Origin of the sequence: Stenotrophomonas sp. CCNWLW57 (genome assembly GCF_037203925.1) — a bacterium.
Classification (GTDB): Bacteria; Pseudomonadota; Gammaproteobacteria; order Xanthomonadales; family Xanthomonadaceae; genus Stenotrophomonas; species Stenotrophomonas rhizophila_A.
Genome location: NZ_JBBCBJ010000005.1, coordinates 229,071 through 457,708, shown reverse-complemented (window position 1 = coordinate 457,708; position 228,638 = coordinate 229,071). Strand labels below are relative to the sequence as shown.

The 228,638-nt window shown below is 66.7% G+C and carries 197 protein-coding genes and 2 pseudogenes (1 of these 199 only partly in view); 115 read left to right on the top strand and 84 right to left on the bottom strand.

What is annotated here, in order from left to right:
- The 6 genes and pseudogenes from V9K91_RS14775 to V9K91_RS14750 all read left to right on the top strand — a co-directional run.
- Nucleotides 1-237 (top strand): annotated as a pseudogene (locus tag V9K91_RS14775) (MFS transporter); the annotation flags it as partial.
- 137 nt (nucleotides 238-374) lie between these two features.
- Nucleotides 375-722, top strand: coding sequence for a cyclophilin-like fold protein (locus tag V9K91_RS14770; RefSeq protein ID WP_306987435.1), 348 nt, complete (start codon nucleotides 375-377; stop codon nucleotides 720-722).
- A 42-nt stretch (nucleotides 723-764) separates the two neighbouring features.
- Nucleotides 765-1,205 carry a cupin domain-containing protein gene (locus V9K91_RS14765; protein ID WP_336443475.1) on the top strand — a complete coding sequence of 147 codons (441 nt, stop codon included), beginning with the start codon at nucleotides 765-767 and terminating at the stop codon, nucleotides 1,203-1,205.
- 1 nt (nucleotide 1,206) lies between these two features.
- Nucleotides 1,207-1,698 carry a cupin domain-containing protein gene (locus tag V9K91_RS14760; protein ID WP_306987437.1) on the top strand — a complete coding sequence of 164 codons (492 nt, stop codon included), beginning with the start codon at nucleotides 1,207-1,209 and terminating at the stop codon, nucleotides 1,696-1,698.
- A complete protein-coding gene (locus tag V9K91_RS14755) occupies nucleotides 1,676-2,464 on the top strand; it encodes a carboxymuconolactone decarboxylase family protein (RefSeq protein WP_336443474.1) in 789 nt (262 codons plus the stop codon). Before V9K91_RS14760 ends, V9K91_RS14755 begins: the two co-directional genes overlap by 23 nt.
- 49 nt (nucleotides 2,465-2,513) lie before the next feature.
- Nucleotides 2,514-2,891 (top strand): antibiotic biosynthesis monooxygenase family protein, encoded by a 378-nt coding sequence (locus V9K91_RS14750; RefSeq protein WP_336443473.1) that lies wholly within the window; start codon nucleotides 2,514-2,516, stop codon nucleotides 2,889-2,891.
- Between the two features lie 527 nt (nucleotides 2,892-3,418).
- Here the strand turns inward: V9K91_RS14750 and V9K91_RS14745 are convergent.
- The 5 genes and pseudogenes from V9K91_RS14745 to V9K91_RS14725 form a co-directional block, all read right to left on the bottom strand.
- Complete coding sequence (locus tag V9K91_RS14745; protein WP_337308195.1) at nucleotides 3,419-7,642, bottom strand: NACHT domain-containing protein; 4,224 nt, start codon at nucleotides 7,640-7,642, stop codon at nucleotides 3,419-3,421.
- A 398-nt stretch (nucleotides 7,643-8,040) separates the two neighbouring features.
- Nucleotides 8,041-8,970: pseudogene (locus V9K91_RS14740) on the bottom strand (tyrosine-type recombinase/integrase); the annotation flags it as partial.
- A gap of 97 nt (nucleotides 8,971-9,067) precedes the next feature.
- Entirely contained in the window at nucleotides 9,068-12,061 is a 2,994-nt protein-coding gene (locus V9K91_RS14735; protein WP_336443469.1) for a Tn3 family transposase, read from the bottom strand.
- 23 nt (nucleotides 12,062-12,084) lie between these two features.
- A complete protein-coding gene (locus tag V9K91_RS14730) occupies nucleotides 12,085-13,356 on the bottom strand; it encodes a site-specific integrase (RefSeq protein WP_081029750.1) in 1,272 nt (423 codons plus the stop codon).
- Nucleotides 13,353-13,766 carry a helix-turn-helix domain-containing protein gene (locus V9K91_RS14725; protein WP_014159616.1) on the bottom strand — a complete coding sequence of 138 codons (414 nt, stop codon included), beginning with the start codon at nucleotides 13,764-13,766 and terminating at the stop codon, nucleotides 13,353-13,355. The genes V9K91_RS14730 and V9K91_RS14725 overlap by 4 nt, the downstream gene beginning before the upstream one ends.
- A gap of 105 nt (nucleotides 13,767-13,871) precedes the next feature.
- On the opposite strand from V9K91_RS14725, the gene V9K91_RS14720 reads away from it, so the two are divergent.
- From V9K91_RS14720 to V9K91_RS14695, 6 genes are all read left to right on the top strand, one after another.
- The gene (locus V9K91_RS14720) at nucleotides 13,872-14,489 is read left to right on the top strand and encodes a cation transporter (protein ID WP_057681761.1); all 618 of its coding nucleotides are present in this window, start codon (nucleotides 13,872-13,874) and stop codon (nucleotides 14,487-14,489) included.
- Nucleotides 14,486-14,842, top strand: coding sequence for a hypothetical protein (locus tag V9K91_RS14715; RefSeq protein WP_057681760.1), 357 nt, complete (start codon nucleotides 14,486-14,488; stop codon nucleotides 14,840-14,842). Before V9K91_RS14720 ends, V9K91_RS14715 begins: the two co-directional genes overlap by 4 nt.
- Before the next feature lie 56 nt (nucleotides 14,843-14,898).
- Entirely contained in the window at nucleotides 14,899-16,179 is a 1,281-nt protein-coding gene (locus tag V9K91_RS14710) for a TolC family protein (protein WP_101364858.1), read from the top strand.
- Nucleotides 16,176-17,123, top strand: a complete 948-nt coding sequence (locus V9K91_RS14705; protein WP_081029748.1) for an efflux RND transporter periplasmic adaptor subunit — start codon at nucleotides 16,176-16,178, stop codon at nucleotides 17,121-17,123. The genes V9K91_RS14710 and V9K91_RS14705 overlap by 4 nt, the downstream gene beginning before the upstream one ends.
- An 8-nt stretch (nucleotides 17,124-17,131) precedes the next feature.
- Nucleotides 17,132-19,951, top strand: coding sequence for a CusA/CzcA family heavy metal efflux RND transporter (locus V9K91_RS14700; protein ID WP_336443468.1), 2,820 nt, complete (start codon nucleotides 17,132-17,134; stop codon nucleotides 19,949-19,951).
- An 85-nt stretch (nucleotides 19,952-20,036) separates the two neighbouring features.
- On the top strand, nucleotides 20,037-20,561 hold the full coding sequence (locus tag V9K91_RS14695) for a hypothetical protein (protein ID WP_336443467.1): 525 nt from the start codon (nucleotides 20,037-20,039) through the stop codon (nucleotides 20,559-20,561).
- A gap of 1,295 nt (nucleotides 20,562-21,856) precedes the next feature.
- Here V9K91_RS14695 and V9K91_RS14690 read toward each other — a convergent pair.
- The 3 genes from V9K91_RS14690 to V9K91_RS14680 form a co-directional block, all read right to left on the bottom strand.
- Nucleotides 21,857-22,243 carry a DUF1622 domain-containing protein gene (locus V9K91_RS14690; RefSeq protein ID WP_095364321.1) on the bottom strand — a complete coding sequence of 129 codons (387 nt, stop codon included), beginning with the start codon at nucleotides 22,241-22,243 and terminating at the stop codon, nucleotides 21,857-21,859.
- Between the two features lie 307 nt (nucleotides 22,244-22,550).
- Nucleotides 22,551-23,339, bottom strand: a complete 789-nt coding sequence (locus tag V9K91_RS14685; protein WP_336443466.1) for a CHAD domain-containing protein — start codon at nucleotides 23,337-23,339, stop codon at nucleotides 22,551-22,553.
- 44 nt (nucleotides 23,340-23,383) lie between these two features.
- Complete coding sequence (locus tag V9K91_RS14680) at nucleotides 23,384-23,848, bottom strand: hypothetical protein (protein WP_336443465.1); 465 nt, start codon at nucleotides 23,846-23,848, stop codon at nucleotides 23,384-23,386.
- A 240-nt stretch (nucleotides 23,849-24,088) separates the two neighbouring features.
- On the opposite strand from V9K91_RS14680, the gene V9K91_RS14675 reads away from it, so the two are divergent.
- A complete protein-coding gene (locus tag V9K91_RS14675) occupies nucleotides 24,089-24,463 on the top strand; it encodes a hypothetical protein (protein WP_068851898.1) in 375 nt (124 codons plus the stop codon).
- A gap of 5 nt (nucleotides 24,464-24,468) precedes the next feature.
- Here V9K91_RS14675 and V9K91_RS14670 read toward each other — a convergent pair whose 3' ends face one another.
- Nucleotides 24,469-25,824 (bottom strand): amidohydrolase family protein, encoded by a 1,356-nt coding sequence (locus V9K91_RS14670; RefSeq protein ID WP_336443464.1) that lies wholly within the window; start codon nucleotides 25,822-25,824, stop codon nucleotides 24,469-24,471.
- 182 nt (nucleotides 25,825-26,006) lie between these two features.
- Here V9K91_RS14670 and V9K91_RS14665 point away from each other — a divergent pair, with 182 nt between their 5' ends.
- On the top strand, nucleotides 26,007-26,603 hold the full coding sequence (locus V9K91_RS14665; protein ID WP_336443463.1) for a DUF308 domain-containing protein: 597 nt from the start codon (nucleotides 26,007-26,009) through the stop codon (nucleotides 26,601-26,603).
- Here the strand turns inward: V9K91_RS14665 and V9K91_RS14660 are convergent.
- The 6 genes from V9K91_RS14660 to arcA form a co-directional block, all read right to left on the bottom strand.
- The gene (locus V9K91_RS14660; protein WP_336443462.1) at nucleotides 26,600-27,982 is read right to left on the bottom strand and encodes a MipA/OmpV family protein; all 1,383 of its coding nucleotides are present in this window, start codon (nucleotides 27,980-27,982) and stop codon (nucleotides 26,600-26,602) included. The genes V9K91_RS14665 and V9K91_RS14660 overlap by 4 nt on opposite strands.
- Nucleotides 27,983-27,990: 8 nt before the next feature.
- Nucleotides 27,991-29,457 carry a DcaP family trimeric outer membrane transporter gene (locus V9K91_RS14655; RefSeq protein WP_307106991.1) on the bottom strand — a complete coding sequence of 489 codons (1,467 nt, stop codon included), beginning with the start codon at nucleotides 29,455-29,457 and terminating at the stop codon, nucleotides 27,991-27,993.
- A gap of 40 nt (nucleotides 29,458-29,497) precedes the next feature.
- Nucleotides 29,498-30,916 (bottom strand): efflux transporter outer membrane subunit, encoded by a 1,419-nt coding sequence (locus tag V9K91_RS14650; RefSeq protein WP_336443461.1) that lies wholly within the window; start codon nucleotides 30,914-30,916, stop codon nucleotides 29,498-29,500.
- Nucleotides 30,909-34,058, bottom strand: a complete 3,150-nt coding sequence (locus V9K91_RS14645; RefSeq protein ID WP_336443460.1) for a multidrug efflux RND transporter permease subunit — start codon at nucleotides 34,056-34,058, stop codon at nucleotides 30,909-30,911. Before V9K91_RS14645 ends, V9K91_RS14650 begins: the two co-directional genes overlap by 8 nt.
- A complete protein-coding gene (locus V9K91_RS14640) occupies nucleotides 34,055-35,215 on the bottom strand; it encodes an efflux RND transporter periplasmic adaptor subunit (RefSeq protein ID WP_336443459.1) in 1,161 nt (386 codons plus the stop codon). Before V9K91_RS14640 ends, V9K91_RS14645 begins: the two co-directional genes overlap by 4 nt.
- A gap of 73 nt (nucleotides 35,216-35,288) precedes the next feature.
- The gene (gene arcA / locus V9K91_RS14635) at nucleotides 35,289-36,539 is read right to left on the bottom strand and encodes an arginine deiminase (RefSeq protein WP_336443458.1); all 1,251 of its coding nucleotides are present in this window, start codon (nucleotides 36,537-36,539) and stop codon (nucleotides 35,289-35,291) included.
- A gap of 312 nt (nucleotides 36,540-36,851) precedes the next feature.
- Here arcA and V9K91_RS14630 point away from each other — a divergent pair, with 312 nt between their 5' ends.
- From V9K91_RS14630 to V9K91_RS14620, 3 genes are read left to right on the top strand one after another with little or no spacing between them, the layout of a single operon-like run.
- Entirely contained in the window at nucleotides 36,852-37,313 is a 462-nt protein-coding gene (locus V9K91_RS14630; protein ID WP_068851874.1) for a glycine zipper 2TM domain-containing protein, read from the top strand.
- Nucleotides 37,314-37,328: 15 nt separating this feature from the next.
- A complete protein-coding gene (locus tag V9K91_RS14625) occupies nucleotides 37,329-37,823 on the top strand; it encodes a DUF6491 family protein (protein ID WP_336443457.1) in 495 nt (164 codons plus the stop codon).
- A 12-nt stretch (nucleotides 37,824-37,835) separates the two neighbouring features.
- Nucleotides 37,836-38,387, top strand: coding sequence for a YqhA family protein (locus V9K91_RS14620; RefSeq protein WP_217977578.1), 552 nt, complete (start codon nucleotides 37,836-37,838; stop codon nucleotides 38,385-38,387).
- Nucleotides 38,388-38,394: 7 nt separating this feature from the next.
- On the opposite strand, the gene V9K91_RS14615 is transcribed toward V9K91_RS14620, so the two are convergent.
- From V9K91_RS14615 to fusA, 8 genes are all read right to left on the bottom strand, one after another.
- Nucleotides 38,395-40,116, bottom strand: a complete 1,722-nt coding sequence (locus V9K91_RS14615; protein ID WP_336443456.1) for an alpha/beta-hydrolase family protein — start codon at nucleotides 40,114-40,116, stop codon at nucleotides 38,395-38,397.
- Nucleotides 40,113-41,540 (bottom strand): basic amino acid/polyamine antiporter, encoded by a 1,428-nt coding sequence (locus V9K91_RS14610; RefSeq protein WP_095364287.1) that lies wholly within the window; start codon nucleotides 41,538-41,540, stop codon nucleotides 40,113-40,115. The genes V9K91_RS14615 and V9K91_RS14610 overlap by 4 nt, the downstream gene beginning before the upstream one ends.
- Nucleotides 41,541-41,553: 13 nt before the next feature.
- Entirely contained in the window at nucleotides 41,554-42,978 is a 1,425-nt protein-coding gene (locus tag V9K91_RS14605) for a basic amino acid/polyamine antiporter (RefSeq protein ID WP_068851863.1), read from the bottom strand.
- A 114-nt stretch (nucleotides 42,979-43,092) separates the two neighbouring features.
- Nucleotides 43,093-43,761: an ATP-binding cassette domain-containing protein gene (locus V9K91_RS14600; protein ID WP_336443455.1), complete on the bottom strand. Its 669-nt coding sequence runs from the start codon at nucleotides 43,759-43,761 to the stop codon at nucleotides 43,093-43,095.
- Nucleotides 43,751-44,434 carry a molybdate ABC transporter permease subunit gene (gene modB / locus V9K91_RS14595; protein WP_068851857.1) on the bottom strand — a complete coding sequence of 228 codons (684 nt, stop codon included), beginning with the start codon at nucleotides 44,432-44,434 and terminating at the stop codon, nucleotides 43,751-43,753. Before modB ends, V9K91_RS14600 begins: the two co-directional genes overlap by 11 nt.
- A gap of 3 nt (nucleotides 44,435-44,437) precedes the next feature.
- On the bottom strand, nucleotides 44,438-45,178 hold the full coding sequence (gene modA / locus V9K91_RS14590) for a molybdate ABC transporter substrate-binding protein (protein ID WP_336443454.1): 741 nt from the start codon (nucleotides 45,176-45,178) through the stop codon (nucleotides 44,438-44,440).
- Nucleotides 45,179-45,242: 64 nt separating this feature from the next.
- A complete protein-coding gene (locus V9K91_RS14585; protein WP_336443453.1) occupies nucleotides 45,243-46,163 on the bottom strand; it encodes a M14 family metallocarboxypeptidase in 921 nt (306 codons plus the stop codon).
- Nucleotides 46,164-46,272: 109 nt separating this feature from the next.
- The gene (gene fusA / locus V9K91_RS14580; protein WP_336443452.1) at nucleotides 46,273-48,309 is read right to left on the bottom strand and encodes an elongation factor G; all 2,037 of its coding nucleotides are present in this window, start codon (nucleotides 48,307-48,309) and stop codon (nucleotides 46,273-46,275) included.
- A gap of 518 nt (nucleotides 48,310-48,827) precedes the next feature.
- Between fusA and V9K91_RS14575 the strand changes: the two genes are divergently transcribed.
- On the top strand, nucleotides 48,828-51,026 hold the full coding sequence (locus V9K91_RS14575) for a TonB-dependent siderophore receptor (RefSeq protein ID WP_336443451.1): 2,199 nt from the start codon (nucleotides 48,828-48,830) through the stop codon (nucleotides 51,024-51,026).
- Between the two features lie 23 nt (nucleotides 51,027-51,049).
- On the opposite strand, the gene V9K91_RS14570 is transcribed toward V9K91_RS14575, so the two are convergent.
- The 12 genes from V9K91_RS14570 to V9K91_RS14515 form a co-directional block, all read right to left on the bottom strand.
- Nucleotides 51,050-51,826, bottom strand: coding sequence for a heme ABC transporter ATP-binding protein (locus V9K91_RS14570; protein ID WP_336443450.1), 777 nt, complete (start codon nucleotides 51,824-51,826; stop codon nucleotides 51,050-51,052).
- Entirely contained in the window at nucleotides 51,823-52,863 is a 1,041-nt protein-coding gene (locus V9K91_RS14565; RefSeq protein ID WP_336443449.1) for an iron ABC transporter permease, read from the bottom strand. Before V9K91_RS14565 ends, V9K91_RS14570 begins: the two co-directional genes overlap by 4 nt.
- 13 nt (nucleotides 52,864-52,876) lie before the next feature.
- On the bottom strand, nucleotides 52,877-53,932 hold the full coding sequence (locus V9K91_RS14560) for an ABC transporter substrate-binding protein (protein ID WP_336443448.1): 1,056 nt from the start codon (nucleotides 53,930-53,932) through the stop codon (nucleotides 52,877-52,879).
- A 52-nt stretch (nucleotides 53,933-53,984) separates the two neighbouring features.
- Complete coding sequence (locus V9K91_RS14555; protein WP_336443447.1) at nucleotides 53,985-55,367, bottom strand: ATP-binding protein; 1,383 nt, start codon at nucleotides 55,365-55,367, stop codon at nucleotides 53,985-53,987.
- Between the two features lie 92 nt (nucleotides 55,368-55,459).
- The gene (locus V9K91_RS14550; protein ID WP_249834267.1) at nucleotides 55,460-56,440 is read right to left on the bottom strand and encodes an alpha/beta hydrolase-fold protein; all 981 of its coding nucleotides are present in this window, start codon (nucleotides 56,438-56,440) and stop codon (nucleotides 55,460-55,462) included.
- Nucleotides 56,441-56,677: 237 nt separating this feature from the next.
- Complete coding sequence (locus V9K91_RS14545; protein WP_176472691.1) at nucleotides 56,678-56,845, bottom strand: hypothetical protein; 168 nt, start codon at nucleotides 56,843-56,845, stop codon at nucleotides 56,678-56,680.
- 172 nt (nucleotides 56,846-57,017) lie between these two features.
- Nucleotides 57,018-58,343 carry a hypothetical protein gene (locus V9K91_RS14540; protein WP_337308194.1) on the bottom strand — a complete coding sequence of 442 codons (1,326 nt, stop codon included), beginning with the start codon at nucleotides 58,341-58,343 and terminating at the stop codon, nucleotides 57,018-57,020.
- Complete coding sequence (locus tag V9K91_RS14535; protein WP_336443445.1) at nucleotides 58,253-60,799, bottom strand: TcfC E-set like domain-containing protein; 2,547 nt, start codon at nucleotides 60,797-60,799, stop codon at nucleotides 58,253-58,255. Before V9K91_RS14535 ends, V9K91_RS14540 begins: the two co-directional genes overlap by 91 nt.
- Before the next feature lie 88 nt (nucleotides 60,800-60,887).
- Complete coding sequence (locus V9K91_RS14530; protein ID WP_068851830.1) at nucleotides 60,888-61,388, bottom strand: CS1 type fimbrial major subunit; 501 nt, start codon at nucleotides 61,386-61,388, stop codon at nucleotides 60,888-60,890.
- 69 nt (nucleotides 61,389-61,457) lie between these two features.
- The gene (locus tag V9K91_RS14525) at nucleotides 61,458-62,219 is read right to left on the bottom strand and encodes a CS1 fimbrial subunit B flags: Precursor (RefSeq protein WP_217977580.1); all 762 of its coding nucleotides are present in this window, start codon (nucleotides 62,217-62,219) and stop codon (nucleotides 61,458-61,460) included.
- 336 nt (nucleotides 62,220-62,555) lie between these two features.
- Entirely contained in the window at nucleotides 62,556-64,001 is a 1,446-nt protein-coding gene (locus V9K91_RS14520) for an amidohydrolase family protein (protein WP_095364299.1), read from the bottom strand.
- Nucleotides 64,002-64,101: 100 nt separating this feature from the next.
- Nucleotides 64,102-64,707, bottom strand: a complete 606-nt coding sequence (locus tag V9K91_RS14515) for a glutathione S-transferase family protein (RefSeq protein WP_210132488.1) — start codon at nucleotides 64,705-64,707, stop codon at nucleotides 64,102-64,104.
- 122 nt (nucleotides 64,708-64,829) lie between these two features.
- Between V9K91_RS14515 and V9K91_RS14510 the strand changes: the two genes are divergently transcribed.
- The 4 genes from V9K91_RS14510 to V9K91_RS14495 all read left to right on the top strand — a co-directional run bounded on the left by V9K91_RS14510 (nucleotide 64,830) and on the right by V9K91_RS14495 (nucleotide 69,871).
- On the top strand, nucleotides 64,830-65,807 hold the full coding sequence (locus tag V9K91_RS14510; protein ID WP_093536765.1) for a transcriptional regulator: 978 nt from the start codon (nucleotides 64,830-64,832) through the stop codon (nucleotides 65,805-65,807).
- Between the two features lie 50 nt (nucleotides 65,808-65,857).
- A complete protein-coding gene (locus V9K91_RS14505) occupies nucleotides 65,858-66,739 on the top strand; it encodes a LysR substrate-binding domain-containing protein (RefSeq protein WP_306988756.1) in 882 nt (293 codons plus the stop codon).
- Nucleotides 66,740-66,869: 130 nt separating this feature from the next.
- On the top strand, nucleotides 66,870-67,520 hold the full coding sequence (locus tag V9K91_RS14500) for a response regulator transcription factor (protein WP_306988758.1): 651 nt from the start codon (nucleotides 66,870-66,872) through the stop codon (nucleotides 67,518-67,520).
- Complete coding sequence (locus V9K91_RS14495; protein WP_336443444.1) at nucleotides 67,517-69,871, top strand: ATP-binding protein; 2,355 nt, start codon at nucleotides 67,517-67,519, stop codon at nucleotides 69,869-69,871. The genes V9K91_RS14500 and V9K91_RS14495 overlap by 4 nt, the downstream gene beginning before the upstream one ends.
- Here the strand turns inward: V9K91_RS14495 and V9K91_RS14490 are convergent.
- The 6 genes from V9K91_RS14490 to V9K91_RS14465 all read right to left on the bottom strand — a co-directional run bounded on the left by V9K91_RS14490 (nucleotide 69,816) and on the right by V9K91_RS14465 (nucleotide 77,030).
- Nucleotides 69,816-70,088 carry a hypothetical protein gene (locus tag V9K91_RS14490; RefSeq protein ID WP_068851817.1) on the bottom strand — a complete coding sequence of 91 codons (273 nt, stop codon included), beginning with the start codon at nucleotides 70,086-70,088 and terminating at the stop codon, nucleotides 69,816-69,818. The genes V9K91_RS14495 and V9K91_RS14490 overlap by 56 nt on opposite strands.
- Before the next feature lie 78 nt (nucleotides 70,089-70,166).
- Entirely contained in the window at nucleotides 70,167-70,571 is a 405-nt protein-coding gene (crcB, locus tag V9K91_RS14485) for a fluoride efflux transporter CrcB (protein WP_249834260.1), read from the bottom strand.
- The gene (locus V9K91_RS14480) at nucleotides 70,571-71,872 is read right to left on the bottom strand and encodes a replication-associated recombination protein A (protein WP_249834259.1); all 1,302 of its coding nucleotides are present in this window, start codon (nucleotides 71,870-71,872) and stop codon (nucleotides 70,571-70,573) included. Before V9K91_RS14480 ends, crcB begins: the two co-directional genes overlap by 1 nt.
- 110 nt (nucleotides 71,873-71,982) lie before the next feature.
- On the bottom strand, nucleotides 71,983-72,621 hold the full coding sequence (gene lolA / locus V9K91_RS14475) for an outer membrane lipoprotein chaperone LolA (RefSeq protein WP_336443443.1): 639 nt from the start codon (nucleotides 72,619-72,621) through the stop codon (nucleotides 71,983-71,985).
- A gap of 64 nt (nucleotides 72,622-72,685) precedes the next feature.
- Nucleotides 72,686-74,650, bottom strand: a complete 1,965-nt coding sequence (locus tag V9K91_RS14470; RefSeq protein WP_336443442.1) for a DUF3857 domain-containing protein — start codon at nucleotides 74,648-74,650, stop codon at nucleotides 72,686-72,688.
- 13 nt (nucleotides 74,651-74,663) lie between these two features.
- Nucleotides 74,664-77,030, bottom strand: coding sequence for a DNA translocase FtsK (locus tag V9K91_RS14465; RefSeq protein ID WP_068851802.1), 2,367 nt, complete (start codon nucleotides 77,028-77,030; stop codon nucleotides 74,664-74,666).
- Nucleotides 77,031-77,227: 197 nt separating this feature from the next.
- On the opposite strand from V9K91_RS14465, the gene trxB reads away from it, so the two are divergent.
- Together trxB and V9K91_RS14455 are read left to right on the top strand one after the other, a co-directional pair.
- Nucleotides 77,228-78,199 (top strand): thioredoxin-disulfide reductase, encoded by a 972-nt coding sequence (gene trxB / locus V9K91_RS14460; protein ID WP_068851800.1) that lies wholly within the window; start codon nucleotides 77,228-77,230, stop codon nucleotides 78,197-78,199.
- 161 nt (nucleotides 78,200-78,360) lie between these two features.
- The gene (locus V9K91_RS14455; RefSeq protein WP_237334238.1) at nucleotides 78,361-78,519 is read left to right on the top strand and encodes a hypothetical protein; all 159 of its coding nucleotides are present in this window, start codon (nucleotides 78,361-78,363) and stop codon (nucleotides 78,517-78,519) included.
- A gap of 66 nt (nucleotides 78,520-78,585) precedes the next feature.
- On the opposite strand, the gene V9K91_RS14450 is transcribed toward V9K91_RS14455, so the two are convergent.
- Nucleotides 78,586-80,127 (bottom strand): N-acetylmuramoyl-L-alanine amidase, encoded by a 1,542-nt coding sequence (locus V9K91_RS14450; protein ID WP_249834256.1) that lies wholly within the window; start codon nucleotides 80,125-80,127, stop codon nucleotides 78,586-78,588.
- 197 nt (nucleotides 80,128-80,324) lie between these two features.
- On the opposite strand from V9K91_RS14450, the gene V9K91_RS14445 reads away from it, so the two are divergent.
- From V9K91_RS14445 to V9K91_RS14430, 4 genes are all read left to right on the top strand, one after another.
- Nucleotides 80,325-81,455 carry a GNAT family N-acetyltransferase gene (locus tag V9K91_RS14445; RefSeq protein ID WP_095364308.1) on the top strand — a complete coding sequence of 377 codons (1,131 nt, stop codon included), beginning with the start codon at nucleotides 80,325-80,327 and terminating at the stop codon, nucleotides 81,453-81,455.
- Nucleotides 81,452-82,186 carry a leucyl/phenylalanyl-tRNA--protein transferase gene (aat, locus tag V9K91_RS14440; RefSeq protein WP_095364309.1) on the top strand — a complete coding sequence of 245 codons (735 nt, stop codon included), beginning with the start codon at nucleotides 81,452-81,454 and terminating at the stop codon, nucleotides 82,184-82,186. The genes V9K91_RS14445 and aat overlap by 4 nt, the downstream gene beginning before the upstream one ends.
- Before the next feature lie 99 nt (nucleotides 82,187-82,285).
- Complete coding sequence (gene infA, locus V9K91_RS14435; RefSeq protein ID WP_005409596.1) at nucleotides 82,286-82,504, top strand: translation initiation factor IF-1; 219 nt, start codon at nucleotides 82,286-82,288, stop codon at nucleotides 82,502-82,504.
- A gap of 217 nt (nucleotides 82,505-82,721) precedes the next feature.
- Nucleotides 82,722-83,096 (top strand): hypothetical protein, encoded by a 375-nt coding sequence (locus V9K91_RS14430; protein WP_068851791.1) that lies wholly within the window; start codon nucleotides 82,722-82,724, stop codon nucleotides 83,094-83,096.
- Between the two features lie 77 nt (nucleotides 83,097-83,173).
- On the opposite strand, the gene clpA is transcribed toward V9K91_RS14430, so the two are convergent.
- Both clpA and clpS read right to left on the bottom strand, forming a co-directional pair.
- On the bottom strand, nucleotides 83,174-85,456 hold the full coding sequence (clpA, locus tag V9K91_RS14425; RefSeq protein WP_336443441.1) for an ATP-dependent Clp protease ATP-binding subunit ClpA: 2,283 nt from the start codon (nucleotides 85,454-85,456) through the stop codon (nucleotides 83,174-83,176).
- A 433-nt stretch (nucleotides 85,457-85,889) separates the two neighbouring features.
- Nucleotides 85,890-86,219, bottom strand: coding sequence for an ATP-dependent Clp protease adapter ClpS (gene clpS / locus V9K91_RS14420; protein ID WP_068851786.1), 330 nt, complete (start codon nucleotides 86,217-86,219; stop codon nucleotides 85,890-85,892).
- 94 nt (nucleotides 86,220-86,313) lie between these two features.
- Between clpS and V9K91_RS14415 the strand changes: the two genes are divergently transcribed.
- The 6 genes from V9K91_RS14415 (at nucleotide 86,314) to V9K91_RS14390 (ending at nucleotide 90,609) form a co-directional block, all read left to right on the top strand.
- Nucleotides 86,314-86,778, top strand: a complete 465-nt coding sequence (locus V9K91_RS14415) for a hypothetical protein (RefSeq protein ID WP_068851783.1) — start codon at nucleotides 86,314-86,316, stop codon at nucleotides 86,776-86,778.
- 1 nt (nucleotide 86,779) lies between these two features.
- Nucleotides 86,780-87,241, top strand: coding sequence for an NUDIX hydrolase (locus V9K91_RS14410; protein ID WP_095364310.1), 462 nt, complete (start codon nucleotides 86,780-86,782; stop codon nucleotides 87,239-87,241).
- Nucleotides 87,238-88,377 (top strand): tRNA 2-thiouridine(34) synthase MnmA, encoded by a 1,140-nt coding sequence (mnmA, locus tag V9K91_RS14405; RefSeq protein WP_093536707.1) that lies wholly within the window; start codon nucleotides 87,238-87,240, stop codon nucleotides 88,375-88,377. Before V9K91_RS14410 ends, mnmA begins: the two co-directional genes overlap by 4 nt.
- A complete protein-coding gene (gene hflD / locus V9K91_RS14400) occupies nucleotides 88,374-88,988 on the top strand; it encodes a high frequency lysogenization protein HflD (RefSeq protein WP_093536709.1) in 615 nt (204 codons plus the stop codon). The genes mnmA and hflD overlap by 4 nt, the downstream gene beginning before the upstream one ends.
- Before the next feature lie 74 nt (nucleotides 88,989-89,062).
- Nucleotides 89,063-90,253 carry a methyl-accepting chemotaxis protein gene (locus V9K91_RS14395; protein WP_068851775.1) on the top strand — a complete coding sequence of 397 codons (1,191 nt, stop codon included), beginning with the start codon at nucleotides 89,063-89,065 and terminating at the stop codon, nucleotides 90,251-90,253.
- A 173-nt stretch (nucleotides 90,254-90,426) separates the two neighbouring features.
- Nucleotides 90,427-90,609, top strand: a complete 183-nt coding sequence (locus V9K91_RS14390) for a hypothetical protein (RefSeq protein WP_249834252.1) — start codon at nucleotides 90,427-90,429, stop codon at nucleotides 90,607-90,609.
- Between the two features lie 144 nt (nucleotides 90,610-90,753).
- Here the strand turns inward: V9K91_RS14390 and V9K91_RS14385 are convergent, their stop codons facing one another.
- On the bottom strand, nucleotides 90,754-93,558 hold the full coding sequence (locus V9K91_RS14385; RefSeq protein WP_095364311.1) for a bifunctional diguanylate cyclase/phosphodiesterase: 2,805 nt from the start codon (nucleotides 93,556-93,558) through the stop codon (nucleotides 90,754-90,756).
- A gap of 143 nt (nucleotides 93,559-93,701) precedes the next feature.
- Here V9K91_RS14385 and V9K91_RS14380 point away from each other — a divergent pair, with 143 nt between their 5' ends.
- Both V9K91_RS14380 and V9K91_RS14375 read left to right on the top strand, forming a co-directional pair.
- Nucleotides 93,702-95,804 (top strand): PAS domain S-box protein, encoded by a 2,103-nt coding sequence (locus tag V9K91_RS14380; RefSeq protein WP_095364312.1) that lies wholly within the window; start codon nucleotides 93,702-93,704, stop codon nucleotides 95,802-95,804.
- 3 nt (nucleotides 95,805-95,807) lie between these two features.
- Nucleotides 95,808-97,565, top strand: a complete 1,758-nt coding sequence (locus V9K91_RS14375; RefSeq protein WP_095364313.1) for an EAL domain-containing protein — start codon at nucleotides 95,808-95,810, stop codon at nucleotides 97,563-97,565.
- A gap of 217 nt (nucleotides 97,566-97,782) precedes the next feature.
- On the opposite strand, the gene V9K91_RS14370 is transcribed toward V9K91_RS14375, so the two are convergent.
- The 4 genes from V9K91_RS14370 to flgA all read right to left on the bottom strand — a co-directional run bounded on the left by V9K91_RS14370 (nucleotide 97,783) and on the right by flgA (nucleotide 100,438).
- Nucleotides 97,783-99,012 carry an ATP-binding protein gene (locus tag V9K91_RS14370; RefSeq protein ID WP_179197305.1) on the bottom strand — a complete coding sequence of 410 codons (1,230 nt, stop codon included), beginning with the start codon at nucleotides 99,010-99,012 and terminating at the stop codon, nucleotides 97,783-97,785.
- Nucleotides 99,013-99,056: 44 nt separating this feature from the next.
- The gene (locus tag V9K91_RS14365; RefSeq protein WP_093532818.1) at nucleotides 99,057-99,395 is read right to left on the bottom strand and encodes a flagellar protein FlgN; all 339 of its coding nucleotides are present in this window, start codon (nucleotides 99,393-99,395) and stop codon (nucleotides 99,057-99,059) included.
- Nucleotides 99,392-99,694: a flagellar biosynthesis anti-sigma factor FlgM gene (flgM, locus tag V9K91_RS14360; RefSeq protein ID WP_068851758.1), complete on the bottom strand. Its 303-nt coding sequence runs from the start codon at nucleotides 99,692-99,694 to the stop codon at nucleotides 99,392-99,394. Before flgM ends, V9K91_RS14365 begins: the two co-directional genes overlap by 4 nt.
- A gap of 81 nt (nucleotides 99,695-99,775) precedes the next feature.
- Entirely contained in the window at nucleotides 99,776-100,438 is a 663-nt protein-coding gene (flgA, locus tag V9K91_RS14355) for a flagellar basal body P-ring formation chaperone FlgA (protein ID WP_068851755.1), read from the bottom strand.
- 105 nt (nucleotides 100,439-100,543) lie between these two features.
- Between flgA and V9K91_RS14350 the strand changes: the two genes are divergently transcribed.
- The 41 genes from V9K91_RS14350 to V9K91_RS14150 all read left to right on the top strand — a co-directional run bounded on the left by V9K91_RS14350 (nucleotide 100,544) and on the right by V9K91_RS14150 (nucleotide 140,940).
- The gene (locus V9K91_RS14350) at nucleotides 100,544-101,488 is read left to right on the top strand and encodes a chemotaxis protein (protein ID WP_068851752.1); all 945 of its coding nucleotides are present in this window, start codon (nucleotides 100,544-100,546) and stop codon (nucleotides 101,486-101,488) included.
- 419 nt (nucleotides 101,489-101,907) lie between these two features.
- Nucleotides 101,908-102,303 (top strand): flagellar basal body rod protein FlgB, encoded by a 396-nt coding sequence (gene flgB / locus V9K91_RS14345; protein WP_068851748.1) that lies wholly within the window; start codon nucleotides 101,908-101,910, stop codon nucleotides 102,301-102,303.
- 3 nt (nucleotides 102,304-102,306) lie between these two features.
- Complete coding sequence (gene flgC / locus V9K91_RS14340) at nucleotides 102,307-102,714, top strand: flagellar basal body rod protein FlgC (RefSeq protein ID WP_068851745.1); 408 nt, start codon at nucleotides 102,307-102,309, stop codon at nucleotides 102,712-102,714.
- 26 nt (nucleotides 102,715-102,740) lie between these two features.
- A complete protein-coding gene (locus V9K91_RS14335; RefSeq protein WP_093532817.1) occupies nucleotides 102,741-103,421 on the top strand; it encodes a flagellar hook capping FlgD N-terminal domain-containing protein in 681 nt (226 codons plus the stop codon).
- A 31-nt stretch (nucleotides 103,422-103,452) separates the two neighbouring features.
- Nucleotides 103,453-104,676, top strand: a complete 1,224-nt coding sequence (gene flgE, locus V9K91_RS14330; RefSeq protein ID WP_068851739.1) for a flagellar hook protein FlgE — start codon at nucleotides 103,453-103,455, stop codon at nucleotides 104,674-104,676.
- Between the two features lie 35 nt (nucleotides 104,677-104,711).
- Complete coding sequence (locus V9K91_RS14325) at nucleotides 104,712-105,464, top strand: flagellar basal body rod protein FlgF (RefSeq protein ID WP_068851737.1); 753 nt, start codon at nucleotides 104,712-104,714, stop codon at nucleotides 105,462-105,464.
- 105 nt (nucleotides 105,465-105,569) lie between these two features.
- The gene (flgG, locus tag V9K91_RS14320; protein ID WP_336443440.1) at nucleotides 105,570-106,355 is read left to right on the top strand and encodes a flagellar basal-body rod protein FlgG; all 786 of its coding nucleotides are present in this window, start codon (nucleotides 105,570-105,572) and stop codon (nucleotides 106,353-106,355) included.
- A 22-nt stretch (nucleotides 106,356-106,377) separates the two neighbouring features.
- Nucleotides 106,378-107,070 (top strand): flagellar basal body L-ring protein FlgH, encoded by a 693-nt coding sequence (gene flgH, locus V9K91_RS14315; RefSeq protein WP_068851731.1) that lies wholly within the window; start codon nucleotides 106,378-106,380, stop codon nucleotides 107,068-107,070.
- A 7-nt stretch (nucleotides 107,071-107,077) separates the two neighbouring features.
- Nucleotides 107,078-108,190, top strand: coding sequence for a flagellar basal body P-ring protein FlgI (locus V9K91_RS14310; protein WP_095364315.1), 1,113 nt, complete (start codon nucleotides 107,078-107,080; stop codon nucleotides 108,188-108,190).
- Nucleotides 108,190-109,413: a glucosaminidase domain-containing protein gene (locus V9K91_RS14305; protein ID WP_307107016.1), complete on the top strand. Its 1,224-nt coding sequence runs from the start codon at nucleotides 108,190-108,192 to the stop codon at nucleotides 109,411-109,413. Before V9K91_RS14310 ends, V9K91_RS14305 begins: the two co-directional genes overlap by 1 nt.
- Nucleotides 109,414-109,421: 8 nt before the next feature.
- Nucleotides 109,422-111,299, top strand: coding sequence for a flagellar hook-associated protein FlgK (gene flgK / locus V9K91_RS14300; protein WP_307107017.1), 1,878 nt, complete (start codon nucleotides 109,422-109,424; stop codon nucleotides 111,297-111,299).
- Nucleotides 111,296-112,501: a flagellar hook-associated protein FlgL gene (flgL, locus tag V9K91_RS14295; RefSeq protein ID WP_095364318.1), complete on the top strand. Its 1,206-nt coding sequence runs from the start codon at nucleotides 111,296-111,298 to the stop codon at nucleotides 112,499-112,501. The genes flgK and flgL overlap by 4 nt, the downstream gene beginning before the upstream one ends.
- A gap of 247 nt (nucleotides 112,502-112,748) precedes the next feature.
- Nucleotides 112,749-113,924 (top strand): flagellin, encoded by a 1,176-nt coding sequence (locus V9K91_RS14290; protein ID WP_068851721.1) that lies wholly within the window; start codon nucleotides 112,749-112,751, stop codon nucleotides 113,922-113,924.
- Nucleotides 113,925-114,116: 192 nt separating this feature from the next.
- On the top strand, nucleotides 114,117-115,334 hold the full coding sequence (locus tag V9K91_RS14285; RefSeq protein ID WP_068851718.1) for a flagellin: 1,218 nt from the start codon (nucleotides 114,117-114,119) through the stop codon (nucleotides 115,332-115,334).
- 192 nt (nucleotides 115,335-115,526) lie between these two features.
- A complete protein-coding gene (locus V9K91_RS14280; RefSeq protein ID WP_184123701.1) occupies nucleotides 115,527-116,747 on the top strand; it encodes a flagellin in 1,221 nt (406 codons plus the stop codon).
- Nucleotides 116,748-116,976: 229 nt separating this feature from the next.
- The gene (locus V9K91_RS14275; RefSeq protein ID WP_068851713.1) at nucleotides 116,977-118,206 is read left to right on the top strand and encodes a flagellin; all 1,230 of its coding nucleotides are present in this window, start codon (nucleotides 116,977-116,979) and stop codon (nucleotides 118,204-118,206) included.
- Nucleotides 118,207-118,415: 209 nt separating this feature from the next.
- Nucleotides 118,416-119,774, top strand: coding sequence for a flagellar filament capping protein FliD (fliD, locus tag V9K91_RS14270; RefSeq protein ID WP_095363798.1), 1,359 nt, complete (start codon nucleotides 118,416-118,418; stop codon nucleotides 119,772-119,774).
- Nucleotides 119,775-119,875: 101 nt separating this feature from the next.
- Nucleotides 119,876-120,292 carry a flagellar export chaperone FliS gene (fliS, locus tag V9K91_RS14265; RefSeq protein ID WP_093532808.1) on the top strand — a complete coding sequence of 139 codons (417 nt, stop codon included), beginning with the start codon at nucleotides 119,876-119,878 and terminating at the stop codon, nucleotides 120,290-120,292.
- Nucleotides 120,292-120,606, top strand: coding sequence for a hypothetical protein (locus V9K91_RS14260; protein WP_093532807.1), 315 nt, complete (start codon nucleotides 120,292-120,294; stop codon nucleotides 120,604-120,606). The genes fliS and V9K91_RS14260 overlap by 1 nt, the downstream gene beginning before the upstream one ends.
- Nucleotides 120,603-121,187 carry a PilZ domain-containing protein gene (locus V9K91_RS14255; RefSeq protein ID WP_093532806.1) on the top strand — a complete coding sequence of 195 codons (585 nt, stop codon included), beginning with the start codon at nucleotides 120,603-120,605 and terminating at the stop codon, nucleotides 121,185-121,187. The genes V9K91_RS14260 and V9K91_RS14255 overlap by 4 nt, the downstream gene beginning before the upstream one ends.
- A 57-nt stretch (nucleotides 121,188-121,244) precedes the next feature.
- Nucleotides 121,245-121,877 (top strand): response regulator transcription factor, encoded by a 633-nt coding sequence (locus V9K91_RS14250; protein WP_068851698.1) that lies wholly within the window; start codon nucleotides 121,245-121,247, stop codon nucleotides 121,875-121,877.
- A gap of 264 nt (nucleotides 121,878-122,141) precedes the next feature.
- Nucleotides 122,142-123,551 carry an RNA polymerase factor sigma-54 gene (gene rpoN, locus V9K91_RS14245; RefSeq protein ID WP_184123703.1) on the top strand — a complete coding sequence of 470 codons (1,410 nt, stop codon included), beginning with the start codon at nucleotides 122,142-122,144 and terminating at the stop codon, nucleotides 123,549-123,551.
- A gap of 14 nt (nucleotides 123,552-123,565) precedes the next feature.
- Nucleotides 123,566-123,943, top strand: coding sequence for a response regulator transcription factor (locus tag V9K91_RS14240; protein ID WP_068851692.1), 378 nt, complete (start codon nucleotides 123,566-123,568; stop codon nucleotides 123,941-123,943).
- Nucleotides 123,940-125,430, top strand: coding sequence for a sigma-54 dependent transcriptional regulator (locus V9K91_RS14235; protein ID WP_336443439.1), 1,491 nt, complete (start codon nucleotides 123,940-123,942; stop codon nucleotides 125,428-125,430). Before V9K91_RS14240 ends, V9K91_RS14235 begins: the two co-directional genes overlap by 4 nt.
- Before the next feature lie 228 nt (nucleotides 125,431-125,658).
- Nucleotides 125,659-125,817, top strand: coding sequence for a hypothetical protein (locus tag V9K91_RS14230; RefSeq protein ID WP_336443438.1), 159 nt, complete (start codon nucleotides 125,659-125,661; stop codon nucleotides 125,815-125,817).
- Between the two features lie 216 nt (nucleotides 125,818-126,033).
- Nucleotides 126,034-127,143 (top strand): YadA-like family protein, encoded by a 1,110-nt coding sequence (locus tag V9K91_RS14225; RefSeq protein WP_095363802.1) that lies wholly within the window; start codon nucleotides 126,034-126,036, stop codon nucleotides 127,141-127,143.
- Between the two features lie 337 nt (nucleotides 127,144-127,480).
- Complete coding sequence (gene fliE, locus V9K91_RS14220) at nucleotides 127,481-127,837, top strand: flagellar hook-basal body complex protein FliE (protein WP_336443437.1); 357 nt, start codon at nucleotides 127,481-127,483, stop codon at nucleotides 127,835-127,837.
- 12 nt (nucleotides 127,838-127,849) lie between these two features.
- Nucleotides 127,850-129,496, top strand: coding sequence for a flagellar basal-body MS-ring/collar protein FliF (gene fliF / locus V9K91_RS14215; RefSeq protein ID WP_336443436.1), 1,647 nt, complete (start codon nucleotides 127,850-127,852; stop codon nucleotides 129,494-129,496).
- A 22-nt stretch (nucleotides 129,497-129,518) separates the two neighbouring features.
- Nucleotides 129,519-130,505: a flagellar motor switch protein FliG gene (fliG, locus tag V9K91_RS14210; RefSeq protein WP_210132790.1), complete on the top strand. Its 987-nt coding sequence runs from the start codon at nucleotides 129,519-129,521 to the stop codon at nucleotides 130,503-130,505.
- The gene (locus V9K91_RS14205; protein ID WP_336443435.1) at nucleotides 130,502-131,137 is read left to right on the top strand and encodes a FliH/SctL family protein; all 636 of its coding nucleotides are present in this window, start codon (nucleotides 130,502-130,504) and stop codon (nucleotides 131,135-131,137) included. Before fliG ends, V9K91_RS14205 begins: the two co-directional genes overlap by 4 nt.
- Entirely contained in the window at nucleotides 131,134-132,516 is a 1,383-nt protein-coding gene (locus tag V9K91_RS14200) for a FliI/YscN family ATPase (RefSeq protein WP_336443434.1), read from the top strand. The genes V9K91_RS14205 and V9K91_RS14200 overlap by 4 nt, the downstream gene beginning before the upstream one ends.
- A gap of 3 nt (nucleotides 132,517-132,519) precedes the next feature.
- On the top strand, nucleotides 132,520-132,975 hold the full coding sequence (gene fliJ, locus V9K91_RS14195) for a flagellar export protein FliJ (protein WP_068851672.1): 456 nt from the start codon (nucleotides 132,520-132,522) through the stop codon (nucleotides 132,973-132,975).
- A complete protein-coding gene (locus tag V9K91_RS14190; protein WP_336443478.1) occupies nucleotides 132,975-134,120 on the top strand; it encodes a flagellar hook-length control protein FliK in 1,146 nt (381 codons plus the stop codon). The genes fliJ and V9K91_RS14190 overlap by 1 nt, the downstream gene beginning before the upstream one ends.
- Nucleotides 134,121-134,440: 320 nt before the next feature.
- Complete coding sequence (locus tag V9K91_RS14185) at nucleotides 134,441-134,974, top strand: flagellar basal body-associated FliL family protein (RefSeq protein WP_176472652.1); 534 nt, start codon at nucleotides 134,441-134,443, stop codon at nucleotides 134,972-134,974.
- 9 nt (nucleotides 134,975-134,983) lie between these two features.
- Nucleotides 134,984-135,991 (top strand): flagellar motor switch protein FliM, encoded by a 1,008-nt coding sequence (gene fliM / locus V9K91_RS14180; RefSeq protein WP_068851665.1) that lies wholly within the window; start codon nucleotides 134,984-134,986, stop codon nucleotides 135,989-135,991.
- Nucleotides 135,988-136,329, top strand: a complete 342-nt coding sequence (fliN, locus tag V9K91_RS14175) for a flagellar motor switch protein FliN (RefSeq protein ID WP_336443433.1) — start codon at nucleotides 135,988-135,990, stop codon at nucleotides 136,327-136,329. Before fliM ends, fliN begins: the two co-directional genes overlap by 4 nt.
- On the top strand, nucleotides 136,326-136,727 hold the full coding sequence (gene fliO, locus V9K91_RS14170; RefSeq protein ID WP_210132465.1) for a flagellar biosynthetic protein FliO: 402 nt from the start codon (nucleotides 136,326-136,328) through the stop codon (nucleotides 136,725-136,727). Before fliN ends, fliO begins: the two co-directional genes overlap by 4 nt.
- A complete protein-coding gene (gene fliP / locus V9K91_RS14165; protein ID WP_249834242.1) occupies nucleotides 136,724-137,512 on the top strand; it encodes a flagellar type III secretion system pore protein FliP in 789 nt (262 codons plus the stop codon). The genes fliO and fliP overlap by 4 nt, the downstream gene beginning before the upstream one ends.
- A gap of 7 nt (nucleotides 137,513-137,519) precedes the next feature.
- Complete coding sequence (locus tag V9K91_RS14160; RefSeq protein WP_017356083.1) at nucleotides 137,520-137,789, top strand: flagellar biosynthetic protein FliQ; 270 nt, start codon at nucleotides 137,520-137,522, stop codon at nucleotides 137,787-137,789.
- A 7-nt stretch (nucleotides 137,790-137,796) separates the two neighbouring features.
- Complete coding sequence (fliR, locus tag V9K91_RS14155; RefSeq protein WP_217537454.1) at nucleotides 137,797-138,588, top strand: flagellar biosynthetic protein FliR; 792 nt, start codon at nucleotides 137,797-137,799, stop codon at nucleotides 138,586-138,588.
- A gap of 210 nt (nucleotides 138,589-138,798) precedes the next feature.
- Entirely contained in the window at nucleotides 138,799-140,940 is a 2,142-nt protein-coding gene (locus V9K91_RS14150; RefSeq protein WP_336443432.1) for an EAL domain-containing protein, read from the top strand.
- Here V9K91_RS14150 and V9K91_RS14145 read toward each other — a convergent pair.
- On the bottom strand, nucleotides 140,937-141,764 hold the full coding sequence (locus V9K91_RS14145) for a DMT family transporter (RefSeq protein WP_336443431.1): 828 nt from the start codon (nucleotides 141,762-141,764) through the stop codon (nucleotides 140,937-140,939). The genes V9K91_RS14150 and V9K91_RS14145 overlap by 4 nt on opposite strands.
- A 373-nt stretch (nucleotides 141,765-142,137) precedes the next feature.
- Here V9K91_RS14145 and flhB point away from each other — a divergent pair, with 373 nt between their 5' ends.
- The 25 genes from flhB (at nucleotide 142,138) to V9K91_RS14020 (ending at nucleotide 170,701) form a co-directional block, all read left to right on the top strand.
- Nucleotides 142,138-143,268, top strand: a complete 1,131-nt coding sequence (flhB, locus tag V9K91_RS14140) for a flagellar biosynthesis protein FlhB (RefSeq protein ID WP_320458620.1) — start codon at nucleotides 142,138-142,140, stop codon at nucleotides 143,266-143,268.
- A 17-nt stretch (nucleotides 143,269-143,285) separates the two neighbouring features.
- Nucleotides 143,286-145,370: a flagellar biosynthesis protein FlhA gene (gene flhA / locus V9K91_RS14135; protein WP_179197396.1), complete on the top strand. Its 2,085-nt coding sequence runs from the start codon at nucleotides 143,286-143,288 to the stop codon at nucleotides 145,368-145,370.
- A gap of 151 nt (nucleotides 145,371-145,521) precedes the next feature.
- Nucleotides 145,522-147,396, top strand: a complete 1,875-nt coding sequence (locus V9K91_RS14130) for an AAA family ATPase (RefSeq protein WP_336443430.1) — start codon at nucleotides 145,522-145,524, stop codon at nucleotides 147,394-147,396.
- On the top strand, nucleotides 147,383-148,270 hold the full coding sequence (locus V9K91_RS14125; protein WP_068851643.1) for a MinD/ParA family protein: 888 nt from the start codon (nucleotides 147,383-147,385) through the stop codon (nucleotides 148,268-148,270). Before V9K91_RS14130 ends, V9K91_RS14125 begins: the two co-directional genes overlap by 14 nt.
- Entirely contained in the window at nucleotides 148,267-149,013 is a 747-nt protein-coding gene (locus V9K91_RS14120; RefSeq protein WP_068851640.1) for an RNA polymerase sigma factor FliA, read from the top strand. Before V9K91_RS14125 ends, V9K91_RS14120 begins: the two co-directional genes overlap by 4 nt.
- A gap of 16 nt (nucleotides 149,014-149,029) precedes the next feature.
- On the top strand, nucleotides 149,030-149,422 hold the full coding sequence (gene cheY, locus V9K91_RS14115; RefSeq protein ID WP_068851637.1) for a chemotaxis response regulator CheY: 393 nt from the start codon (nucleotides 149,030-149,032) through the stop codon (nucleotides 149,420-149,422).
- Complete coding sequence (locus tag V9K91_RS14110; RefSeq protein WP_068851634.1) at nucleotides 149,422-150,036, top strand: protein phosphatase CheZ; 615 nt, start codon at nucleotides 149,422-149,424, stop codon at nucleotides 150,034-150,036. The genes cheY and V9K91_RS14110 overlap by 1 nt, the downstream gene beginning before the upstream one ends.
- Before the next feature lie 4 nt (nucleotides 150,037-150,040).
- A complete protein-coding gene (locus tag V9K91_RS14105) occupies nucleotides 150,041-151,873 on the top strand; it encodes a chemotaxis protein CheA (RefSeq protein WP_249834239.1) in 1,833 nt (610 codons plus the stop codon).
- Between the two features lie 67 nt (nucleotides 151,874-151,940).
- The gene (locus tag V9K91_RS14100; protein WP_184123714.1) at nucleotides 151,941-152,681 is read left to right on the top strand and encodes a flagellar motor protein; all 741 of its coding nucleotides are present in this window, start codon (nucleotides 151,941-151,943) and stop codon (nucleotides 152,679-152,681) included.
- 1 nt (nucleotide 152,682) lies between these two features.
- A complete protein-coding gene (gene motD, locus V9K91_RS14095; protein ID WP_068851625.1) occupies nucleotides 152,683-153,675 on the top strand; it encodes a flagellar motor protein MotD in 993 nt (330 codons plus the stop codon).
- A gap of 4 nt (nucleotides 153,676-153,679) precedes the next feature.
- Nucleotides 153,680-154,462 (top strand): ParA family protein, encoded by a 783-nt coding sequence (locus tag V9K91_RS14090; protein WP_068851622.1) that lies wholly within the window; start codon nucleotides 153,680-153,682, stop codon nucleotides 154,460-154,462.
- Nucleotides 154,459-155,481 (top strand): chemotaxis protein CheW, encoded by a 1,023-nt coding sequence (locus V9K91_RS14085; RefSeq protein ID WP_184123716.1) that lies wholly within the window; start codon nucleotides 154,459-154,461, stop codon nucleotides 155,479-155,481. The genes V9K91_RS14090 and V9K91_RS14085 overlap by 4 nt, the downstream gene beginning before the upstream one ends.
- Nucleotides 155,482-155,560: 79 nt before the next feature.
- Complete coding sequence (locus tag V9K91_RS14080) at nucleotides 155,561-155,869, top strand: STAS domain-containing protein (RefSeq protein ID WP_068851616.1); 309 nt, start codon at nucleotides 155,561-155,563, stop codon at nucleotides 155,867-155,869.
- Nucleotides 155,866-156,231 (top strand): response regulator, encoded by a 366-nt coding sequence (locus V9K91_RS14075; RefSeq protein ID WP_038688521.1) that lies wholly within the window; start codon nucleotides 155,866-155,868, stop codon nucleotides 156,229-156,231. Before V9K91_RS14080 ends, V9K91_RS14075 begins: the two co-directional genes overlap by 4 nt.
- Nucleotides 156,232-156,279: 48 nt before the next feature.
- Nucleotides 156,280-158,259, top strand: a complete 1,980-nt coding sequence (locus V9K91_RS14070) for a chemotaxis protein CheA (RefSeq protein WP_336443429.1) — start codon at nucleotides 156,280-156,282, stop codon at nucleotides 158,257-158,259.
- Nucleotides 158,260-158,555: 296 nt separating this feature from the next.
- Nucleotides 158,556-158,687, top strand: a complete 132-nt coding sequence (locus V9K91_RS14065; RefSeq protein ID WP_255220497.1) for a hypothetical protein — start codon at nucleotides 158,556-158,558, stop codon at nucleotides 158,685-158,687.
- A 161-nt stretch (nucleotides 158,688-158,848) separates the two neighbouring features.
- On the top strand, nucleotides 158,849-161,083 hold the full coding sequence (locus tag V9K91_RS14060; RefSeq protein WP_336443428.1) for a methyl-accepting chemotaxis protein: 2,235 nt from the start codon (nucleotides 158,849-158,851) through the stop codon (nucleotides 161,081-161,083).
- A gap of 168 nt (nucleotides 161,084-161,251) precedes the next feature.
- Entirely contained in the window at nucleotides 161,252-162,028 is a 777-nt protein-coding gene (locus V9K91_RS14055) for a flagellar brake protein (RefSeq protein WP_068851609.1), read from the top strand.
- A 143-nt stretch (nucleotides 162,029-162,171) separates the two neighbouring features.
- Nucleotides 162,172-162,663 (top strand): chemotaxis protein CheW, encoded by a 492-nt coding sequence (locus tag V9K91_RS14050; RefSeq protein ID WP_068851606.1) that lies wholly within the window; start codon nucleotides 162,172-162,174, stop codon nucleotides 162,661-162,663.
- Between the two features lie 147 nt (nucleotides 162,664-162,810).
- A complete protein-coding gene (locus tag V9K91_RS14045) occupies nucleotides 162,811-163,194 on the top strand; it encodes a hypothetical protein (RefSeq protein ID WP_068851603.1) in 384 nt (127 codons plus the stop codon).
- Nucleotides 163,195-163,288: 94 nt separating this feature from the next.
- On the top strand, nucleotides 163,289-165,655 hold the full coding sequence (locus V9K91_RS14040) for a methyl-accepting chemotaxis protein (RefSeq protein WP_336443427.1): 2,367 nt from the start codon (nucleotides 163,289-163,291) through the stop codon (nucleotides 165,653-165,655).
- A 201-nt stretch (nucleotides 165,656-165,856) separates the two neighbouring features.
- Nucleotides 165,857-168,124, top strand: coding sequence for a methyl-accepting chemotaxis protein (locus tag V9K91_RS14035; protein ID WP_336443426.1), 2,268 nt, complete (start codon nucleotides 165,857-165,859; stop codon nucleotides 168,122-168,124).
- 53 nt (nucleotides 168,125-168,177) lie between these two features.
- On the top strand, nucleotides 168,178-169,044 hold the full coding sequence (locus V9K91_RS14030) for a CheR family methyltransferase (protein ID WP_336443425.1): 867 nt from the start codon (nucleotides 168,178-168,180) through the stop codon (nucleotides 169,042-169,044).
- The gene (gene cheD, locus V9K91_RS14025; RefSeq protein WP_068851592.1) at nucleotides 169,041-169,637 is read left to right on the top strand and encodes a chemoreceptor glutamine deamidase CheD; all 597 of its coding nucleotides are present in this window, start codon (nucleotides 169,041-169,043) and stop codon (nucleotides 169,635-169,637) included. Before V9K91_RS14030 ends, cheD begins: the two co-directional genes overlap by 4 nt.
- Entirely contained in the window at nucleotides 169,634-170,701 is a 1,068-nt protein-coding gene (locus V9K91_RS14020; protein ID WP_336443424.1) for a chemotaxis response regulator protein-glutamate methylesterase, read from the top strand. The genes cheD and V9K91_RS14020 overlap by 4 nt, the downstream gene beginning before the upstream one ends.
- A gap of 94 nt (nucleotides 170,702-170,795) precedes the next feature.
- Here the strand turns inward: V9K91_RS14020 and V9K91_RS14015 are convergent, their stop codons facing one another.
- The 6 genes from V9K91_RS14015 to V9K91_RS13990 all read right to left on the bottom strand — a co-directional run bounded on the left by V9K91_RS14015 (nucleotide 170,796) and on the right by V9K91_RS13990 (nucleotide 177,164).
- Complete coding sequence (locus tag V9K91_RS14015) at nucleotides 170,796-171,671, bottom strand: amidohydrolase family protein (protein ID WP_336443423.1); 876 nt, start codon at nucleotides 171,669-171,671, stop codon at nucleotides 170,796-170,798.
- Between the two features lie 11 nt (nucleotides 171,672-171,682).
- On the bottom strand, nucleotides 171,683-172,705 hold the full coding sequence (locus V9K91_RS14010) for an amidohydrolase family protein (protein WP_336443422.1): 1,023 nt from the start codon (nucleotides 172,703-172,705) through the stop codon (nucleotides 171,683-171,685).
- A 22-nt stretch (nucleotides 172,706-172,727) separates the two neighbouring features.
- The gene (locus V9K91_RS14005; protein WP_336443421.1) at nucleotides 172,728-174,008 is read right to left on the bottom strand and encodes a carbohydrate porin; all 1,281 of its coding nucleotides are present in this window, start codon (nucleotides 174,006-174,008) and stop codon (nucleotides 172,728-172,730) included.
- An 80-nt stretch (nucleotides 174,009-174,088) separates the two neighbouring features.
- Nucleotides 174,089-175,402 carry a C4-dicarboxylate transporter DctA gene (gene dctA / locus V9K91_RS14000; RefSeq protein ID WP_095363822.1) on the bottom strand — a complete coding sequence of 438 codons (1,314 nt, stop codon included), beginning with the start codon at nucleotides 175,400-175,402 and terminating at the stop codon, nucleotides 174,089-174,091.
- A 42-nt stretch (nucleotides 175,403-175,444) separates the two neighbouring features.
- Nucleotides 175,445-176,500, bottom strand: a complete 1,056-nt coding sequence (locus V9K91_RS13995) for a 4-oxalomesaconate tautomerase (RefSeq protein ID WP_336443420.1) — start codon at nucleotides 176,498-176,500, stop codon at nucleotides 175,445-175,447.
- Nucleotides 176,493-177,164 carry a 4-carboxy-4-hydroxy-2-oxoadipate aldolase/oxaloacetate decarboxylase gene (locus V9K91_RS13990; RefSeq protein WP_306988830.1) on the bottom strand — a complete coding sequence of 224 codons (672 nt, stop codon included), beginning with the start codon at nucleotides 177,162-177,164 and terminating at the stop codon, nucleotides 176,493-176,495. The genes V9K91_RS13995 and V9K91_RS13990 overlap by 8 nt, the downstream gene beginning before the upstream one ends.
- A 101-nt stretch (nucleotides 177,165-177,265) precedes the next feature.
- Here V9K91_RS13990 and V9K91_RS13985 point away from each other — a divergent pair, with 101 nt between their 5' ends.
- Entirely contained in the window at nucleotides 177,266-178,519 is a 1,254-nt protein-coding gene (locus V9K91_RS13985) for a LysR family transcriptional regulator (protein WP_068851568.1), read from the top strand.
- A 441-nt stretch (nucleotides 178,520-178,960) separates the two neighbouring features.
- Here V9K91_RS13985 and V9K91_RS13980 read toward each other — a convergent pair whose 3' ends face one another.
- The 3 genes from V9K91_RS13980 to V9K91_RS13970 all read right to left on the bottom strand — a co-directional run bounded on the left by V9K91_RS13980 (nucleotide 178,961) and on the right by V9K91_RS13970 (nucleotide 180,434).
- Nucleotides 178,961-179,494 carry a hypothetical protein gene (locus V9K91_RS13980; protein WP_336443419.1) on the bottom strand — a complete coding sequence of 178 codons (534 nt, stop codon included), beginning with the start codon at nucleotides 179,492-179,494 and terminating at the stop codon, nucleotides 178,961-178,963.
- The gene (locus tag V9K91_RS13975) at nucleotides 179,494-179,853 is read right to left on the bottom strand and encodes a hypothetical protein (protein ID WP_249834225.1); all 360 of its coding nucleotides are present in this window, start codon (nucleotides 179,851-179,853) and stop codon (nucleotides 179,494-179,496) included. The genes V9K91_RS13980 and V9K91_RS13975 overlap by 1 nt, the downstream gene beginning before the upstream one ends.
- Nucleotides 179,854-180,071: 218 nt before the next feature.
- Nucleotides 180,072-180,434, bottom strand: a complete 363-nt coding sequence (locus tag V9K91_RS13970; protein ID WP_306988832.1) for an energy transducer TonB — start codon at nucleotides 180,432-180,434, stop codon at nucleotides 180,072-180,074.
- Between the two features lie 477 nt (nucleotides 180,435-180,911).
- Between V9K91_RS13970 and V9K91_RS13965 the strand changes: the two genes are divergently transcribed.
- A complete protein-coding gene (locus V9K91_RS13965; RefSeq protein WP_307107047.1) occupies nucleotides 180,912-181,256 on the top strand; it encodes a hypothetical protein in 345 nt (114 codons plus the stop codon).
- A 212-nt stretch (nucleotides 181,257-181,468) separates the two neighbouring features.
- On the opposite strand, the gene acnB is transcribed toward V9K91_RS13965, so the two are convergent.
- The 3 genes from acnB to V9K91_RS13950 all read right to left on the bottom strand — a co-directional run bounded on the left by acnB (nucleotide 181,469) and on the right by V9K91_RS13950 (nucleotide 184,746).
- On the bottom strand, nucleotides 181,469-184,054 hold the full coding sequence (gene acnB, locus V9K91_RS13960; protein ID WP_068851565.1) for a bifunctional aconitate hydratase 2/2-methylisocitrate dehydratase: 2,586 nt from the start codon (nucleotides 184,052-184,054) through the stop codon (nucleotides 181,469-181,471).
- A gap of 61 nt (nucleotides 184,055-184,115) precedes the next feature.
- Nucleotides 184,116-184,514 (bottom strand): type II toxin-antitoxin system VapC family toxin, encoded by a 399-nt coding sequence (locus V9K91_RS13955; protein ID WP_068851562.1) that lies wholly within the window; start codon nucleotides 184,512-184,514, stop codon nucleotides 184,116-184,118.
- A 7-nt stretch (nucleotides 184,515-184,521) separates the two neighbouring features.
- On the bottom strand, nucleotides 184,522-184,746 hold the full coding sequence (locus tag V9K91_RS13950) for an AbrB/MazE/SpoVT family DNA-binding domain-containing protein (protein WP_068851559.1): 225 nt from the start codon (nucleotides 184,744-184,746) through the stop codon (nucleotides 184,522-184,524).
- A gap of 278 nt (nucleotides 184,747-185,024) precedes the next feature.
- Here V9K91_RS13950 and acnA point away from each other — a divergent pair, with 278 nt between their 5' ends.
- From acnA to V9K91_RS13935, 3 genes are all read left to right on the top strand, one after another.
- Entirely contained in the window at nucleotides 185,025-187,778 is a 2,754-nt protein-coding gene (gene acnA / locus V9K91_RS13945; RefSeq protein WP_336443418.1) for an aconitate hydratase AcnA, read from the top strand.
- A 199-nt stretch (nucleotides 187,779-187,977) separates the two neighbouring features.
- Nucleotides 187,978-189,654 (top strand): long-chain fatty acid--CoA ligase, encoded by a 1,677-nt coding sequence (locus tag V9K91_RS13940; RefSeq protein WP_095363832.1) that lies wholly within the window; start codon nucleotides 187,978-187,980, stop codon nucleotides 189,652-189,654.
- 311 nt (nucleotides 189,655-189,965) lie between these two features.
- Nucleotides 189,966-190,835, top strand: coding sequence for a crotonase/enoyl-CoA hydratase family protein (locus V9K91_RS13935; RefSeq protein ID WP_068851549.1), 870 nt, complete (start codon nucleotides 189,966-189,968; stop codon nucleotides 190,833-190,835).
- A gap of 59 nt (nucleotides 190,836-190,894) precedes the next feature.
- Here V9K91_RS13935 and V9K91_RS13930 read toward each other — a convergent pair whose 3' ends face one another.
- The 6 genes from V9K91_RS13930 to V9K91_RS13905 form a co-directional block, all read right to left on the bottom strand.
- Nucleotides 190,895-193,108: an ATP-binding protein gene (locus V9K91_RS13930; protein ID WP_336443417.1), complete on the bottom strand. Its 2,214-nt coding sequence runs from the start codon at nucleotides 193,106-193,108 to the stop codon at nucleotides 190,895-190,897.
- Nucleotide 193,109: 1 nt separating this feature from the next.
- Nucleotides 193,110-194,249 carry a two-component system response regulator gene (locus V9K91_RS13925; protein ID WP_068851546.1) on the bottom strand — a complete coding sequence of 380 codons (1,140 nt, stop codon included), beginning with the start codon at nucleotides 194,247-194,249 and terminating at the stop codon, nucleotides 193,110-193,112.
- A gap of 199 nt (nucleotides 194,250-194,448) precedes the next feature.
- On the bottom strand, nucleotides 194,449-195,966 hold the full coding sequence (gene lysS, locus V9K91_RS13920) for a lysine--tRNA ligase (RefSeq protein WP_336443416.1): 1,518 nt from the start codon (nucleotides 195,964-195,966) through the stop codon (nucleotides 194,449-194,451).
- A 94-nt stretch (nucleotides 195,967-196,060) separates the two neighbouring features.
- A protein-coding gene (gene prfB, locus V9K91_RS13915) for a peptide chain release factor 2 (protein ID WP_099047393.1) occupies nucleotides 196,061-197,186 on the bottom strand; the annotation gives its coding sequence in 2 pieces (ribosomal slippage) (nucleotides 196,061-197,110 and nucleotides 197,112-197,186; 1,125 coding nt in all).
- A gap of 55 nt (nucleotides 197,187-197,241) precedes the next feature.
- On the bottom strand, nucleotides 197,242-198,153 hold the full coding sequence (locus tag V9K91_RS13910) for a LytTR family DNA-binding domain-containing protein (RefSeq protein WP_336443415.1): 912 nt from the start codon (nucleotides 198,151-198,153) through the stop codon (nucleotides 197,242-197,244).
- 45 nt (nucleotides 198,154-198,198) lie between these two features.
- Complete coding sequence (locus V9K91_RS13905) at nucleotides 198,199-201,120, bottom strand: VIT domain-containing protein (RefSeq protein ID WP_336443414.1); 2,922 nt, start codon at nucleotides 201,118-201,120, stop codon at nucleotides 198,199-198,201.
- A gap of 124 nt (nucleotides 201,121-201,244) precedes the next feature.
- On the opposite strand from V9K91_RS13905, the gene V9K91_RS13900 reads away from it, so the two are divergent.
- Nucleotides 201,245-202,294 carry a DUF1176 domain-containing protein gene (locus V9K91_RS13900; RefSeq protein WP_306988850.1) on the top strand — a complete coding sequence of 350 codons (1,050 nt, stop codon included), beginning with the start codon at nucleotides 201,245-201,247 and terminating at the stop codon, nucleotides 202,292-202,294.
- 13 nt (nucleotides 202,295-202,307) lie between these two features.
- On the opposite strand, the gene V9K91_RS13895 is transcribed toward V9K91_RS13900, so the two are convergent.
- From V9K91_RS13895 to V9K91_RS13845, 11 genes are all read right to left on the bottom strand, one after another.
- Nucleotides 202,308-202,616, bottom strand: coding sequence for a hypothetical protein (locus V9K91_RS13895; protein ID WP_141236255.1), 309 nt, complete (start codon nucleotides 202,614-202,616; stop codon nucleotides 202,308-202,310).
- A complete protein-coding gene (locus tag V9K91_RS13890) occupies nucleotides 202,613-203,161 on the bottom strand; it encodes a hypothetical protein (RefSeq protein WP_320458593.1) in 549 nt (182 codons plus the stop codon). The genes V9K91_RS13895 and V9K91_RS13890 overlap by 4 nt, the downstream gene beginning before the upstream one ends.
- Before the next feature lie 87 nt (nucleotides 203,162-203,248).
- On the bottom strand, nucleotides 203,249-204,937 hold the full coding sequence (gene recJ / locus V9K91_RS13885; protein WP_306990468.1) for a single-stranded-DNA-specific exonuclease RecJ: 1,689 nt from the start codon (nucleotides 204,935-204,937) through the stop codon (nucleotides 203,249-203,251).
- 96 nt (nucleotides 204,938-205,033) lie between these two features.
- The gene (locus V9K91_RS13880) at nucleotides 205,034-205,951 is read right to left on the bottom strand and encodes a phosphoglycerate mutase (RefSeq protein WP_306988856.1); all 918 of its coding nucleotides are present in this window, start codon (nucleotides 205,949-205,951) and stop codon (nucleotides 205,034-205,036) included.
- Nucleotides 205,952-205,958: 7 nt separating this feature from the next.
- Complete coding sequence (gene greA, locus V9K91_RS13875; RefSeq protein ID WP_068851523.1) at nucleotides 205,959-206,435, bottom strand: transcription elongation factor GreA; 477 nt, start codon at nucleotides 206,433-206,435, stop codon at nucleotides 205,959-205,961.
- Nucleotides 206,432-209,674: a carbamoyl-phosphate synthase large subunit gene (carB, locus tag V9K91_RS13870; protein WP_307107059.1), complete on the bottom strand. Its 3,243-nt coding sequence runs from the start codon at nucleotides 209,672-209,674 to the stop codon at nucleotides 206,432-206,434. Before carB ends, greA begins: the two co-directional genes overlap by 4 nt.
- A gap of 68 nt (nucleotides 209,675-209,742) precedes the next feature.
- Nucleotides 209,743-210,873, bottom strand: coding sequence for a glutamine-hydrolyzing carbamoyl-phosphate synthase small subunit (gene carA, locus V9K91_RS13865; RefSeq protein ID WP_068851517.1), 1,131 nt, complete (start codon nucleotides 210,871-210,873; stop codon nucleotides 209,743-209,745).
- Nucleotides 210,874-211,099: 226 nt separating this feature from the next.
- The gene (dapB, locus tag V9K91_RS13860) at nucleotides 211,100-211,828 is read right to left on the bottom strand and encodes a 4-hydroxy-tetrahydrodipicolinate reductase (protein WP_283938978.1); all 729 of its coding nucleotides are present in this window, start codon (nucleotides 211,826-211,828) and stop codon (nucleotides 211,100-211,102) included.
- A 162-nt stretch (nucleotides 211,829-211,990) separates the two neighbouring features.
- Entirely contained in the window at nucleotides 211,991-212,245 is a 255-nt protein-coding gene (locus V9K91_RS13855) for a DUF6587 family protein (protein WP_249834213.1), read from the bottom strand.
- Complete coding sequence (locus V9K91_RS13850) at nucleotides 212,245-214,101, bottom strand: ferrous iron transporter B (RefSeq protein ID WP_306988860.1); 1,857 nt, start codon at nucleotides 214,099-214,101, stop codon at nucleotides 212,245-212,247. Before V9K91_RS13850 ends, V9K91_RS13855 begins: the two co-directional genes overlap by 1 nt.
- On the bottom strand, nucleotides 214,098-214,352 hold the full coding sequence (locus tag V9K91_RS13845) for a FeoA family protein (RefSeq protein ID WP_068851506.1): 255 nt from the start codon (nucleotides 214,350-214,352) through the stop codon (nucleotides 214,098-214,100). The genes V9K91_RS13850 and V9K91_RS13845 overlap by 4 nt, the downstream gene beginning before the upstream one ends.
- 117 nt (nucleotides 214,353-214,469) lie before the next feature.
- Between V9K91_RS13845 and V9K91_RS13840 the strand changes: the two genes are divergently transcribed.
- The 5 genes from V9K91_RS13840 to yeiP all read left to right on the top strand — a co-directional run bounded on the left by V9K91_RS13840 (nucleotide 214,470) and on the right by yeiP (nucleotide 220,344).
- The gene (locus tag V9K91_RS13840) at nucleotides 214,470-215,258 is read left to right on the top strand and encodes an enoyl-CoA hydratase-related protein (RefSeq protein ID WP_068851504.1); all 789 of its coding nucleotides are present in this window, start codon (nucleotides 214,470-214,472) and stop codon (nucleotides 215,256-215,258) included.
- 176 nt (nucleotides 215,259-215,434) lie between these two features.
- The gene (locus tag V9K91_RS13835) at nucleotides 215,435-216,328 is read left to right on the top strand and encodes a hydroxymethylglutaryl-CoA lyase (RefSeq protein WP_068854638.1); all 894 of its coding nucleotides are present in this window, start codon (nucleotides 215,435-215,437) and stop codon (nucleotides 216,326-216,328) included.
- A complete protein-coding gene (locus V9K91_RS13830; protein WP_336443413.1) occupies nucleotides 216,325-218,889 on the top strand; it encodes an EAL domain-containing protein in 2,565 nt (854 codons plus the stop codon). Before V9K91_RS13835 ends, V9K91_RS13830 begins: the two co-directional genes overlap by 4 nt.
- A gap of 79 nt (nucleotides 218,890-218,968) precedes the next feature.
- Nucleotides 218,969-219,739, top strand: coding sequence for an SDR family NAD(P)-dependent oxidoreductase (locus V9K91_RS13825; protein WP_095363843.1), 771 nt, complete (start codon nucleotides 218,969-218,971; stop codon nucleotides 219,737-219,739).
- Between the two features lie 38 nt (nucleotides 219,740-219,777).
- The gene (gene yeiP / locus V9K91_RS13820) at nucleotides 219,778-220,344 is read left to right on the top strand and encodes an elongation factor P-like protein YeiP (protein WP_068851495.1); all 567 of its coding nucleotides are present in this window, start codon (nucleotides 219,778-219,780) and stop codon (nucleotides 220,342-220,344) included.
- 14 nt (nucleotides 220,345-220,358) lie between these two features.
- On the opposite strand, the gene V9K91_RS13815 is transcribed toward yeiP, so the two are convergent.
- The 4 genes from V9K91_RS13815 to V9K91_RS13800 all read right to left on the bottom strand — a co-directional run bounded on the left by V9K91_RS13815 (nucleotide 220,359) and on the right by V9K91_RS13800 (nucleotide 224,716).
- Nucleotides 220,359-221,096 carry an MliC family protein gene (locus tag V9K91_RS13815; RefSeq protein WP_336443412.1) on the bottom strand — a complete coding sequence of 246 codons (738 nt, stop codon included), beginning with the start codon at nucleotides 221,094-221,096 and terminating at the stop codon, nucleotides 220,359-220,361.
- A gap of 79 nt (nucleotides 221,097-221,175) precedes the next feature.
- Complete coding sequence (locus tag V9K91_RS13810) at nucleotides 221,176-222,969, bottom strand: DUF4105 domain-containing protein (protein ID WP_336443411.1); 1,794 nt, start codon at nucleotides 222,967-222,969, stop codon at nucleotides 221,176-221,178.
- Nucleotides 222,969-223,265: a DUF2388 domain-containing protein gene (locus tag V9K91_RS13805; protein WP_068851491.1), complete on the bottom strand. Its 297-nt coding sequence runs from the start codon at nucleotides 223,263-223,265 to the stop codon at nucleotides 222,969-222,971. The genes V9K91_RS13810 and V9K91_RS13805 overlap by 1 nt, the downstream gene beginning before the upstream one ends.
- A 62-nt stretch (nucleotides 223,266-223,327) precedes the next feature.
- Nucleotides 223,328-224,716, bottom strand: a complete 1,389-nt coding sequence (locus tag V9K91_RS13800; RefSeq protein WP_336443410.1) for an FAD-binding oxidoreductase — start codon at nucleotides 224,714-224,716, stop codon at nucleotides 223,328-223,330.
- Between the two features lie 173 nt (nucleotides 224,717-224,889).
- On the opposite strand from V9K91_RS13800, the gene serA reads away from it, so the two are divergent.
- The gene (gene serA, locus V9K91_RS13795) at nucleotides 224,890-226,131 is read left to right on the top strand and encodes a phosphoglycerate dehydrogenase (RefSeq protein WP_184123757.1); all 1,242 of its coding nucleotides are present in this window, start codon (nucleotides 224,890-224,892) and stop codon (nucleotides 226,129-226,131) included.
- Nucleotides 226,132-226,773: 642 nt separating this feature from the next.
- On the opposite strand, the gene V9K91_RS13790 is transcribed toward serA, so the two are convergent.
- Nucleotides 226,774-227,358: an NUDIX hydrolase gene (locus V9K91_RS13790; RefSeq protein ID WP_306988873.1), complete on the bottom strand. Its 585-nt coding sequence runs from the start codon at nucleotides 227,356-227,358 to the stop codon at nucleotides 226,774-226,776.
- A gap of 208 nt (nucleotides 227,359-227,566) precedes the next feature.
- Between V9K91_RS13790 and V9K91_RS13785 the strand changes: the two genes are divergently transcribed.
- A protein-coding gene (locus V9K91_RS13785) for an amino acid permease (protein ID WP_068851479.1) crosses the window boundary here: on the top strand, nucleotides 227,567-228,638 show its 5' portion. It continues 404 nt past the right edge of the window; only the first 1,072 of its 1,476 coding nucleotides appear in the window; its start codon is at nucleotides 227,567-227,569; its stop codon lies off the right edge, out of view.

The following is a 228,638-nucleotide window of genomic DNA, read 5'->3' as shown; positions in this document are numbered from 1 at the left end:
GCCCGCACTTTCACTGACAACGCAGAGGCCGGCGGCGGGCTGATGGTGGCGGTGGTGCAGTGCTCCATCGCACTCGGTTCGACCGTGGGCGGACTGCTGTTTGACAGTCTCGGCTTTGCCAGTACGTTCCTGGCCAGTGCTGGCCTGTTGCTGTGCGCCGCGCTGCTCGCTTATGCCACGGCGTCCTACCGGACGACCACGTCGGGGCCGGTGGTCGCTGTGGAGGCCCGGGGCTGATGAGGTGCGTTACGTCGATCACAGGAACGCTGCTTTGCCTCCTGCTGGCATTCGGGGCAGTAGCGGCATGTTTTGCCGAGCCCATTCATCACGCCATTGCAGCCAGAAAGGTAGAGTCAAACCCGGAGATTCATTCAATGAAGATTCGACTGATCATCAACGATCAGATGCTGTCGGCCACCATGGAAGACAGTATCCCGGCCCGCGAGTTCATCGCCCAGTTGCCACTGACGCTGCAGCTTGAGGACTACGCCGCGACCGAGAAAATCGCGCAGCTTCCCCGCCGTCTCAGCGTGGCGGGTGAGCCAGAGGGAGTTACGCCGGCGGCGGGCGACATCGCCTTTTATGCGCCGTGGGGAAATCTGGCGATTTTTCACAGGCCCTTTGCGTACTCGAAGGGTCTGATCCGACTGGGTCGAATCGAAGGAGGACTACAGGTCCTTCGCACGGAAGGGCCGCTCGCGGTTCGGATTGAGTCCGACTAGCCGTTGTTTGCATACCCAACACACCACAAAGTGGTGAGCTACATGGAAATCAAACGCCTTGGCACGCAAGCGTCCATCAAAGGATCGACGGACTGGTTTACGGGCACGGTCCGGATCGATCCGCTCAATGCCGCCCCTGCGCCATCGAGGGTATCCTGCGCGGCAGTCACCTTCGAGCCGGGCGCGCGCACTGCGTGGCACACCCATCCGTTGGGGCAGACGCTTATCGTTACTGCCGGCTTCGGTTGGACACAGTGCGAAGGCGGCCCGATCGTAGAGATCCGCGGGGGGGACGTGATCTGGTGCCCGCCGGGTCACAAACACTGGCACGGTGCATCGCCCACCACCGCCATGACACACATCGCAGTACAGGAGGCATTGGATGGCAGGAACGTTGACTGGCTGGAGCATGTGACCGAAGAGCAGTACCTAGCCGGACCTCCCGCTGCTGACGCACCGGCCCGCTCCGACGGAGGCGGCTGACATGTTGGTTCGATCCGCGGTTCGCGGGCTCTTGGCCCTCTCTGTCTGGGCGCTGCTTGGCCTTCCCCATAATGCCCAAGCTGCGGCGCCCGAACAGCAAATCACCACAGCCGAGAATCAGGCTTCGATGAATGGTCCTACGGAGTACTTCACCGGCAGAGTGCGCATCGACCCGCTCTGGCCCGCGGACCCGGGCATCACCGCCTCCGGCGGGCTGGTGACGTTTGAGCCGGGTGCACGATCGGCGTGGCACACCCACCCTGCGGGCCAGCGGTTGGTGGTCACCTCTGGCGTCGGGCGCGTGCAGGAGTGGGGTAAGCCCATTCAGGTCGTTCGTTCCGGCGATGTAGTGTGGTGCCCGCCGGGGGTGAAGCACTGGCATGGAGCTGCCCCCGGTATGGCGATGACCCACCTCGCCGTAACCGGCGTGCGCGATGGTCAGAACGTAAACTGGTTGGAGAAGGTGACCGATGCCCAGTACCAAGGCGATTGATTGGAAACGGCGGTCCAGTCGTCTCGCCTGTCTGATGGGTGCGGCGATGTTTGCCTCCGGTCCGGGACAGATGGCTTTCGCCTACGAAGGAGCAGCTATGAACGTCAAATCAAACGGGGGTTCTACCACCGAACTGGACACCCGCCAGCAAGCCATTATTCCGATTAGCGCCTCAGCAGCGGCCGGCAACATGGAGAGCCTTCGGGGCGCGCTGAATCAAGGCTTGGACGCGGGACTGAGTCTGGCCGAAGCACGAGAGATCCTCGTGCAGGTTTACGCCTATGCGGGCTTTCCGCGGAGCCTGAACGCATTGAGCGAACTGATGAAGGTGGCGGAGGCACGCAGGCAGAGGGGCATCCAGGATGAAGCCGGGCGCGAGCCCGGCAAGCCGATTCCCAAGGGCGACGCGTTGCTCGCTGCAGGCACCGCGAACCAGACCAGGCTGGCTGGTGGTCCGGTCTCAGGGCCATTGTTCGATTTCGCACCGCAGGCAAATGAGTATCTGCGTACGCATCTCTTTGGCGACATCTTCGAGCGCGACAACCTTGATTGGCAGAGCCGCGAGCTGGCCACGGTCAGCATGCTGGCTGCCATGTCCGGGGTGGAACCCCAGTTGCAGTCTCACATAGGAATCAGCATGAACATAGGCGTGCGCCCTGAGCAGCTGTCCAGGCTGGCCGATGTTCTCGAAGCCCACTCCAGCTTGGAGGCTGCCGAACGTGCCCGCGTTGGTATTCAACGCCAGCTCAAGGCTCAGCAGGAATGATCTTCGGAAAAACTCTGCGCCGAGCGGCACGCGCACATTGGAGGGTTGATTGAAAAGGATACTCATCGGAACCTTGATCGGCATGGCTGTATGCTCCTTCAGTGTTGGAGCTGAGGAGGTGCAGATGACACGGCTGTCAAAGATCACCGTAAACGCGGAGCATCTCCCTGCTTATCGAGACGCCTTGGCTGAAGAGGTTCGCGCCTCAATGGAGATTGAGCCAGGCGTGCTGTCGTTGTACGCCGTCTTCGACAAAGACGATCCGACCAGACTGACGATTCTTGAAATATATGCGAGTCGGCAGGCATACGAACAGCACGTGAAGAGTCCGCATTTCCTCAAGTACAAGAACGGGACGCTGCACATGGTCAAGTCCCTCGAGCTGGTTGATGTTGATCCCCTTCTGCCGGAGCTGAAGATTAAGTAGCAGTGAACTTTGCTGCGCGGACGTGTGATACGCCAAGGTTTATCTTTCACTTACGGCATTCCGCCGTCAGTACACCGGCCCGACAGCGCTCCATTGACCGACTCATTGAAAGTGATCGGAGTCCGCTACTGGCCGAGAGCGGACCTTTGCCCAGTGGGTAGGCTAGGATTAGGGGGATTTATCGGGGGTAGGGGGAGGGCAGCTTCCGAGCAAAATGGGAAGACGAAATGTGATTCCACCATGGAGGGGATGACTGTTGAGACCACCAGCACGTACTGCGAGAGAGTAAACCGACAGTATTGAGGGTACCCCGGCTTAGGATCCAGGGCAGGAGCCCAACGCGCATTACAGCTATTGCGTTGGCGCTGTAGATGGCGGGGCGAGCGGAAGTGTCAAGTCACCGCCGACACAAAGTCTTCAGCTGCTCTCACGCGGGCGAAGCACCATCATTCGGCATTCAGCGTGCTCTCATTAACTGCTTGACCATTGCCTTAGCGCCTTTGGCACTCTTACATGCGTGGGCTCTTCTAAGAAACCAAGATGTCAGCCAAGCGGACGGTTCCATTCAGATCCGGATGCCGAGGTTCGTCAGTTGGACGGCCACTTCTCCGCCGCTCCTCCTCCACTTCGCAAAGCAGCGTCTTAGCCGCGTCCGAGAGTCGGCTCCTCGAAGCAGCAACTGAGAAAACGAGCCCACGAAGGCGGTTCGACGCAATGGGCAATACCCTGTAAGCGGGACCATCCAGTTGCTGCTTTCGGAAGAACAGTCGTTGGAACTCCAGGACGCCCTCCGCCTCAAGCGCAGAGCTCTCGTCACCTAACACACGCGTCGCGAATTCGAAGGCTGCCTGGTCACCGGCATGGATTTGCTCCAGCAACAAGCAGCCGAGTCTGACGCCGCCTCGACTGCCGTTGCGTGCACATCCGTCGAGAATGGCTACCACTGCTTCCATGCAATGGCCGACTCTCGCATGAACAGTTTTGGCGACATCGTCGACGTACCACAAGTTCGATTGAGGTCCGAAAAAAGTGCCGTCCGCAAGCATCTCAGCAAACTGCGCCCAGTTTTCAGAGGAGAGCGTTGACACGATACTATAGGCAGTGCGTTCACGACGATGCGAATCACCATTCGCCATCGTGAGTATCTGGCGAAGCAATAGGAAACCCTCAGGGGTGCCGTCTGCAACCAGGCGATCCTCAACGTCGTAGCTTCCGGCCGTAGCCATCCAGCGTTCTAGATAGTGTGATGCCGGGTGCGGGAGCAACTCATGGGGGAGGCGAAGGACTGTGTGGCTGAGGGTTCTAAACTCGTATGCGCGCGACTGGTCCAGCCATCTGTGTGCAGCCATCTCATCCCATAGGGTACACAGCCTTACGACTAGCTCAGGCATGTTGATGCACAGACCTTGATCCAGAAGCGAGTTGGCCGCGTCCACCATGGTTCTATCACCAACTATGGGGCTCGCGATGGCAGCTAGGACCGGAGATGCACCGATGGGACTTGGGATTCGGGCCAACGCCAACACTAGTGCTGCAACCCGGGACACGAGGCGCTGCCGCTCGCGATCCTGGACTGAGATATCCTCGAACGTGCGAAGCGCGATGTTCAGCAAGTCGACAAGCTCTGAAGCGATCGCATCCGTCTCGAACTGCAGTTCAGACGACGGCTGCAGCATGGGTCGGCCGGTCTCTCTGCGGAGTCTGGTCATGCGAAGGCTGCTTGACCGGCCAAATGGCGATGCAGGAAGCATCGAACGCCATGGCTTCTGGAGTATCGTTGCCATAGCTTCGAACACAAATTGCTCAGCTTGTGAATGCTTAGCTAGATGCCTGAGAGTGGGAAGGGCATTGCGCCCCCACCTGGCCAGCACGCGAGACAGAAGTATGCCGTTTGGTGGATTCATGGGACGCTCCCGCGCTCTACCTGCTTCGACCCACTGAGTAATTGCAATTCGATAGGACAGCCACTGGTCCAACTCCCATTGGCAGGCTTGCGCAATTAGATACTCATAATGGTCCGGACTGACGCGGCTGGCGATCTCAGCCAGCGCGCATATCGACCCGGTTGGCTGGGAGTTCCCCGTAAGTGCGTCTATTAGTGCATCGGTCTGTTCGATAGTGGGCAACCACGGCATGCGCATGTGACCGCCGCTATCGTCATCTACTCGACCTAGAACCAATCCCGCAATCTCTCGCCGAGTGTCAAAGTCATACTCTCCCGCCACTTGGCAGGCAGAAATGATCAATCGGTCGCCATCCATCTGGGTCAGGAGTGAGCGAAGCGCAAAGTAGCGGTCATTGTTCCCATAATTCCCCCGATGGCGAAGCATCTCGAGATGTGATGATAAGTACTCTCGCAGCGCTGTGCTCACCTGCTCGAGATTGGCGCACTCTGCAAAGAGCCCTTGGGCATAGCTTGCGCGAGAACCATCCGGAAAATCCCGCAATGTGCGATCAAATAGGCTGGCGCGTGCGCCCTCGTCAAGTCCACGGACTCGCTGGACCACCCACTCAGGCGGGTGACGGCTACAAAACGCCATTTCGATTGCCAGTGAGTCCACAATTTCTGGATCACTTTCGGTGAGCATCGCCAAGACAGACTCTTTGGCGTACGCGTCGTCTTCTCGCAAAAGTCCCACCAGATGCTCAACCGGGGGCCGGGGAAGAATCGTTTGAAATCGTAGCGCAATGCGGTGGCGCTGCTCCTCCGGCATTTTCTCATGCAGCCTCCGCAGTTCCGCGTGCACACCTTCATCTGCGTCGACCAGCTCTTCCTCCAGCGCTAGAAGCAGGTCGGGACTCAGCTTGACCGAGTCTGGCGCTTGAAGCCACGCATCAAGCGCGGCGTCCGAAGCCGGATACTCCCAGCGGATCGCTGAGATCGCCGCTACGCGCAACTCGTCCCGAGCTGAGTTGAAGGCGAAGTCCAGCAGGTACTCCCAGTTCGCAGGGTTGCTCGCCACCTCGTGAATGAATTCCACATGGCACTCTACGGACCATCCTTGGAGTCTAACCAGGGCATCGGCTCCGAGTTGCCGGATGGCGACGGACTGAGTGCCGAGGCGATGAAAATGCAGCCGACGCTGTTGATCTTGCTGCTCGAGGCAATGCCAAATCCGATCCGAGAAGGTCGGAAGAGCACTGTCGATCATGCAGGCCAGACCGTACTCTCTAACGGCAGTCACGGGCGAGTCAGCAAGTCGGGTCACAAGAGAAGCCAGCTCGTCGAATGCCGACGGGTTATCAGGCCTTTCAAATCCGGATGCAGCGGACAGGATGCTGGCGAAGTGTAGATCAACGGCGACAGCAGCTCCCATCAATCTCGATCTTGCCGGAGACGGCGGAGAATCGCTCGAAAGTTCGCCGGCAACAAGCAGTAGCGTCTCTTCCCAGGCGGCTAGATTGATAGGATTGAGGATATCGCTACCGAACCTGTCATCAGACTGGCGGTGAAGTAGAGAGAGGTACCTACTCGCTGCGAAGTATTCTTGGAAGCGCTGGTGCGCGAATCGAACTAAACCGAATTCTTCGAAAAGGAGGTGGTGATCGCATAACTCCTGAAGCAGTCGCACTGGCTCAAAATCGCCGACAATCTGACGCCTCGACTGCAGTTCTTCGGCTTCGCGTGCCAGCACTGATCTTGCATCCGATATCAATATGCGCGTACCGCCTTCGGAGTTTAACTGCCATGCAATGGCTTCGAGGTACGAGCGATGAAAGCCGTGCAATGGAGATGCCGACAAAGCTGCGCTTCGGACCCCATCGCTTTCGTATGCTCGCACGATCGCGTGATAGACCGTGAAACTGTCTGTGGCCACTTGGTCCCGTACACTAAGGTTGGCAACACCCCGAAGTATCAACGGGTTGCGGGCGGCGTACCTGAGACGATGCTGCACCGACAGGCGCGCGATGAGCATATTTGCCTCTTCAGCAGGCAGACTTGCTCGGACGAACTCTTGCTGTCTCCGCCAGTCAAGGCCAGTAACGCCCACCAAGATTGGGGCCCCGAGATCTGGGCGCTGGCTCGTATTTCTTGTCGTCAAAACAATATTGATGCTGGGTGTCGCAACCAGAAATGCTCGCATCCTGCGGGATACGGATTCCAGTGCATCGACTGAAATCTCGTTCCAGCCATCAATGAAGAGCGTCAACCTGCCGTCCTTGGCGTACCGGGCAAGTCTTGCGGAGGTAATATCGGAGGCCGCATAGTCGGAAAGCGACGCGATGAACTCCAGTGGTCCTGAGCCGGTGCTCGCCCACGCTGGCGCATCTAAGAAGAGGGGAAGTTGGCGGGGTGGGCGTTCATCGAGCAGGGACTTAGCCAATCGCAGCGCTGCCGTGGTCTTACCGATCCCGCCCTCCCCGGACAAGACGACGTTGCGGCCAGAGGCAATCAACTCGATGACCCGATTCTCACTCAGGGGCGTTCTGGCGCGATCTGGGTCTTGAGGTCGATCCGTTGAACCATCTGATTGGGTGTCAATTTCTATGAGACTGACCGATACGATTGTGTCGTTGAACAGTTGCCTCGATAACGCATGTTCTACGCCGCTGGTGGCGGCTGCGACGCATCGCTCCCACAAGCGCTCATCCGAAACCTCATTAGGCTCGATGTCGACCTTGAGGACAGGACCCGTGTAGATCGCCCCCAGGTTATTGCCTGCAATGGCAACACCACCATGGGACGCAGTCACCTTGGCTGCAGGCATCCCTAGACCACGACGAAGCCACGAGAACATGCGCGAGAGCATCAAGATGCCTGTGGGAATAACCAAGCCAAAGTGGAAATGCCGAGACCGGCAATGCCGATGATGAAGCCGGCAACCTGCCAGAAATTCCGCGGCGGCTTCGGGTCCGCGCCGCGGGTAGTGATGTCCCCAGCGTTGTTCCCGCCAATGGCAACGCCTCCATGAGAGGCGGAAATGTGACGCGAATCCCTCGGAGGCCGCACTCTCGCAACAACGAGAAGAATTGCCGCAGCAACAAGGCATCCGATGCCAATCTGGAACAAGGCAGCTACCTCGAACATGTGTATACCCCTGATAGGTTCAGTTCCGCCACTTCAATAACTTATCAAATGTCGGCTTCAAAGTTTCTGGCAATCGATTGGGTAAGTGCGATCTTGCTCCCCGGCCATGAATCACTTCCCTTAATCTTCAAGGAGGCGTGCTGCAGGATTACTAGTTGCTTCACCTGCGTGAAAGTAGCCCACCACGCTCGACACCGATCGGTGCTCGGTTAGCTGCATAATTGCTGGAAGCGCTACCCCTTGGCGGCTGGCCTCGGTCACAAACCCTGACCTGAGACTATGTCCACCAAAATCCCCCTCCAGCCCCGCCAGGCGGGCGCGCCGCTGTACGATCTCGCCGACCGCGGCAGGGGATAGGGCAGGGCCGACCCGCTGTTTCCATAGGCGACGGAAGATCGCCCCCTCGGTGATCCCGGACGCCTCCAGCCAGTCGTGGAGGGCGAGGGCGGCCCGATCGAGCACCGGCTTATCCGGGGTCGAGGACGCGGTAACGCCGGCCTGCTGGGTCTTGCTGTACTCGAGTCGGTAGATGTATCCCTTGTCACCAATGCGGCGCAGGTCGCGCAGGTCGGCGGCGGCAATCTCGCTGCGCCGGCGCCCGCCGCTGGCAAACCCGAAGCAGAGCAGGGCGCGATCGCGAATCCCTTCCAGGCTGTCGTCACAGGTGGCCAGCATGGCTTCCAGTTCGGCCAGGGTGATCGCGGTCTTCTTGCGCGGCCGTTCGCCGCGCTTGACCGCCGCCCGCGCGGCCCGGCTGAGCACGGTGCGGATCGCCGGCTGCTCGCACGGGTTGGCCAGCTGCTTGAGTCGGTGCGCGGTTGACAGCACGGCGACTCGGTGGCGGACGGTGCTCAGCGTCCACGGGCCCGGCTTGGCTTTCAGGCCGGCCACGACCAGCGCCTGGTCGATCGCCGGCGGCAGCTCCCACGCCAGCTCGCCCTCAGCGTTACGGCGCGTGACATGGTCGACCACGAACTGCAGCACGATCGCCTCGGGCACCGGCAAAACCAGCTCGATGCCGTAGCGCGCGGCATGCCATCCAGCCCAGTAGAGGGTCGGCAGGGAATCGTTACGTACAGGGCCAAAAGCCACCTAAGCGATTGAAACGCAATGATAATCACCTTGTCCCGGTAGCGGATCTCCCCATCTATGGGGCGTGCTCAAGGACTTTGGCGGTATAGCTCAGCGGCGCTACTTCCCTTTCAAGATCCAAGTGGTAATCGCCGAAGCGATTGATGTGGCTGGTCCGATAAGGCGACAGGCCGGCCAGGATCTCGGGCGTCAGTTCAATCCCCTCCTTCCGCATCTCAGCCAAGGTCCGGCTCATGCCTTCTACGTTGTGGAGGATGATCATGTTGGCGACCAGCTGGCTGTACTTGATGATCTTGCACTGCTCGTGTTGGACGTTCTCAGCAATGATCCCCTGGCTGCCAAAGAACACCCATTTTACGAAGCCGTTGTACTCCTCGCTCTTGTTGGTCGCAGCATGGATCGTTTTCCGAATCTCGTTGTCATCGATGTAGCGCAGCAAGAACAGCGTTCGGACGGCCTTGCCAAGTTCCCGGAAGGCGAAGTACAGCTTGTTCTTCCGGCTGTAGGTGCCCAGCCGGCGCAGGATCGAGGACGCGGTGATCTTCCCCAAACGGATTGAGATCACGACCCGCAGCATGTCGTGGAGATGGGTCGCGATCAGTTGCCAGTCGATGCTGTCTCCGAACAATGCCTGGATGTTCTTATAGGTTCTGCCAGGTTCGGGCCGGAAGAATGTCAGATCCTTGATGTTTCGTATCCTGGGCATCAGCTGGATGCCCAGCATGTGGGCCAAACCGAAGACCGGGTAGCTTTGGGCCTGCGTGTCGCCATGGACGATCTCAGGCTGGATGTCGGAAGTGTTGGCCAGCAGGCCGTCGAGGATGTAGATGCCCTCGTGCACGCCACAGGGAATGAAGTGGCTGAACAGTGCCACGTATTTGTCGGACACGTGGTAGTAGCCAATGCCGCCGTAGCCGCCGTAGCGGATGTGGTACTCCGACAACAGGTTGTCCTCGTAGACGCTCCATTTGGTGCCATCTGCGGAGGCGCTCTTCCCGCTGCCCCAATAGCCCGGCAGGTCGAATTTGTTGTAGGTATTGATGACCTCCACGATGGCCTTCTCAAGCACATCCTCGGTCACGTATTTCAGGTTCAGCCAAGCAACCTGGCGCCGGCTGAAGCCCTTGATCGACCGCGCCGTCTGCGTCGGCCCCAGGTTGCAGCCATAGCAAAACAGCGTGGTGATCACCCGTCGAGGGAGATCTTCAACCTGGCTCTCGGTGCCGGCGATCGGACGGAAGAATCGGTGCAGATCCAGCCATCGGCTGGCGTCGATCAGGACATCGACGATGCTGGATTCCGGGAGCCGTTCGGCGATGAGGCGATCCACGGTGGTAATCGCGCTGGAGACTTCGGCGCGTTGCCCCTTCCGCAGCACCAGGCGCCCCTCCAGGATGTCCGCATGCACGTTCTCCGGGAAACGCGCGTCGACCTCGTCGGCCAGGGAGGTCAATTGTGCGCGTAACCCTGCCACGAACGACTCGGCGTCGGTGGGCAGGCCTGACACCTGACCATAGGCTTCCAGCTCCTGGGCCAAGGTGGCTTCATCGACCAGCTGCTCGCGGTAGTCATCAAACCGTTCGCTGCTGGGAATGAAGAGATCTCCGGACTTCAGCTCGTCTTTGACCTGCACCAGCACGGCCAGCTCGAAGTACTTACGGTGCATCCAGCCGGCGCCTGCCGCGCTGGCCCGCTTGCCAAACACGTGCTGACGCCAGAGCTTGGACATCCAGTCAAAATCCTTCTCCGGGTCCAGGCCGAGGGAAGCAACCTCGATCAACTCACGCCGTTGGTTGCGCAGTGACAGCACGGCCGCGATCAACGGCTCCATGCCGGCGTCGTGGCTGGTTGCCCGTAGATTCATCAGCTCCAGCCCATTGAACAGCAGCGGCCTGACCGCGCCGTAGGGCTGCAGCATGAAAGGCAGGTAGTTTTTCCCTGCATAGGCCATATGTTCTTCGCATTCGGCCAGCAAGGTCGATACTTCCGCTTCCAGGCTGTTGTCGATGGCATCCACGCGCTGACTATCGCTGCCGTCGAGCTGATAGGCCTGCAGGATTTCCTTGAGCTGGCCGATGAGGAAGTCGGCCCGCTTGGCATGTTCGAGCTGGTAGGCCAGCAGCTTCTGCTGGGCCGTGTTCTCCAGCCCGCGCACCTGCTTGATGAACAACTCGGCTGCATCATCCAGCGTCTTGGCATGCTGGGCGCGAATGAAGATGGTGGCCAGCGCATAGCGCTTGTCCGGAGCCAATTCGGCCAGCTCGCTGGCGTCATAGGCCCGAGCCATTGCACGGAATTGCTTGAGCTTGGGCACCGGCACATCGATGGGAGGCAGCTGGTCGGCCAGCTGCTGCAGCATGCGGATGTGCTGCAGATAAAAACGAACTTCCTTGTTGGTCGGCCGGCCAGGCTCGCGCTTGAGTGAGTGCCAGCCAGTAAATCTGGAGCCTTCCGGTGCGCGCAGCAATTCGTCAATGAGCGTGCGCGTTGCGGGCGTCAGCGCGTGACTGATGCTGCGGTAGTACCCCAGATTGACCCTCTCACGCGCGCCAATGGCGGCCAGCTCCAGGGTGCGGAAGCCTGGCAGTTCGTAGCGGTGGTGCACCAGCTCTTCGAGCAGGACGTTCACGATGTCCGGGATGGTGTGCTTGGTCTGGGCTGCTCCGGTGGCCACCGTGTCCAGCCAGGCCAAGCCTGATTTGTCCAAGGGACGTACCCCAATGAACTTCCGAAGCTGCGGCATATGCCGGCGCTGGCTGCCGGAGGCGTCGTAGCGTTCGAGCTGGTCGGTGTCCAATACGCGCCCGAGTCGGGCGGCCTTGGCGATGTGCTTCCGGATCCGCTCGGGCACTTCGGCCAACACCGTGAAGTAACCCAGGCGCTGGAAGAGCTTGAGATGAATCAGTACCGCCAGCTGCGGTCCCGGCTGGGTGGTCAGCTGCTTGGCGAATGCAATCTCAGCGGCGGTCGGAGTGTAGATCTCCTCCAGTTCCTTGGCGGTGGGATCAGGCTTCAGTCGCGGGTAGGCGGTCTCGTGAAGGGTAGCCATTGGATCCGAAGGTTATGAGGGGATCAATCCCAGTGCCGGCCATCGTCTGTATTGAGAGACGCTTCCAGGAAACACTGGTGCGTATCGGCCATGCGGTGCATGTCATCGAGCAACGTGGCCAGGATTTCATCCAGATCCCGGTCGGGATCGGTGGGAGCTGTCAACCGGTACTCGCTGCTGGCGGTGTTCAGCCGCACAGCCTGGAACGGGGCCAAGCAGATCTCTTCGATTCGCCCCCGGGCCTTGGCCGCGCCGCGGCCGGCGCGGGCAAACGGGGTCAGCACCATGCGCAGGCGCAGCTGCAGGGCAGATTTTCCCTCGGGCGCCGGCAGCGCCATCGTCGGAGCTGGCGAGGTTGGGCTGGGCAGGCTCGCTTCAATGCGATCCCGGGCGAACGGGTCACGCCCGTCCAGATAACGCATGGCCGACTGCACATCGCGCCAGCCCACGTACTCCATCAGCGCCTTCATGTCCCAGCCTTGGTCGTTGGCCCAGCTGGCAAAGCCGCGGCGCAGCGAATGGCTGCTGTGGAGCCCAGCATCGGCAAAACCAGCACTGGCCAGCAACTCACGCAGCAGGCGCACCAAGCTGTTGGGATGCAGGCCTTCGGCGCTCACCTGGCCCCATTGGCTGACCGCCCGAAATACCGGCCCTTCTTGCAGGCCGGCCGCCTGCAGCCACACCTGGGTCGCCTCCACCGGACACAATCGCGACAACGCCGGCACCTTGTAGGTGACGCCGGCCGCCTGCCGATCGCCCTTGCTGCGCGGAAGGAAGCAGGTCATCCCCTGTCCCGGCACCAGCGTGAGATGGGCCACGTCCAGACGCAGCAGTTCATCGCCGCGGAAGCCACGCCAGAATCCGAGCAGCACCAACGCTCGGTCCCGTTGGTGGCGCAGCGCCGCCGCTCCGTCGCCCCGCGCCTGTGCCGCAGCGATCGCTGCAGCCAACCAGTCATCGAGTTCGACCAGCCGCCGAATCTGGAGCGGCGCGGCTTGCTTGACCTGGCCCGGGTGCAGGGTTTTGATGCCTTTGAGCACCTTGCGCACCAGCGGCGACCGGGTCGGGTCGACAAAGCCGTGGTCGCGGTGCCAGGAGGCAATGGCGGCCAGCCGGTGGCGAAGGGTGCTGGTGGCCAAGGTCTGCGCATAGGCGGCCAGGTACCGCGCCACGCTGTCAGGTGTGGCTGGGAGGTGGCCTTGCCACTCAACCTCAAAGTGCCGCAGCGCCGACGCATAGCTGCGCACCGTGTTCTGGCGCGTGGCCGCATCGAGGTAGCGGTCCAGTTCGGTCACTGGCGCGTGGCCTCCACCGAGGCCGGCTGTCGCAGCGTTGACAGGATGGTGCATTCTGCCCGCTGACCGCCGTGGCAACTGGCAATCACCCGTTCCAGCTCGCTGGCCATGCGCTGAAGGTCAGCCATGCGCGCCCGCACGTCGGTCAGATGGCTGCGGGCCAGCCGATCCACGTCCCCGCACGAAAGCTCCTCATCGCCGGCCAGCTGCAGCAGGCTGCGGACCTCTTCCAGACTGAAACCCAGATCCCGGCCACGCGCAATGAAGCGCAGCCGCTCGATGTCGGCCGGGCCATAGACCCGGTACCCATTGCCTGAGCGCCCAGGGCGCGGCAATAGGCCGATCCGCTCGTAATAGCGGATGGTCTCCAGATGGCACCCGCTGGCGTCGGCAGCCTCACTGATTTTCATTCGTAGTACGCTTGACTCCGTAGTAGCTACGGACTTTACCCTCACCGGCTGTGTCATGCCAGCGGCCCGCCCGGGCCCGGCTTCCCTGCGAATGGAGATGTTCCGATGAGTGATTGCGGCTGCCACCACGAGGCTAAGAACGCGCAGGAGCGGCGCGTCCTCTGGATCGCCCTGGCGTTGAACGCGGCGATGGCCGTGATCGGCGGCATCGCCGGCTGGGTTGCTCATTCCACTGGCCTACTGGCCGACGCTCTGGACATGCTGTCCGATGCCACCGCCTATGCCATTGGCTTGGTCGCTATCGGGCGCACGGCGCGCTTCAAGGCCAATGCCGCGTGGGTCAGCGGCAGCGTGCTGCTTGTGCTGGGTGTGGGCGTGTTGGTCGAGGTCGGCCGCCGCGTAATGTTCGGTGCCGAGCCGGTCAGCGGCTGGATGATTGGCACCGCCCTGCTGTCGCTGGTGGTAAACGTGACGGTACTGCGCATGCTGGCGCCGCTGAAGTCCGGCGAGGTGCATCTGCGGGCGACCTGGCTGTTCACCCGGGCTGATGTGGTCGCCAATGTTGGCGTAATCCTGGCGGGCCTCCTGGTGTGGTGGCTGGCCAGCCCGTACCCAGATTTCGTGATCGGCGCCCTGATCGGCCTGTATGTGATCAAGGAAGCCTTCGAGATCTTGGGTGATGCCCGCCGGGCACGTGCCGACGCGCGCAAGACGGCTGCATGACCAGGCTTGGCCGGCTGGGTTCTGGCCTGCGCTGGCTCCTGCTGGCGCACTTGGCCGTGGGCCTGGTGGCGCAGCCGGTGCTGGCACTGGTCGGCGAGCTGCATGCCCAGACCCATCTGGCCGCTGCCGACCGTGGCCCGGCAGTGGCGCCACCAGCTGCCGAGCGTGGCGTAGACGTCGCCCTGCATCGGCTTCAGCAGCTGGTGCTGTGTTGCAGCCAAGCCGCGCCGGCCCCTGAGATCCTGCTGGCCGTGGCGGACATCGGCCGGTATTTGCACGCGCTGGACGCCGATACGCCCCGGTATCCGCCCGCGCACCTGATCGCGCCGTTCCGACCGCCGATCGCAGGGTGAGGTCGGCTGGCATGCGCCGGCGCCCTGTCGATATCGAGAACCTTCGGAGTACTTCCATGCATGTGCGATTGGCGGCTATAGCCGCATGGCTGCTGTTGGGCGGCGCGGTGACGACGCCGGCGGCGGCGGCCGAATTGATGACTTTGGACGACGCGTTCGCGCGTGTGGCCCAAACCCACCCCGAGCTGCGCCTGGTCGATGCGCGGGCCACCGTGCTCGCTGCCGAGCGCGATCAGGCCATGCAGCGCCCACCGTGGACGGTCGGTGCCGAGGTCGAAAATGCATTGGGCACGGGCGTGGCCCGTGGTCTGGACAGCGCCGAGCTGACCTTGAGCCTGAGCTCGGTCCTGGAGCGCGGCGGCAAGCTCGATGCGCGCCGAACCCTGGCCCAAAGCCGGATTGATGCGCTGGCCGTGCACCGGGAGACCGGCCGGCTGGACCTGCTCGCCGAGACGGCGCAGCGCTATCTGGCCGTCGTTGGCGCCGACCGTCAACGCCGGCTGGCGGACGTGGATGTCGGCCAGCGCCAGCGGACCGTGGCGGCCGCCCGGCAGCGCCTGCAGGCCGGTGCTTCGCCCGAATCGGTGGTACTCACCGCGCAGGCAGCGCTGGCGCGGGCCGAGCTGACCCGTGATCGGGCCGATCAGCAGCGAATCGCCGCTCGTCAGCATCTGGCCGCACTGTGGGGCGAACGTGCTCCCAGCTTCGAGGTGGCCGCGGCCGATCCCAGGGTCTTGCCGGCGATCGCGTCCATGCAGACGTTGGCCGAGGAGCTGGAGCGGACTCCGGAACTGGCGCAGTTTGCCGACGCCCGTCGGATCGCGCAGGCACGACTGCAGCTGGCGCGTTCGGCGGCCTCGTCGGACCTGTCCTGGCAGCTCGGTGTGCGCCGCCTGCAGGAGTCCGACGACACCGCGCTGGTGGCCAGCCTGTCCATGCCGCTGGGCAGCCGCAGCCGCGCACAGCCGGAGATTCGCGCCGGCGAAGCCGAGCTGGAGGTCCTGACGATCGAGCGCGAGGCCAAGGGCCTGTCGCTGTACTCCACGCTGGTCGAGGCCCATGGCCGTTACACCGTGGCGCAGGCCGAAGTGGCGCGGCTGCAAGGAGACGTACTGCCGAAGCTGGCCCGGGCCGAGCAGGCTGCCGAGCGCGCCTATCGCGCCGGCGCGATCAGCTATCTGGAATGGGCACAGCTGCAGTCCGAACGCACGGCCATGGCCCAGCAGCAGCTGGACGTGGCGCTCGATGCGCAGCGCGCCCTGATCGAAATTCAACGACTGACCGGCCAGGCGCTTGTCACGCCGCCGGCGGCCGCTTCCACCGGAGAGACCCCATGAATCGCTTTTCCTGGACCGCACTGGGCATGGCCCTGATGCTGGCCGCCTGCAACGCGTCGACCCCCAACGAAGCCTCCGAGGGCGGCGCCGCCGCTGAGGGCGAAGAGCACGGCGAGCACGAGGAAGCGCCGCTGGAAACCAAGATTGCCGCCAAAGCTGCGCAGGCGGCGGGTATCCAGGTCGCGCCGGCGGGTCCAGGTGAGATTGCTGACGAGCATGAGGTGCAAGGGCTGCTGACCCCGATCGATGGGCGCATCGCGCAGGTCACTGCACGCTTCCCCGGACCGGTCCGTTCTGTGCGAGCGGGCGTGGGTGATCAGGTGCGTGCCGGCCAGGCACTGGCCACCGTGGAGAGCAACCTGAGCCTGACTACCTACACCGTCACCGCGCCGATCAGTGGCGTGGTCATGGCGCGTACGGCCGCTGTGGGCATGGCAGCCGCTGAGGGCGCGCCGCTGTTCGAGGTCGCCGACCTGTCCTCGCTGTGGGTGGACCTCCACATCTTCGGCGCCGACGCCCAGCACATCGGTGCCGGCGTACCGGTGACGGTCACCCGCTTGAGCGATGACGTCACGGCGCAAACCACGCTGGAGCGCGTCCTGCCCGGCACCGCCACCGCCAGCCAAAGCACCATTGCGCGCGCCACCGTGGCCAACACCGATGGCCTGTGGCGGCCGGGTTCGGCGGTCAAGGCGCGGGTCACGGTGGATCGCCAATCGGCGGCGCTGGTGGTGCCGATCACTGCGCTGCAGACCGCAGAGGACCAGGACGTGGTCTACGTGCAGCAGGGCGAGACCTACCACACCCGGCCGGTGAAGCTGGGGCGCCGCGACGCCGAACGCGCCGAAGTGCTGGAAGGGCTCAAGGCCGGTGAACAGGTGGTGGTGGCTCAGAGCTTCCTGATCAAGGCCGACATCGAAAAGTCCACCGTGGAAGAGGAATGAGGCCCGCCATGCTCGAACGCCTCATTGGGCTGTCCATCCGCCACCGCTGGTTGACGCTGGTGCTCACCGCTGCGCTGGTTGCGCTGGGCGTGTGGAGCTACCGTCACCTCTCCATCGACGCCACGCCGGACATCACCAATGTCCAGGTCCAGATCAACACCCAGGCCCCTGGCTACTCGCCGCTGGAGGCCGAGCAACGGGTGACCTTCGCCATCGAAACGGCCATGGCCGGCCTGCCCAAGCTGGACTACAGCCGCTCGCTGTCACGCTACGGGCTTTCGCAGGTCACCGTCGTCTTCAAGGACGGCACCGACCTGTACTTTGCCCGCCAGCAGGTCGCCGAGCGCCTGCAGCAGATCGCCTCCCAGCTTCCCGAAGGGTTGGACCCGGAAATGGGGCCCATCTCCACCGGCCTGGGCGAGATCTTCATGTATACCGTGGAGGCCGAGCCCAACGCTCGCAAGCCCGACGGCACGCCGTACACGGCCACGGACCTGCGCACCCTGCAGGACTGGGTGATCCGGCCGCAGCTGCGCACTACCGCTGGCGTCACCGAGGTCAACACCATCGGCGGCTTTGAGCGGCAGATCCACATCACCCCCGACCCGGCCCAGCTGGTGGCGCTGGGATTCACGTTGAACGACGTGGTCGCCGCGGTCATGCGCAATAACCAGAACATCGGCGCCGGCTACATCGAACGCAACGGCCAGCAGTTCCTGGTGCGCGTGCCCGGCCAGCTGGCCAATCTGGAGGCGATCGGCAACATCGTGCTGGACCGGCGCGATGGCGTGCCGATTCGGGTGCGCGACGTCGCTAGCGTGGGCGAAGGCAAGGAGCTGCGCACGGGCGCGGCCACCCAGAATGGCCACGAGGTCGTGGTCGGTACCGCCTTCATGTTGTTCGGCGCCAACAGCCGGGAAGTCTCCCAGGCGGCCGCGGCCAAGCTGGACGCCGCCAACGCCAGCTTGCCCCCGGGCGTGCATGCCAAGGCCGTCTATGACCGCACCGCGCTGGTGGACCGCACCATCGGCACGGTATCCAAGAACCTGATCGAGGGCGCGCTGCTGGTGGTGGTGGTGCTGTTCCTGCTGTTGGGCAATGTGCGCGCCTCGTTGATCACCGCGGCGGTGATCCCGTTGGCGATGCTGTTCACCATCATCGGTATGGTGCGTGGCGGCGTATCGGGCAACCTGATGAGTCTGGGTGCGCTGGACTTCGGCCTGATCGTGGACGGGGCGGTGATCATCATCGAGAACTGTCTGCGCCGGTTCGGGGAGGCGCAGCACGCGCTGGGCCGCCAGCTCAACGATGAAGAGCGCTATGACCTGACCGCCTCGGCCACCGCCGAGGTGATCCGTCCCAGCCTGTTTGGCCTGGGCATCATCGCGGCGGTCTACCTGCCGATTTTCGCGCTGTCCGGGGTGGAAGGAAAAATGTTCCACCCGATGGCGATCACGGTGGTGCTGGCCCTGACCGGTGCCATGGTGTTGTCGCTGACCTTCGTGCCGGCAGCGATCGCCACCTTCCTGCGCGGCCGCGTGGCTGAGCACGACAACCGCCTGATGCGCTGGTCGCGCGCCCGCTACACCCCGCTGTTGGATTGGGCGCTGCGGCGCCGTGTCGTGGTGCTGGCAGGCGCGGCCGTGCTGGTGGTGGGCTGTGGCGTGCTGGCCACCCGCTTGGGCTCGGAGTTCGTGCCGAGCCTGGATGAGGGCGACATCACCTTGCAGCCCATGCGTATTCCCGGCACCAGCTTGGAGCAGTCGGTGGCCATGCAGGAAACGCTGGAGAAGCGCTTGGCCCAGTTCCCGGAAGTGGCCAACATCTTCTCCAAAATCGGCACCGCCGAGGTGGCCACCGACCCGATGCCGCCGTCGATGGCCGACACCTTCCTGATGCTCAAGCCCCGCGACCAGTGGCCCGACCCGCGCAAGCCCAAGGCCGAGTTGGTGGAAGAGCTGGAGGGGGCTGCCAAGGAAATTCCGGGCAGCAATTACGAGTTCACCCAGCCCATCCAGATGCGCACCAACGAGCTAATCTCCGGCGTCCGCTCGGACGTGGCGGTCAAGGTTTACGGTGACAACCTCGACCAGCTGACCCGTCTGGCCAGCCGGGTCGAGCGGGTCATGCGCAGCGTCCCCGGCGCCGAGGACGTCAAGGCCGAGCAGGTCTCCGGCCTGCCATTGCTCACCATCACGCCAGATCCGGCGGCATTGGCACGGTATGGCCTGAATCCGGGCGACGTGCAGGAAACGGTGGCCACCGCCATTGGGGGCAGTGTCGCCGGCCAGCTGATCGAGGGCGACCGCCGCTTCGACTTGGTCGTGCGCCTGCCCGAATCGCAGCGCCAAGACCCGGCTGTGCTGGCAGATCTGCCCATTCCACTGCCGGAAAGCGCCAGCGTGGACGAGTCCAGCCGCCTGGCCACCGGCGCCAATGGTGGCCCTCGTACGGTGCCGCTGCGGGAAGTGGCGAAGATCCAGGTGGAACGCGGGCCCAATCAGATCAATCGCGAAAACGGTAAGCGGCGCGTGGTGATCACCGCCAACGTACGCGAGCGCGATCTGGGTGGGTTCGTCGGCGAGCTGCGCACGCGCATCGGCCAGGATGTCACGCTTCCTGAGGGCTACTGGATCGACTACGGCGGCACATTCGAGCAGCTGATCTCGGCCACCCAACGCCTGGGGGTGGTCGTTCCGGTGACACTGGCGTTGATCTTCGCCCTGCTGTTCATGGCCTTCGGTTCGGCCAAGGATGCGACCATCGTGTTCAGTGGTGTCCGGCGTCGCCGATGCAATCAGTGGAGAGAAGAGGCCGCGGTCCCATAAGATGCCCAATGGTGTTTGCTTTAGGAGCATCTGCCGGACCTGCAACGGCTCGGTGCTTTCTCGATACGACAAGGCGCTTGTGTCGATGAGCCGACAAGTGACGGAGATCTTGCGTGATCGAAGCAAGGTCACCTACTACCAGACCATCCGCATCCAGCCGCAGCTTGTGGCAAGGGGCGTCCTGGGCCACATGTCATCAGTGGGCTTGAATCGCTACGACGAACGGCACAGTCAGCACCTGTTCGATGACCGGTCGGACCTATTGCGCCAAGTAAGGCTTCACTACTGGGTGTATCCCTACAGCGGTCGAACGGTTCTTCGTGACTTCGGGCTTTGTGTATTGGGAGGGAAAGGGAGTTCAGCGGTCTACGTCCTGAAGGCCTATCCGCTGGCCTTTGCAATGGTCTGGAACAGGGAGTTCCAGTTCGAGGACTGGCAGCCACAGAGCTTCGACCCGTTCGCTGGGTTCGAACCAGACCAAGAGGCGAGCCTTCCGCTGGAGTTCGTGGGCCTGCCAGGACAGGTTTGGCCAGAGCACGTCCAGGGGAGCACTATCGCGCTTTTACACTCCGATGGAGCCTTCGTGGCGACGGAGAAAAGGCGACGCTAGGCTTGGGAAGGTTCCTGATCTTCTCGGTTCAGGTGGCCACGGATCGCTGCAACGTTCCAAAGAAAAAGCCCGGGCTGGACCCGGGCTTTTCATATCGGTCAATGGGGAGCATGGCTCACCGCGCGTTGACCTGTGTAATGTAAGGAGCGCGCTTGCTCCTACAGCAATTGTCGTGTCGTAAAGCACCTTGAAGCCCACGCCAAGGGCTCTGCAAAGCGGGTGTTTCTTGATGCGTGTTGCAAGCGTGTTGCTGTTAGTTGTTTCTTTATTCATTGGAGTGTTCCTGTAATTGTTAGTGCTGCATGTGTCATCTTCCTTTGCGTCGTGGTTGGTCAACCATTCCCTGACGGCTTCTAGGGCAATGGCAAGCATTGGCGTGAGTAGTGCTACGACAGCGATAAGCACTGCAGGCGGGATTGTCAGTCCGGCTCCTACACTGATTAACGGTGGAGATGCTACCAGCTTCCAATGCCTTGGTCAACCGTAAGTTATTGTATACAAATAGAATTTCAATAAATTGGCGCCACGAACAAGGGCCCCGAAGGGCCCTTGCCGAGATATGATCACCTTCTTTTCGCTGCTGACATTCGTTACCAGCCGATGGCTCAGGCTGCGCCCACGGCCGTGTCCTGTCCGCTGCGGGAAACCCCGATGAGAAAGCCGATGGGGATCCGCGCGGGGTGGTCACGTCAAGGGTGTAGCCGATGGAAATGGCGGCTTGGCTGCTACAGTCACCGACGCCCACGGCTAGGCGGTTTCGGTTCTCTCCGTGAATAGCCGACGTCGAGGTGGCCATCTGGGCCTTGGCTTGGGCCATGGCCCAGACACCGCTCACCCCCCTGTTGAGCTGGCGGAAACGGCGGTCCGTCAGGTTCCAGCGGTCGTCTTGCTGCCGCTGGTAATCCCACAGCTGGCCACCGTTGATCGCGTCGGCGGACCCGCATTGCTTCCCTTTTCGGCGGAGAGTGAGGGAAAACGGGTCATCTGCCCTGATCGCGCCCGTTTGGTAGGGCTCGAGATTGGCGTTCCCAGGGGCAGCAAAAAGGGGCTGGATCCATTGCACCGCTAGGGGGACGCTCGTCGCGGGCACATTCCAGGGCACACCCCAGTTTGGTGAAACCCAAGCCACAAGAACTAAGAAGACTGACAGACAGTTCGGCGGCGCGTTGGCGCACAGTACGCCACACACTGCATTTCGCATAATGTATATTATGTAAGACGCAAGTTGTGTTCATAGGGAACGCGCATTGCAGCCAAACGCTCCCAGCAATCCCCATGCTCGCCCCACGCCATGGCTACTTCTCCTCTCCCGCAGGCGTGCGATCCAAGGGGCGTTTCCATGGCCAGAACCCCTCGACTTCCAGGACCACCGACCAGCTGAGGAAGGTCCGGATGATGACAAGCAGGCCCAGGGAAAGAATGGCGCGGAGGGTGCTGTCCAGCGCAACCGTACGGATGATGTCCGCCGCCACCAGTATTTCCAGACCCAGCAACAGCGCCCGTCCGAGCCTGCGACGGAACCGTTCGTAGCTTTCCACGCGGTCCTTGTGCTGCACGGCCAAGGCGATCACGTAAACCGCTGTCGACACCACGATGGTCACGACGATCAACGCGATTGCCAGCAATTCTATCGCCAGAGCCGACCATTCGACCCAATGGATCGCAGCCTCTTCGCTCAGCATGAAAATGCTCCGAAAGGTCAGTGTTCCCATCGCAACTGGACGCCCTCAGCGAGCGCCGAATCGGCAAGCGTTTGCAATCCAGCCGCAACTTGCGAGTGTCTAGCCTGAGGAGGTTCGGACAGAGCAACCAGCGTTTAAATACCTAGCCCAGGCCAGTAAAATTACGTGGCCTGTCATTGGGGTGGCATGGGTGACATTGTGGTGAAATCTGCAGCCACCGGCGGTCAAGCTATGCCTTTGTACGCGTTCAGCAGGCGGTCGATCCAGGCTCGCGTGATGCGTCACGCAAATGGGCGGGAGCTGCAGGTCAGGGGCTGACCTCGTCGCGTTGCCGCTCGACCTGCAGCAGCACGTCGGCCTTGCCCTCTTCCGCCGGCATCCTCCGGACCAGGTTCCGCAGCATCTGCAGGTCCTGAAGCCAGCCCAGCCCGTCACTGGTCCTGTGCAGTGCCTTCGCCTTCCTGTTGCTGGCAACATGGCCCTTGGCATCTCCGCCCAACGCACCGAGCGCCTGCCCGGCGTCGAGTTGCATGCGCAGTCGTCGAACACGTCTTCGCCAACGGTGGATGGCTTCGGCATCACCGTCCGAAGCCGCGCGGGAGGCGGCCCGCTTCACCCGTCGCTCGCTGCGTGCGAGCGCGGCCCGAACGTGCCGCCGTCGCAGGCGCTCCCATGGCTGGGCCTCAAGCCGCTGCAGAACGCGCTCGATCGTCATGCGCCTGCGTGCAAACTGGGGGTCGATGGACGCGGCGCGCTGCAGAATGCCCGCGCGCCTCTCCTCAAGCGTGCCCACTACCGCTGCCCACGCGGGACCGGGGTGCAAGGCCTGAAGCCGTTTGGCCGCCTCGACCACCACATGCGCATCCCGAAGCGCTGAAAGGCTTTTGCCGAGCCGTCTGAGCGAACGATCCTCCCGCTCGAGCTCGAACTCATCCTCATCCAGCAGCGCCAGCACCGCCCGCATGCGCCGGATCGCCTTGCGTGCCGCATGGATGCCTTCGTTCTGGTCGCCGGGGGCAGCCAACGCCGCCAGGACACGGGCGCCATCCTGTGCCAGGAGCTCCCCCGCTACCGCACCAGGTGCATCTGCCAGCATGGGTGACTCCGCGCCATGACGTCGCCAGAGTGTATCGAATCCGCTCAGCCCGGCCCCGGCGTGTCGGGCTTCCCAGGATCCAGCTGGGCATCCAGGACACGTTCGACGAACGCCACCGCATTGCGCAGCACCTCGTCGAAGTCGGCCGCTTCGGCCACATCGGGCTGGATCCAGCGCTGGTCCCTCAACGCGACCACGAACACGAAGGCGGGCTTGCCCTGCGGCTGCCACGCGGTTACATGGAAATCCTGTCCACGATACGACGCATCCAGGGTGGCACTGGCGACAGTGGCCTGCCCGGCCTGCCGCGACGCGTCGCCCCATACGTCGCCTGCCTGGGCTGCCTGCTCCGGATCCCGCACCTCCGCGCCGAAGCGCACCAGCCGGGCGGCTGGCAGGCGGCTGTACCTGCCGGAAGACACATCGGAGATTCCGCACAGCGCGGTCGGGCGCGGGCCACGCACCTGCATCAGGCCAGCGGAGGAACGGTTGGAAGTCAGTCTGGACATCGGGCCTGCCCCACTATCGGTTCGCAGGCCAAAGTCTGCCGGGCGAGTCCCGTCCGGCGCATCAGTAAAGCCGCGCGGAGAGTGTGAGTAGTCTTACTTAGCAGCAACGAAAACGTGTGCGCGAACATCCCATTGCCGCCCGGCACGCTCAGTAAATCTACTGGCCCGTTCTTCCACGCGCTTTTCATGCGCCCGGTACAACCCTGTGTGCAGTCCGGCTCACGCCGCGAGGAATGCCCCATGCTACCCGCCCTGCTCCGACGTATCGCCGTACAGCTGTTCGACAATGGTGTGCTGCGGCTGATCTTCGAGAACACGCGCAACATGGCGGTGTCCTCGCTGATCACTGCCGCTGGGCTGGAAGTCGTTCGCGCGGGGCCGGGTGACCTCGACCTGGTCAACCCCACCGTGGCCGGCTACGTGGTGGTCACGATCGGGGTCAGCCTGCTGCTGCTGAACCTTTGCGACGGGCTGTGGCGGCTGAGCCGCATGAAGTCGCACCTGGTCCTGCAGATCCTGCTGTGCGGCGCCTACGCCTTCATTTTCTGGCGCGTGGTGTATCTGGTGCTGTACTTCAAAGCAGGCGGTGGGATGAGCATGAACACCGGTGGCTGAGCCGCTCAGCGCGCATCCTTGTAGATCTTGCCGTCCTTCATGATCACGTCGAAGTTGGCGTCTGGATCGGTGATCACGTTGATGTCGGCCAGCGGATCGCCTTCGACCAGCAGCAGGTCCGCCAGCGCCCCCTCCTCCACCACGCCGACACGCCCGGCATAAGGGCTGCGTTTGCCCGACAGCGCCAGCAGCTGGGCGTTGGTGCCGGTGGCCATCACCAGCGCTTCGGCCGGCGTGTACCAGCGGGTCAGGCTGGCCAGGATGCGGTTCTGCTGTGAGGCCAACGCACTGGAAAACAGCACGTCGGTGCCGAACGCGGTCTTGAGCTTGTACTTGATGGCGAAGCGGTAGGTCTGGTCGGTGCCGGCGAACACCTCCTGCGCTTTCTGCCACTGCTCCGAGCCCGTCGGGAAGGCGTTGGCCAGCTCCGGCGGGAACGGCTGCGTGCTGAGCCAGGTACCGGTATCGCGGATGCGGCGGGCGGTGGCGTCGTCCATCAGGCTGCCGTGCTCGATGCACTTCACCCCGGCACGGATGGCGCGCTGGATCGCTTCCGGGGTGTAGGCGTGCACCGTGACGTAGGTGCCCCAGTCGGTGGCTGCTTCCACCGCCGCGCGGACTTCCGGCTCGGTGAAGGTCACCACGTCCAGCGGGCTATGCGGCGAAGAGACGCCGCCGCCGGCGGTGAGCTTGATCTGGCTGGCGCCCCGCATCAGCTGCTCACGCACGCGCACCCGCAGCTCATCGGGGGTATCGGCGATGGCGCTGTCACCGAGTACGTCATGGCGCGAGCCGGGCTGGCCCACGGTGCGCGGCAGGTCGGAGGCCTCACGGAAATCGCCGTGGCCGCTGGTCACGGTGATCATCGCGCCGGAGGGCCAGATGCGCGGCCCGTCTGCGTGGCCGGCATCGATGGCCGCTTTCAGGCCCCACACCGCGCCGCCAACGTCACGCACGGTCGTGAAGCCGCGCAGCAGCGTCTTGCGGGACTCTGCCCCGGCCACGATGTTGATGTAGCCCGTATCGGCCGTCATCAGCGTCTGGATCGGGATGCCGGCGAACATGCTGTGCCAGTGCATGTCGATCAGCCCGGGCATCAGGGTGCGGCCGCGCCCGTCAATGCGGCGCGCGCCGGGCGCGTCGATCGCGCCGGCCGAGATGCGCGCGATGGTGTTGCCCTGCACCAGCACGTTGCTGGGTGCGGAGAGGCGGCCGTGGGTGCCGTCGAAGATGCGGACGTTGGTGAACAGCGTGGCGGCAGGTGCCACGCCGGTCGCCGGCGGCGGGGAGGCATCGCCCTCCGGTGCCTGCTGCAATGCCGAATGCGCGCCTGCCGACGCGGCCAGGCCAATCGAAACCAAGGCACCCAGAATCCGGACAGTCAGTCGTTGCGACATGGCACTGCGCCCCCGTGGCGGTTGTTGCGCTGGTATAGGAGCGGACACGTTAGGGCCATGTGTTTGCGGAAAATACTGGTGCGGGTTTCACTGCTGCATAACCAAGCCGGGCGGGTAATTGGACGATCTCCCAGGAGTGGCCTGTCATGACCGTGTTCTCCCGACTTGGCAAGGACACCGGCTCCATCGGTGTGGCAATGAAGTCCAGCTGGCAGCGCCTGTTGATCGTGGGCGTGCTGCTGCTGGTGTTGGGCGCGTTCGGCATTTACGCCTCCTCCTTCATGGTCCGCACCATGACGGTGCTGGTGGCCGGCCTGCTGGTGATCGCCGGTGCATTGCAGCTGACCGAGGCGTTCCTGCTGCACGGCCTGCCCAGTTTTGCGATGACCATCCTGCTGGGGGCGGCGCAGATCATCGGCGGCATCGCCATCTACACGAACCCCGAGTGGGCCGCGTACGCCGTAGCGACCACGGTGGCCGCCGTACTGGTGGTGCAGGCCATCGCGCAGATCAGCCTGGCATTCCGGTTTGCACCGGGCGGCAAGCGCTGGATATCCCTGGTGTCGGGGCTGGTGGCGCTGGTGGCCGCGGTGGTGTGCGTGAGCGGCGTGGCCTGGGCCGGGCGCGCCTCGGCGTCCTGGGGCGTGGGGTTGGCGCTGCTGGCCATGGGCGTGGCGTACATCGCCATCGCCCTCCTGTTCCGGCAGGACCGGGATCCTGCGGCCTCCCCTGCGCGGCGTTAGAACGCGCCTTCCAGGTAGGTGTAGATGTAGTTGGAGCCGCCATCGACCGTGCCCAGCATCTGCGCCGAACCGAAGATGCCGGAGCGGTGCGAGACCCCGAAACCGAAATACAGCTCGTGCCAGCGCTCGCTGCCGAAGATGTCGCCCAGGCTCACATCGATGCTGGGATCCAGGTAGTTGAGCACCTTGGACGTGTTGCGCTCGCGGCGTGCCTGCGACTGCACTTCCGCATACGGCACGCGCTCGGCGTAGGACACGCCGAAGCCGAAGCCAAGCCGGGTCTTTACCCGGTGCGACCACGGGAAGCCGTAATAGAAGCCCTTCATGTAGGCATCGATCTGCCACGAATCCGGCTGATGCCCCTTCTCGTCGTGGCGCAGTACGCCCACGTAGCCGACCAGGTCGAGCGGCCAGCCGTTGAGGCCTGACACGAACGGGCGGCCCACGTGTATGCCCCAGATGTCGGTGGGATCGTCATCGTTGAGGCTGACGCAGCTGAAGGTCATGATCTTGACCAGGTGGCAGCCATCGTCCGAATCGCGCCCGTAGAACACCTTTACGTAGGTGGGGGTGCCCTCCTTGTCCCAGCGCACCTGGCCGTTGCCGAAGTCGTAGGCGGCGCCGACCATCGCGCCCCACTGCATGTCGCTGTCCACCAGCGGGCTGTTGCGGATGGTGCTGGAATAGCGCTTGGCGAACACGCCGCCGACCAGGCTCCAGTTCTGCAGGATGCGGTAGCGGCCGTACAGGCCGGCGGTGATGTCCAACCCGCTGCCGGCCGAATACTCGGTGCGCTCCGGAGTCACCTCATAGGACTCCACGCCGAAGTAGTAGTCGTTGAGCTTGGCGCTGCGCCAGCCCAGGGTGAGCACCGGCTGCAGCGCCCAGCGGTCGCCGCGCAGGGTATAGCCGTACCCGGCGCGCACTTCGGTGCCGTTGGAGTTGTTGGAAATGTCCTGGCGGACCGTGAAATCCAGTGCGTGGTTGTCGTGCTTGAAGTAATAGCGCGCGCCGATGTCGGCCTCGCTGTTGCGGGTTTCCATGCCCTCGAGGATGTCGGGGGTGTCGTCTTCCGGATAGCCTTCCAGCCGCCGTTCGACGAACAGTTCCAGGCCCTGGTCCTCGCGCGGGGTGAAGCGCACGCCGGCCGCGTTGGAACGCAGGAAGAAGCGCTCGCCCTCGTACAGGTACAGCGGCATGATATCGACCCGGTCGTCGGCGCCCTTGTACGGTGACGATTCGATCCTGCCGAGGAAGCCCAGCCCGGCGCTGCCGGGCTCTTCCAGGATGGTGCCGAGCATGGCGTCCTGCGCGGCCACCGGCGCGGCGGCGGCCAGTGCGCTGACCAGCAGCATTCTTCGAAGTCTGCGCGTAGCCATGACGTCTCCTATTTCACGAAGTCGTACTTGAGCGCGGTCTGCAGGCGGAACACATCACCACTGGCGCCACTCTGCTCCTGCAGCTTGCCGTACAGCAACTCCGCACCCCAGCTCCAGCTCGGCGCCGGCTGCCAGATGATGTTGGCGGCGGCGTAGTCGCTGCGGCGGAACACCGTCGGGTCGAGCAGCTGGTCACGTTCCAGGTACAGCCGGCTGTAGGTCACGGTGGTGCGCCAGCGCTGCGACCAGTGGTGCGTGTAGCCCAGCCATCCGCCGTACTGCTGCAGCACCTGCAGGTCGCCTTGGGGATCGACCACGCCATCAAGGTTCAACCCGCCAAGATCGCCGATGAAGGCTGAGATGCCCTGCCCGCCCAGCGCACCGAACACCATGTAGTCGCCATTGTCGCCCCAGCCCCAGGTGCCGCTGAGGGCCAGCCCGCCGGCGGTGGCGCTGTCGCTGCCCTCATTGCTGTCCTGCGCCGAATCGTAGGCCAGGTACCGCAGCAGGCCGGACGCCTGCAGGCTGCCCCAGTCCGCTTCATGCCGGGCGGCCAGCACCAGGTTGGGTGCGGCCGTGCGCGAGCGTTGGGTGGCCCCATAGAACTGCAGTTCGGGCGCGCGATGCTCGGCTGCGAGGATGAACTGGTTGCCGTTGCCCAGCGGGAAGTACTGGCGGATGCTGGCCACGCGCGCCGACGGCGATGCGCCAGGGCCGGCGAAATCCAGCGTGTCCGGGCCCGAATCCAGGTCCATGAAGGCCGACCAGCCAAAGCCCACGTAGGTGTTGCCCAGCTGCCCCCACGCATGCCGCAGGCGGTAGCCGTAGCTGCCGCCGGAGCCGAAGAAGTCGTTCTGGATCAGGAAGCGCAGTTGCCCTGCGCCGGTATCGCGGCGGCCCTCGAGGGTGAGCCGGGTCTGGCGGGCGTGCATGTTGAAGCGGGTGCTGTCGCGGCCGCCGTCCACCGGAATGTCGGAGGTGATGAACTGGTCGCTGTCGCCGGCATCGCCGCTGTCGAACATTGCATCGAGCTTGGCGTAGCCACCCAGCCGCAGCCACGTGCCGGTGCCGGGGATGAGGAAGAAGCCCTCCAGTTCATCGCCGGGGGGAACTTCGTTGTCCACGCGAGCCGACGCCTGTTCGTCCTCGTCGAAGGTGTCGCGCGCCGGCAGCGGCGACGGCGGCACGTTCAACGCCGCGGGCGACGCCGCGACCAGCGGTGCGGCGGGCACCGATACCGCGCCCGGCGCAGCGGCCACGGCAGGGGCTGGCGCGGTGGGCGTGGCCGTGGCGGGCGCCGCCGGCGAGGCATTGGCCTGCCCGGATTCGAGTGCCTGGATGCGCGCGGTGAGCATATCTACGGTCTGGCGCAGCCGCTGGATCTCCGCGTCCTGGGAAGCGTCGCGGGTCTGGGCGACGACGGCGCCTGGCAGCAGCACGGCGGCCAGGCAGAGGGTTCGGGTGGGAATGCGCATGGAAAACGGCCTCGCTGGAATATCGGGAACATGAAAAGAATCAGTCGACGGGGATCTCCCGCTGGCCCTGGCCGCCGCCCAGTGCGGCGTACAGGTTCACCGCGTCCTGCAGCGCGGCTGCGCGCAGCTGCAGCAGGTTCTGTTCGGCGGCGAAATGGTTGCGCTCGGCATCCAACACTTCCAGGTACGGGGTCAGGCCGACGTCGTAGCGGTCGTGCGCGGTGACCACCAGCGCCTGCTGCACTTCCACCGCACGGATCTGCGCCTGGATCTGCCGGTCGTTCTGTTCGGCGGCCACCAGCCCGCTGGCCACTTCGCGGAAGGCGTTCTGCACGGTGGACTGGTAGGCCGTCTCCCGCTCGTCGCGGACGGCGTTGGCTCCGTCCACGCGCGCACGTCGGGCACCCCAGTCGAGCAGCGGCAACACCGCGCCGGCGCCGAACGACCACACCCGGTTGCTGTCCGACACCAGCCCGGACAGCTCGTTGGAGGCGTAGCCGCCCGCGCCGGTCAAGGCGATGATGGGGAAGTACAGCGCCCGCGCCACGCCGATGTTGGCGTTCGCGGCACGCAGCTGGTGCTCGGCCAGGCGCACGTCGGGGCGCGCTACCAGTAGCGCCGACGGCAGCCCGGGGTCGAGCCGGGTGAGCTGCGCGTCGGGATCCAGCGGCAGCCCGGGCGGCAGTGCCGTCGGCAGCGGAACACCCACCAGGAACTGCAGCAGCTGCAGCGCCTGGCCCTGGGTGCGCCGCAGTTGCGCCAGCTGCAGTTCGGTCTGGGTCACCAGCGCATAGGACTGGTTGAAATCAATGGACGACGTCAGTCCGGCGTCCATGCGCAGCTGGGCCAGTTCCAGGGTTTCGTTACGGCTGGCCAGCGAACGCTCGGCCAGCACGATGCCTTCCTCGCTGGCGCGTACGGCGTAGTAGCTGGCCGCGACGTTGGCGACCAGCGACAGTTCCGCCGTGTTCCGGGCTTCCTCGGTGGCCAGGTACTGGCGGCGCGCCACTTCGTTGAGGTTGGCTACGCGGCCCCAGAAATCCAGCTCGAACGACGGGATGCCCACCTGCAGCCCATAGCTGTCCACGGTGACCCGGGGCGCGCCATCGGCGGCGCTGAGCGGTGTGCGCAGGCGCTGGCCGGACGCGCTGGCATCCAACTCGGGCAGGCGCTGGCTGCGCTGGATGCGGAACTGGGCGCGCGCCTGTTCGATCCGCGCAGCCGCGCCGGCGAGATCGCGGTTGTACACCAGCGCCTTGCCGATCAGGTCGCGCAGTACCGGGTCGTGGAAGAAGTCCTGCCAGGGAATGGCCGGTGCCGCGGCACCGCCCGTCGTTGACGCCGGGAACCGCGCAGGAACCGGCGCCTCCGGGCGCACGTAGTCCGGCGCGAAGTTGCAGCCGGCCAGCTGGCAGAGTGCCAGCACCGCCCCCGCACGCCAGAACAGACCGCTACGCATCGGCGTCCTCTTTCGGTACCGGCGCGGCGGGATCGACCGTGCGCGGACGTGCACTCCGGCGCAGCAGGAAGTAGAACAGCGGGGTGAAGAAGATCCCGAACAGGGTGGCGCTGAGCATGCTGCCCAGCACACCGGTACCCACCGCCTGCCGGCTGGCCGCGCCGGCGCCGGTGGCGATCACCAGCGGCACCATGCCCACGATGAAGGTCAGGCTGGTCATCAGGATCGGCCGCAGGCGCTGCTGCGCGGCCTGCAGGATCGCATCGCGCACCGGCACACCCCGCGCTTCCTCGTCCAGCCCGAACTGCACGATCAGGATCGCGTTCTTGGCGGCCAGGCCGATGATGGTGACCAGGCCCACGGTGAAGTACACGTCGGCCGACATGCCGCGTGCGGCGGTGAACACCACCGCGCCGAGGATGCCCAGCGGCACCACCAGCAGCACGATCACCGGAGTCACCCAGCTTTCGTACAGCGCGGCCAGCAGCAGGAAGGCCACGATGAAGGCCAGGCCAAGCAGCATACCCACCTGCCCCGACGCTTCGCGCTCCTCACGCGCGGTGCCGGTCCACTCGTGGCGCATGCCCGGCGGCAGCACCTCGTCGGCGATGCGCTCCATCTCCACCAGCGCTGCGCCACTGGAGACGCCGGGCGCGCCCTGCCCCGATACCGTGGCCGACAGGAACCCGTTGTAGCGCTCCACCTGCTGCTCGCCGACCGTCCAGCGCGTGGTCGCGAACGCGGAGAACGGCACCGACTGGCCGTTGCTGCCGATCACCCGCAGGTCGGACACATCTTCGGCGCGCATGCGCTGTTCGGCATCGCCCTGGATGAAGACCCGCAGCACGTTGCCCTGGCGCACGAAGTCGTTGACGTAGGCCGAGCCGAACATGATGCCCAGCGCCTGGTTGACCTGCGACAACTGCACGCCCAGCGCACGCGCCTGGGTGCGGTCGATATCCACGAACAGCTGCGGGGCGCGCGGCATGCCTTCCGGGCGTACGCCACTGAGCCGGTCGTTGGCCGCTGCCCGCGCCGCGATCCCCATGGCCGCCGCGCTCAGGCCGGTACCGCCGACACCGCTGCGATCCTCGATCTTCATGCTGAAGCCGGACGCATTGCCCAACGACTGGATGGCCGGTGGGTTGAGCGCGAACACCTGCGCCTGCGGGATGCGGGTGAACGCGGCGCTCATGCGCGCGGCCAGCGACATCGCGCTGCGCTCGCTGCCGCTGCGTTCGGCCCACGGGTGCAGGTCCACGAAGGACATGCCCACCGCCTGGCCCTGGCCGAAGAAGCTGAAACCGATCACCGTGGCCACGTTGCGCACTTCCGGCTGCTGCCGCAGGATCGCCTCGGCCTGCTCGGCCGCGGCTCGGGTGCGCTCCATGGTCGCGCCGGGCGCGGCGTTGTACGCCACGAAAATGTAGCCCTGGTCTTCAGTGGGCAGGAAGCCGCCCGGCAGGCGCGCATACAGCAGGCCGGTGATCAGCGTGACCACCACGAACACGCCGATCCATAGCCACGGGCGCACCAGCATGCTGCCCACCCAGCCAGCGTAACTGCGGCTGCTCTTGTCCAGCCCGGTGTTGATGGCGCTGAACAAGCGTCGGCCGGGTCCGCCCTTCCCCACCTGTTCCTTGGCCGGGCGCAGCATTGCACCGCAGATGGCCGGGGCCAGGGTCAGGGACAGAATCGTGGAGACCACCAGCGATACGCTGAGCGTGACCGCGAACTGCCGGTAGATGCCGCCGGCCGAACCAGGGAAGAAGCCCATCGGGATGAACACCGCGAGCAGCACCAGCGTAGTGGCGATGATCGCGCCGGACAGCTGCCCCATGGCCTTGGCGGTCGCTTCGCGGGGTGGCAGATCCTCCTCGCGCATGATCCGCTCGACGCTCTCGACGATTACGATGGCGTCATCGTTGAGGATGCCGATCGCCACCACCATCGCAAACAGCGACAGCAGGTTGATCGAAACCCCGAACGCCAGCAGGCCAAGGCACGCCCCCAGCAGCGAGACCGGCACCACGATGGTGGGCAGGAACACGGCGCGCCAGCTCTGCAGGAACAGCAGCACCACGATGGACACCAGCACCAGCGACTGCAGCATGGTCACCGCCACGCCGTTGACCGATTCGGTGATGAAGGGCGTGGTGTCGAACGGGGTGGTCCACTGCATGCCGTCCGGGAAGCTGGCTTCCAGGTCCTCCATGCGCTCGCGAACCGCCGTGGCGGTGGACAGCGCGTTGGCGCCTGTGGCCAGCGAGACGGCCAGGCCGGCGGTTTCCTGGCCGTTCAAGCGCAGGTTGAAGGCGTAGTTGTCGTTGCCCAGTTCCACCCGCGCCACATCACCCAGCCGCACGGTGGCAGCGCCCGGGGTGGCGCGGATGATCACCTGGCGGAACTGTTCGGGGGTGCTGAAGCGCCCGCGCATGACGATCTGCGCGGTGGTTTCGGTGGACGGCGTGGTCGGCTGCAGACCGAGGCCGCCGCCGGCGGTCTGCGCGTTCTGCTCACGCACCGCAGCCATCACCTCACCAGGCGAGATGCCGTAGCTGACCAGCTTCTCGCGGTCCAGCCAGATCCGCATCGCGTAACTGGAGCCGAACAGGGTGACATCGCCCACCCCGTGCACGCGGCGCAGTTCGTCGGCGATGTTGCTGTTGGCGTAGTCGCCCAGCTCCAGCGCCGAATAGCGGCCCTTGTCCGACTGCAGCGAGATCAGCATCAGGAAGCCGTTGCTGGCCTGGGTGACGCGCACGCCCATCTGCCGCACTTCATCGGGCAGCCGCGGCTCGACCCGGGCCAGGCGGTCCTGCACCTGCGACCGGGCAATATCGAGGTCGGTACCGCTGCGGAAGGTCACCCGGATCTGCGCCGTGCCGTTGGCGCGGCTGGTGGAGGTCATGAACAGGAAATCGTCCACGCCGCTGAGTTCGTTCTCGATCACCGAGGTCACGGTACGGTCCAGCGTCTGCGCGTCGGCACCGACGAAGGTGGCCGAAATGCTCAGCGAGGGTGGCGCCACGTCGGGGTACTGCTCCACCGGCAGGCTGACCAGGGCGATGCCACCGAACAGGATGGCGAACAGCGCGATCACCCACGCCAGCACCGGCCGGTAGACGAAATAGCCACTCATGGGGCTTTGGCCTTCGCCTTGGGGTCTGCACCGGGCTGGATCGCCACGGGCTGGCCGGGCTGGATCTTGTGCCAGCCGTCGACAATCACCTTGTCGCCGGGGGTGAGGCCCGACTGCACCACCCAGCGTCCGCCGGCCTGCCCGGCCAGCGTCACCGCGCGACGCACGGCGACGTTCTCGTCATTGACCAGCATCACCGTGGCTTCGTCTTCGCCCACCTGGATGGCGCGCTCGGGCAGGCTGGTGCCGTTACGGATGCTGCCGATGGCCAGGATGCCGCGCACGAACTGGCCCGGCAGCAGCCGGCCATCGGGGTTGGCGAAGCGTGCGCGCAGCGTGCGGCTGCCGGTGGCCGGGTCGATCGCGGTTTCGCTGAAGTCGACGACGCCTGCTTCGGGCAGCCGGACATTGCCGTCAAGGAGGATAGTCACCTGCACCCGGTGGTCGTCGCCCACGTCGATGCGGCCGTCGGCCACCCCGCGCTCGAGCTCGTTCATGGCGATGTTGGACGGATTGAAGATCACGAATGCCGGGTCGACCTGGTCGATCCGGGTCAGCAGCGTGGCTGCGGCCGCACTTACCAGCGCGCCTTCGCTGACCTGGGCCCGACCAGTGCGCCCTTTGATCGGCGCGCGTACCGTGGCGTGGTCCAGCTGCAGCGTGGCGCGGTCCACCGCCGCCTGCGCTTCCATCAGCGCGGCATCGGCCTGGCGGAACGAGGCCTGCGCCGATTCGTATTCCTGCACGCTCACAGCCTTGCGCTGTACCAGCGTGGACAGCCGCGCACGCAGCGAAGACGTCTGCGCCTTGGCGGCACGGGCCGAGGCCAGTGACGCACGCGCCTGCTGCAGGCGTGCCTGCAGGTCGCGCGGATCGATCTGGAACAGCGGCGCGTTGGCCTCGACCTCGGTGCCATCCACATACAGCTGGCGCTCGACGATGCCATCGGCACGCGCCCGCACTTCGGCCGAGCGGCTGGCTTCGACCCGCCCCGGCAGTTCCACCAGGTTCGGCACGGCCTGTGCCTTGACCACTTCCACGGCCACCAGCGTGGGCGGTCGCTCGCCGCCGTCAGGCCCACCACCCCGCCCACAGCCGACGGCCAGCGCAACCGCCGCCAACAGCCATGCACGCGCCATCCATCCAGGGGATTGCATCCTTCCGGCCTCCGCGGTTCGCACGGCAGCGGCGCATGGCCGGCCGCCGTGACGGGAAATGTCGGCGCAGCGTCTAGAAACTCACCGCGTCGCGGATCAACGGACAGGTCATGCAGTGGCCACCACCGCGGCCACGCCCCAGCTCGGCCCCGACGATGCTGATCACTTCGATGCCCTGCTTGCGCAGGTCGGTGTTGGTCTGGGTGCTGCGGTCGTAGGCCACCACCACGCCCGGCGCCATCGCCACCAGGTTGTTGCCGCTGTCCCATTGCGAGCGCTCGGCCGCGTAACGGTCGCCGCCGGATTCGACGATGCGCAGCTGCTTGAAGCCCAGCGCTTCGGCCACCACGTCGTTGAAGTGCTTCTTCTCGAACACGATCTCGAAGCCCGGCGCCTTGTCGCTGGGATGCAGCGAGACGGTGTGGATCTGATCGACAATACCCGGGAACACGGTCACCACGTCGCGGTCGGCAAAGGTGAACACCGTATCCAGGTGCATGGCCGAGCGCAGCTTGGGCATCACCGCCACGATCACCCGCTTGGCCGCGCCATTCTTGAACAGCGACTGGGCCAGCTGGGTAATGGCGGTGCGCGAGGTGCGTTCGCTCATGCCGATCAGCACGATGCCGTTGCCCGGAATCAACACATCGCCGCCTTCCAGCGTGGCGTTGCCGTGGTCCACCGTGGGGTCACCGAACCAGATCGGGAACTTGGCCTTGGTGAAATCCGGATGGAACTTGTAGATCGCGGTGGTCAGGATGGTCTCTTCATGCCGCGCCGGCCAGTACAGCGGATTGAGAGTCACGCCCTGGTAGATCCAGCAGGTGGTGTCGCGGGTGTACAGCGTGTTGGGCAGCGGCGGCAGCAGGTAGCCGACGATGTCCGGCTGGGCGCGCGCGGCCTGCAGCGTGGGGCCGGCGAAGTCGTCCGGCAGGTCGAACACGCTCAGGCCGCCGATCAGGGTTTCGGCCAGCTGCCGCGCCGGCAGCGATTGCAGGTAGGCGCGCACTTCGCCCATGAATTCCACGCCCACTTCGTTGGCGTTGATCTGGTGGTCCAGGATCCAGTTGCGGGCCTCGTCAAGCTCCAGCGTCTCGGTCAGCAGATCGTGCATCTCCACCACGTCCACGCCACGGGCGCGCATCTTGGACATGAAATCGAAATGATCGCGCTTGGCGTTGTCTACCCAGATCACGTCATCGAACAGCAGGTCGTCCTTGTTGCGGGGCGTGAGCCGGCTGTGCGCCATGCCAGGGGCACAGACCATCACCTTCTTGAGGACGCCAACTTCGGAATGAACGCCATAGACAGTTGCACTGGACATTGCGGGCCTCTCCATTTCGCGAAAACAAACAGGGAAAGCGAAGCCTCCGCCCTTCATCGCGGCGGCCACGGGATGTGCTCTCGTTGCGTGCAGAACTAGTCCCGAAAAGGTAAAACCCACGTGAGCGTCGGAATCTGGATAGTGAGCAAAAAGGCCTGTAAATGCTGAATGTGTTGCACTGGTTGGCGCGGCGATTTCTTTCACATCGCCGTTACCGGTCGCGTAGTTAATCGCTGCTCCATGGAGCACATTCCATGGCCAGGACGGCTGGCCACTTCGCAGTCCCGCGCATTCATTTGATGGAGACACACGATGAAACTTTCCCAGGCAGGCGCCGCGACGGCGCTGTTGGCATCGGCCCTGTTCATGACCGCCTGCGCCACCCACACCACGCCCAGCACGTTCAACCGCTCCGAGGTCGGGCGTGCCCAGGACGTGCAGATGGGCACGGTCCAGTCCATCCGGGCGGTGCAGATCCAGAATGACTCACGTGGCGTGGCCACCATCGTCGGCGCCGGCATCGGCGGCGTGGCGGGCAGCTCCATCGGTGGTGGCAGCCGTGCCAACACCATTGGCGCCATCGCAGGTGCGGCAGCAGGCGGGGCCGCAGGCAATGCGCTTGCACGCAGTGCACGCAACGGCGTGGAGATCACCGTGCAGCTGGAGAACGGCCGAACCGTCGCCGTGGTCCAGGATGGCAACCCCAACGACTACCGCGTGGGCGACCGCGTGCGGGTCTCCAGCGACGGCGCCACTACCCGCGTCACCCGCTGAAACGAAGGAACCGTCATGCGCCACCTGCTGATGACACTGCTCGCCGTGGCCGCCCTCAGCGGGTGTGCCACTACGCCCACGATGACCACCCAGGAACGCTTCAATCTTTACGTGCAACATGCCGGGCCACCGGTGCAGTCGTTCCCGCTGGCCCGCTTCGTCCGCCAGACGCAGTGGACGCCGCTGGGTGACCGGGCGCTCGCGGTGTGGACCAGCCCCAGCCGCGGGCACCTGCTGGAGCTGCGGGGCCGCTGCACCGGGCTGTCCATCGCCCACACGGTGCAGATCACCAATTCGTTCGGCACCGTCAACGCCCGCTGGGACAGCGTGATCCCGCGGACCGCGAGCGTGGCGATGCCGCAGTCCTGCCGCATCATCCGGATACGCCCGCTGGATGGCAACGCGATCCGCGATGCGCGCCGCGAGATGCGCAACACGATCTACGGTGACCGCCCGGCCGACCTTGTGGAAGACACCGGTCCGGACGTGTCTGATCGGTTCGACGACTGAGGACGGAGTGCCATGCCGATGGAGCGCCTGCGCGGCCTGTTTCGCCGCAACGTATCGCGCAGTCTGTTCGATGCGCGATGGATCATGGCGCCGTTCTATTTCGGGCTGGTGGTGGCGCTGTTGCTGCTGCTGTTCGTGTTCCTGCGCCAGCTGGCCAATTACGTGCTGAACATCGCCAATATTGGTCCAGCTGACGCGGTATTGCTGGCGCTGTCGCTGATCGACATGTCGCTGGTGGCCAACCTGCTGCTGATCGTCACCCTGGCCGGCTACGAGAACTTCGTGACCCGGATCGATTCCGGCCAGGAACGCCGGCCGGCATGGATGGGCACGGTCGACTTCGGCGCAATGAAGACCAAGCTGATGGGATCGATCATCGCGATCTCGGCCATCGCGCTGCTGCGGATCTTCATGAAGCTGGAGGAAGGCCTGGTGGTCGAGCCGGAGGTGTTGCGCTGGATGTCGGTCATCCACGGCATGCTGCTGCTGTCGGCCCTCATCCTCGCAATCATCGAACGCCTGTCCCAACAGACCCGCATGCCGCACCCGCCCCGCGAGTCCTGAGCGCTGCTCAGCCGCCGGCGGCGCTGCGCCGCTGTTCGATCTGCTGGCGACGGCGCGGGTCCAGCAGGAACTGCAGCCGGCGGATGTCGCCCGCGCTCCATCCCTGCGCGCCCAGTACCGCCTGCCACCCGGCAATGTAGTGCGAGGGCGCGAAGACGTGGCCGTAGCCCATCGGCGTACGGTCGGCCAGCAGCATGTCCAGCGCCAGCTGCAGCATGCTCACCAGCGGGTACCAGCGCACCGCCGGTGACACGTCCGGTGCGCGCGGTTCGGCCATCCAGTCCGGTTGCCGCCACGCATCATACGGGGTGAAGAAGGTAATCGGGTCGCTGGCGTACTGCAGGTACACCACCCGCATCCGCCCCCAGGGCGCGTCCGCCGGTACCGGGCTGCCGCCCTGGTTCATGAAGCGCACCGAGCGGCTGTCACGGAACACCGGCAGCCATTCGGGCGAGCCGGCGTTGCGTTGGTTGGTGGTCTGCCGCCAGGTGCGGGTGGCGAAGGGCGGCCCACTCCACAACGCGCCATCGATCGGCGTGTCGATCATGTCGAACAGGTTCACCGAACGCTCGGAATTCATCGCACCCAGGCTCAATCCATGCACGAACAACCGCGGCCGGGTTTCCACCGGCAAGGTACGCCAGTACGCATAGACCTCGGCGAACAGCAGCCGCGACGTTTCCTCGCCGTACTCCGGCTCGACCAGCAGTGACAGCGGGCTGGAAAGATAGGAATACTGCACCGCCACGCTGGCCACGTTTCCATGCAGCAGGTATTCCAGGCTGTCCGCCGCTGCCGGGTCGACCCAGCCGGTGCCGGTGGGGGTGATCACCACCAGGTTGGCGCGCTCGAAACCGCCCTGGCGCTGCAGCTCGCGCAGGGCCAGCCGCGCGCGGGCGCGGGCATCGGCGGCCGCCGGCAACCCGGCATAGACCCGGATCGGCTGCAGCGCGGGTCTTCCGGTGAACGCGGCGATGTCCGCCGCATCCGGGCCGGCAGTCACGTAATCGCGCCCTGCCCGGCCCATCTGTTCCCAGGCCACCAGCGAGCCGGGCCCACCCGTCGCACCCGGGCGGGTCGGCGCGATGGCATCGGGCGGAATCAACGCATCGGCCTTGCGGAACGAAGCATCGGCCGCATGCAACGCACCGCGCAGCAGCACGCCATTGGCAATGTTGAAGAACAGCACCGCCGCCACCACGATGCCCAGCAGGCGCGCCACCGGCGCCGGCATCACCCGCCGCGACAACGCCCCCACCCGGCGCGCCACCCAGGCGAACGCGCGGCCCAGCACCAGCAGCACACCGAACACGGCCAGCGCGATCACCAGCAGCCGCAGCGAGAAGCTTTCGTCCATCGGCGGCAGGCCCATCACCGCGCGCACCGAATCCTGCCAGGGGCGCACCCACCACACGGTGAGCGTACAGGCCAGCAGGCTCACCCACGGCAGCCAGCGCAGGAACTTCTGCAACCGTCCACGGCCCAGCTCGGGCAGCATCAGGCGCCGCCACAGGGCTGCCAGCGCCACGCCGATGAGATAGCCCAAGCCAAAGCAGATACCCGACAACAGGCCCTGCGCCACGTAACCGCGCGGCACCAGGCTGGGGGTGAGCGAGGCAATGAACAACAGCGCGCCCAGCACCTGCCCGGTACGGCACAGCGGGCCGCGATACGGCGCGCTCAGGCGCGCCAGCAGGTTGCGGGACGGCCTGGCCGGTGGCCCGGTCACAGGCGCAGCCAGCCGCTGGCCAGGCCGACGATCGCCGCGACCGCCATCGCGCACAGCAGCAACAGCACCCCCATTTCCAGCGGCCGGAAGGCGATGCCGCGGTGGCGCTGCCAGGCCCAGAACAGCAGCGACCCGGGCACGTACAACAGGCTGGACAGCAGCAGGTAGCGGCTGCCGCCGGCCAGCAGCATCGACGCGGCGTAGACCGTGGCGATGCCGGCAATCCAACGCATCCGTGCGTGGGCAGGCGCATCCACGCCGCCCTCGCCGCCCAACGACAGCTTCAGCTGGTAAGCGGCAACCAGCAGGTACGGCACCAGTGTCATCGCGCTGGTCATCTTCAGCGCCAGGGTAAAGGCATAGTCGGCGAACCAGCTGACCAGCAGGAAGGTCTGGATCACGCCGTTGGTGAGCCACAGCGCGGCGTCCGGCACCCCCGCACGGTTCTCGCGGGCAAGCGCGCGCGGCATCGCATCGTTGAGCGCGGCCGAGTGCAGCACTTCGGCCGCCAGCAGCGACCAGGACAGATAATTGCCCAGCACCGAGATCAACAACCCGATGCTGATGAACAACGCACCCCAGCGCCCGGCGATGGCTTCCATCACCCCGGCCATGGACGGGGTACGCAGTGCGGCGAGGTCGGGGCGCAGCAGGATGCCATAGGACAGGATGGTGACCATCACCAGCAGGCAGAGCACGCCCAGGAAACCGGCCACGGTGGCAATGCCCACATCCTCGCGGCGGCGCGCATGGCGTGAGTACACGCTGGCGCCTTCGATGCCCACGAACACGAACACGGTCAGCAGCAGCGTGCCGCGGGTCTGCTGCCACAGCGTGCCGGCGCCCGGCGGCTCGCCCCCCCACAGGTTCAGCGCGAACACGTCGGCACGGAAGCCCAGCACCAGGAACACGATGAACACCGCCAGCGGCACCAGCTTGGCCACCGTGGCAATGGTGTTGATCAGCGCCGCTTCCTTGATGCCGCGCAGGATCAGGAAGTGGAAGCCCCACAGCAGCAGCGAGGCGGACAGGATCGCCACCACCGTGGTGCCGTCGCCGAACACCGGGAAGAACTGGCCCAGGGTGGCCTTGATCAGGATCAGGCAGGCCACGTCGGCCAGGCAGCAGCCCAGCCAGTAGCCCACCGCCGAAAGCAGGCCGGCGTAGTCGCCGAACCCTGCTTTTGCATACGCATAGATGCCGGTGTCCAGCTCCGGCTTCAGCCGCGACAGCGACTGGAACACGAAGGCCAGCATCAGCATGCCGGTGCCGGCGATCGCCCAGGCGAGCAGCGCGCCGTTCACCCCGGTGTTGGCGGCGAAGGCGGCGGGCAACGCGAAAATGCCCGAACCGATCATCGAGCCGACCACCAGCGCGGTCAGCTCCAGCAGCGACAGCTTGCGGCTACCCACGGCGGGGCTCATCGCGGCGTGGTCCTTAGATTTGGATGTAGCCCGTTGCGATCCAGTACACGCCCACGATCGCAGCGATCACCGCCACGGCCAGGATGATGAAATCCGATGCCTTGGTGAAGATCTTCTCGCCCTGCTCGCGCCGCGCCCAGAAGTACAGCAGGCTGCCCGGTGCATACAGCACCGCCGAGAGCACGATGAACTTGATGCCGCCGGCGTACAGCAGGAACGCGGTGTAGATCGTGGCCAGGATCGCCAGGGTCAGGTCACGCCCGCGTTCGTTCGGGCGCTCATTGTAGGTCTCTCCGCGCCGGGTGATCTTCAACCCGTAAGCGGCCACCAGCAGGAACGGAATCAGCGACATCGCGCTGGTCAGGTTGAGCATCAGCGAGAACGCATCGCGCGACCAGTAGGTGGTGATCACGATCAGCTGGATGATGATGTTGGTCGCCCACAGTGCCGCCGACGGCACCCCGTTGGCGTTCTCACGTGCGAAGATGGCCGGCATGTCCTTGGTGCGCGCCGCCGCCGACAGCACTTCGGCGCAGATCAGCGACCACGCCAGATAGGCGCCCAGCACCGATACCATCAACCCGACGCTGACGAACACCGCGCCCCAATGGCCCACCACCGCTTCCAGCACGGTGGCCATTGACGGCTGGCGCATGCCGGCGATGTCGGCCCGCTCCAGCACCGCGAACGGCAGCAGGGTCACCAGCACCATCAACGTGGTGACCACCAGGAAGCCGGTGATGGTGGCCGCACCCACGTCCTTGCGCTCCTTGGCGTAGCGCGAGTACACGCTGGCGCCTTCGATGCCGAGGAACACGAACACCGTGACCAGCATGGTCGCGCGCACCTGTTCGAAGATGCCGCCTTCCAGCCCGCCGCCGTAGAAATTGAACTGGAACACGTCCATCTTCATGGCAAAGGCCATGATCACCAGGAACACCACGATCGGGATGACCTTGGCGATGGTGACGATCTTGTTGATCGCCGCGGCCTGCTGCACACCGCGCAGGATCATGAAGTGGAACAACCAGATGCCGGCCGAGGCCACCAGGATCGCAACCACGGTATTGCCATCCCCGAAGATCGGGAAGAACGCGCCCAGGGTGGATTTGATCAGCACCCAATACGACACGTTGCCGATGCAGCTGCCGATCCAGTAGCCGAACGCGGAAAGGAACCCGGGGTAGTCGCCGAAGCCCTCCTTCGCATAGGCGAACACACCGGCGTCCAGATCCGGCTTGCGCTCGGCCAGCAGCTGGAACACGCGGGCCAGGGTGTACATGCCCAGGCCGGCGATCAGCCACGCCACCACCGCACCCAGTGGGCCGGTGGCGCCGGCGAAGGTTCGCGGGAGGGAGAAAATACCTGCGCCGATCATGCCGCCGACCACCATGGCGGTAAGTTGCGTGCGCGTCATCTTCACGACGTTCGAGGACATGGCAGGCGTCCACTGGCAGGCTGGAGCATTCAGGATGGAGAGCAAATCGTCAATTCGACGTGAGTGCTTTACCACTATCCGGAAACCGTCATCGGAGCGTGTTTTCAGCGGTATTCAGCGTTGTTTTGCCTGTCCGTCAACGAGCTCCACCACCTGCTGGCCGAACATCGCCACGTCCACCGGATCATGGCTGATCAGCAGCAGCGGAATGTCGGTGGCCTCCAGAACGCCCTGCAGTTCCTGGCGCAGGTGATCGCGCAACGCGTGGTCCAGTGCGGCAAACGGCTCGTCCAGCAGCAGCGCCTGCGGGCGTGTCACCAGCGCCCGTGCCAACGCCGTGCGCTGGCGCTGCCCGCCCGACAGCTGGGCCGGCACCATCTGCGCCAGGTGCTCGATGCGCAGTGTCGCCATCCAGCGTTCCACCTCGGGGTCGGCCTCGCGGCGCCGGGGATTGAACCAGCCGCGACGCAGGCCGAACGCGATGTTCTGGCGCACGGTCAGGTGCGGGAACAGGGCGTAGTCCTGGAACACGTAACCCAACCGGCGCTGCTGGGGTGGCAGGTGAATGCCCTGCGCGGCGTCGAACAGCGTCGCACCGCCCAGCCGCACATGGCCATCGTGCGGTCGCAGCAGGCCGGCGATGGCCTTCAGGGTCAGGCTCTTGCCCGCGCCGGAGGGGCCGAACAGCACCACCTGCCGCTGGCTGCACTGCAGCTGCACGTCCAGCGTGAACCGCTGGCCGGGTGCCTCCAGCGTGCGGCGGATGTCCAGCTCAAGCCACATCGCGCATCTCCCGGCGGCGCCCGCCGACCAGCCGCGCCGCCGCCAGCAGGATGAGGATGCACACCACCGAGGTGAGGATCACCAGCCCGTTGGCGGTGTCGTCATGCCCGGCCTGCACGGCTTCGTAGATCGCGATGGACAGGGTCTGGGTGCGGCCGGGAATGCTGCCGGCCACCATCAAGGTGGCACCGAACTCACCCATCGACCGGGCGAATGCCAGCAGCAGCCCCGCCAGGATGCCGCGCCAGGCCAGCGGCAGGCTGACCCGCAGGAACAGTGCAAACTCGGAGACACCGAGCGTGCGCGCAGCCTGCTCCAGCTGCCCGTCCACGTCCTCGAACGCCGCGCGTGCCGGCTTGAACACCAACGGCAATGAGGCAACGGCAGCGGCGATGACCGCCGCCTGCCAGGTAAACACCAGGTTGATGCCGAAGCTGGACTGCAACCATGCGCCCAGTGGCCCGTTGCGCCCGATCACCACCAGCAGGTAATACCCCAGCACAGTCGGGGGCAGCACCATCGGCAGGGTCAGCAGCGTGTCCAGCAGCTCACGCCCGGGGAAACGGCGCCGCGCCAGCAGCGCGCCAAGCGCCACGCCCAGTACCAGGTTGATCGCCGTGGCCCAGCCGGCCACCTTCAGCGACAACCAGAGCGCGGACCAGTCCAGTGCCATCGATCAGGGCGCGCCGAAACCGTGGCGGCGCAGGATCGCCCGGCCCTGCGGTGAGACCACGAAGGCCACGAAACGGCGCGCTTCCGCCGCGCGGGCGCTGTCCTTGATCACCGCCACCGGGTAGTTGATCGGGGTCTTCAGCGGCACCTCGAAGGCACGCACCACCCGGCCGGGCGTGGCCTGGTAATCGCTGGCGTAGACAAAACCGGCGTCCACTTCGCCGCGCGCCACGTAATCCAGGGACTGGCGCACGTTCTGGGTGGTGATGGTCTTGGCGGTGATCGCCTCCCACAAGCCGGCGTCCTGCAGCGCGGTGCGTGCATAGCGGCCCACCGGCACGCTGTCCGGATTGCCGATCGCCACCCGCTGCACGCCCTTCCCTGCCAGCGCGGCCAAGAATGCGGGAGCATCCCTGCGGCGCGGCGGCACCACCACCACCAGACGGTTGGTGGCGAAAATCCGGCGGGAATCGGTTTCCAGAAGTCCGGCCCTCGCCGCCTGCACCATCGTTTCGGTATCGGCAGTGGCCAGTACATCCACCGGCGCGCCGCGCGAAACCTGCTGCAGCAGCACGCCCGACGCGGCGAAGTTCAGATCGACCTTCGTTCCTGGATGCGCCGCCTCGTACGCGCTCGCGATGTCACGGAAGCTTTCGGTCAGGCTGGACGCGGCCGATACGGTGAGTTCGGCGGCGGTGGCCGGCAACGCGGCCACCATCAGCAACAGGCACAGCAATCGTTTCATCGGTCAGGTCCCGGAGGGTTGCGCCGATGATAGCCACGGCGGGATGCCCGCCGCGCGAAGACCGTTACCCTGCCTGCAAGGCGAAGTCCAACCCGGCGCGCACGGCAGCCACCTGTGCGGCGTTGCACTCCGCCGGCGTGGTCCGCGGGCTGTCCGGGTACACCTCGGTGGTGGTGGCGAAGCGGGCACTGGTGAACCCCGCGCAGGCACCGATCGAGCGCGATTCGCCCCACACCACGCCCGGCGACTGCAGCGGCAGCCCGACCAGGTTGCCCTGCGCGTCGGCGGGGGCGATGTGGGTAATGGGGGCCACGGCGGCGATCAGGGCACGCTGGAACGCCGGTTCCGGATTTTCGCTGTTGCCGATCACATAGAAGCCGTCGGGAATCGTTTCCGGGTGCCACGGCTTGCCATCGCGCGAGGCCAGCGCCGGGTCGAACTCATGCGCGTCGCTGTCGGTGGTCTCGTGCAGGTCCAGGTGCACCAGCAGGTCGTCGTTGCGGGCGGCGACCCAGTGCATGAGCGAGGCCGTTTCAACGATGCGGCCACCGTCACGGAAGCTGCGGTTGGGATCGATCGCATCGCGGTTCCAGCGCTGGATGCGTTCGTAGCCCCAGGGGCACACGCAGGGGGCGACGATCAGGTTGATGCGGCCGGCGTACTCCTGCGCGTGGTCGCGCAGGAACTGCAGCGCGCCGTGCACGCCGCTGGTTTCATAACCGTGCACACCGCCGGTGACCAGTGCGGTGGGTAGCGCCGGGTCCCAGTTGCGGGTCTTGGCCAGCAGCAGCGGGTAGGTGTGGGTGATGGATTCAAGCTGGCCGTACTGGACGATTTCCAGTGCATCGGGCAGCGCATTCAAGGCGGCGACCACGTCGTCGGCGTAGTGGCGTTGCACGACCTGGCGCGCACGCCATGCCGCGCGCTCGGCATCGCCCCAGGGTTGGCCGGGGGTACCGACGGGGTAGAAATGGGGGGTGGTCATGGGAAGCTCCTGAAGCAGATGCCCCCATTGTAAAGGGTTGCCGGTAGAGCCACGCCCTGCGTGGCTGAGCGGGGGCCGGAGAATTCCGGCCCCCTTTTCCTTCCAGCGTTCAAGCAGCCTGCACCTCTTCGTAGCCGTTGAAGCGCATGTCGCTGGATGCGCGGCCCTGGGTCAGCGAACGCAGCGAGGTGGTGTAGCCGGACAACTGCGCCAGCGGCGCGTAGCCCACCACTTCCGCACGCCCACCCTGGTCCTCGATGGAGGCGATGCGGCCACTGCGGCGGTTGAGGTCGCCCACCACGTCACCTACATTCACCGACGGCACGTGGATGGCCACTTCCATCACCGGCTCCAGCAGGCGTGTTCCGGCCTGCAGCAGCGCGGCCTTCACCGCTTCGGCACCGGCGCGATGGAACGCCATGTCGGACGAATCCTTGGCATGGGTCTGCCCATCGACCAGCGCCACCTCGATGCCCAGCACCGGATGGCCACGCGGCCCTTCCGACAGCGCGCTCCGCACGCCCTTCTCCACCGCCGCCACGAAACCGCGCGGGATCACCCCGCCTACGGTGCGGTCGACGAAATGCACCTCGCCGTCCTCGCGGGGGCTGACATCCAGCACCACCCGGGCGTACTGGCCCTGGCCGCCGGTCTGCTTGACCACCTTGCCTTCGATGCCACGCACCGCCTGCTTCAGCGTTTCCTGGTAAGCCACGCGTGGCGCGCCGGTGCGGACGTTGACGTTCCACTCGGTGCGCAGCCGTTCCACCATCACTTCCAGGTGCAGCTCGCCCATGCCCCAGACCAGGGTTTCGCCGCTGTCCGCTTCGGTTTCGACGCGGAACGACGGGTCTTCCTGGGCCAGGCTGGACAGGCCCTGCGCGATGCGGATCAGGTCGGCCGACTTTTCCGCAGTCAACCGCCACGCCAGCACCGCGTGCTGCGCCTGGATGGTGTCCAGCAACAGAGGGCGCGAAGGTGCACTGAGCGTTTCACCGCTCACCGCATCCTTCCAGCCGAGCACCGCGACGATGTCACCGGCCACCGCCTGCTTGATGTCGTGGGTCTGGTCGGCCTGCACCCGCACCAGCCGGCTCACCCGGCGTCCCTGCGCATGCTGCGAACTGGCCAACGCATCGCCCACCTTCAGCGTGCCCGAGTACACCCGCACGAAGCTCAACGCCCCATGGTGCTGGTGCGTGATCTTGAACAGCAGCGCCGCCAGCGGCCCATTCGGATCCGGCGGCAGGCTGACCTCGCCCGCCTCCTCCGTGGCCACCACGGCCGGCCGGTCTTCCGGCGCGGGCAGGTAATCCACGATGGCATCGAGCAGGGTTTCAATGCCCTTGCTCTTGAACGCCGCACCCGCCAGCACCGGCACGCCGGCACCGGCCAGCGTGGCGCGGCGCAGCGCAGCGCGCAGCGCGGCGGGTTCCACCGCGCTTCCGTCCAGCCAGGCTTCGGCCAGCAGTTCGTCGTGGTCGGCCACCGCTTCCACCAGCTCCGCACGCCGCGGCTCCCACGCGCTGTGTTCGGCGGTGGTCCACGCGGTGCGGGTCGGGGTGCCGGCGTCGTCCCACTGCACGGTGCTGCGGTCGACCAGGTCAACCCAACCGTGGAAGGCGTTCTCCGCGCCCAACGGCCAGCCGAGCGCCCATGGCCGCGCCTGCAGCTTGTCCTCCAGCTGCGCCAGCACGCGCTCGAACGAGGCGCCGATGCGGTCCATCTTGTTGACGAACGCGATCAGCGGCACGCCATGGCGACGGGCCTGGTGCCACACGGTTTCCGATTGCGGTTGCACGCCATCCACGGCGGAGAACACCGCCACCGCGCCGTCGAGCACACGCAGCGAACGTTCGACTTCGATGGCGAAGTCGATATGCCCGGGTGTGTCGATCAGGGTCAGGTGGTGGGTCGGTTCGCCGCGCGGCGCCCAATGCGCCTGCACGGCGGCCGCGCCGATGGTGATGCCGCGCTCGCGCTCGATCGCCGAGAAGTCGGTGGTGGCGGCGCCATCGTGGACTTCACCGACGCGATGGATCTCGCCGGTTTTCCACAGCAGGCGTTCGGTGAGCGTGGTCTTGCCGGCGTCGATGTGGGCAATGATGCCGAGGTTGCGCCGGAGGTTCTGGGTCTGGGTGTTCATAAGAGGGGTCTCGCTGCTGCCAACATCAGGGAGCCGCACGCCGCCGTTGGCTAACGGGCGTGCGGCCAGGTTTGGGGCTCGGCGATCTGGTGCATGGCACGTTCTCCTTGATGCGTGGCGTTACGGAACACTGAAACGAAAAAAGCGCCCAATGGGCGCTCTGTCTGGGGTCCTGCGGTGATCGAATCCGATCAGCCGCCAGAGGAGCCGCGAGGCAGACGCGCCCGTCCCGCGAAAGCGCGGGTGCGAGTAAAAAACGTCAGGAGCGGCATCGAGTTCATGGCGGCGGTTGAGAGGATCTGCGGCGAATTCTAGACCTCTGCGTACGGGTTGCAAGCGGTTTTTGCTGCCACGGGTAGAACACTGACGGCTATGTCGAGCGGATTATCACGGGGGCGCGGAGTTAACTCCCTCCGCCCCCGCTAGTACATGCGAATAGGTCGCAATTGCATTGCGTGTCGGAATCCTTAAAATGGCGGGTCAACGTCGCTCTGCGACGACCTTGACGCTGGCAGTACATGACCCCCTCCCCCGCTTCGTTCCGTCGGTTGCGCCCCAACCTGCTTGCCCTCGCCTGCTGCATCGCCAGCGCCGCCGCTCCTGTCGCCTTTGCGCAGAACGCCACCGATCTGGATGCCGTCCAGGTCAATGCCTACCGCGCGGCCAACAGCACCAGTGGCGCCACGAAGACCACCACCAGCATTGCCGAAACGCCACAGTCCGTCGCCGTGATCGAACGCGCCGAACTGGATGCGCGTGGCGTGCAGTCGCTCAACGACGCCATGCGCTATGTAGCGGGCGTGAGCCTGGAAAGCAGCGGCATCGACAACCGCGTGGACGACTTCCGCATCCGTGGGTTCGATGCCGGCAGCTGGGCCAACAACGTAACCCTGGATGGCATGCGCGCGCCGCAGGGCAGCCAGTGGAACCGCAGCATGTTCGACAGCTGGAACCTGGAACGCGTGGAAGTGCTCAAGGGCCCGTCCGCTGTGATATACGGGCAGGTCGCACCCGGCGGCATGGTCAACCAGGTCAGCAAGACCCCCACCCCGGACCCGCAGCAGCTGCTGCGCCTGGGCGTGGATGCCAACGGCCAGTACAGCGCGGCCTTCGACGTCGGCACTGGCAGCGGCGACAACACGCACCTGGCGCGTCTTGTCGGCCTGTACCGGGATGGCGACACCCAGATCAAGCACACGGCGCAGGAACACTGGTTCCTCGCGCCCAGCTACACCTGGCAGATCGCCGAACGCACCCGCCTCACCCTGCTCGGCATGTACCAGAAGGACGACGGCGGCTCCACCTACCAGTTCCTGCCAATGGCCGGCACCCTCAACGCCACGCCCTATGGCCACATGAAGAACAGCACCTTCATCGGCCAGCCGGACTGGAATACCTTCGACCGCACGCTGTGGACGGCCGGCTGGATGTTCGAACACCAGTTCAACGACCACCTTACCCTGACCCAAAACGCACGCCGCACCCATGTGGATTCGCTGTACCGCGGCGTGGTCACCTTCGGCGCGCTGAATGCCGATGGCCGCACCCAGAACCGGCGCGGCGTGCAGGGCACCGGCGATTCGGACGGCGACACCTTCGATACCCGCCTGCAGGCCCGCTTCAGCACGGGCGCGGTGGACCACACCGTACTGCTCGGCTGGGACTGGCAACGGGCCGACTGGGAAGGCGTGCGCAGCGCGATGACCAACCCGCGCGCGATCGACATCTTCGATCCCGTTTACTACCCCTACCAGCCCACCGTCACCACCGAAACACCCACCGCCGGCATCAACCGGCAGAGCGGCGTGTACCTGCAGGACCAGCTGGCCGCAGGCCACTGGCGACTGACCCTGGGCGGCCGGTACGACTGGACCAAGGACGACACGCTGAGCGCCACCCGCAACATCGCCACCGGCATCTCGCAACCCGGTGCGCACAACGTGATCAAGAACGAAGCGTTCACCGGTCGTGCCGGCGTGCTGTATGTGTTCGACAGCGGTCTGACCCCGTATCTCAGCTATGCCGAATCGTTCCAGCCCTCCAACAAGTCGCCATTGGACAGCTTCACCCAGACCGCGTTCGACCCGGTGACCGGCTCGCAGTGGGAAGCCGGTCTGAAGTACCAGCCGGCCAGCGTCGATGGGCTGATCACCCTGGCCGTGTACGACCTGCGCCAGCAGGACATGATTGTCGATGACCCCGTGGCCAGCCACCGCAACTGCGGCGCTACCGGCACGGTGGTCTGCTCGATCCAGGGCGACGAAGGCCGCGTGCGCGGCATCGAGCTGGAAGGGCGCATCACGCCGATCGAGGGGCTGAGCCTGATCGGTGCGGCCTCGCGGATGGACTCGGAAATGCTGACGTCGGCGGCCTACAAGGGCAAGCAGCTGGCCATGGTGCCCGACTACAGCGCTTCATTCTGGGCCGACTACACCTTCCAGACCGGTGCGCTGCGTGGCGTGAGCCTGGCTGCTGGCGCGCGCTACAACGGCGTGAGCTACGGCGACAGCGCCAACCTGTACCGCATTCCGTCCTACACCCTGTTCGACGCTGCGCTGCGCTATGACCTGGGCCAGCATGGCAACACGCACGTGCAGCTCGCGCTCAACGCCAGCAACCTGGCGGACAAGCGGTATGTGTCTACCTGCACCGGCGTGTCGTCCTGCTATTACGGCAGCGGGCGTACCGTGATGGCTATGGCGACGTTTGGCTGGTAGCCCCAGCCACGCAGGGCGTGGCGCTACGCGGGGGGATCGGCGACGACCACCAGCGGCACATCGCGTTGCGGGTGCCGCAGCACCAGCACCGGCTGCTGGTACACCCGCTCGATGTGCTCGCGCGTCAGCACCTGGTCCGGTGTTCCATCAGCCGCCACCCTGCCCTGCTCCAGCAGCACGATCCGGTCGGCATATCCCGCCGCCAGGTTCAGGTCGTGCAACACGACGATCACGCACGCGCCGCTGTCGGCCAGCTGCCGCACCGCACGCAGCGTCCGCTCCTGGTGCCGGAGGTCCAGCGCCGCGGTCGGCTCATCGAGCAGCAGCAACGGCGTGTCCTGGGTGAGCACCCGCGCGAACGTCGCCCGCGCCGCCTCACCGCCGGACAACGTCTGCACCTCGCGCCGCCGCAACCCCACCATCTCGGCCTGGCCCAGCGACTGTTCCACCCGCGCCGCATCGCGCAACGCATCGGCCGGGTGTGGCAACCGCCCCATCGCCACCACCTCGTCCACCGTGAACGCAAAGCGCACTGCATGGTCCTGCGGCATCACCGCCCGCTCGCGCGCCAGCGCCATCGCCTTCCAGTGCGCGATCGGCTTGTCGTGCAGGATCACCTGCCCGGCATCGGCCTCGACGTCGCCGCTGGCCACCGCCAGCAACGTCGACTTGCCCGCCCCGTTCGGCCCGACCAGCGCCGTCACCGTGCCCGGCACGAACCCCAGGTGGATGTCGTGCAGGATGGACCGCTCACCGAAACGAACGCCCACGCCATCCAGTTGCAGGAACGGTGCGCTCATACCGTGCCACTCCGGCGCTGGTGCAGCACCAGCCACAGGAAGAACGGTGCACCCAATGCTGCCGAGAACAAGCCCAGCGGAATCTCCGCGGGCGGGTCCAGCGTACGTGCGGCGGTATCGGCGACCACGATCAACACCGCACCGGTCACTGCCGACACCGGCAGCAACCAGCGGTGCCCGGGGCCCACCAGCATGCGCACCACGTGCGGCACCACCAGCCCCACGAAGCCGATGGAACCGGCGAATGCCACGGCCGCACCCACCAGCAGCGCGCTGAACGCAATCAGCTTCAGCCGCGTGCGCTTCACGTCCAGACCCAGGTGCTGCGCCTGGCGCTCCCCCAGCGCCAGCATGTCCAGCGGCGTGGACAGCCGCAGCAGCGCGAACGTCCCCAGCACGAACACCGGCAGCGCCGCCGCCAGGTCGGCCCAGTCGGCCTGCGCCAGCGAGCCCATCTGCCAGAACACCAGCGACTGCAGCTCGCTTTCGCTGGCGATGTAGGTCAGGAACCCGATCGCCGCCGAACAGAACGCCGCCATCGCAATGCCTACCAGCAACAAGGTCGCCGTGCCCGTGTTACGCCCGGGCCGCGCCAGCGCATAGGTGAGGCTGATCGCCGCCGCACCCCCGGCAAAGGCCGCCAGCGGCAGCGTCCAGCCGCCCACGCTGCCCGCGCCCAGCACGATGGCCGCCACCGCGCCCAGGGCCGCGCCCTGGGTCACCCCCACTATGCCCGGATCGGCCAGTGGATTGCCGAACAGCCCCTGCAGGCTGGCCCCGGCCATCGCCAGTGATGCGCCCACCAGCGCGCCCAGCAGCGCACGCGGAATGCGCAGGTTCCAGACCACCGCCATGTCGCGCTGGCTGACCTGCGAGGGGTCGAGCATGCCCAGCTTGACCGCCACCGCCTGCACCACCTCCAGCGGTGGCAGGCGCAACGGCCCGACCGCGAACGAAGCCAGGATCGCACCGAGCAGGGCCAGCGCCATCATCGCCAGCACCCATCCGCCTGCACGTCTGCGCGTAGCGCGTTCCATCACAGCGTCCTGCTCACGGCGACGGCAGTGCCGCCAGCGCCTTGGCCAAGGCCACCGCACCGCTGCCGGAGCCCACGCTGGCCGCCTTCAACTGCACGTCCGGCATCACCCACACCCGGTTTGCCGCGCCGGCCGGGGTCTGCTTCAGGGTCGGGTAGGCCTTCCACAGGCCGGCTTCGCCGCCGAACAGCTGCACATCGTTTTCGGTCACCAGGATGACCTCGGGCGCTGCGGCCACCACGCCTTCATTGCTCAGCGCGGAATAGTTGGCCACGCCCGCTTCGGTGCCGATGTTCACGCCACCGGCCAACCCGATCAGCTTGCCCGAGGCACTGTCGGCGCCCGCCACGGTCGGCGCGCCGCCAGCCCCGGTCGCGGAAAGATGGATCACCCGCGGGTGCACCTTGCTGCTCGACGCGATCGCGGCGGCTTCCTCCAGTTGCGCCTGTACCTGCGCTGCCAGCGCGTTGCCGGCCTCGGCCACGCCCAGCGCGGCCGCTACCTTGCGCACCTTTTCCGGTGCCGGCTGCAGGTCATCAATCACCACGGCCGCCTCACCCGCACCGCGCAGTTTCTTCGCCAGCTCGGTATGCCGGCGCAGGCTGTTGCCCAGGAACAGCGTCCCTTCCAGGCTCAGCACGCCTTCCACGCCGGTGGTGCGGTTGAACAGGAACTGCTTGGGGGCCTTGCGCCCTGCTTCGGTGGCCGAACGCAGCGGCGCGGCATACACCTGGCCGCCCAGGCCCAGCGCTTCGATCACCGCGATGACATCGTCACCGCCAGCCACGATGCGCGAGGCGTCTTTCACCGTGACCTGTTCGCCGTCGTCGGAGGTCACCGTCACCGGAAGCACCGGGATCAGGTTGGTGCTGGAGGGCACATTGGCGCCGGCCAGATGCAGCCAGCCCTGCGGCAGCGCGGCAGGCGATGATGCGTTTGCGGCGTCGGCCGCCTTCGGCGCGGGTGCGGCAGGCGCTGCCGTTTCCGCGGGCTTGCCACCGCAGGCAGTCAGTGCGGCTGCCAATGCCAGCACCAGCAGATGCCGGCGCGCGGTCAGGGAACTGGACATGTCATTACTCCGTCAGGTGCGCGCAGGACCGCAGCCCCGCGCGCGGAATGCATCAGCGGCGGGCCGGGGTGATGCGGGTGATGCGGTCGCCCTTCGGGTCTTCCGCGCCGCGCGACTTGTTGACCGCGAACACGTTGCCCTTGCCGTCTTCGCGGACGTGGTTCGGGAACGTGCCGCCGTCCAGGTTGCCGACCACCTTGCCGTCGCCATCCACCACGGTCACCGTGCCGGCACCGCGGTTGGTGACGTAGGCCAGGCCGGACACCGGTTCGAACGCCACGTTCAGCGCACCCGCGCCCACCGGCACATCGTGCAGGACCTTGCCGCTGGCCACGTCGACGATGAGCAGGTTGTCGGTGCCCTGCGAGGCCACGAACAGGCGGTTGCGCTTCGCATCGAAGGCTACGCCGGAGGCGCTGATCGAATTGCCCAGGTCGATCACCTTGTCCACTTTGCCGCTGGCCACGTCGATCACTGCCGCTTCCGGTGTCCCGATGCTCACCGTGAACAGCTTGCCGCTGGCTTCATCCAGCACCAGGCTCATTGGCACGAACTTCTCGTCGTCCACGCCGGATGCCAGCGTGATCGGCTCCAGCGCCTTGAAGGTCCTGGCATCGAACACCGACAGATGGTCTTCGCCAGCCGCCGACGCGAACACCTTGCCACGCTTGGCATCCACCACTACGTCACGCGCATGCGGCACCGCGCCCACCGGGAACTGGTGCACCAGCGACAGATCGGACTGGCGGTACACCGCCACCGTGTCCTGGCGGGTGTTGCTGACCCACACGTTGCCACTGGCATCGTCCACGCCCACGCCATACACCGCAAACACGCTGCCGCCCTTGGCATCGGGCACCTGCGCCGGGGTGATCGCCTTGAGCACCTTCAGCGTTTTCGGGTCCACCTTGAGCAGCTGCGACTGGGTCACCGGCGGGCGGCCCACCGCCGAGGTCACGAACAGCGCGTTGCTGCCCGCGCTGTAGGCGCTCTGGTACAGCCCCTGCACCAGCTTGCCCGAACTCTGCTGGAACGCCTGCTGGCCGCTCAGCGGCAGGTTCGGCGACACCCGCAGTGCAACCACGGTCGCAGCAGCCGGCTGGCTGGCGCGCACCACCACCGGGTGCTGGCCGGGCACGGCGTCGGCCGGGATCTGCACGCTGGCCTTGAAGTTGCCCTGTTCGTCCACCACCACCGGAGTGGCGTTGAGCACGGTCTCGCCGCGCAGCAGCGTCACCTGCTGGCCGGGTACGAACGCGCGCCCGGTCACTTCAGCGGTGCTGCCGGGAATCACGTTCTCGTTGCGGGCGCTGACCTTGCCACGGAAGCCGTTGGCAGGCGCATCGAACACCGGCTGTGCGGACACCGCGCCGGTGGCCAGCGACAAGGCCAGGGCCAACGCGGCAACGCGCGGGAGGGAAACCAATCGGGACATAGCAGACTCCTTCTGTAGGGGCGCGCCAGCGGCGCGTGTCACAAGGGTTGCCTTGGCAGGGCCGGATCGGCGCAGCCTGGGTAAGGAAAAAATCAATCGGCGCTCTTGTCGGCCACGCCGTACAGCGCCGCCAGCGTGGCTTTCAGCGAAGCCGGCAGCATCGGGCCGTGGCCGAGGCCGGGAAATTCGCGGTAGGTCACCTGCAGCCCGGGCACCTCGGCCAGACGCCCGCTCAGCCCATGCGCGGCATCGGGGGTGGCCCCGGCGATGCGGCGCAGGTGCGCCACCACGCGCGGGTTGTTCATGTCACGCACGCCGCGGTTGCCGCTGCGCTCGTCACCGCCGAGCATCAGCCACACCTTCGCCGGCGTTGGGTGGGCGATGAAGTCCTGCTCCATCGCGCCCTGCGGCGCGCCCTGGCTCCACCACAAGGAGGGGCTGGCACTCACGTACTGCTGGAATGCGGTCGGCTGGGTGTACAGCGTGCTGAGCACGAACAGCCCGCCCAACGAGTGGCCCCAGAGCGATTGCTGCTGCGTGTCCACCCGGGCGCGGCGCTCCACCTCGGGCTTGATCCGCTGCTGGATGACATCCAGGAACGCCTTGGCGCCGCCGCCGCTGGACTGGGACGTGCCGTTCTCATCATCGGCCGTATCCACCCACGCGGTGTAGTCGAGCGTGCGGGCGGGTGAATCGATGCGCAGGTCGTTGTCGTAGCCGATGAACACGAGCACCGGGGCGGCATGTGCGGCCAGGTCGCTCAGCATCGTCTGGTCGAACACCATGGCCGCTGCGTTGCCATCCAGCATGTACAGCACCGGCGCAGGCGCGTCCGCCTTGCGCACAGGCACGCCGACGTTGACGCGCCAGCGCCGTGCAGGCTCACCACTTTCGATCACGAAACGCTCGAACCGATAGCTCTGCGGCGGTTGGTCCAGTACGGTTTCGCCGACCTTCTGCAACGGGTTGCGTTGCTGGGCGGCAGCCGGCGCCATCGCGACCACGCCCAGTACTGCGGCAACGCCAGCGTTGCGCAACCACGGAGAGAAAACAGGAATCAGACGGGAAAACACGGTGGGCAAGACCCAGGGCAAGACGATCGCCCCAGTGTACCCGAAATGCGAATGGGTATCACTTGCTTCGTGAACGCCCTGCAACGGCACCCGATTGTTGATCGTGACTCAACCGCAACGGTAGGTCACGACGGTTTATCTGAGCGGCAACGGTAGGTCACGACCGTTGGTCGTGACCCAACAAACGGAAAGTCCGGCCCAAAGGCCGGACTCCGGTCATAGCGTTGGTGCAGCAGCTTATTCTTCTTCTTCCTGCTGGCCGCCCTGCTGGTTGCGCTCGCCCTTCTGGTTCTGGTCCTGCTGTTGCTGCTGGCCCTGGCGCTGCTGGTCTTTCTGGTTCTGCTGGTTCTGCTGGCCCTGCTGCGGATTCTGCTGGCCCTGCTGCGGATTCTGTTGGTTGCCCATCATGCTTCTCCGGTAGACGGCGTCGAAAGCGATGCCGGTAAGCCAACACTAGGGACCGCCGCGTTACCGCCGCGTGCGCTGGAGATGCTGCGCGTCAACGAAAAACGCATGTACGTAAACAGTTCAGAACTGAACCAGTAAGTCGTCACGCTGTTGTCGCACACACCATGCCTCAAGGATCCGCATCGAAGATCACAGTCACGTCACCACGATAGCGGCTGCCGGGATGGTCCAGCATCGTTCCCACTGCCTCGCCATTGACGGCAAAATGCAGCCTGGAGGGGCGGCGGATGATGAAACTCTCGGCGGTCATCACAGGCGGCGCCATCGTGGTGGTCAACGCAACGCCAACCGCCTCTGCCCCCGACGATGCATCGCGGAAACCTGGCAGGGTCAGCTGGATGTCGAGAGGCGCGTCTGGGGCATCCACGGTTTCGTTGCGGATCGCACAGCGACCATCCGAATGCGCGTGCTGGCACTGCAGCGAGACACTGAACTGCCCAGAGCTGCTGATGCTGAAGGGAATCTCGCGCTCCAGCGCCTTCGGCACGATCCCATGGTCCGTCCACTGTGTCCACCCGCCGCGAGGCGCAAGCACGGCGCGATCGCTCCCTGCCGGAACCTCCAGCTGGAACGCATGCTGGACCTCCAGCTGGAAGTGCACGTTGACGATGTTGTCATCCAGCTCCACGCCGTTGCCGAGGTCGAAGTCGGCGCCCTCGCCCGTACCGCCCACGCGGAACGAGGTCATTCCGGTGTAAACCCCGCTGCGCATGGCCAGCGGCGCAGGCGTGGTCAATTGGTAGGTGAAGTCGAACTCGGCGATGGCGTAGTTGTTCGTATGCAGCCAGTGCAGCGCGCAGGCCAGCACGCCATTGCCCCGATCCTGGCGCAGCCACAGGCGCATGACGCTCCGGTTGTTTGCATTGGTGTTGCTCAACGCCCGGTTGCAGTTGATGGCGCCGCCCGTGGAGGCAGGCTCGGTGGGCCCATCCCCATCCTGGTCGACCAGGCGCAGCGCAGCGCCAATGATCTTCACGCCCAGATCGAACGTATGCGCGCCATCGTCGGAGGTGACCGTTACGGTACGCGGCCCCGGCATGCCGATGTAGAAGCTGTCACGCCCATAATCGTTCGTGCGCACGCCCTGCTTGGTGCCCCGCACCTTGGTGTCGATGCTCCACCATTCGTTGTTGATGCATGCCTGCAGGTGCACGCTGTTGCACACCCCCGACCACGGCGTCGTGTTGACGAACTCCCGCTTGTCGGGGTCATTGATATCCGGCTTGAACTCTGCGGTGATGTAGATGTCGGCGGCATGGGCGCCAGCAGCAGCGGCAGCCAACGCAATGGCTGCCGCCGCGCGACGCACGCCACGCAGCAAGGTGGAGGGGGAACGTTCAAACATCACGGCATTGCTCCTGCAGCGGGTGCAGCCGACGACGACTGCGCATGACCAGGGGACGTCGATGGGCACGTGAGGATGCCGGCCATCCACGTGTCGCCCTGCGGGCGGGTGGTCGTGCCGTCCAGCGCAAAGCTGCAGCCGGTCACCCTGGGGTGGCGGACTTCCAGGCGTGGCGCCCTGGCACTCATCTCCAGCGCGAAGAAACCATCGGCCTCCGCTACGCTGCGCCCGGCATGGTTGATGACGTGGGCGCCGGCCAGCGGCTGCCCGGCGGCATCCTTGAGATGGCCCATCACGGTGAAGGTGCTGAGCACGTCCACCTTGCCGTAGGCCACGCCTCCCTTGTTGAGGTGATAGTCCAGCGTGGCCGGCTGGATGCTCGCAGCCGGCGCGGCGCGCCCATGGAAGTCGACCTGCAGAGCGCCGGTGCGATACGCAGTGACCGGCAGGAAGTTGCGGCCAGGGTGAAGCGCGTAGGAGCCACCGCGGCTGTCGTATGCGCGCAGCTCCACATCGGGCAGCTCGGAGCTCACGTCCACGATCATGCCGGTATCGACACTGCCGACCTGCCCCGCACCGGCAATGGCAAGCTTGCCGCCGCCCATGGCCATGGTGCTCTCCAGGTTCAGGCCGCCACTGACGGTGCCGCCCAGCGACGAGCGCTGCGCATGCGCATCGCCGCGCAATGCAGGATGCTCGAACTGCGCGTTGCTGCTGAGGCCCAGCCCATCGCTGTCCAGCGTGGCCTGGCCGGCGACACTGCGCAGCAGACCGTCTTCATAGGTCTGCTGTACCCCCGCGCTGGCGTACAGGCTGCGCCCGCCATCGGTGGCGGTACGGCTGCCAAGGCTGCCGCTGTAGCGACGCCCCTCCTGGCCCAGCGCGATGTTCAGGGTGAAGTCGACACCACGGTTGCGGCGCGTGCCGCTGCTGGCACTTGCCGGGCGGTCGAACACCGCAGCGCGCCAGGTCGCGTCGCTGCCGAACAGGGTCTGGCGACGACTGAAGGACAGGTCGAGCCCAACGCCGTTGCTGGTGCCACTGTGATGCGACATGCGCGCGGCAACGTAGCTGCCGTCACCGAGGCGATGGTTCATGCTCAGCGCACTGGTCTGCAGCCAGCCCGAGCGGGTCTGCGGCAGCTCGGCACCGGGCGGCAACGGCGGGTAGGCATTGTCACCGGGGCGGCGCCGCTCCTGCCAGCTGCGGTTGTGCGAGGCGATCACGGTGCCTTTGCCATGGCGCCACATGCCCTGCAGGTCCACGCCACTGCCGTGGTCGCCGCTGTAGGCGTTGGTGTAGAGGTTGGCGCGGTCGTTGACCTGCCAGTCCAGCGATCCAGCGACGGCATTCCCGCCATCCAGGTGCTGGGCAGACAGGCCGAGGATCGCACGCGGATGGGCCAGGTAATTGACGATGCCGCCTGCGGCAAAGGCGCCGGCATCGGGGTCCTCCAGGGTGTCCAGCAGGCTGTGCTGGACACCGGCGAACGCGCTGTAGCGCCAGCGGCGGCTCGGGTCGCGCCAGTTGCCCGGCTTGTGGATCACCGTGGTTTCACGCGAGCTTTCGCGTCCATCCTCGATGACCCGCAGTTCGACCTCGTAGATGCCGCCCGGCAGGCGACGGGTATCCAGCTCCTGCAGGCCCGGCTGCAATGGCTGGGTCTGGATCAGGCTACCGTCGCGGAACACCTCCACGGTGCCCTCGCGGTTGGCGGTCACGTACACCGGATACAGGCTCGGTGCGCGCGAATCAATGGCCAGGCTGTCCGATGAGCCGGCCATCATGCCCACGGTGGTGTGGCTGAACGAGCCGGGCGCACGCGGCTGGCGGGTGACGCCCTGGAAGTTGGGCAGGAAGTAACCCACGCGCAGGAAGTTGTCGCGGAATTCGCGTTGTGCGTAGAGGCTCTGTACCGACTGGCGCAGCTGCCCGGCTTCATCGCTGCTGCGGTCGACCTGATAGTTGCCGACCAGCGTCCAGTGTCCCAGGCTGCCCTGTGCGTCGAGCGCGTAGCGGCCGGCCGTAGCCACGCCCTGCCCTGCATAGGCGTTGAGCTGGTGGCGCAGGATCAGGCCGCGACTGCCGTGTTCAGGCAGCGCGAGGTGGCGCTGCTGCGTGGCGGCGCGCCCACCGTTCTCTGTGGCGATGGAAAGCAGCGAGCTCTCCAGGCTGTAGTGAACCCGCACCAGGCTGTCATTGCAGGCCTGTTCGCAGGCGCCCAACGGACGCGGTGCAGCCAACACCTTCAACCAGCGCTCGCGTTCGGCGGCCGGTTCGGTGCTGTCGTGGCTGTCGGTAAACTCCAACAGCGACAAGGCATTGTCACGGGTCAGCACGGCACGGGCATCGCCCAGGTACTGACCATCGCGTTCGACCCGTACCACCAGGGGTACGTCGAAGAAATGGTCACGGAAGTCATCGGGCAGCCCCCCAGCCTGGTCAAGCAGGGTGAGGCTTTCCAGTGCCGCAGGCGCAGCCTGCACTGCTGCAACGCTGCAATGGAGCATGACGGCGGTGGCGAGGGGAAGCAGACGCGGTGACATGGTCATTCCTGTGCATGAAGAAGGGGCGCGAGCGCGCCCCTCCTGTGGCAGCCGGAGCTGCCGGGGTGAAACATGCGCAGCTGCGCGATTACGGGGTGCCGCTCTCGAACATCATGAAAACGTTGCCCTGGTAGGTGCCCTGCACGTAGCTCTCGCCGGTGGGCGCAGCGGCGGTGATGGCAACCGCAGCGCGCTTGCTCGCGGCGGCTTCGGTCGGGGTGGCCACTTCAACCGCGTTGGCGGCACCGACCTGCAGGTCCTGGCCGGCGACGGCCACGGTCAGGTCGATGGCGTTGCCGGCGCTGGTCAGCATGGCTTCGGTGGTCAGGTAGGCGTTGATGGCGCCCAGGCCGCTCTTCATGTCGACCTGCTGCAGGATCGGATCCAGGCGCTGCGTCGCGATGTTCCAGCGCATGTTCTGGGTCTGGCCAGCCCAGTCGCCGACCGGCGAGATCTGCAGGCCGGTGGCGGACGGGACCGTGGCTTCAACCGTCACCTGGATGGGGAACTGCTCGGTGGCGGCCATGGCGGCAGCCGGGGTCAGGATCAGGGCAGCCGCAGCGGCCAGGACGGTGGTCTTGAGGTTCATTTTTCCTGCATCTCCAACGGAAAGGTGTCGCCTGGAGTCCGGCGACGGGACGGCGGTTCCGGGCGGAACCTAGCGGGTGAGCAGGACGTCCTTGCGGCTGTCCCCCTCAACGATCTGGAAGCGGTGCAGATGCCCGGTACTGCGAGCGAAGCGTTCGGTGCGCCCGGGCAGCAGGTGCACCTTGCGCGACGGGGAGCACTTGGCCGCCTTGTCCTGCGCACTGCACTGGCGGATGTCGTCGAGCACCACCGTGGTATTGCCGGCATTGCGCAGCTGCACGTGGTTGTCGTGCGTTTCGGTCTGCACGTCGTAGCGGGCCTGGTCGGGATGCACGATCACGAACACGCCATAGCCGGTCAGCACGTTGACGCCGGCCGAGAGCTCGTTGCGGTAGTCATCACGCTGCGCGTCGGTCAGCGCGAATTCGTCTTCGGACTGTGGCAGCACCGGCACGAAGCGCACGCGGTAGTAGCGTTCGGTGCTGCGATCCCCCTGCACCAGCAGGCGCGTGGCCTGTTGGCCCTGTGCCGGTACGATCAACCGCGACGGGCTGGCAATCAGTCCGGCGGCGGCAGCGGTGCCGGAGGTATCCACCGGGATCTCCTGATGGGTGCCATCCCCGGCGTAGCGCACTTCGCTGATCTGCACACGGACGAACGCCGTGGCATCGCCGGTATTGCGCACGCGCTTCAGCAGCGCCCCCTTGCCCGGCTCGGCATATTCGTACATCGCCCCCACATGGATGCTGGGTGCGGCCGCCTGCGCCGGATGAGGTGATGCCGTCATCGCCATGGCCATTGCTACCGCCAGCGCGGTGATCAGACGCTTCATCGAAGGGACTCCTGTTGTTGATGGGTCGATCACGAAAGCCGGTTGTCATAACCGTCTCGAATCGAGGGCGAAGCATAGGCAGCCGCCTCCTGTCGCCCTATGCAACTCGTTGCAAGACACCCTGAAATAAATTGCAACCGCGATTGGAATGACCAACAGATGCGTGCGAATGCATCGCCGCGTTGAATGGGAGCAGCTTAAAGTTCTGCTACGCCGCGCCACATTCAATATTCCTCAATGCGCTACTGCAATTTGTTGTAGCGGCGTCCAAACGAAAACGCCCCGCTGATGAGCGGGGCGTTTGCTGCTTCTCTTGACTTTGCTGCGCGCAGATCGTTACTGGGCAGCGTCCTGCCACTTGGCGACCTTGGCACGTGTCTGCGCCAGCAACGCATCCAGCGCCTTGCGGTCATACACGTGGCCACGCAGCACCACGGTGTTGATCGCGCGCGTGGCCTGGATATCCTGCAGCGGGTTGGCATCCAGCAGCACCAGGTCGGCGGCCTTACCTTCGGCGATGCCGCCGTAGCGGTCCAGCGTACCGAACCACGACGGACCCGCACGGGTTGCCGACGACAGCGCCTGCGCGGGAGTCAGGCCTTCCTTGACGAACAGGGCCAGCTCGTCATGCAGGCCGATACCGGGATAGTTGAAGGAATTGAGGAACCCCGCATCGGTACCGGCCATGACGGTCACGCCGGCCTGCTGCAGCATCGGCAGCACTTCCGCCACCTGGTGGTACTGCTGGTGGCGCTCGGCGATCTGCTCTGGACCCGCTTTGGCAGCACGTTCCACCCGCCACTGGTAAGTCGCCTGCAGCTTCGGGCCAATGTAGGCCAGGTAGGGATCGTTGGCGTGGTCATCCTGGTCCAGGAAGTCGAGGATGCGGCCGCCGTTGAGCGTGGGCGTGACATACACGCCCTTCGCCGCAAAGCCACGGTAGGCGGCCATGGCGGTCTCACGATCAAAGCCGGCATCAAGCCGCCGATTGGCCTCGGCACGATCAATGCGCTTGGCGGCGAAATCGGCGGCAATGGCGGCCTCGTCCTTGACCCCGGCCTTGTAGGCGTAGTCCAGGTGCTCGATCGAGCTGATGCCTGCGTCCACTGCCTGCTGCACGGTCAGCGCCATCGGGATGTGCCCGGACGCACGCAGGCCATTGGCGCGGGCGCCACGCACTGCAGCCAGGAACAGGGGCGGGGTCAGGGTGCTGTCGGTGATCTTGACGAAGTCGACCCGGTCGCGCTTGAGCTGGGCCAGCGCGGCATCGAGGTCGGCCTGGCTGCCGACCTCCAGCGTTCCTTTCCAGACCGGCTTGATGCCTTCGATCTTGGCGCCCGAACTGAACAGCTGCGGGCCTTCCAGGCTGCCGTCGGCAATCTGGCCACGCCACTGCAGCACCTGCGTGGGCAGGTCGCCAGAACAATCGCGGATGGTGGTGATGCCATGGGCGATGTACAGCGGCAGCAGCGCCTTGTTCTCTTCGACCAGCTCCGGTCCGCCGCCGAAATGCACATGCATGTCCCACAGGCCGGGGATCAGGAAGCGGCCCTTGCCATCGATGCGCTGCGGCGCTTTCCAGGCCTTGGCAATGCTGCGGTCGTCACCCACGGCGACGATGTCATTGCCGCGTACCACCACCGCCTGGTCGGCATGGGTGGTGGCCTGCTCGACATCCACCACGGTGGCATGCCGGATGATCAGGTCGGCCTGTTCGGCGGCGAGGACGCAGGGCGCCAGTGCAAGCAGCACCGGGAAGGCAGACAGCACAATGGGTTTCATGGCAACGTGGCAAAAAGGAGTACCTCCGCACCATACGGCGCGAAGGCATCCATTCACCAGTTAAATTTTGTCATGACGCGCATTACGGAATCGAATGCGCTCAGACCTCGCCCTGCATGGCCGGACGCGCCTGCACCTGCGCCAACCAGGCCGCCACGGCGGGATACGTGTCCACGCCGGCACCGACGTAGGTGCCATAGCCGACCACCTGCGCCACCACCAGGTCCACCAGCGAGTAATCGCCGCCCAGCATCCAGGGCTGTGAACCCAGCCGATCTTCCAGCAATCCCAGCAGCTCGGCGGCGCCCTGCCCTGCGGCGGCGGCCTGCGTACTGTCGCGCAACGGGCCTTCGCGGGTGGCCAGCATCAGCCGGTTGATCATCGCCGCGTAGGTCACATAGGCCCAGGCGCACCACGACAACGCCTGCAGCCGCTCCGGGGTGTCGGCCGCCGGCCACAGCCCGCGCGCCACGCCGAAGCGGTCACCCAGCCACAGATGGATGGCCAGGCCTTCGAAGATCGGCGTGCCATCCACCACCAGGCACGGCACCTTGCCGTTGGGGTTGATCGCCAGGTACTCCGGGGTGCGCTGCTCGCCGTTCCGGATGTCGATCCGCACCCGGTCATGGGCGACCCCCAGTTCGGCGAGCGCGCAGGCGACGGGGGTGGCACTGGACATGGGATGCCAATAGAAGACGACGGACATGTGGAACTCCTTGTGGGTTGTCGGTGTGGAAAGGTGCGCCGCCAGGGGGCCTTGCACCGTGGCCACAGGCTAGCCACCATTGCGGACAGATCCTGTCCTCGACAGGCGCGATGCTGCCGCCCATGCTGACCACCTCCGCTCGACTGCTGCGCCTGCTCTCGCTGCTGCAATCCCGGCCGCATTGGCCGGGCAACACACTGGCCGCGGATATCGGCGTGCATCCGCGCACGCTGCGCCGCGACATCGACCGCCTGCGCGAACTGGGCTACCCGATCCAGGCCAGCAGTGGCGTGGCCGGCGGCTATGCGTTCCGCGCCGGGCGCGCATTGCCGCCGCTGCTGCTCGACGATGAAGAAGCATTGGCCGCTGCGCTGGCCCTGCGCACTGCAGTGACCGGCACCATCAGCGGCATCGAGCAGACCGCGATTACCGCACTGGTCAAACTGGAACAGGTAATGCCGGCCCGGCTGCGACGCCGGCTGGATGCATTACGTACCGCGATCCTGCCGATCGACCAGGCCGGGCCCATGGTCGATGCCGGGCTGCTGGCCACCTTGGCCGGCGCCTGCCGCGACCAGCTGCAGCTTCGCTTCGACTATGCCGACCGCCAGGGACAGCCCAGCCAGCGGCTGGTGGAACCGCAGGGCGTGGTGCATGCCGAACGGCGCTGGTACCTGGTGGCTTGGGACACGCTGCGCGTGGACTGGCGCACCTTCCGCATCGACCGCATGACCAGTGCGGCAGAGGTGGGCGCGCACTTCCGCCCGCGCCCGTCGCCCGCCAATGGCGACCTGCGCGCGTTCGTGAGCCAGTCGCTGTCGCTGGGACCCTACGGGGACGAAGCGCGGGTGATCCTGCACGCCCCCATCGACATCGTGCGCGAACGCATACCGGCCTCGGCGGGCATGCTCGAAGCGGTGGATGCACAGCGCTGCCTGCTGCGGTGTGGCGCGCACCCGCAGGGCGCGGTGGTGTACTGGCTGCTCGCGCTGGAGCTCGAATTCGAGGTGCTGGGCCCGCCTGCGCTGCACGCGATGATGCAGGCCGCTGGCGCTCGCGTGGCGCGCAGCCTTGCACGCAGCGGGGCCGCCGCTGGCTAGGCACCCGCGTGCATGCTAGAACAGGCACCATTCGCTTTTTGGATACCGCCATGCCGCCCAGTGCACAATCGAATCGCGCCCTGTTCGAACTGGACCTGCTGCGGGCGATGGTGATGGTGGCCGACTGCGGCAGCTTCACCACCGCCGCCACGCGCCTGCATTCCACCCAGTCCACCATCAGCCAGAAGATCCGGCGGCTGGAGCAGTTGGCCGGGCACCCGCTGCTGGTGCGCGGCAACCGCGATGTGCACCCCACCGATGCCGGGCAGACGCTGCTCGGCATCGCGCGCCAGATGCTGGCCCTGAACGACCAGATGGGCGAAGCACTGGCCGGCGCCACGGTGGCGGTGACCGTCCGGCTGGGCGTGCCCGAAGACTTTGTCAGCCCCCGCACCACCGCCCTGCTGGGCCGCTTCACCCGCCGCCACCGGCAGGTGAAGCTGGAAGTCACCAGCGGCCTCAGCCGCGACCTCGCCAACGCCTACGACCACGGCGAGCTGGACCTGGTGCTGGTCAAACAGCGCCGCAACAGCCGCCAGGGCGTGGCCTGCTGGCATGAGCCGATGCGCTGGGTGGACAGTGCACGCAGCCCCTGCATCGGCATGGACCCGATTCCGCTGGTGACGTTTCCGCCGCGCGGGCTGTATCGCGATGAGTTGATCGCTGCCGTGGAAAGCATGGGCCGGCGCTGGCGGATCGGCTTCACCAGCTCCAGCCTCAGTGGCATCCAGGGCGCGGTGGCCGACGGCATGGGCATCAGCCTGCTGCCAGCGCGTGCCATGACCCGCGAACACCGCGCGCTCACCGCGCGCCAAGGCCTGCCGCCCATGGACGGCATCGAAATCGCGATGCTGCACCGTGACAACGCCGATCCGCTGGTGCTGGATCTGGCGTCGCAGTTCGCGCGACTGCTCGATCGCGAAAAACGGTGACGCGGATGCGCGCAGAGAGTGACGCACCTCTCGTACCGAGCATAGGAATAGTCCTAATCTGACATCAGACTATCTCCGCTGCGCGTTGAAGCGGTAAGAATGGCGCAAACCCCACGATTGCGTGCCTCCTTTGTCTCGACGCCATCCAGGCCCCGCATATGGACCGCTGCTGCCGTCCGTACTCAACATCGCCCTGCTGGATGACCACGATGTGGTCCGGCATGGCAGTTATGTACACCTGTCCACCGACCCGCGGTTCCATGTGGTCGGCAACCACGCCCACACCAGCTCCCTGATCAGCACCTTGCAACACCACCTGGTGGACGTGGCGGTGGTGGACTACACCCTGGGCGAAGGCGACCTGCAGGGCATGGAGCTGCTGCGCATGCTTCGACGCCGGTTCCCGCGCGTGCGGGTGTTGATGTTCTCGGCCAACGTACATCACGTGATGATCTCCAACACCATGGCCGCCGGCGCCGCGGGCGTGGTCTCCAAGGGCGAGACACTGGAAGCGCTGGCGCGCGCGGTCACCCGCGTGGCGGCCGGGCACACCCATGTGCCGGTCAACTACCGCGACGAACATGCCGAACACCGGTTGTCGCAGAGCGAGCGCGAAGTGCTGCAGCTGTGCCTGAGCGGCATGACCGTGACCGACATTGCCTTGCAGCGCAACCGCAGCATCAAGACCATCAGCACCCAGAAGCACGCGGCGTTCCGCAAACTCGGCCTGCGCACCGACCGCGACCTGTTCACCCTCCGCCACCAGCTGGCGGTGTGGTGAGCGGCAACTGGACCTGGGCCGGCGCCTTGACCGGGGTGCTGGTCGGCCTGCTGCTGCCTGTCACCCCGGGCAGCAGTGCCGAACCGCGGCTGGTCCGGGTGGCTGCCGACCCCTCCCAGCATGGGCTGCTGGCCAATGACAACCGCGCGGCGCGCGACACCAACCTGATCACCGGCTATGCGCAGCTGGTCGCCGAACAGGCCGGACTGGAATTCCGCGAGCAGCCGGTGGAATCGGCCACCGCCGCGCTGCAGGCAATCTGCGACGGGCGCGCCGATCTGATGCTGCTGCTGGGGCCGCTGGACAACGCGCCGTGCACGGCGTTGGCCGCATCACCGGCGTATTACCGCGGCCAGACCCTGATGGCCAGCCGCCACGCCCAGGCGCACCCGCCGGAATTCGCACACCTGCGCCGGGTGGCGGTGGTGCGCGGCACCCGCCTGGCCGAATGGCTGGGTGCCTACCACCCCCACCTGCAGGTGGTGGACCTGCCCAGCCTGCGTGAAGCGCTGTCCGCCGTGGAAGCCGGCGTGGTGGACGCGGCACTGGACCTGGATGTGGCAATGCGCCCCGTGGTGCGCCGCGAATTCGGCAACAGCCTGCTGCTGCATGGCGGGCCTTCCACCTTGCCAGGCAGTCTGCACCTGGTGGTGCGCCACCGCGATCGCGCCCTGCTCGATCAGATCCATCAGGCGATGCGCTCGATCAGCCCGCAGGAACACGCGATGCTGATGCAGCGCTGGACCAAAGCCACGTACCTGAGCGGGCCGTCGCTGCAGGTGATGTCGCAGCACTTTCGCTGGGAACTGCTGGCCGGCGCGCTGATCCTGCTGGCCCTGCTCACCGCCGGGGTGTGGATGCGCGTGGCACAGCAGTCGGCGCGGCGCAGCGAACGCCAGCAGGCGCGCTTCATCGCCGTGATGAGCCACGAAGTGCGCAACGCCGCGCAGGCACTGGTCACCTCGGTGGATCTGCTGCACCAGTCGGGCCTGGACCAGGGCCAGCGGCAGCTGGTGAACGCCGCACGCAATGCGGGGGCCGGCCTGCGTCATCTGCTCGGCCACGCGCTGGACTATTCACGCCTGGCCACCGGCGAGTACCACCCCACCCCCGGCTGGCAGGACGTGCGCCAGCTGGCGCGTGACTGCCTGGCGGTGGCCCGCCCTGCGGCCGAGGCCAAAGGCCTGGCCATCACCCTGCTGCAGGACACCGACCCGCTGCCCCGGATGTGGCTGGACGGTGACGCGCTGCGCCAGGTGCTCAGCAACCTGCTGGGCAACGCGGTGAAGTTCACCGACCTGGGGCACGTGGACGTGACCCTGTCGCTGCACCTGGACCAGGACAGCGCACACCTGGGGCTGTCGGTTCGCGATACCGGCATCGGCATCCCGGCCGCGCTGCACGACACCGTGTTCAAGCCTTTCGCGCAGGCGCACGACAGTCATTCGCGGCAGATGGGCGGTGCCGGGCTCGGCCTCTCCATCTGCCAGGATCTGGTGCGGGGCATGGGAGGCACGGTGCAGCTGCGCAGCGCTCCCGGCGAGGGCAGCTGCTTCGAGGTGCGCTTGCCGGTGGTGATCGAAGCCACCGGCCCCTGCTCGGGGGAGCAGCCGCTGGCCGGGCGTACCCTGTTGCTGGTTGAAGACCACGCATTGAATCGCACGGTGGTCTGTCGGCAGCTGGAGACGCTGGGCGCCTCGGTGAGCAGCTGCGCCGACGGCGCCAGTGCACTGCACTGCCAGGCCGCCGAACCCTGCGGCATCGTGCTGCTCGATTGCGTGCTCGACGACATGAGCGGTTACGAGCTGGCCGTGCAACTGCGACAACTGGAGCGCCGCCACGGGCGTACGCCGGCCGTACTGGTGGCAGTGTCTGCCAATGATTCGGCCGCGCACGTGGAACGCTGCCTCGCCTGCGGCATGGACGCGGTGCTGTGCAAGCCGCTGGATATCGGCCAGCTGCTCCGGGCATTGCAGGTGGAGACGCAGGGGAACACAGAGCGGCTGGCAAGCCCGACCAGCAGCGCAACCGACCCCATCTGGACCGAGATCCTGCAATCGCTGCAGGAAGAGCAGATGGCGCTGCATGACGCCCTGCGCGACCGGGCCGCAACCGCCCTGCGGAACCACGCGCATCGGCTGGCCGGCGTGCTGCAGATGCTGGGGCAACCGGATCTGGCCGCGATTGCCGGCGACCTGCACGAACTGGACCTGGACGAAGCCGGCGACTGGCTGGACGCCCAGCGGCTGCTGGGTTACCTGCGCCCAGCCCTCGCCGGCCTGGCAGGCGGGACGATCATTTCAGCTGCAGGGGATAGCGCTGCCACAGCACGTGCACCAGGAACCCGGTGAGCTCGGCATCCTTTGCGCTGATCGCCGCACGGATCTTGTCCAGCAGCACCATGTCGCTGCAGGTGCGCACATCGGCGTGGTCGGCCTGCCCGGCACGGCGGGCCCGGTAGCGGGCCGCACGCTGCGCATCGGTCATGGCGTAGCCGAACGTGGGCGGACGGCCGCGCTTGCGCGGCAGCATCAGCTCCAGGGTGCCGGGGTCTTCTTCATCACGCATGACGGACGGGGAACGCAAACGGGGCGCGAACAATATCGTGAGATGTAACGGAAATCCAGCAGAAATACGCGGAATCGATCACCGCGCGAGCGTGGACTCCGCCAACCGCGCGCCCAACCACACCAGCGCAAATCCCGCCACCAGACTGATGCCCAGATACGTCGGCATCACCCAGCCGCGTCCGTTGCGGACCAGCAGCACTGCCTCCAGCATCATCGACGAGAACGTGGTCAGCCCGCCGATGATGCCGACGATGGCGAACGCGCGCCAATACAACGCCGCGCTGCCGCGGGTCTGCAGCCAGACCACCACGTAGCCGACCGCGAACGCGCCCACCAGGTTCACCGTCAGCGTGCCCCAGGGGAAGCCGTTGCCGAACTGGCGCAGCATGGCGTCGCCGATGATGAAACGCAGCGCCGCGCCGAGCGCGCCGCCGGCCATCACCAGCCCCAACTGCTGCCACCACGTGCTGAAGCCCCCCATCAGTCGCTGCCCTTGCGCGCCCGCGCCTGCTCGCGCTCGGCACGCAGCCGGTCGAGCTTTTCCTTCAGCTTGATTTCCAGGCCGCGCGCCACCGGTTGGTAATACACCCGCTCGCCCATCGCATCCGGGAAGCCGGTCTGGTCCAGCGCGATGCCACCTTCGGCGTCATGGTCGTACTGGTAGGTCTTGCCGTAACCCAGTTCCTTCATCAGTTTGGTCGGCGCGTTGCGCAGGTGCAGCGGCACCTCCTGGGTGCCGGTCTCGCGCACTTCCTGCTTGGCCAGGTTGAAGGCGGCATAGCCGGCGTTGGATTTGGCGGTGCTGGCCAGGTACAGCACCAGCTGGGCGAAGGCCAGCTCGCCCTCCGGGCTGCCCAGCCGTTCGTAGATGTCCCAGGCTTCCAACGCCATCGACTGCGCGCGTGGGTCGGCCAGGCCGATGTCCTCGATCGCCATGCGGGTCAGGCGCCGGGCCAGGTAGGAGGGATCGCAGCCGCCATCGAGCATGCGCGTCAGCCAGTACAGCGCCGCATCCGGATTGGAGCTGCGCACCGACTTGTGCAGGGCCGAGATCTGGTCGTAGAACTGCTCGCCCCCCTTGTCGAAGCGGCGGGTGCGGTCGGCCAGCACCTGCACCAGCATCTCCGGACTGATCCGCCCGCCTTCACCGCCCGCCAGTTCCGCGGCGATCTCCAGCAGGGTCAGACCGCGCCGCACATCGCCGTCGGCGGCGGTCGCGATCTCCAGCAGCGCTTCGGGCGTGACCTGCAGCGCCTCGGCGCCGAGCCCGCGTTCCTTGTCCTGCAGCGCCCGCTCCAGCGCCTCGACGATGTCGGCCGGCGACACCGCTTCCAGCACGTGCACGCGGCAGCGCGACAGCAGCGCCGAATTGAGCTCGAACGAAGGATTTTCCGTGGTGGCACCGACGAACACGATGGTGCCGCGCTCGATATGCGGCAGGAACGCATCCTGCTGGGCCTTGTTGAAGCGGTGCACTTCGTCCACGAACAGCACGGTGCGGCGGCCTTCGGCGAAGCGCTGGGCCGCTTCGGCCAGCACCACCCGGACCTCGGGCAGGCCCGAAAGCACGGCGGAGATGGCACGGAATTCGGCGTCGGCGTAGTGCGCCAGCAGCAGGGACAACGTGGTCTTGCCGCAGCCTGGCGGCCCCCACAGGATCATCGAGTGCACATGCCCGGACTCGACCGCCCGGCGCAGCGCGCTACCCGGGGCGAGCAGGCGTTTCTGCCCCACCATCTCATCGAGGGTCTGCGGGCGCATGCGCTCGGCAAGCGGGCGCATGCTGTCCCGATCCACCGTCAGCAGATCGGGTTCATTGAATGTCGTTCGGTTTCTGGCCACGCCACTATTGTATGACCGAATGACGCAGCGCCGGGCCCTGCCCGGCTGCGTCAGTTGCCGATGACGTCGGTGCCCTTCGGCGGCGTGAACGTGAAGGTGGCTTTCGGGAACGCCGGGTTCCGCTTCCAGTCCTTGAACGAGATCACCGTGCGCTGGTTCACCGCATCGGTCACTTCCATGCGGGCCAGGCCCTGCGCGTTGAAGCCCAGCGCGGCGTACTGGAACGACGTTTCGGTTTCACGCTTCGGGGTCAGCGACAGCCACTGCAGGCCATCGCGCGGCGCGGCCTCTTCGCTGACGTCGTACTGCTTTTCCAGCAGCGCCGGGGTGATCAGCGCGATCAACGGGCTGTTCTGTTCCTCGGCGCCCTGCACCCGCTTGGTCGCCTGCTGCAGGTCCGGCTCGTACACCCACACATTCCTGCCGTCGGCAATGATCAGCTGCTCGTGCGGCACCTTGTACTCCCAGCGGAACTGGTTCGGCACCGACAACGCCACGCTGCCACTGGTGGTTTCCTTCACCTTGCCCTTGCTGTCGAACACCTTCTGCTCGAACTTGCCGTCCAGGCCTTTCAGGCCCTTGGTGAACGTGGTCAGCTCATCGCGGGCGCCGGCCCAGGCAGACACCGACCCGACACTGGCGCAGACCAGCGTGGCGGCGACAAGACAGCGGCGGAAAGTGCTCTGCATACGGGTATCCAATGAAGGTGGTAAGGATGGCCGGCAGTGTGCCGAGGTCATCCTGAATGGGGGGTCAGGGGACGGATTGCACCGTGCGCAGGTCGCCGTAGACCACCTGCCCGCGGAAGCCGCGCCGCACCTGCTGGTACAGCTCGCGGAACGCAGCATAGTCGCCCGGCTGGCACAGCGCATCCGCGCCGCGCACCGCGTTCTGGTGCAGGCGGTGGCGGGCGACGATGGCCTGCCCTTCGCGGCGCCACTCAAGCGCGTACTCCCCGGCCGCATTACGGAACTGCTGGTTGCGGGGCATCGCCACGATAGGCACCCCGGCCGGGAACTCCAGCCGGTAGGTTTCTTCGCGCAGGGTGTCGTTGCAGTAGAACGGGGTGGCGTTGTCCGGCGCTGAAGTGGTGGTGTAGATGTCACGGAACGACTCACCACCGGGCGGGTCCGGCAGCACCATGCCGCCGACTACGCCGAAATCGACGTAATCCCGGGCGTGGAAGTCGTAGCGGTAGTTGAACGGCCGGGTCAGGTCCTGCGGGTCGCCCAACAGGGTCAGCGTGCCGCTGCCATCGAAGCCGGACGAGGCCATGATCGATTCCTCCACCCGCGCCCGGTTCTGCGCGTTGAGGCGGGCGAACGCGCCGCGCATGCCGATCTCGCCCACTTCGCGCGGCTGCTGCACGGTCTGGCCCTGCAGGTTGCCGTCCGGGTCGAAGCGGAAGGTCACCTCGAAGCCGCTGCCGTTGCGCGCGGCATCGTTGGCCGGGGTGCGTGCCACCCTGGCCTGGCGCGTATGCAGCACCGGCGCACCGAGGTCGCCGTCGGGCAGCTGGCCAAAGCGCGCATAGGCGCTGGTGGAATCCAGGTACAGGTCGAACTCGGGGATGTAGGTGATGGCGTGGTTGAACCGCCCCAGCAGGGGAATGTCCGGCAGGGTCGGGCCGCCGCCAGCACCAATCAGCACCGGGGTGCTGTCGATGCCGCGCGCAGCCAGCAACGCTTCCAGGATCACCACATGGTCCTTGCAGTCGCCGTAGTGGTTGTCGAGGATGCTCTGCGCCGGGTTCGGCTCCAGCCCGCCGTTGCCCAGGTAGACCGCCACGTAGCGGATGTTCTGCGACACCCAGCGGTACAGCGCGGCGGCCTGTTCACGGCGGTCCACGATGCCGCGGGTGACCTCGTCGGCCAGCGCCTGGATCCCCGGGGTCACCCGTGCCGCCTCGCCACCCTTGAGCTGGTAGGCCTGCGCCACCTGCGCCCAGTCGCGGTAGGTGCTGGCCATGATGGTCGGGCTGAATTCCCACGGCGCTGCAGTCCATATCTGCACCGGCATCGGGTCCGGGCGGCGGTAGCGCCAGGCCCAGGTCGCCTGCCCGTTACGGATCACGGGTTTCTGGTTGCCCTGTACGCCCCGCTGCTGCACGTACATCGGCAGGGAGGCCGGCGCGCTCAGGGTGACCTGCGCATCGTCGTACTGCGAGAACCCGCTGAAGGTTTCCCACAGGCTGAAGTAGCCCGGGAAGTACGGCTGGGTCTGGGTGCGGCGGGTCTGGTAGACCACCCGGGTGCCCGGTGCCAGGTTGGGGAACACCACCACCCGCACCTTGCGGTCGGCGTACATGGCCGCCGCGGCGCTGGAATAGCTTTCCTGGGTGTAGATGCGGTCGGCCGGCACGTCACGGCGCTGGCCGTCGGCGGTCAGGGTGTAGGCCGACAGCACCTCCAGCGTTTCCATCTTCTCGCTGTAGCTCAGCCGCACCTGGCTGAACTGCTCCACCGCTGCCTTGGTCTTGAGCAGGATGTCGTAGGACTCGGTCTGCACGTTGCCGGCGTCAGCGCGCACCACGTAATCGGCGCGGTAGCTGACGAAGCTGAAGTTGTTGCTGGCCTGGGTATCGCTGGGGGCGGCCGGCGGGGCCGGTGCCGGTGCCATCGCAGGCGCCGGAACCGGGGCCGGGGCGACCGCCTGGGCCGACACCAGCAGGGGCGCCAACGCCAGCGCGCACGCGGTCATCCATGTCATGCGGATCATTGCGGTTCCGGCGTTACTTCGGCGGGGGCGGCGCAAGCACGCTGCGGTCGCCGTTGTGTTCGGGTGGGCTGACCACGCCGGCCATCTCCATGGCTTCGATCAGACGCGCGGCGCGGTTGTAGCCGATCTTCAGCCGGCGCTGCACACCGGAAATCGAGGCGCGGCGGGTTTCGGTCACGATCCGCACAGCTTCGTCGTACAGCGGATCCGATTCATCCCCTGCCGCCCCGCTGGACTCGGGCAGGCCACCGGCACCCACCACCACGCCATCGCCCATCATCTGCACTTCGTCCAGCACGCCGCTGATGTAGTCGGCCGGGCCGCTGGCCTTGAGGTGTTCGACCACGCGGTGCACTTCCTCGTCGGAAACGAACGCACCGTGCACACGGTCAGGCAATGCGGTGCCGGGCGGCAGGTACAGCATGTCGCCGTGGCCCAGCAGCGTTTCGGCGCCGGACTGGTCCAGGATGGTGCGCGAATCGATCTTGGAGCTGACCTGGAAGCCGATGCGGGTCGGGATGTTGGCCTTGATCAGGCCGGTGATCACATCCACCGACGGACGCTGGGTGGCCAGGATCAGGTGGATGCCGGCCGCACGCGCCTTCTGTGCCAGGCGCGCGATCAGCTCTTCGACCTTCTTGCCGACAATCATCATCATGTCGGCGAATTCGTCGATGAAGATGACGATGAACGGCAGCGTTTCCAGCGGGCGCGGGGCTTCGCCCAGCTCCGGGTTCGGCTTGAACAGCGGGTCCATCAACGGCTGCCCGGCGTCTTCGGCGTCCTTGACCTTCTTGTTGAAGCCGGCCAGGTTGCGCACGCCCACCGCGCTCATCAACTTGTAGCGCCGTTCCATTTCGGCCACGCACCAGCGCAGGCCGTTGGCGGCTTCCTTCATGTCGGTGACCACCGGCGCCAGCAGGTGCGGAATGCCCTGGTAGACACTCAGTTCGAGCATCTTCGGGTCGATCATCAACATCCGCAGGTCTTTGGGCGAGGCCTTGTACAGCAGGCTCAGCACCATGGCGTTGACCGCCACCGACTTGCCCGAGCCGGTGGTACCGGCCACCAGCAGGTGCGGCATGCGCGCCAGGTCGGCCACGGTCGGACGGCCGGCAATGTCCTTGCCCAAGGCCAGGGTCAGCGGGCTGGCCGACTTGTCGTACTCCTTGGAGCGCAGCAGTTCGGACAGGTAGATCATTTCGCGGGTGACGTTGGGGATCTCAAGACCCACCACCGACTTGCCCGGAATCACATCCACCACGCGCACCGACTTGACCGACAGGCCGCGGGCGATGTCCTTGTCCAGCGAGCTGATCTGGCTGACCTTGATGCCCGGTGCCGGCTCGATCTCGAAGCGGGTGATCACCGGGCCGGGATATGCGCCGACCACCTGCGCGTCGATGCGGAAGTCCTTGAGCTTGAACTCGATCTGGCGCGACAGCGTTTCCAGCGTCTCCTCGTCGTAACCCTTGGGCTGCGGCTTGGGATCATCCAGCAACGCCAGCGGCGGCAGGTCCGAGCCATCGCCATTGACGCCGCGGAACATCGGAATCTGGGTTTCGCGCTTGGCGCGGTCGCTCTTTTCCAGCACCGGCTCCGGACGCGGCTCGATCTTGACCGGCTCGCGCTTGGCGCGCACCTCGGCGTCCACCTTGCGCACTTCCTGGCGTTCCTCGCGCATGGCGCGGGTCTGCTGCCACTCGGTGGCCTGTTCCTTCTTCTTGCTGAGCAGCGGCGGCAGCGCCAGCACCGCGCGGCCGATCTTCTCCATCACCACGAACCACGAAATGCCGGTGGCCAGGGTGATCGAGGCCAGCAGCAGCACCAGCACGAACAGGTTCGCGCCGAGCGCGCCGAACCCGGCACTGAGCGAATTGCCCACCAGCCGGCCGAGGATGCCGCCGGCATGGCCCACATCGCCACTGAACAGCCGCAGGTGCAGGAAGCCGGTGCCGGCAATCAGGAAGCCAACCAGGCCGACCAGCCGCAGCGCCGGGTCCAGGTCGTGCTCGCCCTTGCTCTCACGCTTGAGCCCGAACATGGCGAACCACGCCAGCGCGCCCAGCACGATCGGCAGCAGGAACGCCATGTAACCGAACAGCTGCAGCAGCACGTCGGCCACCCAGGCGCCGACCCGGCCGCCCATGTTGTGGATGGGCGCCACCACGCTGCCGGTGTGCGACCAGCCCGGGTCGCTTGCCGAATAGGTGAACAGACTGGCGACCAGATACAGCAACGCCGGGGCGATCGCGATCAGGCCGAGGTCGCGCCACAGGCGCTGCCGACGGGGATTTTCGACCGGCGCCGCAGCCGCAGCACGGCGCGACGCCGCTTTGCCGTCGGGAGACTTGGATCGTTCCGGGACCTGTTTCGCCACCTTAGACCAGACCTTGGGAATGCACTGTTAGTGCTTGATAATAAACGACTGACGGCACGCCAACCACCACCGGCTGGGTTGCGCCGTTCCACCGCTCGCCTTGAATCGGGCGACCCCTGCCGCCACTCTATGACCTGTCTTGGACGCCGGGCAATCTTTCCCCAGCGCCCCGCCCCATCATCTCTTTGCGAGTCTACATGAGCAATTCCAAGCCTTCCCGCCACCAGAAGCTCGTCATCCTCGGTTCCGGCCCGGCCGGCTGGACGGCAGCGGTCTACGCCGCCCGCGCCAACCTGAACCCGGTGGTGATCACCGGCCTGCAGCAGGGCGGCCAGCTCATGACCACCACCGAAGTGGACAACTGGCCGGGCGACGCCCACGGCCTGATGGGCCCGGACCTGATGGCGCGCATGCAGGCCCACGCCGAGCGCTTCGAGACCGAAGTGATCTTCGACCACATCCACACCGCCGATGTGACCCAGCGCCCGTTCAAGCTGATCGGCGACAGCGCCGAGTACACCTGCGACGCGCTGATCATCGCCACCGGCGCCACCGCCAAGTACCTGGGCATTCCCACCGAAGAGGCCTTCAAGGGCCGCGGCGTGTCGGCCTGCGCCACCTGCGACGGCTTCTTCTACCGTGACCAGGACGTGGTCGTGGTCGGCGGCGGCAACACCGCCGTGGAAGAGGCGCTGTACCTGTCCAACATCGCCCGCAAGGTCTACCTGGTCCACCGCCGCGACACCCTGAAGGCGGAAAAGATCATGCAGGACAAGCTGTTCGCCAAGGTCGCCTCGGGCAAGATCGAAACCGTGTGGCACCACCAGGTGGACGAAGTGCTGGGTAACGAAGCCGGCGTCACCGGCGTGCGCGTGAAGTCCACCCTGGACGGCAGCACCCGCGACATCGACGCCCACGGCTTCTTCGTGGCCATCGGTCACCACCCCAACACCAGCCTGTTCGAAGGCCAGCTGACCATGAACAACGGTTACCTTGACATCCGCTCCGGCCTGGGCGGCAACGCCACCCAGACCTCGGTGGAAGGCGTGTTCGCCGCCGGCGACGTGGCCGACCAGCACTACCGCCAGGCCATCACCTCGGCCGGCTTCGGCTGCATGGCCGCGCTGGACGCGGAGCGCTACCTGGATGCCAAGGGCGAGCTGAGCTGATCAGCGGCACCTGAAGCACCCGAAGAAGGCCGGCGCCCAGCGCCGACCTTCTTCGTTTCTGGTCATACACAACTGTTTGCAATGCTCACCAGACGACCTTAAGGCTACGCTGTACAGGTGAAGCATCGGCGCATCGACAAGCACCTCGGAGCCAGACAACTGTGACAGAGAAGATCGATACACAAGCGTTCGACGTAGCAGATCATCTACGCACCCCCGAAGAAATGGCGGCCTATCTAGATGCCTGCATCCTTGAGAGTGACGGCGACCCTGCGTTCATCACCAAGGCGCTAGCGGACATTGCCCGCGCCCAAGACTGAGTCACACTTGTTCTGCGAAAGCCGGCGCACCTCGCCGACCTTCTGCATGTCAATGGAGCTGCTAAATCAACTGCTGCTCTCACATGTCATCCAGTGCTCGACGGGGCCGGAACTGACGCCGTCGGCATCGCGCATGACCGTGCTCCAGTTGACCATGCCGTAGCCGCTCCCTTCGCAGGACATCTGCACCTTGATGGGTGAGGCAGACGCCTCCGTAATCGTCTTCACTTCCGCCCTGCAGGCGCCCGGCTGGGTGCAGTAGACAGGCGTGAAGGTGAGGGTTACCGGGAACTGTGGATGGCCTTCGAAACGAACGCTGGTCTCTGCCGCCCCATTCGCAGGAACAGTAACGCGATCAATCTTTGACAGGGCCAGCGGCGTACAGTCCTTGCCATCACGGAACAGACGGTGGCCCTTCTCAACCCCCTTCATCGAAGCCGCACGGAACACCGGGTCCAATAGTGCCGCCGCATCTTCCGGATGCGTATGGAACGCCGTCTCGACGATGATGGAGGGCATGGTGGCCAGACGGTTTTCGCCCTTATCCTCGGAATGAGGCGCAGGCGCTACGACGAACGACTCGTAGCCGGGAGTACTTTGAATCAGTTCTTTCATTGCACATAGAACGCTCGCTCCCAGCGCTGCATCTGAGGGGCGCCCGGGCTGGACGATGACACGGGCACCCCTTGCCGTACCGTGATCATCTGCATTGCTGTGCAGGTGGATGGCGAATTCTGCACCCAGATGATTGGCAAGCAGTGGTCGAGTGTTGATGTCCTCTTTGTACTCGCGATCACTTGCAGCACTCCCTTCATGGGTATTCCATATCTCAGGATTGCCCGGGTACTGCGCCGCGACCGAATAGCGCGCAGCCATCCGCCACCACTCCTGCCCACTCTCCGGGTGAGTCCCCATCCCATCTTGGACGCGAGGCCGGATCACAGGCATCTGAGAGCGAAGTTCGATGACGCTTTTCAGCTCAGCGGCATAGGTGGGCGTCAGCATGCCCTCCATCACGCCGTTATGGGGGTCTCGTTGCGTCTTCCATGCTCGGTCCTTGTGGTCGAAGTAGTATCCATGCCCTGCCGCCACGAATGCCACGCCAGACCCCGCGACCTGCCCCGATCGCTCTCGTTCCTGCTTTTCACGGCGGATGCGCTCCCCGGCCTTTCGAGCCGCATCATCCTCCTGCTTGACCTCTGGAAAATAGTGGTAGACGTCGAATCCACCGTAAAGGTATTTGACCTGCGAAACATGCAGGAATCGATCGGTGACTGACAACAGCGCGTTGTTGATGATGCTGCGTTGATCTTCAAATGCAGGGCCGTAGTCCTGCGGGATGAACCCGCGATCCAGGTTCACGGTGATGACCTTTTGCGAAAGATCCACCGACGCACTGACATGCCTGCTTCTCGCCTGCCCCTCAAGCAGCTCTATACGCCCCACCAGATCGCTGGCTGCACGCGTGAGGAGCATATCCAGCTCCATATTGCTTTCTGGCGCCAAGACCTCAATTGCATGAAGCGGGGTCGGGGCGAAGCCGCAACACGCGCCGACGGCAAGCATTGAAGCGGAGAAGAGACGGTTGAGGCCACTGCACTTGATCACGACGAAGCTCCTGAGTCGACTGAGATTCGCGCCAACAGTTCGGCGCGACTTGAAATCTCCTCCCTTCAAGGCCACACGAACGCGCGCCAACGCACGCTTCCCGGCGTTTACTGAACGACTTTCTTATCGGTTACCTCAAGCCGATCAACGCCGCCTAAAACACCCCGTTTTCCATCGGCCTGCCCTATCCTTCAGCCATGCCCGATATACGCTTCCTTCATCGCCTCACCGACCTGCCCGCCGCCGACTGGGATGCGCTGCACGACGGCCGCAACCCGTTCGTCAGCTACGCGTTCCTGCAGGGGCTGGAGGAACACGGCTGCCTGCGTGCGGAATGGGGCTGGCGGCCACGCCACTTCACTCTGTGGGAGAGCGCCCAGCTGATCGGGGCGGTACCGGGTTACCTGAAGGACAACTCGCATGGCGAGTTCGTGTTCGATCACGCCTGGGCCAACGCCTATGCCCGCCACGGGCTGGCGTATTTCCCGAAGTGGCTGGGCGCAGTTCCGTATTCGCCGGTGAGCGGGCCGCGCCTGCTGGCGAAGGATGCGGAAACCGCTCGCACGCTGGTGGAGACCCTGCGCGCCGAAGTCGCCCGCATGGGCTGGTCGTCGGCGCACGTGAACTTCCACCTGGCTGAAGACGACGCCGCGTTCGGGCCGGACTGGCTGCTGCGCGAAGACATCCAGTTCCAGTGGCACAACCCGGGCGACTGGACCGACTTCAGCAGCTTCCTGGCCGCGATGGACCACAAGCACCGCAAGAACATCCGCCAGGAGCGCGCCAAGCTGGCCCGCACCGGGGTGAGCTACCGGATCGTGCACGGCGATGAAGCCACCGACGCCGACCTGCAGGCCATGCACGACTTCTACCTGCAGACCTTCAGTGAGTACGGCAATTCGCCGGCACTGACCCTGCCCTTCCTGCAGCACCTGGCCACGGCGATGCCGCGCCAGCTGGTGATCTTCCTGGCCATGCTGGAGGGCCAGCCGATCGCCGGCGCGCTGTGCCTGCGCGGTGGCGACACCCTGTACGGGCGCTACTGGGGCGGCGCCACCCTGCCCGGCCTGCACTTTGAAACCTGTTACTACCAGGGCATCGAATACTGCCTGCGCGAAGGGCTCGCCCGTTTCGAGCCCGGCGCGCAGGGTGAACACAAGCTGGCGCGCGGCTTCCTGCCGCACCCGGTGCGCAGCCGGCACTGGCTGGCCGAGCCCGCGTTCGCCGCCGCCCTTGCAGGCTGGTGCGCGCAGGAGCGCGAGGAAGTGCAGCGCTATGCGCAGCTGCTGGCCGAGCACACCCCCTTCAAAGCCATCGAGTCCGCATGAGCCGGCATCTGCCCTGGCGACTGGACGACCGGCCCGACGCCCCCTTCCCGCCAGCCGAGAGCGCGCTGCGCGATCCCGATGGCCTGCTGGCACTCGGCGGCGACCTCTCACCGGTGCGCCTGCTCAATGCCTACGCCGGCGGCATCTTTCCGTGGTTCTCGCAGGGCCAGCCGCTGCTGTGGTGGTCGCCGGACCCGCGCATGGTGTTCCGCACCGAGGGCGTCCACCTGTCCTCGCGCTTCCGCCGCAGCCTGCGCGCCAGCAGCTGGGTGCTGCGTGCCGATACCCGCTTCCGCGAGGTGATCGAGGCCTGCGCGGCCAGCCCGCGCCCGGGGCAGGACGGGACCTGGATTACCCGGGACATGATCGAGGCCTATGTGGCGCTGCATGCCCTCGGCTTCGCCCATTCGATCGAGGTGCTGGACGGCGACCGGCTGGTGGGCGGGATCTACGGGGTGGCCATCGGCCGGATGTTCTTCGGCGAAAGCATGTTTAGCGCGGCCAGCGGCGGCTCCAAGGTGGCGCTGGCCGGGTTGGCCCACCGGCTGTCGTCGTGGGGGTGGCCATTGATCGATGCACAGGTGGAAAACGACCACCTGCTGCGGATGGGCGCCGAGCATTGGCCGCGGGAGCGGTTCCTGGGGGTGGTGCGGGAGCAGGTGCAGGCCGCAGCGCCGCCCGGGGGGTGGACGGAGCGGTTTGGCGACGTTTCCGCCGCATCATTGGCCTGAGGCGGACGGTTAACGCAATCTTTGCATCCCGGGGGAGATGCGCGTAAAATGCCCGCTCTTAAGGCCAGCTCGGCCGTTTATAGAACTGCACAGGACTACATGTCGAAAGACGACTCCATCGAGTTCGAAGGCACCGTCAGCGAGACGCTGCCGAACACCACTTTCCGCGTTCGACTGGAAAATGGGCATGAAATCATCGCCCACATCTCCGGCCGCATGCGCAAGAACTACATCCGCATCCTGACGGGCGACCGTGTCAAGGTTGAAATGACGCCCTACGACCTGACCAAGGGTCGCATCACCTACCGCATGAAGTAAGCGGCAGGGCGGCTTCTCCGGAAGACGCGATCAAAGGCCGGCCCTGCGCTGGCCTTTTTGCGTGGGCGCCATTCAGCTGTGCCCACCGTGCCGGCAGTCACCCTGCCCCACGGCACCCTGACATCAGTCAGCCTGCCTTGATGCAGATTCGCCACCGGCCGAACGCAGGCACTGTGGTCTACGGTCCACTCCGGATCGTGACCCACTGGCCCCCGCCATGAAGACCCTGATCGCGCTTTGCCTGTTGGTTGTTTCCAGCGCAGCCGCTACGGCATCGGCGCAGACTGCGCCAGCTGCCGCCACCCCGGCGGCCTCCGATTGCATCACCCTGTCCAGCGACCAGCAGCTGGTCCGCAAGGGCGCCGATCGCAGCATCCTGCTGCGCAACGGCACCGATCACTACATCGTCCATTTCCAGAACAGCTGCAGCCAGGCCAGCTTCTCGCGAAAGCTGGAGTTTGCCACCCCCAGCAACGAGGGCCAGCTGTGCGGGGCACGCGCCAGCAAGCTGCGCACCGACACCGGCAGCTGCGATGTCGCCCGGCTTGAGCCGATCAGCGCAGAGGCGTTCGCATCCCGCGCCAAGCGCTGAGCGAGGCCCAACAAAAACGCCCCATCCGGGGCGTTTTTGCGTTCAAGAAGCCACGGCCAACGGTCGTGGCCTACCGGTCATTCGACCGTTGCCGGCAGCAGCCGCTCCGGCTCGGCCTGCGCTTCGACGAACAGCTCGTCGTCGCGCACGTCGATGCTGACCCGGCCGCCATTGACCAGCTTGCCGAACAGCAGCTCGTCGGCCAGCGGCCGCTTGACCTTGTCCTGGATCACCCGCGCCATCGGCCGGGCACCCATCAGCGGGTCGAAGCCGTGGCGGGCCAGCCAGTCGCGCGCGGTCGGGGTGGCCGACAGGCTGACGTGCTTTTCCTGCAGCAGCATTTCCAGCTCGATCAGGAACTTGTCCACCACGCGCAGGATGTGCTCGAAGCCCAGCGGCTGGAACTGCACCACCGCATCGAGGCGGTTGCGGAATTCCGGCGTGAAGCTCTTGCGGATGATCTCCATCGCGTCGGTGGCGTGGTCCTGCCGGGTGAAGCCGATCGACCGCCGCGAGGCCTGCGCCGCGCCGGCGTTGGTGGTCATCACCAGCACCACGTTCTTGAAGTTGGCTTCGCGCCCGTTGGTGTCGGTGAGCACGCCACGGTCCATGACCTGCAGCAGGATGTTGAAGATGTCCGGGTGGGCCTTTTCCACCTCGTCCAGCAACAGCACGCAGTGCGGGGTCTTGACGATCTTTTCGGTGAGCAGGCCACCCTGGTCGAAGCCGACGTAGCCCGGGGGCGCACCGATCAGGCGGCTGATCGAATGCGGCTCCATGTATTCGCTCATGTCAAAGCGCACCAGCTCGATGCCCAGCTGCAGCGCCAGCTGCTTGGTCACCTCGGTCTTGCCCACGCCGGTGGGGCCGGCGAACAGGAAGTTGCCGATCGGCTTTTCCGGATTGGCCAGGCCCGAACGGGCCAGCTTGATCGCCGAGGACAGGGTCTCGATGGCCGGATCCTGGCCGAAGATCACCATCTTCAGGTTGCGCTCCAGGTGCTGCAGCACGTCCTTGTCGGTGGCGCTGACCTGCTTGGCCGGAATGCGCGCCATCTTGGCCACGATCGTTTCAATTTCCTCGATGTCGATCAGCTCCTTGCGCTCGCCCTCCGGCAGCAGGCGCTGGCGGGCACCGGCTTCGTCGATCACGTCGATGGCCTTGTCCGGCAGCAGGCGGTCGCCGATGTGCTTCACCGACAGGTCCACCGCCGCCTGCAGCGCATCATCGGCATAGGTCACGCCGTGGTGCGCCTCGTACTTGGGCTTGAGGCCCTGCAGGATCTCGTAGGTCTCGCCGACGGTCGGCTCGACGATGTCGATCTTCTGGAAGCGACGGGCCAGCGCCCGGTCCTTCTCGAAGATGCCGCGGTATTCCTGGAAGGTGGTCGAGCCGATGCAGCGCAGCTCGCCGGAGGCCAGCGCCGGCTTGATCAGGTTGGAGGCGTCCATGGTGCCGCCCGACGCCGACCCGGCACCGATGATGGTGTGGATCTCGTCGATGAACAGCACCGCGTTGGGCATCTTCTTCAGCGCGGTCAGCACGCCCTTCAGGCGCTTCTCGAAATCACCGCGGTACTTGGTGCCGGCCACCAGCGCGCCCAGGTCAAGCGAGTAGATGACCGCATCGGCCAGCACGTCGGGCACCGTACCTTCCACGATGCGCTTGGCCAGGCCTTCGGCGATGGCGGTCTTGCCCACGCCGGCCTCGCCCACGTAGAGCGGGTTGTTCTTGCGGCGGCGGCACAGCACCTGGATGGTGCGCTCGATTTCGTCGCGGCGGCCGACCAGCGGGTCGATCCGGCCGTTGCGCGCCGCTTCGTTGAGGTTGCTGGCGAATTCGGCCAGGGCGTCGCCTTTGCCCTCGCCATCCCCACCCTCGGCGCGCCCTTCGGCGTCCGACGACGGCGGCACTTCGCCCTCCTCGCCCAGCTTGGCGATGCCGTGGGAGAGGTAATTGACGATATCCAGCCGGGTCACGTCCTGCTGGTTGAGGTAATAGACCGCATGGGAGTCCTTTTCGCCGAAGATCGCCACCAGCACGTTGGCGCCGGTGACCTCCTTCTTGCCCGAGGACTGCACGTGGTACACGGCCCGCTGCAGCACGCGTTGGAAGCCCAGGGTGGGCTGGGTGTCGCGGCCGTCATCTTCGGCCAGGCGCGAGACGGAGGCGTCGATGGCCTGCTCCAGCTCCTGGCGCAGGCGGTCGGCGTCGGCCCCGCATGCCTTGAGCACGGCCTGGGCGGACGGGTTGTCGAGCAGTGCCAGCAGCAGGTGTTCCACCGTCATGAACTCATGGCGGGCCTCACGGGCGCGCTTGTAGCACTGACCGATGGTGTGTTCGAGGTCTTTACTGAACATGTTCTACTCCGGCGGCAGTTGAGAACAATATGCGGCCTACCTGCACAATTTCCATCACCCTACTGGATCGGTGCGTTCAGATGGCGTTATCACTTGCGCGATCATGCCTCAGACACCGCCAGCATTGGCTGCCCACCCGTGATGGCGACGTCATTTCGCCGTGGCAAGTACCCCGCCTGCCCGACGGCTCCCGGCGTTGCTTCAGACAGGGACGGGCAAGCGGACTGTAAACGGCCACACCCGGGCCATGCGCGGGCGGGCATTTGATTGATCCAGATCCTGATGGGCCCGTACAAATTCGTAGCCCCGGCCGTTGCCCGGACACCGCGCGCAGCGCGGCCCAAGTGTCCGAAGCCGGTTACCTGCCGGGTGGAACACACCATCCGGCGTTTCAACCCACCGAAGCCGCCCCTCAGGCGCCGGTATTGCCGCTCTACCCGGCTTTTTCCATCGTGCACAGCAGCGGATGCTGGTTCATGCGCGAGAACTCATTGACCTGGGCGACCTTCGACTCGGCGACCTCGCGGGTGAACACACCGCACACGCCACGGCCACGGGTGTGCACGTTGAGCATCACCTGGGTGGCTTTTTCCAGATCCATCGAGAAGAAGTGCTGCAGCACGGTCACTACGAAGTCCATCGGGGTGTAGTCGTCGTTCAGCAGCATCACCTGGTAGAACGGCGGCGGCGCGACCTCCGGGCGGGCTGGTTCCAGCGCTACGCCGTGGTCGTGGTGGGGTTCTTGGGAAGGCTCGCGGGGCATCCGGACATTATAGACGCCGCACCGGCCGGATTGGACGTTGGCCCCCTGGCCCCGTCACAATCCACTCATGGATACATACTTTCACAGGGATTTCATGAAAAGGATCGCCACCGCGCTGCTGCTGACCGCCACCGTGTTCGGGGCCCAGGCCGCAACGCCCGACAAGGCCGTCGGCCGCGTACTGGACACGCTGAAGTACCCCTATGAGGTCGACGAGGACGGCGACTACAAGCTGGTGTTCGACGTCGAAGGCGACCGCACCCAGCTGGTGTTCGTGCGCTCGGCCGTGGAAGAGTACGGCAAGCACCGCATCCGCGAGATCTGGTCGCCGGGCTACAACGCGCCGGGCAAGCAGTTCTCCGCCGCGGTGGCCAACCGCCTGCTGGAAGACTCGCAGGACGCCAAGCTGGGCGGCTGGGTGAAGCAGGAGCAGCTGGCCATGTTCGTGGTGAAGGTGGATGCCAACGCCAGCGCGGACGCCCTGAGCGAGGCCATCGAGGCGGCGATGAACACCGCCGATGCGATGGAACTTGAACTGACTGGAACGGACGAATACTGACGTGAACGAAGTGCAGGACCTGCGCTGGGCGCCGCACGTGACCGTGGCCACCGTGGTGGTGCGGGACGGGCGCCTGTTGCTGGTGGAAGAAGCCATCGACGGCCGCGCGGTGCTCAACCAGCCGGCCGGGCACCTGGAGCCGGGCGAAAGCCTGGCCGCCGCCGCCGTGCGCGAGACCCTGGAAGAATCGGGCTGGACGGTGCGGCTGACCGCCTTCATCGGCACCTACCAGTGGACCGCGCCCGACGGCACGCCGTTCCTGCGCTTCGCCTACGCGGCCGAGCCGATCTCGCATGACCCTGCCCGACCGCTGGACACCGGCATCCTGCGCGCGCTGTGGCTGGACCCGGCCGAGCTGCAGGCCGAGCCCTCGCGGCTGCGCAGTCCGCTGGTCTGGGAGGTCGTTGCCGACTTCCTGGCCGGCCAGCGCCACCCGCTGTCGATCGTGAAGGAGGTTGCATGAGCACCCCGCGCATCATGGTCGGCGTTTCCGGCGGCGTGGATTCGTCCGTGGCCGCCTGGCGGCTGGTCCAGCAGGCCGAGCCGGTGGCCGGGCTGTTCATGCAGAACTGGGCCGACGACGGCAGTGGCGATTGCCGCGCGGAAGACGACCGCCGCGATGCGGTCGCGGTGTGCGGCCTGCTCGACATTCCGTTTCACTTCCGCGACTTCTCCAGCGAATACTGGCAGGGCGTGTTCGAACACTTCCTGGCCGAATACGCGGCCGGGCGCACCCCCAACCCGGACGTACTGTGCAACCGCGAAGTGAAGTTCAAGCACTTCCTGGACGCGGCCCGCGAGCTGGGCGCCGAACGCATCGCCACCGGCCACTACGCCCGCGTGGCCCAGGTGGGTGGGCGCTGGGCACTGCTGCGCGGCGCCGACCGCAGCAAGGACCAGAGCTACTTCCTGCACCAACTGGGCCAGGCCCAGCTGGCCGCCACCCTGTTCCCGATCGGCGACCTGCAGAAGAACGACCTGCGCCGCATTGCCCGCGATGCGCGCCTGCCGACCCACGCCAAGAAGGACTCCACCGGCATCTGTTTCATCGGCGAGCGGGACTTCCGCGAGTTCCTGGGCCGTTACCTGCCGGCGCGTACCGGTGAAATCCAGGACCCGGACGGCAACCGCATCGCCGAGCACCCCGGGGTGTTCTATTTCACCCTGGGCCAGCGCGAAGGCCTGAACATCGGCGGCGTGCGGGGCCGCCCGGCGGCCCCGTGGTACGTGGTGGGCAAGGACGTGGCCAGCAACGTGCTGTACGTGGACCAGGACCGCGAGAGCCCCTGGCTGCAGTCGACCCGCCTGCATTCGGAAACTGCCCACTGGATCGCCGGCGCACCGCCTGCGCGCGAATTCGAGTGCACCGCGCAGACCCGCTACCGCCAGCCGGACGAGCCCTGCACGGTGCGGGTGCGCGACGATGGCAGCGTGGACGTGCGTTTCGCGCGGCCGCAGCGTGCCGTCACCCCCGGGCAATCCCTGGTGTTGTATGACGACGAGGTCTGCCTGGGTGGCGCGGTGATCGCCGCCACCGATGCGCCGCTGGAGCAGCGCCTGCGCACCGCCCCTTCCCCCTTCGAGGTATCTGCTGCATGAGTTTTTCCATCGACGACCGCGTCCTTGCCCTGGCTGGCATCGCCCAGGCGCTGCAGCAGGTGCGCCGCATCGCCGAAACCGGCCATTCCGAGGCCAGCGTGGTCCGCACCGCCATCGACAGCGTGTTCCGGATCGACGCTGACAGCCCGCAGGCCATCTATGGCAGCGCCGCCAACCTGGCCCCGGGCCTGCGCCTGCTGCACAACTATTTCCGCAACCAGGGCCAGGACGAGATCCTGCCGCGGTTGGCATTGGCCGTGCTGCAGCTGGAGCGCCGCTTCGTGCGCGAGAACGCCGTGGTCGAGCAGGTCAGCCAGGGCATCGCCCGTGCCCAGCGCCAGGCCGCCGAGCTGAACGACAGTGCCCACCCGGACGTGCTGTCCAGCCTGGGTGGACTGTATGCCGACACCATCAGCCACCTCAAACCGCGGGTGATGGTCCAGGGCAACCCGCACTACCTGGGCCAGGCCGGGGTGGTGGCCGAGATCCGCGCACTGCTGCTGGCGGCGGTGCGTTCGGCGGTGCTGTGGCGCCAGACCGGCGGCCAGTACTGGGATTTCCTGATCTCGCGCAAGGCGATGATCGAAGCGGTGGACCGTCAGCTTCGATAAAAAATGGTGCACGGCGGCTAAAGCAAACGGGGGTACGGCCGATACATCCTCTGTGCACCTCCCCGAGAACGTCCATGTACTCACGCCTCTTCACTAGTCTGGCCGCCCCCCTGGTCCTGACCCTGCTGCTTCCCTTCGCCATCGGCTTTGAATGGCCGGCCGCCCTGCGCTGGGCGATCCTGACCACGATGACGCTCAGCTGGCTGGGGTTCGCGTGGTGGACCGCCCGCGCCCAGACCCAGCGCTCGCCCGAGCATGCCCGCATGATGCGGGAACAGGACCAGCTGCTGACCGAGCTGCGCTCGTTCGTCGGCAACGAAATCGACGGTTCCCGTGGCGAAATCGAACGCGCCCGTGACCTGATCCGCCAGGCCGTGGCCGGCCTGGGTGGCAGCTTCGATGCCATGAACCGCAAGTCCCGCCAGCAGAGCCAGGCACTGGCCCGGATCGTTGACCGCGCCGGTGAAGACGGCGGCGCCGGCGTCGACGTGGCCCGTTTCGCCCAGCACGCCAGCCACCGCATGGAACAGCTGGTGGAAGCGCTGGAACAGGTCAGCGGCCAGAGCAGCAACACCGTGCAGCACATCGACCAGATGGCGCAGCACCTGGATGGCATCTTCGCGCTGCTGGAAGACGTCAAGTCGATCGCCGACCAGACCAACCTGCTGGCGCTGAACGCTGCCATCGAAGCAGCCCGTGCCGGTGAAGCCGGTCGCGGCTTCGCGGTGGTGGCCGACGAAGTGCGCAACCTCTCCGAGCGCTCCACCACCTTCAACGAGCAGATCCGCAAGCTGGCGCACAGCTCCAAGGACGCCATCGCCAAGGTCCGCGAGACGGTCTCCAACATGGCCTCGCGGGACATGGACCGCTCCCGCGAAGCGCGTCACGAAGCGGCGGCCATGCTCGACAACGTGGCGCAGATCAACGCGTCGCTGGGCGAAGGCATGCGCGAGATCTCCGAGTGCGGCCGTGCCATCGACAGCAGCGTGGCCGAAGCCGTGCGCGCCCTGCAGTTCGAGGACATCGCCACCCAGGCCCTGGGCGGCGTGCACACCCACCTGGACCGCCTGACCTCGATCAACCGTGAAGCGGTCGGCCTGCAGGAGCTGCTGCACCGTAACGGCGGCGTGTTCGATGCCGAAGTGGCCACCGCGCTGCAGCGTACCGGCAACCGCCTGCGCGAAATGCGCAGCGAGTGGGAACGCCCGCCGCACAAGCCGGTGAGCCAGCAGAGCATGGCAGCCGGTGCGGTTGAACTGTTCTGACCTGCCATTCGTGCCGGCAACGGCATTCCACGAGGGCCCCGGCATTGCCGGGGCTTTCGTGCGTGTAGCACCCTGACCCATCTGCTGAAGACTGCCGCATGCTGTTGAACGCTGCCCCCTCCCAATTGATTCCTGCCGGTAACGGCGCGTTGCCCGACGCTGCGGGCGACGTCATGCCCCCTGCTCTGGCGCCCGTAGTGCCGAAGAGCGGGCGTGCGCTGTTGGCGGCGCTGGAACAGCAGGCGCAACGGGAACTGGCGGGAATGATGGCGACCGCACCGGCGGCAACGCCGCTGGATCCCGCATTGGCGGGATTGGCGTGGGACCTGGGATTGAGCGGCGACAGGGTTGGTTGATACGGGTCCCGATGGGCCCGTGACAATCCGTGGATCGGAATCAACCCACCACAGGCTCGTCAACGGTCATGGACACGACGGTATCGGGATCATCAACGGGCACCGGACACCGGTAGCGCCGGCCGTTGGCCGGCCCACGCACCGTCAGGGGGCGACCGGAATCCGCAACGCGTCACCAGCCGGGGCGGGAATCGCCTGCATCTGTCCGCCACCGTGCTTCAGCCACTGGGCCAGGTCACGCGGGGTCAGCGGACGCGAATACAGGTAGCCCTGGATCTCATCGCAGCCCTGGCGGCGCAGCATCGCTTCTTCCTGCTCGGTTTCCACGCCTTCGGCCACCACTTTCATGCCCAGGGCGTGGCCCAGGTGCACGATGGCCTGGGTGACCTCGGCGGTACCGGCATCGTGGAGCATGCCCTGCACGAAGCTGCGGTCGATCTTCAGGCGGCCCACCGGGAAACGGTTGAGGTAGTGCAGGTTGGAGAAGCCGGTACCGAAATCGTCTACCGCCAAGGGCACGCCGTGCCGCTCCAGCACATCGAAGCAATGCCGCAGCACGTCGGTGTCACGGATCAGCGCCGATTCGGTCAGCTCCAGCTCCAGCCGCTGCGGTGCCCAGCCATGGGCGTGGCAGATGCCGATCACCCGCTCGGCAAAACCACGGTCGCGCAGCTGCACGGCCGACACGTTCACCGCGATCCGGTCGAAGGTCAGCCCGGCCCGGTCCCACGCCGCCGCCTGGCGGCAGGCCTCGGCCAGCACCCAGTCGCCGATGCGCACGATCTCGCCGCACTTCTCGGCAATGGGAATGAACTCGGCCGGACTGCAGTAGCCAATCCCCGGGCGGTGCCAGCGCAGCAGCGCCTCGATGGCCGGCGGCTGGTCCTGCGCGGCATGCAGCAGCGGCTGGTAGGCCAGGCTGAACTCTTCGCGCTCGATGGCGCCCAGCAGCGCATGCTCGATCTCCAGCTTGCGCTGGATCCGCAGCAGCGCGTCCTGGCTGTAGTACTGGTAGGTATTGCGGCCGGCTTCCTTGGCGGCATACATGGCCGCATCGGCTGCGCGCAGCAGGGAATCGAAATCGGTGCGTCCTTCGTCAAGCATCGCGATGCCCACGCTGGCGCCCACTTTCAGGGTGTGGTCGCCCCGTTGCAGTGGCTCGGCCAGCGATGCGATCAGCTTGCGCGCCACGTGCCCGGCATCTTCCGGATCGGCCAGATCGCGCAGCACCACGATGAACTCATCGCCGCTGAAGCGCCCGAACAGGTCGGCGTTGCGCAGGTTCTGGTGCAGCCGCGCCGCCGCTGCCTTGAGCAGCGCATCGCCGGTGGCGTGGCCGAAGGTGTCGTTGATGGTCTTGAAACCATCCAGGTCGATGAACAGCATCGCCAACGGCGCGCCGCGATCGCGCGCTTCCTCGATGGCGTCGGCGGTCTGCTCGCGCAGCAGCATGCGGTTGGGCAGGCCGGTGAGCAGGTCATAATGGGCCAGCAGCTCGATCCGCTCGTTGGCTTCGCGTTCGCGGGTGATGTCACGGAACAGCACCACGAAGCGGGTTGGCAGGCCATCGCGATGGTCCAGCTCGACCAGCACCTGCACCCAGACGCGCAGCCCGGACTGGCGGTAGAAACACAGGTCCAGCTGTTCGGGCAGGCCGCCGGCGGCAATGCGCGCCAGTGCGGCCTCGAATGCATCGCGCGAATCCTGCGTGTACAGCGCCAGCGCCTGGTCCAGGGTGATCGGTTCCTTGCGCAGCCCGTGGATGCGGTAGCACTCCTCGGTCCACTGCATGTGGCGGGTGGCCACGTCGATCTCGCAACCGCCGATCCTGCCCAGCGCCGAGACCCGGTTCAGCAGCTCGGTCCGCCAGCGGATGAGCGCATCGGTCTGGTGCTGTTCGGTGATGTTCTGGACTTGGCCCAGCAGGCGCTGGATGCGCCCGTCCGGGCCCAACAGCGGCTGCATCCACAATCGCAGGTGCAGCGCGCTGTCGTTCCCGCGCGGCAGCTCCAGCGCCAGCGTGCTGGGCTTGCCATCGCGCAGCATGCGCCGCCAGGCCTGCCGCAGCAGGCCGCGCGAACGCGGTTCCAGCAGGCGCAGCCAGTGCCGGCGGCTGTTCAACGGGGCATCGCCCACGCCGAGCAGCGCCCGGAACTCCGGCGACCACCAGAACTGGCGGCTGTCCGGGTCCCACGACCAGCTGCCCATGCTGGCGATGCGCTGCGCCTCGCGCAGGTGCACCTGCTGTTCCAGCAGCAGGGCTTCCATCTGTTTCTGTGCCTGGATGTCGGTGTGGGTGCCGACCATGCGCAGCGGCTGTCCGTCGACGGTTCGGGCCACCACGCGGCCGCGATCGAGCACCCAGCGCCACTCGCCTTCGGGATGGCGCAGGCGGTACTGGGCGGTGTACACCTCGCCTTCGCCGCGCAGGTGCGCGTCAAGCGCCGCGCGCACCGCGGCCTGGTCATCGGGATGCACAGGCGCCAGCAGCGCCTGCCCGGCCTCTGCCGCCGCGTGTTCGTCCACGCCGGCCGGCACGTCATGCCAGCGCTGCGAACGGGTCACGGCGTCGCTGGGCAGGTCCCAGTCCCACAAGCCGTGCCCGGCGTGGTCCAGCGCCACTTCCCAGCGGCTGCCCGCGTAGGCGGCGACCGGTTCGGGCACGCTGAGGGTGAAGGCCAGCAGGTTGCCGTCGGCGTCGTGCACGGCGCGCATCCAGCCATCGAAGCGTCCACGGGGCCCGCCCGGCAGCTGGCACGGCACCAGGCCGCCATCGGCGGCCAGCAGCCGCAGGTCTTCCAGCAGCTCGCCGTAGGCCGCCACGGTAGCCGGCAACCCATGTTCGCGCGCGGCCGGATTGGCGGCGAGCGGGCGCCCGGTCCGGTCCAGGATGACCAGGGCCGAGGCCAGGGGGTGCTGCAGCAGACTCGCGATGATGCCTTGGTCCACGCGGTATGACTCCGATAACGCACCCGACAGCCGGGAACGCAATCGTTAGCGGCTGTTCTGGTCGATAGTTGAGCCTCGCGTGCGCCCGGGGTGTCCCAGCCACTACTATGGACCGCCCACCCAACCCCTTCCCGTCGCGCCCCATGCCTGTCGTCCCGCCCGGCCCGCCCGCACCGCACCGCCGTGACCACCCGCTCGCCCAGGCCCTGCGCCGCGATCGCTGGCGGGTGGTGCTCGGCTATCTGGTGCTGGCCCTGGTCTGGATCCTGTGCAGCGACGCCGCCGTGCAGGTGCTCACCGCCGACCTGGCCACGGCCGCGCGCTGGCAGACCGCCAAAGGGGCGTTCTTCGTCATCCTCAGCGGCGCGCTGATCTACCTGCTGCTGCGCCCGCTGGCCCACCACGTGCTGCAGACCCACGCGAAGCTGGAGCACTCCGAGCAGCGCCACCGGCAGCTGTTCGAGGGCAACCCCGGGCCGATCCTGGTGTACGACCTGGACACGCTGGAGATCCTGGACGTGAACCCGGCCGCGTGCAGCCTGTTCGGCTGGACGCGCGAGGAGTTCACTGCCCTGCCGATGACCGCGCTGTGGCCAGCGGGCGACGAAGCAGTCCTGGCCGCCAAGCTTGACCAGATCCGGGCCCAGCCGGACCAGCTATGCGTGCTTACCGCCGACCTGCTGTTGAAGGACGGCAGCCCGCGGCGGATCGAAATGCGCAGCAACTACCTCGATTACGCCGGCCGCCCGGCGCGGCTGTTGATCGCCATCGACCGGACCCGCGAAGACCAGGCGCTGCGCCGCCGCGACCAGGCCCTGGCCCGTGTCGAGGAAGCCCATGAAATGGCCCGGATCGGCGCGTGGGAAGTCGACCCCGCCACGGGTATGGGCCAGTACTCCAACCAGGTCTACCACCTGCTGGGCCGGCGCCCGCCGGAAGCGCGGCGCTGGCACCGCTTCGACGAGCTGCTGGTGCCGGCCGATCCGTCCACCGCCGCACTGAGCGAACAGCTGCTGCAGGACATGCGGGGTGAGCAGGTGCAGATCGACGTACTGCTGCCGCTGCTGGCCATGGACGGTCGCGCCTTGATGGTCCACCTGCGCGCCGAGAGCGGCACCGACGACGCCGGGCGCCCGCGCGTGCTGGGCACCCTGCAGGATGTCACCGAGCGCGAACACTCGCGGCGCCTGCTGCGCGAGCGTGAGGAGCAGTTCCGCGAACTGGTCCGGGTGCTGCCCGACGGCGTGGTGATCCTCTCCGACGAACACGTGCTGTATGCCAATGCCTGCGCCGCGGCCCAGTTCGGCTACGGGCAACACACGCTGCTGGGCGAGCCGCTGTCGGCGCTGGTAGCCGCCACCGACCTGTCCCGGGTCCGCGCGCAGCTGTTCGCCACCATTCCCCTGCCCAGCAGCGGCAGTGAAGTCATCGGCATGCGCCGGCTGGACGGCGAAGGCTTCCAGGCCGGCCTGGCGGTGGGCGAGGTGCGTTACGGCGGGCGCAACTGCAAGCTGCTGATCGTGCGCGACCTGAGCGAGCCGGAGCGTATCCGCGAGGCGCTTGAAACCAGCAACCGCGAGCTGCAGGCCATGGCCGGGCGCCTGTTCTCGCTGCAGGAAGACGAGCGCCGCGCGATCTCGCGCGACCTCCACGACGATATCGGCCAGGCCATCACCGCCATGAAGCTGTCGGCATATGCGGCGCAGGATGAAGCCGATCCGCAACGGCGCGGCGAAGACCTGGAGCAGATCATCCAGCTGGCCGACACCACGGTGGGCAAGCTGCGCGACATCTCCACCCTGCTGCGCCCGCCGCAGCTGGACGCACTGGGCCTGGAGGCGGCGTTGCGCTGGCAGGCCGGGGTGCTGTTCCGTTCCTCGCCGATCGAACTGCTGGCCGACATCGCGGCGCTGCCGCGACGGCCGCAGGGTGAGATCGAGCAGGCCTGTTTCCGCATCGCCCAGGAAAGCCTGACCAATGTGCTGCGCCATGCGCGCGCCAGCCAGGTGCACCTGACGCTGCAGGACGTGCAGGACCATGGCCTGCACCTGCAGGTGCGCGATGACGGCGAAGGTTTCGACCCCGACGGCCCGCGCGGACTGGGCCTGATCGTCATGCGCGAACGCGCGCAGAGCGCCGGCGGCACCCTCAAGATCGAGTCGGCGCATGGCGCCGGCACCCTGGTCGACCTGTTCCTGCCTTACCGCAGCGATGGCGTGGCCACCCCCGATACCGTGGAATATTGAGTGATGTGGAACCCTTCCCTGCCCCTGGTCAGCATCGAGGACGCGCCGCCCCGGCTGGGTGCCGGCAATCCTGCGCTGCAGGCGATGGTGGCCGAGGCCGCCTCCGGTGGCACGCCGTTGATGCTGATGCACGTGGATATCGACCACTTCGCGTCGGTCAACGAGAACATGAGCGCCGAGGTCGGCGATCAGGCGCTGGTGCTGGTGGCCCAGCGCCTGCAGCACCACCTGCGCGGGCGCGGCAAGCTGTGGCGGCATGGCAGCGATGAATTCCTGATCGCGGTACCCCGCACCGCCGACCTGCCACTGCCGGACGACCTGGCCGAAGAGATCCGGCAGCAGCTGGAGCTGCCGCTCTCGGTGCTGCCGTATACGCTGTTCATGACCGGCAAGCTCGGCGTCAGCCTGTGTCCGGAGCATGCGACAGAGACCTCGCGCCTGCTCGACCATGCCGAGGACGCGCTGTACCAGGCCGCCCGCGAGGGCGGCAATGCCGTGCGCATCCACGCGGTCAATACCCCGTCCAGCGCGCACAGCGAGAGCATCATCGCGCGCCAGATCGTGGACGCCATTCCCAATGGCGAGCTGAAGCTGCGCTACCAGCCGCTGGTGAGCGCCCGCGATGGCCATGTGGTCGGGATGGAGGCGCTGCTGCGCTGGCAGTCACCGACGCTGGGCATGCTGGTGCCGGAGCGTTTCATGCGCACCGCCGAGCGGCTGGGCATCATCGTGCAGATCGGCACGTGGGTGCTGGAGGGCGCACTGAAGCAGGCCAGGCTCTGGCGGGACCTGGGCTTCGATGACTTCACCATCGCGGTGAACGTGTCGACGCTGCAGCTGCTGCGTCCGAACTTCTTCGGTGAGGTGATGGCGCTGATGCAGACCGCCGGGGTGCCGGCGCAGATGCTCACGCTGGAAATCAACGAAAGTGCGCTGACCAACAACGTCAACTTCGTGCACGAAACGCTGGTGAACCTGCGCAATGAAGGCATCAGCCTTAGCCTGGACAACTTCGGCACCGGCGATTCCAGCCTGAGCGCGCTGGTGCGCTATCCGGTGGACAAGCTGAAGATCGACCGCAGCTTCATCAAGAGCGCGCCGGCCGGAAACCGCGAGGCGGCCATTGCGCGCGCGATCATCGCCATGGGCCACCAGCTGGGCATGACGGTGATCGCCAACGGGGTGGAGTCGCAGGCACAGCTGGGCTTCCTGCGCCGCAATGACTGCGACGTGTTCCAGGGTTACCTGTTCGGCGAGCCGATGTCGGCCGACGCGGCGGGCATGACCCTGCGCCGGCGCTACCTGCGCCCGGAAGCGTTCGCCGAAACCCGCCCGGACCGCACGCTGCTGCTGCTGGACGACGAGGAGAACGTGCTGCGTTCGCTGGTGCGCCTGTTCCGCCGCGATGGCTACCGGATCCTGGCGGCGGGCAACGTGCGCGATGCGTTCGACCTGCTGGCGATCAACGACGTGCAGGTGATCCTGTCGGACCAGCGCATGAGCGACATGAGCGGCACGGAGTTCCTGGGCCGGGTGAAGATGCTGTACCCGGACACGATCCGGCTGGTCCTGTCGGGCTACACCGACCTCAACACGGTCACCGACGCGATCAACCGCGGCGCGATCTACCGCTTCCTGACCAAGCCCTGGAACGACGACGAGCTGCGCAAGCACATCCACCAGGCGTTCCGCACGCACGAAGAGCAACGGCGCGCCAATACCGCCCAACCTGTTGCGATACCGGCGCCGGAAGGCGAATGAAACTGGTTGATTGATCCCAATCCCAATGGGCCCGTAAAAACTAGTAGCCCCGGCCGTTGGCCGGACACCGCGCGCAGCGCGGCCCAGGCATCCGAAGGCGGCAAGAACACCGCAATCAGTGAAATGTCCGACGTGTAGAGCATCCGAAGCCGCCCATCAGGCGTTCATGAACCCGGAACGAAAGGCATCCGGCCAACGGCCGGGGCCACCGGTTCCGTCAGCGCGGTTGCTTGATCGGCAACACCAACCGGAACCGCGACCCGACGCCCGGGGTGCTGTCCAGGTCGATCCGCCCGTGGTGTTTGTTGATGATGCTGTAGGAAATCGACAGCCCCAGCCCGGTGCCGCTACCCACCGGCTTGGTGGTGAAGAACGGATCGAAGATGCGCTGGCGCAGGTCCGGCGAAATGCCGCCACCGGTGTCTTCGAATTCCACCCAGACGTAGTCGCCGTCCACGCCGGTGCGCACGGTGATGGTGCCGCGCTCGGCGATGGCGTGGCCCGCATTGAGCAGCAGGTTCATGTAGACCTGGTTGAGCTCGGACGGCAGGCATTCCACCAGCGGCAGCTGGCCGAACTCGCGGTGCAGCGTCACCTTGTACTTGAGCTCGTTCCAGATGATGTTGATCGTGGACTCAAGACCCGAGTGCAGGTCGACCAGCTTCCACGATTCGTCGCGGCCCGAGTACGAGAAGTCCTTCAGGTCACGCACGATCCGGGTGACCCGCTCGATGCCTTCGCGTGATTCGGCCATCAGCTGCGGCAGGTCGCGGCTGATGAAATCGATGTCGAAGCGGTTGCGGATATCGTCGATCTCGGGAATCAGCGCCTTCGGGTCCGGCGCGCGCAGTGCCCGCTCGTAGGCTTCGATCACGGTGAACAGGCTGCGCAGGTATTCCTGCAGGCTGCCCAGGTTGGAGTGGACGTAGCCGATGGGATTGTTGATCTCGTGCGCGACGCCGGCGGCGAGCTGGCCGATGGAGGCCATCTTTTCCGACTGCAGCAGTTTTTCCTGGGTGCCGTTGAGGCGCAGGTAGGCCTGCCGCAGCTCGGCGTGGCGCTGCTGCAGCTCGCGTTCGTAGTCTTCCTGGCCTTCGATGCGACGGAACAGCGCCAGGTAATGAAGCCGGCCGGCGTCTTCCTGCTGGTAGACATGCGCGATGACCATGCGTTCGCCCACGGGCAGGCTGCCGTTCCAGTGGCCGTGCAGGCGCGCATGCTCCAGCGCATCGGGCGGCAGCAGCTGGCGCAGCCATTGCGCGGGATCCACGCCGGCATCGATCTCGGCCTGGCCGAGCATGCCGCGCACGGCGGCGTTGGCCACGGCCACGCTGCCGTCATCACGGAACAGGAGCACGCCTTCATTGATGCGCTCGAACAGCGCAAGCAGAACCGGCTGCGGCGGCAGCGGTGCGGTGACAAAAGTGGTGGGCGCGGTCACGGTCACATCGGGGCAGTCGAAACAGGTGCCCACTATATCCGTGTTGGCGCCTAGGCGACGGCCAGCGGCCTGCGCGTGTGCAGGGTGTTGGCCTGGCCCTTGGCGTCGTACGCCGAGGAGGCTTCGCTGCGGCCCAGCTGGCGCAGTGCCCAGTTGACCTCGCGGCGGCGGCGCGCCAGCAGCACGCCGTTGGCGCGGTTGCGCTCGGCCAGCTCCTGCAGGCGTTCGTTCTGCCCCACCGGCAACACCTGCTCCAGCGCACGCAGCGCATCGAGCTTGGCGCTGGTGGCGCGGATCAGGGACTGGACGTCATGCTCCACCAAGGCCTGGCGTTCGACGTCCAAGGCATCGCTGAGGCGCTGCAATGGCTCGCTCATGGCCAGCTTCATTTCTGCAGCTGCTGGTCCAGCTCAAGCATGCGCGAGGCGATCGCGTCCGGATTGATCTTGTACGTGCCGTTCTGCAGCGACTCGCGCACGGCCTGCACGCGGCCGGCATCGATCGCCGGGGCGGTGCTCAGTTCGCGCTGCAGTGCCTGCAGGCTGGTGGCCTCGCCGGTCAGCTTCAGGCTGTCGGCCGCTTCCACCGGCCGCGCCGGGGCATCGGTGCTCACGCTGGGCTTGTTACCCGGCGCAATGCTGCGCAGATGGGCGGTCGCCTGCAGGTTGCCGTCGATTTTCTGGCTCATGGGTTGTCCTGGGAGTTACGGTTCACAAGGGATAACGGCACGGGGGCCGGCATCTTTAGGAGATTTTGCGTGCTGGAGTGGTCAGCGCGTCACAAAAACGTCGCCGCTGGCCGCCACCGTGCCCTGGACCACCTTGCGTGACGACAGATTTTCCACGGATACGCGTTCATTTTCACCTGCATCGGCCAGAGCCTTCCCCGCCACCCGGACTTCGACCCCACCAAAACGCGAGACCAGGGCAACGCTGTCGCCGCGGCGGATGAGACGCTGGGCGACCAGGTCGTTGGCCGACAGCAGGCTGCCGGCACTCAGCGTACGCCGCGCCACCCGCCCCACCGCCACGGCCGGGTCGGCCAGGGCGGCACCGGCAATGCGGGCTACGTCTCGCTGTGCCGTAGTGATATCGGCCACCCCCAGCGTTTCTCCAGCGGCAATGCCCCGATTGAGGATCAGCACGGTCTGGTTGCGGCGCACCTTCACCGGTACGAACAGGCGCCAGCCACCCGCGTCGGGGCAGCTCACCTCCACGGTGCTGGTGCCGGTGGGCTGGGCGCGCAGGTCCTGGCCGCAGGCCGGCAGGCGCAGCGCCGAATCCAGGGTGGTGTCGCCTTCGCTGCCCGCCGGCAACGTGGACAGCGCGGCGGCACGGATGCTGTCCACCGGCTGCCAGCCGCCAGCGGCCTGGGCGTGCGGGGACGCACCGGCCAACGCGATCAGCGCGACAACTATAGGAAGGATACGCATGGCGGCTCCGGGGCAAGGCACATGCGCAGCACCCTGCAAGGGCCGTGCCGTTCATGCACGGCGCGCGGCGCTCAAGTGATTGCCAATGCCGCCGATACATCCCCCATGTCACATGACCTGCTCAACCGCATCGACCAGCGCACGCGCCTGGCGGGCCACAACCGCCTGGCCCTGCTGCTGTTCCGCCTTGGCGGACGTCAGCTTTTTGGCGTCAACGTGTTCAAGGTGCAGGAAGTCCTGCGCCGGCCGGACCTGTTCCAGGTACCCGGGCTGCCCAGCCAGTTCGCCGGCGTGGCCGACGTGCGCGGCCGCTCGGTACCGGTGCTGGACCTGGGCCTGGCGATCGGCCACCCCGAGCGCGAGCCGGACGCCGACAAGTCGCCGGGCTACCTGGTGGTGACCGAATTCAACCGCTCGATCCAGGGCTTCCTGGTCAGCGGCGTGGAGCGCATCGTCAACATCGCGGTCGAAGACATCCACCCGCCGCCGGAGCTGGGCGCCGAATCGAGCTACCTGACCGCCGTGACCCGCTTCCAGGGCGAGCTGATCCAGGTGATCGACGTGGAAAGCGTGCTGGCCGACATTGCCCAGGTGCGTGGCGAGGCCGTGCTGGACCCCTCGATGGCGCTGCCGGCCGACGCCCCGCAGCTGCAGGTGCTGGTGGTGGACGACTCGCGGGTTGCCCGCCAGCAGATCCGCAGCGTGCTGGACCAGCTGGGCGTGGGCGCCACCCTGCTCTCGGACGGCAAGCAGGCGCTGGACCACCTGCTGCAGATCCACGCCGCCGGCGAAAACCCGGCCGAGCGTTACGCCATGGTCATTTCGGACATCGAAATGCCGGCCATGGACGGCTACACCCTGACGACGGAAATCCGTCGCCATCCGGGCCTGGCCGGCCTGTACGTGCTGCTGCACACCTCCCTCTCGGGCGTATTCAACAACGCCATGGTCGAGCGGGTCGGCGCCAACGCCTTCGTGGCCAAGTATTCCCCACACGAACTGGCCGATTTCGTGCTGGATCGCCTCCGGAAGGTCGCCCTGGCGGCCTGACCGGCCGTTGACCTTGGTTGATTGATCCGGACCCAAATGGGCCCGTAAAAATTCGTAGCCCCGGCCGTTGGCCGGACACCGCGCGCAGCGCGGCCCAAGGGTCCGGAGCCTGACAGGCTGTCGGTCGGGACCGTACGTCCGGGTGTGCAACCAGAACGAAACCGTGTATCAGGCGACATGAGCGCGTGACGGGCGGCTTCGGAACCACTAAACGCCGGGATGTTGGCCGCGATCGATAACCCGCCGGCTTCGGACGCTTGGGCCGCGCTGCGCGCGGTTTCCGGCCAACGGCCGGGGCTACGAATTTTTACGGCCCCATGGGGATCCCGGTCAATCAACCAAGGCCTTCGGTTCGGCGCGGTTGCCCGTTCTGGCACGGCCCTTGCAGCCTCCCCCACATCGTCCCGTGGGAGAGCGCCATGCCCAACCTGATTTCCGACTATCTGGGTGTCCATGCCCAGGCCATGCCGTTGCGCGAGCAGCGGATGAAGCTGATCGCCAGCAACCTGAGCAATGCCGATACTCCCGGGTACAAGGCCCAGGACCTGGACTTCGATGCCGCCCTGCGCAACGCCCAGGGTGCCGACAGCAACGGGCTCATGCGGACCACCAATGAGCAGCACTTCAGCATCGGCGGTGGGCTCAACCCGTTCCAGATCACCAAGGAAGGCGTGCAGCCGAGCATCGACGGCAATACCGTCGATCCCGATGCCGAACGCGCCGCCTATGGCCGCGCCGCGCTGGAATATCGCGCCTCGCTGAGCTTCGTCGAATCCAAGGTGCGCTCCATGCTCACCGCGATCACGGGGCAATAAGCCATGAGCAACCTGCCCATCTTCGATATCGCCGGCTCCGCGCTGCAGGCCCAGTCCGTGCGCATGAGCACGCTGGCCTCCAACCTGTCCAACGCCGACACCGTCGCCGGCTCGGCCGATGCCGTGTACAAGCCGCTCGAGCCGATCTTCCAGTCGGTCACCAGCCGCACCGACCCGAACATCACCACCGTCCAGGTCAAGGAAATCAGCCAGAGCAACGCCGCGCCGATCAAGCGCTACGAGCCCGGCCACCCCCTGGCCGATGGCGATGGCTACATCTACCAGCCCGATGTCGACCCCGTCGCCCAGATGGTCAACCTGATCTCGACCTCGCGCAATTACCAGGCCGGCGTGGAGATGCTCACCACCGCCAAGGAACTGGCGCTGGCCACCCTGACCATGGGTCGCTGACCCTTCTTATTGCAGGACATACCGTCATGAGCAGCACCAGCGGCGTCGGCAACACCGACATCTACAGCGCCTTGGGCCTGAACGCACCCAACAGCAGCACCACCAAGAAGAAGGACACCCTGGACCAGGCCGACTTCCTGCGCCTGATGACCGAGCAGCTGCAGCACCAGGATCCGCTCAAGCCAATGGACAACACCCAGATGGTGGCGCAGATGGCGCAGCTGTCGCAGGTGCAGGGCATCAATGACCTCAACAGCACCGTCCAGGGCTTCCAGGAATCGATGGCCGGCGACCAGGTGCTGCGCGGCGCGGCGCTGGTCGGCCATGACGTGCTGGTGCCCTCCACCAAGTGGCAGCTGGAAACCGAAGGCGATACCAGCGGCATGGTCGCTGCGCCCGGCGCCGGCTACGTCACCGTGGACATCACCGACGCCAACGGCGTGAAGGTGACCCAGCTCAGCGTGGAAGCCAAGGAAGCCGGCGAAGTGACCTTCAACTGGGATGGCAAGGATGCCAACGGCAACCGCATGGCCGCCGGCAGTTACACCATCGCCGCCACCCACACCGACAGCGCCGGTACCCAGACCAAGATCAACACCTACGTCGAAGCACCGGTGGAAAGCGTCACCGTCGGCTCGGACGGCCTCTACCTCAACCTCAAGGGCCTGGGCACGGCCCCGATCGACTACGTGCTGCGCGTCAGCTGAGTCCCTTCGTCACGCATCCAAGGAGAATCCCATGGGCTTCAACATCTCGCTGTCCGGCATCAATGCCGCCAATGCCGACCTGAACGTCACCGCGAACAACATCGCCAACGTCAACACCACCGGCTTCAAGGAATCGCGCGCCGAGTTCGCCGACCTGTTCTCGGCCACCAGCTATGGCCTGTCCAAGAATGCAGTAGGTTCGGGCGTGCGCCTGACCAACGTGGCCCAGCAGTTCTCGCAGGGCAACAACGAGCAGACCGGACGCAGCCTGGACATGGCGATCTCCGGCGAAGGCTTCTTCACCATGAGCATGAACGGCGCCCGCGTGTACTCGCGCGCCGGCAACTTCCAGACCGACCAGGCCGGCTACGTGACCAACCCGCAGGGTGCGCGCCTGCAGGTGTTCGCGCCCAACGCCGACGGCACCAGCTTCGACAGCGGCCGCCTGACCGACCTGCAGCTGCTCACCACCGACAGCCCGCCCAAGCAGACCGGCAAGGTCAACGTGGCGTTCACCCTGCCGGCCAACGCCAAGCAGCCGACCCTGGCCACGTTCGACCCGACCGATTCCAACAGCTACAACCAGTCCACCGGCGGCATCACCGTGTACGACTCGCTGGGCGTGAGCCACACCCAGACCTCGTACTTCGTCAAGACGGCCACCGCCAACGAATGGCAGGTCTACAACTACGTCGATGGCCAGGCCGTGGGCACCCCGACCACGTTGACCTTCAACGATGCCGGCGCGCTGACCACCCCGGCCAACGGCCAGATCGTGATGGACCCGTTCACCCCGACCACCGGCGCCGGCACCCTGGCGATGACCCTGGATGTCACCGGGTCGACCCAGTACGGCGAGAAGTTCGCGCTGCGCAACACCCAGCAGGACGGCTACGCCGCCGGCAAGCTCAACGAAATCACCGTGTCCGAAGAGGGCGTGGTCTATGCCCGCTACACCAACGGCGACGACAAGCCGCTGGGCCAGGTCGCGCTCACCACCTTCAACAACTCGCAGGGCCTGGAAGCCAAGGGCAACAACCTGTGGGTGGAAACCTTCAGCTCCGGCACCCCGCGTACCGGCGCGCCCGACAGCTCCAACCTTGGCAAGGTGCAGGCCGGTTCGCTGGAAGCCTCCACGGTGGACCTGACCGAGCAGCTGGTGAACATGATCACCGCCCAGCGCAACTTCCAGGCCAACTCGCAGATGGTCTCCACGATGGACCAGATCACCCAGACCATCATCAACATCCGTTGATGAGCCACTGATCGCAGCAGCACGGGAATACAACGATGGACAAGGCACTCTACGTCGCGATGACCGGTGCACGTGCGTCCCTGCAGGCGCAGGGGACGCTGTCGCACAACCTGGCCAACACCGATACGCCTGGATTCAAGGAAGCCCTCGCCAATACCGAGGCCTTCCCGATCAAGGGTGCCGGCTACGCCTCGCGCGTGGATGCCCTGCACGTGGACGCCGGCTTCAACCGGCGCCAGGGCGCGCAGCACATCACCGGCAACGCGCTGGACCTGTCGCTGGACGCAGGCAACTGGCTGGCGGTGCAGGCGCCGACCGGGGGCGGTGAGGCCTATACCCGCGGTGCATCGCTGTCGATCACGCCCAATGGCCAGCTGGTGACCGCCGGCGGCCATCCGGTGCTGGACGAGAACGGGGCGCCGATCGCGATTCCGCCGCACCAGGCGATGGACATCGGCAACGACGGCACCATCTCGATCATCCCGCAGGGCGAAGGCCCGCAGACCATGGCGGTGATCGGCCGCCTGCGCGTGGTCGCCGCCGAGGATGCGCGGCTGGAGCGCGGGCTGGACGGGTTGATGCGCAACACCGACCCGCAGCAGCCGTTCGTGCAGGCCCAGGGCAAGTCGCTGGACAGTGGCCAGCTCGAAGGCAGCAACGTGGATGCCGCCGGCGCACTGGTGCAGATGATCCAGCTGCAGCGGCAATACGAAATGCAGGTGAAGGTGATCAAGCACGGCGATGAAAACGCCCGCAGCGCCAACTCCCTGCTGCGCCTGGGCAGCTGACCGGCCGCCCCGACGTAATTCCGGCGCGGTTGTGGCACGCGCCATGCATCAGCCAGGACAACGGCCACCTCACGTGGCCACCCGCATCAACACAGGAACAAGGCCATGAACCAGGCATTGTGGATCGCCAAGACCGGACTGGATGCGCAGCAGACGCGCATGTCGGTGGTTTCCAACAACCTCGCCAACACCAACACCACCGGCTTCAAGCAGGACCGTGCCAGCTTCGAAGACCTGCTGTACCAGCAGGTGCGCCAGCCCGGCGGTTCCTCTTCGGCCCAGACGCAGCTGCCCACCGGCCTGCAGCTGGGTACCGGCGTGCGCGTGGTGGCCACCTCCAAGAACTTCGAACAGGGCAGCCAGCAGCAGACCGGCCGGGCGCTGGACATGATGGTGAACGGTCGCGGCTTCTTCGAAGTGCAGATGCCCGATGGTTCGTCGGCGTATACCCGCGACGGCTCGTTCCAGCGTAACCAGCAGGGCGAACTGGTCACCAACAGCGGCTACCCGGTGCAGCCGGGCATCCAGATTCCCGAGGGCGCGCAGTCGCTCACCATCGGCACCGACGGCACCATCAGCGTGAAGATGGCCGACGACGCCGCCTCGGTCGAAATCGGCGCGCTGACCCTCACCGACTTCGTCAATCCGGCCGGCCTGCAGGCACGCGGTGAAAACCTGTTCCTGGAAACCACCGCCTCGGGCCCCGCACAGAACGGCAACCCCGGCCTGAACGGCCTGGGCAGCGTGGTCCAGGGTGCGCTGGAAGGCAGCAACGTCAACGTGGTCGAAGAGCTGGTGTCGATGATCGAAACCCAGCGCGCCTACGAAATGAACGCCAAGGCGATCTCCACCACCGACTCCATGCTCGGCTACCTCAACAACAACGTCTGATCGGTTGAACCGGGAACCTGCCATGTCGCCTCTGCGCCCTACCCTTCGCCTGCTGCTCGCCAGCGCCGTGACCGCCCTGCTCGGCGGCTGCGTCATCGCGGGCGATGTGCGCCCGTATCCGGCAATGGCGCCGGTCGTGCCCGTGGTCGCGCCCAGCGCGCCGGCCACCGCCGGGGCGATCTACGCCTCGGGCCCCGGCCTGCAGCTGTATTCGGACCGCCGCGCACGTGATGTCGGCGACCTGCTCACCATCACCCTGACCGAAAGCACCACCGCGCAGACCACCGCCAACACCAGCACCGACAAGGAATCCAACCTCGCGCTGGGCACGCCCACGCTGTTCGGTGCGCCGGTGACGCTGGGCGGCAAGGACATCCTGGGCGCCAGCGCGACCGGCTCGCGCGACTTCACCGGCAAGGGCACCAGCGCGCAGAGCAACCGCCTGCAGGGCAGCGTGACGGTTACCGTGATGCAGCGCCTGCCCAACGGCAACCTGGTCGTGCAGGGTGCCAAGAACCTGCGGCTGAACCAGGGCGACGAGCTGGTGCAGGTACAGGGCATCGTGCGCGCGGCGGACATCTTCCCGGACAACACCATTCCCTCCAGCCGCGTGGCCGATGCACGCATCGTGTACGGCGGTCGTGGCCCGGTCGCCCAGTCCAATGCGATGGGCTGGCTGAGTCGTTTCTTCAACTCGGCGCTGGTGCCGTTCTGAGATGCATATGAAATTTTCCCGGTTCCCACACATCGCCGTTGCGTTGTTGGCGCTCTTGGTCGCAGCGCCGGCCTCCGCTGAGCGGATCAAGGACCTGGCGCAGGTGGGCGGCGTGCGCGGCAATGCGCTGGTCGGCTACGGCCTGGTCGTCGGCCTGGATGGCAGCGGTGACCGCACCAGCCAGGCCCCCTTCACCGTGCAGAGCCTGAAGAACCTGCTGGGCGAGCTGGGCGTGAATGTGCCGGCCAACGTCAATCCGCAGCTGAAGAACGTGGCTGCCGTGGCGATCCACGCCGAGCTGCCGCCGTTCGCCAAACCGGGCCAGCCGATCGACATCACCGTGTCCTCGATCGGCAACGCGGTGTCGCTGCGTGGCGGTTCCCTGCTGATGGCGCCGCTGCGCGGTGCCGATGGCCAGGTCTACGCCATCGCCCAGGGCAACCTGGTGGTGGGCGGCTTCGGCGCACAGGGCAAGGATGGCTCGCGGGTATCGGTCAACGTGCCCAGCGTCGGCCGCATTCCGAATGGCGCCACGGTCGAGCGTGCCCTGCCCGACGTGTTCAGCGCTGGCGGCGAAATCACGCTCAACCTGCACAAGAACGACTTCACCACGGTGTCGCGCATGGTCGCCGCGCTGAACAACGCCTTCGGCGATGGCGCCGCGCGCGCCGTGGACGGCGTCACCGTGGCGGTGCAGTCGCCCAACGACCCGGGCGCGCGCATCGGCCTGCTGGCCCGCATTGAAAACCTGGAACTCACCCCCGGCACCGCGCCGGCCAAGGTGGTGGTCAACTCGCGTACCGGCACCGTGGTCATCGGCGCGCAGGTGCGGGTTGGCGCGGCGGCCATCTCGCACGGTTCGCTGACCGTGACGATCAACGAAAACACCAACGTCAGCCAGCCCAATGCCTTCGCCGGTGGCCAGACCGTGGCCACGCCGCAGTCCACCATCACCGCCACCAACGACGGCAGCCGCATGTTCAAGTTCAACGGCGGCAGCACCCTGGATGAGATCGTGCACGCGGTCAATGCCGTGGGCGCCGCCCCGGGCGACCTGATCGCGATCCTGGAGGCGCTCAAGCAGGCCGGCGCGCTGAGTGCCGAACTCGAGGTGATCTGATGCGCATCCAACCGTCACTGGAGCTCAATCCGGCCCAGGCCAACAGCCCGGCCAAGGTCGACAAGGTCGCGCGCCAGCTGGAAGGCCAGTTCGCGCAGATGCTGGTCAAGAGCATGCGCGATGCCAGTTTCGGCGATTCGCTGCTGCCCGGCGAAAACCAGATGTTCCGCGACATGTACGACCAGAAGATCGCCGAAGCGATGACCAAGGGCCGTGGCCTGGGGCTGTCGGCGATGATCTCGCGCCAGCTCGGCGGTGGCGGGACCGAGGCCACCAAGCCCACCGACACCAGCCTGAATCCCGCCGCGGCGCTGCGCGCCTACCGGCTCAACGCGCCGGCCGCCGCGCCGATGGCCCTGCCCGCTTCCGGTGCGGCGCCTTCCGCACCGAGCGAAGTGGACCTGCTGCAGCAGCTTGGCGGGCAGGCACCGTCGGCGGTGCTGCAGCCGATGGAGCGTGCGCTGGACCTGATTGCCGGACGTGAAAGCAGCCAGATGCATGAAGCGATCGGCCGCAGCGATCCGTACGGCGCCGCGCCCGCCACCGATACGTCCGGCGAAAACTGGGCAATGGCCGACGACCGTTGGCGCGACGTCGGCACCACCGCCGCCACCACCGGCCCCAGCGCCGTGGACACGCTGGCCGGCAGCACTGCCGCCGCCCAGCTTGGCGCACATACCCCCGAAGGCTTCGTGGCCAGCATCTGGGGCCACGCGCAGCAGGCCGCGCGCGAACTGGGCGTGGACGCCAAGGCGCTGGTCGCCCAGGCCGCGCTGGAAACCGGCTGGGGCCGCAAGCTGGTGCAGCGCAATGGCGGCGGCAGCTCGCACAACCTGTTCGGCATCAAGGCCAGCGGCTGGAATGGCGAGCGCGCCACCAGCGGCACCCACGAGTACGTCGATGGCGTGCGCCGCAATGAAACCGCCAGTTTCCGGGCCTACGGCTCGGTCGGCGACAGCTTTGCCGACTACGTGAAACTGCTCAAGAACAGTCCGCGCTACCAGAACGCGCTGCAGGCCGGCGGCGATGTCCGTGGCTTCGCCCAGGGCCTGCAGAAGGCCGGCTACGCCACCGACCCCAGCTACGCGGCCAAGATCGCCGCGATCGCCGGCGGCCCGACCATCGAGCGCGCCATCGCCGCCGTGGGCGATGCCAGCCAGCGCCTGGGCCGCACCTTTGCCAGCACCGCCAGCCCCGCCGGGCTGGGGGCAATCCGTCGTTGAGGTAACCCATGTCCGTACTTTCCACCGGCACCAGCGCCCTGCTCGCCTTCCAGCGCGCACTGGCCACCACCAGCCATAACGTCGCCAACATCAACACGCCAGGCTACAGCCGGCAGAAGGTGGACTTCGCCACCGCCAGCCCGCAGAACCTGGGCTATGGCGATATCGGCAACGGCACCCGCATCACCGACGTGCGCCGCGTGGCCGACCAGCTGGCGATCTCGCGGCTGCTCGACAGCAGCGGCGAACTGGCGCGGCTGAAGCAGCTGTCCACCCTGGCCGACCGCGTGGATTCACTGTTCTCCGATACCGCCACCAATGTGTCCGGCGTGTGGTCGAACTTCTTCGACACGGTCAGCGGCCTGTCCTCCAACGCCTCGGGCACCGCCGACCGCCAGAACGTGCTGGACAACGCCGGCACCCTCGCCAGCCGCTTCAAGCAGCTCAACGAAAGCCTCAATTCGCTCAATGGCGAGGTCAACAACGGCCTGATCGCCGGCGCCTCCGAAGTGAACCGGCTGGCAGCGGAAATCGCCCAGCTCAACGGCGCCATCGGCAGCAATGCCAATACCGCCGCACCGGACCTGCTCGACCGCCGCGACCAGCTGGTGGCCAACCTGATCGGCTACACCGGCGGCACCGCAGTGATCCAGGACGGCGGCTTCATGAACGTCTATACCGCTGGCGGCCAGGCCGTGGTGGTGGGCACCACCGCCAGCAAGGTCACCACCGTCACCGACCCCTACCAGCCTGAGCGCCTGCAGCTGGCGATGGAAACCCAGGGCCAGAAGATCACCCTGGATCCGAAGAGCCTGGGCGGCCAGATCGGCGGCCTGCTCGAATTCCGCGATTCAGTGCTCACCCCCACCCAGGCCGAGCTGGGCAAGCTCGCCGTGGGCCTGGCCAGCAGCTTCAACGACACCCACCACCAGGGCGTTGACCTGTACGGCAACATGGGCGGCGACTTCTTCAACTACGGCAACCCGCGCGTCACCGGCAACACCGGCAATACCGGCACCGCCAGCTTCAGCGCCAGCTTCGGCGACCTGTCCAAGCTGGACGGCCAGAACATCGTGCTGAAGTTCGATGGCGGTGCGTGGCAGGCCACGCGCGCCGACACCGGTGCGGCCGTGCCGATGACCGGCACCGGCACCGCAGCCGACCCGCTGGTGCTCAACGGCGTGGAAATGGTGATGTCCGGCACTCCGGCACAGAACGACCGCTTCCTGCTGCAGCCCACCGCCGGCGTGGCCGGCACCCTGTCGGTGGCGATCACCGATACCTCGCGCATTGCTGCGGCTGCGCCGATCAAGGCCGCCGCAGGCCTGAGCAACACCGGCACCGGCAAGGTCAGCGGCGTGGCGGTGAGCGACTACACCAACGCCAACCTGCGCAATCCGGCCGCGATCGTGTTCACCAGCGCCACCGAATACACCATCGATGGCACCGGGCCGTTTACCTATACCGCTGGGCAGACCATCAGCGCCAATGGCTGGAGCTTCGTGCTCGATGGCGCGCCGAAGGTCGGCGACAGCTTCAACATCAGCCCCACCCCGGCCGGCTCCAGCGACAACAGCAACGCGCTGCTGCTGGCCAAGGTGGAAGACGCCAAGACCTTCAACGCCGGCACGGTCACCCTCAACGGTGCCCTGGGCGGCCTGACCACGCTGGTGGGCTCGGCCGCACGCGCGGCCGACTACTCGCTGCAGGCCCAGCAGGTCATCACCGACCAGGCGCAGGCCTCGCGCGACTCGGTGTCCGGGGTCAACCTGGACGAAGAAGCCGCCGACATGCTCCGGCTGCAGCAGGCCTACCAGGCCGCCTCGCAGCTGATTTCCACTGCCGACACCATGTTCCAGACCATCCTGGGAGCCGTTTCGCGATGAACAACCGAATCTCCACCGGGATGATGTTCAACCAGTCCATCTCGATGATGATGGCCAAGCAGAGCAAGATGAACCACCTGGAGCAGCAGCTGGCCACCGGCAAGAAGCTGGTCAGCGCCAAGGACGACCCGGTCGCCGCCGGCACCGCGGTCGGCCTGGACCGCGCCGTGGCCGAGCTGGACCGCTTCGCCCGCAATGGCGATGTGGTCGAAAACCGCCTCGGCCTGCAGGAAAACGCACTGGCCCAGGCCGGCGAAATGATGGCCCATATCACCGAGCTGACCATCCAGGCCAACAACCCGGCACTGTCGGCGGCCGACCTGAAGTCGATCGCCTCGGAACTGAAGAGCGTGCGCGACGGCCTGCTGTCGCTGGCCAATTCCACTGACGGCACCGGCCGCTACCTGTTCGGTGGCACCGACGACGCCGATGCGCCGTTCAAGCTCAGCAATGGCGTGGTCACCTACAACGGCGACCAGACCCAGCGCCAAGTGGAAGTAGCGCCGGACACCTTCGTCAAGGACGCCCTGCCCGGCAGCGAGATCTTCCTGCGCATCCGCACCGGCGATGGCACCCTGGACGGCGGCGCGGCCGGCACCAACACCGGCACCGGCGTGCTCACCACCTTTGGCCGCGACCCGGCTTCCGGCAACTGGGATGGGGCCAGCTACACCCTGCGCTTCACCGGCCCGGACGCCTATGAAGTGGTGGATGCGACCAATACCGTGGTCAAGACCGGCGCCTTCAAGGCCGGCGAAGACATCACGTTCGAAGGCGTTTCCATGCGGATCGAAGGCGAACCCAAGGCCGGCGACAGCTTCGGCATCGGCGCCGCCGACGCCCGCGACATCTTCTCCACCCTGGACGGCATGATCAACGCGCTGGACAACGCCGCCGACGATCCGACCGCCGTGGCCCGCCAGCAGAACATCCTGCAGGCCGGCATCCGTGACGTGGCCCGTGCCTCGGAGAAATTCATCGACGCCCGCGCCGCCGGCGGTGCGCAGCTCAAGGCCATCGACGATGCCGGCGCCTTGCGCGACGCCAACGGCGTGACCCTGAAGACCACCCTGTCGGCCATGCGCGACCTCGACTACGCCGAAGCCATCGGCCAGTACCAGCTGGAACAGATTTCCCTGCAGGCCGCGCAGACCATTTTCACCCAGATGCAGCAGATGTCGCTGTTCAACGCGATCCGCTGACATAGCGCGCACGCCGGGCGCAAAACGCCCCGCGCTGCAGGCTGTTGCGCGTGTTCCGGCCCCTGCCGGACGCGCGCAACCACCGACCATCACCCTACCCGGGTGATGTTTTCTGCGTATTTTTTCTCAAGGCTTCGCGCCAACCGCCGTTATCTCTCCTGCAACAGCTGCATCCGCCACGGGTGCGGTCTCTGCGTCAACTCCGGGTGCACGCCGCGGCCGGAACTTGCCCACAGGAAAGAGAAAAATGGCACAAGTAATCAATACCAACGTGATGTCGCTGAACGCTCAGCGCAACCTGTCGACCAGCGGTTCCAGCCTGGCCACCACGATCCAGCGCCTGTCCTCGGGCCTGCGCATCAACAGCGCCAAGGACGACGCCGCCGGCCTGGCGATTTCCGAGCGTTTCAGCACCCAGATCCGCGGCCTGGACGTTGCGGTTCGCAATGCCAACGACGGCATCTCGCTGGCCCAGACCGCCGAAGGCGCGATGGTGGAAATCGGCAACAACCTGCAGCGTATCCGCGAACTGTCGGTGCAGTCGGCCAACGCCACCAACTCCGACAGCGACCGTGAAGCGCTGAACGCCGAAGTCAACCAGCTGGTCTCGGAAATCGACCGCGTCTCCCGCCAGACCAACTTCAACGGCACCAAGCTGCTGGACGGTTCGTTCTCCGGCGCGCTGTTCCAGATCGGCGCCGATTCGGGCCAGACCATCGGCATCAACAGCATCGTCAACTCCAGCACCTCGGAGCTGGGCAACGGCCTGTACGCTGCCAAGCAGACCTCGACCGCAGCGGCCCTGACCGGCACCGCGACGGCCGCGGGCACTGTCAGCGACATGGAAATCAATGGCGTTGCCATTGCTGCCGTGGACGTTGCCGTGGGCGACAAGGCCGCCGACGTCAGCAAGAAGGTGGTCAATGCCATCAACGACAAGATGGACCAGACCGGCGTGTACGCCTCGCTGGACAAGGACGGCAAGCTGGAACTGACCTCGCTGAAGTCGGGCAAGGATTTCGAGTTCACCACCGCCACCACCGATGCCACCGGCCTGACCGTGGCCATGGCGGGCATTGGCGCCACCGCCGATGCGGACGCCCGTGACACCGTCAGCGGCGTGGACATCTCCTCGGTCGCCGGTGCCCAGAAGGCGCTGTCGATCGTGGACGACGCCCTGAAGGCGGTGAACTCCTCGCGTGCCGACATGGGTGCGATCCAGAACCGCTTCACCTCCACCATCGCCAACCTGAACACCACCTCGGAAAACCTGTCGGCCTCGCGCAGCCGTATCCGCGACACCGACTACGCCAAGGAAACCGCCGAACTGACCCGCACGCAGATCCTGCAGCAGGCCGGCACCGCGATGCTGGCCCAGGCCAACCAGTCGCCCTCGAGCGTCATGAGCCTGCTGAACGGCTGATCCCGCACAAGCACGCGTCACAGAAAACCCCGCTCCGGCGGGGTTTTCTGTTGACAAACGCAAATTTCGCCCGCTGGGCCCTAAAGGTTCCGGCCGGGGTGTCGTTAATGATTTCAACCCGGGCACATCGCCCATTGCCTCCCCCGGGGCACCCCAAAAACCAGCAGTACCTTCGTATCCAGGAGCACGGAAATGGCACAAGTCATCAACACCAATGTGATGTCGCTGAACGCACAGCGCAATCTGTCGACCAGCGGTTCCAGCCTGGCTACCACCATCCAGCGCCTGTCCTCGGGCCTGCGCATCAACAGCGCCAAGGACGACGCCGCCGGCCTGGCGATCTCCGAGCGCTTCAGCACCCAGATCCGCGGCCTGGATGTTGCGGTTCGCAACGCCAACGACGGCATCTCGCTGGCCCAGACCGCCGAAGGCGCGATGGTGGAAATCGGCAACAACCTGCAGCGCATCCGCGAGCTGTCGGTGCAGTCGGCCAACGCCACCAACTCCGACAGCGACCGTGAGGCGCTGAACGCCGAAGTGAAGCAGCTGACCTCGGAAATCGACCGCGTTTCCCGCCAGACCAACTTCAACGGCACCAAGCTGCTGGACGGTTCCTTCTCCGGCGCGCTGTTCCAGGTCGGTGCGGATTCGGGCCAGACCATCGGCATCAACAGCATCGTCAACGCCAGCGCCAGCGCACTGGGCGGCGCCAAGTTCGACAAGAACACCTTCACCGTCGCCGCCCCGGGCACCAATGCCGCCGCCACCATCAAGGGCATGGAAATCAAGGGCGCCGATGGCAAGTCGTACAAGCTGGACGACATCGAAGTGAAGGCCGGCGTCGACGCCGCCGCCACCCAGAAGGCCACCGCCTCCGCCATCGCCGCCGCGATCAACGCCAAGATGGACCAGACCGGCGTCTACGCCTCGGTCGATGCCGCCACCGCCGGCAAGCTGGACCTGACCTCGGTGCAGAACAACGTCGCCGACGACGGCACCTTCAATGCCATCGCCGTGACCATGGGCACCTGGACCGGCGCCACCGCACCGACCGCGCCGACCCCGACCGCCGACGCCACCGGCCTGACCGCGCAGTTCGCCAGCAACCTGAACATCTCCACCTTCACCGGTGCGCAGCAGGCCCTGTCGATCGTCGACAAGGCGCTGACCGCAGTCAACTCCTCGCGTGCCGACATGGGTGCGATCCAGAACCGCTTCACCTCCACCATCGCCAACCTCGGCACCACCTCGGAAAACCTGTCGGCCTCGCGCAGCCGTATCCGCGACACCGACTACGCCAAGGAAACCGCCGAGCTGACCCGCACGCAGATCCTGCAGCAGGCCGGCACTGCGATGCTGGCCCAGGCCAACCAGTCGCCCTCGAGCGTGATGAGCCTGCTGCAGGGCTGATGCCTGCGGAGGGTGCGTAACGGAAAACCCCGCGAAAGCGGGGTTTTTTGTTGACAAACGCGAAATTCGGTCGTCCCAGCCCTAAAGGTTCCCTGCGGGTTGTCGTTAATGATTTCAACCCGGGCACATTGCCCACCGCCTCCCCCGCGAGGCGCCCACTGAATCCGCATCACCGCACCCAGGAGCACGGAAATGGCACAAGTCATCAACACCAATGTGATGTCGCTGAACGCACAGCGCAATCTGTCGACCAGCGGTTCCAGCCTGGCCACCACCATCCAGCGCCTGTCCTCGGGCCTGCGCATCAACAGCGCCAAGGACGACGCCGCCGGCCTGGCGATTTCCGAGCGCTTCAGCACCCAGATCCGCGGCCTGGACGTTGCCGTGCGCAACGCCAACGACGGCATCTCGCTGGCCCAGACCGCCGAAGGCGCGATGGTCGAAATCGGCAACAACCTGCAGCGCATCCGCGAACTGTCGGTGCAGTCGTCCAATGCGACCAACTCCGACAGCGACCGTGAAGCACTGAACGCCGAAGTGAAGCAGCTGACCTCGGAAATCGACCGCGTCTCCCGCCAGACCAACTTCAACGGCACCAAGCTGCTGGACGGTTCGTTCTCCGGCGCGCTGTTCCAGGTCGGCGCCGATTCGGGCCAGACCATCGGCATCAACAGCATCGTCAACGCCAGCGCCAGCGCGTTGGGCGGCGCCAAGTTCGACACCAGCACCCTGGACATCGGCGTGCCCGCCACCAACGGTGACGTGACCATCAAGGGCATGACCATCAAGGGCGCCGACGGCACCGCCTACACGCTGTCGGACATCTCGGTGAAGGCCGGCGTCGACGCTGCCGCCACCCAGAAGGCCGCCACCGCCGCCGTTGCCGCCGCCATCAACGAGAAGATGGACCAGGCCGGCGTGTACGCATCGGTCAATGCCACTGCCGGCAAGATCGACCTGACCTCGGTCAAGAACAGCGTCTCCGACACCGGCACGTTCAACGCCATCACCGTCACCGCGGGCACCTGGACCGGCATCACCGCGCCGACCCCGGCCACCCCGACCACTGCCGCCGCCGGCGCTGCCCTGGCCACCAAGTTCGCCAGCGACCTGGACATCTCCTCGGTGGCCGGTGCGCAGCAGGCCCTGTCGATCGTCGACAAGGCGCTGACCTCGGTCAACTCCTCGCGCGCTGACATGGGTGCCATCCAGAACCGCTTCACCTCCACCATCGCCAACCTCAACACCACCTCGGAAAACCTGTCGGCCTCGCGCAGCCGTATCCGCGACACCGACTACGCCAAGGAAACCGCCGAGCTGACCCGCACGCAGATCCTGCAGCAGGCCGGCACCGCGATGCTGGCCCAGGCCAACCAGTCGCCGTCGAGCGTGATGAGCCTGCTGCAGGGTTGATGCCTGCGGAGGATGTGTAACGAAAAGCCCCGCGAAAGCGGGGCTTTTTGTTTGCGTCGGCGTTCATGAAACGTGACGGATTCAGCGTTTTTTTCACCCCATTGATTAAAGCTTCTTGACATTGGGTCGTTATTGATTCCAGCCACGGCAGATCGACATCGCTTGGCGCTCCCACACGGGAGAAACACCTCTATCACCCGGCGACATCATCGCCACCAGGAGCAAGAAAATGGCACAAGTCATCAACACCAACGTGATGTCGCTCAACGCCCAGCGCAACCTGTCGACCAGCGGCTCCAGCCTGGCCACGACGATCCAGCGCCTGTCCTCGGGCCTGCGCATCAACAGCGCCAAGGACGACGCCGCAGGCCTCGCGATTTCCGAGCGTTTCAGCACCCAGATCCGCGGCCTGGACGTTGCGGTGCGCAACGCCAACGACGGCATCTCGCTGGCCCAGACGGCCGAAGGCGCGATGGTCGAAATCGGCAACAACCTGCAGCGCATCCGCGAACTGTCGGTGCAGTCGGCCAACGCCACCAACTCCGACAGCGACCGTGAAGCCCTGAACGCCGAAGTGAAGCAGCTGACCTCGGAAATCGACCGCGTTTCCCGCCAGACCAACTTCAACGGCACCAAGCTGCTGGACGGTTCCTTCTCCGGCGCGCTGTTCCAGGTCGGTGCGGATTCCGGCCAGACCATCGGCATCAACAGCATCGTCAACGCCAGCGCCAACGCGCTGGGCGGCGCCAAGTTCGACAGCAACAGCTTCACCGTCGGCGCGGTCGCTGCGGCCGCCAACGCCGACGTCAAGATCACCGGCATGGCCATCACCGGCGCCGACGGCAAGTCGTACACCCTGTCCGACATCAACGTGAAGGCCGGCGTCGACTCGGCTGCCACCCAGAAGGCCACCGTGGCCGCGGTGACCGCCGCGATCAACGAAAAGATGGACCAGACCGGCGTGTACGCCTCGGTCGACGGCGCCGCCGGCAAGGTCAACCTGACCTCCGTGCAGAACAGCGTGGGCTCGGACGGCACCTTCAACGCGATCGGCCTGACCGCCGGCACCTACACCGGTGGCGCCACCGCCCCGGCCGCGTACACCGCCACCACTGCCGCTGCCGGCGCCGCCCTGGCCAACAAGTTCGCCAGCGACCTGGACATCTCCTCGGTCGCCGGCGCCCAGCAGGCCCTGTCGATCGTCGACAAGGCGCTGACCGCGGTGAACTCCTCGCGCGCCGACATGGGTGCGATCCAGAACCGCTTCACCTCCACCATCGCCAACCTCAACACCACCTCGGAAAACCTGTCGGCCTCGCGCAGCCGTATCCGCGACACCGACTACGCCAAGGAAACCGCCGAGCTGACCCGCACGCAGATCCTGCAGCAGGCCGGCACCGCGATGCTGGCCCAGGCCAACCAGTCGCCCTCGAGCGTCATGAGCCTGCTGAACGGCTAAGCGTCATTGGCGTTGCGAAACAGGGAACCCCGCTCCGGCGGGGTTTTTTGTTGACCACGGCGCAGCTCTGGCATGCCGCTTGCACCTGCTTTGGCATCAGCGCGCCCACCGCCAGGTGGACGGGCCTCAAGCCTCCCCGTTCCGGGCCGATACCACCTGCAGGAAGCGCAGGCAGTTGCGTGCCCACATTTCAAGACAGGACTGCAGACATGGCGATTGGCACCATTGGTACCGGCCTCGATATTCCCACCCTGGTGGCCCAGCTGGTCGCCAAGGAGCGCGAACCGCAGGAAAACCAGATCAATTCCGCCGGTACCGCCGCCAGTGCCAAATTGTCGGCGCTGGCCACCCTGACCAGTGGCATGACCAACCTGCAGACCACCCTGGCCAGCCTGATCAAGAACGCCGACAAGCCGTCCTTCAAAGCCAGCACCATCACCGACTCCAACTTCACCGCCAGCATCGACACCAGCGAAGGCGCCGCCTCCGCCTCTGCCGGCACCCACCAGGTGGAAGTCAAATCCCTGGCCCAGGGCCAGAAGCTCAGCTCCGGCGCCTTCGCCAAGGACACCGTCATCGGCGACGGCACCCTGACCATCGCCTATGGCGACAAGACCCTCGACGTCACCATCAACGCCGACAGCAAGCTCAGCGACATCGCCGCGGCGATCAACAAAGCAGCCGGCGGCAAAGTGGTCAGCGCCAGCGTCATCACCGCCGACGATGGCCAGCATCTGATGCTCAGTGCCGTCGATACCGGCCTGTCGGGTGCCGTCAAGATCACCGCCAGCGGTGGCAACGGCGGCCTGGCGGCCCTGACCTATGACGGCACCGCCGGCTCCCCGATGACCCAGACCGTCGAGCCCAAGGATGCCGTGGTCGTCGTCGACGGGTTCACCCGAACCTCCAGCTCCAACACGATCAGCGACATCGTGCCCGGGGTGAACCTGACCCTGACCAAGGCCGGCACTGAAGCGGGCAAGACCCAGACCCTGACGATTACCCGCGACAACACCGCGGTCAAGACCGACATGGCCGCGTTCGTGGCCGCCTACAACGCCATGAACAGCGCGCTGAAGTCCACCAGCGCCTACAACGCCACCAGCAAGACCGCCGCCGCACTCACCGGCGACGCCATGGTGCGCGGCCTGCAGCAGCAGCTGCGCAGCCAGTTCAGCAGCAACATCAACGGCCTCAAGGACATGGGCGTCACCATGGCGGCCGACGGCAGCCTGACCCTGGACAGCGGCAAGATGGAGACCGCCATCGGCAAGGACCCCGATGCCGTGTCCCGCCTGTTCGGCAAGGACGGCGCCATCGGCAAGCCCATGGACACGCTCATCAAGAGCAACCTGGACAAGGAAACCGGCACCCTCACCCAGCGCACCAATTCGCTGAACAAGCAGATCAAGGACCTGGAAAGCCGCCTGGACGCGCTCGACGCGCGCATGGAAAAGGTTTCCGACCGCTACACCAAGCAGTTCACCGCCATGGAGACCCTGGTTACCCAGATGCAGACCACCAGCGACAGCCTGACCCAGGCACTGGCCAAGAAGACCAGCAGCTGACCCGCCGCGCGGCAACGCTCAAGTTTCCGCACCGCACCGCCGATATTCATGGCAGCACCCACCACCTGATGTCTGGCGTGGGTCCCAGAGGAGAAGTTCCAATGTACGGTTCCAGCCGTCAGTACGCAGAGCAGTACCGCAAGGTCGGCGTTTCCAGCGCCGTCAACGATGCCGACCCGCATAAACTGGTCGCCATGCTGCTGACCGGCGCCTGCGAGCGCATCCGCCTGGCCGAGGCCTGCCTGGAGCGCAACGACCAGGCCCGCAAGGGCAAGGCCATCGGCGAGGCCTGCGCCATCGTCGGCCACCTCAATGGCTCGCTCGACCACGAGGCCGGCGGCGACATCGCCGGCAACCTGTCGGCCCTGTACGACTACGTCATGCAGCGCCTGACCGATGCCAACCTGCACAACGACGGCGCTGCCCTGCAGGAAGCCCTGCAGCTGCTGACCGAGATCGATTCTGCGTGGAATGCCATCCCGCACGACCAGCGCCAGCCCGCTGTGGCAGGCGCCTGATGCACGCCTCACTCGCCCCCGACGTCCTTCACCTCCTGCATGATGCGCTGGACAGGCTGTCGGGCGCGGTTGAAGGTGATGACCACGACCTGACCCAGCGCCTGATGGACGCCTACGACCAGCAGGTACGTGCGTACCTGGACGAACACGAGGCCCGCATCGACGCCGGCTCGCTGCGCGGGCTGATCGCGCGCCAGCAGCAGGTCAGCATCCGCATGGCGGCCCGCCGCGACGAAGCGGGCAGCCACCTCACCGCCGACCGACGCGCCGTTCGCGCGTCCCTCGCCTACCTCCGGGCAGAATCCCTGACATGAGCGAACTTCGTCCCAGCGACATCCATCATCCGGCCGAAAGCGAGCTGTTCGATGAAACGCTGAGCTGCGATGTCGCCCTGCCCGCCGAATTCCGCCTGGGCAGCAGCGTGATCCGCCCCGGCAGCGCCGAAACCCTGCTGCGCAGCGTTGCCCTGGTCGAGGATTCCCGGGGCGATGATGGCCATGACGACCGTGGCGAGTCCAGCACCCAGCTGCAGCGCCTGGAAGCCAAGCTGGACCTGACCATGGTGCTGCTCGGCCGGCTGGTGCGGCAGAGCGCCCAGGATCTGGACCTGCGCCCGCTGCGCTGGTCGCGCCGGGGCATCCGCCTGGAACTGGGCGCCCGCACCGGTGCCGCGGCCGGCAGCCTGGGGGTGATCCGCCTGCAGCCCTGCGACTGGCTGCCCGACCACATCGACCTGCCCGTCACCGTGCTGGCCGAAGCGGCCACCGGTGCCGGCTCCTGTTTCCTCTGGCTGCGCTTCGCGCCCATGAGCGACGGGCTGGAAATGGCGCTGGAGCGGCACCTGTTCCGGCTGCACCGGCGGCAGGTGGCGGATTCCCGGCGGCGCGGTCTTTAATAAAGAGCCGCGCTAGGATAATGTGAAGAACTTCTTTTCTTCACATCTCCTCTGCCCGTGCGCGTTCTCATCGTCGACGATCACACCCTGGTCCGCGCCGGCCTAAGCCGCCTGCTCCAGGGCTTTGCCGACGTCGAGGTCGCCGCAGAGGCCAGCAATGCAAAGGAGGCGCTTGAAATGGCCCTGCTGCATTCCCCCGATGTGATCCTGATGGACCTGTCCCTGCCCGGGCGTACCGGGCTGGAAGCCCTGAGCGACATCCTGGTCCGCGCGCCGGGCACCCGCGTGGTGATGATGACCATGCACGACGACGCCGTGCACGTGCGCGATGCACTGGACCGCGGTGCGGTGGGCTTCGTGGTCAAGGACGCCGCCCCCCAGGAGCTCGACCTGGCCCTGCGCGCCGCCCATGCCGGCCAGGTGTTCCTGAGCCCGCAGATCTCGGCCAAGATGCTGGCGCCCATGCTGGGCAGGGAAAAGCCGGTCGGCATTGCCGCGCTCTCGCCGCGCCAGCGCGAGATCCTGCGCCAGATCGGCAAGGGTGAAAGCAACAAGGAAATCGCCGCCGACCTGGGCATCAGCGTCAAGACGGTGGAAACCCACCGCGCGCGCATGATGGAATCGCTGGGCTGCCGCCGCGCCAACGATCTGCTGTTGCTGGCCGCGCGTCACCAGCACGAACTGGAATAACCGGCGTCGATTCCCCGACATCTGCCTGCCACAGCGGCCACGAGCGACGGGTTTTTGATCGGGACGCAGCCGAAGACACCGCGGAAACAGCGATCCCCGCCGCGCCCAGCGTCAAATAACCAGACATACCGTCAGGAATCTCCCCACACGCTGTCGGGAACCTGACGACCCCGCTAGGGAACCCCCTGATTTCGCCCCCACGGGATCACAAGCAAGATGTGTTCCATAACGCACCGGGGGCTCGGGGCGACGGGGATACACCACATGAAGCCGATGATGTCGACCCAGATGGGTCAGCAGCTGCACCTCACGCCGCAATTGCTGCAGTCGATCCGATTGCTGCAGCTGGACGGCATGCAGCTGGAGCTGGAAATCCGCCGCGCACTGGACACCAACCCGCTGCTGGAGCTGGAAGAAGCGCCCGCGCCCGACACCGCCGAGACCGGCGAAGCCGGCACCACCGTGGAAGTGGCCGCCTTCGACGAACTGCCCGAGCCTGCAATGTGGGACGTGGCCGGGGCCAGCTGGCACGATGGCGACGACGACCGCCTGCAGCGCATTGCCGCCGACGAATCCAGCGACCCGCAGCTGCGCGCCCTGCAGCGCCTGTCACTGGAGCTGGATGCGCGCGAACTGGCCGTGGCCCGCTTCTGGCTGGAGCACTGCGACGATGCCGGCTACCTGGACGCGCCGCTGGAGCAGCTGACCCTGCTGGCCAGCGCCCACTGCGATGTGGACGCCGCCGGTGTGGAAGCGGTGCGCCAGCAGATCCTGCACGGCGACCCGGCCGGCCTGGCCGCCCGCGACCTGCACGAATGCCTCTCGGTCCAGCTGCGCGCCCTGCACGGTCGCGTGCCGGCCCGCCACCTGGCCCTGCGGGTGCTGGACCACGGCCTGGACGCTCTGGCCGCGCACGACTACCCCGCCCTGGCCCGCCAGCTGGATGCGGAAGTCGCCGACATCCACGAAGCGGTGCGCCTGATCCTCTCGCTGCAGCCGCGCCCGGGCGACAGCCTGCTGCCGGATACGTCCGGCGCGGTCATCCCCGACGTGGTGGCCTGGCACGCCGATGGCCAGTGGCGCGTGGCGCTCAACCCGGCCACCAGCCGCCGCCTGAGCATCAACCCCACCTACGAAAGTGCCCTGGCCGATGCCGGCGACAGTGCCCAGCCGTTGCGCGACATGCTGCAGGAAGCCCGCTGGCTGACCCGTGGCCTGTCCATGCGCTACGACACCCTGCTGCGCACCACCCGCGTCATCATCGAACGCCAGGCCGGCTTCCTCACCCGCGGCGAAGAGGCCATGGCCCCGCTGACCCTGAAGGAAGTGGCCGATGCCATCGGCATGCACGAGTCCACCGTCTCGCGCATCACCACCGGCAAGTACCTGCAGACCCCACGCGGCACCCTGGAGCTGAAGCACTTCTTTGCCGTGCGTCTGGAAGGCGCCAGCGTCTCCGGCCAGGCCGTGAAGGCCATGGTCCGGCGCCTGATTGATGCCGAACCGGCCGGTCGTCCGCTGGCTGATGAGGCCATTGCGGGACTTCTGTCACGCCAGGGCGTGAACATTGCCCGCCGAACCGTTGCAAAATACCGCGAACAACTGGACATCGCCCCGGCCCGGGAACGCCGCCGGCACAATGCCCGCACCCCGCTACTGGCCCGGGTGGGCTGAAGGAAGTACACGACATGAACAAGCTCACCGTCCTGCTGGTCGATGACCACGAGGGCTTCATCAACGCCGCCATGCGCCACTTCCGCAAGGTCGACTGGCTGGATGTGGTCGGCAGCGCCGGCAATGGCCTGGAAGCCATCGAGCGTTCGGAGTCGCTGCGCCCGCAGGTCGTGCTGATGGACCTGGCCATGCCGGAAATGGGCGGGCTGCAGGCCACCCGCCTGATCAAGACCCAGGACGATGCACCGTACATCGTCATCGCCAGCCACTTCGACGACGTCGAACACCGCGAGCACGCCCTGCGTGCCGGTGCCGACAATTTCGTCAGCAAGCTGTCCTACATCCAGGAGGTCATGCCGATCCTGGAGGGCTTGAAGGAGCCGACGCCATGAGCGAGTCGCGCATCCTGGTGCTGGACAACGACGCCGTGCGCGCCGAGCGCACCGTTGGCCTGCTGGAATTCATGGACTTCAACCCGCGCTGGATTGCCGACGCGGCCGATTTCGATACCACCCGCCACCGTGCCACCGACTGGATGGCCGTGATCATCGGCGGCCTGGAGCCGGGCGCGCGCAGTGAAGCGCTGTTCGCGTGGGCCGGCCAGGGCGCCCTGCCACCGCCGGTGATGCTGATTGACGGCGATGCTGCCGCATTTGCCCAGCGCCACGGCCTGCATGAGGCCAATGTGTGGCCGCTGGAAGCCCCGCTGCGCCATGCGCAGATGGAAGCCCTGCTGCGCCGTGCCAGCCTGAAGCGGCTCGATGCCGAACACCAGGCCGGCGCCAGCCAGGACCAGGGTCCCACCGGCGACGGTGCGGCGGTGAGTGCGCTGCGCCAGATGATCGAGCAGGTGGCCGCCTTCGACACCACCGTGCTGGTGCTGGGCGAATCGGGTACCGGCAAGGAGGTGGTGTCGCGTTCGATCCACCAGCGCTCGCCGCGCCGCGATGGCCCGTTCGTGGCGATCAACTGCGGCGCGATTCCGGCCGACCTGCTGGAAAGCGAACTGTTCGGTCACGAAAAGGGTGCATTCACCGGCGCACTCAGCGCACGCAAGGGCCGTTTCGAAATGGCCGAAGGCGGCACCCTGCTGCTGGACGAAATCGGCGACATGAGCCTGCCGATGCAGGTGAAGCTGCTGCGTGTGCTGCAGGAACGCAGCTTCGAGCGCGTGGGCGGCAACCAGACCATCCGCTGCAACGTGCGGGTGATCGCCGCAACCCATCGCGACCTGGAATCGCGCATTGCCGATGGCAAGTTCCGCGAGGATCTGTTCTACCGGCTCAATGTGTTCCCGATCGAAGTGCCGGCGCTGCGCGACCGTAGCGAAGACCTGCCCGCACTGGTCACCACCATTGCCGGCCAGCTGGCGCGCACCGGGCGTGGCGAAGTGCGTTTCAGCCCGGAAGCGCTGCAGGCCCTGGCCGCCTACGAATGGCCGGGCAACGTGCGCGAGCTGACCAACCTGGTGGAGCGCCTGGCCGTGCTGCATCCGGGCGGCAACGTTCGGGTGCAGGACCTGCCGGCACGGTATCGCGGTGATTTCGCGGTGGCAGCGCCGGTTTCGGTAGCGGCGCCGGCACCGGCTGGTGAGGACCGCCTGGACCTGCGCAGCTTCTCGTTCCACGCCCCGGCGACGGGTGCGGCGGCAGCGAACGGCGCCGCCCCGACCGACAAATCCCCGGCCCTGCCCGACGCCGGCCTGGACCTGCGCAACCACATGGCCAACATCGAGCTGACCCTGATCAACGAGGCGCTGGAGCGCACGCAGGGCGTGGTCGCCCACGCTGCCCAGCTGCTCGGCCTGCGGCGTACCACGCTGGTGGAGAAGCTGCGCAAGTACGGGATCGAGCGGGACCAGGCTGAGTTGGCGGGTTGATGCCGGAGCAATGCGTGGAACGGACAAGGCCCGGTCGAACCGGGCCTTGTCCGTTTTGAGTCTGAAATACGTTGGTGAGTTATTTCACCGATCTCGAACAGAGCCGGGCGCAACAATCACCGCGCTCGCCGGAGGCGTTTCGCACCCTTTCTTCGCGCGGGAAATCGGGGGTATCAGCAATGCCGTCTCGCGCCGTCGCGATGCGCGCTTGCATACCAGGACATCACCATGGAACTCTCCGAAGAAGCGTTTGCGCAGGCGTTCGCAAACCTGTCAGAAGCCGACAAGAAGTTGCTCTTGGAGTTCACCCAGCAGCTGCCATCGGCAAAGGCGGCACCCATCGCATCTGCTACGCCTCCGCCGGATCTGACGAAAAAGTCGCTCTAGTCCATCGCAGTTCACGCAGGCCCGTCCTTCGGGCCGGGCCTGCGAGCATCGTCATTACCAAGGGACCTTCTTCCTTCACTCCGCCGTGACGGCACCGGGCATAGCGTCGCCAGCAGCCGTACGCGGGGGAGACGCGTACGGGGAATCGGGGGATTCATGCAGATCGCCTGACCGGCATTGCCCCGGCGGGCGCGCTGCCACCCGAGGATCTCCGCCATGGACCGTTCCTGGTACCGCATCGCATTGCGTGGTGTTTCGCGCGTTCCCTTCGCTCGTTCCCTTGTCCCGTTCGGCGCCGCGCTGGGCGTATTCCTGTCACTGACCTCACCCGCGTCAGCCCAGACCGTCTGCACCCAGACCGGTGGCGCTGCACCCACTGCAACGGGCGCCGCCGCATTCGCCTGCGGCGACGGTGCCACCGCGGCTGGCGCCAATGCCACCGCCGTCGGCGGCGGTTCAAGCGCAGGTGATCAGTTCGCAACCGCCGTCGGCCGCAACGCGAACGCAAGCGGCTTTGCCTCCACGGCCATTGGCTACAACAACACCGCATCGGGTCGCGATACGGTAGTGATTGGCGTCAACAGCAGTGCGGTGGGCGAAGGCGGCATGGCTTTCGGCGTGGGGACCCAGGCCGGTCAACAGAACTCCATCGCCATCGGCCAAGGCGCCAACTCATCGGCCGCCAATGCCATCGCATTAGGTGCTGGTTCTGTAGCCAATGAAGCCAACACCGTCTCCATCGGCGCCGCCGGCGCCGAGCGCAAGCTCACCAACATGGCGGCCGGCGTGGCGGACACGGATGGGGTCAATGTCAGCCAGCTCAAGGAGTCGGCAGCGACCACCCTGGCCTCTGCCAACGCCTACACCGACGAACAGGCCGATGCCACCCTGACCGAGGCCAACACGTATGCCGACCAGGTGGCCGGCGATACGTTGACGGCGGCCAATACCTACACCGACCAGCAGATAGACCAGATCGGCGGAATGGCCAGCGGTGCCGCAGCCGCGCTGGAACAGTTCCGCGCCCAGGTCGGCGACCAGTTCGCCAACGTCAACGCGCGGCTCGATGGCATGGATAACGCGCTGCGCACCATGGACCGGCGGATCAGCCGGCAGGCGGCAATGTCCGCCGCGCTGGCCCAGAGCAGCGTCACACCGGAACCCGGTGAGAACTACCTGGGCGCCGGCGTCGGTGGGTCAGAGGGCGAGCGTGCCATCGCCGCCACCTTCCGCCGGAAGTTCAACCAGCATTTCACCGGGTCGGTAGGCTATGCGCGCAGCGGCGATGAAAGTTCCTGGGGGGTGGGCGCCGGCGTGAGCTGGTAGCGCCGCACCGCTTCAACGTTTCCGACGCCCGGCCAGCCCGGGCGTCTTTGTCTCCGGTAGCGCCGGCCGTTGGCCGGCCCACGCCATGGCCGGCGATGCGCAGCGCAACAACGTCCAGCCACCGTCACGGGTCAGGCGTCGGTTTCCCGACGCCGGGGTTCCGACGTCCCCTTTGCGACCTGCTGACGCACCGGCTTTCCGCCACGCCCGGCATGTAACCGGTTGCGCCGCGGGTCCCTGCAGCCCGCCATCACGACATCGCTGAACCACTCAGCCGTTTCGGCACGGGGCTTGCAGCGTCATCACTCGAAACCCCCAAACAGCCGGAACGTTCCAGATGTCACACTCCGTCACCTCGATTCTTTCCCAGATCCGCACCTACCAGACCCAGGTCGGGCAGTCTGTTGAGACCCCCCAGACCAACGCCCTGCAAGGGCTGCAGGGGCTGGCGGCACCGCAGGACGTGCAGGGCTCGAGCTTCACCGAAACCCTGCGTGGCGCGATCGCCGGCGTCAACGAGGCGCAGCAGAAATCCGGCGCCCTCGCCCGCGCCTTCGAACTGGGTGAACCCGGCGCCGACCTGGCCAAGGTGATGGTCGCCTCGCAGCAGTCCCAGATCGCCTTCCGCGCCACCGTGGAAGTCCGCAACCGTCTCGTCCAGGCTTACCAGGACGTGATGAACATGCCGCTGTAAGGATAGAAACGCATGGCCCTGTCGCTCACCAAGGAATCCCTGAACGCCGAAAAGGCGGGCCAGTGGTTCGATCGGCTGCAAAGCCTGCAGATCACCCGTCGGCTTGGCCTGATGGCGATGATCGCCGTGGCCGTTGCGGCAGGCCTGTTCGTGTTCTTCTGGTCGCAGAAGCCGGGGATGGTGCCGCTGTACACCGGCCTGGACCAGAAGGCCACCGCCGAAGCCACCGACCTGCTGCGTGCGGCGCAGATTCCGTTCGAACTGGATGCCGCCACCGGCGGCATCACCGTGCCGGAAAAGAACCTGCACGATGCGCGCCTGAAGCTGGCCGGCTCCGGCCTGACCGACAGCGGCCGGCTCGGCTTCGAGCTGATGGAGCGCGACCCCGGCTTCGGCGTCAGCCAGTTCATGGAAAATGCCCGCTACCAGCACTCGCTGGAAACCGAGCTGTCGCGCACCATCAACACCCTGCGCCCGGTGCGCGATTCGCGCGTGCACCTGGCCATTCCCAAGCCCAGCGCCTTCACCCGCCAGCGCGACGTTGCCAGCGCCTCGGTGGTGCTGGAACTGCGCGGTGGCCAGCAGCTGGAACGCGGCCAGATCGATGCCATCGTGCACATGGTGGCCGCCAGCATTCCCGACCTGGCCGCCGAGCGCGTCACCGTGGTCGACCAGAGCGGGCGCATGCTCAGCGTGTCCGACCCCAACAGCGAAGCGGCAGTCAACGCCGCCCAGTTCGACCAGGTGCGCCGCCAGGAAACCTCGTTCAACCAGCGCATCCGCGAGCTGCTCGAGCCGATGACCGGCCCGGGCCGGGTCAACCCCGAGGTCAGCGTGGACATGGACTTCTCGGTCACCGAAGAAGCCCGCGAGATCTATAACGGCGAGCCGCAGAAGCTGCGCAGCGAACAGACCAGCGAAAACAGCACGACCACCCCGGGCCCTCAGGGCGTACCGGGTGCGGCCAGCAACACGCCGCCGGGTCCGGCTGCGGCACCGGCCACCGCTGCCACGCCTACCGAAACCGCGCGCAACGCCACACGCAACTACGAACTGGACCGCACCCTGCAGCACAGCCGCCAGCCGGCCGGCCGCATCAAGCGCGTTTCCGTAGCCGTACTGCTGGACAACGTGCCGCGCCCGGGCGCCAACGGCAAGACCACCGAGCAGCCGCTGTCGGCCGCTGAACTCACCCGCGTCGAAGCGCTGGTCAAGCAGGCAGTGGGCTTCAACGCCGAGCGTGGCGACACCGTGTCGGTGATGAACGCTCCGTTCGTGCGTGAAGTCACCCCGGTCGAAGGGCCGAAGTGGTGGGAACTGCCGCAGGTGCAGGACGGCCTGCGCCTGCTGCTGGGTGCCATCGTGGTGCTGGCGCTGGTGTTCGGCGTACTGCGCCCGGCGCTGCGCTCGATCACCGGCACCCCGAAGAAGCCCAGCCGGGACGACAGCCTCGAACCGCACAGCGCCGACGTGCAGCTGGTGGACGATGGCGAAGGCCTGCCCCAGCTCGGTTCGGACCGGGTACACCTTTCTGGCCAAGAGCCGCTGGCATTGCCCGTGGACTCCTACGAGGAACGACTGCGCATGGCGCGTGAAGCTGTAAAGACCGATTCCAAGCGCGTGGCCCAGGTGGTCAAGGGCTGGGTGGCCAATGATTGATCCCGCCGCCCCCCCTGCCCCGCTGAGCGGCGTGCAGCGCGCCGCCGTGCTGCTGCTGTCCCTGGGTGAAGTGGAAGCGGCCGACGTGCTGCGCCACATGGAACCGAAGGAAGTGCAGAAGATCGGCATCGCCATGGCGACCATGAGCGACATCACCCGCGAGCAGGTCGAGCGGGTCATGGACCAGTTCAGCAACGAACTGGGCTCCAAGACCTCGCTTGGCGTCGGCTCGGACGACTACATCCGCAACATGCTGGTGCAGGCCCTGGGCAGCGAGAAGGCCGGCAACCTGATCGACCGCATCCTGCTCGGCCGCAACACCACCGGCCTGGACGCGCTGAAGTGGATGGACCCGCGTGCGGTGGCCGACCTGGTGCGCAACGAGCACCCGCAGATCATCGCCATCGTGATGGCCCACCTGGAAACCGACCAGGCCGCCGATGCGCTCAAGCTGCTGCCCGAGCGCACCCGCGTGGACGTGCTGCTGCGCATCGCCACCCTGGACGGCATACCGCCCAACGCGTTGAACGAACTGAACGAAATCATGGAGCGCCAGTTCGCCGGCAACCAGAACCTGAAGTCGTCCAACATCGGCGGCGTGCAGTGCGCGGCCAACATCCTCAACTTCATGGACAGTGGCCAGGACCAGGCCATCCTCGGCGAGATCTCGCGCATCGATGCGCCGCTGAGCGCGCGCATCCAGGAAAAGATGTTCGTGTTCGACGACCTGATCGACCTGGAAGACCGCGAACTGCAGCTGGTGCTGCGCGAAGTCAGTGGCGAGCGGCTGGGCCTGGCCCTGCGCGGCGCCGACATCAAGGTGCGCGACAAGATCACCCGCAACATGTCCCAGCGTGCCGCCGAAATCCTGCTTGAAGACATGGAAGCACGCGGTCCGGTGCGCCTGTCGGACGTGGAAACCGCGCAGCGCGAGATCCTGGCCATCGTCAAGCGCATGGCCGATGAAGGCACCGTCACTCTCGGCGGCAACGCGGAGGCGATGCTGTGAACCACGCCGTGCGCTGGCTTGCCCCGGACCTGCTGGCGGCCCCTGCCGCCCCGCAGGACGACCATTACGACCTTGACGAACCGGTTGCCGAACACGAGCCCGAGCCGCTGCTGCAGCTGCCGACCCTGGAAGACATCCAGGCGATCCAGGACGCTGCGGAAAAAGACGGCTTCGAACAGGGCCACGCCGATGGCCAGGCCCAGGGCCAGGCCGAAGTGCGCCGCCTGGTCGCGCAGATCGAAGGCATCCTGGACAACTTCGGCCGTCCACTGGCACGTCTCGAAAACGAAGTGGTGGCCGCGCTCGGCGAACTGGCCGTGCGCATTGCCGGCACTCTGGTCGGCCGCGCTTACGAGGCCGACCCCGCCCTGCTCGCACAGCTGGTTGGCGAAGCGGTCGACGCGGTGGGCGGTGCAAATCGCGACGTCGAAGTGCGCCTGCACCCCGACGACATCGCCGCACTCGCCCCGCTGCTGCAGCTCTCGCCCACCCAGCGCCTCACCGCCGACCTCACCCTGAGCCGTGGCGACCTGCGCGTACACGCCGAAGCCGTGCGCATCGACGGCACCCTCGAGGCGCGTCTGCGCGGCGCGCTGGATGCAGTGCTGCGCAAATCCGGAGCCAGCGCATGACCACCGAGTCCCCGCCCCCGCCCGCCGCGGACTGGTCCGCCGCGCGCAACCTGCGCCTGGCCGCGCGCCTGGACGGCATCAAGCCCGACGGCGCACATGGTCGCGGCCTGATCCGCGAAGGCGTGCTGCGCCGCGCGGTCGGCCTGACCCTGGAAGCGGTCGGCTGCGAATCGCCGATGGGCGCCAGCTGCAAGGTCGAAGTGGCCGATGGCGGCTGGGTCGATGCCGAAGTGGTCGGCTTCGCCGGCGAACGCACCTACCTCATGCCCAGCGCCGAGCTGCACGGGCTGCTGCCCAATGCCCGCGTGGTGCCCTCGCTGGGCCGTGGCGGCGTGGAAGTCGGCGAAGGCCTGCTCGGCCGCGTGATCGACAGCGACGGCGTGCCGCTGGACGGCAAGGGCCCGATCCGCGCCGAAGGCACCGTCGGCATGGCCGGCGTCTCGATCAACCCGCTCGCCCGCGAACCGATCACCCAGCCGCTCGATGTCGGCGTGCGCGCCATCAACGCCCTGCTGCCGATCGGCCGTGGCCAGCGCGTGGGCCTGTTCGCCGGTTCCGGCGTCGGCAAGTCCACCCTGCTGGGCATGATGACCCGCTACACCGCCGCCGATGTGATCGTGGTCGGCCTGATCGGCGAACGCGGCCGCGAAGTGCGCGACTTCGTCGAAAGCACGCTCGGCGAAGAAGGCCTGCGCCGCGCCGTGGTGGTGGCCAGCCCCGCCGACCGCCCACCGTTGGCCCGCCTGCACGGCGCCTACCGCGCCACCGCCATTGCCGAATGGTTCCGCGACCAGGGCCTGAACGTGCTGCTGCTGATGGACTCGCTGACCCGCTTCGCCCAGGCCCAGCGCGAAATCGGCCTGTCCGTCGGCGAACCGCCGACCACCCGCGGCTACCCGCCCTCGGTGTTCGCCAAACTGCCCGCGCTGGTCGAACGCGCCGGCAACGGCGCCAAGGGCCGCGGCTCCATCACCGCGTTCTACACCGTGCTGACCGAAGGCGACGATCCGCAGGACCCCATCGCCGACGCCGCCCGCGCCATCCTCGACGGCCACATCCTGCTCTCCCGCCGCGTGGCCGACAGCGGCCTGTACCCGGCCATCGACGTTGAATCCTCGGTCAGCCGCGTCGTCACTGAAATCGCCGACGAACCCTGGCGCCTGCGCATCCGCAAGCTCAAGCGCCTGGTCTCCGCCTACTCCAGCAACCGCGACCTGATCGCCATCGGCGCCTACCAGCGCGGCAACGATCCGGCCACCGACGAAGCACTGGAACGCTGGTCGGACATCGTCGATTTCCTCGGCCAGGACGTCGGCAAAGCCGCCGACCTGCCGCACAGCCAGGCCGCGCTCAAGCGCCTGGTGGAACCTGAGGGCTAACCCATGCAATCCAAGCGCATCGATCCCCTGCTCAAGCGGGCCCAGGACCACGAAGACGAAGTCGCCCGCGACCTCGCCGAACGCCAGCGCGTGCTCGACACCCACCTCTCACGCCTGGAAGAGCTGCGGCGCTATGCCGAGGAGTACGCGAACGCACAGATGGCCGCCACCAGCCCGGCCCAGCTGCTCAACCGCCGCGCCTTCCTCGACCGCCTCGACACCGCCGTCGCCCAGCAGCGCCAGACCGTCGACAGCAACCGCGAAAAGGTCGAAGCCGAACGCGCCCGCCTGATCCTGGCCAGCCGCGACAAAGCCGTGCTCGAACAGCTCGCCGCCAGCTACCGCGCCCAGGAAAAAGTCCTGGTCGACCGCCGCGACCAGCGCGAAATGGACGACCTCGGCGCCCGCCGCAGCCGCCTGGCCCGCGCCGAAGACACCGACAGCGGAGACACCCCGTGATGCCCCCCAGCCTGCTCGGCAGCAGCGCCGGCCCCACCGCCAGCAGCAGCGCCACCCCCACCAGCCCCAGCGCGCGCAACACCGCCAGCGGCGGCAGCGACCGTCGGGACTTTGACGCCCTGCTGAAAGCCGACGGCGGCCCTAAAGACGCGCCCGCCAAGGCCAGCAGAGACAAACCCACGACCGCCGACGCCGGCGGCAGCAGCACGGGCGACGCCCCCGGCCGCCCCGGCGCGGACGCGCCAGCCGAGGCCACCGACCCGGCCGCCGCGCCCACCACTGCCGCCAGCGACAAGCCGACCGCCAGCGACGCCACCGACGACGCCGACGCCGCTCCATGGCCGCCGCTCGGCCTCGCCGGCCTGGCCTTGGCCGGCGTCGAAGCCGTCAGCGTCATGGCCGCCCCGGCCGCCAATGCCGACACCGCCCTGGCCAAGGCCGACCCGGCACTCCCCACCGCGCCCACCACCCCCACCAGCGCACTGCCCGCACCCACGCTGCCCGGCGTCGCCCCCGCCGCCACTGCCAACAGCGCCGCGCCCATCGCCCTGCCGGCCGACGCCCAGGTCACTGAAGACGTCGCCCTGCCCGATTCGCTGAAAGACGCCATCGCCAACGCCGGCAGCGACACCGACGCCCCCACCACCCCGCTCCTGCACGCCCTGCACGCCGCCGCCGAACTCAAGGCCGCCGCCACCGCCAGCACCCCGTTCCAGGGCGACCCCACCGCCACCCCGCACGTCGGCGGCGACGACTTCGACGACGCCATGAGCGCCCGCATCGGCTGGCTGGCCGACCAGAAAATCGGCCACGCCACCATCAAAGTCACCCCCCACGACCTCGGCCAGATCGAAGTCCGCCTCCAGATGGACGGCGACAAGGTCCACGCCAGCTTCAGCAGCGCCCACGCCGACGTCCGCCACGCCCTCGAATCCAGCATCCCGCGCCTGCGTGAAATGCTGAACGACCACGGATTCCAGCTGGGCAATGCCGACGTTGGCCACCAGCAGACCGCGCAGGACGGCAAGGCAAACGGCGGCCAGGCAGGCCACGGAACCGGAGACGGAGATCCGGCAATGATCGAAACAACGATTTCCCCATCGCAATTGATGCGCCAGCGCGGATTGGTCGACGCGTACGCATAAAGCGACCCGACCAACGGTCGGGCCCTACCGCTCTTGCCTTCCGTGAATGACACACTGTCATAGGTGGGTCGGGGCCGGTTTGCGGGGGTGTGAGCGGCATGGATGCCGCGACCAAGCCCCCAGGGATGGGTTCACGGCGTCCCCCGCAAACCGGCACCGACCCGCCAAGCCACAGACAGAGCACAGCCCACGCCGTTGCCGTTGCCGTTGCCGTTGCCGTTGCCGTTGCCGTTACCGTTGCCGTTGAAACGTCAAATTCCCGACAACGAAACACCGGCGCATTACGGCACGCCCTTTGCATGTAGCCAGGAAGCAATCCTATGGAGCTTCCCCTCGTGGCCGCAGCCGCTGACAAAACCAAGAAATCCACCGACAAGGACAAGGCCGCCAAGCCGCGCAGCCCCCTCCTCGTCACCGCCCTGATCGCCGTCGTCGCCGCTGGCGCCGCCGGTGGCGGCGTGTGGTACTTCACCCAGTCCCACGACGAGAAGACCCCCGCCAAAGCCGCCACCGCCAAATCGGCCGTGCCCGCCCCCGCCCAGTACTTCGGTCTTGAACCCCCGTTCGTCGTCAACCTCAGCAGCAGCTTCGACGGCCCCCGCTACCTCCAGGTCGAAGTCCAGCTCATGACCCGCGACCCGGCCGCCCTTGAAGCCATCAAGCTTCACGCCCCCGCCATCCGCGCCAAGCTGCTCATGCTGTTCTCCCAGGTCGAACCGGCCCAGATCGCCGACCGCGCCGGCAAAGAACGCCTGCAGGCCGACTCCCTGGCCGAAGTGCAGAAACTGCTCAAAGCCGAAACCGGCAGCAAGGGCGTCGACGAACTGCTGTTCACCAGCTTCGTCACCCAGTAAGGGCATCCCATGAATGACCTGCTTTCCCAGGACGAAATCGATGCCCTGCTGCATGGCGTCGATTCCGGCGCCGTCGAAACCGAAGTCGACGCCATCGCCCCCGGCGAAGCGCGCAACTACGATTTTGCCAGCCAGGACCGCATCATCCGGGGGCGCATGCCGACCCTGGAAATGGTCAACGAGCGCTTCGCCCGCCTCTGGCGCATCGGCCTGTTCAACCTGATCCGCCGCTCCGCCGAACTGTCCGTGCGCGGCATCGAACTGATCAAGTTCAACGACTACATGCACTCCCTGTATGTACCGACCAACCTCAACCTGATCCGCTTCAAGCCCCTGCGCGGCACCGGCCTGATCGTCTTCGAACCGACCCTCGTGTTCGCCATCGTCGACAACTTCTTCGGCGGCGACGGGCGCTACCCCACCCGCATCGAAGGCCGCGAGTTCACCGCCACCGAAATGCGCGTCATCCACCTCCTGCTCAAGCAGACCTTCGCCGACCTGCGCGAAGCCTGGGCCCCGGTGATGGATGTCGAACTCGAATACATCAACTCCGAAATCAACCCCCACTTCGCCAACATCGTCACCCCCCGCGAATACGTCGTGGTCTGCCGCCTGCATGTCGAACTCGACGGCGGTGGCGGCGACATCCACGTCACGTTGCCGTACTCGATGCTCGAACCGATCCGCGAACTGCTCGACGCCGGCATCCAGAGCGACCGCAACGACCGCGACGAAAGCTGGGGCACCATGCTGCGCGAACAGCTCAACATCGCCGAAGTCACCCTCTCCAGCGTGCTCGCCACCAAGCGCATGAGCCTGCGTGACCTCACCCAGCTCAAGATCGGCGACATCCTGCCCATCGACCTGCCTCCCCACGTGCCGCTGTGCGTGGAGAACATTCCCGTGTTCACCGGCCAGTTCGGCGTCGCCAACGGCATGAACGCCGTGAAGATCACCGCTACCCATCCCCCGGGCACCCGCCCGCGCGCTCCCGTTATCCAGGAAGACCCGCAATGAACGACGACATCGAAACCAACGAACCGGCACCGGCGCAGTTCACCACCCTGCACTCCGACGAGGCCAGCGGCGGCCCGGATCTGAACCTCGACGTGATCCTCGACGTACCGGTCACCCTGTCGCTGGAAGTCGGCCGCGCCCGCCTGCCCATCCGCAACCTGCTGCAGCTCAACCAGGGCTCGGTGGTGGAACTGGAACGCGGCGCCGGCGAATCGCTCGACGTGTTCGTCAACGGCACCCTCATCGCCCACGGCGAAGTCGTGGTCATCAACGACCGCTTCGGCGTGCGCCTGACCGACGTGGTCAGCCCCAGCGAACGGATCCGGAGACTGCGTTGATTTCCCTGGCACTCATTGCCGCCGGTGCACCGGCGGCCAAGGTCGGCCAGCACGCCGCCGCGGCACCCAGCATGTTCGGCGCAGTGCTCGCACTGCTGGCCGTGCTGGCGCTGATCGTCGGCCTGGGCTGGGTGCTCAAGCGCATGCCCGGCAGCGGCTTCAAGCCCGCCGACGGCCTGCGCGTGGTGGCCAGCCTCAACGTGGGTGCCAAGGAACGCGTCGTCGTCGTCGATGTCAATGGCGAACAGCTGCTGCTCGGCGTCACCGCCGGCGGCATCAACACCCTACACCGCCTGCCCGAACCGCTGCCCACCCCGGAACCGGCGCGCCTGCCGGATTTCAAGAACCTGCCGAATTTCGCCCAGCTGCTGCAACAGCGGCTGCGCAAGGAAAAATGATCATGCGTGGCCCCCGTGCATCCTGGACCCGTTACCTGCCGTTGCTGCTGACCCTGCTGCTGTGCGCGTTGCCCGCGCTGGCCATGGCCGCGCCCGGCGCGCCCGCCGTGCCCAACCTGCCCGACGTGAATGTCGGCAAGATCGGCGGCACCCCGGTCAGCCTGCCGCTGCAGACCCTGCTGCTGATGACCGCGATCACCCTGATCCCGTCGATGCTGCTGGTGCTCACCGCCTTCACCCGCATCATCATCGTCCTGGGCCTGCTGCGCCAGGCACTGGGTACCGGCCAGACCCCCTCCAACCAGGTGCTGCTGGGCCTGGCCCTGTTCCTGACCGCCATGGTCATGCTGCCGGTGTGGCAGAAAGCCTGGGGAAGCGGCATGGCGCCCTACCTCAACGGCGAGATCGACTTCCAGACCGCCTGGACCCTCACTACCCAGCCGCTGCGCGCCTTCATGCTGGCCCAGATCCGCGAAACCGACCTGATGACCTTCGCCGGCATGGCCGGGCATGGCACCTATGCCAGCCCCGATGCCATTCCGTTCCCGGTGCTGGTCGCCTCGTTCGTCACCAGCGAACTGAAAACCGCCTTTGAAATCGGCTTCCTGATCTTCATCCCGTTCGTGATCATCGACCTGGTCGTGGCCAGCGTGCTGATGTCGATGGGCATGATGATGCTCTCGCCAATGCTGGTCTCGGCGCCCTTCAAGATCCTGCTGTTCGTGCTGGTCGACGGCTGGGTGCTGGTGGTCGGCACCCTTGCCGCCAGCTTCAACGCCGTCTGAGGTCGCCATGACACCCGAACTTGCCCTGACCGAACTGCGCGGCGGCCTGATCACCGTGCTGTGGGTGGCCGGCCCGCTGCTGTTGACCGTCCTGATCGTCGGCGTGGTGGTCGGCGTGGTGCAGGCCGCCACCCAGCTCAACGAACCCACCATCGCCTTCGTGGCCAAGGCCGCCGCGCTCACCGCCGTGTTGTTCGCGCTGGGCAGCCTGCTGATCGGCCACCTGGTCGAATACACCACGCTGCTGTTCCAGCGCATACCGCACCTGATCGGATAGCCCCCCGATGGATTCGGCAACCCAGATGGCCGCCGACGGGCTCAACGCCTTCGGCATGATCGGCACCGTGCTGTGGACCATGCTGCGCATCGGCGCCATGATCATGGCCATGCCGCTGGTCGGCAGCCGCGCGGTGCCGGCACGGGTGCGCGTGATGCTGTCCGGCGCACTGGCCATCGCGCTGTCGCCGATGCTGCCGCCCGTCCCGGCCTGGACCGGTTTTGACGCGGCCACCGTACTCAGCATCGCGCGCGAACTGGCCATCGGCATCTCCATCGGCTTCCTGCTGCGGCTGGTGTTCGAAGCCGGTGCCATGGCCGGCGAACTGGTTTCGCAAGGCACCGGCCTGGCCTTCGCGCAGATGAGCGATCCGATGCGCGGCGGCACCTCGGGCGTGATCGGGCAGTGGTTCTATCTTCTGTTCGGCCTGCTGTTCTTTGCCGCCAACGGGCATCTCGCGTTGATCTCACTGCTGATGGACAGCTACAAGGCCGTGCCGATCGGCGCATCGCTGCCCGACCTCGATGCGTTCATCAGCACCGCGCCCACGTTCCTGCTGCAGGTGCTGCGCGGTGCGTTGACGCTGTCGCTGCCGATCACGGTCGCCATGCTGGCGGTGAACCTGGCCTTCGGCGTACTGGCGCGTGCCGCACCCGCGCTCAACCCGATCCAGCTGGGCCTGCCGGTCGCCCTGTTGCTGGGCCTGTTCCTGCTGACCGTGCTTGCCGGTGAAATGGGTCCCCCGGTGCAGCGCCTGTTCGATGCCGCGTTCCAGACCGCCGACGGCCTCACCCGCTAGCGCCGACCCCTGCGCGTACGCGCCCGTATGCAAAACGAGTGACGATTGCGTGATGGCCGCATGAAATTTGGCCGGATTTGCGCTTGCTTTCGCCCCCTCCTCTGTCGTTAACATGCGCTTACGGCAGGGGGAACGTGCCTGAGCAGTCCACGCAGAAGCGTGGTCCAGTCTTTTTTTAGATTGCAGCTGTGTACGCCAGGGAGAGTCATGATGCTCGTCGGCAGCTACACCCCATGGTTGGTCGTGGTTTCGCTGCTGGTTGCCATCATGGCGTCCTTCACCGCGCTGGACATGGCCAATCGGGTCACCACCGCGCCATCGCCAAGGATCAGCGTGCTGTGGCTGCTGGGCGGTGGCTGCGCCATGGGCCTGGGAATCTGGTCCATGCACTTCATCGGCATGCTGGCCTTCAAGCTGCCCATCCCATTGGGGTACGACCTTGAACTGACCGCAGTATCGTTGCTGGCGGCGATCGCTTCTTCGATCTTCGCGCTCTGGCTGGTCTCACGCGCCACGTTGCCGCATTCGCGCCTGGCACTGGGTGCATTGCTGATGGGCAGCGGCATCGCCAGCATGCACTACCTGGGCATGGCGGCCATGCTCATGCGCCCGGGCATTGAATACCACCCGGGCTGGTTCACCCTCTCTCTCCTCATTGCAGTGGCGGCGTCGTGGGTCGCGCTGTACGTCGCCTTCCGCCTGCGCCACAACGACACCCGGCTGCAGCATCGCGTGGCGCCGGCGGTGGTGCTGGGCGCGGCGATCGTCGGCATGCACTACACCGGCATGGCCGCGGCACGGTTCCCCGCTGACAGCGTGTGCGGCGCCGCCGCCGGCACCGGCCTGCAGACCCAGTGGCTGGGGGCGCTGGTAATGGTGCTCACCATCGGCATCCTGGCCGTGGTGCTGCTGGTGTCCTGGCTGGACCAGCGGCAGCAGGCGCAGCTGCTGCGGTTGCGCAACCTGCACCTGCGCACGTCGCTGGACGATGCGCATGCCGAGCTCAGCCAGGCCGCCCTGCACGATCCGCTGACCCACCTGCCCAATCGCCTGCTGCTGCAGCAGCGCATTGAACAGGCGCTGGTGGATGCCGAACAGCGCGGCGGGCGCTTCGCGGTGATGTTCATGGACCTGGATGGCTTCAAACAGGTCAACGACGCCTACGGTCACCAGACCGGCGACGCCCTGCTGGTCGCGGTGGCCACCCGCACCCGCCAGCTGCTGCGTGCCGCCGACGTGATGGCCCGCCTGGGCGGCGACGAGTTCGTGCTGGTGGTCGGCATCGACAACGACGAGGACGTGTCCAGCCTGGCCGGCCGCATCATCCAGGCCGTGGGCACCGGCAACCTGGTGCCCGGGCATGAGCTGCAGGTCACCGCCAGCATCGGCATTGCCATCTGTCCCGACCACGCCACCACCGAACGCCAGTTGATGGGGTATGCCGACGCGGCGATGTACCAGGCCAAGGAGGCCGGACGCAACGCGTTCGTGGTGTTCGCCGAGTGGATGAGCGACAGCGCCGAACAGCAGTTCCGGCTGCTGGCCGACCTGCGCCGCGCGATCCAGGCCAACCAGCTGTTCCTGCACTACCAGCCCAAGGTGCGGGTCAGCACCCACCAGGTCTGTGGCGCCGAGGCCCTGGTCCGCTGGAACCACCCCGAGCATGGCCTGATTCCACCGGATCGTTTCATCCGCCTGGCCGAACGCAGCGGGGTCATCCACGAGATCGGGCGCTGGGTGCTCAACGAAGCCTGCCGCCAGCTGCGCCGCTGGCATGACGCCGGCCATGACAGCTGGTCGGTATCGGTCAACCTGTCGCCGATCCAGTTCGGCTCCCCGAACCTGCTCGGCGAGATCAGCGACGCGCTGAAACTGCACCGGGTGGAACCGCGCCGGCTGGTCCTGGAGATCACCGAAAGCGCGGTGATGCGCGACACCGAGACCAGCCTGCGCCTGCTGCAGGCCCTGGCGCGGCTGGGCGTGGGCATTTCCATCGACGATTTCGGCACCGGCTATTCCAGCCTGCTGTATCTCAAGCGCCTGCCGGCCACCGAGATCAAGATCGACCACGCCTTCGTGCGCGACCTGGAAAACAGCTCCGAAGACGTGGTGATCGTCTCGGCCATCGTGGCGCTGGGGCATGCGCTGGACATGGACATCGTGGCCGAAGGCGTGGAAACCGCCGGCCAGCGTTCCTACCTGGAGCGGCTGGGCTGCGACTTCCTGCAGGGCTACCTGCTCGGCCGCCCGGTCGACGCCGAGCGCTTCCTGCAGCTCCACGACCTGCCACGCCCACGGATGGTGGTGTCACAGGACCACAAAGCCTCGCAGGGCGGGCATTTCCTGGATTAGCCGCACACGCGCAACACCACCGCTCCTGCAACGATCAATCCGGCGGCGACCCATCGTTGTCGGGCGACCCGTTCGCGTAACACCAACGCAGAGATCAGCACGCCAAACAGGATCGAGGTCTCGCGTAGCGCCGAGACCATCGCCACAGGCGCCTGCGTCATCACCCAGAGCACCACGCCGTAGGATGTCAGCGTACCTACGCCGCCGACGAGGCCATAGCCCCAGTTCGATCGTGCATAGGCGAAAAGCTGCGGCGCGCGGGTAGCGAGGGCCCAGACCGGCAATGGCAGCCCCGACAGCAGGAACAGCCACAAGGTGTAGCCCAGCGCCGAACCGGACTGGCGCGCCCCCAAGGCGTCTACCAGCGTGTAAGTGGCAATCACTCCGGCGTTGAGCAGAGGCAGCCACATCTGCCGACGCACGATCCCGTGCGACATGCACAGAATACCGAAGCAGATCAGCCCGATGCCGGCCCATGCCAATCCCGGCAGGCGCTCGCCGAGAACGACCCCGCCCACCACCGCCACCAGGATCGGCGCGCAACCCCGCATCAACGGATAGGCCGCGCTCATGTCGGTCACCCGGTAGGTACGCGCCACCAGCAGGTAATACCCCGCCTGCAGCACGGTCGACGCCGCCAGCCACGGCCAGCTGCGTGGATCCGGTGCGGTCACGAAAGGCAGGCAGAGCGCCGCGATCAACGCCGCCGAGCCGGTCACCAGGATCGTGGTGAACAGCGTATCGCTCCCGCGTTTGACGATGGCGTTCCAGCTGGCATGCAGCAGCCCGGCCAACAGGACAACGCAGAACAGGAAAGGCGACATCGATTACCGCAGCAGCCAGTTGGACCTGGATGATGCCATTGATGATGCCGGTGGCGCCGGGCCGTTGGGCTGTTGCTGGTAGGGTCGCATCCCGATCGACTGCACGTGGATTGCCCGCGTTCGATGGCGGCATGACCTCCGTCGGGGAACGCTTCTGCGCTTCCCGTCATGCGTTACCGGACGTTGACCCCGTATCGGCGGTCGTTTGGGAACCGACCCTACTCTCCCGTCGCCGTCACCATCCCGATCCCGATCCCGATCCCGGTCCCGAGCCAGAGCACTGTCCCTGTCACGTGCTCTGCTCCCGGCACGTCGTCCGCAATGGAACACTTCTTGCACCACCCCGGGGAATCCCCGTGGTCCCCTGCTCCCGATGTCCGACGAAGAACAAGCCGGCGAAAAAACCGAACAACCTACCGAAAAACGCCTGCGCGACGCCCGTGAACAGGGCAACATCCCGCGTTCGCGCGAGCTGGCCACCGCCGCCGTGTTCGGTGCCTCGGTGCTTGCGCTGATGGCGTTTTCCGGGGGTATGGCCAGCAGCGCCAAGGACTGGATGAAGCTGGCCCTGACCCCGGAACCAGGTCTGCGCTTCGAGCCGCTGGGGTTGTTCAACCATTTCGGGCACCTGTTCCTGCAGCTGATGCTGGCCCTGTGGCCGCTGCTGCTGGTCTGCCTGCTGGCCAGCTTCCTGGCCCCTGTGGCCATGGGCGGGCTGCGCTGGTCGAACAAATCGCTGATGCCGCAGTTCAGCCGGCTCAGCCCGATGGCCGGCATGAAGCGCCTGTATGGCGCCGAAGCCATCGGCGAATTCACCAAATCCCTGCTGCGCATCGTGTTCGTCGGCACCGCCGCCGGGCTGGTGGTCTGGCATGGCATCCGCGGGCTGCGCGACCTGGTCCACCAACCGCTGGAGGCGGCCATGGTCCACGGCCTGGGCTTCACCCTGAAACTGATGCTGGCCACCGGCGGGGCCATGATGCTGCTGGCCGCAATCGACGCCCCGTACCAGCGCTGGAACTGGATGCGCAAGCTGAAGATGACCCGCGAAGAGCTGCGCCGGGAAATGAAGGAAAGCGAGGGCAGCCCCGAAGTGAAGGGCCGCATCCGCCAGCTGCAGCAGCAGATGTCCAACCGCCGGATGATGGAAGCGGTGCCTACCGCCGACGTGGTGGTGGTCAATCCCACCCACTACGCGGTGGCGCTCAAATACGACGGCGGCAGGATGGGCGCCCCCACCGTGGTGGCCCTGGGCGTGGACGAAACCGCCCTGCGCATCCGCCAGGTGGCCGACGGCAACAAGGTCGCCATCGTCTCGGCCCCGCCTTTGGCACGCGCCTTGTATCGGGAAGGTCAACTTGGAAAGGAAATTCCCGTGAGACTGTATTCGGCCGTTGCCCAGGTGCTGTCCTACGTCTACCAGCTGCGTACCTGGCGGGGTGGACCGATGCCGGCCGCGCCCAGCATCGACGTGGATGAGTTCGGCAAGGGAGGCCGCCCATGAGCGCCCAGCCCGCCGGCATGAACACCCGCCGCGCCCTGGACATGATCCGCCAGGGCCTTGGCGCCCCGCTGATCGTGCTGGCCCTGCTGGCCATGGTGGTGGTGCCGCTGGCCGCCCCGGTGCTGGATGCGCTGTTCACCTTCAACATCGCCATCTCGCTGATGGTGCTGCTGGCGGTGGTGTACGTGAAGCGCCCGCTGGATTTCACCATCTTCCCGATCGTACTGCTGATCACCACCATGCTGCGGCTGGCGCTGAACGTGGCCTCCACCCGCGTGATCCTGCTCAACGGCCAGAATGGCCACGAAGCAGCCGGCAAGGTGATCGCCGCGTTCGGCGAATTCGTCATCGGCGGCAACTACGCCGTGGGCATCGTGGTCTTCGCGATCCTGACCATCATCAATTTCGTGGTGATCACCAAGGGTGCCGGCCGCGTGTCCGAAGTGACCGCGCGCTTCATCCTGGACGCCATGCCCGGCAAGCAGATGGCGATCGACGCCGACCTCAACGCCGGTTTGCTGACGCGTGAAGAAGCCAAGCTGCGCCGTGAAGAAGTCCGCGAGGAAGCCGACTTCTACGGCGCCATGGACGGTGCCAGCAAGTTCATCCGCGGCGATGCCATCGCCGGCATCCTCATTCTTTTCATCAACATGATCGGCGGCCTGGCGGTTGGCGTGCTCCAGCACGGCATGCCGTTCGGCGAAGCCGCAGCCACCTACACCCTGCTGTCGATCGGTGACGGCCTGGTGGCGCAGCTGCCGGCACTGCTGGTGTCCTCGGCCGTGGCCATGCTGGTCACCCGCGCCTCGCGCTCGCAGGACATGGCCCAGGCCATGATGGGCCAGGTGTTCGGACAGCACCGCGCACTGACCATCGCCGCGGCGATCCTGGGCCTGGTCGGCCTGGTCCCGGGCATGCCCAACGTCGCCTTCTTGACGCTGGCCGCCATCCTCGGCTTCATCGCCTGGAAGCTCTGGCAGAAGAGCCAGGCGGCCGAGCGCGCCGCCGCCGCGCCTGCGGCGGGCCCGACCAATGCGCTGGGCCTGCCCGGCGCCAGCAGCCCCTCGCCCACCGCCGAACTGACCTGGGACGAACTGCGCCCGGTCGATCCGCTGGGCCTGGAAGTGGGCTACCGGCTGATCCCGCTGGTGGACAAGAACCAGGGCGGCGAACTGATGGCGCGCATCAAGGGCGTGCGCCGCAAGCTCACCCACGACATCGGCTTCCTGATTCCCTCGGTGCACATCCGTGACAACCTGGAACTGGGCGCCAGCGCCTACCGGCTGCTGATCCACGGCGTCCCGGTGGCCACCGCCGAAATCCACCCCGACCGCGAACTGGCCCTGGACCCGGGCAGCGCGCTCGGTGCGCTGGAAGGTATCGCCGGCAAGGACCCGGCGTTCGGCCTGGATGCCACCTGGATCCAGCCGCACCAGCGCGCCCACGCCGAATCGATGGGCTACACCGTGGTCGACCCGGCCACCGTGGTCGCCACCCACCTCTCGCACCTGATCCGCGAACACGCCCCGGAACTGCTTGGCCACGAAGAGGTGCAGCAGCTGCTGGCCAACCTGGCCAAGAGCGCGCCGAAGCTGGTCGAGGACCTCACCCCGAAGGCATTGCCGCTGTCGGTGGTGGTGCGGGTGCTGCAGAACCTGCTGATCGAACGCATCCCGGTGCGCCAGCTGCGCAAGATCGCCGAATCGCTGGTGGAGAACGCGCCGATGAGCCAGGACCCCGGCGTTCTGACGGCCGCCGTGCGCAATGCGCTGGGCCGTTTCATCGTCCAGGAGATCGCCGGCATGTCCGCCGAGCTGCCGGTGTTCACCCTCAACCCGCAACTGGAACGCGTCTTGCAGGAGTCCACTCAGGGCAACGGCGCCGCGCTGGAACCCGGACTCGCTGAGCGACTGCACCAGAGCCTGGCCGAATGTGTCAGCAAGCAGGAAGCGAAGAACGAGCCCGCGGTGGTGTTGGTGCCCGGTCCGGTACGTGCCGCGCTGGCACGGCTGGTACGCCACAGCGTTCCGTCGCTGTCCGTGCTGGCCTACAGCGAGGTCCCCGAGGACAAGCGGCTGAAGCTGGTCGGCACGATCAGCTGAGCCGGAACTCCGACAGCAACGCGTCAGAAAACAGACACCCCCATTTCGCAATCACCGCAGCAGGACAAGAAGGGAAACCCGGACCGTGCAGACCACCGACAACCAGCGCTTCCCTTCCCCCCCCCAGCCGCCCCAGTCCCGGTACCACAGCATGAAAATCAAACGCTTCGTCGCTCCCGATATGCGCTCTGCCATGAACCTGGTGCGCAAGGAACACGGTCCGGATGCCGTGATCCTGTCCAATCGCCGGATCGAGGAAGGCGTGGAAATCGTGGCCGCGGCGAACTATGACGAAGGCGCGGTACAGCGTGCGCTGGAAGCGGCGCGCAAGGACGTGGCGCCGCCGCCGCCGGCCCCGCGCCCGCGCAACGCCGCCGATGCGGTGATCGCCGCGGTGACCCGCCGCAAGGCACCGGCCGCCGCGCCGGAACCGGTGGCGGCCACCACCTCGGCCGTGGCCGCCCTCGCCCGCGCCGCCGTGGGCGCCACCGGCCGCACCCTGGACAGCGCCAACGAAATCGTGCCGCCGCCGGGCAGCAGCGGCTTCGCCGCCACCCTGGCCCGCGCCAACGTGCAGCCGGCCACCCAGCTGCCGGAACAGATCTTCGCCCCGTTCAATGTTGAACAGGCTGCCGCCGCCGAACGCGCCGTGGCTGCGCCGGTCGCCGACGCCGCACCGGTGGCAGTGGAAGCACCGGTCCGCGCCGCTGCGCCGGCCCCGGCCAACCGCGCCCGCTTCATCATCGACCCGCCGCTGGACGAAGCACCGCTGTTTGAGATGCACGCTCCGGCAGGCCGCACCAGCGTCCCGCCGCAGCTGCCGCAGATGCCGGCGCAGCAGATGCAGCGGGCTCCCCTTGAGGCCCCGGCGGCTCCGCTGTGGGAAACCGTGCCGGTGGTCCCGGCCGCGGCCAGCCCGGCCATCCAGATCGACGATTCGGCGGTGTTTGCCGCTCCCGCTTCGGTGGTTGTGGACGCCATCGCCGCGCCGGTCGCCGCCATGACCGTTGCTGCACCGGTCGAGCCGTCGCTGCAGGCCGCCAACGAACCGACGGTGCCGGCCGAGGTCATCACCGCCCCGGTGCCTGCCGTTGCCGCCCCGGTGACCCTGGTCCGCGACGATGAGGAACTGCGCCAGCTGCGCAATGAAGTGGCCGGCATGCGCACCGTCATCGAGCGCGAAATGAACCGCTTCACCGACGAGCGCCTGCGCGGCTCGGCGGTGCGTGCCGCCGCGCTGGACCTGATGGACGAATACGGTTTCGACGCCGGCATCTGCCGCGACGTGGCCCTGCAGATCCCGCTGGACACCGAAGCCCACCGTGGCCGTGGCCTGATGCTGGGGCTGCTGTCGAAGAAGCTGCCGATCGCCCCGGTCGACCCGCTGGAGGCCGGCGGCGTGATCGCCCTGGTCGGCCCCACCGGTGCCGGCAAGACCACCACCATCGCCAAGCTGGCCTCGCGCTTCGCCGAAGCCCACGCCGCCCGCGACGTGGCCCTGGTCACCACCGATACCGCCCGCATCGGCGCCCGCGAACAGCTGTATGGCTTCGGCCGCCAGCTCGGCATCGCCGTGCATGAAGCCAACAGTGGCAGCGACCTGGCCCAGCTGCTGGAGCGCCTGAAGGACTACAAGCTGGTGCTGATCGACACCGCCGGCCTGGGCCCGCGTGACCGCGCCCTGGCCGCCCAGCTGCAGTGGCTGCGCGCCGCCCCGCAGATCCGCACCCTGCTGGTGCTGCCGGCCAACACCAGCTTCGGCGACATGGACGAGGTGGTCCGCCGCTTCAGCGGCGCCAACCCGCAGGGCGTGGTGCTCAGCAAGCTGGACGAGACCGGCCGCTTCGGTACCGCCCTGTCGGTGGCCGTCGACCACCGCCTGCCGATCACCTGGGTCACCGACGGGCAGGACGTTCCCGAAGACCTGCACCGGGCCAGTGCAGCCAATCTTGTACTTCGCCTTGAAGATTTGCGCCGCGCGGCCGATATGCCCTGCTACCCGGAGTTGAACCATGCCGTCGCGTGAGTATGAAAACCTGACCAGGACCTTCCCGTTGTCGGCCACCCGCAGCCAGCCGCTGGGCCCGGTCCGCACCATCGCCGTCACCGGCGGCAAGGGCGGCGTGGGCAAGACCAACGTGTCGGCCAACCTGGCCGTGGCGCTGGCCGACATGGGCAAGCGCACGCTGCTGCTGGATGCCGACCTGGGCCTGGCCAACATCGATGTGATCCTGGGCCTGCAGCCCAAGCTGACCCTGGCCGACCTGGTCGCCGGGCGCTGCACGCTGGATGAAGTGATCCTGGAAGGCCCGGGTGGCGTGCTGGTGGTGCCGGCCGCGTCCGGCCGCCGCCACATGGCCGAACTGCAGCCGGCCGAACACGTGGGCCTGGTCAACGTGTTCTCCGAACTGGAACGCGATCTGGACTTCATGGTGGTCGACACCGCCGCCGGCATCACCGACGGCGTGCTCACCTTCTGCCAGGCCGCCCAGGACACCGTAGTGGTGGTCTGCGACGAACCGGCCTCGATCACCGACGCCTATGCGCTGATCAAGGTGCTCTCGCGCGAACGTGGCGTGGACCGCATCCAGGTGGTCGCCAACATGGTGCGGGATCCCAACGAGGGCCGCGTGCTCTACGAAAAGCTGAGCCGGGTCTGCGACAAGTTCCTGGCCGATGTGTCGCTGAACTACCTGGGCTGCGTGCCGCAGGACGACTGGTTGCGCCTGTCGGTGCAGCGCCAGCAGCCGGTGGTGAAGGCCTACCCGTCCAGCCCGTCGGCGCAGGCGATCGCCGAGATCGCCCGGCGCACCGCCCGCTGGCAGGCCCCGACCGAGCCGCGCGGCGGCGTTGAATTCTTCCTGGAACGCATCCTCAAGCAACGCGGGGTGACCGCATGAAAGGCGCCGCACAATACAAAGAGGTGCAGCGCGCCGCTGCCAACGAGTGCATTGCCCAGCACTCGGACCTGGTCCGGCGCATCGCCCACCACCTGGCCGCACGCCTGCCGGCCAGCGTTGAAGTCGACGACCTGATCCAGGCCGGCATGATGGGCCTGATCGAGGCCTCGCGCAGCTACGACGCCGACCAGGGCGCCTCGTTCGAAACCTACGCCTCGATCCGCATCCGCGGCTCGATGATCGACGAGATCCGCCGCGGCGACTGGGTGCCGCGTTCGGTGCACCGCCGTGCCCGCGACGCCGCCTCCACCATCCGCCGGCTGGAGCAGACCACCGGCCGCGCCGCCAGCGCCACCGAAGTGGCCGCCGCGATGGACATGCCGCTGCCCGACTACCTGCGCCTGATGGAAGACGCCGCGCGTGGCCAGGTGCTGAGCCTGGAATCGCGGATCGAAGACCAGGGCGAGCTGGATACCGTCGCCCAGGGCGGCCCGACCCCGCAGCAGGTGCTGGAGCGCGGCGAGTTCGGCCGCGAGCTGGGCAATGCGATCGGCCTGCTGCCCGAACGCGAACAGCTGGTGCTGTCGCTGTACTACGAGCAGGAACTGAACCTGAAAGAGATCGGCGCGGTGCTCGGCGTCAGCGAGTCGCGCGTCTGCCAGATCCATGGCCAGGCAGTGCTGCGCCTGCGTGGCCGACTGAAGATCTTCGAGGCGGCCGACGCCGGCCTCGAGAACACTTGATACCGAGGAAAGTGCTTTGAACAAGAACATGCGTATCCTGATCGTCGACGACTTCTCGACCATGCGTCGTATCGTCAAGAACCTGCTGGGCGATCTGGGCTTCACCAATACGGCCGAAGCCGAGGACGGGCATGCTGCGCTGGCCCTGCTGCAGAGCCAGTCGTTCGATTTCGTGGTCACCGACTGGAACATGCCGGTCATGACCGGTATCGACCTGCTCAAGGCGATCCGCGCCGACGCCAAGCTCAAGACCCTGCCGGTGCTGATGGTCACCGCCGAAGCCAAGCGCGAGCAGATCATTGAAGCCGCCCAGTCCGGCGTGAACGGCTACATCATCAAGCCGTTCACCGCCCAGACCCTGGAAGAAAAGCTCGGCAAGATCTTCGAGCGCCTGGCGGCCAGCGCGTGATGGAAACCCTTCGCGACAAATCGGCGCTGGTGCAGCGCCTGCAGGATGCCCTGGCTGCGCTGGAAAGCGGCGACGAAGCGGGCTGGCGCCGGGAAATCGACGCCCTGGCCGCGCTGCGCACCCAGCCGATGATGGCCGGGCTGAACCGCCTTGCCCGCGAACTGGGCCAGGCGCTGGGCGAACTGCCCACCCTGCCCAGCGAAGCCGGCGAGCTGGACGATGCCTGCGCGCGCCTGGACCACGTGGTGGCGATGACCGAACAGGCCACCCACCGCACCCTGGACCTGGCCGAGGAATGCCGCGCGCTCACCGAGCAGCTGCGTGCCAACGGGCTGAGCCCGGACCAGGACCAGCAGCTGGACCGCATCCGCCACAACCTCACCGAGATCGCGCTCACCCAGAGCTACCAGGATCTCACCGGGCAGATCATCCGCCGCGTGGTGGGCATCGTGCGCCGCGTGCACGAAGGCTTCGGCGCGCTCGGCCTGCCGCCGCCGGACGACAGCGCCCACAAGCGCGACAACGGCCTGGCCGGTCCGGCCGTGAGCGGCCTGGACCGCCATCAGGTGTCACAGGTCGACGCCGACGACCTGCTTTCCGATTTGGGGCTTTGAAACCATGAGTGCTGTTCCAGACGACATTGCTGCAGACTTCATCCTCGAGGCCCAGGAGATCCTGGATCGCCTCGGCGAACAGCTGGTGTCGCTGGAGCAGTCGCCCCAGGACAGCGACCAGCTCAACGCGGTGTTCCGCGGTTTCCACACGCTCAAGGGCGGTGCCGGCTTCCTGGGCATCCAGGCCATGGTCGAGCTGTGCCACGCCGCCGAAGAAACCCTTGGCATGGCCCGCTCAGGCCAGGCCGTGCTGCAGGCCCACCACTTCGACGCCGGCCAGCAATCGCTGGATTACCTGCAGTCGATGCTGGATTCGGTGGCCGCCGGCACCGAGCCGGGCTATGCCCCGCCGGAACTGATCGCGCAGTTCGACGTCAACGGACCGGCCACGCCGGCACCGGTCGCGACGGCAACCGCCTCCAGCGGCGACCTGATCACCGACGATGAGTTCGAAGCCCTGCTGGATACCCTGCACGGCGGCGCGGCTCCCACTGCCGTGGCGAAAAAGAAAGACGATGGCCTGATCGGCGAAGACGAATTCGAAGCCCTGCTCGACCAGCTGCATGGCGGCGCCGCTCCCGGCGCGCAGAGCGTGGCCGCAGCGGCCCCCGCCCCGGCCATCGCGCCGCGCCCGGTCGCCGCCCCGGCCCCGGCCAAGCCGGCCGCCAACAAGCCGGTGGCCGAAGCCGAACACACCGTGCGCGTGGATACCAAGCGCCTGGATGCCATCGTCAACCTGATCGGCGAACTGGTGCTGTCGCGCAACCGGCTCAAGACCTTGCGTGCGCGCCTGCACGACGAAGAACTGGACCGCGCCGTGTCCACGCTGGATATCGCCACCGCGCGCCTGCAGTCGGCGGTGATGCGCACCCGCATGCAGCCGGTGGGCAAGGTGTTCTCGCGCTTCCCCAAGGTCGCCCGCGACGTGGCCCGCAACCTGAAGAAGGAAGTGGAGCTGGAACTGATCGGTGCGGAAACCGAACTGGACCGCAACCTGGTCGAAGCCCTGGCCGACCCGCTGGTGCACCTGGTGCGCAACGCGATCGACCACGGCATTGAAATGCCCGAGCTGCGCGAAGCCCAGGGCAAGACCCGCAGCGGCAACGTACGCCTGTCCGCGCAGCAGGAAGGCGACTACGTCAGCATTGAAGTGCAGGACGACGGCGCCGGCATCGACCCCGAGCGCCTGCGCGCCAAGGCCCGCGAAAAGGGCCTGATCGATCCCGAAGCCGCCGCCCGCCTGACCAGCGAGGAATGCCTGCACCTGGTGTTCCTGCCCGGCTTCTCGACCAAGCAGGAAGTCACCGATATCTCCGGTCGTGGCGTCGGCATGGACGTGGTGCAGTCGCGCATCCGCGAGCTCAGCGGCCAGATCCAGATCCAGTCCGAACTGGGCCGTGGCAGCCGCTTCATGATCCGCGTGCCGCTCACCCTGGCGATCCTGCCGACCCTGCTGGTGCAGGCCGGCGAGGACGTCTACGCACTGCCGCTGGCACGCGTGATGGAAGTGCTGCACGCGCCGAACACCTCGCTGGGCTGGTTCGACGGCCGCGCCGTGCTCGACCGCAGGACCCACACCCTGCCGCTGGTGGACCTGCGCCACTGGCTGGATGTGGATCCGGCACCCTCGCCCCTGCTCACCATCGTGGTGCTGCAGGCCGGCGAAGCCCGCTTCGGGCTGGTGGTGGACCAGGTGCGTGGCCGCGAGGAAGTGGTGATCAAGCCGCTGCCCAAGGCCCTGCGCGGCCTGCGTGGCTATGCCGGCGCCACCCTGATCGGCGACGGCCGCATGTCCCTCATCCTCGACGTGGACGGCCTGCGCACCCCGCACGATTGAAATGCGTGGCTGAACCGCCGATAGCCCTGCAATTCAAGTCCCCCAGCCGCAAGCCGATATCGGACAAATGGACAGACTCAGCCTCATTGGACTTTTCCTCGCCCTGGCCTCGCTGGTCGGCGGCAGCATCCTCAAGGGTGCCGGGCTGGCGTCGCTGTGGTCCCCTGCCGCCTTCGTGATCGTCATCGTCGGCACGCTGGCCGCCATCCTGCTGCACACCTCGCCCGCTGTGTTCAAGCACGCCTTCAGGATCGTGCGCTGGGTCGTGCGCCCGCCAGCCAGCGACCGTGCCGAGCTGATCCGCCAGATCGTGGAATGGAGCAACATCGCCCGCCGCCAAGGCCTGCTCGGCCTGGAAGCCCAGGTCGACGCCCAGGACGACCCGTTCCTGCGCAAGGGCCTGCAGCTGCTGGTGGACGGCGTGGAGCCGGAAACCATCCGGCACATGATGGAAATCGAACTGGGCAGCCAGGAAAGCCAGGACCTGGCCGCCTCCAAGGTGTTCGAAGGCATGGGCATCTACGCGCCCACGCTGGGCATCATCGGCGCCGTGCTCGGCCTGATCGCGGTGATGAAGAACCTGGCCGACCCGAGCAAGCTCGGCCATGGCATCGCCGCTGCGTTTACCGCCACCATCTACGGCATCGCCTCGGCCAACCTGTTGTTCCTGCCGGTGTCGGCCAAGCTCAAGAGCGTGATCCACCACAACAGCCGCGACCGCGAAATGATCATCGAAGGCCTGATCTCGATTGCCCAGGGCGAGAACCCGCGCAACATCGAGACCAACCTGTCGGGGTTCCTGCACTGACATGGCCCGCCGCAAAGCCCACGAAGAGCATGCCAACCATGAGGCCTGGGCGATTCCCTACGCCGACCTCATGACGCTGCTGCTTGCCTTCTTCGTGGTCATGTACGCAATCTCCTCGCTCAACGAAGGCAAGTACCGGGTCATGGCCGACGCCCTGACCACCGCCTTCGGTGGCGCGCCGCGCACCATCAACCCGGTGCAGGTCGGCAACCAGCAGGTGCAGGGCGGCGGCTGGGACAGCCCCTCGGTGATCAAGGCGGGCAACCGCGTTGGCCCGTCGGCACCGTCGCCCAGCAACGACCCCACCCTGCTGCCGGCGATGGCCTCGCAGATGCGCATGCCGGTGTCGGTGCACAACCAGCAACAGCTGCAGGCCGCAGAGCGCCAGCTCAACAGCATCGCCGACCGCCTCACCGCCACGCTGGCACCGCTGATCGACCGCGGCATGATCACCGTGCGCCGCACCGAGCTGTGGATCGAAGTGGAGATCAACAGCGACATCCTGTTCACCACCGGCTCGGCCACGCTCGACGTCCACGCACGCGACACCCTGTCTTCGCTGGCCCAGGTGTTGCACGACGCGCCCAACGGCGTGCGCGTGGAAGGCCACACCGATGATGTGCCGATCGCCACCGCGCTGTTCCCGTCCAACTGGGAACTGTCGGCCGCGCGTGCGGCCAGCGTGGTGCACCTGTTCGCCGACCAGGGCGTGCAGCCGGCGCGGCTGGCGATGGTCGGCTATGGCCAGTTCCGCCCGCGCGAAGACAACACCAGCGCACAGGGCCGCAACCGCAACCGCCGGGTGATGGTCATCATCCTGGCCGACACCGCGCAGGGCACGGACCCGCTGGGCCCGCAGCTCACCGCCGAAACCGGCACCGCGCCGGCCCCGGCCACGCCCTCCCCTGTTTCCCCCCTCGCCCCGGTGCAGCTGCCACCGGTGCCGGCCGGCAGCCGCGTTGGCGCCGCCGTTCCCCCTGCAATGAAGGAGTAAGCCGATGCGTATCTGGGCAATCGCCAACCAGAAGGGCGGCGTGGGCAAGACCACCACCACCCTCGCGCTCGGCCGCGGCCTGGCCGCCCTGGGCCACCGCGTGCTGCTGATCGACCTCGATCCGCACTCCTCGCTGACCCGCGCCTTCGGCGTGCCGCTGGATCCGCCGCCGGCCGGCGTGCTGGAGCTGTTCGGCACCCCGCCTGCGGAACTGGGCAGCCTGGCCCACCACAGCCAGGTGCCCGGCCTGGACTTCATCTGCGCGCAGGCCGCGCTGGCTACGCTCGAACGGCGCAGCGCCAACCAGCCCGGCCTGGGCCTGGCCCTGCAGCACGCGATGACCCGCCACCAGGGCCAGCACGACTACATCCTGCTCGACTGCGCGCCCACGCTGGGCCTGCTGATGATCAACGCACTTGCCGCGGCCGACCGCCTGATCATTCCGACCCAGGCCGAGCCGCTGGCCCTGCACGGCCTGGATGGCATGGTACGGACCGGCGAGATGGTCGAGCGTTCGCGCCGCCGCCCGCTGCCGATGTCGATCCTGCCGACCCTGTTCGACCGCCGCACCCGCGCCGGCAACGAAACCGTCAAGCAGATGCAGGACCGCCACGGCCACCGCGTGTGGGAAGACGCCATTCCGGTGGACACGCGCATCTGCAACGCCGCCAGCCTGACCGTGCCGGCGACCTCCGACGAGTACCCGGGCCGTGGCCTGGCCGCTTACCGGCGTGCGCTGGAATGGATCCTCGCCGACGACGCGCTGCAGATGGAGCGCGCGGCATGAACAGCACCGGCGTACTCGACGACTATCTCGAGGAACTGCTCGGCGATGCCGTGCCGGTGACCGCCGTGGCGATCGCCGACGCGGAAGATGCCAACGGCGCACCCGCCTTCGATACCCCGACCTCACCGGGCGCACCGGCCGCCATGGCGTTGCTGGACGAACTGATGAACGACCCGGCACTGGGTCCCGTGGTGGAGGCTGCTGCTCCGGCGGCGGCGTTTGATACGCCCACCTCGCCGGGTGCGCCGGCCCATCTTGCCCTGCTGGATGAACTGCTCAACGACCCGGCCCTGGGCCCGGTCGAGGTGGCCGCGACGCCGGACGCCTCGCGCCCCAGTTGGGACGATCTGCCAGCGGAAGCGCTCCACGACACTGTGCCGGTGGCCGTGGCGGCGCCCGTGCGCGCACCGGTCCCGGCCGCTGTCCCGGCACCGGTCGCCCGCACTGCACCGCCGCCGCCCCCACCCGTGGCAGCACCGCGCCCGGTGGCACCCGCTCCCGTTCCCGCCCCCTCCGGCCGCCCCAGCAGCTGGCAGGAGCTGCAGGCCCAGGCCCGCAACCCGGCCTCCAGCCCCCGCGGCGATCGCCGCGCCGCCGAGCGCACCTCGCGCTGGCTGCGCCTGCGCTGCGGCCCCCAGGCCTACGCGCTGGAACTGCTGAAGGTGCAGGAGGTGGTGCTGCCGGTACCGCTGCTGCCGCTGCGCGGCACCCCGTCGGCGATGCTGGGCATCATGAACCTGCGCGGCCAGGTGGTGCCGGTGATGGACCTGGGCATCCACCTGGGCACCGGTCCCGCCAGCGACGACGCCAACACCCGCATCGTGGTGCTGGAAGAGGACGGCGAGACCATGGGCCTGCGCGTATCGGCCGTGGAAGACGTGGCCAACCTCACCGATTCGCAGATCGAACCGCCCGATACGGCGCGGATCTGCCAGATCTCCAACGACCTGTTCCGCGGCGTGGCCCGGGTCACGGCCCAGCCGATGATCCTGCTGGATGCCACGCAGCTGTTGAATTGATCCAGCGTGGCCGGACCGCCCCTAAAGGTTTCCAGAAATACGCCGTTATAGACCTCGGAACCGTTTGTCCGGAGCAACGATGAGCACTGTGGCCCTGGGTGATGATCTCGGAATCGAGACCAGCACCGAGCTCAAAACACGCCTGGCCCCCTTGGTGGACCAGGGCGGCGACCTGACGCTGGATGCCAGCCAGGTGGGCCGTATCCATACCGCGTCGGTGCAGGTCCTGTGCGCGTTCGTCGAGGCCCGCCGCCTGGCCGGCCACCCGACCGCGTTCGACGGCTGCACGGCCACCTTCCGCGATGCCGCGCGCCTGCTCGGTGTCACCCAGGCCCTGGGCCTGGACGCAACCCATGACAACCTGAAATCTGTGGAGAACGCGGCATGAGCGCACGTATCTTGGTGGTGGACGATTCGGCGTCAATGCGCCAGATGGTTTCCTTCGCCCTCACCTCGGCCGGCTTTTCCGTCGAGGAAGCCGAAGACGGCGCCGTCGCCCTGGGCCGGGCCAAGGGCCAGCGCTTCAACGCGGTGGTGACCGACGTGAACATGCCGAACATGGACGGCATCTCGCTGATCCGCGAGCTGCGCCAGCTGCCGGACTACAAGTTCACCCCGATGCTGATGCTGACCACCGAATCGGCCGCCGACAAGAAGTCCGAAGGCAAGGCGGCCGGTGCAACCGGCTGGCTGGTCAAGCCGTTCAACCCGGAACAGCTGGTCGCGACCGTCCAGAAAGTCCTGGGCTGATCCCCACCCGCCTTCCCCTCCCCCTTTGGTAACCGGACCCGAACGCCCATGAGCATGGACCTGCAACGCTTCCACGCCACCTTCTTCGAGGAAAGCCGCGAGGGCCTGGACGCGATGGAAGCGGGCCTGCTGGCACTGGAATCGGGCCAGCAGGATCCGGAAATCATCAACTCGGTGTTCCGCGCCGCGCACTCCATCAAGGGCGGCGCCGGCACCTTCGGCTTCGACGCCATCGCCGCGCTGACCCACGTACTGGAAACGCTGCTGGACGAACTGCGCGCCGGCAAGCGCGCGCTGGAAGCGGCGGCCGTGGATGCCATGCTGTCGTCGGTGGACGTGCTGCGCGCCCTGCTGCGCGAAGCCGAACACGGCCAGCCGGCCGACCCGCAGGCGGTGGCCGCGGTCAAGGCACGCCTGGAAGCGGTGCTGTCCGGCCAGGCGCCGAGCGCCGCCGCGCCGGTTGCCGCCAAGGTCGATGACACCCCTGAAGCGTGGCAGATCGGTTTCGTGCCGGCGCCGTCGCTGTTCATGAGCGGCAACGATCCGCTGCGCATCATCCGCGAACTGGAACACCTGGGCTCGCTGCAGGTCGCCGCGCGACTGGAACGCCTGCCCGGCTTCGACCAGCTCGACCCGCTCGAAGCCCACCTGGCATGGGACCTGGGCCTGGTCGGCAAGGTGCCGCGCAGCAAGATCGAAGACACCTTCGCCTGGGTCGTGGACGACTGCGAACTGGACATCCGCCCGGCCGCACCGCCGAGCCTGGCCACCAGCGCCCCGGCCGCCGCCGCGCCTGCCGCCCCCGTGGCCGCCCCGGCAGCGCCTACCGCCGCAGCCGCACCGGCCGCTACCAGCGAGGCGGAAACCTCCATCCGCGTCGCCGTGGAAAAGGTCGATGCGCTGATCAACCTGGTCGGCGAGCTGGTCATCACCCAGGCCATGCTCAAGCAGGTCTCGCACGCCCTGGACCCGGTGCATGCCGAGCAGCTGTTCGCCGGCCTGGACCTGCTGGAACGCAACACCCGCGACCTGCAGGAAGCGGTGATCGGCGTGCGCATGCTGCCGGTGGACGCGGTGTTCCGCCGCTTCCCGCGCCTGGTCCGCGACCTCTCCTCGCGCCTGGGCAAGCACGTGCGCCTGCGCACCATCGGCGAAGGCACCGAGCTGGACAAGGGCCTGATCGAAAAGATCGCCGATCCGCTGGTGCACCTGGTGCGCAACTCGATCGACCACGGCCTGGAAATGCCCGACGTCCGCCGCGACGCCGGCAAGGACGAAACCGGCACCATTACCCTGGCCGCATCGCACCAGGGCGGTCACATCGTCATCGAAGTCAGCGATGACGGACGTGGCCTGAACCGCGACAAGATCCTGGCCAAGGCGCTCGAACGCGGCCTGGCCGTGCCGGACAACCCCACCGATGCGCAGGTCTGGGACCTGATCTTCCAGCCTGGCTTCTCCACCGCCGATGCCGTCACGGATCTGTCCGGTCGTGGCGTGGGCATGGACGTGGTCCGCCGCAACATCCAGGCGCTGGGTGGCGAAGTGCAGCTGGAAAGCAGGGCCGGCAATGGCACCCGCGTGCTGATCCGCCTGCCGCTCACCTTGGCCATCCTCGACGGCATGACCGTGGCGGTGGCGGGCGAAACCGTGATCCTGCCGCTGGCGTACGTGCTCGAAGCGCTGCAGCCGCAGCCGGAAGACGTGCGTTCGATGGCCGGCGAAGGCCGTGTGCTGCGCGTGCGTGGCGAGTACCTGCCGATCCTGTCGCTGAGCGAGTATTACGGCTTCGGCCGCCGCACCACCGATGATTCGCTGGTGGTGGTGGTGGAAGGCGATGGCCAGAAGATCGCGCTGGAAGTGGACGAACTGGTCGGCCAGCAGCAGGTGGTGGTCAAGAACATCGAGAACAACTACCGGCGTATCAGCGGTGTGTCCGGTGCGACCATTCTCGGCGACGGCCGCGTTGCGCTGATCGTGGATATCGGTGGCCTGGTGCGCTCGCTGCGGGTGCCGCAGGCGGCGTAAGCGTCCCTGGCGCTGCCGGCTCGAAACGCCCCCGTTTGGTGACGGGGGCGTTTTTTTGTGCCGGACGCCTGATGGGTGGCTTCGGTTTGCTCTAAACGTTGGACCCACGACGGCAACCGTTCGGACGTGGGCTTCGGATGCTTGGGCCGCGCTGCGCGCGGTGTCCGGCCAACGGCCGGGGCTACGAATTGTTACGGGCCCATCCAGATCATGATCAATCAACCAGAAGCGGTAGCCCCGGCCGTTGGCCGGATGCTCTTCGTTCCGATGCCATGAACGTTTGATGGAAAAGCGTGATGTCGGTCGACACCGATACGGCCGCGTATCGACGGGCCATTCGCCACCGCACGGCGAAACCGTTGGCATTGCTTGCTTTCGCAACCATCGGCTGCAAAGCGCGCCGCTGCGTGGACCTTGAAAAAATGTGACATCGCGCACTCAAGAAACCCGCCCGCGCCGCCGTTATCCGCAATAGCGATGACACATTCATCGCCAGCCTGACGCCCTACCGCTTTGCAGCCTTCGCCCCTTGCCCTTCCGCCCAGCGTTCCCACGGCTGTGCGCCCCTGCCCTGCCCGGAGTTTCCCGCATGAAGTGGTTCCATGATCTGCCCATCAGTCGCAAACTCGCGGTCGGGTTTGCCCTCACCACCCTGATGACGGTCGCGCTGGGCGTGTTCGCCTTGGTGCGGCTGAACAGCCTCAACGCCGAGCTCGCCGCGATGGCGAGCAACGACATTCCGTCCGTGCAGCACTTGGGCGAAGTCCGCGCGCAGCTGGGTGAGTTCCGCACCTTTGAACTGGCCCAGCTGAGCATGTTGGACCAGCCAGACAAGGTCGCCGACTACAACAAGCGCATGGATGCCACCGCCAAGACCGTGCGCGACGAGCTGGGCGCCTACGCCGCCCTGCCGGCCGGCGAGAAGGAGAAGGGCCTCTACAGCAAGGTCGCCGCCGACCTCGAGGCCTACTTCGCCGCCAACGCCGAGATGCGCGCGGCCGTTGCCGCCGCTGATGGGGTGCTGGCCCAGCAGATCTCCGATGAGAAGTCGCGCCCGGCGCGCCGCAAGATGTTCGACGACCTCAAGGAGCTCGGCGCCTTCAGCAGCGGCCTGATGCAGGCGAAGATCGCTGAAGCCAACGCCACCCACCGCAGCAGCGTGGTGGCCATCATCACCAGCATCGTGCTGCTGTCGCTGCTCGCCGTGGCGATGGGCGTGGTGATCTCGCGCGCGGTGACCCGGCCGATCCGCCAGGCCATGCAGGCCATCCAGGCCGTCGCTCGTGGCGACCTGTCGGTGAACATCGCCTCCAGCACCACCGCAGATGAAGCCGGCCGCATGCTGGCGGCCACCCGCGACATGACCCTGATGCTGCGCCGCTACTCCAGCGAAACCCAGCAGATAGTCGAAATGCACGCCGGCCCGGACATCAGCCACCGCATCCCGGAAGACTTCCCGGGCGTGTACGGCCAGCTGGCCGTGGGCGTGAACACGGTGATCTTCGAGCACCTGGACTCGATCAAGGACGCCATCAACGTGCTGAACCAGTACGCGGCCGGCGACCTGTCGCAGAACGCGCGCCGCCTGCCGGGCACCCGCGCGATCCTGCACGAATCGATGGACGCAGCGAAGGCCAGCCTGCTGGCGATCAACACCCAGATCCAGACCCTGGCCCAGGCTGCGGCCGCCGGCGACTTCAGCCAGCGCGGCGATGCCCTGCGCTTCGACCACGACTTCCGGGTCATGATCGAGCACCTCAATACCATGATGGAAGTCGCCGACGGCAACCTGTCGCAGCTGTCCCACCTGCTGCAGGCCATCGCCAACGGCGACCTCACCGCACGCATGCACGGCCAGTTCCACGGCGTGTTCGCAACCATGCGCGACGATGCCAACACCACCGTGGCCCAGCTGACCCAGATCGTCAGCCGCATCCAGCACGCCTCGGGCAGCATCAGCACCGCCGCCGGCGAGATCGCCTCGGGCAACAACGACCTGTCGCGCCGTACCGAACAGCAGGCCGCCAACCTGGAAGAAACCGCCGCCTCGATGGAGGAACTGACCTCCACCGTGCGCCAGAACGCCGAACACGCCCGCCAGGCCAACCAGCTCGCCATCGGCGCGCACTCGGTGGCCTCGCAGGGCGGCGAAGTGGTCGGCAAGGTGGTCAGCACCATGCACGAGATCGACGCCTCCTCGCGCCGCATCGCCGACATCATCACCGTCATCGACGGCATCGCGTTCCAGACCAACATCCTGGCGCTGAACGCGGCGGTCGAAGCGGCGCGTGCCGGCGAGCAGGGCCGCGGCTTCGCCGTGGTCGCCTCCGAAGTGCGCACCCTGGCCCAGCGCTCGGCCAGCGCGGCCAAGGAAATCAAGGGCCTGATCGACGAGTCGGTCGGCAAGGTCGCCGAGGGCTCGGCCCTGGTCAACCAGGCCGGTGCCACCATGGGCGAGATCGTGGCCTCGGTGCAGCGCGTGACCGACATCATGGCCGAGATCTCGGCCGCCTCGCAGGAACAGTCGGCCGGCATCGAGCAGGTCAACCAGACTGTGATGCAGATGGACGAAACCACCCAGCAGAACGCGGCGCTGGTTGAAGAAGCCACGGCCGCCGCCCGCTCCATGGAAGAACAGGCCGGCCACCTCACCGATGCGGTGTCGCTGTTCAAGCTCGAGGGCCAGGCGGCCCCGGTCGTCGCCGCTGCACCGGCCGCGCGCCACGCCGCCCCGGCCCGCCCGCGTGCCCCGGCCGCGCCGGTCCGCCGCGCGGCGGTGCGCGAACCCGTACTGGCCAACGAAGGCGACTGGCAGGAGTTCTGATCGTCGCCAGCGGACGCCCCTGACACCACCCCGCTGCGGCGGGGTGGTGCTTTTTGGCCGAACGTACCGCTACACACATTGGCCCTACATTATTGTGAACTGCTGCCGATAAACGGACAGAGACCTGATATCGCACGATATCCGTACCCGCCCAACGCAGCAGAGTCCATGTCCGAAGGCAGCCTTGACCCCCATGACGCATCCCATGCCGCCCATGACGACGGCACGGACGATCGTTACCTGGTCCGCAACCCCCGGCAGATCCGCCAGCTGCTGCAGGCGCTGATCGACCAGCGCTCGCTGATCAACGCGCACCTGGGCGGTCGCGATCAGTCCTTCCCGACCGCGATCCTGGAACTGGACGAAGACGACGACTGGCTGCTGCTCGATGGCAGCCCGTCAGAGCCGGCCAACCGCGCCGCCGAAGACGCCGGCCACCTGCTCTGCTTCGCGCAGCTGGACCGTGTCATGGTCCGCTTCCGGCTGGACCACCTGGAACGCACTGGCGGCCACCGCCACGTCGCCTTCCGCGTACCCTTCCCCACCGAGCTGGTGCACCTGCAGCGCCGCGAACTCTATCGGCTGGAAACCCCGTTCACCGACTCCCCGCACCTGCTGTTCCCGATCAACGAGGACCGCAGCGAAGCCCTGCACCTGCGCGTGGTGGACATCAGCGGCGGCGGCCTGGCCGTGACCGTGCCGGTGGACTGCAACGTCTTCAGCATCCAGAAGCGCTACGACGCCCGCCTGGACATGCCCGAAAGCGGCCCGCTGCAGATCTCGCTGATCGTCTGCAACCAGCTGGCGGTCAAGCTCCCCAGCGGCGTGGAAATGAAGCGCATCGGCATGCGTTTCGATGGCCTCCCGCGCGGCGGCGACAGCGCCATCCAGCGTTACATCTTCCGCATCGACCGCCAGCGCAGCGCCCGCAAGAACGGGGAATGACAGCGACGTCGGAACCGATTGGGAGGCCCGCGCAGGTCCGACCGTTGGTCGGACGCTCTTTCCTAAAGTCGTCGCCATCCAGGCCGATATCCGGAATGACGCCCCGGTTTTCCGACCGCCACGCCCGACCCAGGATTCCTTCCATGAACGACAGCAACCCCAACGCCGCCAGCAGCGGTGGCGAGTACCTCAGCTTCACCCTCGGCGCCGAGCACTACGGCGTGGACATCCTCAAGGTGCAGGAAATCCGCGGCTACGACTCCGTCACCCGCGTGCCCGATGCCCCCGATTACATCAAGGGCGTGATCAACCTGCGCGGCACCATCGTTCCCGTCATCGACCTGCGCCTCAAGCTGCGCCTGGACGAAGCACGCTACGACGCCTTCACCGTCATGATCGTCCTCAACGTCGACAACCGCGTGGTCGGCATCGTCGTGGACAGCGTCTCCGACGTGATCCCGCTCAACGCCGACCAGATCCGCCCCACCCCCGAGTTCGGCGCCGCCGTCGATACCCGCTTCATCTCCGGCATCGGCACCCAGGACGATCGCATGCTGATCCTGCTCGATATCGAAACCCTGCTCGACAGCGCCGACATGGGCCAGCCGGCCGTTGTCGAAGACGCCGCCGCCTGATCCGGCCGCTGCGACAGATCGGAACGACTTTCGTTCAACAAAGTCCTTAAGTTGTGTCGCAACTGGCCGATAGCTGGATTCAGGAACCGGACGCGCGGCCCCGCCACGCCCCGGACCACTTATCCATATCCCCCGGAGAATCTCCCGATGAAGTCCCTGCTTGCTCTGCTTTCGGTCGCTGTCCTCGCCTCGTCCGCCTCGTCCGCTTTCGCCCAGTCGGCTGAAATGATCCCGCCGGAGCTGGCCGCGCGCGCCGTTGGCAAGGATGGCATGGTCTGCGGCAAGGTCGAAAAGGCCCGTTACGCCGAAGGTTCCGAAGGCCAGCCGACCTTCCTGTACATGGGCGGCGCCTTCCCGCGCCACACCTTCTCGGCCCGCATCGCCGGTGAGAACCGCGGCAAGTTCAGCTTCCCGCTGGAAACCCTGGAAGGCAAGACCGTCTGCGTGATCGGCAAGATCGCCCGCGACGCCTCGCGCGCTGAAATCGAAGTCAGCTCGCCGGCCGGCCTGAAGCTCGCCAACATCAAGTAATCGCCACACGCCCTGCCACGCCGGCCCAGGCCGGCGTGGCCGCTGCAACCGGGCGCCACGCCCGGACGCGTCTGCCACCGGAGAGTGCACCACCATGCAATGGATCAACAACCTCAAACTGATGCCGAAGTTGATGCTGACTTTCGGTGTAATCCTGCTGGTGATGCTGCTGCAGGGCGTGGTCGCCTATCGTGGCCTGCACTCCCTCAACAACGTGACCACCGAACTGGCCGGCAACCGGATGGAAAGCATCCGCATGGCCGGCGAAATGCGTGGCATGCTCGGTGAATACCGCAACTCGGCCTACCAGGGCCTGATCCGCGCCAGCGACGACGTCAAGGCCGAAGCCAAGACCCGCGCCGCCGACCTGCGCACCAAGATCGATGCTTCGATCAAGAAGTACCCCGCCCTGATCGACAGCCCGCAGCAGAAGAAGCTGTTCGACGCCTTCGCCAAGGACTGGACCGATTCGCTGACCTCCTACGATGCCGTCTCCGAAATGCTGGAGCTGGACCTGCCGGACGATGCCGTCGATACCTTCGTCGGCGAAACCCGCGCCAAGCACCTCAAGGCCGCAGCCGCGCTTGAAACGCTGATCGCCGAAGACAACCGCCTTGCCCGCGCCTCGCGCGAAGAGGCCGAAAGCACCTACGCCACCTCCGCCACCCTGACCCTCATCGCCCTGCTCGGCGGTGCCGCCATGGGCCTGGTGCTGGTGTACCTGTTTGCCCGCTCGCTGGTCGGCAGCGTCCGTGGCGCCGTCTCGGTCGCCAACGAAGTGGCCGGTGGCAAGCTCGACGGCCATATCGACGTCACCCGCAAGGACGAAGTCGGCGACCTCATGCAGGCCATGCAGCGCATGCAGCGCGACCTGCGCGACCGCACCGAAACCGAACAGGCCGTGGCCCGCGAGAACCTGCGCATCCGTACCGCGCTGGATTACAGCTCCACTGGCGTGTACCTGACCGACAACAACCTCAACATCGTCTACGCCAACCGTGCGCTGGAGCAGACCCTGTCCCAGTACCAGGACGACCTGCGCCGCAACCTGCCGGACTTCGACGCCTCCGTTTCGCTGGTCGGCCGCCCGCTGACCGTGCTCGAACACCGCGGCGAAATGGACGCCAGCCTGCTGGCCAACCTCAAGCAGCACGGCGTGGCGCGCCGCGCCATGCAGTTCGGCGATGCCCAGTTCGCCCAGGTCGTCTCCACCATCCGCAACGAAGACGGCGAGAGCGTCGGCCACGTGGTCGAATGGCGTGACCGCACCCCCGAAGCGCTTGTCGAAGCCGAAGTGGCCCGCGTCATCGCCCAGGCCGCCGCCGGCGACCTGTCCGGCCGCATCAGCGCCGAAGGCAAGGATGGCTTCTTCCTGCAGCTGGCCCAGCAGATCAACGGCCTGCTCGACGCCAACGCTTCCAGCATCGAACAGATCTCCGGCCTGCTCACCGCGCTGTCGCAGGGCGACCTGACCGTGCGCATGCACGGCGAGTTCGAAGGCGTGTTCGCCACCATGCGCGACGACGCCAACGCCACCGCCGAACAGCTCAGCGGCATCGTCACCCGCATCAAGCAGTCCAGCCAGGCCATCAGCTCGGCCGCCAGCGAAATCGCCACCGGCAACAGCGACCTGTCGCGCCGTACCGAACAGCAGGCCGCCAACCTGGAAGAAACCGCCGCCTCGATGGAGGAACTGACCTCCACCGTGCGCCAGAACGCCGAGCACGCCCGCCAGGCCAACCAGCTTGCCATCGGCGCGCACACCGTCGCCTCGCAGGGCGGTGAAGTGGTCGGCCAGGTGGTCACCACCATGAGCGCGATCCAGACCTCGTCCAAGAAGATCGCCGAGATCATCTCGGTCATCGACGGCATCGCCTTCCAGACCAACATCCTGGCGCTGAACGCCGCGGTCGAAGCGGCCCGTGCCGGCGAACAGGGCCGCGGCTTCGCCGTGGTGGCCTCCGAAGTGCGCACCCTGGCCCAGCGTTCGGCCGGTGCGGCCAAGGAGATCAAGGGCCTGATCGACGACTCGGTCGGCAAGGTCAACGACGGTTCGGCGCTGGTGCACAAGGCCGGCGCCACCATGGGCGAAATCGTCGCCTCGGTGCAGCGCGTGACCGACATCATGGCCGAAATCTCGGCCGCCTCGCAGGAACAGTCGGCCGGCATCGAACAGGTCAACCAGACCGTGGTGCAGATGGACGAAACCACCCAGCAGAATGCCGCGCTGGTGGAAGAAGCCACGGCCGCTGCCCGCTCGATGGAAGAACAGGCCGGCCAGCTCAGCGACGCCGTGTCGATCTTCCGTCTCGACGAGCAGGACGTGGTGGCTGCCGCACCGGTGTTCGCACCGGCACCGCGCGCCGTGAGCCGCCCGGCCACCGCCCCGGCACCGTCGCGCAAGCCGGCCAGCCGCGCGGTAGCCGCCGAGCTCGCCGAAGGCGACTGGCAGGAGTTCTAAGCCGCACCGCGCAGCAGCGCAGCGCTGGAAAACGCAGGCCCCGATGCCCCGGCATCGGGGCCTTTCCATTTCTGAAGCTGAATGCGCTCAGCTCACGCACCTCAATAGCTGCGGTTTTCTGCCGATAACAGCATTGCCACGACACGTTCGTCGATGTCGGCCCCCACGCAGTACGCCCCCGTTCGAAAAGACCCCACGCCCATGAATCTTTCCAGCCGCTTCTCCAACCTGTCCGTCCGGGGCAAGTTGAACCTGCTCACCGCCCTGATCGCCGTCGGCGTAATCGCCCTGGCCATCATTGCCGCGCGCATGCAGTACCTCGATCTGGCCGAGACGCGCAAAGAAGGCCTGAAGACCCAGGTCGAACTGACCTACGGCATTTTTGACCACTACAAGCGCCTGGCCGGCACCGGCGAGCTGACCGAAGAAGCGGCCAAGGCGGCCGCGCTGCAGGCACTGAACAGCATGCGCGCCGACGGCGACAGCGCGTACTACAACGTCCTGGCGACCGATTACACCCTGCTCATGCACCCCTTCGCCCCGGCGCGGGTCGGCAAGGTGCAGAAGGACTACACCTCCAAGGATGGCGTGCCGATCTACCTGCAGCAGGTGGACATGGCCAAGACCGGCGGTGGCTTCACCTACTATTCCACCACCAAGCCGGGCGCCGGCGACGACCTGATTGAAAAGGCCACGTACGCCGGCATGTACGCGCCGTGGCAGTGGGTGGTCACCAGTGGCGTCTACATGGACGACGTGCAGACCGATGCGCTGGCATTCACCGGCGTCATGGCCGCCACCGGTGGCGCGCTGGTGCTGATCGTGCTGGCCCTGAGCTGGCTGATCGGTAATCGCATCACCGGTCCGCTGCGCCAGGCGACCGGCGTGGCCGAGAGCATCGCCGGCGGCAAGCTCGACAGCCGCATCGGCCCGCAGGCCCAGGACGAACCGGGCCGCCTGCTGGAAAGCATGGGCCGCATGCAGCAGCAGCTGCACGCCGTGATCGGCGCGCAGCGCGAAATGGCCAGCCAGCACGACGCCGGCCAGACCGGCTACCGCATGGACGAAACCGCCTTCCCGGGCGAGTACGGCCGGATGGTGCACGAAACCAACACCCTGGTCGGCGCCCACGTGCAGACCATGCAGGATGTGCTGGCCGTGATGCAGCGTTACGCCGTGGGCGACCTGAGCGCCGACATCGCCCGCTACCCGGGCGAAAAGGCCGCCATCAGCACCACCGTGGACACCGTCAAGCACAATCTGGCCAGCATCAACGCCGAGATCAAGCGCCTGGGCGCTGCCGCGGCCGCGGGCGACTTCAGCCAGCGTGGCGATGCCGCCCGCTTCGCCCACGATTTCGGCCAGATGATCGCCAGCCTCAACGCGATGATGCAGGTCAGCGACGACAACCTCGGCAAGCTCTCGCAGCTGCTGTCGGCCATCGCCGAAGGCGACCTCACCGCGCGCATGCAGGGCGAGTTCCAGGGCGTGTTCGCGACCATGCGCGACGATGCCAATGCCACCGTGGCCCAGCTGACCCAGATCGTCGGCCAGATCCAGGAAGCGGCGGGCAACATCAACCTGGCCGCGGGCGAAATCGCCACCGGCAACAGCGACCTGTCGCGCCGTACCGAACAGCAGGCCGCCAACCTGGAAGAAACCGCCGCCTCGATGGAGGAACTGACCTCCACCGTGCGCCAGAACGCCGAACACGCCCGCCAGGCCAACCAGCTGGCGATCGGTGCGCACAGCGTGGCCTCGCAGGGCGGCGACGTGGTCGGCCAGGTGGTCACCACCATGAGCGCGATCGAAGCCAGCTCCAAGCGCATTGCCGAAATCATCTCGGTCATCGACGGCATCGCCTTCCAGACCAACATCCTGGCATTGAACGCCGCCGTGGAAGCAGCCCGTGCCGGCGAACAGGGCCGCGGCTTCGCCGTGGTGGCCTCCGAAGTGCGCACCCTGGCCCAGCGCTCGGCCGGTGCCGCCAAGGAGATCAAGGGGTTGATCGACGAATCCGTGTCCAGCGTGGCCGACGGTTCGGCCCTGGTGCACAAGGCCGGCAGCACCATGGGCGAGATCGTCGCCTCGGTGCAGCGCGTCACCGACATCATGGCCGAAATCTCGGCCGCCTCGCAGGAGCAGTCGGCCGGCATCGAGCAGGTCAACCAGACCGTGGTGCAGATGGACGAAACCACCCAGCAGAACGCTGCACTGGTGGAAGAAGCCACCGCCGCTGCCCGCGCCATGGAAGAGCAGGCCACCCAGCTGGCCGACGCGGTGTCGATCTTCCGCCTCGACAACCAGGTGGCGGCGGCCGTCAGCGCGGTGACCGCCCGCATCGCCGCACCGGCCCCGCTGCGCAGCGTGAAGCCGGCGGCGCCGGCCAAGCCCAGCCCGGTGAAGCCGGCCCCGGCCGCGCGTGCACCGCGCACCACCGCCGATGACGGCAACTGGCAAGAGTTCTGAGCGCCGGCGGCGGCCGCGCGGCCGCCGCCTCCCTTCTTCGATCGAGTTCGCCCGTGACCACGCCTACCGCACCTGCTTCCGCTGCCTCCTCGACCGGACGCGAATTCGAGTTCGCCGACCGCGACTTCCGCCGCATCTGCGACCTGATCTACCAGCGCGTCGGCATCTCGCTGGCGCCGGCCAAGCGTGACATGGTGTACGGCCGGCTGTCCCGGCGGCTGCGTGCGCTTGGCCTGCGCAGCTTCCAGGAGTACCTGGACCAGCTGGAGAACCACGGTGGCGATGAGTGGCAGGCGTTCACCAACGCGCTGACCACCAACCTGACCGCGTTCTTCCGTGAGCCGCACCACTTCGAGAAGCTCGACACCGAACTGCGCGCGCGGGCTGGAAATGGCACCCTGCAGCTGTGGTCGTGTGCGGCCTCCACCGGTGAAGAGCCCTACTCCATGGCCATCACCGCCTGCGAGGCATTCGGCACGCTGAAGCCGCCGGTGCGCATCCTGGCGACCGATGTGGACACCCAGGTGCTGGCCACCGCCAGCCGCGGCGTGTACGCCATCGATCGCGTGTCCGGTCTGGATCCGGCGATCAAGAAGCGCTACTTCCAGCGCGGCAGCGGCCCCAATGAAGGCCAGTGCCGCGTGCATCCGGCGCTGCGCGAGCTGATCGACTTCCGCCCACTCAACCTGCTGGCTCCGCGTTACGACGTCGGCGGCCCGTTCGACGCTTTGTTCTGCCGCAACGTCATGATCTATTTCGACAAGCCCACCCAGCGCGGCATCCTGTCGCGGCTGATCCAGCACATGGGCGACGATGGCCTGCTCTACACCGGCCACTCGGAGAACTACCTGCACGCCGCCGACCTGATCCAGCCGTGCGGGCGCACCCTGTACAAGCGCGCGCCCGGAGCCCCGGCATGAACCTGGCCGCCCGTCCTGATGACGTGATGCGTTACTTCGACAGCCGCTTCAAGGTCACCGCCGCCAAGCTGCTGCCGACCCAATACCTGGTGGTCGACGACGAGACCGCGCTGACCACCACGCTGGGTTCCTGCGTGGCCGCGTGCCTGCGCGACCCGGTGCTGAAGATTGGTGGCATGAACCACTTCCTGCTGCCCGAAGGCAATGTGGGCGATGGTGCCCCGGCGCGCTATGGCAGCTATGCCATGGAACTGCTGATCAACGACCTGCTCAAGCGCGGCGCGCACCGCAAGCGCCTGGAAGCCAAGGTGTTCGGCGGCGCCAACGTGCTCAAGGGCTTCACCAGCAACCCGGTGGGCACCCGCAACGCCGAATTCGTGCGCCAGTACCTGCAGGCCGAACATATCCCGGTGCTCGCCGAGGACCTGTGCGGCATCCACCCGCGCAAGGTGTGGTTCTTCGCCGACACCGGCCGCGTGGTGGTGCAGCGCCTGCCGCATGCGCACGAGGCCGAAGTGGCCGCGACCGAATCGGCCGTGCGTGCCCGCCTGTCCAAGGCCCCGGTCACCGGCGGCGTGGAGCTGTTCGAATGATCAACGGTTCACCCTGCAGGGTTTTGATCGTCGACGATTCGGCGGTGGTGCGGCAGATGTTGAGCGAGATCCTCGCCAGCGACCCGGCCATCGAAGTGGTCGGCACGGCGGCCGATCCGTTGCTGGCGCGCGAGAAGATCAAGCGCCTCGCCCCGGACGTGATCACGCTGGACGTGGAAATGCCGCGCATGGACGGGCTGGCGTTCCTGGAAAACCTGATGCGCCTGCACCCGCTGCCGGTGGTGATGATCTCCTCGCTGACCGAGCGCGGCGCCGACACCACCCTGCAGGCGCTGGCGCTGGGCGCGGTGGATTTCATCTCCAAGCCCAAGTTCGACGTGGCGCGTGGCCTGCAGGGCTATGCCGAAGAGATCATCGGCAAGGTCAAGATGGCGGCGCGCTCGCGCGTGCGCACCCTGGCCCGCCCGATCACCCCGCGCATCACCCTGGACGCCGTGGCGCCCTCGCCCGCACGTTCGATCCAGTTCCGTACCACCGACCGCCTGATCGCCATCGGCGCCTCGGCCGGCGGTACCGAAGCGCTGCGCGTGGTGCTCGAAGGCCTGCCGGCCGATGCCCCGGCGGTGGTGCTCACCCAGCACCTGCCCGCCACCTTCAGCACCGCCTTTGCCGAACGCCTGGACCGCCATTCGGCGATGTCCGTACGCGAAGCCAGCGACGGCGAAGCCGTGCTGCCGGGCCATGCTTACCTGCCGCCGGGCGGCAAGCACCTGCGGGTGATCCGTGACGGTGCGCGCTGGCGCTGCCGGGTGGATGACGGCCCGGCGGTGAACCGGCACAAGCCGGCGGTGGACGTGCTGTTCCGTTCGGTGGCAGAAAGCGCCGGTGCCAACGCCATCGGCGCGATCCTCACCGGCATGGGCGACGACGGTGCGCGTGGTCTGCTGGAACTGAAGAACGTCGGCGCGCCCACCCTCGTCCAGGACGAGGCCACCAGCGTGGTCTGGGGCATGCCCGGCGCCGCCTTCAAGCTCGGCGCCGCCGAGGAGCAGGTTCCGCTGGAGCGGATCGCTGAACGCCTGATGGCGCTCGCGCGGGGATAACGCACCGACGCTGTGCGTCGCCGCACGACCAACGGTCGTGCGCTACCGGGCCGACCTGGTAGGTCACGACCGTTGGTCGTGACGCTCTCAACCGTCACGCCCAATACAACCGCATCGGGTTGTCCACCAGCAGCTTCTGCTGCTGGTCGGCGGTGACGGCAATCCGTGGAATGAAATCCACCAGCTTGCCGTCATCGGGCATGTGCGATTTCAGGTTCGGGTGCGGCCAGTCCGTCCCCCACAGCACCCGGTCCGGGAACTGCTCCACCAGGTGCCGTGCGAACGGCACCACATCGTCATACGTGGGCGGCCCGGACTGCGACAGCCGCTCCGGGCAGCTCACCTTGCTCCACACATTAGGGTGCTCACGCATCAACCGCACGAAACGCTGGAACTCCGGCCCGTCCACAGGCTGGGCCACGTCCGGCCGGCCCATGTGGTCCACCACCACCGTGGTCGGCAGCGAGGTGAAGAAATTCCAGCGCTCGGCCAGGTCCGCCGCCTCGAAGTACACGACAACATGCCAACCCAGCGGCGCGATCCGTTCAATGATGGCGTGGTAGTACGCATCCGGCTTCGGATCCACCAGCCGCTTCACGAAATTGAAGCGCACCCCGCGCACGCCCGCCTCATGCAGCTCGCGCAGTTCCTCATCGGTGACCGTATCGCGCACCGTGGCCACGCCGCGTGCCCGACCGTCGGCGCTGCGCAGCGCATCCACCAGTGCCCGGTTGTCGGCACCGTGGCAGGTCGCCTGCACGATCACGTTGCGCTCGAACCCAAGATGATCGCGCAGCGCGAACAGCTGCGCCTTGCCCGCATCGCAGGGCGTGTACTTGCGCTCGGGCGCATACGGGAACTGTTCCCCCGGGCCGAACACATGGCAATGTGCATCCACCGCGCCCGGCGGCGGCACGAACCCCGGCCGGCTCGGGTCCGGGCAGAAATCAAGCCAATCGGCATCTTTCACGAAATCCGCCATTACAGCCCCCTCGCCTTCAGCTGCGCGTCCAGCCGCGGGTACACCCGACGCGCGTTGCCCGACAGCACCTTGCTGCGGTCCGCTGCCGACAGCCCCAGCGCTTCCACATAGCGCAGGGTGTCGTCGAAGTACTGCCCGGTTTCCGGATCGATGCCGCGCACCGCACCGACCATTTCCGAGCCGAACAGGATGTTGTCGATGTCGATCACCTTGAACAGCAGGTCTATACCGGGCTGATGGTAAACGCAGGTGTCGAAGAACACATTCTTCATCACATGCTCGTTCAGCGGCGGCTTGCCCAGCATGTCGGCCAGCCCGCGGAAACGACCCCAGTGGTAGGGCACCGCGCCGCCGCCGTGCGGAATAATGAAGCGTAGTTCCGGGAAGTCACGGAACAGGTCGCCCTGCAGGAACTGCATGAACGCGGTGGTGTCGGCATTGAGGTAGTGCGCGCCGGTGGCGTGGAAATTGGCATTGCAGCTGCCCGACACATGCACCATGGCCGGCACGTCCAGCTCCACCATCTTCTCGAAGAACGGGTACCAGGCCCGGTCGGTCAGTGGCAGCCCGTTCCAGTGGCCCCCGGATGGGTCCGGGTTGAGGTTGCAGCCGACAAAGCCCAGCTCGTTGACGCAGCGCTCCAGCTCGGCGATCGAGTTGGCGATGGGCACGCCGGGCGACTGCGGCAGCTGGCACACGCCGATGAAGGTCTCCGGGTACAGCGCCACCACCCGCGCGATCAGGTCGTTGCAGCGCCGGGTCCATTCCGCGCTCACCGCCTCGTCGCCGATGTGGTGGGCCATGGTGCTGGCACGCGGCGAGAAGATCGTCATGTCCGCGCCGCGCTCGCGCAGCAGGCGCAGCTGGTTGCCTTCCACGCTCTCGCGCAGTTCGTCGTCGCTGATCACCGGGTACACCGGCGCCGGCAGCGAGGGGTCGTTGAAGTGGGCCACCTGCGCCTTGCGGAACGCATCGTGGCTGGCGGGAGCGGTCGTGTAGTGACCGTGGCAATCGATGATCATGTGGGGCCTCGTGGGGGAGGAATCACCAGCCGAACAGCTGGGCGAAGTGGACATCCACGCGCAGCCCGACGATCAGCGCGTCGGGAATGTCGGTGGTGCGGGTCGGCGCGTAGATCGGGTCCGGGTTGATCACGTACTGCAGGTTGGGCATCAGCCGGATGCCCTTGTGCACCGCCCAGCCATAGCTGAGCTCGGCGATGATCTCGTCGGCATTCGGCGCGCCGCTACCGCCGTTGCGTACGCGGCGGTCGCGCAGGAACGCGATCTGCTCGTCGCTGAAGTGGGTGTTGGACACGAACATCGCCAGGGTGTCCTGGTCGCGTCCGGCGAAGGTGCCGGTCTTGACGAAGCCGACCGCGGCGAACTGGTCCACCGGCGCTTCATTGCCGGTGTTGACGTAGGCGCGGGCGAACAGCGCCAGGTTGCGCTTGCCCTCCCCGCGCCACATGGTCTGGTCGGCCATCGCGTACCAGCCCGCGCGGGCGCCCTCCTGCATCGCCGTCGGCTTGCCGGTCAGCGCGGCGGAGTTGCCGTTGGCGTCGAAATAGGAGCTCTTGCCGCCATCGGTGTTGCGGTACATGCCCAACCGGTAAGTGCGCGGCAGCCGGTCATTGGCGAAGCTGGTCTGGTAGCCGGCCTCATAGGCCGTGATGGTGCCGGTGCCCTCGCCCACCGAGAAGTCCAGGCCGTTCTTCCCAGCCTTGTTCAGCTCGTTGTTGTAGTCGAATGCGCCGCCCTGCACATACCAGCGATCATTCACGTCGTAGCGCAGGATGCCGGCCCAGGACGAGTTCGGGAACGCGGTAATGCCCAGGTCGGTGATCGCGCCATACGGGGTGAGGCACATGGCGTTGCTCATGAACACGCAGTTGAGCGCGGAGTTGTTGAAGTAGCTGTTCACCGGCGCGCGGCCGGCGGTGATGCTCAACCCGTTGTCGAAGCGGTGGCGCACGGTCAGCCGGGTCAGGCGCCCCCCGGCCACCGGGCGCCAGGTCTGCTGCGCGCTGATCGAGTTGCCGATCTTCTCGCGCGCGAGATTGCGCCCGGCGAACCAGGCCCACTGCGCGTCTACATCGGTGTTGTGCACGCCGAACAGTTCGTCCAGATCGAACTTCGACTGGGCCATGATCCAGTACGAGCCTTCGGTGCCCTGCTCCACCCCGCCCACGGGGTTGGAGGCGACGTTGCCGACGAAATCCAGGGTCAGGTCGACGCCCTTGGGCACGGTGCCCTCGGCGGCGGCCGGTGCGGCCAGCGCAGCGCTCAGCAGCAGCGCCAGCGGGGTGTGACGGAGGATGGACATGAAATCTCCCTCCCCGCTGCCGTGGGCAGCGGGTTCAATGCATTCGGGGGGGGCGCCGCGGGCAGCCCGCGGCGCGTCGGTCAGGCTTCGCGGACGCCGAGATGGCGCAGGCGGGCGCGGCGGGTTCCGATCTGTTCGGCCATCACCTTCTCGTCCAGCTTGCCTTCCCACTTGGCGATCACCAGCACCGCGATAGCGTTGCCGACCAGGTTCACGAAGGTCAGGCCTTCTGCCAGGATGCGGTGGATGCCCAGGATCAGCGCGATGCTGGCCACCGGAATCGTCCCGGTGGTGCCCAGCGTCGCCGCCAGCACCACGAACGCCGCACCGGCCACGCCGGCGGCGCCCTTGGAAGTAAGCAGGAGTACCGCGATCAGCCCCAGCTGGTGCCACACGGTCAGCTCGGTGTTGGTCGCCTGGGCCAGGAACAGCGCCACCGTGGTCAGGTACAGGCAGGTGCCATCGAGGTTGAACGAGTAGCCGGCCGGAATCACGAAACCCACCACGCCCTCTTCGCAGCCCAGCTTCTTCATCTTCTCGATCAGGCGCGGCAGCACCGTTTCGGTGGAGGTGGTGGCCGCCACGATCACGATTTCATCGCGCAGGTAGGCCAGCAGGCGCCACAGGCTCGCGCCGGTCCACCAGCACACCGCGCCGAGCACGAACACCGTGAACGCCGCGCAGACCACGAAGAACTCGATGATCAGCTCACCCAGCGACAACAGCGAACCCGCGCCGAACTGACCCACGGTGAAGGCGATGGCACCGAACGCACCGATCGGAGCGAAATACATGACGTAGCCGATGATCTTGAACAGCACCGACGACGTGCCTTCGATGACCTTCATCACCGGCGCGCCGCGCTCACCGACCGAGGCCAGCGCCACGCCGAACAGCACCGCCACGAACAGCACCTGCAGCACGTGCGCCTCGGTGAACGCGCTCACAAGCGTATTCGGGATGATCGCCATGATGTAGGACACGATCGACTGGTCGTGCGCGGTATGCACATACCCCTGGATGCTGGCCATGTCGATGGTGGCCGGGTCGATGTTCATGCCGGCGCCGGGCTGCCAGAGATCCACCGCGACCAGCCCGACGATCAGCGCCAGGATGGTGATCACCTCGAAATAGATCAGCGATTTCAACGCGAGACGGCCCACGCTGCGCATGTCGCGCATGCCGGCGATGCCATGCACCACCGTCACGAAGATGATCGGGCCGATCATCATGCGGATCAGCTTGATGAAGGCATCGCCGAACGGCTTCATCGCCGAACCCCAGTCCGGCTGCAGCCAACCCAGCACGACGCCGATGATGGTGCCGGCCAGCACCTGGAACCACAACTGGCCAAAGACGCCGAAGCGGCCCTGCCGCTTCTCAACAACAGTCATAACAACCCTCCCAGGTCATAAGAATAGGGACGTCGCGCGTATTCAGTCGAACAGCACGCCGTCGAACAGCTTTCGGGCGGTGCGCAGGATGGCCGCCGCGGCCACCTGCCCGTCTGCATCGCGTTCCAGCACGCAGCCGGTGCTGCCGCTGGGGTGTTCGATGTCCAGCTGCAGGCGGCTGCCGTCGGGTACCACCGCCAGGGCGCTCGCAGGTGAACCGGGCAGCAGGCAGGCCGTGGCCACGGTGACCGCGCCCAGCACCCCGATGGAGGCGTGGCAGCGGTGAGGTATGAACGAACGCACGCAGATCGCGCCACCGTCGCGCGGGGCAGCCACCAACATCATCTTGGGCACCGACTGCGCGCTGACATCGCCCAGGTTCATCAACGGCCCGGCCTGCAGGCGGATCGCCTCCAGCCGCGCCTTCAACGTGTCGTCGCCATCCAGCGTGGCGCGGTCTTCGTACCCGCTCACGCCCACATCGCTGGCGCGCAGCACCACGCACGGCATGCCGTTGTCGATCAGGGTGAGCTCCACCCCGTCGATCACATCCACCGCGTTGCCGGTCGGCAGCAACGCGCCGCAGCTGGAACCGGCGATGTCGGCGAAGGTCAGCGGAACAGGCGCTGCCGTGCCCGGCACACCGTCAATCCGCGCCGTGCCGTCGTAGCGCACCTGGCCGCCGGGGGTCTGTACGTTGGCGATGGCTACCTTGCCGGTGTTCACCATGAAGATGCGCACGTCGGTGCTTTCGCCCGTGGGTTGCACGAGCCCGCGTTCAAGCGCGAACGGCCCGACCCCGGCGAGCAGGTTGCCGCAGTTCTGTGCGTCGCTCACCACGGCCTGGTCGACGAACACCTGCAGGAACAGGTAGTCCACGTCCGCGCCGGGGTGGCGCGAGGGCGAAACCACCGCGACCTTGGAGGTCAGCGGATCGGCGCCGCCCATGCCATCGATCTGGCGTGGGTCCGGCGAGCCGTACGCGCGCAGCAGGAACGCGTCGCGCGCGGCCGCATCGGCCGGCAGGTCGGTGGCCAGGAAGTAGCCGCCCTTGGAGGTGCCACCGCGCATCCACATGGCCGGCACACCCTTACTCATAGCGCAGGCCCTTGGCCGCCAGGCGTTCGCGCATCGCGTAGATGTCCAGGCCCAGCTCACCCTTGCCCAGGCGTTCGCGCTTCTCCGCCTCGCGCGCCTCGCGCGCCTGCGATTCGGCGGCGACACGTGCCGCGTCGGCACGCGGCACGATACACACGCCGTCATCGTCGGCGATCACCACGTCGCCGGGGTGGACCAGCGCGCCGCCGCACACCACCGGCACGTTGACCGATCCCAGCGTCTCCTTGACCGTACCCTGCGCGTGGATCGCCCGGCTCCAGACCGGGAAGCCCATTGCGGTCAGGTCGCGCACATCGCGTACCCCGGCATCAATCACCAACCCACGGCAGCCACGCACCTGCGCCGAGGTGGCCAGCAGGTCGCCGAAGTAGCCGTCGGTGCAGTCGCTGGTCGGCGCCACCACCAGGACATCGCCATCGCGCAGCTGCTCGATGGCCACATGCATCATCCAGTTGTCGCCGGGGGGCACCGACACGGTGATGGCGCTGCCGGCAACGCGGGCGCCGCTGAAGATCGGGCGCAGCCGCGGGTGCAGCAGGCCACCGCGGCCCTGCGCCTCATGCGCGGTGGCCACGCCTGCCTGGGCCAGGAGCTGGAGTGCGCCGGCAGCGGCGCGTTCGACACGGGTGACGACGCGGGACATCCATCCATCCTTCTATGACGATGATGAAGTCTTGTCCGCCAGCGCCTACCCCCTCAAGATCGATTTCCGCAACAGCCATTTGGTTTGGTTATAGTTGATCCATGAACCGGCCCTTTGAGTTGAACCTGAAGCATCTGCATGCGCTGGTCGCCGTGCACCACCACGGCGGCATCAGCGCCGCTGCGCCGCACGTGAATCTTTCTCAGCCGGCGTTGACCCAGGCCATTGCCCGTCTGGAAACCCAGCTGGATGCAACCCTGTTCGACCGCCAGCCGGGTGGGATGGCGCCCACCGAAGCGGCAGAGCTGCTGGTGCCCCGCATCGAGCGCGCATTGGGGTACATCGCCGATGGCGTGCGGGTGGCAAGGCGTGCACAGCGCCTGCCTGCGTTGCCTGCCGTTGAACGACGCGTCACGCTCGGCCAATTGCGCGCACTGGTGGCGGTGGATGACGCCGGCAGCTTCACCCTGGCCGCAGCGCGTGCCGGCATCTCACAGCCGGCGATCTACCGCGCCGTACATGAGCTGGGTACCGCCATCGAAACCCCGCTGACCGAACGCCACGGCAAGACCGTGCAGACCACCCCGGCGGCCACCCGCATGCTGCGGCTGGTGCGGCTGGCCCTGTCCGAACTGGCAGCGGGCCTGGACGAAGTGGCCCTGCTGCGCTCCGAACAGGGCGGCAAGGTCACGCTCGGGGTGATGCCGCTGGCCCGCGCGATCCTGCTGCCGCAGGTATTGGCGCGCTTTGCCCGCGCCCACCCGGGTGCATCGGTCAATGTGATCGAAGGGCCTTATGCGGAACTGCTGGGCGATCTACGCGCCGGCAGCCTGGACCTGTTGATTGGCGCGATGCGCGACACCCTGCCCGTACGCGATGTCGCGCAGGAGGGCCTGTTCGACGATGACCCGGTAATCGTCGCGCGCAGCGGGCACCCGCTGGCCGGCAGCGACCCGCTCGACTTCGACCGGCTGCTGGCGTTCCCGTGGGTGATCGCCGCCACCGGCGCGCCTGTGCGCGCCCGCTGGGAACGCATGTTCCGCCAGCATGGCCACGAACCGCCGCGGCTGCGCATCGAATGCGGCTCGGTCCTGATCACCCGCGGCCTGCTGCTGGAAGACGACTGGCTCACCCTGATGTCACGCGACCAGTTCGTGATCGAACGCCGCGCCGGCCTGCTCAGCGAAATCGGCAGCGCCGGCGACGACTTGCGCCGCCGCATCGGCCTCACCACCCGCGCCGACTGGCACCCCACCCGCCTGCAGCAGGCGTTCGTTGAAACCTTCCGCGCCGTCTGCGCCGAACGCAGCAACGATGCCGACAACGCGTGGCCCTTCCGCTATCCGACACCCTGAAGACTGCCCCGGCGGTAGGGTCGGTTCCCAAACGACCGCCAATAACGGCTCAACGCCCGGTAACGCATGACCTAAGAACGAAAACGGCTCTCCGTTCCGACGCCATGAACACCGACCCGACGGCTTCGGACACATGTCAGCACCGGTGATCTCATCCCCGCCGCATTGCCGTGGCTTCGGATGCTTGCGCCGCGCGTCGCGCGGTCGCTGACCAACGGTCGGCGCTACGAATTGCTGGCGAACGCGATAAGACACGGATACATCACCAACGGGCAACCAAGCATCAGCCTGGGCTGGCGGCGATTCGTCCCGGCAAACAAAAACCCCCGGTTCTCACCGGGGGTTTTCGTTCAACACATCAGCCCATCAGCCAAATGCACCAACCGCCTTGGCCGCGTCTGGGCGTTGTTCGATCTGGTCGACCGTCGGACGCAACACAACTCAGTCTTCGGGAAGACGGGGAGGATTGCCTGGCACCTCCTGCTCCCAATAATGCCTACCGACTACCTCGATCATTCCAAGCGCTTTGAATCCACCTTTACCGCTTGAGTATCGCCCGGCAACGGTCACAGGCAATCCTCGCGAAGCCACTCTGTCAAAGCGCTCCTTCTCCGAGGGATGCAGCCTCAACCAGATCCCGCCTCTTCCACCGGAATACAGATACATATCCTTTGAGGCAAAGAGATAAGGCATCTCCTCGAGATAAGCAACGTATCCTGTGATCTGGACATAACTCCCCGTCAATTTCTCCGCGTCCTGCGACCACAGCCGCTGAAAAAGCACCTCGCATACGCGAATGACAGACCCATCATCCGAGCGCTCGACGATAGCCGAGCATCTGGAATCCGCCTGAGGATAGGCTGTCGAGGGGACGAACTGAGTCGCAAGCAAGACGAAGATCGAGCTCAAAGCTACGCAACGAAACTGACCCCGGCTCTTGGCTTTACTTTGGTCCAGGCCAAGCAACCAGCCCATCAGTCGTCCTCCAGGACCTTGGAAATTCTGGAGATGTACACTTCCGAGAACGAGCCCACGCAAGCACCATTCACCGCGCCCTCCGTGTACTTACCTTGAATCATCACAAAGTAAACACCGGCAGCCAGGCCGGCGGTCGAATCTTCATAGGTAGCACCACGACGGTCAACGTCGACACATCCTATGAAATCGATGCGACGCAGCGCATCCACTGCAGGGCCGATGACATCTCTAGGCCCACCTTCATGGAGAAGATATCCAAAGGTTGCCACTGCCTTGCCATCGTAGGACTCCGAATTTGCCAGCAAGGCGTGGATGGGTACTTGACAGTACTGCACACCCTTGTAAGCACCACTCATCGCCTGGCATCTACCGCCTTGACGCTCGGCCGCGCTGGTCGAGATGGAGCACGTCAGCCCCACAGCGGCAAGGATCGCAAGACTAAATGTCCTTCTCATACAATCCAAGTGACAGCTCCATGAGCACATGAATCGATCAACCCCCAGCAGTTGTTGGGATGAGACCCTACCGTTTTGTGGCGACAGGATTTGACACGGCAGACCGCATCACCTGCGCGCTACGGCGATTCAGATGAGGGGGAAACGAAAACAAGCGCGAACGGTGTTGCAGCTTCGTTAGAAGGAACCTCGAATCTGTACTTCTTCAAGGTTTCCCTTGCTGCAACATCCAGCGACCTGTTTTCGGAGCTTCTATCAATTCTGACATCTATGGGGCGCCCGCTCCCATCGATCTGGAATCCAATCCTGACACAGGCATCGGGGTACTTCGAGCCAAGAGGATCCCTTGGCACCTTTAACGGCTGCTGGTGGACAACACGCGCCTCTGTGTTCTCTACAACCTTGTCCCAGCTCCCGGACCTGCAATCGGATCCAGATGCTGCAGCAGTCGCCATCATCAAGTAGGCAGTAATGTCGATCATCTTGATTACCTCCGACCAGGGGGGTCTGGCGCCGGAAGTCCAGAGTAATGGGTTCTCAGTGGCATTCCCAAGTACTGCCTGCAGGGGTTCTCCAGGAGTGGAACTGCAACGCGTGGCCGTTCCGTTATCCAGGGCGCTGACATTGATCGCTTGCGGTAGGGTCGGTTCCCAAACGACCGCCGATAACGGCTCAACGCTCGGTAACGCATGACCTGAAAAGAATTCGGCTTCGGCACATTCGCTCCGTTACAGGTCCACGCCCCAATGAACCGATCCCCACCCCGGCGGTCGATCAGGATGCGACCCTACCGGCGGGTTCCAGTGTCGGTTATGTCGTGGGCTGTCTGGTATGCCGCTTCCTGGAACATCTGTGATCACCGTTGCTGCCTGTCGTCCTTCCCTGTGCTGAGATGCACGTTCAATGCTACGAAAGGAAATGCCATGGAAAGGCGCTTGCCATCAACCTTGAAGCTCCTGTTGTCCACGCTTCTTTGCTGCCTGCCCTCCAGCATCAACGCCAGCGGCAGCCTCTTCTACTTCGAGGCCTCTCAGGGGGCATTCCATTTCTCGCTGGAGATGACCGGCCGGGAGGACGTCGGCTACATCCAGATCAGCTCCAGTGAGTTCAGGGGCTACATGCCCCATCGCAAGTACTACGTGGAGTTCAACCGCGCGCAGAAGCGGGCCTACGTGCGACCGCGCAAGCGAGAAGGGCTGCCGTGGTTCGAGGTGGATGTAGTGGACAACAAGGGAGTGCTGCTCTACGAGGGCAGGCGCGCTGAGGGTACCGCCAACTGGACGCCCGAGGCGTGGGACAACTGAAACGATCGCTTCGCGTCGCTGATTTCTTCGGGCCCACGTTATCGCGGTGCCGGATGCTTGAGCCGCGCGTTGCGCGGTTGCCACGCACGGCGTGGCAATACGAATCGTTGGCTGACGGTATGTGACCCGGATACATCTTCACCCACGGGCGACCAAACAAAAACCCCCGGTTCTCACCGGGGGTTTTCGTTCAACACATCAGCCGATCAGGCTCAGGCAGCGACCGTCTTGGCCACGTCCTGGTAGTCCTCGATCTGGTCGAAGTTCATGTAGCGGTAGATGTCCTTGCTGCTGGCATCCAGCACGCCGATGTCGGCCATGTACTCTTCCTTGGTCGGGATGCGACCCAGGCGCGAGCAGATCGCGGCCAGCTCGGCCGAACCCAGGTACACGTTGGAGTTGCGGCCCAGGCGGTTCGGGAAGTTGCGGGTCGAGGTCGAGAACACCGTCGCGCCCTCGCGCACCTGTGCCTGGTTGCCCATGCACAGCGAGCAGCCCGGCATTTCCATGCGCGCGCCAGCAGTGCCGAAGGTGCCGTAATGGCCTTCTTTGGTCAGCTCCGAGGCATCCATCTTGGTCGGCGGGGCCACCCACAGCTTGGTCGGGATGTCGCGCTTGCCTTCCAGCAGCTTGGCGGCCGCACGGAAGTGGCCGATGTTGGTCATGCACGAACCGATGAATACTTCGTCGATGGCCGCACCGGCCACGTCCGACAGCGTCTTGACGTCGTCCGGATCGTTCGGGCAGGCCACGATCGGCTCGTGGATGTCGGCCAGGTCGATCTCGATGACGGCGGCGTATTCGGCGTCGGCATCCGGCTCCAGCAGCTCCGGGTTGGCCAGCCACGCTTCCATCTTCTCGATGCGACGCGCCAGCGAACGGGCGTCCTGGTAACCCTCGGCGATCATCCACTTCAGCAGCGTGATGTTGCTGGTGAGGTACTCGATGATCGGCTCCTTGCTCAGGTGCACCGAGCAGCCGGCAGCCGAACGCTCGGCCGAGGCGTCGGACAGTTCGAACGCCTGCTCGACCTTCAGGTCCGGCAGCCCTTCGATTTCCAGGATGCGGCCGGAGAAGATGTTCTTCTTGCCCGCCTTGGCGACGGTCAGCAGGCCCGACTTGATCGCGTAGAGCGGAATCGCGTTGACCAGGTCACGCAGGGTCACGCCCGGCTGCATCTTGCCCTTGAAGCGCACCAGCACCGATTCGGGCATGTCCAGCGGCATCACGCCGGTGGCAGCAGCGAAGGCGACCAGGCCCGAGCCGGCCGGGAACGAGATGCCCACCGGGAAACGGGTGTGCGAATCGCCACCGGTGCCGACGGTGTCGGGCAGCAGCATGCGGTTGAGCCAGCTGTGGATCACGCCGTCGCCGGGGCGCAGCGAGATGCCGCCACGGGTGGAGATGAACTCCGGCAGCGTGTGGTGGGTCTTGACGTCCACCGGCTTCGGGTACGCGGCAGTGTGGCAGAACGACTGCATCACCAGGTCGGCCGAGAAGCCCAGGCAGGCCAGGTCCTTCAGCTCGTCGCGGGTCATCGGGCCGGTGGTGTCCTGCGAGCCCACCGAGGTCATCTTCGGTTCGCAGTAGGTGCCCGGGCGCATGCCCTGGCCTTCCGGCAGGCCACAGGCGCGGCCGACCATCTTCTGCGCCAGCGAGAAGCCCTTGCCGGTATCCGGCGGGTCCATCGGTAGGCGGAACAGGTCGGTCGGGGCCAGGCCCAGCGCTTCGCGCGCCTTGGCGGTCAGGCCACGGCCGATGATCAGCGGAATGCGGCCACCGGCGCGCACTTCGTCGAACAGCACGTCGGACTTCACCTGGAACTCGGCGATGACCTGGCCATCCTTCAGCGCCTTGCCGTCGTAGGGACGCAGTTCGACCACGTCGCCCATGTTCATCTGCGACACGTCCAGCTCGATCGGCAGCGCGCCGGCGTCCTCCATGGTGTTGTAGAAGATCGGTGCGATCTTCGAGCCCAGGCACACGCCACCGAAACGCTTGTTCGGAATGAACGGAATGTCCTCACCGGTGAACCACAGCACCGAGTTGGTGGCCGACTTGCGGCTCGAACCGGTACCGACCACGTCGCCCACGTAGGCCACCAGGTGGCCCTTGTCCTTCAGCGATTCGATGAACTTGACCGGGCCGCGCTTGCCGTCTTCTTCCGGCTCGATGCCATCGCGCTTGTTCTTCAGCATCGCCAGGGCGTGCAGCGGGATGTCCGGGCGGGTGGTCGCGTCGGGGGCCGGCGACAGGTCGTCGGTGTTGGTTTCGCCGGTCACCTTGAGCACGGTGATGGTCAGGCTCTGCGGCACTTCCGGGCGGCTGGTAAACCACTCGGCATCGGCCCAGCTCTGCAGCACGCCCTGGGCGTTCGCGTTGCCGGCCTTGGCCTTTTCCTGCACGTCGTGGAAGGCATCGAACACCAGCAGGGTGTTCTTCAGCGCGGTGGCGGCGATCGCGCCGACCACGGCGTCGTCCAGCAGCTGCACCAGCGGCGCGACGTTGTAGCCGCCCAGCATGGTGCCCAGCAGTTCGGTGGCGCGCTCGCGCGAGATCAGCGCGTTGGTTTCGCTGCCGAAGGCGATGGCGGCCAGGTACGAGGCCTTGACCTTGGCGGCGTCATCGACGCCGGCCGGCACGCGGTGGGTGAGCAGGTCGAGCAGGAACTCGGCCTCGCCCGCCGGCGGGTTCTTCAGCAGCTCGATGACGTCGGCCGTCTGCTGGGCGCTCAGCGGCAGCGGCGGGATGCCAAGCGCGGCGCGCTCGGCTACGTGGTGGCGGTAGGCTTCCAACATGACAACTCCCGGGAAATTCTTTGAAAAGACTTCGGTTGAATACGGCGGTTGAGTTACGGGCTCAGGCTTGCGGCACGATCAGCTTCAGGCCCTTGAAGTAGTCGCGGTAAAATTTGTCGTTCCAGGTGATCAGGCCGTCGCACTGCAGCAGTGCGTGCGCGCCGACCATGAAATCGTCGATGCCACGCCTGCCGGTACCGCGCTGGCGGTGGCGGCGGTGCATCTCGCCGGCGCGCAGCGCCGACTTGGCTTCCAGCGGGCTGAAGTGGATGCCCATCTCTTCCAGCGCTTCCTGCACTTCGGCACCACCGCGCAGTGCGGCGCAGATCTCGGCCAGCACCACCCCGCAGATCACCACGCGCCCGCCGACCAGGCTCTGGCGCAGGCAGGCTTCCACCGCATCGGCCTGGGGGCCGTTGCTGAGCAGTTCGATCAGGACCGGGGAATCGACGGCGATCATGCGCGGCTCATGCTTCGTCGCGCACCGCACGCACGGCCGACTCGGCCGACTCGAAGCCGTCCAGCGCGAACTTGCCGCGGGCACGGGAAATGGCGTCATCCACGCTCTTGCGCAGGATGATGCGGCTGCCATCGAGCTCCACCTTCAACTGGGTGCCCTTGGTCAGGCCGAGCGCATCGCGGACCGCCTTGGGCAAGGTGATCTGTCCGCGTTCTGCAACGGTGGCTTCCATCGGTAGGACCTCCAAAGTATGCACAAATTATACATACTTACCCGGGCATACTTCCACTGCAGCGCGGTTAAGCCAGCCAAGTCCCTTGCCGCGCAAAGGATCCGCCTTATCGATGACATCGGCGATACATATTTCTATGTAGCCTGAGACACCTGCCACCGACCATGCCCGACTGAATCGTTCATACTCAGTCCGACGGCCGGGCCATCGGAACACCGGCAACCGCAAGCAGGCCCCCACGGGCCACTGCAAGCCATCCGCAAGAGGAGTCACCCCGCATGAGCGATTCGTTCTCCACACGCAGCCAGCTGAACGTCGGCGGCACCACCTACGACTACTTCAGCCTGCCCAAGCTCGGACAGCAGTTCGACATTTCCCACCTGCCCTATTCGATGAAGATCCTGCTGGAGAACCTGCTCCGGCATGAGGACGGCGGGGTCACCGTCGGCAAGGATCACATCGAAGCAGTGGCGCGCTGGGATCCCAAGGCCGAGCCGGACATCGAAATCGCCTTCATGCCCGCCCGCGTGGTCCTGCAGGACTTCACCGGCGTGCCCTGCGTGGTCGACCTGGCCGCGATGCGCGATGCGGTGGTCAAGCTGGGCGGCCGCCCGGAGCAGATCAACCCGCAGATCCCCTCCGAACTGGTCATCGACCACTCCGTGCAGGTCGACGTGTTCGGCACCCCCGATGCGCTGGATCTCAACGGCAAGATCGAATTCCAGCGCAACCAGGAGCGCTACGGCTTCCTGCGCTGGGGCCAGAAGGCGTTCGACAACTTCAAGGTGGTGCCGCCCAACACCGGCATCGTCCACCAGGTGAACCTGGAAAACCTCGCCCGCGTTGTAATGACCGCCGACAAGGGCGGCAAGCAGGTGGCCTATCCGGACACCGTATTCGGTACCGACAGCCACACCACCATGATCAATGGCATTGGCGTGCTCGGTTGGGGCGTGGGCGGCATCGAGGCCGAGGCGGCCATGCTGGGCCAGCCCTCCTCCATGCTGATCCCGCAGGTCGTCGGCTTCAAGCTCACCGGGCGCCTGCCCGAAGGCGCCACCGCCACCGACCTGGTGCTCACCGTCACCCAGATGCTGCGCAAGCACGGCGTGGTGGGCAAGTTCGTGGAGTTCTTCGGCGAAGGCCTGCAGCACCTGCCGCTGGCCGACCGCGCCACCATCGGCAACATGGCGCCGGAGTACGGCGCCACCTGCGGCATCTTCCCGATCGACAACGAATCGCTGACCTACCTGCGCCTGTCCGGCCGCAGCGAGGAACAGATCGCGCTGGTGGAAGCCTACGCCAAGGCCCAGGGCCTCTGGCACGACACCAACACCGCCCACGCCAGCTACAGCGCCACGCTGGAACTGGACATGGGCGAGGTAAAGCCGTCGCTGGCGGGCCCCAAGCGCCCGCAGGACCGCGTGCTGCTGGAAGACGTCAAGCAGAACTACCGCGACAACCTGGGCGGGCTGACCACCAACCGCGACAAGCGCAACGAAGAGATCTCCACGTTCGTCAACGAAGGCGGCGGCGCGGCGGTGGGCAACGAGCAGCTGGCCAAGGGCTATGCCGATGTCGAGCATGACGGCACCCGCTACCGGCTCAAGGACGGCGCGGTGGTCATCGCCGCCATCACCTCCTGCACCAACACCTCCAACCCGGCGGTCATGATCGGCGCCGGCCTGCTGGCCCGCAACGCGGCCGCCAAGGGGCTGGACCGCAAGCCGTGGGTGAAGACCTCGCTCGGCCCAGGCTCGCGCGTGGTCACCGACTACCTTGAGAAGGCCGGCGTGCTTACCGAGCTGGAAAAGGTCGGCTTCTACGTGGTCGGCTACGGCTGCACCACCTGCATCGGCAATTCCGGCCCGCTGCCCACCGAAGTCAGTGCCGCCATCGCCAGCGGCGACCTGGTGGTCACTTCGGTGCTGTCGGGCAACCGCAACTTCGAGGGCCGCGTGCACCCCGAAGTGAAGATGAACTACCTGGCCAGCCCGCCGCTGGTGGTGGCCTACGCCATTGCCGGCACCACCGACATCGACCTCACCACCGAACCGCTGGGCACCGGCAGCGATGGCCAGCCGGTGTACCTGCGCGACATCTGGCCGAGCAACAAGGAAATCGGTGATGTCATCGCCGCCACCATCGGCCCGGAGATGTTCAAGCAGAACTACGCCGACGTGTTCAAGGGCGACAGCCGCTGGAACACCATCCAGTCGCCCGATGGCGACCTGTATGAGTGGGATGGAAGCTCCACCTACATCAAGAACCCGCCCTACTTCGACGGAATGACCATGCAGGTCGGCCACATCGAGGACGTGCACGGGGCGCGGGTGATGGGCCTGTTCGGCGATTCGATCACCACCGACCACATCTCCCCGGCCGGCAACATCAAGAAGGATTCACCGGCAGGCCGCTTCCTGCAGGAGCGCGGCGTGCAGCCGGCCGACTTCAACAGCTACGGCAGCCGCCGCGGCAACGACGATGTGATGGTGCGCGGTACCTTCGCCAACATCCGCATCAAAAACCTGATGTTCGGCGGCGAGGAAGGCGGCAACACCCTGTACTTCCCCAAGGCGGGCGGCGAGCCGCAGAAGCTGGCCATCTATGACGCGGCCATGAAGTACAAGGCCGAGGGCGTGCCGCTGGTGGTGTTCGCCGGCAAGGAATACGGCACCGGCTCCTCGCGCGACTGGGCGGCCAAGGGCACCAACCTGCTGGGCGTGAAGGCGGTGATCGCAGAAAGCTTCGAGCGCATCCACCGCTCCAACCTGGTCGGCATGGGCGTGCTGCCACTTCAGTTCCAGGCCGGCGAGAACGCCCAGAGCCTGGGCCTGGACGGCTCGGAAACGGTCGACATCACCGGCCTGGCCGATGGGGCCAGCAAGACCGCCACCGTGACCGCCACCAAGGCCGACGGCACCGCCAAGACCTTCCAGGCCCACGTGATGCTGCTGACCCCCAAGGAAGTGGAGTACTTCAAGCACGGCGGCCTGCTGCAGTACGTGCTGCGCCAGCTCGCAGCCGCCTGACCCCAGCCGGCTCCCCGAGGCGCCGGCCCCCGGCCGGCCCTCCCCGGAACCCCGCGCCACGCGGGGCTTCCGGCGGCCGCCACGCCCGATTTTCACGAATCCTTCGCGTTTTCCATTCGGCCCGGTATGCTGCCGGGGACCGAATCGACGGATACTCTCCGTCAGCATCACACCATCAACGTTTCCTGGAGGGGGAATAATGAGTCTGGAACGTCCCTGGCTGCAGAGCTATCCCAACGGCGTACCCGCCGAAATCGACGTCAACGAGTTCCATTCGGTGTCGGCCGTGTTCGATGCGTCGGTGGCCAAGTTCCGCGACCGTCCCGCCTACTCCAGCTTCGGCAAGGTCCTCACCTACGGTGAAACCGACGCCCTGGTCGAGCAGTTCGCCGCCTACCTGCTGGGCGAGCTGAAGCTCAAGAAGGGCGACCGCGTCGCCCTGATGATGCCCAACTGCCTGCAGTACCCGGTGGCCACCTTCGGCGTGCTGCGCGCCGGCCTTACCGTGGTCAACGTCAACCCGCTGTACACCGCCCGCGAGCTCAAGCACCAGCTGGTCGATTCCGGCGCCGCCGTCCTGGTGGTGGTGGACAACTTCGGCGACACCGTGCAGCAGGTCATCGCCGATACGCCGATCAAGCAGGTCATCACCACCGGCCTGGGCGACATGCTCGGCCTGAAGGGCGTGGTGGTGAACTTCGTGCTGAAGTACATCAAGAAGATGGTGCCCAACTACACCCTGCGCGGCGCGATCCGCTTCAACCAGGCGCTGAAGCTGGGCAGCGGCCACACCCTGCCGAAGGTGGAGCTGGACCACGACGACGTGGCCTTCCTGCAGTACACCGGCGGCACCACCGGCGTGGCCAAGGGCGCCATGCTGACCAACCGCAACCTGGTGGCCAACATGCAGCAGGCCTCGGCGTGGATCTCCGCGTCGGGCATCGAAATGGGCAAGGAGTGGATCATCACCGCCCTGCCGCTGTACCACATCTTCGCGTTGACGGCGAACGGCCTGGTCTTCATGAAGTTCGGCGGCTGCAACCACCTGATCACCAACCCGCGCGACATGAAGGGCTTCGTCAAGGAGCTCAAGGCCACCCGCTTCACCGCCATCACCGGCGTCAACACGCTGTTCAACGGCCTGCTCAACACCCCCGGCTTCGACGAGGTGGATTTCTCCTCGCTGAAGGTCACCCTGGGTGGCGGCATGGCGGTGCAGCGTGCCGTGGCCGAACGCTGGAAGAAGGTCACCGGCGTGACCCTGGTCGAGGCCTACGGCCTGACCGAGACCTCGCCGGCGGCCTGCATCAACCCGCTGAACCTGGCCGAGTACAACGGCGCAATCGGCCTGCCGATCCCGTCCACCGACGCCTGCGTGAAGGACGACAACGGCGTGACCCTCGCCCCGGGCGACGTCGGCGAGCTGTGCATCCGTGGCCCGCAGGTAATGAAGGGTTACTGGCAGCGCCCGGAAGAAACCGCCAAGGCGATCGACGCCGACGGCTGGCTGCACACCGGCGACATGGCGCGCATGGACGAGCACGGTTTCTTCTACATCGTGGACCGCAAGAAGGACATGATCCTGGTGTCCGGCTTCAACGTGTACCCGAACGAAGTCGAAGACGTCATCGCGATGATGCCCGGCGTGCTCGAAGTAGCTGCAGTCGGCGTGCCGGATGAAAAGTCCGGCGAGATCGTCAAGGTGGTCATCGTCAAGAAGGATCCGAACCTGACCGCCGAAATGGTCAAGGAACACGCCCGCGCCAACCTGACTGGCTACAAGCACCCGCGCATCGTCGAGTTCCGCAAGGAACTGCCGAAGACCAACGTCGGCAAGATCCTGCGCCGCGAACTGCGCGACGCACCTGCCGCGTAAGCAGAAGCTCCCAGCGAGAAATCGAACGCCCGCACGGCATCGCCCTGCGGGCGTTTTCTTTTTCTGAGATTCGTCCAATTCCTATGTCCGCCGATTAACTTGGACCCCACGGGTGCAGCGCGATGTGAATCGCCGGATGCCCTTGCGGCATAAGGCTGAACGAGATTCTGGCCGGTATTCCGGTCCCCTTGGACATTATCAATCGCGTTTGCATTCCGGCCCGGGTTGGCGGTGTAGGATCGCGGCGTGTGGACCCGTCCGGCCTGCCGCCCACCGTCCTCCCTGCAGGCCAACCCGCCGAGGTAATCCCCATGCAATCCATCGAAAAGCTCCCGTATTCCCACGGCTATGCGACCATCCGCACCGAATCGACCCCCGACAACGCCGCCCACTGGCTCTTCATGCACGCCGATGCCGCCACCGGCATCCGTCCCTGCTGCCGCAAGGACATGCTGGACGAGATGTGGAGCGTGATGAGCCAGATCACCCTGTCTCCGGCTGAGCGCAACAGCGGCAAACTGCGCCACTTCGTGCTCGCCTCCGACGCCACCGCCTACAACCTGGGCGGCGACCTGGCCCTGTTCGCCCAGCTGATCCGCGAAGGCAACCGCGACCGCCTGCTGGCCTACGCCCAGCGTTGCGTTGAAGGTGTGCATCACCTGCACACCGGCTTCGGCGGTGACGTGCGTTCCATCGCCGTGATCCAGGGCGATGCGCTGGGTGGCGGCCTGGAGATGGCACTGGCCTGCCACACCATCATCGCCGAGGAAGGCTGCGGCATGGGCCTGCCCGAAGTACTGTTCGGGCTGTTCCCGGGCATGGGTGCGTACTCGTTCCTGTGCCGCCGCGTGGCCCCGCAGCTGGCCGAGAAGATCATCCTCGAAGGCCGCGTCTACTCGTCCGAAGAGATGTACGCCATGGGCGTGGTCGACGTGCTGGTGCCCAAGGGACAAGGCATCAAGGCCGCCGAAGACCTGATCCGCCAGCAGCAGCGCACCCCGCGCACCTACCTGGCGATGAACGCTGCACGCAACCTGGCCCAGGCGGTGGGCTATGACGAACTGCTGGAAATTACCAAGATCTGGGTGGATTCGGCACTGGCCCTGGAAGACAAGTCGCTGCGCACCATGGATCGGTTGATCAAGGCGCAGACCCGTCGTGCCCAGTCCGATGCCGCGTAACTGCGCCATCGCAAGCAGGGGGTTCCAGTAAAAAAGCCCGGTTGGAGCCGGGCTTTTTTTCAACGCATGTCGATGCCACCGTCGTCCGTGGACGAGGCACCCGGACGCCTGCGCGCTTCCAGCGCCTGTTTGCCTTCCTTCACCGCCGTACGGATCAGCTTCATCCGCTCGCGCCATTCGCTCTTGAGCTGCCAGTCGGCCATGTGCATCACCTCTCCGGCACGGTAAGCCACCCGCACCAGGCCCAGGTTGCTGGCCACGCCCTTGATCGCGTGCGCCTGCTCGCGCAGGTGTACCCAGTCGCCACGTTCGCCCGCTTCCATGGCCACGCCGACGCACTGCGTGGCGTCGGCCAGGCACTGGCGGATGAACTCCTGCTCGAAGCCATCGCCCATGCCCAGCGCGGCCAGTTCATCGAGCACGCCGGTATCGAGCACGCCCACGGCCACCGGTGTGGACGGCACCACGGCGGTGCGGGCTTTCAGGCCATCGTTGGCGGCGATCTCGGCCAGGGTGTCCAGCAGCTTCACCGGCACCACCGGCTTGCCGAAGAAGGTGTGCGCGCCGGCCTGGGTGCACTGCTGGATCGACTCGGGGGTGACGTCGGCGCTGAGCACCAGCACCGGCGTGCGCGGGGCGCCACCGGCCTGCAGCACGCGCAGCTCCTTGAGCATGTCCAGCCCGCTCATGCCCGGCATGTGCAGGTCGACGATGGCTACGTCGTAATCGCTTTCGGCCATCGCATCGAGCACCGCTTCGCCGCCGTTGACGCACACCACCTTGTGCCCGGCCTTCTGCAGCAGCCGCTGCAGCACCAGCCGGTTGGCCTGGTGGTCGTCGGCCACCAGCACCTTCATGCTGCGCACGCGAGCGCGGTGGCGCAGGAACGGGTCGGCGAAAGCGATTACATTGTCCTGCGCGCTCTGCAGGCCATTGCCGAGCACGGCCGGGGTGAACTCGCCGGCTACCACCGGTGGCAATGCGAACGGCAGTTCGAACCAGAAGCAGCTGCCCTGCGGGGGGTTCTCGGCATAGCCGATCTGTCCCCCCATGGCTTCGACCAGCCCACGCGAGATCGAGGTACCCAGCCCGCTGCCTTCGTGGCGGCGGCCCAGGCTGACATCGGCCTGCTCGAAGGCCTGGAACAGGCGCGAACGCATTTCCGGGCCCACGCCAATGCCGGTGTCGAGGATGTCGAAGCGCAACCGGACCTGGCCGTGGCCCTCCTCGCCCACCTGCGACACCCGGATCTCGATCCTGCCGTGCTCGGTGAACTTCACCGCATTGCCGGCCAGGTTGAGCAGGATCTGGCGCAGGTGACCGAGGTCGCCGCGCAGCAGGCGCGGCACGCCTGCGGCGACCTTGACCTGGTAATCCAGGTGCTTCAAACGCGCCTGCGGCATCAGGATCAGGCCGATCGACTGCACCACGTCGTCCAGCGAGAAGTCCTCGGCCACCACCCGCAGCTTGCCCGCTTCGATGGCCGAGATGTCCAGCACCTCTTCCACCAGCGCCAGCAGGCTGCGCGAGGACGCCTGGATGGTATTGACGCATTCGCGCTGCTCTTCATCCAGCGTCGTGGTCGCCAGCACCTCGGTCATGCCCGACAGGCCATTGAGCGGCGTGCGGAACTCGTGGCTCATGTTGGCCAGGAAGCGGCTCTTGGCCTCGCTGGCGCGGCGCGCCTCGTCCATCGCATGGGTCAACTGGCGCAGCAGGCTGGCGAAGTACAGCGGCACTGCCGCCAGGCCCAGCCACAGGCCGAAGCCCAGCCGCGCATTGGCCTGCCAGTAGCCCGTGGCGAGCACGGTCACCCCGAAACTGACCAGCGCCATGCCCACGGCGGCGTACAGGTACTTGTTGCCGTAGCGCATGCCGTTGCCCACCGTGACCCACATCACCACGATGTAGACCCACGACAGCGGCTCGCCCATCTGCACCATGCCGGCAGCAATGAGCCCGTAATCGGCCAGCATGCCGGCCACCCGGCGCGGGTCCGAACGACCGGGGCGCGCCAGCAGCCACGAAAACAGCAGCACCGACAGGGTCAGCCCGGTCAGCACGATGCCCAGCACCACCTGGTACTGGTGGTGCGGCAGGTCGTTGCGCACCCCCGGCATCAGCACGTAGCCCAGGATCAGCACGATCAGGACGATGCGTACGATCGCCTGGCCATGCTCACTGTCAGGGCGGTTGCCCAGCTGGCGCCTGAGCAGCGCCAGGCCCGGGAGCGCGCCAAGCCGCTGCTTCAACACCTGGAACAGACCTGCCATGTCACATCCCCGGGCGGGAGGACGCAACGGAATGCTGCGCGCAGATGTCGTCCAGCTGCACGCGGCCGCGCAGCAGTGCGTCCACGCAGCGCGGGTCGAACAGGCGCCCGCGTTGTGCGTACAGATAGGCCAGGGTGGCTTCCATCGTCCATGCTTCCTTGTATGGGCGCGGCGAGATCAGGGCATCGAAGACATCGGCAACGGCCACGATCCGCGCTTCCAGCGGGATGGCTTCACCGACCAGACCGTCGGGATACCCGCTGCCGTCGTAACGTTCGTGGTGGCGCAGCGCGATCAACGCGCCGACCTGGATGAAACGGTTCTGGCTGCCACTGAGCAGTTCGTAACCGATACGCGGGTGCCGGCGCATGATGGCCAGCTCCTCGTCGTTGAGTTTGCCCTGCTTGAGCAGCACGGCATCGGGAATGGCGATCTTGCCCATGTCGTGCAGGGGCGCGGCCATCTCGATCAGTTTGACTTCTTCTTCCGGCAGCCCGAGCTGCTCTGCGATCAGCCCGGCCACGTGCGCCATGCGCTCGAGGTAGGCACTGGTGCCGGCATCACGGAACTCGATCGCGCGGGCCAGTCGCGACAGCGTCTCGCGCTCGCGTTCCTCGACCTCGTGCATGCTGGCCAGCAGCCGCTGTTCCAGCGACAGCGCGCGTTGCTTCACGTTTTCCGACTGCTGCCGCAGCTGCAGCAGGTTGTAGCAGCGCGCGCGCAGCTCGCGCGGGCGGATCGGCTTGACCAGGAAGTCGATGACGCCCGCTTCAAGCGCGGCCTGGCGGATCGGCTCATCGCCGACCACGGTGATCAGGATCACCGGAATGTCGCGGTGCTTGGGCAGGCGGCGGAAACGCCGGGCGAATTCCAGCCCATCCATTTCCGGCATGCGATAGTCGAGCAGCAGCAGGTCCACCCCGTGCGATTCGCACCAGGCAAGGGCCGTCAGCGGGTCGCCGAAATCATGCACGCTCAGTTCCGGCGCGATGTCCTCGATGACATGCCGCAGCATCGTGCGCGCGGACGTCTGATCGTCAACGATGACAATATTCAAGGCTGTTTCCGTCGTCTTCCTGGACCACACTGGCACATGCTGCGGTAAGGATACCCCGCCGCTCTGCATACCGGCACCTTGCATGGAACCACCTCCGGTCACGATTCCCCAGTTCATGATCGTGGTCACAGTGTGATGCGCGTGTCACGCATGCCCCGTCCACCTCATGCTCCATGGCCGGCGCGGATTGCGCCATCTAGGGCCACGGGGAAACCATACGCGTCCGGCCACCGCAGCGGAAGCCCGCCGGGACGGCCCCTGCGGGGCCATCCGGACCTACGTCTCAGTTTTCGGGACGCATGTAGGGGAACAGCAGCACGTCGCGGATCGAGCTGCTGCCGGTCAGCAGCATCACCAGGCGGTCGATGCCGATGCCCAGACCGCCGGTCGGGGCCATGCCGTACTCCAGCGCACGGATGTAATCGGCGTCGTAATGCATGGCCTCGTCATCGCCGCCTTCCTTGGCCGTCACCTGGGCCTGGAAGCGGGCCGCCTGGTCTTCCGGGTCGTTCAGCTCGGAGAAGCCGTTGGCCAGCTCCTTGCCGTTGATGAACAGCTCGAAGCGGTCGGTGTAGCCGGGCTGGTCGTCGTTGGCGCGGGCCAGCGGCGAGACCTCGACCGGGTGGTCGGTGATGAAGGTCGGCTGCACCAGGGTGTGCTCGACCGTGGCTTCGAAGATCTCCAGGAGCAGCTTGCCCCAGCCGTAGGACGGCTTGACCCGGATCTTCAGGCGCTCGCAATGGCGCAGCAGCGCCTCGCGGTCGGTGCAGTCGGCCAGGCTGATTTCCGGGTTGTGGTGGCGCACCGCCTCGTCCATCCGCCAGCGGCGGAACGCCGGGGCCAGGTCGATGGTGGCGCCGTCCCACTCCACCGTGGTGGTGCCCAGCACCTTGCTGGCCACGTCACGGATCACGCCTTCGGTCAGGTCCATCACTTCGTTGTACGTGGCGTAGGCCTCGTACAGCTCCATCATGGTGAATTCCGGGTTGTGCCGGGTGCTGACGCCTTCGTTGCGGAAGTTGCGGTTGATCTCGTACACGCGCTCCAGGCCGCCCACGACCAGGCGCTTGAGGTACAGCTCCGGGGCCACGCGCAGGTACAGGTCCAGGTCCAGCGCGTTGTGGTGGGTGGTGAACGGCTTGGCCGTGGCGCCGCCGGGGATGTAATGCATCATCGGCGTTTCGACTTCCAGGAAGTCGCGGTTGTCCAACCATGCGCGCATGGCGCGGATGATCCGCGAGCGCTTGATGAACACCTCGCGCGACTCCGGGGTCACGATCAGGTCCACGTAGCGCTGGCGGTAGCGCTGCTCGACGTCGGCCAGGCCATGCCACTTGTCCGGCAACGGGCGCAGCGACTTGGTCAGCAGGCGGATGCTGGTGGCCTTGACCGACAGCTCACCGGTCTTGGTCCGGGTCAGCCCGCCTTCCACGGCAATGATGTCGCCCACGTCCCAGCCCTTGAAGGCGGTGTACACATCGCCCAAGGCGTTGCCCTGCAGGAACAGCTGGATGCGGCCGGATTCGTCCTGGATCTGGGCGAAGCTGGCCTTGCCCATCACCCGCTTGGCCATCAGCCGGCCGGCCATCTTCACCGTGCGGTCGGTGGCTTCCAGCGCTTCGGCGGTCCACTGCTCGGCATCTGCGAACTCGCCCTGCAGGGTGCCGGCGAAATCCTCACGGCGGAAGTCGTTCGGATAGGCGATGCCCTGCCCGCGCAGCGCGGTCAGTTTCGCGCGGCGCTCGGCGATGAGGCTGTTCTCGTCGACGGGGGTCTGCGGCGCGGGGATCTGATCGTTCATGGCGTGGGTCTATGTCTGGGGGGATATGGACGGGAAATACGAAACCCGGGGTGCCGGGATGGAGCGGATCGGGCCGCACGTGGCGGCCCGACCGTCAGGCGTCGAGGCGTTTGGAACCGACTTCCAGGCCCGACTTCAGGCTGGCTTCGACGAATTCGTCGAGGTCGCCATCGAGCACCTTCTGCGTGTCCGAACGTTCGATGCCGGTGCGCAGGTCCTTGATGCGGCTCTGGTCCAGCACGTAGTTGCGGATCTGGCTGCCCCAGCCGATGTCGGACTTGGTCGCTTCCACCGCATCGCGCTCGGCGTTGCGCTTCTGGATTTCCAGCTCGTACAGCTTGGCGGCCAGCATCTTCATCGCGTTGTCGCGGTTCTGGTGCTGGCTGCGGCCGGTCTGGCAGGCCACGACCGTATTGGTCGGGATGTGCGTGATGCGCACCGCCGATTCGGTCTTGTTGACGTGCTGGCCACCGGCGCCGGACGAACGGTACACGTCGGTACGCAGGTCGGCCGGGTTGATGTCGATTTCAATGTTGTTGTCGACTTCCGGCGACACGAACACCGAGGTGAAGCTGGTGTGGCGGCGGTTGTCCGAATCGAACGGCGACTTGCGCACCAGGCGGTGCACGCCGGTTTCGGTCTTCAGCCAGCCGTAGGCATAGTCGCCTTCCACGCGCAGCGTGGCCGACTTGATGCCAGCAACATCGCCACCGGACACTTCCATCAGTTCGGTCTTCCAGCCGCGCGATTCGCACCAGCGCAGGTACATGCGCAGCAGGATTTCGGCCCAGTCCTGGGCCTCGGTACCACCGGCACCGGCCTGGATGTCGACGAACGCCGGGGCGTTGTCCATCTTGCCGGAGAACATGCGCTGGAATTCCAGCTGTTCCACGTGCTTCTGGTACTTGTCCAGGTCGGCGACCACGGCCAGGGCGGTGTCTTCGTCCTGTTCGCTTTCAGCCAGTTCCAGCAGTTCGCCGGATTCGGTCAGGCCATCAAGGATGGTGGCGATGCCGCCCACGGTCTTTTCCAGGCTGGAACGCTCGCGGCCCAGGGTCTGGGCATATTCGGCGTTGTTCCAGATATCGGGGTTTTCCAGTTCCCGGGTTACTTCTTCCAGACGCTCTTTCTTGGCGTCGTAGTCAAAGATACCCCCTGAGCGAGAGCACGCGATCGGTGAGATCGGTGATTCGCTGGCGCACGGGATTGAGCTCGATCATATCGGCGGTAATGAAGGCTTGGGACAAGACCGGAATTGTAGCCCAGAGCGCTTGTTCATGTTGCTGTCGGCGTCGCTGCAGGCTCGGCCGGCGCGGGCCCCTGCCCCAGCGCGGCGCGCAGCACCGGCAGCTGGCGGCGGCTGCACGGCAGCGTGCTGCCATCTTTCAGGTGGGCCCGGGCCTCCCCGCTGTCCAGCGGCTCGATGGAGACCAGGAAGCCCAGGTTGAGCACGTAGCTGCGGTGGATGCGCACGAACCGGGCCGGGTCCAGCTGCGCCTCCAGCGCCGCCATCGTGCTGCGCAGCGGGTACTCATGGCCGCGCACGTGCAGGTTCATGTAGTTGCCGGCGGCCTGGGCGTACTCGATGTCGGCGGTGGCCACCAGGAAATCCCGGCCCAGCTTGCGCACCAGGAAACGCTCGGGGCGCTCGACCGGCTCTTCCGGCGGGGCATCGTCGGGCGCGGCCAGCAGGTGCGCCTCGCCCTGCCGGCGGCGGCCGAACCAGCTGAAGAAGTGCTCCAGCGCCACGAAGCTGAAGAACGCGCGCACGTCCTTGAGATACTCATACAGGAGCCGGGTCGGCCAGGCCGAGCCGTCGACGTAGTGCTCGCCCACGCTGGCATAGGCCAGGTGGCGCAGCAGCATCATCCCGGCCACGTGCAGCAGCGACCAGCCCACGCTGGCCAGCAGGTACAGCGGCAGCCGCCGCTTCCAGGTATCGGCATGCAGCGGCCAGCGCTGGCAGCCCCACCACAGCAGCGGCAGGGTCAGCAGGATCATGCCGGCGCTGCTCAACTCCCAGGTCATCGGCTCCCACAGCGCCAGCACTTCGCCCCGGCGCTGGGCGTCCATCACCTCGACCACGGCATTGGCCACGCCGCTGCCGAGCAGGATGGCGGCCCATACCAGCAGGCGGCTGGTGGGCCGCCAGCGCGGGGAACTTCGGTGGGGCACGTTCGGGTCCATGCAGCGGGCGCCGGGGAATCAGCGCCCGATTCTACGGGCTGCGGCTCAGCGCACGTCGAACTCGCCCACCAGCACGGTGTCGGCACTGTCCTTCAGGCGCAGGGTCACCTGCTGGTCCTGTTGGCGGCGGCTGCCCCAGTGCGTGCTCAGGCGCAGGGTCAGCGTGGTGGCCCCGGTAACCAGCTGCTCGCGGCTGCCGAAGTAGTTCGCCTCCACCTTGTAGCGGCCGGGCTTGGCCTGGCGCAGCGAGAACTGTTCCGGACCGTAGCCGCCGGTGAAGTCGCGCGACATCTGTCCGCCCTGGAAGGTCAGCCGGTTGCCATAGTAGGCGCGCTCGCCATTGGGGTCGGTCACCCACAGGTCCATGTCGCTGTTGTCGCTGTCCCAGCTGAGCACCACGCGCAGATCCAGCGGCATCGGCCGGCGCAGGCGCGGGTCCACTGCGCGTGCATCCACCCCGGTGCGCGCCACCAGCGTGGTCAGCTCGTCCAGCGCGATCAGCGAGATGCCATCGAAGCGCTCGTCCCACGGCCGCACCACCACCTCGTTGAACGCGGCCAGCGCCGCCTGCGGCTGGTTGTCGGCTTCCAGCGCCAGGGCCAGGTCCCGGAAGCTCTGCGGCTCTTCCTCGCCCAGCGCCAGCACGTCGCGGAACACCGGTACCGCCAGTGCCGGTGCCTTGGCCTGCATCAACCGATAGCCCAGCACGCGCAACACATGGCGGTTCTCCAGCTGCATCTCGGCCAGGTTGGACAGCACCCGCAGCGCCAGGTCGCGCTGGCCGTGGGCGAACAGCATGTCGGCCACGTCCAGATAGAAGGCACTGCTGTCAGCGTGCTGTTCGCGTTCCTGCAGGTACAGCGCGTACACCGCCTCCGGGCGTGCCGCGCGCAACCGGCGTGCGTAGGCCGAGTCCGGTGCCCAGGCGGCGACCGTGATGCGCAGGCCGCCCTGGTTTGCCCGGTCATCGGCATCGCCTTCCACCGCCATATCGGCTGCAGCATCGGCCTGCGTGCGCCGGGCGGCGGTGAGCTCCACGCGATCCAGCGTAGTGGACGCGGCCTCCGCCCGCTCGCGCTGCGCGCTTTCGGCCGCCACCATCATGGCCGGGGCGGGCGGTGCCGGCGCGGCAGCCGGCATCGGCGCCATCAACTGCTTGCTCGACGCCGCCGCCGGAGGTGCGCCTTTCGGCCAGGCCCGGTTCCACCAGTGCTCGCGTTCGGCGAACTGCCGGGCCAGCGTGTCCAGGCGCGCGCGGCGGGCGCTGGCCTCGTCATCCAGCTTCACCGCGTGCAGCCGGTCGTAGTCCCGCTGCAACGGTGCAGCCGGGCGGATGCCGTAGCGCAGGTAGTCGTCCAGCGTTTCCAGCACCAGCAGCGAGGTATCGGGGCCCACCAGCCCGAAGCGCTGCGACAGTGCCTGGATGGCGGCACGGTTGCCTGCGGGGTCTGCGGCCAGCTCGCGACGGCGCGCGTCCGCCCAGGCATGGGCGACCAGTGCACCTCCAGTATCGCGCGCCTGCGCCAATGGCACCGTCAGCGTCTGCCGGCCACCGCCCGCAGCCGGCACCTGCAGCCGCAGCACGCCGTTCGCGTGCTGCATGCGGGCCAGCACGCGCACCCAGCCCTGGCCAGCGCGTTCGGCATCCACGATCAGGTCGTTCAGCCCGTCGCCTTCGGCCTGCACGTTGCCCGGGTTGTCCCGCAGCAGGCGCGCTGCCATCGATTCAACATCATGGCTGCCGTTCAACACCAGCAGCTGGCCCTGCCCTGCACGGGCCCACGCACGCAGCCGGTCGCTGTCGGTGCGCGCACCGGCGCCACTGAGCGCATACAGGCGCTGGTTCGCACGCAATGCGGGGCGCTCGCGCTTGCCGTAGTTGGCCAGCCCGTCGCTGACCAGCAGGTACTCGTCGATATCGGGCTGCGCGGTCCAATCGCCCAGCGCACTGGCACCGTCGTAGGGCAAGGCCTCCAGGTGCCGGCGCAGCGCGCTCCAGTCGCCGTTGCGGATCGCGAAACGACGGGCCGGCTCGGCGCGATCGCGCAGCACGGTCAGCTGTACCTCGCCATTGCCGATGGCGGCGAAGTAGCGCTGAAGCAGGGCCAGTTCCGCAGCCGTGTCGCGATGGCGGGCCGAGCCGGACGCATCCCACAGCAAGCCGACGCGATGCGGCAGGGTGCGGTCGCGGGTCTGCACCGGCACAGGCACCTGCACCATCACGTAGTGGTCGCTATCGAAGTCACCCCGCACCGCATCCAGCCCGCGCGGCAGCGGCAGGGTCCAGCCCAGCTGATCCGGCAACTGCCTGCCGCTGCCCTGCCACTGGGCGCGCCAGGCGCCGTCGCGCAGGGCCAGGGCCAGCGTCGGCGGTCCGTGCGTCACCGGTACGCCGGTGGCGACCGCGTCCAGCTGCAGCTGCACCGCGTTGGCCTGGCCCACGAACTGCAGCGGCAGCGTCCAGCGCAGGCCCTCCCTGTCCACCGGCAGGGCCTCACGCACGGTCAGCGCGACCCGGCGCGTGCCCAGCGCTGGAATGGGGTAGATGCGCAGGCGGAACTGGTTGCCGGCGGTCTGCTCCAGCAGGCCCGGGTCAACCCGGCGCCGCTCGATTGCCTCGAACACCTGCCGTCCCTGCGCCTTGGGCACGGGCACCGCATCGCGCAGCACGCCGTCGATATCCAGCGCGAACGCGGTCACCTGCTGGCCCTCGGCCAACGGGAATTCCAGCGCCCCCTCCAGCACGCGCCGGTTCGGGTTGCGGAACACCAGTTCGATGCGGGTCTCGGCCAGACCGGCCGCCACATGGCTGTCGATGCGCGCCTGCTCCAGCTGCACCGGCTGTTCCGCACCGGCCACCTTCAGCAGCGGCTCGACCACGCGCTGCGCTGCCGCCGTCGGCACACCCGCTCCCCCGCCCACCCACAGCAACAACCCCAAGCCAATACCGCGCAGCACGCTGTCCATGTGACGCTCCTGATCCGATGACGAAGGGTTGAACGCACCAGCACCGGAAACGGGGTTGGACAGCACGCCCCCTGCTGGTCCACGATCCTTCCCCCATGGAATGTTGTCGAAGAAGGATGTCCGCATGCGCCTGTCCCTGATCCCCCTGCTTATTGCCGGCCTGCTCCCGGTCGCACACGCCGCACCGGCCGGCGCGATCACGCCCGGCGTGGCATTCAGCCATGAGGACTGGACCTTGGCCTGCGACAACACCCGCACCTGCCGGGCTGCCGGATACCAGAACGAGGACGCCGGCGGCGATCCGGTCTCCGTGCTGCTCACCCGGCGCGGCGGGCCGGACCAGCCGATCGGGGCCGAGCTGATGCTGGGCGACTACGAGGAAAGCGACCTGCCGGGCACTGTCACCCTGCGCATCAACGGCACCGCGCTGGGCACTGTGGCGGACAACACCCGCTTCTCTGCGGCGCAGGTGACGGCACTGCTCAAGGCCCTGGTGAAGGACAGCAGCATCGAGCTGATCGGCGACAACGGCCGCCAATGGACCCTCTCCGACCGTGGCGCATCGGCGGTGCTGCTGAAGATGGACGAATTCCAGGGTCGGCTCGGCACGCCGGGCGCGATCCTGCGCAAAGGCAGCCGGGCCGAAGCCAGCGTGCCCGCCTCACTGCCGGTACCGGTGGTGACCCTGCCCCGGCGCGTGGCCACGCGCCCGGCCGACGAAGCCCTGGCGAACGCCCCGGCGCTTCGTGCCGCACTGGCCGCCGCGACCTCGCAGGACGACTGCGAATCACTGCACCCCACCGAGGGCACCTATGCGGACGAAGGCCCCCAGGCAATCGCGGTCAAGCGCCTGGACAACCGCCGGCTGCTGGTGTCCATGACCTGCTGGCGCGGTGCCTACAACGCGGGCAGCGGCTACTGGGTGGTCAACGACTACGCACCTTACCAACCCGCTTACATCACCAACCTGGGCGTGGACGACGACGTGCTGACCATCTCGGCCTCGCACAAGGGCCGCGGCCTGGGCGACTGCTGGTCCAGCGCCAGCTGGGCGTGGAACGGCACCACATACGTCAAGACATCAGACAGCACCACCGGCCTGTGCCGCCTGGTCGCCGCAGGCGGTGCCTGGGACCTGCCCACGCTGGTAACCGAGGTGAAGGAGGCTCCCTGAGCCGCCCGCAGGGTCAGAACGGGAACACGGTCGAGGTTGCCTGCGCGGCATTGAACAGGCGCTGCAGCAGCAGGTAATCGCCCTCGGCACTGTCGTTGGTGACAAAGCGATGGGCCTGCTGATCCATGCCGCCTCGATAGAAGACCATGAACTGGTTGGCTTCCAGATTCCGGTTGAAGTCGTGCCGAACCGTCATGCTGAACTCCGGTGTGCCCACCGAGACATCGTCACCCTCCGCATCGAACAGCCACGCCAGTTCGCCAGCCTCCGTCTTCAGGAGGACCTTTTCCAGGAACGTCAATAGACCGGTCGGCAGCATCATTCTTCAACTCCTCTTCGTTCCAGCGTCTCCACGCTTGACTTGATCCTGACCAGATAATCGCTGAGCGTGTGGCGGGCCTCCCGGCTCATCGTCGCGCTTGTCGTGTTATGGATTGCCTTCAGGATGATCATTTCCGCATCGTTCAACAGGGGCGTGAGCGAAGGGTGCTGGGTGAGGTCCTTCGCGTAACGCGCATCCAGCCGCGCCAGGAAGCGGCGCGCCATCTGCAGCGCCCTCAAGGCCGCACTATAGTCTTTTCGCTGAACTTTCGAGCTCACGTCATCTATCAAAGAGATGACTTCGATAGCTAGAACCTTTGCTTGCTGGTGTGCGGCACGCGCAAAGGCCTTCCTTACTGCCTTTCCAGCGGTTCCGGCATGCACGATCTCCCCGATGGCAACAACCAGCGCCACCAATGTCGCGCCTCCGCACCAGTAATTGAAGACGTTGATGCTGTCGGAATTGCCCCACTCCCCCTTCAGATGGACGAGCGATGCGCAGACCAACAGCGTGGCAACCAGGTAGGTCCAGCGAACATGCGACATGTCTTTCGCCACTCCCCAAGCCAACATGGCGGGCAATGGCGTGACACTACGTGTCTCGATCCGGCGCCACAGTAGGCGCAGTCCCAATCACGCGTCGGCGCAGTGCTCGATGATCAGCTGGATCGCACCGCCGCCGCGGTAGTCGTCGCTGACCAGGCGATAGGCGATGTGCACGTTGTTGGCCGGCGCGTTGCCGCGCCAGCCACTGAAGTGGATGGCGTTGATCGGCTCGGCGCGGCCGGGCACGCGCAGGCTGAGCTTGAGATGCTTTTCCTTCAGCACCTGCCAGCGCGCCACCTGGAAGTGGCCATCGAACAGCGGCTCCGGGAAGCCCTGCCCCCACGGGCCGGCCAGGCGCAACGCTTCGGCGTGCTGGAAATCCAGCTCGGCCGGGGCAAGTTCGCCATCGCTCATCAGCAACTGCTGCAACGCAGCCGGATCCATGCTGGCTTCGACCACGGCGACGAAGGCGTGCTGGAACTCCTGCAGCCGTGCGTGCGGAAGGCTCAGGCCGGCCGCCATCGCGTGGCCGCCGAACTTGTCGATCAGTCCAGGGTGGCCCGCGTTGACCAGCGCCAGCGCGTCACGGATGTGGAAACCGGCAATCGACCGCGCCGACCCCCGCAGCGAATCACTGCCGGGTTCGGCGGGCGCAAACGCAATCACGGGCCGGTGCAGGCGATCCTTCATCTTCGATGCCACCAGGCCCACCACGCCCGGGTGCCATTCGGCATCGAACAGGCAGGCCGCAATCGGGCGCTCGCCTTCGGCGGTCAGCACCGCGCGGGAGACCGCGAGCTCGGCATCATCGGTCATCAGCTGCTGCACGGCACGCCGCTCGGCGTTGATCTGCTCCAGCGTCTGCGCGATCTCGCGGGCCTGGCTGCGGTCTTCGGTGAGCAGCAGTTCGATGCCCAGCGCCATGTCTTCCAGCCGGCCGGCCGCGTTCAGGCGTGGGCCAAGGGCGAAGCCGATATCCGTGGCACTCAGCCGCGCCGCATCGCGGCCACTGGCCTCGATCAGCGCCTGCAGGCCGACACAGCCGTGGCCGGCCCGCAGCCGGCGCAGACCCGCCGACACCAGCGCCCGGTTGTTCGCATCCAGGGCGACCAGATCGGCCACGGTGCCAACCGCGACCAGGTCCAGCAGGGTCAGCAGGTCCGGCTCGGCACCCGTGGCAAACGCCCCCTGCACGCGCAGGTGCCGACGCAGGGCCATCAACACATAGAAGATCACGCCGACACCGGCCAGCGCCTTGCTCGGGAACGCATCACCGTTGATGTTGGGATCGACGATCGCATCGGCCGGCGGAAGCTGTTCGCCCGGCAGGTGGTGGTCGGTGACCAGCACCTTCCAACCGAGCGCCTTGGCCGCGGTCACGCCGGCATGGCAGGCAATTCCATGGTCGACGGTGACCAGCAGACCGGGCTGCAGCGGCGCCAGCTCGGCTACCAGCGACGGCGACAGGCCGTAACCGTGCAGCATGCGGTTGGGTACCGCATGCACGACGTCGCGTGCGCCGAGCATGCGCAGGCCGCGCACGCCGACCGCGCAGGCGGTGGCGCCATCACAATCGAAATCGCCTACGACAAGGATGCGCTCATCGGCCGCAATCGCCGCGGCCAGCAGGTCCACGGCGGCCTGCATGCTGCCCATCAGTTCCGGTGCGTGCAGCTGGGCCAGCTTCGGCTGCGCCTGTGCCGCATCGGTAACCCCGCGCGCCGCGTACAGGCGCTGCAGCAGCGGCAGCATGTCGCCCGGCCAGTCGCCGGGCATGGCAACAGGACGGCGTTGGATCTGGAGGGAATCAGCAGAGGTCAAGGCGGGCTCGATGAACAGCGCGAACGCCGATGGCCACCATGATACCCGGCATCAATCGTGCAGCTGTACCGCCTTCTTCCAGAACCGCCAGCGCTGGGCCTTGTCCAGTTCGAACCGGGCGCCATCCTCGAAATCCAGCACCAGCCGACGCAGTTCGCCGCGCTGCAATGCCGACAACAGCGGTCGGATCGCATCGTTGCCCAGCTGTTCCAGCGAACGCAGCTGGCGTAGGTCTACCAGCGCATCCACCTGCTGGTCGCCATCGGCCTGCACGCCGGCCGCCTTGGCCAAGGCCTGCAGCAGCGCGTCGCGGCTGCGGACCTGCGCGTGGGCGGTACGCACCGCCCCGGGCAGCTCACCGCCACCCCAGAACCACAGCGAATTGACCGCCCGCTTGCCGGCTGCCAGGCGCTGCACGTTCCACGGGTGCTGGTGCAGCACCACCTGGGCTTCAGTCAACAACGCCCGCCAGCGACGCCCGGCGTCGCCTTCGGGCAGGTGCGCGAACAGGTCATCACCCAGCACGTCATCGGGCGCGGCAAACGCCGGCAGCGTGGTGCCTGGCGGCAAGCGCAGGTACCAGCGCGACGGCGTCGGCGCATCCAGGGTGAATCCATATCCGGCAAACAGCGGCTGCAGCGCCGGCAGCAACGCCGCCACGTCGTCGGCCTCAAGCCGCAACGTGTCGCCGTGGCCCATCATCCGTGCGCCGTGCATGTCCGGCACCACGTTGGCCGGGTCCGCCCGCAGCCACACGCCATCGTGGGCATCGCCCACATCCAGCTGCCGGGTCAGTGCCGCCACCGGCCAATCGGCCGGCTGCAGCTGGAAATGCCGCTGCAGTTGGGCGCGCTCGCCGGCATCGACCCGGCTGCGCTCGGCACGGCCGAGCGCCTTGGCCACGTCATCAGGCAACGCCGCCGCCGGGAAGCGGCTGCGCGCCGGCAGCAACAGGGTTGCCGTGGCCATGGTCAGGTCAGTCCAGGTACTCGACGCTGACGATTTCGTACTCGCGTTGCCCGGCCGGGGCGTCGATCACGATGCTGTCGCCCTCGTTCTTGCCGATCATGGCACGCGCCACCGGCGAGGAAATCGCGATCAGGCCGAGTTTGATGTCGGCCTCCAGGTCGCCCACGATCTGGTAGCGCTTCTCTTCATCGCTTTCCACATCGGCCAGCTTGACGGTAGCGCCGAACACGACCTTGCTGCCGGCATTGAGCTTGGTGATGTCGATGATCTCGGCATGCGAAAGCTCGCCTTCCAGCTGCTTGATGCGGCCTTCGATGAAGCCCTGCTCTTCGCGCGCGGCGTGGTACTCGGCGTTCTCCTTGAGATCGCCGTGCTCACGTGCCTCGGCAATGGCCGCGATGACCTTGGGGCGCTTGACCGACTTCAGCTGGTCAAGCTCTTCGCGCAGACGCTGCGCGCCCTTCAGGGTAATCGGTGCTCTCATGCGTTCAACTCCTTGTGCAGCTCCTGCAGCGACCAGACCGGGCCGGTACCGCGGAATTCCAGTGATTGCACCAGCGCCTTGGCGCCGGCAATGGTGGTCGAATAGGTGACGCGGTGCTGCAGCGCCTCGCGACGGATCGAGAACGAGTCGTTGATCGCCGCACGCCCTTCGGTCGTGTTGACGATATACACGATCTCGCCGTTCTTGATCGAATCGACGATGTGCGGGCGGCCTTCAACGACCTTGTTGACGATCTCGCACTGCATGCCGTGCTCCTGCAGCCACGCCGCGGTGCCGCGGGTGGCGACCAGGCTGTAACCGCGCTCAAGCAGTGCCTGTGCGACCGGCAGCACGCGCTTCTTGTCCGGGTCGCGGACCGACACGAATGCCTTGCCCAGCGGCGGGGCCTTGATGCCGCCGGCTTCCTGCGCACGTGCGAAGGCGGCGCTGAAGCTGCGGCCCACGCCCATCACCTCACCGGTGGAACGCATTTCCGGCCCGAGGATCGGATCGACGCCCTGGAACTTGGCGAACGGGAAGATCGCTTCCTTGACCGAGTAGTAGTCCGGCACGATTTCCTTGGTCGCGCCCTGCTCGGCCAGGGTCTTGCCGGCCATGCAGCGCGCGGCGATCTTGGCCAGCGGCATGCCGGTGGCCTTGGACACGAACGGCACGGTGCGCGAGGCACGCGGGTTCACTTCCAGCAGGTACACGATGTCCTCGCCGTTGTCGCCGGCCTGGATCGCGAACTGGGTGTTCATCAGGCCGACCACGTTCAGGGCCTTGGCCAGCTCCACCACCTGGCGGCGCAGCTCGGCCTGGGTCTCGGCCGACAGCGAGTACGGCGGCAGCGAGCAGGACGAATCGCCCGAATGCACGCCGGCTTCTTCGATGTGCTCCATCACGCCGCCGATCAGCACGTTGCCGTCCTTGTCGGCAATGATGTCCACGTCCACTTCCACGGCGTTGTCCAGGAAGCGGTCCAGCAGCACCGGCGAATCGTTGGAAACCTTGACCGCATCGCGCACGTAACGCGCCAGGTCGGACTCACCGTAGACGATTTCCATCGCACGGCCGCCCAGCACGTAGCTCGGGCGCACCACCAGCGGGTAGCCGATCTCGCGGGCCAGCAGCAGGGCTTCCTGGTCGTTGCGGGCGATGCGGTTCGGCGGCTGCTTCAGGCCCAGCTTGTCCACCAGCTGCTGGAAGCGCTCGCGGTCTTCGGCCAGGTCGATGGAATCGGGCGAGGTGCCGATCACCGGCACGCCATTGGCTTCCAGCGCGCGCGCCAGCTTCAGCGGGGTCTGGCCGCCGTACTGCACGATCACGCCCTTGGGCTGTTCCAGCTCGACGATTTCCAGCACGTCTTCCAGCGTCAGCGGCTCGAAGTACAGGCGGTCGGAGGTGTCATAGTCGGTCGAGACGGTTTCCGGGTTGCAGTTGACCATGATGGTTTCGTAACCGTCATCGCGCAGCGCCAGTGCCGCGTGCACGCAGCAGTAGTCGAACTCGATGCCCTGGCCGATGCGGTTCGGACCGCCGCCCAGGATCATGATCTTGTCGCGGTTGCTCGGCGCCGCTTCGCACTCGTCCTCGTAGGTCGAATACAGGTAGGCGGTGCTGGTGGAGAACTCGGCGGCGCAGGAATCCACGCGCTTGTACACCGGGCGCACCTTGAGCGCACGGCGCAGTGCGCGCACGCCCGCTTCATTGGTGCCGGTCAGCTCGGCCAGGCGCGCATCGGAGAAACCGGCGCGCTTGAGCTTGCGCAGGCGGGCGGCATCGAGTGCGTCCAGGCCATCGGCGGCCAGCTGGGTTTCGGCCTGGATGATCTCTTCGATCTGGTCCAGGAACCACGGGTCGATGTGCGACAGCGCGAACACGTCTTCCACGCTGAAGCCGGCGCGGAACGCATCACCCACGAAGAACAGGCGCTCCGGGCCCGGGGCCTTGAGCTCGCGCTTCAGGGTGGTGATGTCGTCTTCGTTGGCCAGGTCCAGGCCGGTCGGGTCGAGGCCGATCTTGCCGGTTTCCAGGCCACGCAGGGCCTTCTGCAGCGATTCCTGGAAGGTGCGGCCCATCGCCATCACCTCGCCCACCGACTTCATCTGGGTGGTCAGGCGGGCATCGGCGGCCGGGAACTTCTCGAACGCGAAGCGCGGGATCTTGGTGACGACGTAATCGATCGACGGTTCGAACGAGGCCGGGGTCAGGCCGCCGGTGATTTCGTTCTTCAATTCGTCCAGGGTGTAGCCGACCGCCAGCTTGGCGGCGACCTTGGCGATCGGGAAGCCGGTGGCCTTGGAGGCCAGCGCCGACGAACGCGACACACGCGGGTTCATTTCGATGACAACGACGCGGCCGGTGGTCGGGCTGATGCCGAACTGCACGTTCGAACCGCCGGTATCCACGCCGATCTTGCGCAGCACGGCGATGGAGGCATCGCGCAGGCGCTGGTACTCTTTGTCGGTCAGGGTCTGGGCCGGGGCGACGGTGATCGAGTCACCGGTGTGCACGCCCATCGGGTCCAGGTTTTCGATGGAGCAGACGATGATGCAGTTGTCGGCGGTGTCGCGCACCACCTCCATCTCGAATTCCTTCCAGCCCAGCACCGATTCTTCCACCAGCACTTCGGTGGTCGGCGACAGTTCCAGGCCGCGGGTCACGATATCGACCAGCTCTTCGCGGTTGTAGGCGATGCCGCCACCGCTGCCGCCCAGGGTGAAGCTGGGGCGGATGATGGTCGGGTAGCCGACGCGGGTCTGGATCTCGATGGCTTCTTCAAGCGTGTGGGCCACGGCCGCGCTCGGGCACTCCAGGCCGATCTCGCCCATGGCCACGCGGAACAGCTCGCGGTCTTCGGCCATGCGGATCGCTTCGCGCTTGGCGCCGATCAGTTCGACGTTGTACTTCTCCAGCACGCCGTTGTCGGCCAGGTCCAGCGCGCAGTTCAGCGCGGTCTGGCCACCCATGGTCGGCAGCAGTGCGTCGGGCTTTTCCTTGGCGATGATCTTTTCGACCGTCTGCCAGTTGATCGGCTCGATGTAGACGGCGTCGGCCATCTCCGGGTCGGTCATGATGGTGGCCGGATTGCTGTTGACCAGCACCACGCGGTACCCCTCGTCACGCAGGGCCTTGCAGGCCTGGGCGCCGGAGTAATCGAACTCACAGGCCTGGCCGATGACGATCGGGCCGGCACCGATGATGAGGATGGTCTTTAGGTCAGTGCGCTTGGGCATTGTCTTCTCTAAGTCAGTACAGCGTGTCAGGGGTCGCAGCGCCGCGCCGAAGGCAGCGGCGTCTCGAATCAGGCCTTGGCCTGCGCCATCAGGGTGATGAAGCGGTCGAACAGCGGGCTGACGTCGTGTGGCCCCGGCGAGGCTTCGGGGTGGCCCTGGAAGGAGAACGCCGGCACGTCGGTGCGGGCGATGCCCTGGTTGGTGCCGTCGAACAGCGAGCGGTGGGTCACGCGCAGGGTGGCCGGCAGCGTGGCTTCATCCACCGCGAAGCCGTGGTTCTGCGAGGTGATCATCACGCGGCCGTCGTCCAGGTCCTGCACCGGGTGGTTGGCACCGTGGTGGCCGTGGCCCATCTTGACGGTCTTGGCGCCGGAGGCCAGCGCCAGCAGCTGGTGGCCCAGGCAGATGCCGAACACCGGCACTTTCCTGTCCAGGAACACCTTGATCGCTTCGATGGCGTAGTCGCACGGTTCCGGGTCGCCCGGGCCGTTGGACAGGAACACGCCATCGGGGTTCATCGCCAGCACTTCGGCAGCCGGGGTCTGGGCCGGCACCACGGTGATGTCGCAGCCGCGCTCGGCGAGCATGCGCAGGATGTTGAGCTTGGCGCCGAAGTCATAGGCCACCACCTTGTACTGGGGGGCGGCGCTGACGAACGTGTTGGAATCCAGGTCGAGCTGGCCCTCGTTCCAGCTGTAGGCCTTGTCGGTGCTGGTCACCTTGGCCAGGTCCATGCCCTTCAGGCCGGGGAACTTGCGTGCGGCTTCCAGGGCGATGTCGACGTTGATGTCGTCACCGGCCATCAGCGCGCCGTTCTGCGCGCCGCGCTCGCGCAGGATGCGGGTGAGCTTGCGGGTGTCGATGCCGGAAATGGCGACCACGCCACGCTGCAGCAGCCAGTCCTGCAGTGAGACCTGGCTGCGCCAGTTGCTGGGACGGCGCGGCACGTCGCGCACGATCAGGCCCGCCGACCACACTTTGTGGGCTTCGTCGTCCTGGTCGGTGAGGCCGGTATTGCCGATATGCGGGTAGGTCAGCGTGACCATCTGCCGGGCGTAGGAGGGATCAGTCAGCACTTCCTGGTAACCGGTCATGGCGGTGTTGAACACCACCTCACCGACGGACAGGCCGGGCGCGCCTACGGATTCGCCCTCGAATACGGTGCCGTCTTCGAGGACGAGGATTGCGGCTTGGGTCACGGGAATCTCACTTTGGCTACCGAGGGGTCACCGAAGTCACGCCACGCTTCACGGAAAAGCGGTTGCAAAAAAGCGCGGACTGCGGTGCGGGACCGGTCCGGCTGTCGTGATTCGGCGAGCGGGAATTGTAAAGGCAACCCCCCTCCAACGCCAGCGTTTGCTTGCAATGGGCAGCGTACGGGAGCGTCCGGCCACCCTGGGGTTCAGGCGTGGCCGGTGTACGCGTTCAGGTTGCGCTGGCGGCGAGCAGGTCGCGCACGCGGTAGCTGGCGGGGGCGCGCCCGTTCAGCTGCACGGCGGCGAACAGGGCACCACGGGCGAAGATGTCGCGGTTGGTGGCGCGGTGGGTCAGTTCGATGCGCTCGCCGAGGCCGGTGAACTGGACGAGGTGTTCGCCGACGATGTCGCCGGCGCGCAGGCTGGCGTAGTGCGGCTGGGCGCCGCCCTTCTGGGCGGCGGCGCCGAGGGTGAGTGCGGTGCCGGAGGGGGCGTCTTGTTTGTGGACGTGGTGGGATTCGACGATGTCGCAGTCCCAGCCGGCCAGGGCGGCGGCGGCACGTTCGACCAGTTCATCGAGCACGGCCACGCCGAGGCTGAAGTTGGAAGCCCACACGAGCGGGATCCGGGTGGCGGCCTGGATCAGGGCCTGGCGCTGGGTTTCGCTGATGCCGGTGGTGCCGGAGACCAGCCCTGCGCCGCGCTCGACACACAGGGCCAGCACGGGGTCGAAGCCTTCGGGCAGGCTGAAGTCGATGGCGACATCGAACTGGGGCGCGCCGTGGAGTTCACTGGCGGCGAAATGCGGGACGCCGTCGACCACGCGCTGGGCGGGCGAGCGGCGGGTGACGGCGGCAACGACCTGCAGGTCGTCGCGTTCGGCAGCCAGGCGCAGCAGGGCCTGGCCCATGCGGCCGGACGCACCGTGGATGAGCAAACGAATGGGAGGAGTAGTCATGCCCGCAGGCTAGCGAATGGGTTTGGATTGGGCAATCGCCAACGTCAACGCCAACATCAAAAGCGTCGGCTCTGCGTTGCCGTCTGGCAGGGCGGGTCCGGGGCAGGCCCGCCCTCTACAGATTGTCGGTGACGGAGAACAAGAGCTTGGAGCTTTACTCGATCAATGTTGCTTGGGCTGAGTGGGGCCGCAGCTGTCGCAACCACCACAGGCGCCGCCACTGCCGGTGGCCGGCGGTGCTATGCGGCGGCCCAGTGCCTGCAGCCAGGTGGCGCGCTGGGGTTTGATCAGCCCGAGCGCTATCGCGCCGCGCGCTTTGCGCACGGTGCCGGGGAACTGCTTCTTCAGCACTACCCAGGCGCTGATCAGGACGATCAGCGCGACCACGATGTACTGCAGGAGCAGGCCGGTGCTCATCAGCCGCCGCCCAGGGCCACGGTCACCTGGTAGGTGACCAGCGCGGCGACGTAGGCGGCCGCGAACAGGTAGAAGGTGGCAAAGCCGACCTGCTTCCAGGAGTTGGTTTCGCGCTTGATGGTGGCCAGGGTGGAGATGCACATCGGGGCGTAGATGAACCACACCAGCAGGGACAGGCCGGTGGCCAGCGACCAGCCGTTGGCGACCACCGGGGTCAGGGCCTGGATGGCGGCGTCATCGTCGGCGGCGGACAGGGCGTAGATGGTGGCGAGCGAGGACACAGCCACTTCGCGGGCACCCATGCCGGGGATCAGTGCGATGCAGATCTGCCAGTTGAAGCCCAGCGGGGCGAAGAACACGGCCATGGCATGGCCGATCTGGCCAGCGAAGCTGTAGTCGATGGCCGGCATGGTGGCGTTTTCGGGGGCACCCGGGAACGACAGCAGCACCCACAGCAGGATGGTCAGCGAGAGGATGATGCCGCCCACGCGCTTGAGGAAGATCATGCCGCGCTCGTACAGGCCCACGGCCAGGTCGCGCGGGTGCGGAATGCGGTAGGACGGCAGTTCGAGCATCAGCGGGTGTTCGCTCTTGTCGCGGCGCCACTTCTTCATCACCCACGACATCGCCAGTGCGCTGAAGATGCCGGCCGCATACAGGGCGAACAGGATCAGGCCCTGCTGGCTGACGAAGCCCCACAGGGTCTTCTGCGGGATGAACGCGCCGATCAGCAGGGCGTACACCGGCAGGCGTGCCGAGCAGGTCATCAGCGGGGCGACCAGAATGGTGGCGAGGCGGTCACGCGGGTCCTGGATGCTGCGGGTGGCCATGATGCCGGGCACCGCGCAGGCGAAGCTGGAGAGCAGCGGGATGAACGAGCGGCCAGACAGGCCGGCCGAGGCCATCATGCGGTCGAGCAGGAACGCGGCACGCGGGAGGTAGCCCGACTCTTCCAAGGCCAGGATGAAGGCGAACAGGATCAGGATCTGCGGCAGGAACACCACCACCCCGCCCACGCCGGCGATGATGCCGTCGGTGAGCAGGCTGGTCAGCGGGCCGGGCGGAAGGTTGGCGCCCACCACCTCGCCCAGCCAGCCGAAGCCGGCCTCGATGCCGTCCATCATCGGCGTGGCCCAGGCGAATACCGCCTGGAAGATCAGGAACATCACCACGATCAGGGTCATCAACCCGAACACCGGGTGCAGCAGCCAGCGGTCCAGTGCGTCGTCGATCTTCGCAGTGCGGGTGGGCATGCTGACCGCGGCGGCGAGGATGCCGCGCACCTGGGCGTGGTAATCCGTTTCCCCGGCGACCGCCGCCACCAGCGGGGCATCCAGGTGCGGCACCATCGCATCCAGGCGTTCGACCAGCGCCTGGGCGCCGTTGCGGCGCACGGCCACGGTTTCCACCACGGGCACGCCCAGGGCCTGCTCCAGCGCCGGCACGTCGATCCTGATGCCACGGCGCTCGGCCGCATCCACCATGTTCAGCGCCACGATCATCGGCTTGCCCAGCTCGCGCAGTTCCAGCGCGAAGCGCAGGTGCAGGCGCAGGTTGGTGGCGTCGATCACGCACAGCAGCACGTCGGGGGCGGCCTCGCCCGGGTAGAAACCCCGGCACAGGTCGCGGGTGATTGCTTCGTCCAGGCTGGCCGGCTGCAGGCTGTAGGCGCCCGGCAGGTCGAGCACGGCGAATTCACGGCCAGATGGCGCGCGCAGGCGGCCTTCCTTGCGCTCCACGGTCACGCCGGTGTAGTTGGCGACCTTCTGGCGGCTGCCGGTGAGCTGGTTGAACAGCGCGGTCTTGCCGCTGTTGGGGTTGCCGACCAGGGCAATGCGCAGGGTGGCGGCGTTCATGCGGCCGCTCCATCTGCAACGGCAGTGATGTCGATGCGCCTGGCTTCGGAAATCCGCAGGGCGAAACGGGTGAACCCGACCTGCACCAGCAGCGGTTCGCCGCCGATGGGACCACGGGCTACCAGACGCACATCTTCACCCTTGACGAAGCCCAGTTCCCTGAGCCGACGGGCGATGGCGTCGTTTGCATGGAGGTCGCGCACCGATTCCACCAGAGCGGAGCCGTGCAGCGGCAGATCGGACAACGTCACAGGTCGCCTTCGGTCGATAAGAATGGTTATCAATTCTAGCATCGCCGCGCCGCGTCATGGCCCGGGCCGCATGGGCCGCTATGATCCATACATGTATGGAGCAGGCGCAGGCCCCCGATGAGTGACGCTTTACGAATTGAACGCAGCGCGGCCGTGCTGACCCTGTGGCTGAACCGCCCTACCCTGCACAACGCCTTCGACGCCGGGCTGATCGCGCAGCTCACCGCCGCGCTGGAAGCGGCCGGCCGCGACGCGCAGGTCCGCGCGGTGGTGCTGGCCGCCACCGGGGCTTCTTTCTCGGCCGGCGCGGACATGCAGTGGATGCGCGGCATGGCTGCGGCCAGCGAGGAGGACAACCGGCAGGATTCGCTGGCGCTGGCCCGGCTGATGCGCACCCTGGATGAGCTGCCCAAGCCGACCATCGCCCGCGTGCACGGGGCGGCGTTCGGCGGCGGGGTCGGCCTGGTGGCCTGCTGCGATATCGCCATTGCCAGCACCACCGCCCGCTTCGGCCTGACCGAAAGCCGGCTGGGCCTGCTGCCGGCGGTGATCTCGCCTTATGTGATCGATGCGATCGGCCCGCGCCAGGCGCGGCGCTGGTTCGCCACCGGCGAGCATTTCGACGCCGACACCGCCCTGCGCATCGGCCTGGTCCACCAGCTGATCGAACCTGAACGGATCGACGAAGCGGTCCAGCGCCAGCTGGGCCTGCTCGACAAGGCCGGCCCGATCGCCTCTTCGTCGGCCAAGGAACTGGTGCGCCGGGTCAGCCTTGGGCGCGACCGCGACGCAACCGACCGCGACAATGCCGCCCTGATCGCCCGCCTGCGGGTGTCCGAGGAAGGCCAGGAGGGTCTCGGCGCTTTCCTGGACAAGCGCGCGCCCCATTGGGTTACCCAGGACTGAAGGGCCCCGGGCCCACGCACCCGCGGGCTGGCCGCTTTGCCGCCCATCCCGCGTATCCCCCTTTCATGGCCCACAGGGAAACCTGGGTCGCTCCACTTCGCCAGGAACGTTCGTGACTCCATCCCCCACCCGTCCACTGCAGGCTGTGCGTCTTCCCTCCCATGGGGAGCATCGGCATGGATGATTTCGTACGCATCGTCGAAGTCGGTCCGCGCGACGGACTGCAGAACGAAGCCCAGCCGGTGGCCACCGCCGACAAGATCGAGCTGATCCGCCAGCTCTCGCTGACCGGCCTGCGCACCATCGAAGCCACCAGTTTCGTCAGCCCGCGCTGGGTACCGCAGCTGGCCGATGCGGCCGAGGTCTATGCCGGCATCGAACGCCGCCCGGGTATTGCTTACCCGGTGCTGGTGCCCAACGAGCAGGGCTACGACCGGGCCCGCGCGGTGGGCGTGGAGGAAGTGGCGGTGTTCACCGCGGCCTCGGAAACCTTCAACCGCACCAACACCAATGCCGGCATCGACGAGTCGCTGGCGCGCTTCGCACCGATCCTCGAGCGCGCCCGCGTCGACGGGGTGAAAGTGCGCGGCTACGTGTCCACCGTGCTCGGCTGCCCTTACCAGGGCGAGGTTGCCGTCAGCGAAGTGGTGCGCGTTGCACGCGCGCTGCACGACATGGGCTGTTACGAAATTTCGCTGGGCGACACCATTGGCGTCGGCACCCCGCGCAAGGCCCGCGCCATGCTGCGCGCGGTGGCCAGCGAAGTGCCGATGCCGGCCCTGGCCGTGCATTTCCACGATACCTATGGCCAGGCGCTGGCCAACATCGATGCATGCCTGGAGGAAGGCGTGCGCGTGGTCGATTCGGCCGTATCCGGTGCCGGCGGCTGCCCTTATGCCAAGGGTGCCAGCGGCAACGTGGCCAGCGAAGACGTGGTGTACCTGCTGCATGGCATCGGCATGCGCACCGGCATCGATCTGCCGGCGCTGGCCGCCACCGGCCGCTGGCTGGCCGCACGGCTCGGCCGCGAAACCGGCAGCAAGGCCGGCAGGGCCCTGGCCGCGACATGAGCCGACGCCGCCCGCGCACGGATGCAGCGGTCGGTGATCACCTCACCGGGCACGTCGACGCGCTGGCGGCCCTGGAGGAGGCGCTGGCGCAGCCGCCCGGCGACGACCTGCACGCCCTGCTGCGCGATGTGCAGCAGGCGCTGCAGGAAGCGATGGACGAACGCCAGCTGGCGCTGCGCCGCTACGCGGCACTGTTTGATGCGGTGCCTGATCCGGTCAGCATCCTCAGCGAATCCGGCGTGGTGCTGGATCTCAACAAGGCCGGCATCCGCGCCTATGGCCGGGCCCGCGAAGACATCATCGGCCAGCCGATCGAGCTGCTGAATCCAGACCTGCCCAACGACCACCTCGATCCGGTCTGGGAAGCCCTGCGCCGGGGCGAAACCTATGTCATCGAAGTCACCAACATGCGCGGTGACGGCAGCCGCTTCCCGGTGGAAGTGCATTCAGCCGGCTTCGAGCACCAGGGCGAGCACTGCATCGTGGCGGTGGCGCGCGACCTGAGCAGCCGCTGGCAGGCCGAATCGCGCTACCGGCTGCTGATGGAATCCATCGACAAGGGCGTGATCCTGTTCGACCGCGACCTGCGCGTGATCTCGGCCAACCCGGCCGCGCACCGCATCCTGGGCACGCAGGGCAATGGCGGCAGCCTGGCCGCCATGCTGAGCCCGGACGACTGGATCAGCGTGGACGAGCACGGCCATCCGCTGACCCGCGACCAGTGGCCGGCAGCAGAAGCACTGCTGCGCGGGCGCATCGTCCGCAGCACCATTGTCGGCCTGTACCACCGCCCACGCGGGCGGATGATCTGGATTTCCACCACCAACGTGCCGGTGTACGGCAATGGACGCGACTGCCCCGATCACGTGTTCGGGCTGTTCAGCGACATCACCGAACTCAAGCGCAACAACACCCTGTTCGACCGCGCCCAGTCGCTGGCCCACATCGGCGGCTGGGAATGGGACCGCGGCCTGCAGCGCTTGTACCTCACCGATGAAGCCGCGCGCATTCTTGGCCAGGAGCTGCCGCTGCAGGACATGGCGCACCTGATGGACTGCCTGCGCCTGGACGACCGCTCGCAGCTGCAGCAGGCGCTGCTGGACGTGATCGACCGCCAGGTACCTTTCGAGCTGGAGCTGCAGGGCCAGCGCAGCGACGGGCATTCGTTCTGGGTTCGCATGATCGGCGAGGCCGAGGCCGGCGACGTCAATGCCGCGCGCATCGCCGGCACCGTGCAGGACATCACCTCGCGCAAGCATGCCGAGGAAACCCTGCGCATCCAGGCCCGGACCGACCCGCTCACCGGCATCATGAACCGCGATGCGGTGCTCACCGACCTGGCCACCCGCATGGGCAGCCCCACCCACTGCAAGGTGGGCGTGCTGTACATCGACCTGGACCGCTTCAAGACCGTCAACGACCTGCTCGGCCATAACGCCGGTGATGAACTGCTGATCGATGCCACCCGGCGCATTTCCACGGCGATCGGCACCGAAGGGCTGGTGGCGCGGTTTGGCGGCGACGAATTCCTGGTGGTGTGCGATACCCGCGACCAGCCCGACCAGCCCGAGCGCCTGGCCGAGGCGATCACCCGCGCCTTCTCCACCCCGTTCCGGTTCGGCAGCGACGAGTTCTCGGTCACCACCAGCATCGGCATCGCCCGTGCGCCGCAGGACGGGCTGCGCCCGCAGCAGCTGATCCAGAACGCGGACATCGCGATGTATGACTGCAAGCGGCGCACCCGCAACGGCTGGCAGGTGTTTTCCCCGGAGCTGGCGCAGCGCCAGCACGACCGGCTGCAGATCGAAAGCCGCCTGCACCGCGCGCTGGACGACGACGAGTTCCACCTGGTCTACCAGCCACAGGTGAACCTGCATACCGGCCAGCTGGTAGCCGCTGAAGCGCTGATCCGCTGGCGCAACTCGCAGCTGGGCGAACTGCGCCCGGACATCTTCATCGGCCACGCCGAAAGCACCGGCGACATCGTGCGGATCGGGCTGTGGGTGCTCAACGAGGCCTGCCGCCAGGTACGCCAGTGGCAGGACGACGGCTTGGGCATCGTGCGGGTGGCGGTGAACGTGTCCTACCGCCAGTTCGTCGGCGAGGACCTGGCCCGCAACGTGCGCCAGGCGCTGGACCAGTACGGCCTGCCCGGCAGCGCGCTGGAGCTGGAATTCACCGAGCGGGTATTGATCGAGGACGCGCCCGACACCCTGCAGACCTTCGCGCGGCTGCGCGAGATGGGGGTGCTGCTGACCATCGACGATTTCGGCGAAGGCTACAGCGCGCTCAATTACCTGCGCCGGCTGCCCATCCACGGGCTCAAGCTCAGCCAGATGTTCGTCGAGGGCGTGCCCGGCAACCGCTCGGACGTGGCGGTGTGCGAGGCCGTTTGCGGCATCGCCCGCAGCCTGGGCTTGGGGCTGGTCGCCGAAGGCATCGAATCGGAGGAGCAGCGCCGCTTCCTGCACGGCATGGGGGTCACCGTCGGCCAGGGCTTCCTGTTCGCGCCCGGACTGTCCCCGGACGAATTCGCCCGCCGCCTGCCGCCGCGCCGCTGAGCGCCCGTCTGCGCTGCACAACGGCGAACGGGCCGGCATCCGCTAGAATCGGCGGCTCTTGAACCTGCGGGATCGTGCAATGCAGCTGTCTTCCGTCCGCGCCGTCGTCACCGGCGGTGTTTCCGGCCTCGGCCTTTCGGTGGCCCAGCACCTGGTCGCCCAGGGCGCCAAGGTGGCCCTGTTCGACCTCAATGACGACAAGGGCGCCGCCGCCGTTGCCGAGCTGGGCGCTGCCAACGCCCGCTACTTCAGCACCAATGTCAGCGACGAAACCGCCGTGGCCGCGCAGATCGACGCCGCGCACGACTTCCTGGGCGGCCTCAACGCCGTGGTCAGCTGCGCCGGCATCCTCGGCGCGGGCCGCGTGCTCGGCAAGGAAGCGCCGATGCCGCTGGCCACCTTCCAGAACACCGTCATGGTCAACCTGGTCGGCAGCTTCAACGTGGCCAAGGCCGCGGCCAACCGCATGCAGCACAACGCCGCCGGCGACGATGGCGAGCGCGGCGTGATCATCAACACCGCCAGCGTGGCCGCCTACGAAGGCCAGATCGGCCAGGCCGCCTATGCCGCCTCGAAGGGTGGCGTGGTCGGCATGACCCTGCCGATGGCGCGCGAGCTGTCGCGCTTCGGCATCCGCGTAATGACCATCGCCCCGGGCATTTTCTGGACCCCGATGGTCGATGGCATGCCACCGGCCGTGCAGGAATCGCTGGCCGCCTCCATCCCGTTCCCGCCGCGCCTGGGCAAGCCGGAAGATTTCGCCGGCCTGGTCGGCCACATCCTGACCAACACCTACCTCAACGGCGAGACCATCCGCCTCGACGGTGCGGTGCGCCTGGCACCCAAGTAAGCAAGCACCACTACCTCCCACGAACCGACCTTCATTACATGAAAGCCAACGACATCAAGAAAGGCAACGTCGTCGAATACAACAACGGCGTGTACCAGATCCGCGACATCGAGCGCAGCTCGCCGCAGGGTCGCGGCGGCAACGTCCGCTTCCGTTTCATCATGTACAGCGTGCCCGGTGGCAACAAGCTGGACGCCAGCTTCGATGCCGACGACAACCTGCCGGAAGTCGAACTGCTGCGCCGCCAGTCCACCTATTCGTACAAGGACGGCGATGCGTTCGTGTTCATGGACGATGAGGATTACACCCCGTACACCCTCGATGCCGATGTCATCGGCGATGACGCCGGGTACATCACCGATGGCCTGACCGGCATCTACGTGCAGGTCATCGATGACCAGCCGGTGGCCGTGCAGCTGCCGAGCAGCGTGGTACTGGAAGTGGTCGAGACCCCGCCGGAACTGAAGGGCGGCACCGCGACCAAGCGCCCGAAGCCGGCCAAGCTCAACACCGGCATTGAAATCATGGTGCCGGAGTACATCTCCAACGGCGAGCGCGTGCTGGTCAATACCGCGACCGGTGAATTCGCCGGCCGCGCGGACTGAGGTAGCGCGCTGAATCAGGGGCGCTCGGCCAAGGCCGGCGCCCCTGCGAAATCGCCACAGCCGTGGTACTGGCGTGCGCCCACCGTGAGCATCACCGTGGCGCCGAAGGCCTGCCCGCTCATGTCGTCATGGCAGACCGTGCGCTGGAAGCTGACCTTGATGTCGGTGCCATCGGCGGCCTTGCCCGACCAGCCATCCTTGCCTTGGGTCGGCGACACCACTTCAAACTTCTGCTCGCCGTAACCGGTCTCCACGCGCAGCACCGGCTTTTCGCCTGCGCTGACCTGCGCCAGCCAGCCCGGCTCGTTGCCGGTAGCACGGAACCCGGGCGACGCGGCCGCACTCGCGGCGGCGGCAGCGATCTCCCCTTCCTTGCCCGATCCGGTGCAGCTGCGGTCCGGCTCGCCCTTGAGGGTCAGCGTGCCTTCGGTGGTGCCCTTGGTCCAGAACACGTTGCCCTGCCCGTCGCTGAACTTCGCGCCGGAGGCGGCAGTGTCCGAGGCCATCACGAAAGTACGCCCGCCGACGACCACCGTGGCCGAATCCTGGCCGCGATAGGTCGCCTGCACCGGCAGATCGCCGCACTGGAAGGCGTACACGCGTTCGTCGGAAGTCGGTGCGGCCGCCGGCGGGGGAGCTTCATTGCCGGCCGCGACGGGATCGGGTGCCGCGCTGTCGGCCTGCTGCGCCGGCTGGCACGCGGCCAGGCCGGTGGCGATGGCCAGGCTGAGAATAAGGGGAGATGCGCGCATGTTCGACTCCTTGCCGATGTTCTGGTTCAACCAAGGATCGTAGCCCTGCAGGTGTGAGCGGAGGTGAAACGCGGCCGCTTTACGCCTGTTCGCGTGCCATCTGGCGCATACGGCTTCCCAGCCGGGCCAGCGTGTCGTCGATCGTGGCCAGCTCCTGCTGCTGCGCCGCAGGCAATCGCGCGCGCATCTGCGTCTGCAACGCCGTCCATGCCGGAACGCCGCGTGCGCTGATCTGTTTTGCAGCCTCGGCCGCAATGATGCGCTCCTCCGGGCTCGGCAAGCCATAGCCGTCACCGCCCACCAACCCGGCCGGATTCACCAGCTGCCCGGCATCGTCCAGCAGCGCGAGCAACGCCGCATGCGCTGCATCATCGCCCGCATCCGAACCGCCCAGCGTCCGCTTCAACCCATCGCGCGCACGCAGTTCTTCGCGGTACCGCGCCGCCTGCTCCAGCAACAACAATGCCGAAGTGGCCCGCAATCCGCCGCGGTCCGCCCATTGCGCACGCTGCGCCGCCGGCAATGCCAACCACGCGGTCACTTTCGCCGTCGGCAATGCCAGTTCCGCGCGCGCCACATCAAACAGCTGCTGGTAATGCGACTGCGCCGACGGGAAGTAGTAGCCCATGCGCATCGCGTCGCGCCTGTCCTCCAACACCGCGCCATCCGCACGGCCCTGCCGCTCCAGCCGACGCAGCAGGCCACCGGGGCTGAGCCGGTTAAGGCCGGGATCGGCCCAGCGTGGCACGCCTTCCTGCAGCAGCTTGCCGGTTTCCACCGCGCAGTTGTTGCTGACAAAGCGATACCGCCCAGCATAGCTCCAGTGCACCTGGCCTACGCGTTCCAGCAGACCCGCGATGTCGCTTTCATCAAGCGCCAGCGGCACCGACTTCAGCCCGCGCAGCTCCAGCTGGGTGTACTCGTTGATCACCTGGTTGAGCGGCAGCACGAACAGCCGCGACGGATACGCGCCGGTCAGCCCGCGCCAGCTGGAAATCTGCACATCGCCGACGAAGGCGCGGAACGACAGCACCCGGTGATGCGCCAGATCCAGCCGGCACGCCGGGCCACGCGGGCGCCCCGGCGCGCAGATCACCAGGCGCAGCATGCTGTGACCCCAGCGGCTCATCAGCTGGTCGTTGCCCTCGGCCAGCAGGTAGTCCACCGCATATACCCGCTGCGGATCCAGCTCCAGCAACGAGGCTTCGCCGGTGACATCGCCGGCCTGCACCAGCGCAACGCGCGGGTCGCACGCGGCCTGCGGCCCGGGGCCAATGTGATCTGCAAACCACGCCGCCAGCGCCGGGCGGCGACACGCGAAATCGGCATCGAGCAGGTAATGCTCGGCATTCACCGCCAGGTATTCGGCCGGGCTGTGGCGTTCGTACGGGTCGGGACTGCGTTCGGTGAACGCGTTGCCACCGCGTCCCCATCGCCACGGGTGCTGCTGCCAGCCGGCCAGGTCACGCCAGCGGCTGCTGTACGACCATCCGCCCCCAGCGGCGCGGTCCAGCACGTGGGTCAATTCATGGATCAGCGCCGCCTGCACCGCGCGCGGCAGTGGTTGGCCGGGCTGTACCTCGTCCAGCAGGCTGCGCCGCAGGGTGATCGCATTCCTGCGGGTGCGGCCATGCACCGTGTCGGGAAGCTGGTCCGACCAGGAAAGGGTCACCGGGGCGACGAAGCGCGCCTGCCATGACGCAGGCAGCAGCGCAGGTGCCTGCTGCAGCACCTGCTCGGCGTTCGCCCGCTGGCCAGGGTCAAGCCCGTCCGCCTGCAGCTGAAGCTGCAGGGCGGCATGGGCGGCCGGGGCGGCCAACAACGCCGCCAGGACCGCCGCGCATCGGCGCAGGGCCCAGCGGCGCAGTTGCATCAGCGGGCCAGCAGGGCCTGGGCCAGCTGCATGTCGCTGGCGTCGCGCTGGGCGGCACCGGTTTCGCGCAGGTGCAGCAGCGCCGCTTCCAGGCGGGCGCCACGGATGGCGCCGTCGGTGGCCACGAACGCAGCTGCGTCTTCGCGGGCGTCCACCACCACCTTGTCATCGTCCGAGCTGGACGAACCGGCCGAGGAGGCACCGGACGCCGAACCCGCCGAGGAGCCGGCGAAGCTGGAGGCGAATGCCGAAAGCGGCAGGGCGAGCACGGCAAACAGCAGGATCGATCGCTTCATCTTGGGTTCGTTGAGGACAGGAAGAGGCAAAGCGTATCGGCTGCGTGAAATTCTGTCGCCTGCTACAGGTCGAATACCTTGCCCGGATTCAGCAACCCTTGGGGATCAAACGCACGTTTGACCGCCTTCATCAGCGCGATTTCCGCCTCGCCGCGGGTGCTGTCCAGGTAGCCCTTCTTGACCAGGCCGATGCCATGTTCGGCCGAGATGCTGCCATCAAAGTCCTTCAGCACCCGCGCCAGCAGCTTGGTCACGTGTTCGCACTGCTGCAGGAACTGCGCATCGTCGGTTGCATCGGGCTTGAGCACGTTGATGTGCAGGTTGCCGTCGCCGATATGGCCGAACCAGACCACGTCGAAGTGCGGGTAGGCCTGCCCGATCAACGCCTGGGTGCGCGCCATGAACGCCGGCATCGCCGAAATCCGCACCGAGACATCGTTCTTGTACGGTTTGTAGCGCGCCACCGCCTCGGTGATGCCTTCGCGCAGACGCCACAGCTGCGCGGCCTGCGCATCGCTCTGGCTGACCACGCCGTCGCTGACCCAGCCCTGCTCCATGCAGGCCTCGAACGCGGCCATCGCCGCAGCCTCCTGCACCTCGTCGCCGGCGGCGAACTCGGTCACCACGTAGAACGGATGCACCTCGGCGAACGGCGCCTGCGCGCCATGCGCCAGCACGTGCTCCAAGGCCCGGTCGGTGAAGAATTCGAAGGCCTGCAGCTGCATGCGCTCGCGGAACGCGGCAAACACCTGCATCAGCACCTCGAACGACGGCAGCGCCAGCAGCATCACGTTGCTGGCCGGCGGCGGATCGGTGAGCTTGAGCGTGGCTTCCACGATCACACCCAGCGTGCCCTCGGAGGCGATCAGCAGCTGGCGGAAATCGTAACCGCTGGAATTCTTGATCAGCCCCTTGTTCAGCTCGAGCAGCCCACCGTTGGCGGTGACCACCTTCAGGCCGGCAATCCACTCGCGGGTGTTGCCGTAGCGGATCACCCGGATGCCACCGGCATTGGTGGCGATATTGCCGCCGATCGAGCAGGAGCCGCGTGCGGCGAAGTCGACCGGATAGATCAGGCCGTGTTCGAGCGCCGCGTTGTGGACGGCCTCCAACGCCATGCCGGCCTGCACGGTCAGCGTGCGGTCCACGGCATCGAAGGCCAGCGGCTTGTTCATCCGCTCCAGGCTGAGCACCAGCTCGCCATTGGCCGCGACCGCGCCGCCGCTCAGGCCGGTACGGCCCCCGGAGGGCACCACCGCCACGCCCTGGGCACTGGCCCAGCGCAGGATGGCCTGCACCTCTTCCACGTTGCCCGGCAGCGCGATGGCCAGCGGCGCCGGCGTCCAGCGCCGGGTCCAATCGCGCCCGTAATGCTCCAGCTCGGCCGGCTCGGTGGTGAGCCGCAGCCCGGGGCAGTCCTGCAACAGCAAATCAAGGCGCGGATCAGTCATATGGACAAGGGAACGAGGACAATCCAAAAGGGTAGCGCACGACTGTTAGTCGTGCGACCTCGCCAACAATTGGTCGCATCTGAAACCGTCAACCCTCCCCATGGCGCACCGCACCATCGCCGCCCCGATCTGGCATAGTGGGCAGCTCCCGCCCAACATGCTGCCGCTTGCCCATGTCGCCGAAGAAGACCTCATTCCCGAAGCAGGATATCCGCGTGCTGTTGCTGGAGGGGGTGAGCCAGACGGCCATCGACGTGTTCAGTGCGGCCGGCTATTCGCAGATCGAACTGCACAGCAAGGCCCTGCCCGAAGACGAACTGAAGGCGCGCATCGCCGAAGCGCACATCGTCGGCATCCGCTCGCGCACCCAGCTCAGCGCCGACGTGCTGGCCCATGCCAAGCGCCTGATGGCGGTGGGCTGCTTCTGCATCGGCACCAACCAGGTGGACCTGGAAGCGGCCGAGCTGGCCGGCATTCCGGTGTTCAATGCGCCCTACTCCAACACCCGCAGCGTGGCGGAGCTGGTGATCGCCGAAGCGATCATGCTGACCCGTGGCATTCCGCAGAAGAACGCCGAATGCCATCGTGGCGGCTGGTCCAAATCGGCCGCCGGCAGCCATGAAGTGCGCGGCAAGACCCTGGGCATCATCGGCTATGGCCATATCGGCACCCAGGTCGGCGTGATGGCCGAAGCCATGGGCATGCAGGTGATCTTCCACGACATCGAAACCAAGCTGTCGCTGGGCAACGCCCGCGCTGCCATCGACCTGGACGACCTGCTCGCCCGCGCCGATATCGTCACCGTGCACGTGCCCGAAACGCCGGCCACCCAGTGGCTGATCGGCGCGCCGCAGCTGGCCCGCATGCGCCCGGGCGCGCACCTGATCAATGCCGCACGCGGCACCGTGGTCGACATCGATGCGCTGGATGCGGCGTTGCGCTCTGGCCACATCGGTGGCGCGGCGCTGGACGTGTTCCCGGTGGAGCCCAAGGGCAACGGCGATGCCTTCGTGTCGCCGCTGACCGCGCACGACAACGTCATCCTCACCCCGCACGTCGGCGGCAGCACCCTGGAAGCGCAGGACAACATCGGCGTGGAAGTGGCGGCCAAGCTGGTGCGTTACAGCGACAACGGCAGCACCCTGTCGGCGGTCAACTTCCCCGAAGTGACCCTGCCCGAGCACGAAGACAGCCTGCGCCTGCTGCACATCCACCAGAACGTGCCGGGCGTGCTGTCGAAGGTCAACGAGATCTTCTCGCGCCACAACGTCAACATCGATGGCCAGTTCCTGCGCACCGACCCGAAGGTCGGCTACGTGGTGATCGACATCACCGCCAGCGAAGCACAGGCCGCGGCCGTGCGCGAAGAGCTGGCGGCGATTCCGGGCACGCTGCGTACGCGCGTTCTGTATTGATCGCACTGCCGGCCGCGGACGTGCGCATCAACGCGCACGTTTCGCTCCGCGGTAGGGTCGCATCCCAATCGACTGCCGATAACGGTGATCGGCGCGATGGCGGCATGACCTCTGAACGAAACGCGCTTCTTCGCCAAATGGTCATGCCCTACCGAACGTGGAAACACGGCCGGTGGTCGATCGGGATGCGACCCTACCGGTGCATTGCGTGCTGGTCGATCACGTTCGGCGACTCATTGGTAGGGTCGCATCCCTATCGACCGCCGATAACGGTGATCGGCGCGACAAAGGCATGACCTCCGAACGAAACGCGTTTTTTACGCCAACGGTCATGCCACAACCGAACGTTGCACCACGGTCGGCGGTCGATCGGGATGCGCCCCTACCGATGCGTGCCGATGGATTTCGTGCGATTACCCAAAGGCGGCGCAACGATGATTCGTGCGATGACGCGAACGGGACGGAACGACGGTTCGTGCGATGACGCATTGGTAGGGTCGCATCCCTATCGACCGCCGATAACGGTGATCAGCGCGACGAAGGCATCACCTCCGAACGAAACGCGTTTTTTCCGCCAACGGTCATGCCACAACCGGACGTTCGAACACGGTCGGCGGTCGATCGGGATGCGACCCTACAGGGTCACCGTGCGAGCCAGCGCTTGGCCATGCGCGGCAGCGAATCATCCCCGTCCGGCGTCTCGATCGCGGCATCGGCAACATCGGTGATGTCGCGCCAGGCCAGCGCCAGCGATTCCTCGCTGATCGCGAAGGCCTCGCTTCCCACCGCCCGCACCACGTAGCGCGCGTCGTAGTGCCAGTGGCCGGGCACGTCATGCCGTTCCGGAATCCAGTGCTTGTCGATATCGAACAGCACCGCCCCGTCCTCCAGCACCAGCCCGGCCAGGCCGGATTCCTCCTCGGCCTCGGTCAGCGCCACCCTGGCCAGGTCGCGCACGCCATCGGCATGCCCGCCCAACTGCAGCCAGCGGTTCAACTTCCGGTGGTGGGTCAGCAGCACCCGCGCCCCATCGGCGCTGACCAGCCAGGCGCTGCCGGTGAAATGGCCGGCCAGCCGGTCGCGCAGGAACGGGTTTTCCGGGTCGTCCAGCAATGTGCTGAATTCGTCAGCCAAGGCGGCGTGTTCGGGGTGCCGGCGGGCGTAATCGGCAAGTTGGCCGCGCAGGGCGGCGTCAAGTGCTACAACGGATTCAGGGTTTGACGACATGGCAACCGGGCAATCGGACGGATTTGGCAGATTATCGCCCGGCATGCTGCATTTGCGCTTGTGCGCAGGCTTCAGCTTTGGCTAAGGTACAGCGGGCCGTTCCTTTGGGGCGGCCGGTCACCACTCAAGGGCGCGGCAACGTATCGCGCACTTGCCTTTCGATTTCGCTGGGCCCGCCCCGCACCAACGTCCACCTGGGAAGCACTGCATGCTGAAGTCTCTGTTGAGGGTCAAACCGGTCGAGCCGGCCGGGCACGTCGATGCCGGCGAACCGATTGAAGGCAGCCTGGACGGCGAAGCCTCGCTGAAAAGGACCCTCACGGCGAAACATCTCATCATGCTGGGTATTGGCGCCGTGATCGGTGCGGGTATCTTCGTGCTGACCGGCCAGGCGGCCGCCAATCACGCCGGCCCGGCGGTGATGCTGTCGTTCGTGATCGCCGGCTTCGCCTGCGCCCTGGCGGGCCTGTGCTACGCCGAGTTCGCAGCGATGATGCCGGTCTCGGGCAGCGCTTACTCCTACTCCTACGCCACCCTGGGCGAAGGCATGGCCTGGTTCATCGGCTGGTGCCTGGTGCTGGAATACCTGTTCGCTTCGGCCTCGGTCGCGGTGGGCTGGTCGGCGTACCTCATCAGCTTCATCACCACCACGCTGCACATGCCATTCCCGGACGCGCTCAGCGCGGCGCCGATCAGCTGGACCGGGCAGGAGTTCATCTCCTCCGGCAAGCTGTTCAACCTGCCGGCGGTGCTGATCGTGGCGGCGGTGTCGGGCCTGCTGTACGTGGGCGTGACCCAGTCGGCGTTCGTCAACGCGATCATCGTGGCGATCAAGGTCACGGTGATCTGCCTGTTCATCGGCTTTGGCGCGCAGCACATCGACATGGCCAACTGGACCCCGTTCATTCCGGAAAACACCGGCGTGCCGGGCGAGTTCGGCTGGAGCGGTGTGTTCCGTGCAGCCACCATCGTGTTCTTCGCCTACATCGGCTTCGATGCGGTTTCCACTGCGGCCGGTGAAACCAAGGACCCACAGCGCAACATGCCGATCGGCCTGCTCGGCTCGCTGGCGGTCTGCACCATCGTCTACATCATCGTGTGCGCGGTGCTGACCGGCATGATGCCGTACCACCTGCTGGGTACCGACAAGCCGGTGGCGACCGCGCTGGAGCCGTATGCCAGCCTGTCCTGGCTCAAGACCGCCGTGGAGATCGGCGCCATCGCCGGCCTGTCCTCGGTGGTGCTGGTGATGATGATGGGCCAGACCCGCATCGCCTACA

Excerpts from the sequence above, each read along its gene's own strand:
- V9K91_RS14770 (WP_306987435.1), top strand. The coding sequence starts at position 375 with ATGAAGATTCGACTGATCATCAACGATCAGATGCTGTCGGCCACCATG.
- V9K91_RS14765 (WP_336443475.1), top strand. The coding sequence starts at position 765 with ATGGAAATCAAACGCCTTGGCACGCAAGCGTCCATCAAAGGATCGACG.
- V9K91_RS14760 (WP_306987437.1), top strand. The coding sequence starts at position 1,207 with ATGTTGGTTCGATCCGCGGTTCGCGGGCTCTTGGCCCTCTCTGTCTGG.
- V9K91_RS14755 (WP_336443474.1), top strand. The coding sequence starts at position 1,676 with ATGCCCAGTACCAAGGCGATTGATTGGAAACGGCGGTCCAGTCGTCTC.
- V9K91_RS14745 (WP_337308195.1), bottom strand. The coding sequence starts at position 7,642 with ATGCTCTCGCGCATGTTCTCGTGGCTTCGTCGTGGTCTAGGGATGCCT.
- V9K91_RS14735 (WP_336443469.1), bottom strand. The coding sequence starts at position 12,061 with ATGGCTACCCTTCACGAGACCGCCTACCCGCGACTGAAGCCTGATCCC.
- V9K91_RS14725 (WP_014159616.1), bottom strand. The coding sequence starts at position 13,766 with ATGAAAATCAGTGAGGCTGCCGACGCCAGCGGGTGCCATCTGGAGACC.
- V9K91_RS14720 (WP_057681761.1), top strand. The coding sequence starts at position 13,872 with ATGAGTGATTGCGGCTGCCACCACGAGGCTAAGAACGCGCAGGAGCGG.
- V9K91_RS14715 (WP_057681760.1), top strand. The coding sequence starts at position 14,486 with ATGACCAGGCTTGGCCGGCTGGGTTCTGGCCTGCGCTGGCTCCTGCTG.
- V9K91_RS14710 (WP_101364858.1), top strand. The coding sequence starts at position 14,899 with ATGCATGTGCGATTGGCGGCTATAGCCGCATGGCTGCTGTTGGGCGGC.
- V9K91_RS14705 (WP_081029748.1), top strand. The coding sequence starts at position 16,176 with ATGAATCGCTTTTCCTGGACCGCACTGGGCATGGCCCTGATGCTGGCC.
- V9K91_RS14700 (WP_336443468.1), top strand. The coding sequence starts at position 17,132 with ATGCTCGAACGCCTCATTGGGCTGTCCATCCGCCACCGCTGGTTGACG.
- V9K91_RS14695 (WP_336443467.1), top strand. The coding sequence starts at position 20,037 with ATGAGCCGACAAGTGACGGAGATCTTGCGTGATCGAAGCAAGGTCACC.
- V9K91_RS14690 (WP_095364321.1), bottom strand. The coding sequence starts at position 22,243 with ATGCTGAGCGAAGAGGCTGCGATCCATTGGGTCGAATGGTCGGCTCTG.
- V9K91_RS14685 (WP_336443466.1), bottom strand. The coding sequence starts at position 23,339 with ATGCTGGCAGATGCACCTGGTGCGGTAGCGGGGGAGCTCCTGGCACAG.
- V9K91_RS14680 (WP_336443465.1), bottom strand. The coding sequence starts at position 23,848 with ATGTCCAGACTGACTTCCAACCGTTCCTCCGCTGGCCTGATGCAGGTG.
- V9K91_RS14675 (WP_068851898.1), top strand. The coding sequence starts at position 24,089 with ATGCTACCCGCCCTGCTCCGACGTATCGCCGTACAGCTGTTCGACAAT.
- V9K91_RS14665 (WP_336443463.1), top strand. The coding sequence starts at position 26,007 with ATGACCGTGTTCTCCCGACTTGGCAAGGACACCGGCTCCATCGGTGTG.
- V9K91_RS14660 (WP_336443462.1), bottom strand. The coding sequence starts at position 27,982 with ATGGCTACGCGCAGACTTCGAAGAATGCTGCTGGTCAGCGCACTGGCC.
- V9K91_RS14655 (WP_307106991.1), bottom strand. The coding sequence starts at position 29,457 with ATGCGCATTCCCACCCGAACCCTCTGCCTGGCCGCCGTGCTGCTGCCA.
- V9K91_RS14650 (WP_336443461.1), bottom strand. The coding sequence starts at position 30,916 with ATGCGTAGCGGTCTGTTCTGGCGTGCGGGGGCGGTGCTGGCACTCTGC.
- V9K91_RS14645 (WP_336443460.1), bottom strand. The coding sequence starts at position 34,058 with ATGAGTGGCTATTTCGTCTACCGGCCGGTGCTGGCGTGGGTGATCGCG.
- V9K91_RS14640 (WP_336443459.1), bottom strand. The coding sequence starts at position 35,215 with ATGCAATCCCCTGGATGGATGGCGCGTGCATGGCTGTTGGCGGCGGTT.
- arcA (WP_336443458.1), bottom strand. The coding sequence starts at position 36,539 with ATGTCCAGTGCAACTGTCTATGGCGTTCATTCCGAAGTTGGCGTCCTC.
- V9K91_RS14630 (WP_068851874.1), top strand. The coding sequence starts at position 36,852 with ATGAAACTTTCCCAGGCAGGCGCCGCGACGGCGCTGTTGGCATCGGCC.
- V9K91_RS14625 (WP_336443457.1), top strand. The coding sequence starts at position 37,329 with ATGCGCCACCTGCTGATGACACTGCTCGCCGTGGCCGCCCTCAGCGGG.
- V9K91_RS14620 (WP_217977578.1), top strand. The coding sequence starts at position 37,836 with ATGCCGATGGAGCGCCTGCGCGGCCTGTTTCGCCGCAACGTATCGCGC.
- V9K91_RS14610 (WP_095364287.1), bottom strand. The coding sequence starts at position 41,540 with ATGAGCCCCGCCGTGGGTAGCCGCAAGCTGTCGCTGCTGGAGCTGACC.
- V9K91_RS14605 (WP_068851863.1), bottom strand. The coding sequence starts at position 42,978 with ATGTCCTCGAACGTCGTGAAGATGACGCGCACGCAACTTACCGCCATG.
- V9K91_RS14600 (WP_336443455.1), bottom strand. The coding sequence starts at position 43,761 with ATGTGGCTTGAGCTGGACATCCGCCGCACGCTGGAGGCACCCGGCCAG.
- modB (WP_068851857.1), bottom strand. The coding sequence starts at position 44,434 with ATGGCACTGGACTGGTCCGCGCTCTGGTTGTCGCTGAAGGTGGCCGGC.
- modA (WP_336443454.1), bottom strand. The coding sequence starts at position 45,178 with ATGAAACGATTGCTGTGCCTGTTGCTGATGGTGGCCGCGTTGCCGGCC.
- V9K91_RS14585 (WP_336443453.1), bottom strand. The coding sequence starts at position 46,163 with ATGACCACCCCCCATTTCTACCCCGTCGGTACCCCCGGCCAACCCTGG.
- fusA (WP_336443452.1), bottom strand. The coding sequence starts at position 48,309 with ATGAACACCCAGACCCAGAACCTCCGGCGCAACCTCGGCATCATTGCC.
- V9K91_RS14575 (WP_336443451.1), top strand. The coding sequence starts at position 48,828 with ATGACCCCCTCCCCCGCTTCGTTCCGTCGGTTGCGCCCCAACCTGCTT.
- V9K91_RS14570 (WP_336443450.1), bottom strand. The coding sequence starts at position 51,826 with ATGAGCGCACCGTTCCTGCAACTGGATGGCGTGGGCGTTCGTTTCGGT.
- V9K91_RS14565 (WP_336443449.1), bottom strand. The coding sequence starts at position 52,863 with ATGGAACGCGCTACGCGCAGACGTGCAGGCGGATGGGTGCTGGCGATG.
- V9K91_RS14560 (WP_336443448.1), bottom strand. The coding sequence starts at position 53,932 with ATGTCCAGTTCCCTGACCGCGCGCCGGCATCTGCTGGTGCTGGCATTG.
- V9K91_RS14555 (WP_336443447.1), bottom strand. The coding sequence starts at position 55,367 with ATGTCCCGATTGGTTTCCCTCCCGCGCGTTGCCGCGTTGGCCCTGGCC.
- V9K91_RS14545 (WP_176472691.1), bottom strand. The coding sequence starts at position 56,845 with ATGGGCAACCAACAGAATCCGCAGCAGGGCCAGCAGAATCCGCAGCAG.
- V9K91_RS14535 (WP_336443445.1), bottom strand. The coding sequence starts at position 60,799 with ATGTCACCGCGTCTGCTTCCCCTCGCCACCGCCGTCATGCTCCATTGC.
- V9K91_RS14530 (WP_068851830.1), bottom strand. The coding sequence starts at position 61,388 with ATGAACCTCAAGACCACCGTCCTGGCCGCTGCGGCTGCCCTGATCCTG.
- V9K91_RS14525 (WP_217977580.1), bottom strand. The coding sequence starts at position 62,219 with ATGAAGCGTCTGATCACCGCGCTGGCGGTAGCAATGGCCATGGCGATG.
- V9K91_RS14520 (WP_095364299.1), bottom strand. The coding sequence starts at position 64,001 with ATGAAACCCATTGTGCTGTCTGCCTTCCCGGTGCTGCTTGCACTGGCG.
- V9K91_RS14515 (WP_210132488.1), bottom strand. The coding sequence starts at position 64,707 with ATGTCCGTCGTCTTCTATTGGCATCCCATGTCCAGTGCCACCCCCGTC.
- V9K91_RS14510 (WP_093536765.1), top strand. The coding sequence starts at position 64,830 with ATGCTGACCACCTCCGCTCGACTGCTGCGCCTGCTCTCGCTGCTGCAA.
- V9K91_RS14505 (WP_306988756.1), top strand. The coding sequence starts at position 65,858 with ATGCCGCCCAGTGCACAATCGAATCGCGCCCTGTTCGAACTGGACCTG.
- V9K91_RS14490 (WP_068851817.1), bottom strand. The coding sequence starts at position 70,088 with ATGCGTGATGAAGAAGACCCCGGCACCCTGGAGCTGATGCTGCCGCGC.
- crcB (WP_249834260.1), bottom strand. The coding sequence starts at position 70,571 with ATGGGGGGCTTCAGCACGTGGTGGCAGCAGTTGGGGCTGGTGATGGCC.
- V9K91_RS14480 (WP_249834259.1), bottom strand. The coding sequence starts at position 71,872 with ATGCGCCCGCTTGCCGAGCGCATGCGCCCGCAGACCCTCGATGAGATG.
- lolA (WP_336443443.1), bottom strand. The coding sequence starts at position 72,621 with ATGCAGAGCACTTTCCGCCGCTGTCTTGTCGCCGCCACGCTGGTCTGC.
- V9K91_RS14470 (WP_336443442.1), bottom strand. The coding sequence starts at position 74,650 with ATGATCCGCATGACATGGATGACCGCGTGCGCGCTGGCGTTGGCGCCC.
- trxB (WP_068851800.1), top strand. The coding sequence starts at position 77,228 with ATGAGCAATTCCAAGCCTTCCCGCCACCAGAAGCTCGTCATCCTCGGT.
- V9K91_RS14445 (WP_095364308.1), top strand. The coding sequence starts at position 80,325 with ATGCCCGATATACGCTTCCTTCATCGCCTCACCGACCTGCCCGCCGCC.
- aat (WP_095364309.1), top strand. The coding sequence starts at position 81,452 with ATGAGCCGGCATCTGCCCTGGCGACTGGACGACCGGCCCGACGCCCCC.
- infA (WP_005409596.1), top strand. The coding sequence starts at position 82,286 with ATGTCGAAAGACGACTCCATCGAGTTCGAAGGCACCGTCAGCGAGACG.
- V9K91_RS14430 (WP_068851791.1), top strand. The coding sequence starts at position 82,722 with ATGAAGACCCTGATCGCGCTTTGCCTGTTGGTTGTTTCCAGCGCAGCC.
- clpA (WP_336443441.1), bottom strand. The coding sequence starts at position 85,456 with ATGTTCAGTAAAGACCTCGAACACACCATCGGTCAGTGCTACAAGCGC.
- clpS (WP_068851786.1), bottom strand. The coding sequence starts at position 86,219 with ATGCCCCGCGAGCCTTCCCAAGAACCCCACCACGACCACGGCGTAGCG.
- V9K91_RS14415 (WP_068851783.1), top strand. The coding sequence starts at position 86,314 with ATGAAAAGGATCGCCACCGCGCTGCTGCTGACCGCCACCGTGTTCGGG.
- mnmA (WP_093536707.1), top strand. The coding sequence starts at position 87,238 with ATGAGCACCCCGCGCATCATGGTCGGCGTTTCCGGCGGCGTGGATTCG.
- hflD (WP_093536709.1), top strand. The coding sequence starts at position 88,374 with ATGAGTTTTTCCATCGACGACCGCGTCCTTGCCCTGGCTGGCATCGCC.
- V9K91_RS14395 (WP_068851775.1), top strand. The coding sequence starts at position 89,063 with ATGTACTCACGCCTCTTCACTAGTCTGGCCGCCCCCCTGGTCCTGACC.
- V9K91_RS14390 (WP_249834252.1), top strand. The coding sequence starts at position 90,427 with ATGCCCCCTGCTCTGGCGCCCGTAGTGCCGAAGAGCGGGCGTGCGCTG.
- V9K91_RS14380 (WP_095364312.1), top strand. The coding sequence starts at position 93,702 with ATGCCTGTCGTCCCGCCCGGCCCGCCCGCACCGCACCGCCGTGACCAC.
- V9K91_RS14375 (WP_095364313.1), top strand. The coding sequence starts at position 95,808 with ATGTGGAACCCTTCCCTGCCCCTGGTCAGCATCGAGGACGCGCCGCCC.
- V9K91_RS14365 (WP_093532818.1), bottom strand. The coding sequence starts at position 99,395 with ATGAAGCTGGCCATGAGCGAGCCATTGCAGCGCCTCAGCGATGCCTTG.
- flgM (WP_068851758.1), bottom strand. The coding sequence starts at position 99,694 with ATGAGCCAGAAAATCGACGGCAACCTGCAGGCGACCGCCCATCTGCGC.
- flgA (WP_068851755.1), bottom strand. The coding sequence starts at position 100,438 with ATGCGTATCCTTCCTATAGTTGTCGCGCTGATCGCGTTGGCCGGTGCG.
- V9K91_RS14350 (WP_068851752.1), top strand. The coding sequence starts at position 100,544 with ATGTCACATGACCTGCTCAACCGCATCGACCAGCGCACGCGCCTGGCG.
- flgB (WP_068851748.1), top strand. The coding sequence starts at position 101,908 with ATGCCCAACCTGATTTCCGACTATCTGGGTGTCCATGCCCAGGCCATG.
- flgC (WP_068851745.1), top strand. The coding sequence starts at position 102,307 with ATGAGCAACCTGCCCATCTTCGATATCGCCGGCTCCGCGCTGCAGGCC.
- V9K91_RS14335 (WP_093532817.1), top strand. The coding sequence starts at position 102,741 with ATGAGCAGCACCAGCGGCGTCGGCAACACCGACATCTACAGCGCCTTG.
- flgE (WP_068851739.1), top strand. The coding sequence starts at position 103,453 with ATGGGCTTCAACATCTCGCTGTCCGGCATCAATGCCGCCAATGCCGAC.
- V9K91_RS14325 (WP_068851737.1), top strand. The coding sequence starts at position 104,712 with ATGGACAAGGCACTCTACGTCGCGATGACCGGTGCACGTGCGTCCCTG.
- flgG (WP_336443440.1), top strand. The coding sequence starts at position 105,570 with ATGAACCAGGCATTGTGGATCGCCAAGACCGGACTGGATGCGCAGCAG.
- flgH (WP_068851731.1), top strand. The coding sequence starts at position 106,378 with ATGTCGCCTCTGCGCCCTACCCTTCGCCTGCTGCTCGCCAGCGCCGTG.
- V9K91_RS14310 (WP_095364315.1), top strand. The coding sequence starts at position 107,078 with ATGAAATTTTCCCGGTTCCCACACATCGCCGTTGCGTTGTTGGCGCTC.
- V9K91_RS14305 (WP_307107016.1), top strand. The coding sequence starts at position 108,190 with ATGCGCATCCAACCGTCACTGGAGCTCAATCCGGCCCAGGCCAACAGC.
- flgK (WP_307107017.1), top strand. The coding sequence starts at position 109,422 with ATGTCCGTACTTTCCACCGGCACCAGCGCCCTGCTCGCCTTCCAGCGC.
- flgL (WP_095364318.1), top strand. The coding sequence starts at position 111,296 with ATGAACAACCGAATCTCCACCGGGATGATGTTCAACCAGTCCATCTCG.
- V9K91_RS14290 (WP_068851721.1), top strand. The coding sequence starts at position 112,749 with ATGGCACAAGTAATCAATACCAACGTGATGTCGCTGAACGCTCAGCGC.
- V9K91_RS14285 (WP_068851718.1), top strand. The coding sequence starts at position 114,117 with ATGGCACAAGTCATCAACACCAATGTGATGTCGCTGAACGCACAGCGC.
- V9K91_RS14280 (WP_184123701.1), top strand. The coding sequence starts at position 115,527 with ATGGCACAAGTCATCAACACCAATGTGATGTCGCTGAACGCACAGCGC.
- V9K91_RS14275 (WP_068851713.1), top strand. The coding sequence starts at position 116,977 with ATGGCACAAGTCATCAACACCAACGTGATGTCGCTCAACGCCCAGCGC.
- fliD (WP_095363798.1), top strand. The coding sequence starts at position 118,416 with ATGGCGATTGGCACCATTGGTACCGGCCTCGATATTCCCACCCTGGTG.
- fliS (WP_093532808.1), top strand. The coding sequence starts at position 119,876 with ATGTACGGTTCCAGCCGTCAGTACGCAGAGCAGTACCGCAAGGTCGGC.
- V9K91_RS14260 (WP_093532807.1), top strand. The coding sequence starts at position 120,292 with ATGCACGCCTCACTCGCCCCCGACGTCCTTCACCTCCTGCATGATGCG.
- V9K91_RS14255 (WP_093532806.1), top strand. The coding sequence starts at position 120,603 with ATGAGCGAACTTCGTCCCAGCGACATCCATCATCCGGCCGAAAGCGAG.
- rpoN (WP_184123703.1), top strand. The coding sequence starts at position 122,142 with ATGAAGCCGATGATGTCGACCCAGATGGGTCAGCAGCTGCACCTCACG.
- V9K91_RS14240 (WP_068851692.1), top strand. The coding sequence starts at position 123,566 with ATGAACAAGCTCACCGTCCTGCTGGTCGATGACCACGAGGGCTTCATC.
- V9K91_RS14235 (WP_336443439.1), top strand. The coding sequence starts at position 123,940 with ATGAGCGAGTCGCGCATCCTGGTGCTGGACAACGACGCCGTGCGCGCC.
- V9K91_RS14230 (WP_336443438.1), top strand. The coding sequence starts at position 125,659 with ATGGAACTCTCCGAAGAAGCGTTTGCGCAGGCGTTCGCAAACCTGTCA.
- V9K91_RS14225 (WP_095363802.1), top strand. The coding sequence starts at position 126,034 with ATGGACCGTTCCTGGTACCGCATCGCATTGCGTGGTGTTTCGCGCGTT.
- fliE (WP_336443437.1), top strand. The coding sequence starts at position 127,481 with ATGTCACACTCCGTCACCTCGATTCTTTCCCAGATCCGCACCTACCAG.
- fliF (WP_336443436.1), top strand. The coding sequence starts at position 127,850 with ATGGCCCTGTCGCTCACCAAGGAATCCCTGAACGCCGAAAAGGCGGGC.
- V9K91_RS14200 (WP_336443434.1), top strand. The coding sequence starts at position 131,134 with ATGACCACCGAGTCCCCGCCCCCGCCCGCCGCGGACTGGTCCGCCGCG.
- fliJ (WP_068851672.1), top strand. The coding sequence starts at position 132,520 with ATGCAATCCAAGCGCATCGATCCCCTGCTCAAGCGGGCCCAGGACCAC.
- V9K91_RS14190 (WP_336443478.1), top strand. The coding sequence starts at position 132,975 with ATGCCCCCCAGCCTGCTCGGCAGCAGCGCCGGCCCCACCGCCAGCAGC.
- V9K91_RS14185 (WP_176472652.1), top strand. The coding sequence starts at position 134,441 with ATGGAGCTTCCCCTCGTGGCCGCAGCCGCTGACAAAACCAAGAAATCC.
- fliM (WP_068851665.1), top strand. The coding sequence starts at position 134,984 with ATGAATGACCTGCTTTCCCAGGACGAAATCGATGCCCTGCTGCATGGC.
- fliN (WP_336443433.1), top strand. The coding sequence starts at position 135,988 with ATGAACGACGACATCGAAACCAACGAACCGGCACCGGCGCAGTTCACC.
- fliP (WP_249834242.1), top strand. The coding sequence starts at position 136,724 with ATGATCATGCGTGGCCCCCGTGCATCCTGGACCCGTTACCTGCCGTTG.
- V9K91_RS14160 (WP_017356083.1), top strand. The coding sequence starts at position 137,520 with ATGACACCCGAACTTGCCCTGACCGAACTGCGCGGCGGCCTGATCACC.
- fliR (WP_217537454.1), top strand. The coding sequence starts at position 137,797 with ATGGATTCGGCAACCCAGATGGCCGCCGACGGGCTCAACGCCTTCGGC.
- V9K91_RS14150 (WP_336443432.1), top strand. The coding sequence starts at position 138,799 with ATGCTCGTCGGCAGCTACACCCCATGGTTGGTCGTGGTTTCGCTGCTG.
- V9K91_RS14145 (WP_336443431.1), bottom strand. The coding sequence starts at position 141,764 with ATGTCGCCTTTCCTGTTCTGCGTTGTCCTGTTGGCCGGGCTGCTGCAT.
- flhB (WP_320458620.1), top strand. The coding sequence starts at position 142,138 with ATGTCCGACGAAGAACAAGCCGGCGAAAAAACCGAACAACCTACCGAA.
- flhA (WP_179197396.1), top strand. The coding sequence starts at position 143,286 with ATGAACACCCGCCGCGCCCTGGACATGATCCGCCAGGGCCTTGGCGCC.
- V9K91_RS14130 (WP_336443430.1), top strand. The coding sequence starts at position 145,522 with ATGAAAATCAAACGCTTCGTCGCTCCCGATATGCGCTCTGCCATGAAC.
- V9K91_RS14125 (WP_068851643.1), top strand. The coding sequence starts at position 147,383 with ATGCCGTCGCGTGAGTATGAAAACCTGACCAGGACCTTCCCGTTGTCG.
- V9K91_RS14120 (WP_068851640.1), top strand. The coding sequence starts at position 148,267 with ATGAAAGGCGCCGCACAATACAAAGAGGTGCAGCGCGCCGCTGCCAAC.
- V9K91_RS14110 (WP_068851634.1), top strand. The coding sequence starts at position 149,422 with ATGGAAACCCTTCGCGACAAATCGGCGCTGGTGCAGCGCCTGCAGGAT.
- V9K91_RS14105 (WP_249834239.1), top strand. The coding sequence starts at position 150,041 with ATGAGTGCTGTTCCAGACGACATTGCTGCAGACTTCATCCTCGAGGCC.
- V9K91_RS14100 (WP_184123714.1), top strand. The coding sequence starts at position 151,941 with ATGGACAGACTCAGCCTCATTGGACTTTTCCTCGCCCTGGCCTCGCTG.
- motD (WP_068851625.1), top strand. The coding sequence starts at position 152,683 with ATGGCCCGCCGCAAAGCCCACGAAGAGCATGCCAACCATGAGGCCTGG.
- V9K91_RS14090 (WP_068851622.1), top strand. The coding sequence starts at position 153,680 with ATGCGTATCTGGGCAATCGCCAACCAGAAGGGCGGCGTGGGCAAGACC.
- V9K91_RS14085 (WP_184123716.1), top strand. The coding sequence starts at position 154,459 with ATGAACAGCACCGGCGTACTCGACGACTATCTCGAGGAACTGCTCGGC.
- V9K91_RS14080 (WP_068851616.1), top strand. The coding sequence starts at position 155,561 with ATGAGCACTGTGGCCCTGGGTGATGATCTCGGAATCGAGACCAGCACC.
- V9K91_RS14075 (WP_038688521.1), top strand. The coding sequence starts at position 155,866 with ATGAGCGCACGTATCTTGGTGGTGGACGATTCGGCGTCAATGCGCCAG.
- V9K91_RS14070 (WP_336443429.1), top strand. The coding sequence starts at position 156,280 with ATGAGCATGGACCTGCAACGCTTCCACGCCACCTTCTTCGAGGAAAGC.
- V9K91_RS14065 (WP_255220497.1), top strand. The coding sequence starts at position 158,556 with ATGTCGGTCGACACCGATACGGCCGCGTATCGACGGGCCATTCGCCAC.
- V9K91_RS14060 (WP_336443428.1), top strand. The coding sequence starts at position 158,849 with ATGAAGTGGTTCCATGATCTGCCCATCAGTCGCAAACTCGCGGTCGGG.
- V9K91_RS14055 (WP_068851609.1), top strand. The coding sequence starts at position 161,252 with ATGTCCGAAGGCAGCCTTGACCCCCATGACGCATCCCATGCCGCCCAT.
- V9K91_RS14050 (WP_068851606.1), top strand. The coding sequence starts at position 162,172 with ATGAACGACAGCAACCCCAACGCCGCCAGCAGCGGTGGCGAGTACCTC.
- V9K91_RS14045 (WP_068851603.1), top strand. The coding sequence starts at position 162,811 with ATGAAGTCCCTGCTTGCTCTGCTTTCGGTCGCTGTCCTCGCCTCGTCC.
- V9K91_RS14040 (WP_336443427.1), top strand. The coding sequence starts at position 163,289 with ATGCAATGGATCAACAACCTCAAACTGATGCCGAAGTTGATGCTGACT.
- V9K91_RS14035 (WP_336443426.1), top strand. The coding sequence starts at position 165,857 with ATGAATCTTTCCAGCCGCTTCTCCAACCTGTCCGTCCGGGGCAAGTTG.
- cheD (WP_068851592.1), top strand. The coding sequence starts at position 169,041 with ATGAACCTGGCCGCCCGTCCTGATGACGTGATGCGTTACTTCGACAGC.
- V9K91_RS14020 (WP_336443424.1), top strand. The coding sequence starts at position 169,634 with ATGATCAACGGTTCACCCTGCAGGGTTTTGATCGTCGACGATTCGGCG.
- V9K91_RS14010 (WP_336443422.1), bottom strand. The coding sequence starts at position 172,705 with ATGATCATCGATTGCCACGGTCACTACACGACCGCTCCCGCCAGCCAC.
- V9K91_RS14005 (WP_336443421.1), bottom strand. The coding sequence starts at position 174,008 with ATGTCCATCCTCCGTCACACCCCGCTGGCGCTGCTGCTGAGCGCTGCG.
- dctA (WP_095363822.1), bottom strand. The coding sequence starts at position 175,402 with ATGACTGTTGTTGAGAAGCGGCAGGGCCGCTTCGGCGTCTTTGGCCAG.
- V9K91_RS13995 (WP_336443420.1), bottom strand. The coding sequence starts at position 176,500 with ATGAGTAAGGGTGTGCCGGCCATGTGGATGCGCGGTGGCACCTCCAAG.
- V9K91_RS13990 (WP_306988830.1), bottom strand. The coding sequence starts at position 177,164 with ATGTCCCGCGTCGTCACCCGTGTCGAACGCGCCGCTGCCGGCGCACTC.
- V9K91_RS13985 (WP_068851568.1), top strand. The coding sequence starts at position 177,266 with ATGAACCGGCCCTTTGAGTTGAACCTGAAGCATCTGCATGCGCTGGTC.
- V9K91_RS13980 (WP_336443419.1), bottom strand. The coding sequence starts at position 179,494 with ATGGGCTGGTTGCTTGGCCTGGACCAAAGTAAAGCCAAGAGCCGGGGT.
- V9K91_RS13975 (WP_249834225.1), bottom strand. The coding sequence starts at position 179,853 with ATGAGTGGTGCTTACAAGGGTGTGCAGTACTGTCAAGTACCCATCCAC.
- V9K91_RS13970 (WP_306988832.1), bottom strand. The coding sequence starts at position 180,434 with ATGATCGACATTACTGCCTACTTGATGATGGCGACTGCTGCAGCATCT.
- acnB (WP_068851565.1), bottom strand. The coding sequence starts at position 184,054 with ATGTTGGAAGCCTACCGCCACCACGTAGCCGAGCGCGCCGCGCTTGGC.
- V9K91_RS13955 (WP_068851562.1), bottom strand. The coding sequence starts at position 184,514 with ATGATCGCCGTCGATTCCCCGGTCCTGATCGAACTGCTCAGCAACGGC.
- V9K91_RS13950 (WP_068851559.1), bottom strand. The coding sequence starts at position 184,746 with ATGGAAGCCACCGTTGCAGAACGCGGACAGATCACCTTGCCCAAGGCG.
- acnA (WP_336443418.1), top strand. The coding sequence starts at position 185,025 with ATGAGCGATTCGTTCTCCACACGCAGCCAGCTGAACGTCGGCGGCACC.
- V9K91_RS13940 (WP_095363832.1), top strand. The coding sequence starts at position 187,978 with ATGAGTCTGGAACGTCCCTGGCTGCAGAGCTATCCCAACGGCGTACCC.
- V9K91_RS13935 (WP_068851549.1), top strand. The coding sequence starts at position 189,966 with ATGCAATCCATCGAAAAGCTCCCGTATTCCCACGGCTATGCGACCATC.
- V9K91_RS13930 (WP_336443417.1), bottom strand. The coding sequence starts at position 193,108 with ATGGCAGGTCTGTTCCAGGTGTTGAAGCAGCGGCTTGGCGCGCTCCCG.
- V9K91_RS13925 (WP_068851546.1), bottom strand. The coding sequence starts at position 194,249 with ATGCAAGGTGCCGGTATGCAGAGCGGCGGGGTATCCTTACCGCAGCAT.
- lysS (WP_336443416.1), bottom strand. The coding sequence starts at position 195,966 with ATGAACGATCAGATCCCCGCGCCGCAGACCCCCGTCGACGAGAACAGC.
- V9K91_RS13910 (WP_336443415.1), bottom strand. The coding sequence starts at position 198,153 with ATGGACCCGAACGTGCCCCACCGAAGTTCCCCGCGCTGGCGGCCCACC.
- V9K91_RS13905 (WP_336443414.1), bottom strand. The coding sequence starts at position 201,120 with ATGGACAGCGTGCTGCGCGGTATTGGCTTGGGGTTGTTGCTGTGGGTG.
- V9K91_RS13900 (WP_306988850.1), top strand. The coding sequence starts at position 201,245 with ATGCGCCTGTCCCTGATCCCCCTGCTTATTGCCGGCCTGCTCCCGGTC.
- V9K91_RS13895 (WP_141236255.1), bottom strand. The coding sequence starts at position 202,616 with ATGATGCTGCCGACCGGTCTATTGACGTTCCTGGAAAAGGTCCTCCTG.
- V9K91_RS13890 (WP_320458593.1), bottom strand. The coding sequence starts at position 203,161 with ATGTCGCATGTTCGCTGGACCTACCTGGTTGCCACGCTGTTGGTCTGC.
- recJ (WP_306990468.1), bottom strand. The coding sequence starts at position 204,937 with ATGCCCGGCGACTGGCCGGGCGACATGCTGCCGCTGCTGCAGCGCCTG.
- V9K91_RS13880 (WP_306988856.1), bottom strand. The coding sequence starts at position 205,951 with ATGGCCACGGCAACCCTGTTGCTGCCGGCGCGCAGCCGCTTCCCGGCG.
- greA (WP_068851523.1), bottom strand. The coding sequence starts at position 206,435 with ATGAGAGCACCGATTACCCTGAAGGGCGCGCAGCGTCTGCGCGAAGAG.
- carB (WP_307107059.1), bottom strand. The coding sequence starts at position 209,674 with ATGCCCAAGCGCACTGACCTAAAGACCATCCTCATCATCGGTGCCGGC.
- dapB (WP_283938978.1), bottom strand. The coding sequence starts at position 211,828 with ATGACTACTCCTCCCATTCGTTTGCTCATCCACGGTGCGTCCGGCCGC.
- V9K91_RS13855 (WP_249834213.1), bottom strand. The coding sequence starts at position 212,245 with ATGAGCACCGGCCTGCTCCTGCAGTACATCGTGGTCGCGCTGATCGTC.
- V9K91_RS13850 (WP_306988860.1), bottom strand. The coding sequence starts at position 214,101 with ATGAACGCCGCCACCCTGCGCATTGCCCTGGTCGGCAACCCCAACAGC.
- V9K91_RS13840 (WP_068851504.1), top strand. The coding sequence starts at position 214,470 with ATGAGTGACGCTTTACGAATTGAACGCAGCGCGGCCGTGCTGACCCTG.
- V9K91_RS13835 (WP_068854638.1), top strand. The coding sequence starts at position 215,435 with ATGGATGATTTCGTACGCATCGTCGAAGTCGGTCCGCGCGACGGACTG.
- V9K91_RS13830 (WP_336443413.1), top strand. The coding sequence starts at position 216,325 with ATGAGCCGACGCCGCCCGCGCACGGATGCAGCGGTCGGTGATCACCTC.
- V9K91_RS13825 (WP_095363843.1), top strand. The coding sequence starts at position 218,969 with ATGCAGCTGTCTTCCGTCCGCGCCGTCGTCACCGGCGGTGTTTCCGGC.
- yeiP (WP_068851495.1), top strand. The coding sequence starts at position 219,778 with ATGAAAGCCAACGACATCAAGAAAGGCAACGTCGTCGAATACAACAAC.
- V9K91_RS13815 (WP_336443412.1), bottom strand. The coding sequence starts at position 221,096 with ATGCGCGCATCTCCCCTTATTCTCAGCCTGGCCATCGCCACCGGCCTG.
- V9K91_RS13810 (WP_336443411.1), bottom strand. The coding sequence starts at position 222,969 with ATGCAACTGCGCCGCTGGGCCCTGCGCCGATGCGCGGCGGTCCTGGCG.
- V9K91_RS13805 (WP_068851491.1), bottom strand. The coding sequence starts at position 223,265 with ATGAAGCGATCGATCCTGCTGTTTGCCGTGCTCGCCCTGCCGCTTTCG.
- V9K91_RS13800 (WP_336443410.1), bottom strand. The coding sequence starts at position 224,716 with ATGACTGATCCGCGCCTTGATTTGCTGTTGCAGGACTGCCCCGGGCTG.
- serA (WP_184123757.1), top strand. The coding sequence starts at position 224,890 with ATGTCGCCGAAGAAGACCTCATTCCCGAAGCAGGATATCCGCGTGCTG.
- V9K91_RS13790 (WP_306988873.1), bottom strand. The coding sequence starts at position 227,358 with ATGTCGTCAAACCCTGAATCCGTTGTAGCACTTGACGCCGCCCTGCGC.